The sequence below is a fragment of the Seonamhaeicola sp. ABD4_175 genome, from assembly GCF_056160885.1.
In genome coordinates this window covers 346028-576713 of the sequence record NZ_JBSWYC010000003.1, presented here as the reverse complement: position 1 = coordinate 576713, position 230686 = coordinate 346028, and the positions used below count along the sequence as shown (strand labels likewise).

The 230686-nt window shown below is 32.1% G+C and carries 186 protein-coding genes and 2 other RNA genes (2 of these 188 cut by a window edge); 65 read left to right on the top strand and 123 right to left on the bottom strand.

The window, feature by feature from the left end:
* From leuC to leuB, 4 genes are all read left to right on the top strand, one after another.
* Positions 1-618: the 3' end of a 3-isopropylmalate dehydratase large subunit gene (leuC, locus tag ACXAG4_RS12260; protein ID WP_475296368.1), read on the top strand. It extends 786 nt beyond the left edge of the window; the window shows 618 of its 1404 coding nt (coding positions 787-1404); its start codon lies off the left edge, out of view; it ends in the stop codon at positions 616-618.
* A 96-nt stretch (positions 619-714) separates the two neighbouring features.
* Positions 715-1314 (top strand): 3-isopropylmalate dehydratase small subunit, encoded by a 600-nt coding sequence (gene leuD / locus ACXAG4_RS12255; protein ID WP_475296367.1) that lies wholly within the window; start codon positions 715-717, stop codon positions 1312-1314.
* 104 nt (positions 1315-1418) lie between these two features.
* Entirely contained in the window at positions 1419-2942 is a 1524-nt protein-coding gene (locus ACXAG4_RS12250; protein ID WP_475296366.1) for an alpha-isopropylmalate synthase regulatory domain-containing protein, read from the top strand.
* 23 nt (positions 2943-2965) lie between these two features.
* Positions 2966-4021, top strand: a complete 1056-nt coding sequence (gene leuB, locus ACXAG4_RS12245; protein ID WP_475296365.1) for a 3-isopropylmalate dehydrogenase — start codon at positions 2966-2968, stop codon at positions 4019-4021.
* 103 nt (positions 4022-4124) lie between these two features.
* Here leuB and ACXAG4_RS12240 read toward each other — a convergent pair whose 3' ends face one another.
* From ACXAG4_RS12240 to ACXAG4_RS12170, 15 genes are all read right to left on the bottom strand, one after another.
* On the bottom strand, positions 4125-4874 hold the full coding sequence (locus ACXAG4_RS12240) for a hypothetical protein (protein ID WP_475296364.1): 750 nt from the start codon (positions 4872-4874) through the stop codon (positions 4125-4127).
* Between the two features lie 71 nt (positions 4875-4945).
* Positions 4946-6190, bottom strand: coding sequence for a mechanosensitive ion channel family protein (locus tag ACXAG4_RS12235; protein WP_475296363.1), 1245 nt, complete (start codon positions 6188-6190; stop codon positions 4946-4948).
* Positions 6191-6193: 3 nt separating this feature from the next.
* Positions 6194-6484, bottom strand: a complete 291-nt coding sequence (locus ACXAG4_RS12230; protein ID WP_475296362.1) for a DUF3817 domain-containing protein — start codon at positions 6482-6484, stop codon at positions 6194-6196.
* 52 nt (positions 6485-6536) lie between these two features.
* Positions 6537-7235: a YqaA family protein gene (locus tag ACXAG4_RS12225; RefSeq protein ID WP_475296361.1), complete on the bottom strand. Its 699-nt coding sequence runs from the start codon at positions 7233-7235 to the stop codon at positions 6537-6539.
* Between the two features lie 26 nt (positions 7236-7261).
* The gene (locus tag ACXAG4_RS12220) at positions 7262-8086 is read right to left on the bottom strand and encodes a hypothetical protein (protein WP_475296360.1); all 825 of its coding nucleotides are present in this window, start codon (positions 8084-8086) and stop codon (positions 7262-7264) included.
* Positions 8086-8643: a hypothetical protein gene (locus tag ACXAG4_RS12215; protein ID WP_475296359.1), complete on the bottom strand. Its 558-nt coding sequence runs from the start codon at positions 8641-8643 to the stop codon at positions 8086-8088. Before ACXAG4_RS12215 ends, ACXAG4_RS12220 begins: the two co-directional genes overlap by 1 nt.
* Positions 8633-9757: a glycosyltransferase family 4 protein gene (locus ACXAG4_RS12210; RefSeq protein WP_475296358.1), complete on the bottom strand. Its 1125-nt coding sequence runs from the start codon at positions 9755-9757 to the stop codon at positions 8633-8635. The genes ACXAG4_RS12215 and ACXAG4_RS12210 overlap by 11 nt, the downstream gene beginning before the upstream one ends.
* 10 nt (positions 9758-9767) lie before the next feature.
* Positions 9768-10190, bottom strand: a complete 423-nt coding sequence (locus ACXAG4_RS12205; protein ID WP_475296357.1) for a hypothetical protein — start codon at positions 10188-10190, stop codon at positions 9768-9770.
* A 9-nt stretch (positions 10191-10199) separates the two neighbouring features.
* The gene (locus ACXAG4_RS12200; RefSeq protein ID WP_475296356.1) at positions 10200-10982 is read right to left on the bottom strand and encodes a hypothetical protein; all 783 of its coding nucleotides are present in this window, start codon (positions 10980-10982) and stop codon (positions 10200-10202) included.
* A 97-nt stretch (positions 10983-11079) separates the two neighbouring features.
* On the bottom strand, positions 11080-12252 hold the full coding sequence (locus ACXAG4_RS12195) for a glycosyltransferase family 4 protein (protein ID WP_475296355.1): 1173 nt from the start codon (positions 12250-12252) through the stop codon (positions 11080-11082).
* 730 nt (positions 12253-12982) lie between these two features.
* Entirely contained in the window at positions 12983-14320 is a 1338-nt protein-coding gene (locus tag ACXAG4_RS12190; protein WP_475296354.1) for a DNA cytosine methyltransferase, read from the bottom strand.
* The gene (locus ACXAG4_RS12185; RefSeq protein ID WP_475296353.1) at positions 14317-15123 is read right to left on the bottom strand and encodes a hypothetical protein; all 807 of its coding nucleotides are present in this window, start codon (positions 15121-15123) and stop codon (positions 14317-14319) included. The genes ACXAG4_RS12190 and ACXAG4_RS12185 overlap by 4 nt, the downstream gene beginning before the upstream one ends.
* Positions 15123-16316 (bottom strand): hypothetical protein, encoded by a 1194-nt coding sequence (locus ACXAG4_RS12180; RefSeq protein ID WP_475296352.1) that lies wholly within the window; start codon positions 16314-16316, stop codon positions 15123-15125. Before ACXAG4_RS12180 ends, ACXAG4_RS12185 begins: the two co-directional genes overlap by 1 nt.
* Positions 16317-16377: 61 nt before the next feature.
* The gene (locus tag ACXAG4_RS12175; RefSeq protein ID WP_475296351.1) at positions 16378-17094 is read right to left on the bottom strand and encodes an HNH endonuclease; all 717 of its coding nucleotides are present in this window, start codon (positions 17092-17094) and stop codon (positions 16378-16380) included.
* A 336-nt stretch (positions 17095-17430) separates the two neighbouring features.
* Complete coding sequence (locus ACXAG4_RS12170) at positions 17431-18432, bottom strand: metal-dependent hydrolase (protein ID WP_475296350.1); 1002 nt, start codon at positions 18430-18432, stop codon at positions 17431-17433.
* Between the two features lie 205 nt (positions 18433-18637).
* On the opposite strand from ACXAG4_RS12170, the gene ACXAG4_RS12165 reads away from it, so the two are divergent.
* The 6 genes from ACXAG4_RS12165 to ACXAG4_RS12140 all read left to right on the top strand — a co-directional run bounded on the left by ACXAG4_RS12165 (position 18638) and on the right by ACXAG4_RS12140 (position 27030).
* Positions 18638-21775, top strand: a complete 3138-nt coding sequence (locus ACXAG4_RS12165) for a WD40/YVTN/BNR-like repeat-containing protein (RefSeq protein ID WP_475296349.1) — start codon at positions 18638-18640, stop codon at positions 21773-21775.
* Positions 21776-21943: 168 nt separating this feature from the next.
* Entirely contained in the window at positions 21944-22657 is a 714-nt protein-coding gene (locus tag ACXAG4_RS12160; protein WP_475296348.1) for a hypothetical protein, read from the top strand.
* Positions 22658-23636: 979 nt separating this feature from the next.
* Positions 23637-24536, top strand: a complete 900-nt coding sequence (locus ACXAG4_RS12155) for an EamA family transporter (protein WP_475296347.1) — start codon at positions 23637-23639, stop codon at positions 24534-24536.
* 96 nt (positions 24537-24632) lie between these two features.
* A complete protein-coding gene (locus ACXAG4_RS12150; RefSeq protein ID WP_475296346.1) occupies positions 24633-25211 on the top strand; it encodes a TetR/AcrR family transcriptional regulator in 579 nt (192 codons plus the stop codon).
* 9 nt (positions 25212-25220) lie between these two features.
* Entirely contained in the window at positions 25221-25853 is a 633-nt protein-coding gene (locus tag ACXAG4_RS12145) for a nitroreductase family protein (protein ID WP_474539507.1), read from the top strand.
* 19 nt (positions 25854-25872) lie between these two features.
* Positions 25873-27030: an iron-containing alcohol dehydrogenase gene (locus ACXAG4_RS12140; RefSeq protein WP_475296345.1), complete on the top strand. Its 1158-nt coding sequence runs from the start codon at positions 25873-25875 to the stop codon at positions 27028-27030.
* A gap of 69 nt (positions 27031-27099) precedes the next feature.
* Here ACXAG4_RS12140 and ACXAG4_RS12135 read toward each other — a convergent pair whose 3' ends face one another.
* The 16 genes from ACXAG4_RS12135 to nfsB all read right to left on the bottom strand — a co-directional run bounded on the left by ACXAG4_RS12135 (position 27100) and on the right by nfsB (position 43368).
* Positions 27100-27291 (bottom strand): hypothetical protein, encoded by a 192-nt coding sequence (locus tag ACXAG4_RS12135; protein ID WP_475296344.1) that lies wholly within the window; start codon positions 27289-27291, stop codon positions 27100-27102.
* 79 nt (positions 27292-27370) lie between these two features.
* On the bottom strand, positions 27371-27736 hold the full coding sequence (locus ACXAG4_RS12130; RefSeq protein WP_475296343.1) for a hypothetical protein: 366 nt from the start codon (positions 27734-27736) through the stop codon (positions 27371-27373).
* Positions 27737-27747: 11 nt separating this feature from the next.
* Complete coding sequence (locus ACXAG4_RS12125) at positions 27748-28629, bottom strand: nuclear transport factor 2 family protein (RefSeq protein WP_475296342.1); 882 nt, start codon at positions 28627-28629, stop codon at positions 27748-27750.
* 99 nt (positions 28630-28728) lie between these two features.
* Positions 28729-29613, bottom strand: coding sequence for a helix-turn-helix domain-containing protein (locus tag ACXAG4_RS12120; RefSeq protein WP_475296341.1), 885 nt, complete (start codon positions 29611-29613; stop codon positions 28729-28731).
* 12 nt (positions 29614-29625) lie between these two features.
* Positions 29626-31521, bottom strand: coding sequence for a monovalent cation:proton antiporter-2 (CPA2) family protein (locus ACXAG4_RS12115; RefSeq protein WP_475296340.1), 1896 nt, complete (start codon positions 31519-31521; stop codon positions 29626-29628).
* A gap of 3 nt (positions 31522-31524) precedes the next feature.
* Positions 31525-32118 (bottom strand): NAD(P)H-dependent oxidoreductase, encoded by a 594-nt coding sequence (locus ACXAG4_RS12110; RefSeq protein WP_475296339.1) that lies wholly within the window; start codon positions 32116-32118, stop codon positions 31525-31527.
* An 85-nt stretch (positions 32119-32203) separates the two neighbouring features.
* On the bottom strand, positions 32204-33571 hold the full coding sequence (locus tag ACXAG4_RS12105) for an NAD-dependent succinate-semialdehyde dehydrogenase (RefSeq protein ID WP_475296338.1): 1368 nt from the start codon (positions 33569-33571) through the stop codon (positions 32204-32206).
* Positions 33572-33574: 3 nt separating this feature from the next.
* A complete protein-coding gene (locus ACXAG4_RS12100) occupies positions 33575-35233 on the bottom strand; it encodes an acetolactate synthase large subunit (RefSeq protein ID WP_475296337.1) in 1659 nt (552 codons plus the stop codon).
* Between the two features lie 82 nt (positions 35234-35315).
* Complete coding sequence (locus ACXAG4_RS12095) at positions 35316-36116, bottom strand: SDR family NAD(P)-dependent oxidoreductase (protein WP_475296336.1); 801 nt, start codon at positions 36114-36116, stop codon at positions 35316-35318.
* Between the two features lie 126 nt (positions 36117-36242).
* The gene (locus ACXAG4_RS12090; protein WP_475296335.1) at positions 36243-37205 is read right to left on the bottom strand and encodes a 2OG-Fe(II) oxygenase; all 963 of its coding nucleotides are present in this window, start codon (positions 37203-37205) and stop codon (positions 36243-36245) included.
* 115 nt (positions 37206-37320) lie between these two features.
* A complete protein-coding gene (locus ACXAG4_RS12085) occupies positions 37321-38178 on the bottom strand; it encodes a helix-turn-helix domain-containing protein (protein ID WP_475296334.1) in 858 nt (285 codons plus the stop codon).
* 104 nt (positions 38179-38282) lie between these two features.
* Positions 38283-39389, bottom strand: a complete 1107-nt coding sequence (locus tag ACXAG4_RS12080) for an L-dopachrome tautomerase-related protein (protein WP_475296333.1) — start codon at positions 39387-39389, stop codon at positions 38283-38285.
* Between the two features lie 22 nt (positions 39390-39411).
* Positions 39412-41175, bottom strand: a complete 1764-nt coding sequence (locus ACXAG4_RS12075) for a sulfatase family protein (RefSeq protein ID WP_475296332.1) — start codon at positions 41173-41175, stop codon at positions 39412-39414.
* Positions 41176-41180: 5 nt separating this feature from the next.
* On the bottom strand, positions 41181-42014 hold the full coding sequence (locus tag ACXAG4_RS12070; protein ID WP_475296331.1) for a DUF4437 domain-containing protein: 834 nt from the start codon (positions 42012-42014) through the stop codon (positions 41181-41183).
* Between the two features lie 49 nt (positions 42015-42063).
* The gene (locus tag ACXAG4_RS12065) at positions 42064-42543 is read right to left on the bottom strand and encodes a cupin domain-containing protein (RefSeq protein ID WP_475296330.1); all 480 of its coding nucleotides are present in this window, start codon (positions 42541-42543) and stop codon (positions 42064-42066) included.
* Positions 42544-42708: 165 nt separating this feature from the next.
* Complete coding sequence (gene nfsB, locus ACXAG4_RS12060; RefSeq protein ID WP_475296329.1) at positions 42709-43368, bottom strand: oxygen-insensitive NAD(P)H nitroreductase; 660 nt, start codon at positions 43366-43368, stop codon at positions 42709-42711.
* A gap of 295 nt (positions 43369-43663) precedes the next feature.
* On the opposite strand from nfsB, the gene ACXAG4_RS12055 reads away from it, so the two are divergent.
* Entirely contained in the window at positions 43664-44551 is an 888-nt protein-coding gene (locus tag ACXAG4_RS12055) for an AraC family transcriptional regulator (protein ID WP_475296328.1), read from the top strand.
* Between the two features lie 44 nt (positions 44552-44595).
* Here ACXAG4_RS12055 and ACXAG4_RS12050 read toward each other — a convergent pair whose 3' ends face one another.
* Positions 44596-45732 (bottom strand): endonuclease/exonuclease/phosphatase family protein, encoded by a 1137-nt coding sequence (locus ACXAG4_RS12050; protein WP_475296327.1) that lies wholly within the window; start codon positions 45730-45732, stop codon positions 44596-44598.
* 154 nt (positions 45733-45886) lie between these two features.
* The gene (locus ACXAG4_RS12045) at positions 45887-46495 is read right to left on the bottom strand and encodes a hypothetical protein (protein ID WP_475296326.1); all 609 of its coding nucleotides are present in this window, start codon (positions 46493-46495) and stop codon (positions 45887-45889) included.
* Between the two features lie 243 nt (positions 46496-46738).
* Between ACXAG4_RS12045 and ACXAG4_RS12040 the strand changes: the two genes are divergently transcribed.
* The gene (locus ACXAG4_RS12040; RefSeq protein ID WP_475296325.1) at positions 46739-47275 is read left to right on the top strand and encodes a 5' nucleotidase, NT5C type; all 537 of its coding nucleotides are present in this window, start codon (positions 46739-46741) and stop codon (positions 47273-47275) included.
* Here the strand turns inward: ACXAG4_RS12040 and ACXAG4_RS12035 are convergent.
* From ACXAG4_RS12035 to ACXAG4_RS12025, 3 genes are read right to left on the bottom strand one after another with little or no spacing between them, the layout of a single operon-like run.
* Complete coding sequence (locus ACXAG4_RS12035; protein WP_475296324.1) at positions 47272-48327, bottom strand: glycosyltransferase family 9 protein; 1056 nt, start codon at positions 48325-48327, stop codon at positions 47272-47274. The genes ACXAG4_RS12040 and ACXAG4_RS12035 overlap by 4 nt on opposite strands.
* Positions 48328-48334: 7 nt before the next feature.
* Positions 48335-49177: a DMT family transporter gene (locus tag ACXAG4_RS12030; RefSeq protein ID WP_475296323.1), complete on the bottom strand. Its 843-nt coding sequence runs from the start codon at positions 49175-49177 to the stop codon at positions 48335-48337.
* A 30-nt stretch (positions 49178-49207) separates the two neighbouring features.
* Positions 49208-50761 (bottom strand): DEAD/DEAH box helicase, encoded by a 1554-nt coding sequence (locus tag ACXAG4_RS12025; RefSeq protein ID WP_475296322.1) that lies wholly within the window; start codon positions 50759-50761, stop codon positions 49208-49210.
* A 123-nt stretch (positions 50762-50884) separates the two neighbouring features.
* Between ACXAG4_RS12025 and mgrA the strand changes: the two genes are divergently transcribed.
* Positions 50885-51901 (top strand): L-glyceraldehyde 3-phosphate reductase, encoded by a 1017-nt coding sequence (mgrA, locus tag ACXAG4_RS12020; protein ID WP_475296321.1) that lies wholly within the window; start codon positions 50885-50887, stop codon positions 51899-51901.
* A 4-nt stretch (positions 51902-51905) separates the two neighbouring features.
* On the opposite strand, the gene ACXAG4_RS12015 is transcribed toward mgrA, so the two are convergent.
* From ACXAG4_RS12015 to ACXAG4_RS12005, 3 genes are all read right to left on the bottom strand, one after another.
* Positions 51906-52592 carry a hypothetical protein gene (locus tag ACXAG4_RS12015; RefSeq protein ID WP_475296320.1) on the bottom strand — a complete coding sequence of 229 codons (687 nt, stop codon included), beginning with the start codon at positions 52590-52592 and terminating at the stop codon, positions 51906-51908.
* A 79-nt stretch (positions 52593-52671) separates the two neighbouring features.
* Complete coding sequence (locus ACXAG4_RS12010) at positions 52672-53553, bottom strand: sterol desaturase family protein (RefSeq protein WP_475296319.1); 882 nt, start codon at positions 53551-53553, stop codon at positions 52672-52674.
* 1 nt (position 53554) lies between these two features.
* On the bottom strand, positions 53555-55555 hold the full coding sequence (locus ACXAG4_RS12005) for an alpha-ketoacid dehydrogenase subunit alpha/beta (protein WP_475296318.1): 2001 nt from the start codon (positions 55553-55555) through the stop codon (positions 53555-53557).
* Between the two features lie 130 nt (positions 55556-55685).
* Here ACXAG4_RS12005 and ACXAG4_RS12000 point away from each other — a divergent pair, with 130 nt between their 5' ends.
* From ACXAG4_RS12000 to ACXAG4_RS11975, 6 genes are all read left to right on the top strand, one after another.
* On the top strand, positions 55686-56636 hold the full coding sequence (locus ACXAG4_RS12000; protein ID WP_475296317.1) for an isopenicillin N synthase family dioxygenase: 951 nt from the start codon (positions 55686-55688) through the stop codon (positions 56634-56636).
* A gap of 27 nt (positions 56637-56663) precedes the next feature.
* Positions 56664-56996, top strand: a complete 333-nt coding sequence (locus tag ACXAG4_RS11995; protein ID WP_475296316.1) for a translation initiation factor — start codon at positions 56664-56666, stop codon at positions 56994-56996.
* 9 nt (positions 56997-57005) lie between these two features.
* Positions 57006-57875, top strand: coding sequence for a nucleoside phosphorylase (locus ACXAG4_RS11990; RefSeq protein ID WP_475296315.1), 870 nt, complete (start codon positions 57006-57008; stop codon positions 57873-57875).
* Positions 57876-57878: 3 nt separating this feature from the next.
* Positions 57879-58733: a substrate-binding domain-containing protein gene (locus tag ACXAG4_RS11985; protein ID WP_475296314.1), complete on the top strand. Its 855-nt coding sequence runs from the start codon at positions 57879-57881 to the stop codon at positions 58731-58733.
* Between the two features lie 81 nt (positions 58734-58814).
* Entirely contained in the window at positions 58815-59864 is a 1050-nt protein-coding gene (locus ACXAG4_RS11980) for a TlpA family protein disulfide reductase (RefSeq protein ID WP_475296313.1), read from the top strand.
* A 165-nt stretch (positions 59865-60029) separates the two neighbouring features.
* Complete coding sequence (locus ACXAG4_RS11975; RefSeq protein WP_475296312.1) at positions 60030-60593, top strand: SPOR domain-containing protein; 564 nt, start codon at positions 60030-60032, stop codon at positions 60591-60593.
* Positions 60594-60643: 50 nt separating this feature from the next.
* Here ACXAG4_RS11975 and ACXAG4_RS11970 read toward each other — a convergent pair whose 3' ends face one another.
* Positions 60644-62206: an NAD(P)H-hydrate dehydratase gene (locus ACXAG4_RS11970; RefSeq protein ID WP_475296311.1), complete on the bottom strand. Its 1563-nt coding sequence runs from the start codon at positions 62204-62206 to the stop codon at positions 60644-60646.
* A gap of 345 nt (positions 62207-62551) precedes the next feature.
* On the opposite strand from ACXAG4_RS11970, the gene thrA reads away from it, so the two are divergent.
* From thrA to thrC, 3 genes are all read left to right on the top strand, one after another.
* On the top strand, positions 62552-64996 hold the full coding sequence (thrA, locus tag ACXAG4_RS11965) for a bifunctional aspartate kinase/homoserine dehydrogenase I (RefSeq protein WP_475296310.1): 2445 nt from the start codon (positions 62552-62554) through the stop codon (positions 64994-64996).
* Between the two features lie 72 nt (positions 64997-65068).
* Positions 65069-65992, top strand: coding sequence for a homoserine kinase (locus tag ACXAG4_RS11960; RefSeq protein WP_475296442.1), 924 nt, complete (start codon positions 65069-65071; stop codon positions 65990-65992).
* Between the two features lie 7 nt (positions 65993-65999).
* A complete protein-coding gene (thrC, locus tag ACXAG4_RS11955) occupies positions 66000-67295 on the top strand; it encodes a threonine synthase (RefSeq protein ID WP_475296309.1) in 1296 nt (431 codons plus the stop codon).
* On the opposite strand, the gene ACXAG4_RS11950 is transcribed toward thrC, so the two are convergent.
* A complete protein-coding gene (locus ACXAG4_RS11950; protein ID WP_475296308.1) occupies positions 67292-67942 on the bottom strand; it encodes an SDR family oxidoreductase in 651 nt (216 codons plus the stop codon). The genes thrC and ACXAG4_RS11950 overlap by 4 nt on opposite strands.
* A gap of 219 nt (positions 67943-68161) precedes the next feature.
* On the opposite strand from ACXAG4_RS11950, the gene gcvT reads away from it, so the two are divergent.
* The 6 genes from gcvT to ACXAG4_RS11920 all read left to right on the top strand — a co-directional run bounded on the left by gcvT (position 68162) and on the right by ACXAG4_RS11920 (position 75034).
* Positions 68162-69244 carry a glycine cleavage system aminomethyltransferase GcvT gene (gene gcvT / locus ACXAG4_RS11945; protein WP_475296307.1) on the top strand — a complete coding sequence of 361 codons (1083 nt, stop codon included), beginning with the start codon at positions 68162-68164 and terminating at the stop codon, positions 69242-69244.
* Positions 69245-69264: 20 nt separating this feature from the next.
* A complete protein-coding gene (locus tag ACXAG4_RS11940; RefSeq protein ID WP_475296306.1) occupies positions 69265-70089 on the top strand; it encodes a sugar nucleotide-binding protein in 825 nt (274 codons plus the stop codon).
* 58 nt (positions 70090-70147) lie between these two features.
* Positions 70148-70441, top strand: coding sequence for a 4a-hydroxytetrahydrobiopterin dehydratase (locus tag ACXAG4_RS11935; RefSeq protein WP_147132780.1), 294 nt, complete (start codon positions 70148-70150; stop codon positions 70439-70441).
* A gap of 115 nt (positions 70442-70556) precedes the next feature.
* On the top strand, positions 70557-71300 hold the full coding sequence (locus ACXAG4_RS11930; protein ID WP_475296305.1) for a YebC/PmpR family DNA-binding transcriptional regulator: 744 nt from the start codon (positions 70557-70559) through the stop codon (positions 71298-71300).
* A gap of 21 nt (positions 71301-71321) precedes the next feature.
* The gene (locus ACXAG4_RS11925; RefSeq protein WP_475296304.1) at positions 71322-72317 is read left to right on the top strand and encodes a Gfo/Idh/MocA family protein; all 996 of its coding nucleotides are present in this window, start codon (positions 71322-71324) and stop codon (positions 72315-72317) included.
* A gap of 86 nt (positions 72318-72403) precedes the next feature.
* Entirely contained in the window at positions 72404-75034 is a 2631-nt protein-coding gene (locus tag ACXAG4_RS11920; protein ID WP_475296303.1) for a zinc-dependent metalloprotease, read from the top strand.
* A gap of 374 nt (positions 75035-75408) precedes the next feature.
* Here ACXAG4_RS11920 and ACXAG4_RS11915 read toward each other — a convergent pair whose 3' ends face one another.
* From ACXAG4_RS11915 to ACXAG4_RS11885, 7 genes are read right to left on the bottom strand one after another with little or no spacing between them, the layout of a single operon-like run.
* Positions 75409-75765, bottom strand: a complete 357-nt coding sequence (locus ACXAG4_RS11915) for a 1-acyl-sn-glycerol-3-phosphate acyltransferase (RefSeq protein WP_475296302.1) — start codon at positions 75763-75765, stop codon at positions 75409-75411.
* 1 nt (position 75766) lies between these two features.
* Positions 75767-76849 (bottom strand): iron-containing alcohol dehydrogenase family protein, encoded by a 1083-nt coding sequence (locus tag ACXAG4_RS11910; protein ID WP_475296301.1) that lies wholly within the window; start codon positions 76847-76849, stop codon positions 75767-75769.
* A gap of 48 nt (positions 76850-76897) precedes the next feature.
* Positions 76898-77515, bottom strand: coding sequence for a CatA-like O-acetyltransferase (locus ACXAG4_RS11905; RefSeq protein WP_475296300.1), 618 nt, complete (start codon positions 77513-77515; stop codon positions 76898-76900).
* A complete protein-coding gene (locus tag ACXAG4_RS11900; RefSeq protein ID WP_475296299.1) occupies positions 77515-78216 on the bottom strand; it encodes an HAD family hydrolase in 702 nt (233 codons plus the stop codon). Before ACXAG4_RS11900 ends, ACXAG4_RS11905 begins: the two co-directional genes overlap by 1 nt.
* A 9-nt stretch (positions 78217-78225) precedes the next feature.
* Positions 78226-78954, bottom strand: coding sequence for a 3-deoxy-manno-octulosonate cytidylyltransferase (gene kdsB, locus ACXAG4_RS11895; protein WP_475296298.1), 729 nt, complete (start codon positions 78952-78954; stop codon positions 78226-78228).
* A 38-nt stretch (positions 78955-78992) separates the two neighbouring features.
* Positions 78993-79568, bottom strand: coding sequence for a DUF4126 domain-containing protein (locus ACXAG4_RS11890; protein ID WP_475296297.1), 576 nt, complete (start codon positions 79566-79568; stop codon positions 78993-78995).
* Positions 79569-79573: 5 nt separating this feature from the next.
* Positions 79574-80995: an ATP-dependent DNA helicase gene (locus tag ACXAG4_RS11885; protein WP_475296296.1), complete on the bottom strand. Its 1422-nt coding sequence runs from the start codon at positions 80993-80995 to the stop codon at positions 79574-79576.
* A 126-nt stretch (positions 80996-81121) separates the two neighbouring features.
* Between ACXAG4_RS11885 and ACXAG4_RS11880 the strand changes: the two genes are divergently transcribed.
* The 3 genes from ACXAG4_RS11880 to rsmD are packed head-to-tail and all read left to right on the top strand — an operon-like array spanning position 81122 to position 83215.
* Positions 81122-81859: a hypothetical protein gene (locus ACXAG4_RS11880; protein WP_475296295.1), complete on the top strand. Its 738-nt coding sequence runs from the start codon at positions 81122-81124 to the stop codon at positions 81857-81859.
* Complete coding sequence (locus ACXAG4_RS11875) at positions 81843-82667, top strand: DUF3822 family protein (protein ID WP_475296294.1); 825 nt, start codon at positions 81843-81845, stop codon at positions 82665-82667. The genes ACXAG4_RS11880 and ACXAG4_RS11875 overlap by 17 nt, the downstream gene beginning before the upstream one ends.
* Entirely contained in the window at positions 82667-83215 is a 549-nt protein-coding gene (rsmD, locus tag ACXAG4_RS11870; protein ID WP_475296293.1) for a 16S rRNA (guanine(966)-N(2))-methyltransferase RsmD, read from the top strand. Before ACXAG4_RS11875 ends, rsmD begins: the two co-directional genes overlap by 1 nt.
* A gap of 33 nt (positions 83216-83248) precedes the next feature.
* Here the strand turns inward: rsmD and rnpB are convergent.
* Positions 83249-83599: RNase P RNA component class A (rnpB, locus tag ACXAG4_RS11865), an RNA gene on the bottom strand.
* A gap of 102 nt (positions 83600-83701) precedes the next feature.
* Here rnpB and dnaX point away from each other — a divergent pair.
* The 3 genes from dnaX to ACXAG4_RS11850 are packed head-to-tail and all read left to right on the top strand — an operon-like array spanning position 83702 to position 86565.
* Positions 83702-85420, top strand: coding sequence for a DNA polymerase III subunit gamma/tau (dnaX, locus tag ACXAG4_RS11860; RefSeq protein ID WP_475296292.1), 1719 nt, complete (start codon positions 83702-83704; stop codon positions 85418-85420).
* Positions 85413-85997 carry a hypothetical protein gene (locus tag ACXAG4_RS11855; protein WP_475296291.1) on the top strand — a complete coding sequence of 195 codons (585 nt, stop codon included), beginning with the start codon at positions 85413-85415 and terminating at the stop codon, positions 85995-85997. Before dnaX ends, ACXAG4_RS11855 begins: the two co-directional genes overlap by 8 nt.
* A complete protein-coding gene (locus ACXAG4_RS11850) occupies positions 85984-86565 on the top strand; it encodes a MiaE family protein (RefSeq protein ID WP_475296290.1) in 582 nt (193 codons plus the stop codon). Before ACXAG4_RS11855 ends, ACXAG4_RS11850 begins: the two co-directional genes overlap by 14 nt.
* On the opposite strand, the gene ACXAG4_RS11845 is transcribed toward ACXAG4_RS11850, so the two are convergent.
* The 10 genes from ACXAG4_RS11845 to ACXAG4_RS11800 all read right to left on the bottom strand — a co-directional run bounded on the left by ACXAG4_RS11845 (position 86562) and on the right by ACXAG4_RS11800 (position 111367).
* Positions 86562-87152 (bottom strand): porin family protein, encoded by a 591-nt coding sequence (locus ACXAG4_RS11845; protein ID WP_475296289.1) that lies wholly within the window; start codon positions 87150-87152, stop codon positions 86562-86564. The genes ACXAG4_RS11850 and ACXAG4_RS11845 overlap by 4 nt on opposite strands.
* 95 nt (positions 87153-87247) lie before the next feature.
* Positions 87248-88153: a Ppx/GppA phosphatase family protein gene (locus tag ACXAG4_RS11840; protein ID WP_475296288.1), complete on the bottom strand. Its 906-nt coding sequence runs from the start codon at positions 88151-88153 to the stop codon at positions 87248-87250.
* Position 88154: 1 nt separating this feature from the next.
* The gene (ppk1, locus tag ACXAG4_RS11835) at positions 88155-90221 is read right to left on the bottom strand and encodes a polyphosphate kinase 1 (protein ID WP_475296287.1); all 2067 of its coding nucleotides are present in this window, start codon (positions 90219-90221) and stop codon (positions 88155-88157) included.
* Positions 90222-90425: 204 nt separating this feature from the next.
* Entirely contained in the window at positions 90426-91403 is a 978-nt protein-coding gene (locus ACXAG4_RS11830) for a PorP/SprF family type IX secretion system membrane protein (RefSeq protein ID WP_475296286.1), read from the bottom strand.
* A gap of 17 nt (positions 91404-91420) precedes the next feature.
* Positions 91421-104536 (bottom strand): T9SS type B sorting domain-containing protein, encoded by a 13116-nt coding sequence (locus ACXAG4_RS11825; RefSeq protein WP_475296285.1) that lies wholly within the window; start codon positions 104534-104536, stop codon positions 91421-91423.
* A 285-nt stretch (positions 104537-104821) separates the two neighbouring features.
* A complete protein-coding gene (locus ACXAG4_RS11820) occupies positions 104822-107254 on the bottom strand; it encodes a PorP/SprF family type IX secretion system membrane protein (RefSeq protein ID WP_475296284.1) in 2433 nt (810 codons plus the stop codon).
* Between the two features lies 1 nt (position 107255).
* The gene (locus tag ACXAG4_RS11815) at positions 107256-108686 is read right to left on the bottom strand and encodes a T9SS type B sorting domain-containing protein (RefSeq protein ID WP_475296283.1); all 1431 of its coding nucleotides are present in this window, start codon (positions 108684-108686) and stop codon (positions 107256-107258) included.
* Between the two features lie 63 nt (positions 108687-108749).
* Positions 108750-110066 carry a hypothetical protein gene (locus tag ACXAG4_RS11810; protein WP_475296282.1) on the bottom strand — a complete coding sequence of 439 codons (1317 nt, stop codon included), beginning with the start codon at positions 110064-110066 and terminating at the stop codon, positions 108750-108752.
* 232 nt (positions 110067-110298) lie between these two features.
* Positions 110299-110742: a hypothetical protein gene (locus ACXAG4_RS11805; RefSeq protein WP_475296281.1), complete on the bottom strand. Its 444-nt coding sequence runs from the start codon at positions 110740-110742 to the stop codon at positions 110299-110301.
* 136 nt (positions 110743-110878) lie between these two features.
* Entirely contained in the window at positions 110879-111367 is a 489-nt protein-coding gene (locus ACXAG4_RS11800) for a SixA phosphatase family protein (RefSeq protein ID WP_475296280.1), read from the bottom strand.
* 477 nt (positions 111368-111844) lie between these two features.
* Between ACXAG4_RS11800 and ACXAG4_RS11795 the strand changes: the two genes are divergently transcribed.
* From ACXAG4_RS11795 to ACXAG4_RS11775, 5 genes are all read left to right on the top strand, one after another.
* Complete coding sequence (locus ACXAG4_RS11795; protein ID WP_475296279.1) at positions 111845-112396, top strand: hypothetical protein; 552 nt, start codon at positions 111845-111847, stop codon at positions 112394-112396.
* A 40-nt stretch (positions 112397-112436) separates the two neighbouring features.
* Entirely contained in the window at positions 112437-119429 is a 6993-nt protein-coding gene (locus ACXAG4_RS11790) for an HYR-like domain-containing protein (protein WP_475296278.1), read from the top strand.
* A gap of 14 nt (positions 119430-119443) precedes the next feature.
* A complete protein-coding gene (locus tag ACXAG4_RS11785) occupies positions 119444-120373 on the top strand; it encodes a PorP/SprF family type IX secretion system membrane protein (protein ID WP_475296277.1) in 930 nt (309 codons plus the stop codon).
* A 12-nt stretch (positions 120374-120385) separates the two neighbouring features.
* Positions 120386-122302, top strand: coding sequence for an OmpA family protein (locus tag ACXAG4_RS11780; RefSeq protein WP_475296276.1), 1917 nt, complete (start codon positions 120386-120388; stop codon positions 122300-122302).
* 68 nt (positions 122303-122370) lie between these two features.
* Positions 122371-124290 carry an OmpA family protein gene (locus ACXAG4_RS11775; protein ID WP_475296275.1) on the top strand — a complete coding sequence of 640 codons (1920 nt, stop codon included), beginning with the start codon at positions 122371-122373 and terminating at the stop codon, positions 124288-124290.
* Between the two features lie 273 nt (positions 124291-124563).
* Here ACXAG4_RS11775 and ACXAG4_RS11770 read toward each other — a convergent pair whose 3' ends face one another.
* Positions 124564-125058: a CAP domain-containing protein gene (locus ACXAG4_RS11770; RefSeq protein ID WP_475296274.1), complete on the bottom strand. Its 495-nt coding sequence runs from the start codon at positions 125056-125058 to the stop codon at positions 124564-124566.
* A gap of 165 nt (positions 125059-125223) precedes the next feature.
* On the bottom strand, positions 125224-125871 hold the full coding sequence (gene pdxH / locus ACXAG4_RS11765; protein ID WP_475296273.1) for a pyridoxamine 5'-phosphate oxidase: 648 nt from the start codon (positions 125869-125871) through the stop codon (positions 125224-125226).
* A gap of 148 nt (positions 125872-126019) precedes the next feature.
* Here pdxH and ACXAG4_RS11760 point away from each other — a divergent pair, with 148 nt between their 5' ends.
* Positions 126020-126445 (top strand): hypothetical protein, encoded by a 426-nt coding sequence (locus tag ACXAG4_RS11760; protein WP_475296272.1) that lies wholly within the window; start codon positions 126020-126022, stop codon positions 126443-126445.
* Here the strand turns inward: ACXAG4_RS11760 and ACXAG4_RS11755 are convergent.
* From ACXAG4_RS11755 to rpsA, 5 genes are all read right to left on the bottom strand, one after another.
* On the bottom strand, positions 126435-127340 hold the full coding sequence (locus tag ACXAG4_RS11755; protein WP_475296271.1) for a ribonuclease Z: 906 nt from the start codon (positions 127338-127340) through the stop codon (positions 126435-126437). The genes ACXAG4_RS11760 and ACXAG4_RS11755 overlap by 11 nt on opposite strands.
* 4 nt (positions 127341-127344) lie before the next feature.
* Positions 127345-127677, bottom strand: a complete 333-nt coding sequence (locus ACXAG4_RS11750) for a ribonuclease Z (protein WP_475296270.1) — start codon at positions 127675-127677, stop codon at positions 127345-127347.
* 2 nt (positions 127678-127679) lie between these two features.
* Positions 127680-128609 (bottom strand): aspartate carbamoyltransferase catalytic subunit, encoded by a 930-nt coding sequence (locus ACXAG4_RS11745; protein WP_475296269.1) that lies wholly within the window; start codon positions 128607-128609, stop codon positions 127680-127682.
* A gap of 63 nt (positions 128610-128672) precedes the next feature.
* Positions 128673-129212, bottom strand: coding sequence for a bifunctional pyr operon transcriptional regulator/uracil phosphoribosyltransferase PyrR (gene pyrR / locus ACXAG4_RS11740; RefSeq protein WP_475296268.1), 540 nt, complete (start codon positions 129210-129212; stop codon positions 128673-128675).
* Between the two features lie 188 nt (positions 129213-129400).
* Positions 129401-131236, bottom strand: coding sequence for a 30S ribosomal protein S1 (rpsA, locus tag ACXAG4_RS11735; RefSeq protein ID WP_475296267.1), 1836 nt, complete (start codon positions 131234-131236; stop codon positions 129401-129403).
* Between the two features lie 328 nt (positions 131237-131564).
* Between rpsA and ACXAG4_RS11730 the strand changes: the two genes are divergently transcribed.
* The 3 genes from ACXAG4_RS11730 (at position 131565) to ACXAG4_RS11720 (ending at position 134403) form a co-directional block, all read left to right on the top strand.
* Positions 131565-131945 (top strand): LysM peptidoglycan-binding domain-containing protein, encoded by a 381-nt coding sequence (locus ACXAG4_RS11730; RefSeq protein WP_475296266.1) that lies wholly within the window; start codon positions 131565-131567, stop codon positions 131943-131945.
* Between the two features lie 141 nt (positions 131946-132086).
* A complete protein-coding gene (locus ACXAG4_RS11725; protein ID WP_475296265.1) occupies positions 132087-133238 on the top strand; it encodes a carboxypeptidase-like regulatory domain-containing protein in 1152 nt (383 codons plus the stop codon).
* Between the two features lie 7 nt (positions 133239-133245).
* Positions 133246-134403, top strand: coding sequence for a carboxypeptidase-like regulatory domain-containing protein (locus ACXAG4_RS11720; protein WP_475296264.1), 1158 nt, complete (start codon positions 133246-133248; stop codon positions 134401-134403).
* Between the two features lie 70 nt (positions 134404-134473).
* Here ACXAG4_RS11720 and cmk read toward each other — a convergent pair whose 3' ends face one another.
* From cmk to ACXAG4_RS11700, 4 genes are all read right to left on the bottom strand, one after another.
* Positions 134474-135169 (bottom strand): (d)CMP kinase, encoded by a 696-nt coding sequence (gene cmk, locus ACXAG4_RS11715; RefSeq protein ID WP_475296263.1) that lies wholly within the window; start codon positions 135167-135169, stop codon positions 134474-134476.
* Positions 135170-135240: 71 nt separating this feature from the next.
* Entirely contained in the window at positions 135241-136260 is a 1020-nt protein-coding gene (porQ, locus tag ACXAG4_RS11710; RefSeq protein WP_475296262.1) for a type IX secretion system protein PorQ, read from the bottom strand.
* Positions 136261-136384: 124 nt separating this feature from the next.
* Positions 136385-138835, bottom strand: coding sequence for an endopeptidase La (lon, locus tag ACXAG4_RS11705; protein ID WP_475296261.1), 2451 nt, complete (start codon positions 138833-138835; stop codon positions 136385-136387).
* 174 nt (positions 138836-139009) lie between these two features.
* Positions 139010-139657, bottom strand: a complete 648-nt coding sequence (locus ACXAG4_RS11700; RefSeq protein WP_475296260.1) for a rhomboid family intramembrane serine protease — start codon at positions 139655-139657, stop codon at positions 139010-139012.
* A gap of 91 nt (positions 139658-139748) precedes the next feature.
* Between ACXAG4_RS11700 and ACXAG4_RS11695 the strand changes: the two genes are divergently transcribed.
* On the top strand, positions 139749-140630 hold the full coding sequence (locus ACXAG4_RS11695) for a lysophospholipid acyltransferase family protein (RefSeq protein ID WP_475296259.1): 882 nt from the start codon (positions 139749-139751) through the stop codon (positions 140628-140630).
* A 3-nt stretch (positions 140631-140633) separates the two neighbouring features.
* On the opposite strand, the gene ACXAG4_RS11690 is transcribed toward ACXAG4_RS11695, so the two are convergent.
* Both ACXAG4_RS11690 and glmM read right to left on the bottom strand, forming a co-directional pair.
* A complete protein-coding gene (locus tag ACXAG4_RS11690; RefSeq protein WP_475296258.1) occupies positions 140634-142163 on the bottom strand; it encodes a sulfatase family protein in 1530 nt (509 codons plus the stop codon).
* A gap of 102 nt (positions 142164-142265) precedes the next feature.
* Positions 142266-143654 (bottom strand): phosphoglucosamine mutase, encoded by a 1389-nt coding sequence (glmM, locus tag ACXAG4_RS11685; RefSeq protein WP_475296257.1) that lies wholly within the window; start codon positions 143652-143654, stop codon positions 142266-142268.
* A gap of 131 nt (positions 143655-143785) precedes the next feature.
* On the opposite strand from glmM, the gene ACXAG4_RS11680 reads away from it, so the two are divergent.
* Both ACXAG4_RS11680 and ACXAG4_RS11675 read left to right on the top strand, forming a co-directional pair.
* Positions 143786-144394 (top strand): acyl carrier protein phosphodiesterase, encoded by a 609-nt coding sequence (locus ACXAG4_RS11680; RefSeq protein WP_475296256.1) that lies wholly within the window; start codon positions 143786-143788, stop codon positions 144392-144394.
* Between the two features lie 105 nt (positions 144395-144499).
* On the top strand, positions 144500-145216 hold the full coding sequence (locus tag ACXAG4_RS11675; RefSeq protein WP_475296255.1) for a hypothetical protein: 717 nt from the start codon (positions 144500-144502) through the stop codon (positions 145214-145216).
* A gap of 2 nt (positions 145217-145218) precedes the next feature.
* Here ACXAG4_RS11675 and ACXAG4_RS11670 read toward each other — a convergent pair whose 3' ends face one another.
* Positions 145219-145743, bottom strand: a complete 525-nt coding sequence (locus ACXAG4_RS11670; protein ID WP_475296254.1) for a hypothetical protein — start codon at positions 145741-145743, stop codon at positions 145219-145221.
* A 380-nt stretch (positions 145744-146123) separates the two neighbouring features.
* Between ACXAG4_RS11670 and ACXAG4_RS11665 the strand changes: the two genes are divergently transcribed.
* The 8 genes from ACXAG4_RS11665 to ACXAG4_RS11630 all read left to right on the top strand — a co-directional run bounded on the left by ACXAG4_RS11665 (position 146124) and on the right by ACXAG4_RS11630 (position 159377).
* A complete protein-coding gene (locus tag ACXAG4_RS11665) occupies positions 146124-146489 on the top strand; it encodes a hypothetical protein (protein ID WP_475296253.1) in 366 nt (121 codons plus the stop codon).
* A gap of 143 nt (positions 146490-146632) precedes the next feature.
* Positions 146633-149464, top strand: a complete 2832-nt coding sequence (uvrA, locus tag ACXAG4_RS11660) for an excinuclease ABC subunit UvrA (RefSeq protein WP_475296252.1) — start codon at positions 146633-146635, stop codon at positions 149462-149464.
* A gap of 92 nt (positions 149465-149556) precedes the next feature.
* Positions 149557-150246, top strand: a complete 690-nt coding sequence (locus tag ACXAG4_RS11655) for an LOG family protein (RefSeq protein ID WP_475296251.1) — start codon at positions 149557-149559, stop codon at positions 150244-150246.
* Positions 150247-150369: 123 nt separating this feature from the next.
* Positions 150370-153204 carry a gluzincin family metallopeptidase gene (locus tag ACXAG4_RS11650; protein WP_475296250.1) on the top strand — a complete coding sequence of 945 codons (2835 nt, stop codon included), beginning with the start codon at positions 150370-150372 and terminating at the stop codon, positions 153202-153204.
* Between the two features lie 167 nt (positions 153205-153371).
* On the top strand, positions 153372-155780 hold the full coding sequence (locus ACXAG4_RS11645; RefSeq protein WP_475296249.1) for an alpha-ketoacid dehydrogenase subunit alpha/beta: 2409 nt from the start codon (positions 153372-153374) through the stop codon (positions 155778-155780).
* A 135-nt stretch (positions 155781-155915) separates the two neighbouring features.
* Positions 155916-156743 (top strand): acetolactate decarboxylase, encoded by an 828-nt coding sequence (locus ACXAG4_RS11640; protein ID WP_475296248.1) that lies wholly within the window; start codon positions 155916-155918, stop codon positions 156741-156743.
* 4 nt (positions 156744-156747) lie between these two features.
* The gene (locus ACXAG4_RS11635) at positions 156748-158898 is read left to right on the top strand and encodes a hypothetical protein (RefSeq protein ID WP_475296247.1); all 2151 of its coding nucleotides are present in this window, start codon (positions 156748-156750) and stop codon (positions 158896-158898) included.
* Positions 158899-158900: 2 nt separating this feature from the next.
* On the top strand, positions 158901-159377 hold the full coding sequence (locus tag ACXAG4_RS11630) for a hypothetical protein (protein WP_475296246.1): 477 nt from the start codon (positions 158901-158903) through the stop codon (positions 159375-159377).
* Between the two features lie 7 nt (positions 159378-159384).
* Here ACXAG4_RS11630 and ACXAG4_RS11625 read toward each other — a convergent pair whose 3' ends face one another.
* Entirely contained in the window at positions 159385-161040 is a 1656-nt protein-coding gene (locus tag ACXAG4_RS11625; protein WP_475296245.1) for an energy transducer TonB, read from the bottom strand.
* A gap of 208 nt (positions 161041-161248) precedes the next feature.
* Here ACXAG4_RS11625 and pheT point away from each other — a divergent pair, with 208 nt between their 5' ends.
* From pheT to ACXAG4_RS11610, 3 genes are all read left to right on the top strand, one after another.
* Entirely contained in the window at positions 161249-163675 is a 2427-nt protein-coding gene (gene pheT / locus ACXAG4_RS11620) for a phenylalanine--tRNA ligase subunit beta (RefSeq protein WP_475296244.1), read from the top strand.
* Positions 163676-163681: 6 nt separating this feature from the next.
* Complete coding sequence (locus ACXAG4_RS11615) at positions 163682-164545, top strand: phosphatase PAP2 family protein (RefSeq protein WP_475296243.1); 864 nt, start codon at positions 163682-163684, stop codon at positions 164543-164545.
* A 68-nt stretch (positions 164546-164613) separates the two neighbouring features.
* Positions 164614-164850: a putative signal transducing protein gene (locus tag ACXAG4_RS11610; RefSeq protein ID WP_475296242.1), complete on the top strand. Its 237-nt coding sequence runs from the start codon at positions 164614-164616 to the stop codon at positions 164848-164850.
* A gap of 79 nt (positions 164851-164929) precedes the next feature.
* On the opposite strand, the gene ACXAG4_RS11605 is transcribed toward ACXAG4_RS11610, so the two are convergent.
* The gene (locus ACXAG4_RS11605) at positions 164930-166555 is read right to left on the bottom strand and encodes an ABC-F family ATP-binding cassette domain-containing protein (RefSeq protein WP_475296241.1); all 1626 of its coding nucleotides are present in this window, start codon (positions 166553-166555) and stop codon (positions 164930-164932) included.
* A gap of 184 nt (positions 166556-166739) precedes the next feature.
* Between ACXAG4_RS11605 and ACXAG4_RS11600 the strand changes: the two genes are divergently transcribed.
* The gene (locus ACXAG4_RS11600) at positions 166740-168164 is read left to right on the top strand and encodes a TlpA family protein disulfide reductase (RefSeq protein ID WP_475296240.1); all 1425 of its coding nucleotides are present in this window, start codon (positions 166740-166742) and stop codon (positions 168162-168164) included.
* A gap of 2 nt (positions 168165-168166) precedes the next feature.
* Here the strand turns inward: ACXAG4_RS11600 and ACXAG4_RS11595 are convergent, their stop codons facing one another.
* Both ACXAG4_RS11595 and ffs read right to left on the bottom strand, forming a co-directional pair.
* Positions 168167-168970 (bottom strand): SDR family oxidoreductase, encoded by an 804-nt coding sequence (locus ACXAG4_RS11595; RefSeq protein ID WP_475296239.1) that lies wholly within the window; start codon positions 168968-168970, stop codon positions 168167-168169.
* A 79-nt stretch (positions 168971-169049) separates the two neighbouring features.
* An RNA gene (ffs, locus tag ACXAG4_RS11590) (signal recognition particle sRNA small type) lies at positions 169050-169148 on the bottom strand.
* An 88-nt stretch (positions 169149-169236) separates the two neighbouring features.
* Between ffs and ACXAG4_RS11585 the strand changes: the two genes are divergently transcribed.
* Positions 169237-170268, top strand: coding sequence for a glutaminyl-peptide cyclotransferase (locus ACXAG4_RS11585; protein ID WP_475296238.1), 1032 nt, complete (start codon positions 169237-169239; stop codon positions 170266-170268).
* Between the two features lie 15 nt (positions 170269-170283).
* Here the strand turns inward: ACXAG4_RS11585 and ACXAG4_RS11580 are convergent, their stop codons facing one another.
* The 4 genes from ACXAG4_RS11580 to ACXAG4_RS11565 all read right to left on the bottom strand — a co-directional run bounded on the left by ACXAG4_RS11580 (position 170284) and on the right by ACXAG4_RS11565 (position 177286).
* A complete protein-coding gene (locus ACXAG4_RS11580) occupies positions 170284-171810 on the bottom strand; it encodes an aminotransferase class V-fold PLP-dependent enzyme (RefSeq protein ID WP_475296237.1) in 1527 nt (508 codons plus the stop codon).
* Between the two features lie 84 nt (positions 171811-171894).
* Complete coding sequence (locus ACXAG4_RS11575) at positions 171895-173880, bottom strand: protein-disulfide reductase DsbD family protein (RefSeq protein WP_475296236.1); 1986 nt, start codon at positions 173878-173880, stop codon at positions 171895-171897.
* A 19-nt stretch (positions 173881-173899) separates the two neighbouring features.
* Positions 173900-174346 (bottom strand): protein-disulfide reductase DsbD domain-containing protein, encoded by a 447-nt coding sequence (locus ACXAG4_RS11570; protein WP_475296235.1) that lies wholly within the window; start codon positions 174344-174346, stop codon positions 173900-173902.
* A gap of 138 nt (positions 174347-174484) precedes the next feature.
* Positions 174485-177286 carry a M16 family metallopeptidase gene (locus ACXAG4_RS11565; protein WP_475296234.1) on the bottom strand — a complete coding sequence of 934 codons (2802 nt, stop codon included), beginning with the start codon at positions 177284-177286 and terminating at the stop codon, positions 174485-174487.
* Between the two features lie 175 nt (positions 177287-177461).
* Between ACXAG4_RS11565 and ACXAG4_RS11560 the strand changes: the two genes are divergently transcribed.
* Positions 177462-179732 carry a TonB-dependent receptor gene (locus ACXAG4_RS11560; RefSeq protein WP_475296233.1) on the top strand — a complete coding sequence of 757 codons (2271 nt, stop codon included), beginning with the start codon at positions 177462-177464 and terminating at the stop codon, positions 179730-179732.
* Positions 179733-179899: 167 nt separating this feature from the next.
* Here the strand turns inward: ACXAG4_RS11560 and ACXAG4_RS11555 are convergent, their stop codons facing one another.
* From ACXAG4_RS11555 to ACXAG4_RS11530, 6 genes are read right to left on the bottom strand one after another with little or no spacing between them, the layout of a single operon-like run.
* The gene (locus ACXAG4_RS11555) at positions 179900-182755 is read right to left on the bottom strand and encodes a DUF5060 domain-containing protein (protein ID WP_475296232.1); all 2856 of its coding nucleotides are present in this window, start codon (positions 182753-182755) and stop codon (positions 179900-179902) included.
* Positions 182756-182802: 47 nt separating this feature from the next.
* The gene (locus ACXAG4_RS11550) at positions 182803-183828 is read right to left on the bottom strand and encodes a Gfo/Idh/MocA family protein (RefSeq protein WP_475296231.1); all 1026 of its coding nucleotides are present in this window, start codon (positions 183826-183828) and stop codon (positions 182803-182805) included.
* Complete coding sequence (locus ACXAG4_RS11545) at positions 183818-185083, bottom strand: MFS transporter (protein ID WP_475296230.1); 1266 nt, start codon at positions 185081-185083, stop codon at positions 183818-183820. The genes ACXAG4_RS11550 and ACXAG4_RS11545 overlap by 11 nt, the downstream gene beginning before the upstream one ends.
* 3 nt (positions 185084-185086) lie before the next feature.
* Positions 185087-186493 (bottom strand): four-carbon acid sugar kinase family protein, encoded by a 1407-nt coding sequence (locus tag ACXAG4_RS11540; RefSeq protein ID WP_475296229.1) that lies wholly within the window; start codon positions 186491-186493, stop codon positions 185087-185089.
* Positions 186494-187126 carry a cyclase family protein gene (locus ACXAG4_RS11535; protein ID WP_475296228.1) on the bottom strand — a complete coding sequence of 211 codons (633 nt, stop codon included), beginning with the start codon at positions 187124-187126 and terminating at the stop codon, positions 186494-186496. It lies immediately after the preceding gene.
* A gap of 6 nt (positions 187127-187132) precedes the next feature.
* A complete protein-coding gene (locus ACXAG4_RS11530) occupies positions 187133-188182 on the bottom strand; it encodes a tartrate dehydrogenase (protein WP_475296227.1) in 1050 nt (349 codons plus the stop codon).
* Between the two features lie 187 nt (positions 188183-188369).
* On the opposite strand from ACXAG4_RS11530, the gene ACXAG4_RS11525 reads away from it, so the two are divergent.
* Both ACXAG4_RS11525 and ACXAG4_RS11520 read left to right on the top strand, forming a co-directional pair.
* Positions 188370-189395, top strand: coding sequence for a LacI family DNA-binding transcriptional regulator (locus ACXAG4_RS11525; RefSeq protein ID WP_475296226.1), 1026 nt, complete (start codon positions 188370-188372; stop codon positions 189393-189395).
* Between the two features lie 85 nt (positions 189396-189480).
* Positions 189481-191847: a glycoside hydrolase family 3 N-terminal domain-containing protein gene (locus ACXAG4_RS11520; protein WP_475296225.1), complete on the top strand. Its 2367-nt coding sequence runs from the start codon at positions 189481-189483 to the stop codon at positions 191845-191847.
* 98 nt (positions 191848-191945) lie between these two features.
* Here ACXAG4_RS11520 and ACXAG4_RS11515 read toward each other — a convergent pair whose 3' ends face one another.
* From ACXAG4_RS11515 to ACXAG4_RS11485, 7 genes are all read right to left on the bottom strand, one after another.
* Positions 191946-193070 (bottom strand): serine hydrolase domain-containing protein, encoded by a 1125-nt coding sequence (locus ACXAG4_RS11515; RefSeq protein ID WP_475296224.1) that lies wholly within the window; start codon positions 193068-193070, stop codon positions 191946-191948.
* A 36-nt stretch (positions 193071-193106) separates the two neighbouring features.
* Positions 193107-193751 carry a hypothetical protein gene (locus tag ACXAG4_RS11510; RefSeq protein WP_475296223.1) on the bottom strand — a complete coding sequence of 215 codons (645 nt, stop codon included), beginning with the start codon at positions 193749-193751 and terminating at the stop codon, positions 193107-193109.
* 202 nt (positions 193752-193953) lie between these two features.
* Positions 193954-194571, bottom strand: coding sequence for a CatB-related O-acetyltransferase (locus tag ACXAG4_RS11505; RefSeq protein ID WP_475296222.1), 618 nt, complete (start codon positions 194569-194571; stop codon positions 193954-193956).
* Positions 194568-195434: an SDR family oxidoreductase gene (locus ACXAG4_RS11500; RefSeq protein WP_475296221.1), complete on the bottom strand. Its 867-nt coding sequence runs from the start codon at positions 195432-195434 to the stop codon at positions 194568-194570. The genes ACXAG4_RS11505 and ACXAG4_RS11500 overlap by 4 nt, the downstream gene beginning before the upstream one ends.
* A gap of 9 nt (positions 195435-195443) precedes the next feature.
* Positions 195444-196526: a serine hydrolase domain-containing protein gene (locus ACXAG4_RS11495; RefSeq protein ID WP_475296220.1), complete on the bottom strand. Its 1083-nt coding sequence runs from the start codon at positions 196524-196526 to the stop codon at positions 195444-195446.
* A 101-nt stretch (positions 196527-196627) separates the two neighbouring features.
* Complete coding sequence (locus tag ACXAG4_RS11490) at positions 196628-197149, bottom strand: helix-turn-helix domain-containing protein (RefSeq protein ID WP_475296219.1); 522 nt, start codon at positions 197147-197149, stop codon at positions 196628-196630.
* Between the two features lie 17 nt (positions 197150-197166).
* A complete protein-coding gene (locus tag ACXAG4_RS11485; RefSeq protein ID WP_475296218.1) occupies positions 197167-198369 on the bottom strand; it encodes a hypothetical protein in 1203 nt (400 codons plus the stop codon).
* A 185-nt stretch (positions 198370-198554) separates the two neighbouring features.
* On the opposite strand from ACXAG4_RS11485, the gene ACXAG4_RS11480 reads away from it, so the two are divergent.
* On the top strand, positions 198555-199187 hold the full coding sequence (locus ACXAG4_RS11480; protein ID WP_475296217.1) for a transglutaminase-like domain-containing protein: 633 nt from the start codon (positions 198555-198557) through the stop codon (positions 199185-199187).
* 192 nt (positions 199188-199379) lie between these two features.
* Here ACXAG4_RS11480 and ACXAG4_RS11475 read toward each other — a convergent pair whose 3' ends face one another.
* The 29 genes from ACXAG4_RS11475 to mnmE form a co-directional block, all read right to left on the bottom strand.
* Positions 199380-200021 carry a DUF6266 family protein gene (locus ACXAG4_RS11475; protein WP_054851354.1) on the bottom strand — a complete coding sequence of 214 codons (642 nt, stop codon included), beginning with the start codon at positions 200019-200021 and terminating at the stop codon, positions 199380-199382.
* Between the two features lie 125 nt (positions 200022-200146).
* On the bottom strand, positions 200147-200689 hold the full coding sequence (locus ACXAG4_RS11470) for a DUF6943 family protein (RefSeq protein WP_462859441.1): 543 nt from the start codon (positions 200687-200689) through the stop codon (positions 200147-200149).
* Between the two features lie 132 nt (positions 200690-200821).
* On the bottom strand, positions 200822-201118 hold the full coding sequence (locus tag ACXAG4_RS11465; protein ID WP_111126185.1) for a helix-turn-helix domain-containing protein: 297 nt from the start codon (positions 201116-201118) through the stop codon (positions 200822-200824).
* A gap of 840 nt (positions 201119-201958) precedes the next feature.
* Positions 201959-202453 (bottom strand): heavy-metal-associated domain-containing protein, encoded by a 495-nt coding sequence (locus ACXAG4_RS11460; RefSeq protein WP_051881039.1) that lies wholly within the window; start codon positions 202451-202453, stop codon positions 201959-201961.
* Between the two features lie 32 nt (positions 202454-202485).
* Positions 202486-204258: an efflux RND transporter periplasmic adaptor subunit gene (locus ACXAG4_RS11455; RefSeq protein ID WP_475296216.1), complete on the bottom strand. Its 1773-nt coding sequence runs from the start codon at positions 204256-204258 to the stop codon at positions 202486-202488.
* Entirely contained in the window at positions 204248-204739 is a 492-nt protein-coding gene (locus ACXAG4_RS11450; protein WP_238673321.1) for a DUF305 domain-containing protein, read from the bottom strand. Before ACXAG4_RS11450 ends, ACXAG4_RS11455 begins: the two co-directional genes overlap by 11 nt.
* Before the next feature lie 26 nt (positions 204740-204765).
* Positions 204766-205497 carry a heavy-metal-associated domain-containing protein gene (locus ACXAG4_RS11445; RefSeq protein ID WP_279301686.1) on the bottom strand — a complete coding sequence of 244 codons (732 nt, stop codon included), beginning with the start codon at positions 205495-205497 and terminating at the stop codon, positions 204766-204768.
* Between the two features lie 3 nt (positions 205498-205500).
* Positions 205501-206736: a TolC family protein gene (locus tag ACXAG4_RS11440; protein ID WP_475296215.1), complete on the bottom strand. Its 1236-nt coding sequence runs from the start codon at positions 206734-206736 to the stop codon at positions 205501-205503.
* Positions 206736-210440, bottom strand: a complete 3705-nt coding sequence (locus tag ACXAG4_RS11435; RefSeq protein ID WP_475296214.1) for an efflux RND transporter permease subunit — start codon at positions 210438-210440, stop codon at positions 206736-206738. The genes ACXAG4_RS11440 and ACXAG4_RS11435 overlap by 1 nt, the downstream gene beginning before the upstream one ends.
* A gap of 109 nt (positions 210441-210549) precedes the next feature.
* Positions 210550-210963 (bottom strand): HYC_CC_PP family protein, encoded by a 414-nt coding sequence (locus ACXAG4_RS11430; RefSeq protein ID WP_464838145.1) that lies wholly within the window; start codon positions 210961-210963, stop codon positions 210550-210552.
* Positions 210964-211034: 71 nt separating this feature from the next.
* Complete coding sequence (locus ACXAG4_RS11425; RefSeq protein ID WP_464838144.1) at positions 211035-212987, bottom strand: heavy metal translocating P-type ATPase; 1953 nt, start codon at positions 212985-212987, stop codon at positions 211035-211037.
* A gap of 10 nt (positions 212988-212997) precedes the next feature.
* Positions 212998-213204: a GDCCVxC domain-containing (seleno)protein gene (locus tag ACXAG4_RS11420; protein WP_120201171.1), complete on the bottom strand. Its 207-nt coding sequence runs from the start codon at positions 213202-213204 to the stop codon at positions 212998-213000.
* A 5-nt stretch (positions 213205-213209) separates the two neighbouring features.
* On the bottom strand, positions 213210-213797 hold the full coding sequence (gene merTP / locus ACXAG4_RS11415; protein WP_133355506.1) for a mercuric transport protein MerTP: 588 nt from the start codon (positions 213795-213797) through the stop codon (positions 213210-213212).
* A complete protein-coding gene (locus ACXAG4_RS11410) occupies positions 213794-214156 on the bottom strand; it encodes a DUF3703 domain-containing protein (RefSeq protein ID WP_475296213.1) in 363 nt (120 codons plus the stop codon). The genes merTP and ACXAG4_RS11410 overlap by 4 nt, the downstream gene beginning before the upstream one ends.
* A 56-nt stretch (positions 214157-214212) precedes the next feature.
* Positions 214213-214626, bottom strand: coding sequence for a Fur family transcriptional regulator (locus tag ACXAG4_RS11405; protein WP_475296212.1), 414 nt, complete (start codon positions 214624-214626; stop codon positions 214213-214215).
* Positions 214627-214628: 2 nt separating this feature from the next.
* Complete coding sequence (locus ACXAG4_RS11400; protein WP_475296211.1) at positions 214629-216815, bottom strand: TonB-dependent receptor; 2187 nt, start codon at positions 216813-216815, stop codon at positions 214629-214631.
* A gap of 49 nt (positions 216816-216864) precedes the next feature.
* Complete coding sequence (locus ACXAG4_RS11395; RefSeq protein ID WP_475296210.1) at positions 216865-217182, bottom strand: DUF6660 family protein; 318 nt, start codon at positions 217180-217182, stop codon at positions 216865-216867.
* 71 nt (positions 217183-217253) lie between these two features.
* The gene (locus ACXAG4_RS11390) at positions 217254-218357 is read right to left on the bottom strand and encodes a DUF4238 domain-containing protein (protein WP_475296209.1); all 1104 of its coding nucleotides are present in this window, start codon (positions 218355-218357) and stop codon (positions 217254-217256) included.
* Between the two features lie 3 nt (positions 218358-218360).
* Entirely contained in the window at positions 218361-218999 is a 639-nt protein-coding gene (locus ACXAG4_RS11385; RefSeq protein ID WP_475296208.1) for a hypothetical protein, read from the bottom strand.
* Between the two features lie 105 nt (positions 219000-219104).
* Positions 219105-221219, bottom strand: coding sequence for a Piwi domain-containing protein (locus ACXAG4_RS11380; RefSeq protein ID WP_475296207.1), 2115 nt, complete (start codon positions 221217-221219; stop codon positions 219105-219107).
* A 6-nt stretch (positions 221220-221225) separates the two neighbouring features.
* Positions 221226-221519, bottom strand: a complete 294-nt coding sequence (locus ACXAG4_RS11375) for a helix-turn-helix domain-containing protein (RefSeq protein ID WP_027879787.1) — start codon at positions 221517-221519, stop codon at positions 221226-221228.
* A 155-nt stretch (positions 221520-221674) separates the two neighbouring features.
* Entirely contained in the window at positions 221675-223426 is a 1752-nt protein-coding gene (locus tag ACXAG4_RS11370; RefSeq protein WP_475296206.1) for a DUF3987 domain-containing protein, read from the bottom strand.
* Positions 223423-224331 (bottom strand): BT4734/BF3469 family protein, encoded by a 909-nt coding sequence (locus ACXAG4_RS11365; RefSeq protein WP_027879785.1) that lies wholly within the window; start codon positions 224329-224331, stop codon positions 223423-223425. Before ACXAG4_RS11365 ends, ACXAG4_RS11370 begins: the two co-directional genes overlap by 4 nt.
* Complete coding sequence (locus ACXAG4_RS11360; protein ID WP_246109046.1) at positions 224318-224545, bottom strand: helix-turn-helix domain-containing protein; 228 nt, start codon at positions 224543-224545, stop codon at positions 224318-224320. The genes ACXAG4_RS11365 and ACXAG4_RS11360 overlap by 14 nt, the downstream gene beginning before the upstream one ends.
* 65 nt (positions 224546-224610) lie before the next feature.
* Positions 224611-224913, bottom strand: a complete 303-nt coding sequence (locus ACXAG4_RS11355) for a helix-turn-helix domain-containing protein (protein ID WP_027879783.1) — start codon at positions 224911-224913, stop codon at positions 224611-224613.
* A 156-nt stretch (positions 224914-225069) separates the two neighbouring features.
* Complete coding sequence (locus tag ACXAG4_RS11350) at positions 225070-226017, bottom strand: DUF6617 family protein (protein WP_105473072.1); 948 nt, start codon at positions 226015-226017, stop codon at positions 225070-225072.
* A complete protein-coding gene (locus ACXAG4_RS11345; protein WP_105473073.1) occupies positions 226017-227111 on the bottom strand; it encodes a site-specific integrase in 1095 nt (364 codons plus the stop codon). The genes ACXAG4_RS11350 and ACXAG4_RS11345 overlap by 1 nt, the downstream gene beginning before the upstream one ends.
* A 7-nt stretch (positions 227112-227118) precedes the next feature.
* Entirely contained in the window at positions 227119-227571 is a 453-nt protein-coding gene (locus tag ACXAG4_RS11340; protein WP_255449828.1) for a helix-turn-helix domain-containing protein, read from the bottom strand.
* Positions 227572-227701: 130 nt separating this feature from the next.
* A complete protein-coding gene (gene mnmE, locus ACXAG4_RS11335) occupies positions 227702-229126 on the bottom strand; it encodes a tRNA uridine-5-carboxymethylaminomethyl(34) synthesis GTPase MnmE (RefSeq protein WP_475296205.1) in 1425 nt (474 codons plus the stop codon).
* Positions 229127-229247: 121 nt separating this feature from the next.
* On the opposite strand from mnmE, the gene ACXAG4_RS11330 reads away from it, so the two are divergent.
* The gene (locus ACXAG4_RS11330) at positions 229248-230420 is read left to right on the top strand and encodes an HYR domain-containing protein (RefSeq protein WP_475296204.1); all 1173 of its coding nucleotides are present in this window, start codon (positions 229248-229250) and stop codon (positions 230418-230420) included.
* Positions 230421-230478: 58 nt separating this feature from the next.
* Positions 230479-230686: the beginning of a hypothetical protein gene (locus ACXAG4_RS11325; RefSeq protein WP_475296203.1), read on the top strand. It continues 215 nt past the right edge of the window; 208 of the gene's 423 nt are visible here — the first part of the coding sequence; its start codon is at positions 230479-230481; its stop codon lies beyond the right edge, outside the window.

The following is a 230686-nucleotide window of genomic DNA, read 5'->3' as shown; positions in this document are numbered from 1 at the left end:
CAAACACTTTACACCGAAGATGGTGCAGCGTTTGATGCCGAATTTAATTATGACGCAGCCGATATTGAACCAATGATTACTTACGGAACAAATCCAGGTATGGGTATTGGTGTTACAAAATCAATTCCTAATGCTAATGAAGTTGAAGGTGGTGAAGCTACCTATAAAAAATCATTAGGTTACATGAAGTTTAACGAAGGTGACAATATGATTGGCAAACCTGTTGACTATGTGTTTCTTGGTTCATGTACAAACGGACGTATTGAAGATTTTAGAGCCTTTTGTTCTATAATTGAAGGACGCCAAAAAGCTGAGAATATAACTGCTTGGTTAGTGCCAGGATCTCACAAAGTAGTAGACCAAATAAAAGAAGAAGGTTTAGATAAAATTTTAGAAGCTGCAGGATTTGTATTAAGAGAACCAGGTTGTTCGGCATGTTTAGCAATGAACGATGATAAAGTTCCTGCTGGTAAATTAGCAGTATCTACTTCTAATAGAAATTTTGAAGGACGCCAAGGACCGGGTTCAAGAACCTTATTAGCATCTCCATTAGTAGCAGCAGCAACAGCTGTTGAAGGTGTAGTTACAGATCCAAGAACAATATTAGAAACAGCTTAAATAGCTAATAGCTTTTGGCTATTGGCCATCAGCAAATAAAATATAAATTATAAGTTTGCCAATAGCATATAGCTAAAGGCCAAAAGAAAATAAAACATGGCTTACGATAAATTTGAAGTATTAACAAGTACAGCATATCCATTACCAATAGAAAATGTAGATACAGACCAAATTATACCTGCGCGTTTTTTAAAAGCAACAGAGCGTAAAGGGTTTGGTGATAACTTTTTTAGAGATTGGAGATATGATTCTGAAGGAAATCCTATTACAGATTTCCCTTTAAATGATGCAAAATACGCTGGTTCTAAAATATTAGTTGGCGGTAAAAATTTTGGTTCAGGGTCTTCAAGAGAGCACGCAGCATGGTCTGTGTATGATTTTGGCTTACGTTGCGTAATTTCATCGTTTTTTGCAGATATTTTTAGAAATAACTGTTTAAATATTGGCGTTTTGCCAGTACAAGTATCTGCTGAATTTGCTCAAAAATTATTTGATGCAATTGAAGCAAACCCAAAAGCTGAAATTAAAGTAGATTTACCAAACCAAACTGTAACGTTGGTAGCAACAGGTGAATCTGAATCTTTTGATATTAACGGTTACAAAAAAGGCAACATGCTTAATGGTTTTGATGATATTGATTATCTTCAAAATATGAAGGAAGAAATTGCTGCTTTTGGAGAAACTAGACCGTTTTAAATAAACCTTTTTAATTTTTGTCATTCAACATCAAAATAAATCATCTTTTTAAAATTTGATAAACTTTTTATGCTGAATGACATTTAATTTTTCTACAAAACATTATGCACAATAAGCATATAGAAATAATGGACACGACATTGCGTGATGGTGAACAAACCTCAAGCGTGTCGTTTTCTGCTTCCGAAAAATTAACCATTGCAAAACTATTACTAGAAGAACTTAAAGTAAATAGAATAGAAGTAGCATCGGCCCGAGTATCTGAAGGCGAATTTCAAGCCGTAAAAGTTATAACAAATTGGGCAAGAGAACATGGTTATTTAAATGCTGTTGAAGTTTTAGCGTTTGTAGATAATGGTGTTTCTATTGATTGGATAGTTAAAGCAGGAGCAAGAGTTCAAAACCTGTTAACTAAAGGTTCACTCAATCATTTAACTCATCAACTTAAAAAAACACCAAATCAGCATTTTAAAGAAATTGAAAACGTAATAAACAATGCTTCAGAACAAGGTGTTGCAACCAACATTTATTTAGAAGATTGGAGTAATGGCATGCGTAATTCTAAAGACTATGTTTTTCAGTTTTTAGAGTTTTTAACCGCACAAAATGTTAAGCGTATAATGCTACCTGATACTTTAGGCGTATTAACTCCTAAAGAATCCTTTGATTTTATTGCCGAAATTAAAACCAAATTCCCTCATTTACATTTTGATTTTCACCCGCATAATGATTATGATTTGGGTGTTTCAAATGCTATGGAGGCTTTAAAGGCCGGTGCCGATGGTTTGCATTTAACCGTTAATGGTATGGGAGAGCGTGCGGGTAACGCACCCATGGCAAGTACCGTTGCTGTAATAAATGATTTTATGCCAGAAATTAACATAGATGTTAATGAAAAAGTACTTTACACTGTTAGCAAATTAGTTGAGAATTTTTCTGGCGTTATGATACCAGCAAACAAACCTGTAATTGGTGCTAATGTGTTTACGCAAACCGCTGGTATTCATGCAGATGGAGATAATAAAAACAATCTTTATTTTAGTGAATTATCGCCAGAACGCTTTGGTAGAACACGCCAATATGCACTTGGTAAAGCTTCTGGTAAAGCTAATATTCAAAAGAATTTACAAGAATTAGGACTTCAGTTAAATGATGATGAAATAAAAAAAGTAACACAACGAATTATTGAATTAGGAGATAAAAAACAAGTTGTTACTAAAGAAGATTTACCATACATTATTTCTGATGTTTTAGATAGTGGTTCTTATGAAGAGAAAGTGAAAATTGAATCGTACGTGTTAACACATTCAAAAGGCTTAAAACCTTCAACAACAGTAGCTATTTCTATTGAAAGTGAAAAATTTGAAGAAAATGCACAAGGTGACGGACAATTTGATGCTTTTATGAATGCCATTAAAAAAATATTCAAAAAGAAAAACATCACTTTGCCACAATTAACAGATTATGCAGTGAGAATTCCTCCTGGAAGTAAATCTGATGCGCTTTGTGAAACCATTATAACTTGGAAAAACCAAAATAAAGAGTTTAAAACACGTGGCTTAGATTCAGATCAAACGGTTTCAGCTATCAAAGCCACAGAAAAAATGCTCAATATTATAAATAATTAAGATAAAACTATAAAAATAAACACATGAAATTAAACATAGCACTTTTAGCAGGTGATGGTATTGGACCAGAAGTTATAGACCAAGCCGTAAAAGTAAGTGATGCTGTAGCAGCTAAATTTGGACATGATATTACTTGGAAACCAGCGTTAACAGGTGCCGCAGCTATTGATGCCGTTGGTGAGCCTTACCCAGATGAAACCCATGAAATTTGTAAATCTTCTGATGCTGTTTTGTTTGGTGCTATTGGAGACCCAAAGTATGATAATGATCCTTCTGCACCGGTACGCCCAGAGCAAGGGTTGTTAAAAATGCGTAAAGCCTTGGGTTTATTTGCTAATGTGCGCCCAACATTTGTGTTTCCTTCGTTATTAGATAAATCACCATTAAAAAAAGAACGTATTGAAGGTACTGATTTAGTGTTTTTACGCGAGTTAACTGGTGGTATTTATTTTGGTGAAAAGGGTAGAAGAGATGATAGAAATACAGCCTATGATAATTGTGTTTATACAAAAGATGAAGTAACGCGTTTAGCACGAAAAGGTTTTGAATTGGCTATGACGCGCTCTAAACGTTTATGCTGTGTAGATAAAGCAAATGTACTTGAAACATCTCGTTTATGGCGTGAAACTGTTCAAGGTTTAGAAGCTGAATACCCTGAGGTTACTGTATCTTATGAGTTTGTTGATGCTGTAGCAATGCGTTTGGTACAATGGCCATCAGATTATGATGTGTTAATTACTGAAAACTTATTTGGTGATATTTTAACTGATGAAGCCTCTGTAATTTCAGGATCAATGGGTTTAATGCCTTCTGCGTCTTTAGGTTCTAATATTGGTTTATTTGAACCAATTCACGGATCTTACCCGCAAGCTGCTGGGAAAAATATTGCAAACCCAATGGCAACCGTTTTATCAGCTGCTATGATGTTTGAAAATTTTGGTTTAGTTGAAGAAGGAAAAACTATTAGAGATGCTGTAAATAAAGCGTTAAATGAAGGTGTTGTAACTGAAGATTTATCAGATGGTGCAAAAGCTTACGGAACTAAAGAAGTAGGCGATTGGTTGGCCGCAAACATATAAATAACAACTAAATAGACAACTAACTAACACTTGAAAAGACCTGTCAAATTTTTTATATTGATGGGTCTTTTTTTTATGCGTTAAAACAAGATGCGTTTTTCTTTTATTTAACGCGGTATGCTTTTATTAAGTCGTTTATTTTAATGTCTAAATTAGATTTAACATCTCTGTAACGAGCAACGTTTATAGGGTAGTTTTTTAAAAAATCTGGATATACCATATAAATATCTTCAGTATTTATATTTTGAATTAAATCAAAAACGTTTGCAAAAAGAAAATCGTTTGTGGTTAAATTCTCTTTTTTAGCTGTAGCTTCGGGTATTAAATCTCCTTGTATATAACCTTTTACACTTTTAGCAACATAATAGCTGCCTAAATGTTTAAAGTTTCCTAAAACAATGGTTTCAGGTTTAAATAAATTTCGTCTTAACTTATATTTATTTCCTTTAGTAGTTACAACTTTACTTGGTACACGTTCATATTTTCGTGTGGTTCTTAAAATACGATGTGAAGTAGCTAACCTTTTACTAACATCATCAATATTAATTATTTTATTTATTTGTGATTTAGTTTTACCAGCCTTTACAAGTTTTGATATTTTTGAACTGTCATTTTGAGCTTTTTTATAATAGGCCAATGCTTTTTTATAATATGCTGTTAAGCGTTTTGTGGCAGGAATTGTTGTAATGGTTGAAGCGCCTTTTTCGTTAAGTATTTCATATACATAAGGAGAACTGCCTTCTTTTTCAACCATTAAAGCATTAAAATCTTTGTGAAAAACAAAATCTACATTTTGAGCTTCACAATAAAAAAAGCTTAATAATAGAATGGGGATAAAACTTAAAAACTTCATATTTTATTAAAAATAAGTAGGTAAATTAAACAAAAATAATTAAAAATTTTCAAACATACAGATTAACAACTTTATTTTGAGAAGGTTGAACTACTGGGTAATTCAAAAATTTCTAATTCAAAAAATGGAATAGCAGCAATGACGTGGTCAAAAATATCAGCTAAAATATACTCATAATTAACCCATCGTTTATCACTGCTAAACGCATAAATTTCAATAGGTAAACCTTGAGATGTTGGCTGTAGCTGGCGCACCATTACCGTCATATCTTTATTTATAGCTGAATGTTGTTCAATATATGTTTGAACATATTTTCTAAAAACACCAATGTTGGTTAAATTTCTGCCGTTTATGGCTAATGTTTTGTTGGCCTTATGCTGCTCGTTATGTTTATTAATGTCTTTTTGTCTTGTATTTAAATAGCTTTCTAGTAATTGGATGCTTTTAAGTTTTTCAACAGTTTCAGGGGTTAAAAACTTAATGCTATCTGTTTTTATGTTTATGGAACGTTTTATGCGTCTGCCTTCAGAACTTGTCATTCCGCGCCAGTTTTTAAACGATTCAGAAATAAGAGCGTACGTAGGAATGGTGGTTATTGTTTTATCGAAATTTTGAACTTTTACGGTAGCTAGAGTGATTTCGGTTACATCGCCATCGGCTCCAAATTTTTCAAAAGTTACCCAATCTCCAATTCTAACCATGTCATTTATAGATACTTGTATGCTTGCAACAAATCCTAAAATGGTATCTTTAAAAACTAAAATTATAACTGCTGAAATAGCGCCAAGACCGGTTAAAAACTTTAAAAATGGAATGCCCGTAATAATGGCAATGGCAGACATAATACCGCCTAACCAAGCAAAAATCATAAAAACTTGTATGTAGCTTGCAATGGGTTTATCTTTTAAACTAGGTAAGGTTTTTAAAAAATCTTTTGCGGTGTGGAGTAAGCTTCTAACAATCCATAATGTTAAAACAATAGCAAAAACTTGTACGCCCTTTTCAACATAAATTTCAAACGTTTCAAAATGAAAAAATACTACGGGTATAAATTCTAATGCTAGTAAAAGCGGAATGATGTGTGCTATATTTCTAGGCACTTTGTTTTCAACAAGCAAATCATCAAAATTAGATTTAGATGCTTGAGCAAAACGCATAAACATTTGCAGTAAAATTTTTCTAATTATAAAATCTACTACAAAAACAACTATTACAGCTACTACCAAAAGTGCTAGCATGTTTAAATACTTTGCTGTAGCAACCTGCACACCTTGTTCAATTAGGTAATTATAAAGTAATAGTTTTATGTTATTCATGGTTTAATTAGGGCTTTTTAATAATTTTCTTTCAACATAAAACGTGCCAAACGGAATTATTGAAGCTATTAACACCGTAATAAATTGTTTGTTATTCCATTTAAAATCTGGTTTTATTATGAAAGCTAAAACAACATAAAGCATAAATAAAATACCGTGGGGCATGCCTAATAGTTTTACATATTGCGGATCTCCAGAAAGGTATTTAATTGGCGTTGCAATAAACAGAAGTAGCAGATATGATACACCTTCTAAAAAGGCAACTAGCCTAAATATATTAAGTAGTGAAAACATGTTTTATTTTTTTACAAAAATAAGGTTTAAAGTTGTAAATAAGTACTAAATACTAAACAACATTAAAAATTATAAGACCATAAATAGCAAAGCGTAACAAGCGTAATGACCCATAAATTACTACGTTTTTAAACGGAAAATTAATGATGCCTGCAGCCATACATGAAATTGAAAAGGGTAGTGGTAGTAAAGCGCCAACAACTATTAAAAAACCGCCCCATTTTTTGGAGTTTTTTAGCTGTTTTTCCATTTTGTTTTGCAAGTAGTTGTGCACTCTGGGGATTTTAGTTATAAAATCTCCAATATAATATGATACTAAACCGCCAGCATATGATAATAATGCTAAAATACTTAAATATAACCACGGGTTATGTAATTTACCAGACCATGCAATAAATATTTCTGGAGGTACTAAGCCTAGTAGGGTTTCAGAAACAAAGAAAAATAATAAAACGCCATAAACAGGCAGTATTTGCGTTAGTTTTACAAGAGCTTCATTAATATTAAAAAAGTGATTTACCACGTAAATTACTGCAACGGCAATAATAATATAAGGCAAGGCTTTTAAAACACTTTTACCAACAAAGTTATAAAAGCCTGTATAGCTGTAGTATTGGTGCAGTAAATGCAAACGCGATTTACGTTCTGTTTTAGACTTTTCTTTAGGTTTCATGGTATTGTACACTAATTTAAGGCCTGCAAATTTAGTTTCTTTTTTTTTGTTGCTAAAGAAATATATTACGTTTATCAAATTTTTAACACAAAAAGCCTTGAAGTCTATGTGTTTATTGAGGTTTTTCTAAAGTGCTGATCGTCATAAAGTTTTTCAAAAGGAATAATAATATGTTTGTTTTTGTAGGGTTTTAGTTGATGTGCTGCATTGAAACCGCAACCCGTATAAATCTTTAAGGCGTGCTTAAAATATAAGTTTACAGGATATATATTATTGTATATTTTAAATTTAGGGTGTTTATACTTTAAATTAACTTGAGTAAAAACAGCAACAATAACATTTTTCTGTAAACACTCATTTTTTACAACTAAATCACAAAGTTTAAGCACATCATTTTTACCGCCAGAATGTACTATCATTATATAAGGTGAAGCTGAAAATGCTATGTTTTTTTGAGGAACAGACCCATTTATACTTAATGTTTCTGTGCTTTTTGAATGTTTTAAAATCCAGTTATAATGATTGGTGTATAGTTTTTCTAAAAGTAGTGTTTTGCTAAAGATAATTTGGTTTTGTGGTTGAATGCTTTTTAAATAAAAAGACCATTTTAAAACTCTAGAAATATAAATATAGTTTATGTTAGGGTATTTTTTGTAAATAGTAATTAGCTCGCCTTTTAATCCAAAAGGAAACGCATCAACATAAAATGAGGTTATTTTATGCTGTTTAATGCAGGTTGTTATAGTTTCTGCCCAACTTAGAGCATCATCTTGCCATGATAAACCAATAAAAGTGTAATTAAAATACTTTGTAAAAGTTAAAGGCGCTATAATTATTACATTGTTTTGAGGAATTTTAAGTTGTTTAACTAAAGTGTCTATTCTAGTTAAATGCCCTAAACCGCCACCTTGGGCATAAAACACATGCATTAATAGCCTTTTAGAATTAATTCTTTTATAATTATTTCTTTTTGGTTATTTGGAATACTTGGTATTTTAGAAATTAAAAGACTTGCAGAATAGTTTTGATTAAAAAACTCTGGAGATGCATTTTCAACAGAAACTATTTGTTCATTTTTATCTAAATTATACGAAGTTCTGGCAAGTGTAACATCGTTTTTTACCAATTTTGCTTTTTTAGTATCAGTGAATTTTATTTCAAACGGATTTAAATTTTCTTCATTATCACTTATTTTTATTTTGTTTTCGTACAGTTTAATTTTCCAAAGTAAATCAGAATTAGCTGTTCTTAATTTAAAACCATCAGATTTGTATTTAATTTCAAAAACTACATTGCCGCTAGTGTTGTAGTATTTTTTCTTATCTGCCTTAGTCATTTTAGACGTGTATGTTTCCGAAGCACTATTTATGGATGTTTTCGATGTTTCAGAACTTGCATTTGTTGTATTTGTATTTTGCTTACAAGCGGTAATTAGAATAATAAAAAAAATGCTTACTAATAATTGATTTGTTTTTTTAACTTTCATAAGAATGGATGTTTTCTATAATTTTTAAATAGTTTGATATTTCTGTTTCAGGTGTGTAATTTGTATTTATTTCATGATGTAAAACACTCGTTTTTTGTTGAACAACATCAATAGTGGTTGAGTGAAATGTATTTAAAGTGTTTATTAATGATTCTTCTTTTAACGAATTGAAAATAAAAGAATTGCTGTTATTTAAAACATCTGGAATTCCGCCAGCGTTTGAAGCTATTATTGGCACTTTTAAAACTGCAGCTTCAAAAATTACGTTGGGCATACCGTCATAAATTGAAGGAATAGCAACGGCATTGCAAAGTAAATAATTTGCTATCAAATCTGTTTTAGATTCGGGCTTCGCAATTGAAAAAGGAATATTTAATTTATTTAAAAGCCCTGTAATGTGTGGCTCAACTTCGCCAACAAAATGTAAATGTACACGTTTGTAAAGTGCGGATTTTTTTAAACCACTAATAAAAAAATCGATACCTTTTTTCTGTTTTAAATACCCTATAAAACCTATAATGGTTGCATGCTTGGAGCTATTAATTTTTTCATGGAGTGTTTTAGCTAAATCTAAATCAGATTTTAATGTTTTCCAATGGTTGGTATCTATGGCATTTGGCGTAAAAAATACGTTATTATTGAGTTTAAGAGCCTTAATACGGTTTACCTTTTCTTTTGATACGCAAGCAATAGCAGTTGCGTTTTCAATAGCAAACAATACATCTTGTTTTTTTTGTGAAAAAATAGCGGTGTCAAAATCATTGCCTCTAAAACAAATAAGCAATGGTTGTTTTAACCATTTAGCAATTAAGGGCAAGCCTTTTAAACATAAATGACTGCCGTAGGCCACTAAAGCACTACTTTTTGAAATTTGAGTGTTAATATTTAAATAAGTCCATAACGTGTTTAAAGTATGTGCGCTGTCTTCAAAAACAGGGATAGCGGTGTAATTACCGTTTACTTGCGCTACGGTTTCAAAAGCTTTTAGTTTATTTGTGAAGTGATAAATGTTTACTGTATGGTGTTTTCTTAAATTATCAATAATTCTGTCACAGCTTCTAGCCATACCGCCTTTATTTGGCGGGTAATTTTCTGTAAACCAGCTTATAACCATGCGTTATTTATTAACTGTAAAAAAACGTATCATCGGCACTAAGCATGCCTCCAATGTTATTATTTTCATCATCATTATGTAAACTCTGCATTTCGCCATCGGTCCATTCAGCTTGTGCGCCACCGCCACCAAAACTTCCTCCACCAAACCCGTTTTCAAAGCCTTCAGGATTTTGGGATTCAGAATTTGTATTACTAAATGTAGTAGGAGTGTGGTTGGTTGAAATAAACACATCATCATGCCTTTTTGTGGTATTTACAATTTCAGCAGTGTATAAATAATTTTCCCAATAACAGTCTTCACAATATATTTTGGTATTAGTTTTAAACGCATGCACACTACAAACTTTTTTCTGGCAGTTGTTACATGTTTCTTCAGCAGTATTGTTACAATTTAAATTTAAAAACACACCAGATTTTTGTTCGCAATTCATAGTAAAGTGTTATTTAAGTTGTAGTTGTTGGATCATTACTTTATTGTTGGTTAAATAGGTTAACATTTCTGTTACGGCCGATTTAGAATGCTTTAACTGAGGCCTAAGTATAGAAGAAATAGTACTTGGTTTGCTTTTGTACTTAAGCTTAACAAAATGAGCATTATTTATAGTAGTTACAGCAATATGATACTTGTTGTTAGATAATTTAATTGCTTCATGTGCATTTATTATATCATAATTTGCTGGATTAAGTTTTAAGGTTAGCGCATAGAAAAATTTATGTTTGTGCTTATATTTTGTTTTTATTTTACCGCTAGAGCGCCTTTTTGTAGTTTTTACCTTTACAGAAATTTGATTTAAAGAAGTAGTACAAACAGTGCCATCTTTCATGGTAAATTGAGCATAGTATCTTTCTAATTTATAAGGTTTATAGCTTGTGCCTCTTCGTTTTTCAAGTCCAATTTTAGTAGGGGCTAGTAAATTATTTTCGTGTTCAATAGGGCTGTAGTCAATTCTTAAATTAATTAGGTTTTTATGCACATCTCCCTTAATAGCAATTATAAATTTTGCCAAATCTTGAAAAGCATCAACAGGTACAAATTCGTATTTCTTGTAGTTATTTAAAATAAGAAATAAAAATATGTAATAAAAAGGACAAAAAAATAAAATAGGAAATATGTCTTCTCCATCAGCACCATTCAAAAACATTATTACTATAATTACAACAGGTATAAAAAATAATAATTGTTTAGGATTAAACTTAAAGGAAGATTTAGAACGCTTTAGCACATTTTTTTTTAAAAATATCATCCAATATTCTATAGGCCGTTTAGCTTTAAACTTTTTAGTTTTGCCAATACGTTGCAGGTCCTGTTTCAGAGCATTTTCAAACATATTCTAATTCAGATTTATAGAGGTTTATCATTTTAGATTCTTGGTATTTCCAAAGATAATTTTTTTCAATATGTTTTTTTCCGTTTTCGCCAATACGTTTTAAAATTTCAGGGTTTTCAAGTAATTCTTTAATTTTTCTACCTAAAATTTGTGGTCGGTCTGGTGGTACTAAAATCCCTGTTTTATTGGCTGTAATTATTTCATTAACCACAGGAATATGGCTAGCAATAACCGGTGTACCATACGCTAAAGACTCTATGATTTTTAACGGATTACAGCCTTGTATGATGTTTCTATTACAAGCAGTAAGCGGCGCTACTGTTAAAATAGCATTTTTTATTACGGAAGCTAAACTAGACTTATCTAGTTCAAATAACCACGTGATTTTATGGTTTACACCAATAGTAATAGCTAATTCTTTATAAATTAACGTTCTTTTTTCTGGTACAGATGCACAAATTACCAATTGTATATGTGTGTTTTCTAACTCTTTTAACGCCTTTAAAAGCGTTTTTATACCTTGCCATTTTTGTAAAGCTCCAAAATATAAAATGTAGGAGTGAGGCTTAATATTAATTTTACTATTTGATTTATAGATGGTTACACCGTTGGGGATTACAGTTATTTTATTATCGTTAGTATTTGAAAACTGCATTACAAATTGCTTTGTAATTTTTGAAGGTGTTATTAAAACCGATGCGTTTTCTATACAATACAGTTCAATGTTTTTAATTTTTTGCAATACCGATGTACTAATGTTAGGGTATCTGTTTGGTAATTCAATATGATTAAAAGCGTTAACTTCAAATACTGTTTTTACATTTTTTGATGATTTTAGAGCAGGTAAGCCGCCCCAAATATCACGAAAATGAATAAGTTTAATATTTTTACAAATATCTGATGCTAAAATGTTTGAAACAGCTGCTTGAAACTTAGTTGTACGTTCTAAAAAATTATAAATTTTTTCTTTCCAACGGTATACATAAAGTTTTCGGTTTTCGTCATATTGAAAAGTTGGCATAGTATCATTACCTAAACAAATTAACAAACCACAACTAAATGTTTCTTCTAAAGCGTTTAAACAGTGATTTATATGAGTTGCAGCACCTTTTTTTGAAGGAAATACATCAAAAGCTATATATACAAACTGAGGTTTTTGTTTCATAAAATACTTTATAAATATATTTCTTTTTATTGAAATAGTAGTACAGGAGAAATATTCTATTTTACATAATATAAATTATAATACAAATGTATAGTAATTTCTGTATAGCCGTTTTTTAGGCTATTTACACATAATTGTAGATATAGTGCCTTTAGGTCTATATCGTCAACAATTATGTTAAAAGAAATGTATCTATAATTAGCTGTTATGTAAAATAGCCGCTACCAAACGCTCGATTGTTTAATAAAATCAAATTGCTCTAGCAATTTATTTTAAACACAATTCCCAACCGCATGCCAACGCCAAATAAAAGCTTCACTTTTTGCACTGTTTTAAAATTCGCGTATTTGATAAAATGTACGTCAAAAAAAAATTTATGAGATTCTCGTCAAGTTGCCACAAGAGTATAAAATTTCTCTACAAGCAAATTTCTATACACTTGTTTTATGTAGAACTTCAATTAGAGTTTTCTTTTTGTGCGTTATCTTTTGCCTTGATGCAAAAGAAACAAAAAATCAAGGCTGCATATAATTTTGGAAACAATTAACGGCTCGCTCCACTATATTTTAAGAAACATTGGAACTTTTAAGACTATGTAGAAATATTATGTAAAATAGAAATATTTAAAAAACTGGATTGCTAAATCCCTAAAATATTTTCATTACACTCGCCTATTGTTTTTAACCAAAATTCTATGAGGCCGAATTTTAAATTGAGATTATAAACATAATCACATAGCAATTCTTTGTTCATTGTTAAAATTCAAAGGAATTTCAATATTGTCTTCTTCAATGATTAAATTTGAAGCAATTTGTTCCACTATGTGAGCATTAACAGCATTTCCAAGAGCTCCAAAACAGCTGCCTAAATTTTCTGGTAATTTAATTCCATTTAAAGATTGTATTCTTGCTCCTTCATTTGGTGTAATATATCTATTTTCCCATCCAATAATTGGTATTTGAGTGCTAACTGTAACTAATGAAGGAAAATAATCAGGTTTTTTAACTCTAACTCCTGAACCTCTAAATTGAATTATATATTTAGTTAAATCTCTTTCTCCTCCTTGTACGTTCCATTCAAATTTTTGCCAACTTGAAACGCCTAAATCTCTTATTTTTTTTACTACAGGCTCTAACTCTACTTTATATTTTTCATAAAAAGCCCTATTACTTCTAATATAATGCTTTTTCCAACTAGGAAACGGAATAGGCTTTCCAGTTTGTTTATGCAATTGATTTTTCTTTACATAATTAGGTAAATTATTGAATTTTTCTTCTCTAGTCATTCCTTTAAGTGGTATGCCAAATTTACCTTTGCATTTTCCTAAAGCATGAGAAGAAGTTCTATAAGGTATTTCATCTTCAAAAGGATAAGTTGCTCCAAATTCCATACTCCAAATAGGAAAGCTAGGTAAATTGTCCTCTAAAGGAATTTTATCGATAAATTCTTGCCATAGTTTAATAACTGAAATCTTTTCATCTTCAAGTTTTGTTGCATCAGTTGGATTTACATCCAAAAAATTCATTATAGAATCAGTTGATTTAGATGATTCTGGCCAATTAAAATGTTGAATGCTATTTTTAGCTCCAATTATAAACAATCTTTCTCTGTGCTGTGGAATACCAAAATTATGAGGAGATAAAATTTTCTTATCAATTTTGTACTCAAGCTGGTTTTCAAGTTTATCCTTTATGTAATTCCAAGTATTAAAATTATCATGACTTTCTAAGTTCCTTACGTTTTCTAGAATGAAGAACTCTGGTTCATGGAAATCAAGAATTTCAACTATCTTATCAAATAGAGTTCCATTTTTTTCGTCGTCAAGACCTTTTTGGTCACCAGCTTTAGAAAAAGGCTGACAAGGAAATCCTGCGCATAGAACATCGAATTGAGGAATTTCACTTATTTGCACTTTTGTAATATCTCTATTTACTTGAATATTAAAATTCTTTTCATATAGTAGAGCTAAATTTTCTTTTTTCTCACTTGCAAAAACACATTCATGTCCTAGATTTTCAAGAGCTACATGAAATCCACCTAATCCTGCAAATAAATCTATGAATCTCATATTCCTTGAGTAATTTTTAAGTTACACCAATCCCCTACTTCTTTTCGTAAAACAGGACTAACCTCTTTTTCGTATAAAAAATTATAAATTCTTAATCTGTCAAAAAGCATTCCGAAACTTGAAGTTCTTTTATTCCATACCTTTTGTTGTACAAATTCTACTGTAGAAATGGATTGTATTATATTCTCAGGAAACCATATTATATAATTAGTCCAATTATTCATATTTATTGGCTTTTTATTTGCCCAATGTTTTCCGGCAGCACATTGTTGTAAAACATATAAATTGGAACCTCTATTATCCTCAAAAGATTTATACCCCAAAACATCAACACCATCATCCTTATAGGATGAATCTGCTCGCATATTTCTAGTTTCATAACATAATTTTTCTATTTCATCAAGATTGTCATTAAATCCTTTGCCTGCTGGGAAACCAAAAGTAAATACATCTCCATTAAGAAAATTTTTAAGAGCTTCAGCAGAAATTTTCTCAAATAAACCTGTTCCTCCAGAATTGTCATTTGCTCCATTAAATGAGTAATATAGACATAAAAAATATTCGGGTATTTCCTTCCAAGAATAATTGGGACTTATTTTATTTTTTTGAACTGTATATATCGGTTTTTTATATAATAAAGTCCTCCATTCTAAAGTACTTAACCAACTATCAATTGTCTGTTCATCTACTCCATCTACTAAAGAACTTATTTGTGATTTACTTAAAGGCTTATTGTTTTTTAATAAATTTAACTCTAGCCATTCAATCTCTTTACCAAGTTTAAAACCAATAAATTCTGACATTATAATAAATTACTTTTTAAGGCTTCAATCAATTCTTCTAATTCAGCAACTTGTTTTAATAGTTCGTCATCATTTTTATATTTATAAGCAAATTTCAATGAAGTTTGAACAGCTCTGCTTGCACTTGTTAGCTTTTTTGATAAATATTCTCTTTCTCCTCCTGTCCTTTCATAAGCTCCATCTAAATCTTTATATTTAAGTAAGTATTCAACAGCTTCAGGTTCTTTTACAACATGGCTTAATGTATTTGTTATCTTTCTTGAGTCAGTTAAAACAGGCTGTTCATTAGTTTCTTTGTTTCCATAAATCCATGTTAATAAATTTTTAAATTCATCTAACTTATTTGAATCTACTAATTCGTTTTCAAGATTTACTTTTGCATATGATTCAACTCCAATATAGTCTCTGATAGATGAAGAATTGTAAGCTACTGTCAATAATGAAAACTTATCAATAATTGGTCTTACATCAAAGTTTTCTAAGTTATTTCTTGCTTCTGTGAATAATTTATATGTTATATATTGCTTTCTAAGTTTATCTGATCTATCACCAACAACTTTTTGAACTTGTTTAATAGAGTCAGCAATGGATAAACCTTTATCGAGTTCTTGGTCTATAACACTAGCAGTATATGCTGCTTGGGCAAAAGCTTCCCATTTCAATAAACCTGCAATATGTCTTACTCCAAGATATGATGAAACATCTTCTCGTTTTTCGTAAATAATGCATGGAATATTTGATATATCAAATATTTTTTCATCATCATCTGTTTTTGGGTAAAACTTATCAATACCTAATTTTTTTCTTAGACTTAAATCAGTTATTAATTTTATTGCTGAAGTTCTTCTATTTCCTTCAACAACAGTAAAACTGATTTTATCTTTATCAATTAAGGTTTTTAATGCATTAGCTAAATCATCAGGATTATCATATGACGCAAAAGAAAAGTCAGGAGGTATTATATTTGGAACTACAATAATTGGTTCTTCATCAAAATAACCGTTTTCAACTAAAGACATTGCTATTGTTTCAGTATCAAAATTTTCATAAAGAACTGAAATTAAGTCAAATTGAGATGATTCATCAGGATTTTCCAAATACGGAACTAAACGTGGGTTTTTTTTATCAACCTCAATTAAATCAATTTTAATATCTAACTGTGGTCTCCTATTTCCTTTACCTGCAAAAGTCATTTAATCGTTTTTATTTTAAACAAATATAAAGATATTATCTAATTTTTAGTTTAAACCCAAATCATATCATTTTTTTTATTTCTTCTAATAAATATGCAGGTTTTCTTTTGCGCAACATTGCATGGCAATTTGGACAAACAGGAATTAAATCTGTAATTGGATTTAACTCATATTCAGTTCCGATTGAAGAAATATCAATAATGTGATGCACATGAATAAATCCCTTTCCTATTTCACCATATTTTTTTTCAAAATCAAATTCACATATTTGACATTTATATCCATAATATTCAATACATTTAATTCGAGCAGCAGTATTTCTTTCATAAACATTTACAAATACCTTTTTAGATTTACCCTCTATAAATTTTTCAGTTTCATCTATTTCATCAGGGAATATAATTTGAGATGGTACATTTAATTTTTCTAAATATTTGTTATATATTTTGCGTCTTTTTAAAACTCTTGTATTAGAAATATTTTCATAATAATCTAAATGAGAAGAAAGGGAAATTAAAGCATTTTGAAGTCCATTTTGCCCATGGTTTTCATAAATTTTATTTAAGTAATATTCTGTACCAAAAACATTTGAATTTCTTGTCATAAGTTTTCCTGTCATCATACATTGATAATTATAAACATAATCTGATGCAGAATTTCTGTTCATTCCAAAATCTACCAATTCGTCTAAGCCTGCTTTCTGAGTAATTTTATTTTCGTAAATGCTTTTTGCAATTTCAAAGGATTTAATAATTTGTTCTTCAGTGATTTTAGACATATTAACTTCTTTTTTTAAATATAATAAATATTACCATTCCACACACATTACACTACTCTCCTACTGTCGCTGCGTGTAAAGAGTGTTTATTCACAAGGTTTATATTTTTTTTAGAGGAGTTCATGCATCTCGTACCTCGATGTCATTAACATCGTAAAGAAAGTTTTGGAGTAAATTTTTTTTAAAGAAAATGTAGAAAGGACTATCGCTTTTATCCAAAGTTCAAGTAACATAACGCAGAACATTATAGTCCAAATAATACATTTGTAATATATGTTGAAATATCGCTTTTCGTTTTATTTTGAATGATTGCAGTATGTTCTCTAAAAAGACATTCTAATTTCCTTTAATCCGGTTCCATAAAAAATTCATCAAAAATTTAGCATCACGACCAGTTTTTGTAACTTCAGTAGCTTCTATTTGCCCATTATTTTTTTCTAAAGCATAAGAAAATGTAAAAAACGAAGTGTCATCTTTTTTGGGGATTAATCCAAAACGCAAATCATTAAAGTACCACACGCCTTCTTTTTGTTCAATGATATACCAATCTTCAGAAATATTTATAAGTCGTTGAACATCAGGGTGTTTTGTTAAAAAAAATGAAGTTTCACGGTTTTTAGGGTATTTGGTGAATTTTAAGGGTTTTGTATCAAAAAATGAGTAATCTGTAATGAGGTAATCATCTTTGGTATCAATATTCGCATTCCATAAAATAGTATTTAATGGCGCCGGACGTGTACTTATAGCTGTATATTCAATGTCTTGATCTTGTAATGCTTGCTCAATTTTTTGGTGTGCTGCAAACTTTAAAACAAGTGTTACCAATAAATAACTTGTTGAAAATAATAAACCAAAATTATTAAATCGCCTTCTTAGTTTTGAATTGCGTTTGCAAAACATTATAACAATACAACAAAATAGAAACGGTAATGTGTACAAAGGGTCTATTACAAAAATAGCGTTAAAGGCAAGTTTTAAGTTAAAAGGCCAAAAAAGTTGAGTGCCCCAGGTTGTAAAAGCATCTAACATGGGGTGTGTTACTAAACACCAAAAAAACAATTTTGCCCATGGTTGCCAACCAAGATTTTGTTTTTTTTCAAATTTATTAACTAGCACCCCCAATAAAGGTGCCATAAACAAGCAAAACACTATTGAATGGCTAAAACCACGATGCAGTTCTATGGCAGTTATAGTATCTGTAAAGTTGCCAAGTAACACATCAAGATCTGGTATTGTACCAGCAATAGCCCCATATAGCAATGCTTTATTGCCTATTTTTTTTCCTAAAATGGCTTCACCTACTGCGGCGCCCAATACTATTTGTGTTAGTGAATCCAATACTTTATGTAATAACTAATTGTATACGCAAAAATAACTATTATTAAAAGTTACTATAACTTTTTAAATAATAAAAATATGATGTTAAATTTAGATTTTTCGTAAAAATTCATAAGGGTTTTTATCAAATTAAACAGATAATTATTATGTTATTTTATTCAAAATAAATCATGTAATTTAGTGGAAAACAAACCATCCTTTTTTTATGAAATTCAAAATAACTTTTACATTATTATTAGTACCAGTGTTATTAATTGCTCAAGACGCGAATACGTATTTTTCTTCTATGAAATACAGAAATATTGGTCCGTTTAGAGGTGGACGTTCTGTGAGTGCCACTGGTGTTGTAAATAACCCACTCACCTATTATATGGGAACCACAGGAGGTGGCCTTTGGAAAACTGAAGATGCTGGTGCGCATTGGAATAATATTAGTGATGGCTTTTTTAAAACAGGTTCTGTAGGTGCTGTAGCTGCTTCAGAAAGTAACCCCAATATTATTTATGTTGGCATGGGTGAACACGCTATACGAGGTGTAATGACCTCTTACGGTGATGGTGTTTACAAATCTACCGATGCCGGAAAAACATGGAAACACATTGGTTTAACTAAAACCGAACAAATTTCTAGAATTGTTATTCATCCGACAAATCCAGATATTGTTTACGTAGCTGCCCAAGGAAAATACAGTGCCCCAACCCAAGAACGTGGCGTTTATAAATCTGTTGATGGTGGTAAAACTTGGAAAAAAACTTTGTTTGTTAATGATTTTTCTGGTGCTTCAGAATTATCAATAGATATGAACAATCCGCAAGTACTTTATGCGGCTTTATGGCATCATCAAAGAACACCTTGGAAAATGATTAGCGGTGGCCAAGGTAGTGGTTTATATAAATCTACCGATGCTGGTGAAACATGGACAAAATTAGAAAATGGTTTACCAAAAGCTTTAGGTAAATTGGCTATAACGGTTTCCCGTAGCAATAGCAATAAAGTGTATGCGCTTATTGAAAGTGATTCTGAAACCAATAAAAGTGGTTTATATGTATCAAACAACGCAGGGAAATCTTGGAAACAAGTAAGTGGTGATAACAGATTAACACAACGTGCTTGGTATTATATTGAGGTTTTTGTTGATCCTAAAGATGATGAAACTGTTTATGTATTGAGTGCACCAGCACTACGCTCTAAAGATGGTGGGAAATCTTGGGAAAGAATTACCGGAACTCATGGCGATTTTCATGATTTATGGATTAACCCAAACGACTCAAAAAATATGGTAATTGCCAATGATGGTGGCGCAGCAATTTCCTTTAATTTTGCAAAAAGTTGGTCTTCACAAGATATTATGCCTACCGCACAATTTTATCGTATTAATGTTGATAATGATTTTCCTTATAATATTTACGCGGGCCAGCAAGACAATACTTCGGTAAAAATTGCTAGTATGAATATAACAGGTAGCAGCATTACAGAACGTAACTGGACACCGGCTGCTGGTGGTGAAAGTGCATTTTTAGCCTTCAACAAAGATAATCCAACCGTTACTGTTGGCGGAAGCTACTTAGGTACTATAGAGGCTTTAAATATGAAAACTAAAGTAAGCACCAAAATTATGGCTGCGCCTATTCAATATCTTGGAAAAGCCGCCAGAGACATGAAATATCTTTTTAATTGGAATGCGCCTATTATTTGGTCTCAACATGAGCCAAACACTATTTTTCATGCAGCACAATTGGTTTTAAAATCTACTGATATGGGAAAAACCTGGACACATTTCTCTCCAGATTTAACTAGAAATATTGATGAAAAGCAAGGTAAAGGCGGTGGCCCATATACTAATGAAGCTGTTGGTGCCGAAAATTATGGTACTATTAGTTATTTAATAGAATCGCCTCATGAAAAAGGTGTATTTTACTCTGGTAGTGATGATGGTTTGGTGCACATTACCAAAGATAATGGTAAAACCTGGCAGAATATTACACCTAAAAAATTAGGAGAAACACTTATTAATGCTATTGAAGTATCGCCACACAATCCGGCAGTGGTTTATATAGCTACTACCAAATATAAATTAGGCAACTACACGCCTGCCCTTTTTAAAAGTAATGATTATGGGAAAACATGGAAAGCTATTAATAACGGCATTCCACAAGGTGCTCACACCAGAGTAATTAGAGAAGATAAAGCTAAAAAAGGACTATTATACGCAGGTACAGAATTGGGTATTTATATATCTTTTGATGATGGAAATACATGGGAATCTTTTCAAAGAAACTTGCCACAAACACCCATTTTAGATATAATGGTTCACCAAAATGATTTAATTGTAGCAACCTCAGGAAGATCATTCTGGATATTAGATAATTTGTCATTATTATCTCAATACGAAGCCAAAACCCAAGGCGTAAAATTATATGAACCAGAGCCTATTTACTATGGTAATTGGGGAAGCAGAATGAACGGAAATGTTGATAAATTTAATGGTATGCAATACTTTGTTGGTGTTAATCCAACTAACGGTATTGAGCTGTATTATGAGCTTCCAAAGGTAGAAAAATCAAAGCCTGTTACGTTAAAAATAACAGATAGTAACGGTAAACTTATTAATACATATACTTCTGTAAAAGATTCTACCTACGTGCCACATAACGGTGGTGGCGCACCAAGAGCTCCTATGCTGTCTAAAAAAGAAGGTTTAAACCGTTTTGTGTGGAATATGCAACATAAAATTGTGCCCGGTATACCAAAGGTTTATATTGAAGCTAGTTTTAATGGTCACAAAGTTATACCAGGTGAATATACAATTACATTAAGTTATGATGGAAAAACGTATACTACAAAAGCAGTAATTAAAGAAAATCCAGACTACAATATCACAAAAGACGAATACATGGCTTATGATACAATTATGAGCGAATTTGAAGCCAATGTTACCGAAATGCATAACAAGGTTAACCTATTAAACTCAGTAGCTAAAGATATAAGTAAGGCATTAATTAGGTTAAAAAAGAAGCATAAAGACTCTGATGTTATTAAAACAGGTGATAGTATTTTGAAAGCCATAAAAATCTGGGATGAAAAAATGGTACAACGAAAATCTCAAGCGTATGATGACGTTGAAAACTTTGAAAATAAATTTACAGCAGATTATCTGTTTTTAATGAATCAAACTAACAGCAGCTTACCAAAAATAACCCAAGCATCAGTACTTAGGAAACAAGAATTAGATAAACAATGGAAAACTTTAAAACAAACAGCAGATAATTTAATTAACACTAAAATACCCGATTTTAATACAATGTTGTGGAAAGAAGGTATTGGTGCTATTAATTTAAAATAACTACTTTTTTAAGGTATGATGCATTTAATCTATAAAAAAGATGAAAATGCTCTTTAAAATAATTATTTCATCATTTAATTACAAACTCAATGAAAATTAATAACTAAATTTGATAGTCTATCAATATCTTATTAAAATTAAATACACTAAAGTAAACTGTAATGTTGAATGAATGATGTTGCCAAAATAACTTTTTTTGATGTTTTGTTTTTTGTTTTAGCTGCAGTATCGGTCATTATGAGTGCTTTTTTACAAAAGCAACAGTTGTACATTATTGTACCGGCAGCTGTTTTGGCATTAATAATTACATACATACACAAAACCAAAAAAAAAGCCAATTTACTATTTGTATCAGCATTAATTGCGGTTTTAGTTTCTAATTTTTTTTCACTTTATAATTTTGATAGGTTTTACCTATGGATAACTAATTTAACAACATTACATTTGGTGTTATTTTCAGTAGTTTTAAAAAAATATTTAAAAAAAGGCACGTTAAAGTCATTTTTAAAAAGCCATGTAATAATTAGTTTTGGTTTAATACTCTATATTATTTACACTGTTTTAAGTTTTATGGTTGAACAAATCTCAGATAATGAATTATTCTTCTCTTTAATATGCGCTATTAGTATAGTGGTTTTTATGTTTACAGTATCGGTTATTTATATAAACGATGTTTATGAAAACTGTTTAAATGTTTTAACCGCAGGTATTTTGTTATTTTTTCAAATGGGACTAAGTACTATAAATGAGTATTTGTATTTTAATAAGTTTTTTACTGTTTTAATAATGATTACACATTTTGTAGCAATTTATTTTTTAATGAAGTTTATTGTAGAAACTAAGGTGAGCAGTGTTAAAAACACTGAAGAAAGATTTGTTTAAAATTAACAGCTTACCTTCTTTAAATTTGTATTCATCTATACATACAAGAATATTTAACTAATAACAACTGTTTAAATTGAATTTGGCTAATATATTTGTAAAACCAAATCGATTAAAACAAACTTAACCTACTTTTTTAAAAAAAGTGAATAACATTTAATGTTTGTTTTTAATAAAAATATAAATCCTAATAATGGCTTAAAAAAGACTTTAACAATTAGCTTTTATGTTCTTCTTTTAATAGGAAGTGTAATAGCCTTCTTTTTTGAGAGGCGTTGTCAAATTTATATCGTGCCTTTATTAGGGTTTAATTTGTTATTAATTTACGTTACCCAAAAAAAGCAAAAACTTAACCTATTTTTTATAATAGCTTTATGTATTGTTTTTGCAACAGATATTATTTCTTTGTTGGCTTTTTCAAAATTTCAGCATGTTGTGGCGCTTCTAACATCAACATATTTAATTGGGTTTATTTTGGTAATTAAAAATTATTTAACCCATAGTAAATTGAGTAATTTCTTAAAAGCTCATGTTTTAATAAGTGTTTTATTTATTGGTTATGTTTTGTACATGATTTTAAGTTATTTAATGAGTTTTATAGTTGGAAATAAAATTATTATTACATTTTTATGTGCCTTTTTACTGGTTGTTTATTTAACAGCAATTGCAGTTATTTATTTAAGTAATGTTTATAAAAATGGTCCTATAATATTAATTTCAGGTATTTTACTTTTTTTTCAAATAACGCTTAGTACAATAAACCAATATTTATATTCTCATAAGTTTTTTTCGGTTTTAATTTTACTAACACATTTCACGGCACTTTTCTTTTTAACAAAATTTATTGTTGAAACAAGTCCAATTAAAACAAAAAGAAATTAGTGTTATATTGCTTCAAATAATTTTATTTTTTTGTTTAAATAAAATTAATACAAACTCCTATTTTAAACCTTAAGAACAAACTATATTTGCGCCCATTATGTGGATGTATTTAGGTTTATTAGCTGCATTGTTTTTAGGTTTACATAACTTATGCAAAAAACATGCAGTACAAGGTAATGAGGCATTTCCGGTGTTGTTGGGTACCGTAACTAGTGGTTTTATTTTTATAGCTTTTTTTTATGTGTTATCTGTTTTTTATCCGGAATATGCGCAAAGTAAAGGCTATAATTTTCAAGTTATATCATGGCAACAACATGGTTTTATAATCATAAAATCGGCTATAATGGCAGCATCATGGTTATTAGCGTATCAAGCATTAAAACATTTGCCAATAACTATAGTAACACCTATTCGTTCTGCAGGTCCATTTTTCACCTTTATTGGCGCCATAGTTATTTACAGAGAAAGTCCTAATTTTTATCAATGGATAGGTTTTTTTCTCATTATTTTTTCGGTAATATTATATTCAAAAATAGGAAAAAAGGAAGGCATCATTTTTAAACGAAATAAATGGATATTTGCCATTATTGGCGCAACGTTTTTAGGTGCTAGTAGCGGATTATATGATAAATTTTTAATTCAAAATTTAAGCTTAAATCCGCAAACATTACAATTTTGGTTCTGCCTCTACACTATTCTAATTTTACTAATTATTTTAAGTATAACTTGGTTTCCTTTTACAGAAAAACGTAAAGCATTCAAATTCAGATGGTCTATAATTGCAGTTGGCATTTTATTGCAAGCAGCTGACTATTTTTACTTTAAGGCTTTACAAGATCCAGATGCTTTAATCATGCTACTTTCAGCTATTAAACGTAGTCAAATTATCATAGCCGTTGTGGTTGGTGGCTTCATTTTTAAAGAGCAAAATAAACGCAAAAAACTGGTACCTTTAGCAGGTATTATGGCAGGCGTATTTCTTATCCTCTACAGTTAAAATTTTGTTATAATTAGCGTATTTACATTAAACCTTTGTTAAAAAAATGAATGTTCATTCACTTTTTTATACCTTTGCTTTGTAGAATTTAAAGTAATGGCAAAACTTCAAAAAAGCATAGATAAACGTAACGCTTTAGTTAAGGCAACTATTGATTTGGTAAATAACAACGGTTTCCACGCTACACCTATGAGTAAAATTGCTAAAATGGCTAACGTATCGCCAGCAACTATCTATTTGTATTTTGAAAACAAGCAAGATTTAGTGAATCAAACTTACATAGATGTAAAAACTGAATTTACACGTTTTGCTTTTGAAAATTATGATGCCAACGCACCTGTAAAAGAAGCGTTTCATTACATCTGGAATCGAATTGCAGATTTTAAACTAAAACAATGCGAACACGCTTTGTTTTTAGCACAATGCGATAACACACCAATGATTGATGAAGCTAGCAGACAAGAAGGCATTAAACATTTACAACCGTTACTAGATTTATGGGCAAAAGGTAAAGCTGAAGGTATTATTAAGCCATATTCAGACTATATTTTATATGCCTACGCTATAAACCCGCTAGCGTTTTTAATGTTAGCTCAAAAACGTGGCGCAATTACTTTAGATGATACACTAATTAAAAATGCTTTTGAAGCAGCTTGGAACAGTATAAAAAAATAAAAACAACCTATGGAATTATTAGATAAATTAAATTGGAGATATGCCGCTAAGGCTATGAACGGTAAAGCCGTACCAGAAGAAAAAGTAGAACGTATTTTAGAAGCTGCACGATTAGCACCTACGTCTAGTGGTTTACAACCTTTTGAAATTTTTGTGGTAAAAAACCAAGACATCAAAGAACAAATTAAACCAATAGCATGGAACCAAAGGGTTATTACAGAGTGCTCTCACCTACTCGTTTTTGCTGCTTGGGACACTTACACTGCAGATCGTATTAATTATATGTTCGATTTAACCAACGATATTCGTGGTTTTAAAAACGAAGGTTGGGAAAATTACCGACAAATGTTACTTAACGCGTACCCGCAAAAAGACGAAGAAGAAAACTTTAATCACGCGGCAAAACAAGCCTACATTGCATTTTCTCAAGCAATCGCAGCTGCTGCTTTTGAAGGTGTAGATGCAACACCAATTGAAGGTTTTGATCCTGAAGCTGTAGATAAAATTTTAGGCTTACGCGAAAAAGGCTTACGTAGTGCAGTATTGTTACCACTTGGTTATAGAGAAGAAGAAAATGATTGGTTGGTAAATCTTGTAAAGGTTAGAAAACCTATGGAAGATTTAGTAACCGTAATTGACTAATTAAAAAAAGAGAAAGAAAATGAACAATTTTGAATTTAAAAATCCTACCAAAATTATTTTTGGAAAGGATTCAATAGAAAAACTAAAAAATCAAATACCACAAGATGCCAAAGTATTAATGCTTTATGGTGGTGGTAGTATTAAAAAAAATGGTATTTATGATAAAGTAAAAACCGCTTTAGCTAACGTAGACGTTACCGAGTTTGGAGGTATTCCTGCAAATCCAGAATATGATATTTTAATGAACGCTTTAAAAGTCATAAAAGAAGAAAACATTACCTATTTATTAGCAGTTGGTGGCGGTTCTGTAATTGACGGAACAAAATTTTTATCGGCTGCTGCAGTTTACGACGGTGATACACCTTGGGATATTCTAATAAACAAAGTGCGTACTGAAAAAGGAATGCCATTTGGTACCGTATTAACCTTACCTGCTACAGGATCTGAAATGAATTCTGGCGCAGTTATTACTAGAGAAGAAACTAAAGAGAAATTAGCTATGGGCGGACCAGGTTTATTTCCGCAGTTTTCAATATTAGATCCTTCGGTAATTACCTCTATTCCACAACGTCAATTAGCAAACGGTTTAGCCGATGCGTTTACGCACGTTTTAGAGCAGTATATGACCTATCCAGTTGGCGCATTATTACAAGATAGATTTGCCGAAAGTATTATTCAAACCTTAATAGAAGTTGCACCAAAAGTATTAGAAGACCCTGCAAATTATGAAGCAGCATCTAACTTTATGTGGAGCTGTACTATGGCTTTAAACGGACTTATACAACAAGGAGTTCCTGGTGACTGGGCCATCCATATGATGGGACACGAATTAACCGCTTTATTTGGAATAGATCATGCCAGAACATTAGCAGTAATTGCACCAAGCCATTACAAGTATAATTTTGAAGCTAAAAAAGAAAAATTAGCGCAATACGCAGAACGTGTTTGGAATGTAACCGAAGGTAGTATTGACGATAAAGCCTACGCTGCAATCGAGAAAACCGAAGCGTTTTACCGCAAGTTAGGTATTGACACTAAATTGTCTGATTACACAGATAAGTTTGAAGGTACTGCCGAAGAAGTAGAAAAACGTTTTGAAGATCGTGGCTGGAAATTGGGCGAAAAACAAGAATTATTACCTAACGATGCAAAAAAAATAGTAACAATGGCGTATTAAATAGTATAGTTTTAATATAATAAGCCTAAAAAAAACAGGACTTTATTTTACATAAAGTCCTGTTTTTATTTATGATTTCAAAGTTTTCAATTCCTTCTCTAAAGTTTCTGCTTTGGCTTTAAACTTTTCCATAGCTTTCTTCATCTGTCCTATTTTCTTAAAAGCTTCTTCATTTTGCACTGCTGTAAAAGTTTCTACACCTTCTTTTTCTTTATATTTGGCTTTTGCGCCACAGGTTGGGCACGTTCTTACATCTGACATATATTCTTGTTTTTAAAATTATAAAAATGAAAAGACTATCAATTTTGATAGTCTTTTCTACTATTAATTAATACCATTTTTATTTAACGATATATCGTTTCATTGTCATGGTTTTTCCGTCAATCATATTGGCATATGTTGCAACAGATGTGTCTTTCATAAATTTTTGCATAGAATTTTCTGCATCTGTCATTGTCTTCCATTTAGCTACTACTAATACTTCATTGGTATCGTCATCAAAAGCACTTTCTCTACTAATATAACCAGGTTGTTTACTGGTATAATTAGTATCTACCTTGGCATCTTCAATCCAAAACTCATCAGCATTTACTGTTGATTTCATTTTGAAAGTGGTTATTTCTATCACATAAGTGTCCATGTTTTTTTCTTTTTTATTAAAGCTTAAAGCTGTTAAACTTAAAAATATAATTATTGCGTATTTCATTGTTGGTTTTATTAAAAGTTAAATTTTCCGTTTGTGTTTTTTCTATCTGTTTCTGGTAAAATAGTTTCCATAACATCCCAGTGTTCTGCAATTTTACCGTCTTCTACTCTAAATAAATCATAATATGACGTTGGCTTGCCTGCAAAACGACCTTCGCTAATGGTTAATACAAAATTACCTTGACCTAATACTTTATGAACGGAATCAAATTCCATATGAATACCTTGTTTTGCCATAGCTTCTAACGCTTCCCCTAAACCCGATAATCCATTGGCAATATTTGGGTTGTGTTGTATGTAATTATCGCCATTAAAGTAACTTTGTAGTTTATCCATTTTCCCATTCACTAAAACGTCGTTTACAAAGTTTGATACTAATGTTTTGTTAGCTTTGGTTTTATCTAAATCGGTAATAGTTGTTGTACCATCTATTTGAGAGTGACCACTTGGGTTTTTAGGTTGTTTTTCAATTAAATTATCCCAATGTTCTACAATTAATCCATTTTCGAATCTAAATACATCAAAACCTATTTTTGGTCCAAAAAAATCATATTCTGTTTGTGTAAATACATAATCACCATCTTCAAAAGCTCTTATAGTATTTACTTTAAACCCGCCTTCAGGTGCGTTTTGCAATATTGCTCCAAATCCTGCTAAACCATCGGCTACAGTTAAGTTATGCTGAATGTATTTTTCTGGATTAATGTAGCTTGCTGGTGTTTTATCTCCAGTTTCTATACTTTTTAAAAGAGCTACCACTTTATCTTTGTTTGTTGTTTTAACTTGGGTTTCCATAGCGTTTTTTTCTTCTTTTTGTGTGTTTTTGTTTTGTTTTTCAGATTTGCATGATGCTATAACTAATACTAGCGATAATGCTGTTACTAAATGTTTCATTTTGGTTTGTGTTTTAATTACACAGCAAAATTATTATGAAACTTAACTTGTATTAAGATAGATTTCAGAAGAAAAATGGTAAATATCGAACCTAAGTATTTACAGATATTCTTTTTTGAAGTTATTTGGGGTTAATCCTGTATGTTTTTTAAAGTATTTTACAAAATTTGTAGACTCTTCAAACCCTAAATTATAAGCTAATTCGGTACTCTTAATTTCTGAATTTATAAGTAAACGTTTAGCTTCTAATACCAAAAACTGATCAATAAACTGTTTTGCTGTAACATCAACAGTAGATTTACAAATAGCATTAAGGTGTTTATAGGTAATGTTTAGTTTTTCGGCATAAAAATCAGCATTTCTACTTAATTTATAATGCTTTTCTAATAGTGATTTGAATTGTAAAAACGTTTGAAGCTTTTCAGATTGTTTAAGATGAAATGTTTGATATTGCTTTAAGCGTTCTAATTTTGAAAAAATGATTGAATGTAAGGCTTTGTAGGTGTTTTCTTGATTGTAGTCGTCTTTTGAATTGCTGTATTCTTCATAAAATAAATTGAAATAATTCAAAACATTAGAATTATTTGGTACTTGAATTATAGGCGAGAATAAATGTGCATTAAACAACCTTATGATTTCATTTTTAGGCAATACATTTATTTGATTTTGAAGGTATGCTGTCGTAAATAATAAAATATACCCTTTTAAATTTTTGGTAAATTTGAAGGCATTTATTTGTCCTTTTGAAATATGAATAATAGTATTTTTTTTCACAGGATGCCATATAAAATCTACTAGTTGTTGGCTTTCGCCTTCGGTATAGTACACAATCATATTAAAAGCGACTTGATGCGCTTTTTCTGGGTGATGGTCTTTCACCAAATCTTTACGAGTGGCTAAACTTTCAATGGTAAGAATTTCTATACCAGAATTGTTTGGCTTTTTGGCATTAAACTCAATATTTGGAATGTCTTTTTGTGCCACTTCTGCCCTATTTTAACTTATGGTTTCATTAGATTTTTCTAATTGCTTTCTAATATGCTCACTATCCCAATGATTATCATAGGCTACAATACCTCTTTTAAAATCATCTTCAAGTAGTTTTTCCTGTTGTTGAAGTTCTTTTCGGGCGTTAAATATATAATCGTCATCACGTTTTGGCGAGGTAGCTAAACGACGTAAACTGGCTTCATCATATTTAATAAAATTTTGAACTTGGCGGTTTAAAGTATATTTTCTAAAACCTAATTTATTAAGGGCATCACTGGCTAACGCTAACGAGGTGTCTAAGGTTTCGCGGTAAATATTAGTTACATCAAGGTTTAGTAACTCGTAAGCATCGTAACGGTTTTTTGTGCGAACTAACATTTCAACATGCGGATATTTTTCTTTTACAATTTTACTAATGGCTTTAGCTACAGAAACTTTATTGGTGGCGCAAATGAGTAATTTAGCTTCGGCAATTCCTGCAGATTCTAACAAATCTTCGCGTGTGGCATCGCCGTAATACACTTCAAATCCCATCTTACGTAAAAAATCTACTCGGTTAGAATCGAAATCTAAAATGGTGGCTTCTACACCGTGTGAACGCAAAAATCGGCCAACCGTACTACCAAAATGCCCAAAACCAACTAAGATTACTTTTTGTGATTTAGCAATATGATCCATTGGGCGTTTTATAGATTCTTTTGTGCCAATTTTTGGAAGAATAAAACGCTCGTTTACCACTGCCAAAATAGGTGTTAACGACATGGAAACGGCGGTAACTACCAACATCATATCCATTTGTGCTTGTTCTAAAATTTTAAGCTGAAAGGCGAATGAGAGTAATACAAAAGCAAACTCACCAACCTGCGCCAAACTGAAAGTTAACAACACATTCTGATCGAGTTTTAATTTGAAGATGCGACCTGTAATAAATAATACCACCGCTTTTATAGCAATAATAGCTATTAAAATACCACCAATGGTTAACGGACTATTCGCAATCACCACAAAATTAATAGAGGCACCAACCGCCATAAAAAAGAGACCGAGTAGAAGGTTTTTAAACGGTTCTAGCGTGCTTTCTAATTCATGTTTAAATTCACTAGTAGATAAAACAACACCGCCTAAAAAGGCACCTAACGCTGGACTTAAACCAACAAATTCCATTAAGTATGAAATTCCGAAAACGATTAAAAATGCAGCCGCAATCAACAATTCTCTCACGCCTGTTTTTGCTACTTTACGCAACATGGGCACCACTACAAAACGACCTGCTATAACAATTAAAACTACCGATAATATAATGGCTAAAGTTTGTAACCCAATTGGTAAGCTTTCAATTAAAGTCTCTGTAGCATGTGCATTTGTAGTTGTTGTTTCTTCAGATGAATTACTAAATAAAGGCAAGATACCAATCATAAATATCACAATAATATCTTGAAATAATAATATTGAAAATGAACTTGAACCAAAGGTGGTGTTCATCAACCCTTTTTCCTTTATGGTTTGTAACGCAATGGCGGTTGATGAGAGCGCCACAGCCATACCGATGGCCAATGAAACCTGCCATTCATAACCTAAAAAAGCAAATAACACATAGGTTAACCCCATGGTTAGTGCCACTTGTATACCACCCATTCCGAGAATGGACTTTCGCATGTTCCAGAAGTTTTTGGGTTCAATTTCTAATCCTATTAAAAACAGCATTACTACAACGCCAAATTCGGCAAAGTGTAAAATATCTTCACCTTCTTCACCAATAAAACCTAATACATACGGGCCAATAAGCACTCCTGCCAATAAATACCCAATGACTGAACTTAATCCTAATCGTTTAGCTATTGATACACAAATAATGGCACCAGCAAGAAAAACAATTGCTTCAAATAATAAACTTCCAGACATATTTTAAGCGGTTAAAATTTCTAAATCGTTCAAGAAAAAGCAATTTGATAATTGGGTTGCTTTAAAATCACCTTGCAACAAATCAATTAGCTGTTCGTATTGGTTTGCGTAATCCAATAAATCATCATCGGATAAATGGTGCGTTCCCATAACCGCAAAAGGTGGTAAATAGCTCATACCACATAATTTTGCAGTTTGTTCAAAAGGTCTTAAAAATTCATTGATAGTGTATGTATTATACCCTGCTGTACAATACACCTCGCGAGATCCGCCAGTAGTTATTACGTTAAAAACGGTTTTATTGTGCAATACTTTTCCTTGTGGTCCGTATGCCCAATTAAACTCTAAAACTAAATCTTTCCATTGCTTTAAAATAGCTGGACTACTATACCAATACAATGGATGATGCCAAATTACAATATCGTGCTGAAGCAACAACTCTTGTTCGTGTTGCACATTAATATGAAAGTTAGGATAATGCTCATACAAATCGTGAAATGTTACATGAGCTTTATCCTTTAATCGCTCAATAAGCGTTGCATTAACTCTAGATTTTTCAAATTTAGGATGTGCAAAAAGAATGAGAACTTTTTTCATTGGCTGAAATTGGTTGATGTTAAGAGATTACAAGCTTGTAATAGCCTATGTTAAAGTTAGTAATAATTTAACTTTTAATAGCACTTTAATCTACCCAAACAGATTTTGTATTTGTAAATTCTTTGATACCATAGCCTGCTAACTCTCTACCGTAACCACTGTTTTTAACACCGCCAAATGGTAATCTTGGATCTGAAACCACTAATTTATTTACAAAGCTACTACCGGCTTCAAGCTGTGATGCTATGTTTTCACCGCGTGCTTTGTTACTTGTAATAACACCAGACCCCAAACCAAATTGCGAGTTGTTTGCAAGTTCTATAGCTTCAGCTTCATCTTTGGCTTTAATAACTGAAGCAACAGGACCAAAGAGCTCATTATCAAAACCTTCCATTCCTGGTTTTAAATCGGCTAAAATTGTAGCTGGATAAAAAGCACCATCTGTTTCTGGTATAGTTCCACCTAAAATTAATTTTCCACCTTGCTCAATGGTTTTGTTTACCTGTTCATGTAACTCGTCTCTTAAATCTACTCGTGCCATAGGGCCAAAATAGGTATCTTCATCTAATGGATTTCCCATTTTAGCAGCGGCCATTTTAGTTTTGTAGCGCTCTAAAAATTCGTCATAAATGCTTTCTAAAACAACAAAACGTTTGGCAGCAATACATGTTTGTCCGTTGTTTTGTAACCTACCAAATGTAGCTAAATCTGTGGCTTTATCTAAATCGGCATCTTCTAAAATAATATACGCATCACTGCCGCCAAGTTCCATAACTGTTTTTTTAAGATTTTGGCCAGCGATAGAAGCTACCGATCTTCCGGCAGGATCACTACCCGTTAATGTGACAGCGGCAACAGCTTGGTTTTCAATAACATTTTTAACTAATTTAGAACTTATATTTAGGTTTGTAAATGTATATTCTGGAAAACCTGCTTGTTTAAAAGCATCTTCTAAAGCAAAAGCACAACCTTGTACGTTTGATGCGTGTTTAAGTACCCCAATATTACCCGCCATTAATGCAGGTGCTGCAAACCTTATAACCTGATAAAACGGAAAATTCCAGGGCATAACTGCTAAAACAACGCCTATTGGTTGAAATGCTACATAGCTTTTACTTGCTTCGGTTTTAACGGTTTCATTAGCTAGTAAATCACTCGTATTATCGGCATAATAATTACAAATCCAGATACATTTTTCTATTTCTTTTCTAGACTGCCCAATTGTTTTTCCCATTTCGGAAGTAGCCAATTGTGCGTAGTGTTCTTTGTTGGTTTCTAAAACATTGGCCAATTTGCGCATGTATGTTGCACGTTCATCAAAGGAAAGTGTTTTCCAAGTTTTAAAGGTTTTATGTGCTTTTGAAATTTTATCATTTAATTCATCTTCATCTATACGTTTGTAGGTTGCTATTTCTTTTCCGTTTGAAGGATTTATACTTATTGCGTTTGCCATTTTTTATTTTTTTAAATTTTGTGAATATTCTTTTATGCGTACATTTAGAATTTCATGATTTAGTGAATAATCTACAGGTAAATCTATGATATGTACACCTTTTGAATTTAAAGAGGTTTCTAGAATGTTTTGAAAGTTTTCTACAGATGAAGCCCTATAGCCCTTGGCACCGAAACTTTCAGCATATTTAATGAAATCGGGGTTTTTGTAATCTAAACCATAATCGCCAAAACCATTGTTTTCTTGTTTCCATTTAATCATTCCGTAGGCGTTGTCATTCAAAATAATAACAACCAAATCTAAATTTAATCGTACTGCAGTTTCAAGTTCTTGAGAATTCATCATAAAACCGCCATCGCCATTTACCGAAATTACTTTTTTATTAGGGTTTAATTCTTTGGCCATAATAGCAGAAGCTAAACCAGCGCCCATGGTTGCCAAAGCATTATCTAAAATTAAACTGTTTTGTTGGTATGCCGGGTAATTACGTGCAAACCAAATTTTATAAATACCGTTATCTAAGGTTACAATGCCATTTTCGGGTAAAGTATTTCTAATAATATTTACCAAACGCTGTGGTAAAACAGGAAATCTATTGTCTTCTTTGTATTTTGATAAGTGTTTGTTTACATTTTGTTTTACTTTTAAAAAGAAATCAATATCCCAGCTTTTTGCAAATACTTTTAAAGCCTTTGTTAATTGTGTAACACTGTTAGCAATGTCTCCAATAACATTGAGATGCGGGAAGTAAACTTCATCAATTTCGGCAGGGAAAAAGTTAAGGTGAATGACCTTTCGGGTATCTTCAGTATGCATAAAAAACGGTGGTTTTTCAATGGTATCATGCCCTACATTTATTATAACATCGGCATTACTGATGGCTTCATGAAGGAAATCTGACTCTGACAAGGCAGCAGTACCCAAATACATGGGATGTCTTTCATCTATAATTCCTTTGCCCATTTGGGTATTAAAAAATGGAATACCCAATACATCAACAAATTTGGTGAGTGCTTCACTAGCTCTTTTGCGGTTAGCACCAGCACCTATAAGCAACAAAGGCTTTTTTGCTGCCTTTATCATGGTAGCTGCTTTTGTTATCGTTTCGGTATCTACGTGTGGTATTCTGTAATCTACAACTTCAAAAATATTAGCATCTTCAACCTGTTCTTCGGCAATATCTTCGGGTAATTCAATATGTACAGCTCCGGGTCTTTCTTCTTGAGCTAACCTAAAAGCCTCTCGCGTTATTGACGGAATATGAGCACCATGTGTAACTTGTTTAGTAAATTTTGTGAGTGGTTGCATCATTTCAACCACATCAATTATTTGAAATTTACCTTGTTTACTTTTTTTAATAGGCTTTTGCCCCGTAATCATTACCAAAGGCATAGCGCCCAATTGCGCATAAGCGGCCGGTGTTACTAAATTAGTAGCGCCCGGACCTAAAGTAGCTAAACAAACACCTGGTTTGCCTGTTAATCTGCCATAAGTTGCGGCCATAAAACCGGCACCTTGTTCATGGCGTGTTAGCACCAATTTTATTTTTTTTGATTTTCGTAGAGATTCTAAGAAATCTAAATTCTCTTCACCGGGTAAACCAAAGATGTATTCTACGCCTTCGTTTTCTAGTGCTTTAATAAATAAATCTGATGCTTTCATGTAGTAATTTTTCTTTTTTTATTTTTTAAACTAGTGCTGTAATAAATCTAAAAATAAAGCTTTAATGCCCTAATTTAAAGCATTAAACATTTGTTAAAACACCTGTTGTATTAGTTAAAAGATTATTAATTTTATCTGTATCATAAGCATCAGGATGCGCATTGTTGTAACCACCTCTGTCATTATCATAATAAGCACCTGTTTTATTAGCATGAATACTATCCATAGCTAAAGAGTATAAAATATCAACACCTTTCTCCGCAGGCGACCAATGCTGTCCATAAGCCTCTTTTGCCATTTTGGTATTTAATAACGATCCTGGATTTACAGCAATAGTCGTAACATTGGGATGTTGTTTTGCAAAATTGAACGACCACATGGTTAAAGCCAATTTACTTTGCGCGTAACTTTCGCTTGAATTAACGGTAGCATCACCAGTTAACACCCCTTTTTGCACTGTAGATTGTGCTGCTGAACTTAAATTAACAATTCTAGGTTCTGAAGCTTTTTCTAAAACCGAAATAATGTTTTCTGTTAAAACGTAAGGTGCTAAATAATTTACAGCCATTCTAATATCTAAACCATCTTTTGTTTTATTGGATGCTGTTTTAAAAATACCTGCGTTATTTATGAGAATGTCTAAACTTGAAACTTCATTTTTAATTTGTTCAACCATTTGTTTTACAGCATTCAAATCGGAAAAATCGGCTACAAATCCTTTGATGTTTTGGTTTTTTGAAGCTTCTTTTAGTTCATTAATTACTGCTTTTAATTTGTCTTCACTTCTACCGTGAAGATATATTTGGTGTCCTTCTTTGGCTAGTTTTAAGGCTGTAAGTTTCCCAATGCCGTCTGTACTTCCTGTTATTAATATGGTTTTCATTTTTTATGTTTTTTTAAAAAACTTCAATTCAAGAGAAGTTCTCGATACTATTTTTCTTCAGAATGTCTTCTGAAGAATAATCACTCGAACTGACGTTTCTAATTCATTTGTAAAATATTCTAATTTTTAAAATGGAGCAATCATATCTTTTGGTCCATCTGGTAAACTCCAACGTTGGCGAGCAGTAACACTTTCTAATGCCACATCTTTAATTGAGTTGCCACTGATATTTCCGTAACTACTGGTGCTTCCTCTAGGAATTTGCATATTGACACCATACAACCAAACTACTAAATTACTACGTTGCCCACTTTCTATTGGATGTGTGGCGTGTGGTACATTACCTCTATGAATGATGGCTTTACCTGGTTGAAACTTGGTTTGTACGGTTTTACCAGAAGCTTTATCATAGAAATCTACTATAGAACCTGTAAACTCTTCATTAGGTAAATTGGTATTGATATTTAAAGTTGCTGACGAAGCATCGGTATGCGCGTGTAAATCTTTGTCTTTATCTGGATTGTACTGTATTGAAAACCCGAAAGTCTGATTATCGTATCCGTAAGTTCCTAATAAAAGTCGAGAAATGGGGCGCATATAACGGTCCATAATTGCGTTATAAAACGCTTGAAAACTTGGTGTTGCCAAATGCCCTTCAGAACGTGGGTCTAACATCATTCCGTAGCGGTTTAATTGAATACCGTAAGGTGCACGTTTTGGAATTCCGGAATTAACCACATCTTCTAAATACGTTCTAAAATCGGCTAAACGTTCTAAATCGAAAAACTGTGTTTCGTACACACCAGGAATAATTTCTTCCCATAAATCGGCAACAGCAGCTTCTTTTTCTGGATTTTCCCAAGCATCGTTAATGGCTTTACGTAATTTAGGATCAAGTAAAGATTCATCTGGCAATAATAAATTGTCTTTATTTTCTTGCTCCCATTCCGCCCAAGCAGCTTCTAATAATTCACGGTTATCGTTCCAAAATTTAGAAACCGATGGATCGCGTCTTAATGATAATTCTCTTGATGGCACTTCTAAAGCAAGTGCTTGTTGTAATGCATTGGTATATTCTATTGTTTTCATAATAAATTTTTTATTGTTTGTTATTTACACTACAAAGGTATTCCAGACATGAAGCTATTTTTTGGTAGAAAACAATGTGGTATTGGTAAAAAATAAGGTTTCTTGTAAAAAACTATTATAAACTAGCTTTATAGGCACTTAAACTCATGCCTTTATAGGTTTTAAAGGTTTTATTTAAATGACTAGAATCGGTAAAACCAAGTTCTAATGCAATTTCAGAGTCTTGTGCATCGGTGTATTTTAATCGTGTTTCTACCAACTTTAATTTGTAGTTGATAATGTACTTTTTAAGAGAAACATCGGTATGTTTTTTAAAATATTCACTAATGTAATTATCTGCCATATGAAATTCATTGGCTAAACTTTTAGTAGTTAATAATTCCGAATTATAAATGTTAGAATGAATATAGTTAATGATTTGCTGAATTTTTGAAGACTTTATTGCTTTGACTTCAGAAGCGTTTACATACTGAATATTACGAGCTATTAAATGAAGAATTACAGACAATGAATTTTGAATAATGAAAATATCGTGAGTTTGGGTATTTAAATATTCCGTAGCTACCATATTGACTAACGACACTAAATGCGACCTGTCTGAAGTTGTTTCAAACTGCATTTCGCGTAGTTGATGGCTTTCGCTATTTAAAATTTCTTCAATTTTACGAAACCAATCGTTTACGGGTAATTCTTGGTTTTTCGCATTGGTGTTTCTAAAAAAACTCTTCAAAAATTTAATAGCAATACTACTTGTTGCAGTTTCGGCCTCAACAATATAAATATCATCAGGAATGAATACAAAAACACTATTTGATGTATAGTTAACCGTTTTTCCGTTTATTTTAATGAGTCCACTACCCGTTTCAAAATATAAAATTTCAAAAAAACGGATGTTTGTATATTCACAAAACGAAAAAAATGTTTGGTCTTTGTACTGTTGTATAACAATATTTTCTAAAATCGTTCTTGCCATAATTATAATTAATTAAACCTTTTAAAAAATGAAAAAGCCACACAGAATGTGTTTTACATTTGGTGGCTTTTTCTGCTATTAATCAATCAAACTAAACTTAAAATCTATCTGTAAGGGACACCATTTACAATAGGTTTAAACCTAAAAATATAAAACGGTGTAGATGATTTATCCTTTCCATTGTTAAAAACAGCGCCATTATTAACCTGTGCTGCAGAAACGTACATATAACCATCGACGTGATTGTAACTTACACCATCTGGCCAAACCATATTTTTATGTTTTGCAATGGTTTTTACACTTTTATCTTTTGCAGAAACCACTGCGACACTTTGCGTCTCAAGAGCTGTTAGGTAAATATTTCCATCCATATCAATACTCATTCCGCCATTGTTAGGTTTTTCAGAATAGGTTTCAATTTTAGTATCTAAATCTTCATCTGTAAAAGCTTCATTTACTAAATCTAAAGTTTTAATTCTGTAGATTTTTGTTCCGTTTAATGGTCCGTAATAGATGTATTCAAAATCTTTATCTGCTGTAATTCCGTCGTTACCAACCAACAAATCATTTCCGTTTACTGCCAAATGTTTACCATTAATAACTGTTGGTGTATTTTCTGGTTTTGTGGTTCGTGTACCTTCCAAAATGCGACGTGTTTTTCCTGTTTTCATATTTACGATGATGAAAGCCGCTTTACTTCCGTCACCACCATTACCAATACCTTCATCTGCAATTATGAAATAACCGTGTTTGGTATCTACGACCATATCGTTGGGCTGTGCAATCTTTGGAACAGACGATTTTGGCAAGTAATAAATACGCTCTAAACTATTGGTTTTTGTATTCCAACCCACAATTTTAGGTGTTACGTTATTACGTTGTGCCATATCTATCATCCAGATAATGCCATTTTCGTCATTACGGATTCCTAAAACGTTACTTAAATAGTTGTCGTCGGTATCACGAGGTGTATTCCACGCTTTATTTGGAAACGGTTTGCTTTCTTTGGTTTTTGCATCCATTATCATCACCCGATTTTCTGGTGTAAAAAAGGGATGATGACTATAAACCAAATCGCCATTATTGGTAAATGTAATGTTACCAACTGCCTGATTTGTTGTTGCAAATACTTCTGCTTCTGTTAGTGAATTTTGTGCACTTAATGTCATAACCGAAATTGCTAAAGCAAATATTAATATGGAATGTTTCATAGCTATTTTACAATTATACTTTTTAATGCGAATTCTCTCTTTCAGAATTTTTCACCAACTGTTTTAATACGTCATAATCACTCGGAACTGGAATTACACCGTTTTCAGTTTGATACACTTCGTAAGCCTTCTTTAATTCTTCTGCAACTTCTGGCATTTCAGAAATTAGATTATGCATTTCTGATGGGTCTTTGATAATGTTATAAAGTTCCCATTCACCAAAACCTTTAGTTTTAGGGTTGTACACTAGTTTGTAATCGCCTTTAAAAACCGCTCTACTACCTGCCAATTCAGAACCTATGGTTTCCTCTGCGCTGTGAACTTTATTAGATTCAGTGGTTAAAGATGCCCACATACTTTTTCCTGTAATTGGAAAAACTTCTTTGTTTTTATAGGTGCTTCCTGTGTCTTCTAATCCTGCAACTTCTAACATTGTAGGTACTACATCCTTAATAAATGCAAATTCTTGAGTAATCTTTCCGGCTTTAATTTTCTTTGGATACCACGCTATAAAAGGCACTCTGACACCACCTTCAGTAGAAAACATCTTGTAATAACTATTTGGCGTGTTAGATGCTGAAGCCCAATTTGGACCATAATCTGAAAAGGAACCTTTTAACCCTACTTGCGAATAATCACCTTTATAATCTTCCATAGAAGAATAAGTGTAATTGTCTTTGTACCAATCTTTAAATGCCGGATTTTTTGGTAACTGATTTGGGTCTGCACCATTATCTGAAAGAAAAATAATCACTGTATTTTCATACTCACCAATGTCTTTAAGATGATTGATGATACGACCAATATTATAGTCCATATTATCTGCCATACCTGCGTAGGCTTGCATTCTTCTGGCATTGAACTTTTGTTCTTCTTCTGATAAGTTTTCCCAATCGGACAATTTCCAAGCAGGAACTGTTGTTGCTGCATTTTCAAAATTAAGGGTAACTTCTGGTGAAACTATTCCTAATTCTTTTTGTTTCTGTAACCTGTTAAGGCGTAGTTCTTTCCAACCCTTATCATAAACACCATTGTATTTGTCTATAAATTCTTTTGGCGCCTGATGCGGATAATGAACCGCTTGATACGCTACATAACCAAAAAATGGTTTGTTGTCTTCTTTACTAGAATCGATGTAGCTTATCATTTTATCAGTGTAGTAATTTGAAGAAAAATAGTTTTCTGTTGGCAAACTAATTTGTTTATCATCTTCAAAATAATGCACCGCTTTGTTTAAAGGCATATACGGTTGCTCAACCCAATTATCTGCACCACTTTCCATAAGTGCAAAAGACTTTTCGAAACCTCTGGCATAAGGAATTTTGGTTTCGGTTTTTCCCAAATGCCATTTACCAACCATATAAGTATGGTAACCACCATCTTTTAATCGAGTGGCTACAGATACAACGTCATCATTTAAAAAACCTTCGTAGCCTGGTTGCCCAAATTGGTTATCGGCTTGTATTTCTACCAAATTACCAATACCTGCTCTATGATTATCGACACCAGTCATCAGCATAGACCTAGATGGCGAACAAGCTGCACTTACGTGAAAATTGGTAAACTGCGTGCCTTCTTCTGCCAATTTGTTAATATTGGGGGTGTTGATTTCGCTACCGTAAACACCAATATCGCCATATCCCATATCATCTGCCAATATTAGAAGAATATTTGGTTTCTTTTGTTCATCTTTTGACTCGCTATTTTTGGCTGTTTTATCCGCTTTTGAATTACATCCAAAAAGTAATGCAAGGCATACAGTAGATACTATTTTTAACGCTTTCATAGCTGCTATTTAATTTTATAATCGCCATTAGAGCGAATGTAAATTACCGTTTCAACATCTGTACTTAAACGTGGTGAAGCTTTTTCTTCTGCACCGAAATAAGAACCGGCTTCCAACACATTTTTAGCATCCTTTTTAGAAAATTGATGCGTTACTTTACCAGAAATAACCACAGCTCTAAAATTTGGACTTAAATTTTTAATACTTCCTTTAAAACCAGCTGGTAATTTTATTAATGATGCGCGTAGTTGATTTTTATCGTGACTTCCCCATAAAAAAGCAGTTTCTACATTACTTTTTTCTGAAACCCATTCAATATCATTGGCGTTTAACCAAACTAAATTGGTTTTATCTACGTTTACTGGTTTTTCGCCATTATCAAACGCTTCAGATGTTGGTTTTACCAAATATGGTCCTTCTTGAATATCTAAAAACGCCATATTATCTTCGGCATCAGCAGCTGTAATATGTGCTTCTCCTGCTGGTTGCTGCCAATACGAACCGGCTGGTAACCATTGTTTTTCGGCATTTTCATCATCATTATGCAATAAACCTTTAATTACGATACCACGATAGGTGATGTTGTGAATATGTGGTGGTGATGAAAATCCTTTTTTAAATTTTACTAAAAAACCAGCGGGTTCATTTTTTGTACGGTCGCCCCAAAGTTTTCCTGCAGCAGGACTTTTATCGCCGCGTAATGGATTTAACCATCCCCATTCTACGTTGTCTGCCGTTACGACTTCGTTTTTAGATTTTCTAGCATCTGTTGTTGGTGTTTGGGCAAAAGCCGTAACACTTAATAACAGCATTAGTAATCGTGTTGTGATTGATTTCATAGTTTTTGTTTTATTGATTAAAAACGAAAATATTTCGTTTTAAAAATTATTATTCTTCTTTTGTTTTCTTAAGATATGCAGGTAATTCTTTGCTTAGCCAATCTTGACGAACAGGCACATGCACATCTAAATCTACGGTTTCTTCTAACGCCCAAAATTCGTGCGGTACATTTTCTGGAAATACAATAACTTCTCCTGCGCCTACTTCTACAAAGGTTTCTTTGCCATCAATTATAGTCTTGATTTTTACCTTACCAGACATAATATATGTTATCTGTTCATTTGGGTGTTGGTGCCAAGGAATATGCGCGCCTTTTTCAAGATTAAAAATGGTCATTTGTCCTTTTTCACCGTGGAACCACTTGCGTTTTATGCCTTTACCAATAGTTTCTGATTCCATTTCATCAAAATTGAAATGTTGCACTTTTGATGTGGCTACAGAATCTATGGTTGTTACTTGTGCGCTTGCTTCAACTCCTATAAAACAAATAAAAAGCAATACTATTGAAACTATTATTTTATTCTTCATTCTTCTGAAATTAACTGACTTATTGAGTCCAAAATCCTTCTAAAACTATTTTACTTTTTTACTACTGAAATATCAAGTTGAACATCTTTTAGTGATTTTTTAATACCCATTAGTAAAAACTAATTGTACTTTACAACTAACATCTAGCTTAAACGTTTTTAGAAATTATATTTCTGTAAAAATTTCACTTTCTGGCAATCTAGATTTTGGTGTTTTATCTGTTGAATTAAAGTCAGATTCTGCTCTGTAACCTATAGAAACGGCTACTAAAGCTGTGTAACCTTTTTCTCTTAAACCGAATTCTTCATCTAAAGCTTTTACATCAATTCCTTCCATAGGTGTCGCATCAATACCTAAACTCGCAACGCCTAACAAGAAGCTTCCTATGTTAAGATATACCTGTTTTTCCATCCAATGATTTAAATCTTTTAAATCGTATTTATGAATATCTGCAAATGTTTTAACAGCACCTATAAATCCGTTTTTTATGTCTTCATTTGGGAATCGTCCATTTTTATCATCTACATCTGCAATGTGTTTATAATAATCTTCATTAGCATCGGTTTTTGCACAAAAAAGCACCACTGCAGAAGCATTAGTTACTTTAGGTTCGTTAAAATGGAAAAAACCTTGCGTTCCTTTTGCTATACGTGCTTTACCTTCTTCAGTTTCAGCAATAATAAAATGCCAAGGTTGTAAGTTAACACTAGAAGCACTCATTCTTAAAAGGCTTTTTACTTGATCCATATCTTCTTTAGATATTTTTTTGGTTGGATCAAATTCTTTAGTTGTGTATCTCCAGTTTAATGTTTCTTTTAAATTCATTTGTATATGTTTTTATAAGTTGATTTAATTTTAACACAAAGTTATGTAGGGTATAAAGCTATTTAATGGTACAAAAAAAGGTGATGTTAGTACAAAAAGAGGTTTTGCTCTTAAACTTTTCTTAAAGCCCTGTGTTTTTAGGCTTTCTTTAACAGTTTAGTGCGTGTTTTAATTGATAGGTGAGCATTAATTTTTCGATATTTAGTGGTATAAATGTATAAATAAAGGTTAAAATTAACACCACACCCCTATTTTTGGTTAATTTTGCGCGTAAACCAAACATAAATCTCTAATTATGCAAGTAATAGAAGCTTATAAACCTTTTGAAATACAAGAAATTGAATTACCTGATTGGAAACAACGCCCTGTAAAGAATAATTTTTTTGAATTAGTTTTAATAAAGGAAGGCGAAGGTTCACAATGTATTAATTATAACCATTATAAATACAAAAAAGGCAGTATTTTTTTATTACCACCTTTAAAATGCCATTCTTTTACTATTGAAAAACCAACTAAGTTTGTGTTTTTAAAATTTACAGATTCATTTTTTAGAAGCGCTAAAAGCATAAGTATTGATAGAAATGAATGGTTTAAAGAAGCAGCTTACATTTTATCTAACTACAACCAATTACCAGGTGATATTATAAAAGAAACCGCAGACAGAGATTTTCTTGAAAGCTTAATAAATATTATTTTACAAGAATCTAAAAGTAGTAATGCTAATGCCATTAGTTTGGTTACAAGCTTAATGACCAGCGTTTTAGAAATTTTAATTAGAAATATTAAAAAAGCTAATTATTTTGAATTGCCTAAAGATAAAAGTGATGATAAAATAACTAAAATGCTAACCTATATAAATGAAAATATTGATAAAACTGAATTACTTAAAGTTGATAATTTAGCCAATGTATTTAATATGTCTGCCACTTACGTTAGCGAATATTTTAAAAAACAAGCTAAAATGTCCTTACGTGAGTACATTATAAAAGCAAAACTAAAATTAGTTGAAATTAGATTGTTAAATTCTGATTTCACACTAACTCAAATTGCAGACGATTTAGGATTTACTGATGTTAGTCACCTTTCTAAAACCTTTAAGCGTTACGCAGGTACTTCTATTAAAGAATTTAAAAACAAAGGTGAATATATGTTGCTAAAACGTGGGGCTTGTGATGTTGCCTAAAGCGTTTAATTTTTAATGTTTTACAAATACCTATTTAAAAAAGCTTAAAACTTATGAAGCTTGCTGGCCAAAAAACTGGGGCTACTATCTACTTCAATTTCTAACCAAACAGGTAAATGGTCGCTTATTTGGTTGCGTTTCCAATACGAATTGAAATAGCTTTTAAAAGCTGAATTTGATGTTAATGTTGAAGGATTACCCTTATGCGCTAGCATTAAGCTGTGATATTTTTCAATTTCAGCATCAGTGTTTTTATACACATAATCAAAAAGATTGAATACGCCTCCTCTTTCATTGCCATTAGCATCTGTACCAATTTTAAAATACTTATGAACGTTTAAAAATATCCTATCGTAAATTTGATTTAAACTGGTGTTTGTAAATTTTCCTTTTAAACCATCGCTTTCAAAAAAGCCTTTAGATGTAAATAAATCTACAATATCATCATCTTCTTCATATAAATTAGTATCACCTAAAATAATAAGATTTTGATTTTCGTACGAAGTACTCTTTTGTTTACCTTCAAGTAAATTCAGTAATAATTTAACTTCTTCTTTGCGTAAATTTTTATTAGTGTCACCATCGCCTGGGTGTAAATGTACACTAACTACAGAAAATTTTCGCCAACCACTTTCAAAACCAGTAAAAGTTGGTGTTCGTTTTAATTGCTTAATTATGGGGTCGTTATTTGCTATTTCTGGCGGAATAACCAACTCACCAGCCAAACCAGAGTGTGTAACGCGCCTAGAATCATAAATAAAACCAAAACGTTCATCGTTACCAGAATCACCTTCGGTTACATCGCTTAAAGTATATTTCCAATGGCTTCCAAGTATTTGCAACAACTTATTAAACTGTGTAATGTTACTATTAATTTCTTGTATGCCAACAATATCAAAAGCGCTAATTATTTCGGCTATATAATAAAGCGATTCTGAGGTTCTGTTTAGCAGTTTTCCGAAATTTTTAATATTCCAAGAAGCTAAAAGCAAGTTTTTATCAACTGTTTTATTAGGAATTTTTTGTTGAAGCCCATTTTTTAATTCTAAAATATTGCTGATAGTTCGTTGTTTATCAACATCAGTCATTTCTCTAGCAAAATTATTACTAGCATCTAGCATTATTAATGAATACCTGTCTGTTGTGAGCTCACTATCGGGTCTTAAATCGTTATACCACATAATATTATTTATTTTATAAGACTAGGCTAACAATTTTGTTTAAGGAGATGTTTAAAAGTACACATTTTACAAATACTATAAGTTAAATGTATATTAACAAAAAAAGCAACCAAGTGACTAACTTGATTGCTTTAATTTTATGTTGTATATTTCTTTAGTAAGAATCTATTTCTCTACCTAAAATAATATCTCTTTTAGCTACCCACAACCCTTCTTTTAAATCTAATTTTAAAATTCTTTGCGGATCTGTTTCTTTAACTTCTTTTCTGCATTTTTCTGTTAATAATGGGTCGTCATCAAACAAAAAAGTTTCAATTTTATATTCAGGTTTATTAGGTTCTTTTACAATTGGATAAATTTGTTTGGGCTCTTTGCTATGAAAATAACTACCAGGTACAAATGTGTAAAGTGTGTATTTGCCATCTTCATCAGTTCTTACCCAACCTCTGTGGTGCACATAGCGTTTTTTATTGTGGCGTTTTAATTCAAAATTACCATCTTCATCGGTTTGATGCACAAACAACACTATATTTTTAGCGGGTGTAACACCATCGGCTTCATAAATAGTTCCTGTTATTTTTAACTTATTTTTTTTCGAATTGAAATCTGGAATAGTATCAGTATTGTTCAAGTTTTTTTCAGAAAAATCATAAACAGGACTGCGCTTTTTATAATTTTCAGGTGCATCACTTAAAACAGTATTATTTTCTTGTGCTAATACTGAAGCACTCATTATTACCATACCAATAGTAATAATGCTCATGAGGGAAGCATAATTTTTCATAGGGTTAGGGTTAATTAATTTAGTTTGAAATTATATTTTTTAAACTGTTCAGCAATAAAAAATATATCAATGAATACATTAACTCGATAAATTGATTTCTTTTGCAAAAAACACCGATTAAACACCTATACCAAAACAACTTACAGTTACATTAACTTTATTTAACAATTTGCTGTTTTTTGTATTTTGAAAATTGCCGAACTTAGTTGAAAAATTAAGTTTATGACAATATTTGTAGATATGGATGATGTGCTAGCCGACACGTTTGGTAAACACATTGCATGGTATAACAGAGAGTTTAATGCCAATTTAAAAAGAGAAGATATAATTAGTGGCGAAGTTTACCAAAATGTACCAGAACAGCACCAAAAAAGTGTATTACAACATGCCTTTACTCCTGGCTTTTTTTATGAATTAGAACCTTTGCCTAATAGTATTGAAGTTATGGAAGCACTTTACAATAAACACGAAGTTTATATAGCCACAGCAGCTACGCAGTTTCCTACTTCATTAAAAGAAAAAAGTGATTGGTTGGCTAAATACATGCCGTTTATTACCTGGGAACATCAAATTATGTGTGGCCATAAATTTATTTTAAATGGCGATTTATTAATTGATGATAGAGTATATAATTTAGAAAATTTTGAAGGTGACACACTTTTATTTTCTAATCCGCATAATATAAAAGACACAGGTTACAAACGTGTAACAAATTGGGAAGAAATAGGTAATTTACTTTTAAAACCAGCAATAATTTAAACAGTTTTCACAACATTTTTAATACTAATAATCCAATCATTTATATTGGTATTTTTATTAGTGTTTATAGCAAAACTACCGTTACCATATGGCGCGTAAATAGCAGCGTTGGTTGTTTTAAAAAAACCAACTGTTGGTGTTAATGATGCGCTAGCTAAATGCATAACACCATTATCTGCAGCTATAAAAGCAGTGGTGTTATATAAAACACCAGCCATTTCTCTAATATCTTTACTGTAAAAATGAGGCGCTTCAAAATTAATTTTTGAAATATTTTCAACGGGTAACATTTCAATAATATTATGCTTTGGAAATTCTTTCAAAAGGCGCTTGTAAAGTGTGTTCCACCAAATTTCATCATAACATTTATTACCTGTTGCGTTTGTATAAATACAAATAGCTGGCTTGTTGTTTTTTGTAATACTATTTAAAATTGTTTTACCTTGTTTAATTTCAGAATTGGTTAGTTTAATGTTTAAAACAGGAACATCACTTTGGTTTGTTGGTAAACCTAATACCTGCAAATACAGTCTTAAATTGTAAATAGGATATTTTGAAAGGTGCTCATAATCATCAAAATTATTAATTATTTGCGCATCAACATCGCCAAATAATTTAAAGGTAGACCTCGCAAATTTGGTTGATAATTTGCCCGAAGATGAGTTTTTGTCCACATTAATTACTAAATCGTATTTTGTTTTTTTCAACTTCAACCAAGTAAAACCATATTTTAATAATTGGTTAAATGGTTTACGTGGTAATTCTATTATGGTATTTATCTGTTTGTAATTTTTATATATAACATGTGCTACACTTCCTTTTACAAATAAATCTATTTTGCTGTGAGGAAACGTGTTATTAAGCTCTTGAATTAAAGGTGTTAAGAGTAGTTGATTACCTAGTTTATGATTAGGACGACTAACCAATATTTTTTTTATTTGAGAAGCGTTTTTTAATTGTGTATTTGGTGTGGTGTATGATTTGCCAACGTTTTTTGTTAAACGCCCCATTACCTTAAATCTTAAGCTATTAATGGCTTTTTTAATATTCATAAAGTTGCTATTTCTTTTCTTTAAACCTTGCGTTTAAAACTAAACCAATAATAATTAAAGCAATACCTAATAAACTCCAAAATGTATATACTTCAGAAAATATAAATACACCAAACAATAAGGTGAAAACAGTTTCAATATACTTTAAAGGAGCTATTTGACTTGCCGATGCTACTTTATAGAATGCTTTAGTCATAAAAACTTGTCCAAAATACCCAAAAACACCTAAAGCTAAAAGTAATAACCATTCTATGCCTTTTGGAGTAATCCAGTTATTAATTGATAATAAACCACCAACAAATAATGAAATTAGCATAAAATAATTTACCACCACAACAGGGTGTTCTGTATTACCAATTTTACTCAACACAATGTAAACCAATCCGCTAAAAATAGCCGATAAAAAAATGAGCACAAGCCCATAAGTGCTTACTTGAGTATCAAACCCTTTTAAAATAACAACGCCCACAAAAGCTATTATAAAACAAAGCCATTGCAAAGGTTTTACGGTTTCTTTTAAAAAGAAAATTGAAAAAACTGCGGCAAAAATAGGTGCCATATAGCGTAGTGAAACTGCTGTACCAATGGGCAAATATTTAGTAGACATAAAAAAGAATGTCATTGATGTTAAACCAACAATACCACGCAGTATTAAAAGCTTTTTGTTATTACCAAAAATGGGAATGTTGTTTTTTAAAAGAATGGAAAACGTAAATATTAATGTACCAAAAGACCTAAAAAATACAATTTGATAAGCGCTAAATTGCACTAAATGCTTTACAATGCTATTCATACACGCAAATGAAAGTGTACTAATAAGCATAAACTTTAAAGCTTGTTTATAATCCAAATAAAACTATTTAAAGGGTGTGTTTATCTTTTAATCTTCAGGAGGATAACCGTGTACGGTTTCAAAAACTTCATCAAAATTAGTTCTAATGTATGAGTTTAGTTTTTTGCGGTACTCACCTTTTAACCATTCAACAAAATTAAATGTACTTTTACTAATACATTTTGTGTAACGGCCAATTCTAAAATCAATGTCATCACCTAATTTTCTTGCTAGTGTAAGCGCATCATAAACATCTTCGCTATTTTCAACACAAATTTTAGCGTGTTGAGCAATAGAACGTTCTAACACAACTTTTGATGATTCGCCAGCTCTAATAGACTCTACATATGTTTTTTGAATATCAAAATACACCTCGTCTGAATTACCAAATTCTTCTCTTAAAGCATCGGGCATTTCATACCTAAAGTTACTTTCTAACTCTTCATCACTTAATAAAGCATCTAAATAATAGTTAGGAGACCTAAAAATACGTTGCCAATCTAAATTATCGCCCCAAGGCCCAAACCTATGAAAGTTGTTACCCAAGTCTATAACCGCAAATGTTTTTTTATTGTCTAAAACCCTTGACCCTCTACCAATCATTTGATAGTAAAGTGTTAAAGATTTTGTAGCTCTGTTTAAAATAATACTTTCAACGGTAGGTTCATCAAAACCAGTGGTTAAAATACTTACCGAGGTTAAAATGGCATCGGGTGTTTTACTAAACCATTTTAATATTTGTGCACGTTCTTTTTTAGAGTGTGTATTATCTAGGTGTGCTATTGGGTAACCTGCTCTTCTAAAGGTATCATACACGTGTAATGATGTATTAATACCGTTGTTAAAAATTAAGGTTTTTTTGCCTTTAGAACGTTCTTCATAAGCTCTTAATAATTTTGAGAGCATATTATCATCTGTATATAAATCTTCAGAAGATTTTACGGTATAATCACCATTTGCTCCTACCACTAATGATGTTAAACCAACATTGTAGCTAAACATTTCGGCTCTTGCCAAAAAGCCATTACTTATTAAAGATTCTATACTTTCACCAACAATTAACTCATCATAATTATCAGTCATTGGCAGCTCAATGCTTGAACTTAAAGGTGTTGCAGTTACACCTAAAATAAAACTTTGACTAAAAAATTTAAATAGTTTTGTAAATGAATTGTAGTGAGCCTCATCAATAATTACTAAGCCAATATCAGAAATATCTAACTTATCATCATTTAACCTATTATTTAAGGTTTCAACCATGGCTACAAAGCAAGAATAGTCTGCTTGATCACTTAAATCTGCTTTACTATCTACTACTTTATTATGAACTCCAAATTCTGTTAAAACTCTTGATGTTTGCTTGCATAACTCAATTCTATGAGTCATTACTAAAACTTTTTTCTTGTGAGTTTTTAAGTATTGTCTAACAATTTCAGAGAAAATAACGGTTTTACCTCCACCTGTTGGTAATTGATATAGCAAATGATAATCAGAAGGAGATTCATCAAAACTTTTAAAAATTTTATCAATTGCGCCTTTTTGGTAACTGTATAAATCTTTACCGGTTTTTCTTTCTTCTAATTCTGTTTGTGATACTGCCATGTAATATTTTTTACAAATGCAAAAATAACATCTTTATGCAGTTTTGAAAGTATGTTTAACGTAAAATATTGAATAAAACTTAATCTTATTCATATTTTTGTTACATACATTAAAACAAAAAACATGCAAATAAACGATAAATCTGGTGTTAAAGCTTACAGCGCTAATGAACAACGCTATGATTCAATGACATACAAACGCACCGGAAAAAGTGGTGTGCTTTTACCTGCTATTTCCATTGGGTTATGGCATAATTTTGGTTTTATTGATAACATTCAAAACGGAAGAGATATTTTACGTTGTGCTTTTGATGCTGGCATCACTCATTTTGATTTAGCTAATAATTACGGCCCGCCTTATGGTTCTGCCGAAGAGAATTTTGGCACTATATTTAAGCAAGATTTTAAACAATACAGAGATGAACTTTTTATTGCTACCAAAGCCGGTTATGATATGTGGCCAGGGCCATACGGTAATTTAGGCTCTAGAAAATATTTAATAGCAAGTTTAGACCAAAGTTTGAAACGTATGGGGTTAGATTATGTTGATATTTTTTACCATCATAGACCAGACCCAGATACGCCTTTGAAAGAAACCATGGGTGCTTTGGCAGATATTGTGCGCCAAGGAAAAGCCTTGTATGTAGGTATCTCTAACTATGAACCTGAAGAAACTCAAAAAGCAGCAACCATATTAAAACAATTGAATGTGCCTTTTATTTTGCATCAAGCACGTTATTCTATGTTTGATAGATGGGTAGAAAATGGTCTGTTAGATACTTTAGAAGATAATGGTGTTGGTTGTATTGCATTTTCTCCTTTGGCTCAAGGCATGCTTACAGATAAATACCTAAACGGAATACCCGAAGGTTCTAGAGCTGCAAAAAGTTTAAGTTATTTAAATACTGAAACTGTTGAAAGTAATATTAAAAAAGTAAAAGCTTTAAATAAAATAGCTGAACAACGCGGACAAAAATTATCACAAATGGCTATTGCTTGGATTTTGAGAAAACCACAAGTAGCCTCGGTTTTAATTGGTGCAAGTTCTGCAAATCAGTTAAAAGAAAATTTAAAAGCTTTAGATAATTTACAGTTTTCTGAAGAAGAATTACAAAGTATTGAAAGAATAGTTGGTGTTTAACCAGCTATTCTTTTATAATATTTACGGTGCCTTTTACATTTATTGAAAGCGCCCACAAATCTGATGCTATAACTTTGTTGTTTTCATCAACAACTCTAAAATGTGCGGTATTTGGTAATGCATAGCCTTCATCTAAAGCTAAAAACTCAATGGTGTTTACACCTGGCTTTAGTTCAATTTTAAAACCACTAAAAGTATTTGATAAACCTGCTCTGTAAACCATAATTTCACCATTTACGGTAACACGCACTAAATCACCATCTTCTAAACCATAATCTCTGTACATAACTCTAACCACTTTTGATGTTGTCCTGTGATCTCCAAAAAACACATCAACCTTGCTCCCTTTAGTACCTAAACCTTCTTGTTGTTTTATGGTATTTTCGTGTTTTTTAATGCGGTCTGTATACAATTCACCAGGGTCGCCAAAATCTTCACTAAACATAGATAATTCTTTTTTTGGCATTTTTAAATTTTGAACTTGTTTAGGGGCAGATAATCCTGTGAATGGGTTAGATTTATTATCTATTTTTTTTGAAGGTGTTAAAGGAGACGCATCTAAGGAGTCTTTTTTAGTTTCAACAGCGGGTATTGCAAATGATTTTTTCTTAGAATCAATTTGAGCTTGCATTGATACAGAAAAAAACAAAAGCACAATAAATAAATAATAGAAATGTTGTGTTTTAATCATGTAATACTGTGTTACTTTTTCAAATATATTTTTTATTCTTAACAATTAAAATACATTTTTACTTCTTTTAACACAAAAACTATTCCTTTTTTTCATTTTTAAAGCCATAAACTAGCTGTTTAAAGAAGTTTTTAGGCATTTTACTGTCACCACTGTAGCCCAAAGTAATTTTGCCACTAGTTTCAGGTATGTAATTGGTATTAAAAATATAATCCCAAATACTTAGGCTAATACCGTAATTCACACCGTGTTTATGCGTTTTTGGTAACGTATAAGCATGGTGATATAAGTGCATTACAGGGTTATTGAAAATATATTTTAGTGGCCCGTATGATAATTTTATGTTGGCATGGTTTAAATGCCCAATGGTTATTGCTATAAAATGCACAATAAAAGCTTGCTCGGGCTCAAAACCACCTATAAGCATAACAGCTAATAGTTTTAACGGTTTGTATAATATGTTTTCCATCCAATGATAGCGTAAATGTGCTGCAAAACCCATTTGTTTTACTGAATGGTGTACTTTATGAAATTGCCATAAAAACTCAAATCTATGTAGCATAATATGGGTAAACCACTGTACAAAATCTAATAGCACGAAAAACACAATCAACTCTAACCATGCGGGTAAATACGATAAATTTATTAGCTGAAACGATGTTACTGTTAAACCAAAGTTGCCAAAAATCAATTCTAAAACATTATAAAAACCGCTAATAATTATTGTGAAAATGAAAAAGTTAAAAAACATGTAGAAAGCATCTAACCAAAAATCTTTTCTGAAAATAGATTGTTCTTTACGCCAAGGAAATACAATTTCTAAAAACCAAACAATCAAAGAAATGACCACTAAACCCCAAAAGTAATTTTGTTGTATTGGTACGTTAAAAGTTATTGAATGCCAAGTCCATGTAACAGAATTAACAAAAGCGTTGTAAAAAGCTTCTAAATAAGTGTTCATACTAATAATTAATAAGTGTTTTTAAAGCCATTTCAAATCGGTTTTTGGGTAAATAGCCTTCTTCTAAGGTTTTAGCAAACGGAATTGGTGTATCAATACTAGCAACACGTTGTATGGGCGCATCTAAATATTCAAAACAATTTTCTGTTATCAATGCTGAAATATCACTAGCAATGCCACCAAAAAGCGAATCTTCTTGAAATATAATAGCACGACCTGTTTTTTTTACCGAATTAAAAATAGTTTCAGTATCTAGTGGTTGAAGTGTACGTAAATCAATTACATCGGCTGATATGTCTGGATTTTTATTAAGAGTGTTTAATGCCCAATGAACCGCTGCGCCATACGTTATAATAGTAACTTGTGTGCCTAGTTTTATTACCGAAGCTTTGCCAAACGGAATGGTGTAATAATTAGTTGGCACGGGTTGCCGTATGCTTCTATAAAGGGCTTTGTGCTCAAAAAACAATACCGGATTAGGGTCATTTATAGCAGAGTTTAATAAGCCTTTGGCGTCTTGCGGAAATGCAGGATATACCACTTTTAAACCAGGTGTTTTTGTAAACCATGCTTCATTGGTTTGCGAATGAAAAGGGCCGGCACCAACATCTGCACCACATGGCATTCTTAAAACCACATGAGCGTGTTGTTGCCAACGGTAGTATGATTTTGCTAAATAATTTACCACAGGATTAAAACCTGAACTAACAAAATCTGCAAACTGAAGTTCTACAACTGCTTTCATACCTGCAATTGATAAACCCATGGCGGTTTCAATAATTGCAGATTCGCAAATGGGTGTATTACGAACACGCTCTTTACCAAAAAGCTCAACAAAACCTTCGGTTACCTTAAAAACACCACCATATTCAGCAATGTCTTGTCCTAAAATAACTAAATCTTCATGTTGTTCCATACTTTGTTTTAGCCCATCAGAAATGGCATCAACAAACCTTAACTCATTTGTGTTCTCTTTTTGTTTAATATATTGAAAATCAAAATTTTTAAAAACATCATTTAACTCTATACTTTCACAAAAATCAATGTCATTTTCAGTAAAAGCAATGGCTAAATTATCTTTTATTTCAGCATCTATTTCTGCTTTAATTTTAACTTCAAAATCATCACTTATAATATTTTTACTTTTTAAATATTGCTCATAATTTTTTAATGGATCTCTTTTTTTCCAAGTCTTTAAAAGAGGTTCCGGAACGTATTTAATACCGCTGGTCTCTTCGTGTCCACGCATTCTAAAAGTTTTAAATTCTACTAAAACAGGTCGCACATTTTTGCGCATACTTTTGGCTATTTTTTTAATTTTGGTGTAAACGTCAATAATATTATTGCCGTCAATTATATGCGATTCCATACCGTAGCCTAAACCTCTATCTGCTAAATTTTCACAATTATATTGCTCTTTTGTAGGAGTTGAAAGTCCGTAACCATTATTCTCAATACAAAATAATACGGGTAATTGCCAAACGGAAGCCACATTTAGCGCTTCATGAAAATCACCCTCACTAGTGCCACCTTCTCCTGTAAAAACAGCAGTTACAGTGTTTTTATTTTTTAATTTACTGGCTAATGCAATGCCATCGGCTACACCTAATTGTGGGCCCAAATGCGATATCATACCAATAATTTTATATGCTTGTGTGCCAAAGTGAAACGATCTGTCTCTACCTTTAGTAAAACCCGAAGCTTTACCAAACCACTGTGCAAACAATCTGTTTAATGGTATGTTTCTACTAGTAAAAACTCCCAGATTACGGTGCATTGGTAAAATATATTCATTCTTTTTTAATGCTAATGTAACACCTACGGCAATTGCTTCTTGCCCAATACCCGAAAACCATTTGCTTATTTTTCCTTGCCTAAGTAATAAAAGCATACGCTCTTCAATCATGCGAGATTTTAGCATGTTTACGTATAAGCTTATTAACTTTTTGGTTTTTAAATTGTTTTTATAAACTAAGGTTTTATTAGCAAAACTAGCGCTCATAATTTGGGATATTACATATCAAATATACCATAAAAAGCAAGCTTAATCCACAAATTTAAGTTAAATTAAACAGACTCTAAACTTGTAATGTTTTTGTACATTTGTAACATTCACAATTAAAAAAAATAACATGAATAGTATACCAAGTGTTAATTTAGAAGATTTTATTTCTAACAATCCTGAAAAAAAACAAAGCTTTGTAAATGCCATAGGAAAGGCTTATGAAGATATAGGTTTTGTGGCCTTGAAAGGGCATTTTTTAGATGACGCATTGGTTGAAAGGTTATATACTGAAGTAAAGAATTTTTTTGAATTACCCTTAGAAACTAAGCAGAAATACGAAATTCCAGGTATTGGCGGACAAAGAGGCTATGTATCATTTGGAAAAGAAAGTGCAAAAGGTAAAAAAGAAGGCGATTTAAAAGAGTTTTGGCATTTTGGACAGTATGTTGATGATAATGACGCTTTAAAAGCCGAATACCCAGAAAATGTTAGTGTTGAAGAATTACCAGAATTTAACAAAGTTGGTAAAGAAACCTACCAAATGCTTGAAAAAACAGCAAAATATGTACTTAGGGCTTTAGCACTTCATTTAGGTTTAGAAGAAACATATTTTGATAATTACATACACAACGGAAACTCTATTTTAAGGCCTATTCATTACCCGCCAATAACTGCAGAACCTAAAGAAGCTGTTAGAGCTGCTGCACATGGCGATATTAATTTAATAACCCTTTTAATGGGTGCGCAAGGTAAAGGTTTACAAGTGCAAAATCATAAAGGCGAATGGATTGATGCTATTGCTCAACCTGATGAATTAATGATTAATGTTGGAGACATGCTATCAAGGCACACAAATAATAAATTAAAATCTACAATTCATAGAGTGGTTAATCCGCCAAAAGAGCTTTGGGGAACTTCGCGTTATTCAATTCCATTTTTTATGCATCCAATTAGTGATATGAAATTAGATGTTTTAGAGCAATGCATTGATGAAAATAACCCAAAACAGTTTGATAATATTACTGCTGGCGAATTTTTAACCGAACGTTTAATTGAATTGGGCCTAATTAAAAAATAGCCGTTTGCTTATTTATTTAAACTTAATATGGATTTACAAGATCAATTAAAAAACCTGTTTCCAGACCACGTATCGGAAGAATCAATTAATGAAACTTCCAATGAAAATGATAATCTTTGGATGCAAGATGACCCTATAATTTGCAAATACGAAAAACGTAAAGGCAAGCCTATAACAATTTTAGAAGGTTACACAGGCGCCACCGAAGATTTTAAAATACTAGCAAAAGACATAAAAAAAACGCTAAGTGTTGGTGGTAGTTTTAAAGATGATAAAATTATAATACAAGGTGATTACAGAGATAAAATAATGACTATTTTAAAAGATAAAGGGTTTAAAGTAAAACGCGTTGGCGGTTAATACAATATTATGGCAATAAAAGAATCTGAACTAATTTTAAATCCAGATGGTAGTGTTTATCATTTAAATTTAAAACCTGAAAACATTGCAGACACTATTATTTTTGTTGGTGACCAAAATAGAGTTGAAAAAGTAACAAAACATTTTGATACTGTAGATTTTGAAACTCAAAAAAGAGAGTTTAAAACACAAACAGGCACCTACAAAGGCAAGCGAATATCGGTTATTTCAACCGGTATTGGGCCTGACAATATTGATATTGTTTTAAATGAATTAGATGCTCTTGTAAACATAAATTTAGATACTAGGCAACCTAACAAAACACTTAAAAGTCTTGATATTATTAGAATTGGCACATCAGGTTCTCTGCAAAAAGATATTCCTGTTGATGCTTTTGTTTTAAGTGAATACGCTCTAGATTTAAACGGTATGCTCCATAGTTATCAAATAGAAAATATTAGCCATCCAGATATTGAAAATGCTTTTGTAAACCAAACTAATTGGAGTGCTAACAAAGCGCGCCCAATTGTTATAAAAAACAGTGAAACGCTTCAAAATAAAATAAAAAGCAACCAAACGTTTCTAGGCGTTACGGCCACGGCTGGCGGTTTTTATGCACCACAGGGTCGCGTACTAAGGTTACCTTTGCAAGATGAACTTCTTAATAAAAAAATTGATAGTTTTAATTTTAACGGATTGCGTGTTACCAATTTAGAAATGGAAACATCGGCCATTTACGGCCTTAGTAAACTTTTAGGGCATAATGCTGTTTCTATGAACGCTATTATAGCAAACAGAGCAACAGGTAATTTTAGTCAAAACCCATACAAAACCGTTGAGAATTTAATAACATACACCCTTAATAAAATTGCAGAATAATTAATGAAACAAGTAAACATTGGTGGTGTACCAGAGCATTTTAATTTAGCTTGGTACTTAACGCTAAAAGATGGTGAGTATAAAAATGAAGGTATTAATTTACGCTGGCACGACTATTATGGTGGTACAGGCGCCATGTGTAAAGCTTTAAGAAATAAAGATATTGATATAGCTGTTATTTTAACCGAAGGCATTATAAAAGATATCATTGCCGGAAATCCAAGCAAAATTGTGCAAACCTTTGTACAAACACCTTTAATTTGGGGTATTCACGTAGCAGAAAAATCAAAATATAAAACTGTAAATGATTTAAAAGGAACAAAAGCTGCAATTAGCAGATATGGTTCTGGGTCACATTTAATGGCTTACATAAATGCCGAAAATAACCAATGGAATTTAGAAAATGATTTAAATTTTGAAGTTATAAAAAACCTTAACGGTGCTGTTGAAGGTTTAACCAATGGTGATGCCGATTATTTTCTTTGGGAAAAATTTACAACTAAGCCTTTGGTAGATGACGGTACTTTTAGAAGTGTTGGCAACTGCCCTTCTCCGTGGCCTTGTTTTGTTATTGCTGTTAGAGAAGATTTTATTGAAAATAATGAAGCTGAACTCAAAACAATTCTAGATATCATTAATAACACCACAGCCGATTTTAAAGACATACCAAGTATTGATAAAACCATAGCGAACCGCTATGAACAAAAACTAGAAGATGTACAAGAATGGCTCACTTTAACAGAGTGGTCTCAAGAGGTTATTGATAAAAACACCATTGAAAACGTACAAAACAAACTGCTAAAACTAAACATAATACCCAATAAAGTAGACTACAACACATTAATTCATAAAATATAAAAAACAACTGTTAATTAAATTGAAAAATTTATAGCAGACATAACTAATTGTGTATTTTTGAATTGAAAATTTATATAAATAATGAAGAAAATTTTATTAATTACTTTAGTTGGTTTTGCATTTGCTTGCAAACAAGAACCTAAAGATTACGCAACACTTTCGGGTAAAATAACTAATAAAAATAGTGACTCACTATTAATTAGATCTAGAAATTTCACTAAAACCATACAGGTTAATGACGATGGAACTTTTAAAGATACTCTTAAAGTAGAAGCTGGTGTTTTCAACTTATTTGATGGAAAAGAATCTACCTATTTATTTTTAAAAAATGGTGTAGATATCAAAATGACTTTAAATACAGATGAATTTGATGAAAGTATAAGTTATACAGGTGAAGGTGCAGAAACTAGTACCTATTTAGCAAAAAAAGCATTATTGCAAGAAACCGCTTTAACTGCAGATTTGTTAGATTTAGAAGAAGATGCTTTTAAAAATAAAGTATCTGAAGTGCAAAAGCAATTCACTGAATTATTAGAAAATTCAAAAGGTTTAGATTCAACCATTCAAGCCAATGAAGCTACTAATTTAAGTAAAATGGAAGAGGGTTTACTTACGGCTTACAAGCAACAAAAAGCCATGGCAAGCCAATATGATGATTTAATTGGAAAACCATCACCTAGTTTTTCTAACTATGAAAACGCTAAAGGCGGCACTACATCTTTAAGTGATTTAAAAGGAAAATACTTATACATTGATGTTTGGGCAACTTGGTGCGGACCATGCAAAAGAGAAATTCCGTTTTTAAAGGAAGTTGAAGCAAAATATCACGATAAAAATATTGAGTTTGTAAGCATTTCTGTTGATGAAGGTCGTGGCTATAAAGGCGATACGCCCGAAGCTCGTTTAGCAGCAGCTAAAGAAGGTTGGAAAAAAATGATTGCCGATAAAAACATGGGTGGCATACAGTTATTAGCAGATAATGCTTGGAAATCAGAATTTGTACAAGGCTATAAAATTATGGGTATTCCTAGATTCATTATTATTGATCCAGAAGGAAATGTTGTTAATGCAGATGCACCAAGACCTTCAAGCCCAAAACTTATAGAACTATTTAATAGTTTAAGTATTTAAAAATTTCAATATAAAATAAAGTAAAGCCTCATTTTTTGAGGCTTTTTTTTATACCAAAACTTATTTGAAAAAAAATATTAAAACTTTATATTTGTTTTAAGCAGAACTTTCCCCTAGCAAGTTTTCTTTTAAGAATTTATTAATGCAAAAAACACTTTATAAAAGATGCCTTTTATTGAAGAAACCAACTTAGTTAACTTACATAAATTAATTGAAAAAGGAGAAAAAGATTTAGATCTTGCTTCACAAGAAATAAAAACAAAAACAAGTAAGTTACAAAACGCTTATTTTTTTAATAAAATGCTAATAATACTTGCTTGTATTCTGTTTTTTGGCCTTGTCTACGCGCTTTACTATTTCTATACTTTTAATAATGAAAACCAAATTGTAAACCATGAAATAGTAATAAAAAAACAACCTGAATTGCTTAATACAGCATTAAACACTAACACATATCAAGGTTTAATATACAGCGTACAAATAGGTGCTTTTGAAAAGTTTAATATAAAAACAATAGAAGAACATCAAGCTGGCGTTATAACCAAAAGCAAGGTTAATAATAATTACAAATATGCTGTTGGTAATTTTAGAAACTATAATGAAGCTTTATCTTTAAAAAAAGACTTAATAACTCTTGGTTTTAAGGATGCGTTTATTGTAGCTACTAAAAATGGTGAAAAATTACTTGTTAAAGATGCCTTGTTAATAAGTAATGAAACTATACACTAGTTTTTTGTATTGTTTAGTTTAAACAAAACCAGTGTATAGCTAAATTTAGTTTACTGTTGTGCTGCTGCTTCATCGCCTTCTTTAGGCGCTTGTTCTTGTTCTGGCTGTTTAAATAAATCAATAAAGGCTTCGCCTAAATAATCTATTATGTGGCTTGCTATTAAACTTTGATAACCATAATCGTTAACAGCAATATCTCCAGATTTTCCGTGTAAATAAACACCAAAAATACATGCAGCCAACGGGTTGTAACCTTGTGAAATTAAACCAGTAATAATTCCCATTAAAACATCACCCGTTCCTGCGGTGGCTAACCCCGGATTTCCTGTAGTGTTTACATAAAGTTTATCGCCAGCAACAGTAATGGTATTGGCGCCTTTCACAACAATAATAATTCTGTATTTTTTTGATAAAGCTTTGGTTTTTTTCAGTTTATCAAAATCGTCTTCCCATTTACCAACAAGACGCTCTAATTCTTTTGGGTGCGGGGTTAAAACAGTGTTTTCGGATAGTAATTTTAGTAAATCTTTGTTTTTTGCTAATATATTTATGCCATCGGCATCAATAACTAAAGGTGCTTTGTTTTCTTTTAAAAATTTTTCAAAAGCTGTTACTGTTTTGGTGTTTGTGCCTAAACCAATACCCAAGCCAACAACCGTTGGTTCAACATCAAACGCAATGTTAGTTATGTGAGTTTCACTATCATCTGTAAACACCATGGCTTCAGGAAATGAAGCTTGTAACACATTATAGCCACATTTAGGCACAAATGCAGAAACTAAGCCAGCACCTGCAGATAAACACGCTTTACTGGCCAAAGTAACAGCGCCAATTTTTCCATAGCTTCCGCCAATTATTAAACTATGGCCAAAATTGCCTTTATGCGAAAATTTATCACGCGGAACGTACATTGGCAAAACTTCATATTTACCAATTAATTCTACTTCGGTGTTAGTAGTTTGCACAAATTCGGCATCTAAACCAATATCTAAAACTTCCCACTGTACTGTGTACTTAGCGGTTTCAGGTAAAAAGAACACTAGTTTTGGGGTTGCAAAACTTAAGGTATAACCAGCATGTACAACATCATTTTCATTTTCGGGAACTTTATCTGTATGTAATCCTGAAGGAATATCAACCGATAATGTAAAAGCTTTTGTATTTCTAAAATGAACAAATAAGGCTTTAACCCAATCTACAACAGGTCTGTTAAGTCCAATACCAAAAACAGCATCAACAATAATATCATCAGGGTGAATTTCAGGAAAATCTTCTTCACACTTTAATAAAGTGGGCCAATTTTTAGTTACATTTTTTATTCTATCATAATTTATTAAAAAATCTTTTGAACGTTTATCACTGTAGTTTACAACATAGGCGTGCACATTGTAGCCATGTGTAATTAAATGCCTTGCTAATACCAAACCATCGCCACCATTATTTCCAATACCACAAAATACGTACACGGGTACTTGAGCACCTTGCATGCGCATGTGCATCCAGTTAAAAATTTGGGTGGCCGCACGTTCCATTAAATCGGTTGATGTAATATTTTGTCTTACGGCTGTAAGTTTATCTCCTTCGTAAATTTGTTCTTTAGAGAATATTTTCATTAATGTAATGTTTATTGAATTTCTAATTCTTTTGTAATAACGTTGAATTTCTTAAAATAAAAAGTGTTATGCTTAAGAATACTACAAAAAAAATGTTTTAGTTTTTTAATTTGGTTAAATGTAATACTTTTGGGTAATATTATAATAGCTTATAATGATTCATTTGAACCAAAATACGATGTTTACACGTTCTTTTTCTACTAAAAGAATCATTTCTATTATTGGTACAACTACAAACACAACTACCCTTTGGGGTTGTTAATTATATATACTTCGGGCTATCGTGTGATTTTTTCAACAAATCACGTTTCAATAAAATATTTACATAATCAATTTCATTAAAAAATGAAGGTTTTAAAATTTGGAGGAACATCTGTAGGTTCTTCAAAAAACATAAATAACGTAATAAACATTTTAGAAAACACCTCAAAAAACAGCAACGTAGCATGTGTTGTGTCTGCTGTTGGAGGCATTACCGATAAATTGTTATTAGCAGGTAAAAAAGCACAAAATAAAGAAGCAGACTTCGCCAATGTTTTTAATATTATAAAGCAAACGCATATTACCATTGTAAAGGAGTTAATACCAGAAAATAACCAAACGGTTATAGCTTATGTTGAAGAAAAACTTGAGGCATTAAAAAATTTATTAGATGGTATTTTTTTAATAAACGAGTTATCACCAAAAACATCAGATAAACTTGTGAGCTTTGGTGAGCTTTTATCGTCTTTCATTATTGCTGAAACCATGAAAAGTAGAGGGATATCTGCTGAAAGAAAAAATTCTCAAGAGCTTGTAATTACTAATGCTAACTTTACAAAAGCCGAAGTTAATTACAAAATTACCAATGAAAACATTCAAAATTACTTTAAATCGGCCTCACAAACAATTACCATTTTACCTGGTTTTGTTTCAAAATCTTTAAATGGAGAACAAACAACTTTAGGTCGTGGCGGATCAGATTTTACAGCAGCAATTATTGCAGCAGCTTTAAAAGTTGAGCAATTAGAAATTTGGACAGATGTTAGCGGTATGTTTACCACCAACCCAAAAATGGTAAAACAAGCCTACCCTATTAGCGAAATATCATACCAAGAAGCCATGGAATTATCGCATTTTGGCGCTAAGGTTTTATACCCGCCAACGGTACAACCTGTTTTAAATTTAGAAATTCCTATTCATATAAAAAACACTTTAGAGCCCGAAGCTGTTGGTACAATAATATCAAATAAAGCTACAAATGGCGCTAACCCTGTAAAAGGAATAAGCAACATTGGTAACATTGCTTTATTAACATTAGAAGGTAGCGGAATGGTTGGTTTTCCTGGATTTTCTAAGCGTTTATTTGAAACACTTTCTCAAGAAAAAATTAATATTATTTTAATTACCCAAGCATCATCTGAACATTCTATTTGCTTAGGTATTGAAGCTAAAGATGCTGTGTTAGCAAAAGAAGCTATTGATGCTACTTTTGAAAACGAAATTGCACTTAATAAAATAGAACCTATTATTGTTGAAGAACATTTGTCTATTGTTGCTTTAGTGGGCGATAATATGAAAAACCACCAAGGTATTAGTGGTAAAATGTTTAGCGCTCTTGGTAAAAACAACATTAATATTCGTGCCATTGCTCAAGGTGCTTCAGAAAAAAACATATCTGTTGTCATTGCCGAAAGTGATGTAAAAAAGGCATTAAACGTACTACACGAACAGTTTTTTGAAAGTAAAACAAAGCAACTTAATGTATTTATTACTGGTGTTGGTAATGTTGGTGAACGTTTAGTTGAACAAATAAAACAACAACGTAAATATTTAAAAGAAAATTTAAAAATAAACCTACGTGTTGCCGGACTTTCAAACTCAAGAAAAATGGTTTTTAATGAAAGTGGTTTAGATTTAAAAGACTGGAAAGACCAACTAAATAACGGAGAAAAAGCAACATTACAAGGCTTTTTGGAAAAAACAAAATTGCTTAATTTACGTAATAGTATTTTTGTTGATGTTACTGCCAACAAAAATGTTGCTAACCTTTACGCACATTATTTGCGTGAAAGTATTGCTGTTGTAGCATGTAATAAAATTGCCTGCTCTAGTGCGTTTTCAAACTACAAAGAGTTAAAACGTTTATCATTAAAATATAACGCGCCCTTTTTGTTTGAAACCAACGTAGGTGCAGGTTTACCTGTTATTGATACGCTTAATAACTTAGTAGCTTCGGGTGATAAAGTTAAATCTATTCAAGCCGTTTTAAGCGGAAGTTTAAACTTTGTTTTTAACAATTTTAATGATACCACTAAATTTTATGATGTTGTAAAACAAGCAGCAGCCGAAGGTTACACTGAGCCAGACCCAAGAATAGACTTAAGTGGTGTAGATGTGGCTAGAAAAATTTTAATTTTAGCCAGAGAAAGCGGTGTTGAAATGAATTTAGAAGATATTGAAAACACATCATTCCTTTCTCAAGCAGGATTAAAAAGTGACACGGTTGATGATTTTTATGAAACTCTTATAGCAGATGAAGCGCATTACCAGGCCTTATTTGCTTCTGCAAAAGCTAACAGTTGCCAACTAAAATATGTAGCAAAGTTTGATAACGGTAAAGCAAGCGTGAGTTTACAAGAAATTCCTGTTGGTCACCCGTTTTATAATTTAGAAGGTAGTGACAATATAGTAATGTTTTATACTGAACGTTACCCAAAACAACCTATGATTATTAAAGGCGCTGGTGCTGGTGCCGATGTTACAGCATCAGGCTTGTTTGCAGATATTATTAGACTAGCAAACAATTAAAAAATTATGGAATTACACAAAGAAAGTGATATTTCATGCTCTAGTGCCGCAGAAAATTATTTAATTGAAAACATGAACGAAATAAAAATTTTTTCACCTGCTACAGTAGCAAATGTTGCTTGTGGATTTGACGTTTTAGGCTTTTGTTTAGATACTGTTGGTGATACCATGGTTATTCGTAAGGTTGAAACTAAAGGTATTAAAATAACAAATATTGAAGGTTTCAATTTGCCTTATGAAGCCGAACAAAACGTAGCTGGTGTTTCAGCACTAGCCATGTACGAAGCTCTAGATATAGATTTTGGTTTTGAAATTGAAATTTATAAAAACATAAAACCTGGCAGCGGTATTGGTAGTAGCGCAGCCAGTGCTGTGGGTAGTGTTTTTGGTATGAACGAGCTTTTAAACCGTCCGTTTAACAAAACACAACTCACAGAATTTGCCATGAAAGGCGAAGCTTTAGCAAGTAAATGTGAACATGCAGATAACCTTGCTCCTGCTATGTTTGGTGGTTTTACTTTAGTAAAAGGCATCAAGCCTTTGCAAATTTTGGAAATTCCGAGTCCAGATAATTTGTTTGCAACTATTATTCATCCACAAATAGAAATAAAAACATCAGACTCAAGAGCTGTATTACCAAATGAAGTTTCGCTAAATGATGCTATAACACAATGGTCTAATGTGGGTAGTTTAATTCATGCCTTACATACAAGTGATTATAATTTGATTAAAGATTCTCTTCACGATGTTATTATAGAACCGCACAGAAGCAAACTAATTCCGCATTATCAAGAGGTTAAAAACAGCATGCTAAATGCCGGAGCATTGGGCGCTTGTATTTCGGGTTCCGGACCATCTATTTTTTCGCTTTGCAAAGGCGAGGAAACTGCAAAAAAAGTAGCAGAAGCTATTAAAAACGTATACAACTCTACTGGAATTGATTTTGATATTCACATATCTAAAATTAATACAAAAGGGATAAAAATATTGAATTAAACAAACCATGAATTATTATTCTCTTAATAAACAAGCACCAAACACAACCTTTGAAAACGCAGTTGTTAAAGGCTTAGCATCAGATAAAGGTTTATATTTTCCTGAAAGCATAACGCCATTATCAGACGATTTTTTTAAAAATTTAGACAAATTATCAAATGCAGAAATAGCTTTTGAAACTATTAAACAATTCGTATCACCAGAAATTCCAGAAGACGTTTTGAAAACTATTGTTGAAGAAACCTTGTCTTTTGATTTCCCTGTAGTAAGATTAAATGATAGCATTTCAACATTAGAATTGTTTCATGGTCCAACCATGGCATTTAAAGATGTTGGCGCACGTTTTATGGCGCGTTGTTTAGGTTATTTTAATAAAAACAATAATAATGAAGTAACTGTTTTAGTAGCAACATCTGGTGATACTGGAGGTGCTGTTGCAAATGGTTTTTTAGGAGTTAAGGGTGTAAATGTAGTCATACTTTATCCTAGCGGAAAAGTGAGTGATATTCAAGAAAAGCAATTAACTACACTTGGACAAAACATAAAAGCTTTAGAAGTTAATGGCACTTTTGATGATTGTCAAGCCATGGTTAAAACAGCTTTTTTAGATGAAGATTTAACTAATAAAATGCAGCTAACATCTGCAAACTCTATTAATGTAGCACGTTGGTTACCACAACTTTTCTACTTTATGTTTGCATACAAACAATTGTACAAAACGCATAACGATATTGTATTTTCTGTACCAAGTGGTAATTTTGGTAATATTTGTGCAGGTATGATGGCGCAACAACTAGGGTTGCCAATTAAACACTTTATAGCATCAAACAATGCTAATAACGTTGTAACACGTTATTTAGAATCTGCATTGTATGAGCCTAAACCATCTATTCAAACAATAAGCAATGCTATGGATGTTGGTGCGCCAAGTAACTTTATTAGAATACAAGAAATATATAAAAACAAGTTTGAAACATTAAAAGAAAACCTATCTTCATATTGGTTTACAGATGAAACAACTAAAGAAGCTATGTTAGAAATGTATACTCAGTATAATTATGTTGCAGATCCGCATGGTGCTGTTGGGTATTTAGGTTGTAAAAAACATTTAGAAACTAACCCAAATGCACATTGTGTATTTTTAGAAACAGCACACCCAACTAAGTTTTTAGATGTAGTTGAAGACGTTGTAAAAGAAAAACAACCTTTACCAGAACAAATTCAGGCTGTAATGGGTAAAACAAAAGTAGTCACCAAAATTGGCAGCTACAATGATTTAAAATTGTATTTACTTAACCGTTAATATACAACCGTTGAAAATTTATCTAAGGCTTCACCTATTAAGATGTGGCCTTTTATTATTTCAAAAGTTGCTTTATTTGCTGTGTCATCATTAAGCACTTTAACTAAAGTTTGTGCCACATCTGCTCTACTAATTTCACCATGCTCATTTAGTGTTTCTTCTAACTTAATTTTATGTTCAGCTGCATTATTTGTTAATGTTCCGGGGCGCACAATACTATAATTTAATCCGCTACTTTTTAAATATTCATCGGCATTATGTTTTGCTTTTAAATAGTCTTGTAATTTATTAGCTTCTTCGGGTTTATCAGCACCCATAGAGCTTAACATAACAAACTTTTTAATATTATTTGCTTTTGATGCATCAATTAATCGTTTTGCACCATCTTGGTCTACAGCAAATACATTTTTACCGCCAGAACCAGCAGCAAATAACACTTTATCTATGCTTGTTTCACTGTTAAATACATGATTTAAGTCTTCTTCTAAATCGCCTAAAACAGTTTTTATATTTTCATTTTCAAATTGCGTTTTTTGCTCTTCTTTTCTAACCATAGCAATAGGCTTAAAGTATTGCGATGCGTTTAATAAATTTACTATTTGTTTTCCTGTGGTGCCATTTGCACCGGCTACTAATATATTTTCCATATATACAGTATAACTTCAAACATATTAATTTCCAACAATTTAACGCTAATTAACCTGAGTTTAACAAGTATTAACAACTACAAATCACTAACAATTTAAAACAGAAACACTTGCATTACCTTATGGAATTCATATAAAGTTAATGTTAAGCATAGGTTTATAAAACCGAACAATTTTCGATACATTTGCCAAAATTTAATCTAAATAGTTGTTGAAATTATGAAAAATACCGCCTTAACATCAACTCATGAAGCTTTAGGTGCTAAAATGGTGCCTTTTGCTGGTTTTAATATGCCTGTACAATACGAAGGTGTAAATGCTGAACATGAAACCGTTAGAAATGCTGTGGGTGTTTTTGATGTTAGCCACATGGGCGAATTTTTAATTGAAGGAGAAACAGCTTTAGATTTAATACAAAAAGTAACAAGTAATGATGCCTCAAAACTAACAATAGGTAAAGCACAATACAGTTGTTTACCTAATGAAACTGGCGGTATTGTAGATGATTTAATTGTTTATAAAGTTAAAGAAAACACGTATTTATTGGTTGTTAATGCCAGTAATATTGAAAAAGATTGGAACTGGATTTCTAGTAAAAATGATGTTGGTGCAACCATGCGAAATTTAAGTGATGACTATTCTTTACTAGCCATTCAAGGCCCTAAAGCCGTTGAAGCTATGCAAAGTTTAAGTAGTCATGACTTATCGGCCATTAACTTTTACAACTTTATTGTAGGAGATTTTGCTGGTATTGATCATGTTATTATTTCGGCAACTGGCTATACAGGTAGTGGCGGATTTGAAATTTACTGTAAAAACTCTGAAGTAAAACAAATTTGGGACAAAGTATTTGAAGCCGGAGTAGATTTTGGCATAAAACCTATTGGTTTAGCTGCTAGAGATACTTTGCGCTTAGAAATGGGATATTGTTTATATGGTAATGATATTGATGATACCACATCGCCTATTGAAGCTGGCTTAAGTTGGATTACAAAATTCACTAAAAACTTTACTAATTCTGAAGCTTTAAAAGCCGAAAAAGAACGTGGTGCAAATCGTAAACTAGTAGCTTTTAAGTTAGATGAACGTGGTATTCCGCGCCAAGGATATGACATTGTAGATGGCAACGGCAATATTATAGGCAACGTAACATCGGGCACCATGTCTCCTAGCCTAGGTATTGGTATTGGTTTAGGCTATGTGCCTAAAGTTTTTGCAGCGGTAGATAGTAAAATTAACATTCAAATTAGAAAAAAAGCCATTCCTGCAACTGTAGTTAAATTACCTTTTTATAAGGGATAAATTGTTGTTGCTCATTAAAAATGAAAGATGAAAAACATAGCATATTAATACTTGGCGCTAGTGGTTTTATAGGCAATGCCATTTATAAAGAACTATGCTCTTATTTTAAAACTTTTGGCACTTATTGTACACCAAATACTCAATTAGAAAAAAATCGTCACTTTTTTCATTATAATTTTGAAGAAGATGATTTATATGAAATTCTGGAAATTGTAAAACCAACAATAATTATTTCGGCACTACGAGGCGATTTCTCCAAACAAGTACTACTTCATTTACATCTTTCTGAATACATAAGAGCCCATAAAATAAAAATAATATACCTATCATCAGCAAACGTTTTTGACGCTTATAGTAAATACCCAAGTTACGAAGATGAAAAAACGCTTAGCAATAGTATTTATGGGCATTTCAAAATAAAAATAGAAAATAATTTATTGCGTTTGCCCAAAAAACAAGTAGCTGTTTTAAGGCTGCCAATGGTTTTTGGTGCTAAATCTCCTAGAGTGCTTGAAATACTCAAAAACATCAATGAAAATGAACCCGTTGAAGTGTTTCCAAATTTAATTATGAATGTTACAAATATTGATAAATTATCACAACAAATACACTACATAATAAACCGAAACAAATATGGCGTTTTTCATTTAGGTAGTAATGATTTGGTACATCATGACGACTTTATTAATGAAATGATTCAAATTATAACACCAAAAAAAGCGCTTATAAAAAGAGTTTTTACAACAAATGATGAGCGTTATTTAGCAGTTTTACCAAAAACCAATAAGCTACCAAAACATTTACAAATTTATAGTACAAATGTTTTAGAAGATTTAAAAAAATAATTGATTTAAACAGCAATAATCAGTATTTTTAATCTGTTAATCAAAAAACACAAATAAAATGAGTAAACTATCGGCACAAGACATTGAAACAAAACTTTTACGTTTCCCAGATTGGGAATATTTTGATGATGCTATTCATGCTGAATTTGAATTTGATAATTTTAGAGACTGCTTTAGCGCCATGAGCCGTATAGCCTTTGAATGCGAAGCACTTAACCATCACCCAAACTGGAGCAACGTTTATAATGTATTAACAATATCACTTTCAACACACGATGCTAATGGCGTAACCGATAAAGATTTTAAACTTGCCGAGGCCATTGAAGCCATTGTAGAACCGGTTGATGAATAAATTTCACATCACAGAGTACAAAAACTACTAAAAATGCAATAATTTTTTAAATTTGCGCAACGCTTTAAAAACAACAACATTAAAGCGCAAAATAACTTTTAACTTAAATAGTATTATGGGAAGAGCTTTTGAATTTAGAAAAGCAAGAAAAATGAAACGTTGGTCTGCCATGAGTAAAGCCTTTACACGTATTGGTAAAGATATTGTTATGGCTGTAAAAGAAGGTGGCCCAGACCCAGACAGTAATTCCCGTTTACGCGCTGTTATACAGAATGCAAAGTCTGTTAACATGCCAAAAGATAATATTGAACGCGCTATAAAACGTGCAAGCGATAAAAGCCAAGGCGATTATAAAGAAGTACTTTTTGAAGGTTACGCGCAACACGGCATTGCTATTTTAGTTGAAACAGCAACCGATAATAATACAAGAACTGTAGCCAACGTACGTAGCTATTTTAATAAATGCGACGGAAGTTTAGGCACTTCAGGATCTGTTGTTTTCATGTTCGATCATACCTGCAATTTTAAAGTAAAAGGTGAAAATTTAGATTTAGAAGAATTAGAATTAGAATTGATTGATTTTGGTGTTGAAGAAATTTTTGAAGATACTGATGAAGATGCCGATGGAAACGAAATAACCAGTATTATGATTTATGCACCTTTTGAAAGTTTTGGTAAAATACAAGCGTATTTAGAAGAAAATAATATTGAAATTCTATCTTCTGGTTTTGAGCGTATTCCGCAGGTAACAAAAAAATTAAACGAAGAACAAGTTGCCGATGTTGAAAAACTTTTAGAAAAACTTGAAGAAGATGATGATGTACAAAACGTATATCATACCATGGAAGAATCTGCTTAATAATACTTCAATTTTTAAATTATGGAAACCGCAACACAACCCAACAAAACTATTAAATGGGGTATTATTGGTTGCGGTAATGTAACCGAAATAAAAAGCGGTCCTCCCTATAAATTAACTGATGGTTTTGATTTAGTTGCTGTAATGCGTCGTAATGAAGCTAAAGTAAAAGATTATGCACTGCGCCATCAGGTAAAAAAATATTACACGAATGCAGATGCTTTAATTAATGATACCGAAGTTGATGCTGTTTACATAGCTACACCACCCGATACACATAAGTTTTACGCTCTTAAAGTTGCTAATGCGGGTAAAATTTGTTGTGTTGAAAAACCAATGACACCATCTTACCAAGATAGCTTAGAAATTTATAACACATTTAAAGACAAAAATATTCCTTTATTTGTGGCATATTACAGGCGTTCTTTGCCTCGTTTTAAACAAATTAAAACATGGATTGATGCCGGTGAAATTGGTATTGTAAGGCACATAAATTGGCAACAATGCAAACCTGCAAGTGCACTTGATTTATCTGGTGAATATAATTGGCGCACCGATGCTAACATTGCTCCTGGCGGTTATTTTGACGATTTAGCTAGTCATGGCTTAGATTTATTTTCGCAACTTTTAGGTAACATTGTTAACGCTACAGGTTTTGCTACTAATCAACAAAATTTATACAGCGCAAAAGATGCCGTTACCGCAAGTTGGTTGCATGCTAATGGTGCTACAGGTTGTGCTTCATGGAACTTTGCTGCAAGTTTACATTTAGATACTGTTACTATTTATGGTAGTAAAGGCACTATTAATTTTGCAGTTTTTCATGAAAAGCCATTGGTTTTAACAACAGCCTCTAAAACCACAGCAATTGAAATAGAAAACCCTAAACACATACAGCAATTTCATATTGAAGGTATGCGCAATCAATTACTTTACAACAATTACAAGCATCCTTCAACAGGAAAAACAGCTTTACACACTAATTGGGTTATGGATAAAATATTAGGAAAACTCTAGTTTACAGCTTTCAAAACATTTCAATTTAACATTTTATTGTAACAATTTTGTTATTGTTTGGTTAAATTTGGTATCATTTTTAAAAAATGACATCATTTATACTTAATAATCAATTTCAATACATGAAAATCAAACTACAAAAACCAATTAAAATGCTATTGGCTGCTTTTGTTTTGGTAGCATTTTTGTCGCCCTTAAATATTTCGGCACAAAAGAAGAAAAAGAAAAAAAATCAGGCTAAAACTGAAGCTCCAAAACCAAAAGCTCCAAAAAAGAAACAAATTGCAGACTTTGTTAAGCGAAGCAAAAAAATGGAAGGTTTATTTACCATTTATCAAGATACAGTAAATGGAGCTTTACAAATGTTAATTTCTGAAGAGCAATTAGGTAAAGAGTTTATCTATTTTAGCCAAATAGCCGATGGTGTAATGGATGCTGGTAGAATTAATAGAGGTTCTTACAGAGGTTCAAAAGTATTTAAAATTAATAAGTATTTTGATAAAATTGAATTTGTTTATCAAAACACTTCGTTTTATTTTGATCCAACAAACCCTATCTCAAAATCTGAATCTGCCAATATAAGTGAAGGCATAATGGCAAGCTTAAAAATAGAAGCACATGATGAAAAGAAAGGCTTATACTTAATTAAAGCTAACGACTTATTTTTAAAAGAAACATTTGCAACAGTAAAACCTGCATCTAGACCAGGCACATCTCCTCTAGCCTTTAAACTTGGTAATTTAGATAAAAACAAAACTAAAGTAAATGCTATTAAAAACTACCCAGAAAATACTAATTTAAAAATTGAATATGTTTACTCTAACCCCTATGCATTAAACAGAGGTTCGGGTGCGGTTTCTGATGGTAGAAACGTAAGCATTAAAGTATTTCACAGTTTAATTGCAATGCCTGATAATGACTACCAACCTAGATTTGACGACCCAAGAGTTGGGTATTTCACCACGCAAGTTGACGACCAAACTACTACAAAAACTATTGCATATAGAGATTTAGTACACAGATGGAATTTAGTAAAAAAAGATCCTAATGCCGCAATTTCTGAGCCTGTTAAACCAATTGTTTGGTGGATGGAAAACTCAACACCTCATGAGTGGAGAGCAACTATTAAAGAAGCTGTTTTACAATGGAATAAAGCGTTTGAAAAAGCTGGTTTTAAAAACGCCATGGTTGTTAAACAACAGCCAGATGATGCAGATTGGGATGCTGGTGATATTAGGTATAATGTGTTGAGATGGACTTCATCTCCGCAACCTCCTTTTGGTGGTTACGGACCAAGTTTTGTTAACCCTAGAACAGGTGAAATTTTAGGAGCAGATATTATGCTAGAATATGTACATTTTACAAACCGTGTGTTTTATGACAAGGTTTACGAATTAGCTAGTGAAAATAAAGCCTTTGAAAACAACTCGCATGATGAACATAATCATAATTACTGTTCGTTTGGTGATGCCATGCATGAAGACATCATGTTTGCAAATGCTGTTGCTAGTGCTACGGGCGCATCAGATTTAGAAATGGAGCGTATAAAAAAAGAGTCTATGATGGCTTTAATTATGCATGAAATTGGGCATACTCTTGGGCTAAACCATAACATGAAAGCGAGTCAATTATTTTCTCCGGAACAATTGGCAACACCTGATTTTATTGAAGGTAAATGCTTAACAGCATCTGTAATGGATTATGCCACACTTAATATTACCAAAGACAGAAGCAAACAAGGGCAATATGATGACGTAGCTGTTGGTCCGTATGACGTTTGGGCTATTCAGTTTGGTTATACACCTTTTAAAAATGAGGCTGAAAAAAATCTATTATTGAACAGATCTACTGAACCAGAATTAATTTTTGGCAATGATGCTGATGATATGCGCGCTCCAGGTAAAGCCATTGACCCAAGAGTGAATACCAACGATCAATCTAGTGATGCTATACAGTATGCTATTGATAGAATAGAACTTTCTGATAATTTACTTCAAACAGCTAAAGAAAAATTTGTGAAAGATGGACAATCATACGAAGAATTAAGACGTGTTTATGGCTTATTAAGCGGACAAAGAAGTGGCGCTGCTAATATAATTTCTCGTTACATAGGCGGTGTGTATGTTGATAGGGCTATGGCAGGACAACAAGGCGCAACACAACCTTATACACCAGTTAGTTTAGCAGATCAAAAACGAGCAATGACCGCCTTAAAAAAATATGTTTTTGCGCCAAATGCTTTTAATACACCCAATGATTTATTCAACTATTTAGCTAAACAACGTCGTGGTTTTGATTTTATGAGTGGACCTGAAGACCCTAAAATTCATAGTCAAGTTTTAAGTTATCAAAAAAATGTGTTAAATCATATACTACACCCTAACACCTTACAACGTATAACAGATTCTGAACTTTATGGAAACCAGTATAGTTTATCTACTTTCATGACAGATTTAAATGATGCAATTTTTAAAGCAGATATTTATGGTAATGTAAATTCGTTTAGACAAAATTTACAAATTGAATATACTAATAGATTAATAAATATGTTAACAGGTAAACAATCTAGTAAGTTTACAAATACATCAAAATCTATGGCTTTATATAATTTGAAACGTGTAAGAGCTATGGCTAATACAAGTGGCAATACGGCATCTAGAGCTCATAAACAACATTTAAGAACCTTAATAGATAATGCTTTAAAAGAAATAAAGTAATACCTAAAAATGTTGACTATTAAAAAAAAGCTATTTCGTTTTAGAAATAGCTTTTTTGTTTTTTTACAGTGTATTAGTTTATGTTTCTTTTTAGGGACTAATTGTTTACTTTATGTTTCATTAACTAAGTACAACAAATAATAATCAAAATGTATGCCATAATTTATTAATTACCTGATATTTAAGAATATTCGGGTATCTTACCTTCAACATTTTTAAAAAAGTTTCGCATAAATTTAAAATCGTCTTCCTTATTTTTTGTTGGATAGAAAGGTTCAGAAATTTTATTTTGTTTGTTTTTAAAATCAAACGTAATCATTATAATGGGCACATGGGCTTCTTTAGCTATATAATAAAAACCAGTACGCCAATGGTTAACCTTTTTTCTGGTACCTTCGGGCGGCCATGGTTATTCTAAATTCATTATGCTTTTTAAAAATATTGGCAATGGCTAATACTTTATTTTCATTTGAAAACCTATTTACAGGTGTACCACCTAAAGCTCTAAAAAACCATCCGTAAGGAAATTTAAACAATGCTTTTTTTGCAATATAATTTGTTTTAACGTTAATTACAGAACGTAAAAGCACACCAATATAAAAATCGTGCCAACTAGTATGAGGTGCTGCTATTATTACAGCTTTTTTTATGGTGTTTTTGGAAAGCGTAACATTGCCTACAACTTTCCAGCGTAGTATTTTAAAGTAAATAAATTTTGATAGCCAGCGCATGTTACATTTTTTGGTAAAGCGCTTTTAACTTTTTGCGGGTAATTATTTTTTGCCAATTTTTACCTAAAGCATTTTCCCAAAGTGGTTTTAAATCTAATGAAATATCAATCATAGTATCAAAATCTGCATCAGATAAATTTGCACAAATACCTTGTGGTAATGTTATGTTGTGCAGAGCTTTCATTTCTTTAAAAAGTTTTACGCCTTCAGGATAAAATTCTTCTAAATGATCAAAAACAATACAGTTGCCAATACCATGTTTTGTTCCTAAAAGATAAGATAAGCCATAACTCATAGCATGCGCTACGCCAACTTGAGAATATGCGATACTCATACCACCATGCCATGAAGCCATCATAAGCTTTTCGTCGGCTTCAACTTGCGATAAATTATTATTTAAAAACACCTCTTTACAAAGTGAAAGTGCAATATCTCCATAACTTTGGCTAAAGGCGTTTAAATAAGTGCCGTTTAACGATTCTATACAGTGAATATAGCAATCCATACCTGTGTAAAACCATTGGTTTTTGTCTACGCCCTGTAATAATTCAGAATCTAAAACAACTTGGTCAAAAGGTGTGAAATCTGAATTTATTCCTAATTTTTTTTCTGGTCCTGTTAAAACGGTTGTTCTTGAAACTTCGGCACCTGTACCCGAAATTGTTGGAATACCAACGTGGTAAATGGCTGGGTTTTTAACCAAATCCCAACCTTGGTAATCTTTAGCTTCGCCTTCATTTGTAAGCATAATAGACACCGCTTTAGCTAAATCTAGTAGCGTACCACCACCAATACCTATAATGCCCGAAGGTCTTTCTTTTGTAGTTAAAATGATATCTTTAACAATGTTATCAACCTGCTCTGTTTTTGGTTCTTCTTTAGCTGAAACATATATTATTTTGTCATTATATGATAACGGTATTCTTGAAGTTAATTTACCATCTGTTTTAAAAACAGCATCTACTAAAAATATAAATGGAGCATTTATACTTAAGCGTTTGGGGTCTAATATTTCGCTTAATTGGTTGAAACTACCTCTGCCAAAAACAACTCTTGGCACCATTGGAAAGTTTTTATAACTCATTTACTCTAATTTCTTTTTCGAAATGTAAAAATAATACTATTTCTACGTTTATTGGTTTAAATTTTGTTGAAATTTCTCAGAAAAAAGCCCAACATGATAACCATCTACCAATGCATGATTTACATTTATAGATATATTCATGGTTAATTCTGATTGATTTTTAATTGCCTTACTAAATGATAATTTTGGAACAGACTCTAAAACACCCGAAACTGGCTCTTTATGACCCGAATAATACACCCAAGGTAATGCAGAGCAATGAATACAGTCTAAAGTATTTTTTGGAGGATACAAATCATTTGAATTTTCTATGCGTTGTTTTTCGCTTTCAATATTTTTTATGAAAGTTTGTAAGTCTGCATCAAAATCTATAAATGAAAATCCGTATGTATTATCACTACGCATTAAAGTAGCCGATGCATTTATAACATCATACTGTACCACATTGTTATTTTCTATTCTGTATTTTAAATTATCAACGGCATTAATAGCTTTCATACAATCATGTAAATATTTTGCAAAAAAACTAATGTTATTGTCTTTTGAAAACTGATATGCTTTGGTAACGTTAAACGGTATGGTTAATGCAAAATACGGATCTTTTAAACCACAAAAATGGTTGTAATGCGCTTTTCTGTTCCAGTTTTCAATATCTATAATTTTCACTAATCTAGTAAGTTTAAAAGTTCTTTTAGTGAACTTATTGTTTTGTATTCTTTTCCGTTGGTTTCGTTTTCGGTTACAAGTTCATGCGCCCAAGTTATATGAAATGGCACATGAATAGCATGCGCTTTTAGATTTACTAACGGAAGCACATCAGATTTTAAAGAATTTCCAATCATTAGAAACTGCTCTGGCTTTATATCTAAATGATTTAAAAGTTTGCTGTAATTAGCTTCTTTTTTATCACTTAAAACTTCAATATGATGAAAATACGATGTTAAACCAGATTTTTCAAGCTTGCGCTCTTGGTCTAGCAAATCGCCTTTAGTAGCTAAAATTAGTTTGTATTTTTTTGATAGTGTTTTTAAAACTTGCTCTACCCCATCAAGTAATTCAACGGGTTTATTGAGCATGGTTTTACCTATATTTAAAACCTGCTCCAGCTTTTTGTTTGAAATATTATAATTTGAAAGTTCTAGAGCAGCTTGCACCATTGATAGTGTAAAAGCCTTAACTCCATAACCGTAAAGCTCTAAATTAGCCATTTCCATTTTAAAAAGTTCTTGGTCTAATTTGTTAGGTGTTTCGTATTCAGACAATAATTTACAAAATGCCTCTTCGGCTTCTCTAAAATAGGTTTCGTTAACCCAAAGTGTATCATCTGCATCAAAACCAATAACTTTTATGTTTTTGTATTCACTCATATTTACTAACTATTTCCAAGCTTTTTTAGCCCGTTCTAAATCTTCAGGTGTATCAATTTCTATGCCTTGTACGTTTGTTTCAACCATTTTTATGCGCTTTCCGTATTCTAAATACCTAAGTTGCTCTAGTTTTTCTGAAGCTTCTAAAGTTAGCATTGGTAAGTTATAAAAATCTATAAGCGCCTGTTTTCTAAAAGCATAAACACCTTTGTGTTTGTAATATTTAACATTAACAGTTGTGTCTCTTGGATACGGAATTGGGCTTCTAGAAAAATATAATGCAAAGTTGAAAGTATCAATAATTACCTTTACCGTGTTAGGGTTATTTATTTCGTCTTCATCAGTAATATGTACCATTAACGAAGCCAAATCAACCGTTTTATCATTGTCATTTTTAAAAATTTGAATGAGTTTTGATAGTGATTCTTTATCTGTAAAAGGTTCATCACCTTGAACATTTATAACAACATCTACATCCATATTTTCAACTGCTTCAGCAATTCTATCACTGCCTGATTGATGTTCTTTTTTACTCATTATGGCCTTTCCGCCATTATTTACAATTTCATTATAAATAATATCACTATCTGTAACCACAAACACATCATCAAATAAATTTGTTGCAACTGTGGCTTGGTAAGTTCGTAATATTACAGGTTTACCATTAAGGTCTTGCATTAGTTTTGCAGGAAACCTTGTTGCGCTGTAACGCGCCGGAATCATTGAAATTATCTTCATAAATTAATTAATCAATTCGTCTTCAAAAATACTCTTTTTTATGGAGCAGTATGCTTGGTTTTCTTTAACTTTTTATACAATTTGAAAAAAATATAACAAATAAAAACCGTAAAAATAACTGCAACAATAGGCATAAATATGGATAAAACAGACATAATTAATGAGGTACCTGTTTCTAAACTAGAAACTAATGGATTTGCTACACCAGCAGTAGTGGCTGTTGATGCTAAACGTGTTGTACCAGAAGCTCCAGAAATTGCTGCAGCAGTACCACCACCAGCAATTATAGCTAAAGACCACGTAATTACAGGGTCTAGATTAGCTACTGTTGAAAGCATTACCACGGTACCTGCAACACCTGCTAATGGCACCGCAATACTATCTAACAAATTATCAATATATGGAATAAAATATGCTGTAATTTCGGCAATTGTTGCCACACCTAAGGTTACTAAAGCCGTTGTACTGCCAACCCATTGCCATGATTCATTGAGTTGCCAAACATCAAAATAAGCAGCAAGACTTAATGCAAATAATGGTAAAAAAACTCTAAAACCAACCGATGCTGAAAGTCCAATACCTAAACAAATACTAATTAATGTTTCTGAATTCATATGCGTTATTCTTCAAAAAAATCATCTTTAAAACCAATAAGATACAATTTTTCTTTGGCTCTGGTTACAGCGGTATACAACCAACGTAAATAATCTTTATTTATTCCATCTGGTAAATATGGTTGCTCAACAAACACGGTATTCCATTGTCCACCTTGAGATTTATGGCAGGTAATAGCATATGAAAACTTAACCTGTAGCGCATTAAAATGTTTATTGGCTTTTATTTTTAAAAACTTTTTATAATTACTTTCGTTTTCATAGTCTTTAGCTACTTCTTGGTACAATCTGTTTGAATCGTTATAAGATAGTGAAGGCGTTTCGGCAGTAATAGTATCTAATAGTAACATGGTTTCAATGGGTTGCATTTTGGGGTAATCTACCATGCGAATTTTAACCGATGCAAATTTAAAACCGTAAAGTTCTTCAATTCTAAAAATTTCAAGCACTTCAATAATATCACCATTGGCAATAAAACCTGCTTCAGAGTTTGGTTTTACCCAAAAGTAATTGTTTTTAACAACCATAAGATAATCTCCTGAAGAAAGTTCGTATTCATTAAATAGAATACGACTGCGTATTTGCTGGTTATATAAGTTGGCTCGTTTATTACTGCGTACAATAATAGCTGTTTCTTCATTACCTAAATTGCTGTAAGATTCGTTTATGGCGTCCATAATTTCATAGCCATCAACAAGCCTTACAATATCTTTAAAGCCGTTTAAATCAAACTTAAAATAGTCATACACTTCATTAGCAAGAGCTTCTCTTAAAATTGTGGCATTAGATAATATTCCGGAGTCATATTCTTGCCTTACAACTTCATCAAGTTCCATTACACTAACTTCTTTGTTGTAATTTAAGCTAATAGTATCTTCGTTTAAAGCAGGACTTAAATCTAATTTTACTGGTGGTAATTGTGCTGTATCACCAATTAGAAGTAATTTACATTGGTGACCAGAATATACATATTGCATTAAATCATCAAGTAATGAGCCATTTTCAAATAATTTTGAATCGCCAGGTGTATCTGGTATCATTGAGGCTTCATCTACAATAAAAATAGTGTTTTTATGTTTGTTTGGCTGTAATACAAATTTAACGCCACCACCCTTTTCTTTTCGAGGGAAATATATTTTCTTATGAATGGTAAATGCCTCTTTTTTAGAATAATTTGCTATAACTTTTGCTGCTCTTCCTGTAGGTGCCATTAAAATTGCGCTCTTTTTTGCCTTCCAAAGGTTAGAAACTATAGCACCAACAATAGTTGTTTTACCTGTACCCGCATAGCCTTTTAAAACATACAGACTGTTAGGCGTTTTACTAAAAATAAAATTTGAAAGTTGCTGTAATACAACATCTTGCTTTAGCGTTGGCTGAAAAGGAAAATGTTGTTTTATAAGCGAATAAAATTCTGAAGACGTCATGAATTAATTACCAAGAAAAAAATTATTCAAATATAGAAATGATTTTTTTGTTTGTAGGTTTTAACGAATAAAAAAAAATTGTAGATTTGCGAAAGACCTTTGATAACTTAATAATTAAAAATAACAATGCTAAAATTTATTCTTATTGCAGTTGGTGTTATACTTCTAACCATAGTATTAGTAAAATTAATAGACAAATTTGTACCAACAAAAGCTAAACCTTTTTTAACCATCATCCTTTGGGTATTAATAGGATTTTTGGGCTACCAAACTTACATGTCTATATACGAGCCAATTCAATTTAATAAAACAAAGCAAAAACGTTACGCTAAAGTAATTAAAAGCTTAATTGATATTAGAGACTCACAATTAGCACACAAAACAGTTACCGGAAAATTCTCAAAAGATTTTGATGGTTTAGTTAAGTTTTTAGATACTGCTAAATTTACAATTACACAACGAAGAGATTCTAGTGTTTTAGATGTTGAACAAACAAAACGTTACGGTGTTGATATGTTTAAAGACATTGTAATTATTGATACCTTAGGATATGCATCTGTTAAAGATTCATTATTCAAAAATTCTGACAGATACAAATCAATGATGAATGTACCTGTTGGAGAACCTGGAGCTAAATTTAAAATGGATGCAGGTTTTATTGAGCAAAACAATTTAAACATTCCTGTTTTTGAAGCTTCAGTTAAAAAAGACGTTATTTTATTTGACCAAAACAAAGACCTTTTAGTGCAAGAAAACCAAGTAATATCAGTTGATGGTGTTAATGGTAACGCTCTAAAAGTAGGTTCTATGGAAGAAGTTAAAACTATAGGAAACTGGCCTAAAACTTATGGCTCTAACGAGTAATACAGTACATAAACTAACTAACAAGAAACTGTCCATTCAAATTAGTTTGAATGGACTTTCTTTTTGTGTTTTAAATCAAGACACAAACACTATTACTGCATTAAAAAAAATAGACTTTAGTAAAAAACTAAACCCTATTAAACTTTTAGAGCAGGTAGAAACGCTTTTTAAAACAGAAAAAAGCTTGCAAGAAGATACTTTTAATAATGTAACGGTAATTCACGAAAACGAGCTATCCACTCTCGTACCAAAACATGTTTTTAATGAAGATGCTTTGGCTGATTATTTAAAGTTTAACGCTAAAATATTACAAACAGATTTTATTTCTTTTGATGAAATAAATAACACTGAAGCAATAAGCGTTTATGTACCCTACGTTAACATAAACAATTATATTTATGACAAATTTGGCGCATTTACATTTAAACATATCTCAACAGTACTAATTGAAAATATATTAGAAACGGAAAAAGACAATAAAGAACCCAAAGTTTATGTTAATGTAAACACAAATAATTTTGAACTTGTAATTGTAAATAATAACAAACTTGTTTTTTATAACACTTTTGAATACATTACAAAACAAGATTTTATTTACTATATATTGTTTACTGCAGAACAATTAGAATTAAATCCAGAGGTTTTTAATTTAGTATTTGTTGGTGATATAGATGATGCCGATGAGTTTTACAAAATAACATACAAATACGTAAGAAATGTTTCTTTTGGCAATAGCATTGCTAATTATAATTTCACCGAAAAACCAAAACATAAACATTCATTTTTCACTTTAATTAAGAGTTTTTAATGCGAATAATATCAGGTACATACAAACGACGAAAAATAGTAGCTCCCAAAAATTTACCGGTGCGCCCAACTACAGATATGGCCAAAGAATCACTATTCAACATTTTAAACAATTTATACTATTTTGATGACATAAATGTGCTAGATTTATTTGCGGGCACAGGCAACATAAGTTATGAATTTGCATCTCGTGGCACTGAAAATATTACAAGCGTAGACCAAAATTACAACTGTATAAAGTTTATAAATGAAACGGCTACAGCTTTTGAAATGCCTATTGAAACTATAAAAAGTGATGTGTTTAAATTTTTAGAAAATAACACCTTAAAATATGATGTTATTTTTGCAGACCCGCCTTATGATTTTTCTACGGAGCTTTTTGAAACCATTCCGCAGTTAGTTTTTCAAAATAATGTATTAGAAGAAGGTGGTGTTTTAATAGTAGAACACTCAAAACACACTAACTTATCTGAATTAAAACACTTCAGTTACTCCAAAAGTTATGGTGGTAACGTATTTAGTTTTTTTGAAATTATAGAAAATAAATAAAAGCAAAACCCTTCAATACGAAGGGTTTGTTTATTTTAAAGTAAACCTATAAGCCGAATTCTGTATGCTTAAAATTGAGAATGAAACCATTCACAATAAAAAACACCCTTATCATTTATCTTAATGTACTGTTGCCAGTACACTTTAGCTGCCTACCCTCCAACATTGGGCGTGCAACCCTTAAACGTTGGTATACATGGCATTGCACCATATAGAGTTTACCTGATTTCACTACAGCATTACCTGTACATACTTTCTGTTGCACTTTTCCTAGCTTTACAACTGGTGGCCATTAACCACTATATTGCACTACGGTGTTCGGACTTTCCTCTCTTTTACGCTGAAACAAGTTCAACGTTAAAAAGCGATAAGGCGGTCTACTTTGCCGCAAAAGTAAACAAATTGTTAATAACTCCTTTTAAAAATCACCTTCAAACTTTATAATTAATAACTGAATTTTTAAATTTGTTATTCTAATAATTTTTAATGGAACATTTTGTAGTATCAGCCAGAAAATACAGACCCCAAACGTTTAAAGACGTTGTTGGGCAAAAGGCTATTACAAATACATTATTAAATGCCATAAACAACAACCATTTAGCCCAAGCGCTTCTTTTTACAGGGCCGCGTGGTGTTGGTAAAACTACTTGCGCACGTATTTTAGCCAAAATGATTAATAGTGATGGTGTTGATACAGATGAAGATTTCGCATTTAATATTTTTGAATTAGATGCCGCATCAAACAACTCTGTTGATGATATTAGAAATTTAACCGATCAGGTTAGAATTCCGCCACAAGTTGGTAAATACAAGGTGTATATTATTGATGAGGTTCATATGCTCTCACAGGCTGCTTTTAATGCGTTTTTAAAAACTTTAGAAGAACCACCTAAACACTGTATTTTTATTTTAGCAACTACTGAAAAACATAAAATAATACCCACTATTTTATCGCGTTGTCAAATATTTGACTTTAAACGCATAACAGTAACCGATGCAAAAGAATATTTAAAATATATTGCTGAAGAACAAGGCATTACTGCCGAAGATGATGCATTGCACATTATAGCGCAAAAGGCTGATGGCGCTATGCGCGATGCGCTTTCAATTTTTGATCGTGTGGTAAGTTTCTCTGGAAAAAACCTTACCAGACAAGCCGTAACCGAAAATTTAAATGTTTTAGATTACGAAACGTATTTTGAAAGCACCAATCTTATTTTAGATAATAAAATACCAGAGCTTTTACTACAATTCAATGAAACACTGTCTAAAGGTTTTGATGGACACCATTACATTGCAGGTTTAGCTTCTCATTTTAGAGATTTATTGGTTAGTAAAACCGAAAATACCATAGCTTTACTTGAAGTTGGAGAACAAACCAAACAAAAGTATTTACAACAATCTAGAAAAGCCAATAGGGAGTTTTTAATTCAAGGTATTCATTTGGCTAATGAATGCGACCTCAAGTATAAAACCAGTAAAAATCAGCGATTGCTGGTTGAACTTTGCCTTATGCAACTTGCCTCTATCACTTTTGATGGAGAAAAAAAAAATAGCAAACATTACATAATTCCGGCAGCTTACTTTAAAAGTAAAGGTATTAAACCTGTAAAAGTTTCTGTGCCAGAAAAGAAACCTAAGGCAACACCAGAAACTGAATCTGAAAAAACAGATTTAAAAGCCAACAAAACAGGTAATGATTTTAAAAAAACGCAACCTCAAAAAATTGTTTTAAAACAATCTAATAAGCGAACTTCTGGTCTATCTTTAAGTAGTTTAAAAGCGAAAAAAGAGCACCAAATTAAGCAAATGAATGTTGTTGTTGATGAAGAAAATTTACCAAAAGAACCATTTACAGAAGAAGCCTTTCTTAAAGTATGGCACACATATATTGAAAAACTTTTAGAGCAAGGAAAACGTAATTTGGCATCAATTCTTTCCATTGATACGCCTAGAGTTAAAGGAACAACCGCGTATTTAGAATATCCAAATGCAACAAATAAAGTTGAAATTGAGCGTAATCAATACGATTTATTAGCATTTATTAGGCAATCTTTAAAAAATTTTGATATTGAATTATCTATTTCTGTTAATGAAATTAAAGAAAAACAATATGCTTATACAACGCTAGAAAAGTTTGAAAAATTAAAAGAAAAAAACCCTAATATTGAGTTACTAAGAAAAACTTTTAATCTAGATGTTTAAAAAAATTATAAACATAACATTGCTCTTATTTTTAGGAGTTTTTATAATGCTATCAAGTTGTGATGGCCGAAAGCATAAAACCGATTTATTGAAAGATGCTATTACAGATTTCAATAAAACTTCTAAACCTATTGAAATTGAAAGTTTTGCACCAAAACACTATAATGAGGTTGTGCAAGATTCCATTTTAAGCAATGGCTATAACGTTAGTATAAAAACTTATACCAACATGGAAAAAGCGATAACTGAAGTTGTTAAAAATAATTCGGTTATTAATACAGCGCATTTTAGATGTATAGAATCTGATGTTCTGGTAACAAAAAACAACGCCATTATCTTCAATAAAAAAATTGATACAGATTTTATTGTCAATAACCTTCCAAATCTAATTAATGGAAGTCAATTTGTAGGTAATACCATAACTATAAACCAAGAAGCAACTTTAAAATTTAATAAACTTGTGTTAACGGCTTCATTATACAAACCAAAAAGTACAGATTGTATATCATTTGATATTATAATTGATGAAAATGGCCATTTTACAACAGAAAATTTAAATACCTATGCTAGGACTTAAGTTACCAACAGACCCAAGATGGGTAAATATTGTTGAAAAAAATATTGAAGAAATACTTACAGACCATGCCTTTTGCGAACAAAAAGCAACCAGTACTGCTATTTCATTAATTGTTAGTTTTCCTGAATATACTGAACTTGTTCAAGAAATGGTTGCTTTGGTTAAAGAAGAAATTAGCCATTTTAAAATGGTACATGATAAAATTTTAGAACGTGGCTGGACTTTAGGTAGAGACCGAAAAGATGAATACGTAATTCAATTAATGAAATTTTTTCCAAAAGGAGGAAGCCGTACAACACAACTAGTGCACAGGTTGCTTTATGCTGCTTTAATTGAAGCTAGAAGTTGTGAACGTTTCAGGTTATTATCTGAAGAATTAAAAGACCAAGAATTAGCTACTTTTTATAGAAATTTAATGGTAAGTGAAGCAAACCATTACACCATGTTTTTAGGCTTTGCCAGAAAATATGGTGATAAAAAAGAAGTTGACACCAAATGGCAACAACTTTTAGAGTTTGAAGCAAAAATTATGTCTGATTTAGGAAAAAACGAAACCGTACACGGCTAAAACTTATAACCTACACCTATTTGAATGTTAGTGTTTTTAGCTGATAACCCTGTGGCATCTTCAAAAACATTTCTAATACCGTAAGTGTATCTTACATCAGCAAATAATGCATAGTTGATTTTATATTCTACAGCACCAACAGCAGAGTATGCAAAGTTGTTTACACCATCATCTTCTTTATGTACTTTTAAACCCACTTGCGGACCCGCACCAATATGAAACTTTTCGCTTAACCTTACTTTTAAAAGTATTGGCGCTTGTATATAATCTAAATGAATTTTTTCATCATTAGCACCCTCTGCAGAAAATTGTAACTCAGGTGCTAAAGCAATGCTTTTTGAAAAACCTATTTGAGCAAAAAAACCAAAATAAACACTATTGCGGTGTTTGTTAATCATTGGTGGTGTATCTTCAAAATCTAAATTTGAAATGTTATATCCACCTCTAATACCGTATTTAGCGCCTTTATAAACGTAATTATCTTGTTTTTTTGCAGCAACTACTTTTGTTGTGTCTTGTGTTTTTTCTTGAGAATAACCATATACTGAAAAAACAAGAAGTAAGGTAAAAAGTACTGTTTTTTTCATAAGTAATAAATTTGGGCTTGTAGTTGTAATTATATTAATACGAATATATGCTATAATATTAAAAAGCAATATTTTACAGGCTAAAGTGCATAATTTTACTGTGTATTACTTGAAACGGTATCATAGTATATGCTTTTTATAATACCATCAGCTAATCCTATTTTTGGTACATAAATATGTTTAGATTTACTCCATTTCATGGCAGATAAATAAATTTTCATTGCTGGAATAATAACATCGGCTCTGTCTTGGTTAAGTTCAAGCTCTGTAATACGTTCTTCATAGGTATAGCTTTGTAGTAACTTATAATAATTAGTTAAATAAAAGTACGTTAAAGGCTTTCCTATTGCTTTACCTGATACTTTAAATATTTTATTAATATTACCACCAGAACCTAAAACATACACTTTATCATAACCGGCTGTATGTTTGCCAATCCATTTTTCAAGTTTTTCCCAAGCATTATTTTTCACCATGTCATTTAAAATACGTACTGTACCTATTTTAAATGATTTTGAGGCTTTTTTTTCGCCATTACAAATAACACTAAACTCTGTACTTCCACCACCAACATCAACGTATAAATAAGTTTTATTGGGGTCTATAAATTTATTTAAATCTGTTGCTGCGATAATTTCAGCTTCAACTTCACCGTTAATTAAATCTATATTAATGCCTGCATTCTTTTTTATGAGTTCTACAACGGCTTTTCCGTTTTTAGATTCTCTCATGGCCGATGTTGCGCAGGCTTTGTATTTTTCAACCTTATGAGATTTCATAAGCAATTTAAAAGCTAACATGGTATCAACCATGCGCTCTTTATTTTCATCGGAAATTTTTTTGTTTATAAACACATCGGCACCCAAGCGTATTGGCACCCTTACCAATGAGTTTTTTTTAAACTTAACTGGTTTGCCGGTTTCTTCTATTATGTTTGAAATTAGTAGTCTTACAGCGTTAGAACCTATATCTATGGCTGCATATTTTTTAATTGTAAGCATATTAGTTTTTAAGCTTCTCTAAATAATAATCGTAAATTGCTATTTGTGAGCGTACTTCTGGATTATCATTTTTTCTGTATTCATTTTCATTAGGCGTATTAATTAATCTAGCCTTTACATTATCACTCCAGCAAATATTAAAGGTATCAATAATTTCTTGTTTAGTATCTTCATCATAAACAGGACAACTTACCTCTACTCTATTCACAATATTTCTTGTCATCCAATCTGCTGAAGATATGTAAACTTTAGTATCTTCTTCTTTACCAAAAATATAAACTCTTGGGTGTTCTAAAAATTTATCAACTACACTAATTACGTTAATATTTTCACTCATACCCGCAACGCCAGGTATTAAACAACAAATACCACGCACAATCATATCAATTTTAACGCCATGGTTACTGGCTTCATATAATTTATCTACCATTTCATAGCTTGATACGCTATTCATTTTTAACCTAATGTAACCACCTTTACCATTTTTACTTTTTTCAATTTCTTTATCAATTAATTTAAAAATGCTTTTTTGTGTGTAATGTGGTGATACCAATAAATGCTTATATGAGAATATTTTATAGTTAGCATCAAAGAAATTAAATATTTTATTCACATCTTTTAATATGCCTTGGTTGGCAGTAAATAATGTGTAATCTGTGTAGATTTTTGCTGTAGATTCATTAAAGTTTCCTGTACTAATAAATCCGTAACGTTTTATTTTTTTGCCTTCTTCACGCTCAATAACACACATTTTACTGTGTACTTTTAAACCAGGCACTCCAAAAATTAAATTTACGCCTTCGCGTTTCATTTGTTCGGCGTATTTAATATTGGCTTTTTCATCAAAACGAGCTCTTAGCTCAATGGAAACCGTAACCGTTTTGCCATTAATGGCAGCATTAATTAAGGCACTTGCAACGTGCGATATTTGTGCTAACCTGTAAATGGTAATTTTTATAGTTTTTACTTTAGGATCTAAAGAGGCTTCTCGTAAAAACTTAATAATATATGAAAACGTTTGGTATGGTGCGTGTTGTAAATAATCTTTTTTAGCAATAGCCTCAAAAATGCTACTGCTTTCTAAACTTAAACCTTTTATGGGCAAAGCTTCAATTTTATCATATAACAAATCGGTTCTTCCTAAACTAGGAAATCCCATGTAGTCTCTTTTATTATGATAACGGCCTCCTGGAATAATACTATCTGTATTTTCAATATTCATTTTTTCCATAAGGTAGTGCAACGTGTCATCATCAATAGTTTTATCAAAAACAAAACGCACAGGATCACCAATTTCGCGGTGTTTAACGCTATCTGATATTTTTTCAATAAAACTCTTACTTAAATCACTATCAAAATCAAGCTCAGCATCGCGTGTAATTTTAATCATGTGAGCCGATATGGTTTTGTAATCAAAAATGCTAAAAATATCACTTAAGCAATACCTTAACAAATCATCATACATTATAATATAACTATGCCCATTTTGATTTGGTAACTCAATAAAACGCTTAACAGATTTTGGTATTTCAATAAGTGCAAACTGCTTAGTATCATCATTCATTTCCATTTTAACAGCTAAATAAGCAGCACTGTCTTTTAAATTTGGTATTTGAACCAAATCATTTAAAATAATGGTAACTAAAGCAGAACTTACATTTTGGTAGTAATATTTTTTAATATATTCATGTTGCTGGCTATCAACTTGCGTTTCATCAATAACATAAATATTTTCTTCTTTTAATTTGGCATCAATATCATTTAAAACCTTTATACTTTCTGCTTGTTGTTTAATTACAATTTGGGTTATAATTTCAAGCAATTCTTTGGCTTTAATACCACCAAGTTGGTTTTTACCATCTTTACCAACCTCAACAATACGCTTAACGGTAGCATAACGTACTTTAAAAAATTCATCTAAATTATTAGAAAAAATACCTAAAAACCTTAAACGTTCAATAAGAGGTACACGCTCATCTGAAGCTTCTTGAAGTACTCTTGCATTAAATTGCAACCAACTTATCTCACGGTTTATATATAAGTTATTTTCGGTTTCGGTAGCTATCATATTTTTGCAGAATTATATATTTAAGGATGTAACAGCAAACAAATATATTCTATTTAACTATAAAAAATAAAGACTCTAGCTTTAAATTTCCTTTAAATATACTACAAAAATTTTGGCGTTCCACCACCTATGGTGCTGGCGGGCTATACGCTGCAAGTCCTCGCTACCGCTGTGGGCTTTCCGCTGCTATCCCTAACGCGCTTACTAGTGGTGTACAGGGTCTTGCGTACAAGGGCAATTGCTTATACCCTGTAAAAAGTCTATACCAATTGTAACAACGTGTGTTCCAGAATTATAAGCCGATAAATCATTAGTAGTAACCTGGTAAGCATAACCAAAGTAAAACATAGATTTTTTAAACCCAACCATTGGACCCACATTTAGTGGCTTAAAAAACTGATCGTTTAAAAAACGGTAACTAATACCACCCCAAATATAATCTTCTTTACGGTTATATTTTCTAACTTTAAAATTCACATCGGTAGCCGAACGTTTATCACTTGTAAACATTTGATAGAAAATAGAAGGCTCAAACTCTAAACCACTCTTTTTTGGCCCAGGAATGGTGTAACCCGCATATATTTGATAATTTAAAAGTAAGTTAGGCTCAAAAACTCTTTCAGATTCTTCAAGTTTTTTCTCTAAAATATTATTCACATTTAAACTTACAAACATGCCTTTATGCCTAAATAATGCTCCAACGTCAAAGTTATGGTTGGTTGTTCTTCTATCATCAGTAACAAAAGGGTCTATTGTTGGGTTTTCATAACTTGTATTAAAGTTGTTAATATCAATTCTAAAATTATTAATGTTATATGAAATACCTAAAGACAAGTACATTTTTGCATAATAATCTAGTACTAAATGGTGAGCAAACGAAAATTTAGCACCAGTTTGTATAGTGTTACCATTTCTATCGTTATACAAAGATAAACCAACACCAGACCTATCGGCTATTCTAACATCTCCATAAAACGATTGGTTGTCTGGGGCATTTTTAATACCAACCCATTGTGTTAAACCATTAGCTCTAAGCTTTACATTATCACCAATACCGGCATAGGTTGGCGAAACCACAAAGTTGTTATCTGCCAAATATTGGGTAAATACTGGTAAATTAAGCTCCTGCGCATAAGTAAACGTTACTAGTAAAAAGCACAGATATGTAAATAATTTTTGCATGTTTTTTGTTTTTAAAACTATCTATATAATGTAAAGTTGCCTACAAAAGTTCTATCGTCTCTAGGATCATTTAGCTTAACTAAGTACCAATAATCTCCTGTTGGTAATTCTTTACCATTGTAAGTACCATCCCATGTGTCATCTACATTTAAAGTAGCTATTTTACGTCCGTATCTATCAAAAATATCAAAGGTTAAGTTTTTGTATTGTGTAACACAACCAGGACCCCAACCACCATTTGCTGGCACAAAGTAGTTTGGTACACAAATATCAATGTATTCAAAATACCTAGTAGCTGTTGCAACACACCCGTTACTATCTGTAACAGTTACAGTGTATTCTCCAGATTCATAAATTACAAATGAGCCTGTGTTTTGAAAAGGTTCATAATCTACCTCATTTACACGTCTAACAGCGTATTCATAGTTTCCAGCACCACCACTTGCTTGGGCAATGATTTCGTTAATTTCACCATCAGATAAAGCTATTTCTAAAGGATCATAGTCATTAACATCAAAGAAAACAAGTTGCTCACAACCGTTTGAATGCCTAACAGTAATAGATTGATTTGTTCCTGGAGCAACATCAACAAATACGTTATTAGTTTGGAAGTTTACACCGTCAAGTGAGTAATCAACCTCATTAGCATCAACACTTTCATCAATTGTTATGGTTACAGTATTGCTTGTAGCATCAGCAATATCAGTACAATATGCAACAGTTGCTTCAGGATTTAATGCTACAGATTCTGGGAACGCTATATTCCATTCAGATTGGCAGCCTTCGGCATCAGTAATGTAAACTATATGGTCTCCGCCTTCTAAATTTGTAAAATCAAATCGTGTTTGTGTTGCGCTTCCTGTGGTATATGTTCCGTTAATATCATCTAAAGCTACACTATACGGCAAGGTACCACCAGAAATGTCTATACTAAACTCACCATCCATATCGCCTTCACAAACCTCAGGAGATAAAGAGTTTGGTACTATTGAAATTAAAACTGGAGCAGGCTCATTAATTACATAATCAAATAACACGAAACAACCTAATTCATCTTGTACAATTGCTTGGTAATTTCCTGGGGCTAAGTTTTCAAAAATTGGCTCATCAAAAAATTGATTCAATTGTGGTGAAATAGCATATTTAATAATACCTGTACCACCCGTTGCAATAATTTCTAAAATACCATTGTTTTCACCATTACAGGTTACATCTGTAACATCAAAACTAACTTCTAAAGGTAAACTTGGTTCAGTAATACTAACAGTTGCAGAAGTGTATAAACAATCGCCACTATCAACATGTACTTGGTAATCTCCCACACCTAAGTTGGTAAATACTCCTGGGCTATCTTGAGTTGCTGGTATAGCGTTACCCATAGTATCTTGTAACGTGTAAACGTAATTACCTAAACCACCTTCGGCTACCGCCACAATTACACCCGTTGTGTCACCTGCACAATTAATGGTTGCGTTAGTATCATCTACCGCTAGTGTTAAAGGAGGTAACGGATCAATAGTTATTTGGTTTGAAACTGATGAAATACATCCATTAGCATCTCTTACATAATACATGTAATCACCAGGCGTTACCGCAAAAGTTACTGAGCTTGTAAACGTACCTATTACAGTTGCAAAGGTTTCTGTATCACTATACTCATAAGAACCGGTTCCTCCGTTTGCACTTAATGTTAAAGTAGCATTGGTTGTACATGTTTGCGAGGTAGCTTTTACTAAACTAGTTTCAATTACTGGTGGTTGTGCTATAACAACATCTGTTGTTGTGAACGTACAGTTATAACCATCAGTTATTGTTACATTATACGTACCAGCTGCTAAATTTGTGAATACTGGCGATGATTGCGGACCAGAATTACTTGCTGTTGGCGCTATAGTATTTAATGTATATGAATAGTTTGCTCCTTGCCCACCAGTTACACCACTTACTGTAATTGTTGAATTATCATCACCAAAACACGCTAATGGTGATGGTGTTGCTGTAATAGTACCATTTATTGGAGTTGGAGGATTTAAAGTTATATTGAATGAAGCGATACACCCACCGGCATCACGAACATTAACAGTATAAGCCCCAGCTGAAAGCCCTGTAAAAGTTGGGTTTGATGAATATGCAACTGTAGCAGTTCCTGTTAATTCGTATTCATAACTTCCCCAGCCTCCACTAGCTACTGCTGTAATGGCACCTTTATCATTATCACATGTTACATTAGCATCTTCTGAAGCTACTAATGTTAGTGTACTTGCAGGGGAGTTTATTGTAAACACATTAGTTGTTGTACTACAAAATGGGCTATCTGTTTCTGTTACTTCTACATAATAATTACCACCAGCTAGTCCTGTTACAGAAAGTGGATTTGTTGATGTATTTGCAGGAGTTGCTGCAATTACAGATACATCATTGCTATCAAAAACTTCATACGTGTAGTTCCCCGTGTAATTAGTAACATTTAATTCAAAAGTACCATTAACATCACCAAAACAAGTAACAGATGCTGTTGCTGTTGCAGTAGCTTCAATAGTATTGTAAGGTGCAACTGTATAAGCTGCTGTTGTTATTGTACAACTAGTAGTTAAATCACGTACTTCAAAATAGTAGTCTCCTGGAGCTGAAATACTAAATGTATTTGATGCTTGAGGTGTTCCGCTTGGTAACATAACATACTCAAAACTACCAGAGCCACCAGTAACATTAATTGTTACACTTCCTGTATTATTACAGTCTATTGGGGTTGCTTCAGTAACTGTAGCCGCTGTTAAAGTTGGTAACGGGTTTATAGTTACTGTATTTGTAGCAATACAATTATTAGTATCTCTAACATATACATCTATATTTTGGACACTTCCGGTATCAATAATATCAAATGTATTTGATGTGAAATAGTTTGAACCATCAATACTATACATGTATGGTGCAGTACCTCCTGTTTCTGTAATTGTTAATGTAGACGTATTTACAACATTTGAAGCTGTACAACTATAATCTGTTGCAGTACCTGATGCTGTTAATATAGCGGGTTCATTTATAATTACATTTGCTGTAGCAACACAGTTTCTTCCTGATGTGACCTGTACCGTATAAGTATCTGCTGGTAAACCTGTAAATACATTTGAACTTTGAGGCGCTACTGTAATTGGCGCTGTAATTTCATATGAATATGTTGGATTATCATTTGTAGCATCTAAATTTACTGTAATTGTACCATCACTTCCTGAAGCACAAGACACATCAGTAGCTGTTGTTGTAAACGTTACTGGTGTAGCAGCTTCTAATTCTACATTTACATTTGTGGTACATGATGTAACAAGATCGGTAATTGTAACGGTATATGTTCCTGATGGTACACCAGAAAATACATTACCTGTTAAAGTAATACCTGTACTCGGGCTTATACTGTATGAGTATGTACCAGATCCACCTGCACCTGTAACTGTTATTTCGCCATCATTATTGCTACATGATGGTAATGCTGTAACTGTTGGTGTTATATTTAAACCATTGTAAATTTCAATAGTTGTTGGCATGTCAATTGAACAACCATTTCCGTCTCGTACTGTTACAGTGTAAGTACCTGCAGTATTCACAGAGAATGTTGGACTAGTTTGATATGACAATCCGCCATCAATGCTATATTCAAAAGGAGCAATTCCCGTAGGACTTGTAACCGTATACGAGTAAGGACCAGATGGATCACATTGATTTGAAGCAAATGTTGGCACTGTTACCGATGGTAACGGATCTGTAGCAACAACTACATCTATCATGAACATACAATTATTAGCATCTAAAACATATACATCCCAATCTGTATTTGTTGTTGGATCTAATACTCTAGAATCACTCGATGTATAATCGGTAGCTATTGGCGCAACACCGTCTTGAACAAATGCATAAGTATATGGTGCTGTGCCTCCTGTAGCTTCAACAGCAACTTGGGCATCAATATTACAATTTGCATTAATGTTTGAAGTTTCAGTAAGGTTTAACACTGTAGGTTCTGTAACTACAACATTGGTTGTTGCAGTACAATCAGTAACCTCATCTGTAACAACAATGGTATACGTGTTAGCAACTAAACCTGTTAAAGGAATTGTTGTGCCAGAAACACCCGTTACTGCTGTACCTCCGTTAATTGTGTAGCTGTAAGTACCTGAAAAACCTGAAACTGTAAATGTAACAGATCCGTCATTTCCACTATTACAACTAACATTAGTATCTAAATTTCCTATTACAGCTATATTTTCAACTGGATTAACAGTAAACGACTCATCATAATAACAGCCATTAGCATCAGTAACTCTAAATACATAAACGTCAGGTGCTAATCCCGTGAATACACCAGATGATGCACCGGTAGTGTTAGATGTTGCACTAGCAGGAGAAATAATTTCAAAACTTAGTGGCGCTACACCATTAGTAGCTGTTACTGTTACATCACTTGTTGTAGCAGAACATGTTATAGGCGTTGACGAGAATGATAAATCTGTTGGCGGATCTAAAGCCGGTACAGTTTCTGTAGCCGCAACACTTAAACAACCATTAGCATCTCTAACTACAACAGATACTAAACCAGCTGTATTTGTTGTGAATGTGTTGGTTGATGTAAATGTACCACCATTAAAACTATACATGTACGGTGGTGTACCATTATTACCTGTGGCAGTTAAAACAGCTGCTTGTGTTGTATTTGACGTACCACAAGTTAAGCCTTGTGTTAGCGTTAAACTTGCTGTAACTGTTGATGGTTCTATTAAATCTACAGCAATAACGTTAGATGTACAACTTTTACTATCTCTTACTATTACGTTGTATGTATTGCCAGCAACATTTAAGCCAGAAAATGTATTTGATGTTTGATAAGTACCACCATTATCAATACTATATTCATAAGGACCAACACCACCGGAAGCCGTAACTGTTATACTACCATCACTTCCGCCATTACAACTTACATCAATATGTGTTTCTGAAGCTGTTGGATTAGTTATTGCATCAACAGTTATTATATTTGATAAAGCGGTACAACCTTGGCTATCTGTAACTCTAAATTGATATGTTCCTGCAGCCACAGCTGTATAAGGCGAACCTCCAATAGCTACAAATCCACCACCATTGTAATCTACTTCAAAAGTAGTATAAGTTCCTGTACCATCAGATGGTGTAAGCGTAATGGTTGCGTCTGGTGTTGTAGTACAATCTAATTCTTTTGTTAATTCTGCTAATAATTGAAGTTGTGGTTCAACTACTAAATTTTGTGTTGCAGTACAACCATTAGCATCTTGTATTGTGAATGTATAAGTACCTGGCGTTGTAATACTAAAGGTTGGACTATTTTGAAAAGCACCACCCATACTGTATGAAGCTGGCCCTACCGATACTGTACCTGAAAGCGTTATACTTAACGGAGAACCTGTAAAACATTGTTGAGGAATAGGGTCTAATGTTGGATCAGCATCTCTAATAACTGTTTCTGTATCAAACTGTATACAACCGTAAGCATCTCTAACATAAAGATCGTAAGTTCCTGCTGCTAAATTAAATGAATTTGTACCTACCCAAGTAGTTGGTATACCGCTACCTGTAGCTACTGCTTGATATTCATATGGTCCTGTACCGTGTTGCGCTGTAACACTAATAACTCCTAATTCATTACAATTTTCATTTCTAGTAGCATTGGCAGTTACAGCTAATAAAATAGCTGACTCTGTAATTTGGAAGTTAGTTGTAACCACGCTACAACCAGCGTTTTCTGCTGTACCAGTTTCAGTAATAACTACAATATAATCACCAAAAGGTAATGGCCCTAAATTACTTACTGTTAATGTACCATTTGAAGGAACAAGACCTGTACCTGTTACACCTGTAGTGGCTAAAGAAAGTGTTTCATAAATTTCATAGCTAACTGGCGTATCAGTACCATAAATACTATTTATTTCAAAACTGACGTTACCATCTGCACTACCTGTACAAGTAACGTTATTTGATGCAACTGCGCTTGTTGTTAATGTTGAATTAGTTGGTACCGGAATAGTTGATTGTTCAAAATAATAACATTTTGTATCATCATCATAAACTATAAATGTATATGAGGCACCAGGAATTAAATTTGTAAATGTAGTTGATGCAGGTGATCCTGTTCCTAATTGCCAAGTAGCAGAACCTCCAACAATACCATCCCAAGTCATTCCAGGCCCTGTGTAAATTGCAAAATAGAATGGCCCTGTACCTGTTACCGTTGTTGCTGTTCCTATTCCAACAGTAGCTTCACCACCCGTTGAGCAATCTGCTGGCGGAGAGGTTACAGTAATATCTAAATCATCTGGCGGAGATGCAACTAATATGTTTTGTACAATAGCTGTACACCCATTAGCATCAGTAATTATTATTTCATATATACCAAAATCTACTACTTCAAAAACTGAAGTTGTTCCAGTTTGGTTTGTTCTTTCAACATCATAACCGTTAACACCTGTTACGTGATAGCTATAATTAGGTGTGCCACCTGTAACAGAATTAATTACAATTTCTCCTAATGATACACCTCCTGCACCACAAGTAATAGGAGTTACTGTATGTGAAACTGATATTGGATTAGGCTCACTAATTGTTATTGTATCTGTATCTGTACATCCGTTGCCATCAGTTAATGTAATTGTATATGTACCCGCAGGTAGACCACTGGTTTGTGTACCGTAATTAGTACCTGTAGTATCATTATTCACGTTAATTGTAAATGGTGGTATACCTTGTGTGTTATCATAAACAACATCTATAGATGCTGTCGATTCACCACTACATAATACATCGGCTATTTGAGTAACGTTTGTTATACTTGGATTTACAGGAGCACCAACTGTTACACTGTTTGTTGTTATTTGACATGAATTTGAATCTGTAATTCTAAATTGATAGTTACCGGCAGTTGTTGTTGTGTAAGTAAAAGATGCGCCTGCTGGTGCTGGAATTACGGGATTGTAAGTTGTACCACCATCGGTTGATACTTCATAGTTAGTGTAAGTACCCGTACCTCCTGAGATAGTTACATCTATTGTAGCATCAACAGGAACAGAACAGGTTAAATCTTTTGTTAATAATGCACTGGCTAATAAATTTGGCTCAACTACTAATGTTTGAGTAGCAGTACATCCATTTCCGTCTCTAATACTAAATGTATAGGTTCCTGCACTTATTATTGTAAAAGTTGGGCTTGCTTGATAACCGCTTCCCATACTGTATTCTGCTGTACCAACAAATACGGTGCCTGATAGAGTTACATTAAAACTACTTCCATCATAACATTGTTGTGGTATTGGATCTAAAGTTGGCGGATTATCATTAATTATTGTTACAGACTGCATCAATTCACAGTCGTTTATATCTCTTACATAAACATCCCAAACTAAATCGGTGGCTGAATTAGTATCAACAGTAATTACATTACTTGATGTATAGGCGCCCGCTGAAGGTGCTGATGCACCAGATACTACAGCTGCATATCTGTAATTTGGAGTTCCTCCTGTTGCTGTAACAGTAATTTGAGATTGATCATTTGTACAAAATACATTAGTAGCTGTTGCTGTAAATGATAAAGTTGATGTTGGCTCACTAACGGTTATTGTTGCTGTAGCTGTACAATCTGTAGTTTCATCAGTTACATCAATAGTGTATGTGCCTGCAGTTAAACCTGTTAAAGGTATTGTTGTAGCAGTTTGACCTGTTATGGGTGTTCCACTATTAATTGTGTAACTATATGTACTAGAAAAATCGGAAACAGTAAATGTTAATGCACCGTCATTTCCACCATTACAGCTTACATCACTATCTAAAACACCAATTACACCAATATTTACTACCGGATTTATAATTAATGATTCTTCAAAATAACAACCACTAGCATCTGTTACTCTAAACACGTAGGTGTCTGGAGCTAAGCCAGTAAAACTACCTGTAGTATTTGATGTTGCTGCAGCTGTAGGCGCTATTATTTCATAAGTTAAAGTTCCTAAACCTCCTGTTGCTACTGCAGTAACATTACTAGTTGTTGCAGAACAGGTAACAGCGCTTGCAGTTAATGTTAATGCTGTTGGAGGATCTAAAGGTGATAAAGTAACCGAATCTGTAAAGGTACATCCTTGAGCATCTCTAACTGTATAGTTAATAGTTTGAGTGCTTCCATTATCGTTTACAGTATATGTGTTGTTTGAATTAAAACCTGAACCATTAAAACTGTACTGATAAGGTGCTGTTCCCGTAGTTGGAACACTTACCGTAATTGTAGCTGATTGTGGTGCGTTTGAAGTATTACAACTAAATGATGTAGCACTAGCTGTTGTTGTTAATGCTGAAGGAGCTGTTAATGTTACAGAACCTGTGCCAATACATTGGTTAGCATCTCTAACTTCATACGTATATGTACCTGCTAATAAATTATCATATAATGATGTTGATGAAAAACTACTGCCATCAAAACTATATTCATAAGGACCAACACCTCCTGATGCAATAATTTGAACCGATCCATTAGCATCTCCACTACAAGTAGGATTCACAATAGTTTCAGTTGCTGTTGGATTACTTATAGCGTTAACAGTAACTGTAGAAGTGGCTTCACAACCAAAATTATCTGTAATTCTAAATTCATAAGTACCAGCTGCTGTTGCTGTATACGGTGAAGGTGTTCCTGTAATAGCTGTAAAACCACCACCATTATAATTAACTTCATATGTAAATGGTGCAGTTCCGCCTATTGGAGCTAAAGAAATTGATGCATCAGGTGTTGTAGAACAATCTAAACCTTTAATTAAATTTGCATTTAAAGCCAATTCATCAGCTATTACCTGTGTTGGTAATGCAAACACACAACCAAAAGCATCTCTTACTACAATATTATAGCTTCCAGGAGCTAAATTATTAAACGTATTATTAGTCGTATAAGGTCCGCTATTAACACTGTATTCGTATGGTGGGTTTCCACTTGAAGCATTAACCACAATAGTTGCGCTATTACTAGCGTCATAACAGTAATCTGAACTCGTATCAATAGTAGCAGTTGGACCTATTGGAGCGTTTAGATTAAACGTATCTGTAATTGTACAGTTGTTAGCATCGGTAACACTAACGGTGTAAGTACCTGTTAGTGTTAAATTAGCAAATGTATTGTTATTTTGTGGGCCAACTACAGTGCTGTTTGGTTGCTCTAATTGATACGAATAATTACCCCAACCACCAGTTGCTGTTATAGTTACACTACCACCAGACACACAGGTAAGCGGATCTGTACTTAAAGACATTGACAATGCAGCACTTGGTCCATTGATTGTAACGGTATCTGAAGCTGTACAATTTGTTACAGTATCAGTAATTTCAACAGTGTAATTACCCGCTGTTAATCCTGTTAAATTTATTGGAGAAGTTCCTGCTACGGCAGTTCCTCCGTTAACTGTATATGTAAATGATGTAGTATTTGAAACTGTAAACTGCGCTTCACCATCTGCTGCGCCAAAACAACTAATATTTTCAATAACCTGACCCACAACTGATAACTGAGGTAACGGATCTATAATATATGTTTCAGAATACTCACAGTTATTAGCATCTCTAACTTGAAAAGTATACGAACCTGGAGCTAGACCTGAGAATGAATTCCCAGATTGATATGCTGTAGCTGCACTTGCTGGTGATGTAATTTGGTATTCTAAAGCAGGCGTTCCTCCTGTGGCTGTTAAAGTTACTGTACTTGTATTTGCAGGACAACTTAATGCTGTATGACTAAAGTCTAAATCTGTTGGAGGATCTAAAGGATCTATATTAACTGGTGATGTAACAAAAGTACAATTGTTGGCGTCTCTAATTGTTACTGTATAGCTACCGTTAGTTAATCCATTAAAAGTATTGCCTGTTTGGTATACTACACCATTTAAACTATACATATATGGTGCTGTACCACCTGCTACACCAGAAACTGTTATAACACCATCTGTAGTACAAGTATAATTAGTTGTTAGTGTTGCTATGCCATCTATAGCGTTTACAGCATTTATTGTAGCGTTTTGTGATATGGTTTCACAAACATCATTTCCAAAAGTGTATTCAACCATTACATCATAAGAACCTGCGGCTAAACCTGAAAATGTTGGTGAATTTTGATACGTTGAACCATTATCAATACTATAACGTAATGTGTTTCCATTGGCATTAGTTACATTTATATTTATGCTTCCGCCATTTACATCTTCAGCACATAAAATATCAGATGTATTTATAGTAAATTCAGGAGGCGATATTGCATCAATATCAATAGAAACTTCAGCGGTACAATTGTTAGAATCTACAACTGTAATATTAAATGTTCCAGCCGTATCAACATCAATTGTTGGTACTGTTTGAAAATCTGTAGTACTATTTATAAAGTAGAAATAAGGTGCTGTTCCTCCGTTTGGATATATTGTTATTTCGCCATTGGTACATGTTAATGGTTGTGTTATTGCTGCCGTTGCTGTTAATAATGGAGGCTGAATAATTTCAATATCTTCAGTGTGTGTACAACCATCTTCGGTAGAAACATTTACAGTGTAAGTACCAGGATTTAAATTACTAAATGTGTAATTATTTTCAGTTATTGGGCCAACACTATTAACTAAAGTTGCACCTTGGTATATAGAAAAGAAATATTGTGGTCTAGCATCGTTTGCTGCTAATACTACATTTCCTAAATCATCATGACATAGTGGCTGTGTAACTGTTGTTGACACTGAAAAATTTCGTTCTCTTACTTGAACATCAGGTACTTCAAAAATACATGGATTTGGCGAAACACCTGCTTGCCTAATGTATACTGTATAAATACCTGCTGTATTTACGCTTAATGTATTACTTGATTGATAGTTAACATTATCAATACTAAACTCATAACCACTTGGTATACCGCCAACAACAATTTCACCTGGCGTATTACAAATAATATCTCTTGAGTTCACTGTTGGTTCTAGTATATTTTCATAGGCATTGAAATAATATTGATTAAAACAACCACCTGTATAATTTAATGTTAATCTATATTGACCTACGGTATCTACTGCGTAATCTGGCCCTGTAGCTACTTGTATCCAAGAGCAAGCAGCATCTTCATTGGCACAGTTTTGATTTATTACTGCAGAACAGCTTGATTCATCTAAGCGTTCCCAAATCATAGATGAGGTATCTGTAATACCTGTTTCAATATCTCTAAAATCATTTGCACCACATAAAAAGAAGTTTGGTAGTTCTTTACCATCATTTGGGCATGTAACAACTTGGTCTGCAAACGGTATTACAGGATTTGGCACACCTGCTCCGTAAGTTATAACGTCAAAAATTTGATCAATAGATTGACATGGTGCTACAGCTTCATTATATACATAATACGTACCAACATCTGTTACTGTAATTGATTGACTTCTACCTATAACAGGCGTTCCTGATGGACTTGTAGACCATGTGTAATTATCATAACCATCACCTGCTGTTAAAACAACATTATCACCACATAAAATAACTTCTTCTCTAAACTCACAATTTAAATCGCCTAAAAAAGTAGTTGCTCCAGGGGTTAATAAACAACCCGTATTAGAATTAATACTTGGGTCATCAGAAATTGTAAAATTAGGGTTTAATGTCCCAGCGTACGTTGCGTAAGCCTGATTATTAACTACATTTGAACACGCATCATTTAAAAGACTACAATTTGAAACTACACTTACTCTAAATCTAATTTCTGAAACAGGATCAAATTCTTCAACAACATAATCTTCTACCTGAAAAATTATTTCTCTAGTTACAGGATCATAACTTTGAACTGATACACCTGGTGGTAATGAAACAATATCTGATGGATAGTCAAACACAATATTTACAGGTAAAACATCTCTAATAGTTAAATTTGTAGCATTATCATTTCCTGTATTTTGAAATCCAATTACGTAGTTAAGTTCATCACCTAAGTTTACAACCTGCCCACCAATGTTATTTCCAGAATCATCTTCAACAATTTTAGTTAAAACAATATTGGGTTCAATAATATCTACTGCTAAAGCGAAGAAATACGGAAAATAAGTATCACCTGATGTTTCTAACCTAACAGTTGCCGAAGTAGCACCATTGGCTATTACAGAGTTACTAGGGTTAGGCACAGCCATTATACCTGTATCAAAACCTAAGGTATTTGTACTATTAGGCACCCTGTTATTTACAGGAGTAGCACTAAGTTGTGTAACTGAACTATTAAAAAAGTTATTAGCTCCTCTATCTACTGTTGATAATGTAGAGCCATTAAGTCTTAATCTATCACCTCTAATTGGTTTATCACCCTCTAAAGTTGCAAAGGCAAAATTTGCGCGTACAGGTGTTGGCGCAGGAACAGTTCTAAAACCAGAAACAGGAATATCTAAAGTTGGGTTTCCTCCTGCTACACTTATGGCGCTAAACCCATCAAAACTTGTAATGGATTTTCCTGTAAGCGTTGGATCTTCATAAACTATAAATAAAGACCATCCAGCAGAATGCCCTGTGTTATTTCCAAAATTACGTGTTCTTCCTTGTGCAGAAGAAACATTAGCAACTGTGTACGTACCTAAATTGGTTCCTAAACTTGTAACTAAATTAGTAACATCTGCATAACATGCGTAAGGATAACTATCACCTCCATCAACTGATGATGTACCGGCATTATAAACTACAGTACCCGTAATATCTTGATAATTTCCCGTAGGACCTTTTAATCTTACTTGATTTATAGGTGCACTACCTCTATTTACTGCACCCCAATATAAACCTGCATGAATAATATTATAACAAGCTGCATTATCAATCACGAGGTCTGCGCTTGAAGAACTGAATGTTGATGGGTCTCCATCAATATCAATATAACGCATGTTAACGTTATGATTGTATGTAGAATTGTTATTAAACGCATTATTATCTGGCCCTAAAATATTGTTACCAATTAAAACAATATCGCCTTTTAAATCTTGGTTAAATCTTGGAGTAAATGGCTGGTAATTTTGTGCAAATATTTTTGCAGAAAACAGCATAAGAATTACAAAGATGCCAATACTTTTTACATAAGTAGTTTTTTTCATGGGCTGGCGTTTTAATCCACTTTAAGGGGCGTTAAAATGAAAATGTCTATTTTTTATTAAAATCTAAACATGATTAACTGTAAGATTATTCTATAAAAAAATTACAATTAAGGTGTTATTGTTGTCTTTTATCGATGTAAATATCGTTAAAATTTCTTAAGAATAAAACATAAAAGCGTATTTTTTTGCATTTCATCGAAATTTTAACACCTTTAAACCTGTTTTCTTAACATGTAAAACAGAAAAGCACTACAAGAAAGTAGTGCTTTAAATTATGTTTTTTTATTAGTTTTCAATTTTAACTATAGACCTATTAGCATCATAAGGTTCTTTAGACTCGTTTTGAAGTGTATATTGAGCCTGCTCTATTGAATCAAACCTATCATAATAAATGAAATATTTATTAGTATTTACATCAAAGAAGAAGTTAATATCTTTTTGACCAGCTGCAACAGCTTTTCTTAAAAACTCATCGCGTTTTTCTTCACTACTGTGTACCGCTAAAACCATATAATATCCAGATTCTGCATACGGCACATTTTTAACAATTTGAATATTGTTATTTGCTTTTTCACCGAAGTCAAAATCTGAAACCGTTATAGGTTCGATTGATGGATTTGTGAATTTTTTAATATTAGAAAGTGCATTACTATCTTTTACAAATCTATCTTTTTGATTATCATAAACGGCGCGTTTTATTCTGCGTCTACGTTCAACATCGGTAGCTAGTTTAATATCTTTTAATGTAGTTTCTAAATTTGCTTTTGCATTTATTGTTTTTAATTGCTCTGCTTTCAATTGCTCTATAGCTTTTAAATACGCAGCATTTAAAGGATCATTATCATCTTTTACTTTACGTTTTCTGCTAATGTAAACAGCTTCTAATTCTTCAATTTTAAAGCGTTGCTCTTCAATAATTTGGTCTAACTCATCTTTAATAGATTCAATTTCAGCATTTTCAGCAGCTATACTTTTAAAAGGTCTTGGCGCAACAACAATACCACGTTCACTTAAGTCATTTTCTTTTTTAAGTGCATTTAAATCTTCTTGTTTAACAGCAACCTTTTCTGTTAATTTATCAATTAAAGCACCTTGAGATTGTGCAGCATTATCTGAAACAGTATTTAATTTTTCAATTTCAGCAACGGTTTCTGCATCTAAATTACTTAAATCTTCGGTTTTTTCTTGCTCTGCTTTTAATCTTGCTTCTTCTTCAGCTTTCTGTTTATCTTGTTCTGCCTTTAATCTGGCTGCTTCCTCTGCTTTAGCTTTTTCCGCTTCTAAGGCTTCCAAACGTGCAGCTTCCTCTTGTGCTTTAGCCTCTGCCTCTTGTTGTTTGCGTAATGCTTCTGCTTTAGCTTCCTCTTCAGCTTTTTGTTTTTCTTGTTCTGCCTTTAATCTGGCCGCTTCTTCTGCTTTAGCTTTTTCCGCTTCTAAGGCTTCTAAACGTGCAGCTTCCTCTTGTGCTTTAGCCTCTGCCTCTTGTTGTTTGCGTAATGTTTCTGCTCTAGCTTCCTCTTCAGCTTTCTGTTTTTCTTGTTCTGCCTTTAATCTAGCTGCTACCTCTGCTTTAGCTTTTTCAGCTTCTAAGGCTTCTAATCGTGCAGCTTCTTCTTGTGCTTTAGCTTCTGCCTCTTCATTATTTGTGTTTTCGGCAACGTCTTTTGCTTCATTATTTTTTATGGTAGTACTTGGCTTATTTTCCTTTTTCTTTTTGGAAGGTTTACGTTTTGCTACCGTTTGTTTTTTTCGTTTTGGTGCTAATAGTGCAGATTCTTCATCATCACCACTGTAAACGTATCTGTTATTATTTTTAAATCTGTATGCTACTGAAAATTCATGTGATGTACCAAATTCAGATAAATCGCCAATAGATTTTTCAAAATTATATTCTAAAGCAATTTGTTCGGTAATATTTACCCCCAAACCTGCTGAGGCGCCATACAAAGTATTATATCCAACTTGAGCCCAAATACCTTTAGGAACAGTTAACATGGCCAACCCTGAAATTACAGTTTCTTCTTTTTTGAATTCTGATGTTATTAATGTAGAAAACTTACTTTCGTCAAAAAAGCCACGTGTATCCATATAACCAGTGTACATTACGTGTGCTTGCAGACTTTGTTGCGGATTGTCTTCAATTATTTTAGATGAATTTAAATTGTATGATACTAAATTATTTATAGATAACCCGAAGTCAAAAAACTCTGTACCATAATTTATACCCGGATTTATAGTTAATAATAAATTGTTTGGAATATTATTTAAAACCGGTTCTGGTGTGTTTGTTACAACTTTACCTTCATTAATACCACTTTGGTAAGCACCAATGTTTAAACCAAACGTTAAATTGTTATCTCTATTTATGGCCGCATTGTATGCAAAGTTTAAAATTCCGCCAAAAACAGTTTGCACACCATAATCTTGCTGAAATAACCCAATACTTGCACCTATATTTTCTTTTATTCTGCCTGAGAAACTAAATAAATATGCTTGCGGCGGATTCTCAAATTGTATCCACTGCCTTTTGTTACTAAAACTAATGTATTTATTTTGTTCACGAACAAAGCTAAATGTTGGGTTTACAACATATCTATTAAATTTTAGTGAGTTTCTAACAGGTAAATCTAACGCTACAACACCATTTTCAGTTTCTTGAGCATGGATTAATTGCACGAAGCATAAAAACAAAAATATATATTGAAACGTTTTTAACATATTACTTTACTACTGTTATAGAGCCTTTGTAGGTTTGGTTATTAGATGTGGTAATTATATAGTAGTAAACAGGATTTACATCTTTATACTCTAAATTTTCTGGCCAGTTATTTTGATATTGATTGGTTGATAATTCTATTTTTCCTTGCGAATTAAAAATGGTTATTTGTGTATTTGTACCTATAATAAATTCTTTTGGAATTATCCATGTATCATTAATATCATCGCCATTAGGACTTATTAAATTGGGGATATTGGCTACATCAGGAAATTGTTCGGTAATTTCAAACGTATAGGCTTTAGTAGATTCACAACCCACATTTTGCGTAATAGTTGCTGTGTAATTTCCAGATGTTGTAATATCTAAAGAACTATTTGATTCACCGTTAATTAAAACATCATCTCTATACCATTGAAAAACAGGATTAGTTGCAGATGTTGTTAATGTAACTGTAAATGTTTCATTTTCTTCTAACTCATAAGTACCTTCAAAATCTATGCTACTTGTAAAGCCACTATTCTCTAAATCTATTGAATCTGTTGCAGAACACTCTCCTAAACTTACAATAACTGAAAATACACCCGCTTCGTTGGTTTCTAATGTTTGATTGGTTGCTCCAGTAATTTCAACACCGTCTTTAAACCATTGGTATGAATTACCATTAATAGTTGACAATACTGTTGGCCCATTTTGATGACAATATGGATTGCCTAACGATGATTCAATAGAAATATCTATTTCATCTGCATCAACTTCGCTTACCGTTACTCTGTTTGAAAACGAGTTTGAAGTACATGTACCATAATCTGTCTCAACAAAATACGTACCTTCTTCAAAAACCTCTAAACTATTACCAGATGCCACAAAAACAGATGTTGTTTCTGTAATTTCTTTATACCAATTATATGTTAATGATGGATATTGAAGCGGAGAATCATTCATGTCACTCCCAGGATTATCAATAGTTAATAAATAGCTTTCGCCGCTACAAAAAATAGCATCTTCAACTAAATTATTTATTGTGAAAGGAGAATCTTGAATTTTATAATAAGCCGCAAAAGCATTTGAAGGCGAACTAGTTGCAGCAGGCGATGTACTTTTTATTCTTACTTTAAAAGCCTCACCTCTAGTTGTTTCAGGAATTGCAAATGTTAATGTTGCTGGAGAACTTGTTACACTACCCGGTGATGATGTGTAAATTGGGGTTGCATCTGTAAAATCTCCTGTTTCATCAGATAACTCTACAATAAAACTATTTGATGCTGTTAATGCTATTTCTGGTGAAAATGAAAATGTAACTTTGTAACTATTAAATGATTCACTAGCACAAGCTTGTGTAAAACCTAAGTTAGGCTTACCAATAACAAGTTGTGCGTTTACCGTAAAAGCAGTAAATAAATAGCAAATTACTATAGCATAAATATGTTTCATTAGACACTGTGTTTTTAGTTTTAAGAGAGAAATTATTGCCTAAATGATTTAAAGGAAAAATTACTAATCGTTTATATCATCAATGTTTGTTGCTATAATTTTATTAATTCTCAATCTGTAATCTGGCCTTCTTTCATTTTGTATATCTATAAACGTTTCAACATTTGAACTTTTAGAATACACATTAAAAAAAGCAGCGTTACCGTACCAATTTTCTAAATCGTCATTATTAGTATTATTTTCTTCAAAAATATTACCATTACAGTTATTAAAATACATGTTAGAAAATTGTATTTGCTCTAAACTTGCTTGACCAATTACAATATCATCATCTAAAATAACAGCAGGATTAAAACCTGAAATTACAGTTGTTTTCATGTCTAGAGACGCATCTTTACCTATAAAAACAGCTTCATTTACTAAACCTTTGCTAATATCGTCTTTTAATGTTTCACTATCATTAAGTAAAGTTAAATTTGTAGCAACTAATGATGTGCCTTTTTTTGAGAAATCTACTTCTTCTTTTTTATCATATGAAAGTACCTTTAAACAACGAGACCCTTCACTACTAGATATATATGGTGAACGAATAGCTAAGGAATTATTCAATTTGCATTGCGCACCGTAATTAAGTTTAAAATCTGTACTACTTGTTTTGTATGAAATAGCTTTGTTTATATTAACCTCACCACCCCATATTTCAAAAGCATCACCAGCACAGTAACTTACCATTACATTGTTTATTGCTGTTTCATTACCAACACCTGCTAATAATAGGCCATTTAGGTATCCTGCGCCTCTTATGCGTTTTCCTGCATATTCAATTCTAACATACTTTAATGTTCCTGAACTACTACAATTATCATCTCCTCCAAAGTTTACATGCGCATAATTTGCAGGATTTAGATTATAATATAAGTTTGCAACTGAACCATTGCCAAATTTATTAGAAGGTGCATTACCTAATAAAACAAGGCCACCCCAATCTCCTGGGTATTTCATACTTCTGTTAGATGAAAAAACAATAGGATCTGTTTCTGTGCCTTCAGCCATAATTTTAGCGCCTTTAGAAATTGTTAAAGAAGCTTTTGATGTATAATCTGCTAAAATTACAGTTCCGGGTTCAATTGTAAGTGTGGCATTATTGGTTACAAATACACTACCAACAAGCAAATATGTATCGCGCTTGTTAAGCTTAGTGTCTTCAGTAATGTTTCCAGTAATAATTTGAGTAGGCTCTCGGTAGGTAAGTTGACTTGGTTTAAACTCTGTCCAGTTTTCTAACCAATTGTTTTTACCAACAATTCCTTTTTCTTGTTGTGCTAAACCTGTTGTAGCTACAAGAAAAAATAGGTAGGTTACTAATTTAAATATTTTCATAATCAAGCATTTAGGTTGTTAGTAGAAATGGGGTTTCTAATAAACAAGTCAAATATAGAATAAAATCCACGAAATACCAAATAAATCGATAAAATGCTGTTGTTTGTTAAAATTTTATGTATTTCATCGATGTTTTATAGGAAAAATCTATCTAACTAAGACTTTAATGTAAACTGTAACAAAAAAGCAACCAATTTAGGCTGCTTTATAATTTATAACTTCATGTTTCTAACTAATGAAATTCGCTATATTCATGTAGTGATTTGAGTGTGTCTTCAAAAAATAATATTGCAGAAACTAAATTATTTGTATCAGAATATGGGAGAATTGTTTTTTGAAATTCTCTATTACTCTCTAAAAACTCATCAGTTGCTTCAAATTTGGTTTCAAGAACTTTTTTATTGTCATTATTTTCAGGTATACCCAAAGTTGAGAGCGTTACACCAGGTTTAGTTGCAAAAGCTATGTAAGGCATAAGTTGCACTAAACTTTCTATTCTTTCAATGTAAAGTACCAATAACTCACCTTTAGCTTTTCGGTCTAACTCTTCTTTACTATGGTATTTTTTAATAGCAACTTGATCACTAATGATACTTTTAGATTTGCCTTTTTGAGCAAAACTAACGGTAGTTACAAAGAATAAACCAAAACCAAGTAGGATTAATTTTGTTTTCATTTATATTAAGATTTGTGGTTCTGGCGGTAAATTTATACATTTTATCGTAAAAAACAATCATTTAATCGGTTTTTTTACAAAATAAACCTGTTTTATTTATTTTTCTTACAAATATTATAGTATAAAGGTATGTGTTTTAATCTTTTAAATGTTTTGGAAAAATAGTTTTAACCGTTTCTCCATTTTTAATTGAGTTCCAATCATTATCATTAAATGTTATTACAACTACACCACTTGTTGGTACATTATCTATATATGTACTACCATATAAATTAACAAAAGCGGTTATAGCATGGTTATGTCCAAACACTAAAAGATTATCAACGCTATTGTTTATACCTTTAATAACGTTTGTTAAATCTGTACCTGAAAAATCATATAATTTATTGAGATATTGAATATTTGAGGCATCTATTTTTAAATGTTTTAAAAATATTTTAGACGTTTCTTTTGTTCTAGTGGCATCGCTGCTTAATATTTTATCAAATTTAAAATTTTCATGTTTTAAGGTATTAGATACAAGTTTGGCATCATTTACACCTCTTTTTTTTAATGGTCTTTCGTGATCTGTTACATCAAATTCCCAAGAAGACTTAGCGTGCCTAACTAAAATAAGTGTTTTCATTATGTCGATTAAATACTTTTTAAATCGACAAAAAGTTATTTTTATCGATTAAAATCAATTATTATACTTTGTAAATCTAATATAATGTACAATATTTACCCATTATTAAAGCTTAATAATTTAAATTTTTATTAATTATTAACTGTAACCGTTAAAAAAACATTAAAACCCGATTAAAAGTACATATGCTGCGCTTAAACGAATTTATAAGTGATTTAGCACAAATTTTTGAATCCTTTGCAATTGCTTGTTTTTTTTGTGGAACCTATTTAATTAAAGAATTATGACCCCAAATCTGATTTCACATATAAATAAGGTATTGTTTAACGGTACTACTCCCTCATTGTTTTTCCCCTCAAAAACTTTATTACTGTTTAATTTAATGAAATATATTAGATTGAAATAGTGTGACTATTTTTTAGCCTTATTAAACTAAATGAAATATTATTAAGAAAAAAAACACAACATAAGCGAATCATGAAACACACAAGCAATATAGCATTTAATGTTATTTTTATGTGTATTATAACTTTAAGTTTAAATGCACAAATTAATAATTTTGATTCAGCCAATACCTTTGAATTAGAAATTGTTAGTTACAGTGATCAACCAGATTTTAGTTTAGAACACTTTCACATACTTTCTTTAAAAAACACTAGCAACAAACAAACTAGTTATAGTTTAAAGAGTGATGTAACTAATTACAAAGAAGCTTATGAAAACGTGGTTGAAAACCAACACGGAAAAAAAGATGCTACTACCTTTGGTAAAACTACTAAAATAAATACTAAACAAATAGCCAATAGCATTGAGGTTTCTTTTGTAGATGGTACAAAAACTAAAAATTTAAATACTATTACACTAAACCCAAGCGAAGAACTAAAGTTTTATGTTAAAATGAAACGCATAAATAATACTGAAGTAGGTGAAACTAAATTTTTCAAAATTTCAGCTCAGAGTTCAGATTTAATTTCAAAATCTGTAATAATTAAAAATGTAATTGCTAACCAAAACAGCTTAGGCAATTAAACTTTAAAGTTTAATAAAACAAACTATCAACTTAAGGCTTATGAAAATCTCTACACCTTTTATTAATTGTAAAAAACTTTTACCGCTAGTTGTATTTTTACTATGCGCCTTTGCTAACGCACAATTACAAACACCTTTTACTCCGCGTTTTAATGAGCCTGTAAATGGTGATTTTACAATTATTGCAAACAATACAATTTCTACAACAGCCACTGGTGATTACAATGGAACAGCCGATAACAATAGCCTTTCCAACCTTGTTTATGTAGATATAGATTCAGATCCAACTACATTCAATTCTAGTAGCGCAGACTTTTTAAACCCTGCACCAGGGGCAAGCTGTTTAACACTTAAAAAAGTACTTTTATATTGGGCAGCTTCAGATCAAGAACCAACTCCTGGAGGAGATAATCAACCTAATTGGAATTTTAATGATGTTAAGTTAATGCTTCCTTCTCAAGCAGCGTATACAACATACACAGCCGATGAAGTAATTTACAGAGGTAGAGATACACATTTTAGTTATGATCCATATATATGTGTTAAGGATATTACTACTGATGTTGCCACATTAACAAACCCATTTGGTACTTATCAAATAGCTAACGTTGAAGGTAAAATAGGGTCGTTAAACGATCATCAAAACGGGTTAGCTACAGGTGTTTCAGGTGGTTGGCAAATAGTTTTTGTTTATGAATCGCCAACACTTCCTGCTAAAAATGTAACTATTTTTGATGGTTACGCTCATGTTTTAAACCAAAATGGCGCTAAAGATTATGATATTAACTTTAGTGGGTTTCAAACAATTCCAACGGGTGATGTTAATGCAAATATACTTATAGGTGCCTTAGAAGGCGATAGAGGTATTGGTGGTGATAGATTACAAATACAAAACACATCAAACGTATTTGTTGATTTATCTACAGCTCCTTTATTCCCTATAAGATCACCGTTAAATTTCTTTAATAGTAGAATTACTATTGATAATAACAATTTTACTGATAGAAGACCTGCTAGTGAAAATACGTTAGGTTTTGATGCTGCTGTTTTTGAATTATCAAACCCTGGGAATTCTATAATTGGTAATAATCAAACTTCAGCTACGGTTAGACTAACATCTACCCAAGAAGCTTATGGTTTATATTTACTAGGTTTATCTGTTGATGTTTGGGCTCCTAACTTAAGCCCAATTGAACTTGTTTTAGATGCGCCTACTACAACATCAAACCCAGGCGACACTCTAGGTGTTAGTTTTGCTATTGAAAATACTGGTAACGATGATGCTTTAGGTTTAGAAGTGTCTACAACATTACCTCCTCAAGTTTCTTTAGTAGAACCTATTTCACCAGCCTTACCATCTGGAGTTACTTATAATTATAATGCAACTACAAGATTATTAGAGTTTGTTATAGATGATAGTGTTGTTGAAGCTGGTGATGATGAATTAGTTGTAAATTTTGATATTCAAATTAATAATGAATGTTATTTCTTAGAAGATGATTGTGATCTTGATTTCGATTTACAGTTAGAGGCTAATTACACAGGAGATCAAAACCCAGCGCCTCAAACAACCAATAGTTCTGCAACTTTAGACGAATGTGGTGTTGGAAATAAAGACCCTTTAACAATTACTATTAACCAGCCTATAATTTCATGGCAAACATTACCAAATGCTTTAAATAGAACTGTTGAATGTGGTAATACAACAGATTTAAATGATGCTCAAAGCTTAGCGCCGGTGGCCGATAAATGTAATTTAACTCCTGTTAAAACATCAGGTAGTTTTGTTGCTGATGCTAATTGTGCTAATGCTGGAACTTATACCAATACCTGGACATTTACTGATGCTTGTGGTGTAACAATTTCTGATTTTACTCAAGTAATCACAGTTACTGATACAACAGCTCCTACAGGAACTGCACCAACAGTAAATACTAACGTAAACGCTTGTTATGCTGATGCGCAATCTACTTATAGTTTTGATGCTAACACAGTAGCCACCAATTATTCTGATAACTGCGGAAGTGTTACGGTTAACCTTACCAATACTGAATTAACTGGAGATAATTGTAGTTGGTCTTTAACCTACACTTACAACGTAGTTGATGATTGTGGTAATACCTTAACAGGTGAAACAATTACACATTCTGGTAGTGATCAAACTGCTCCTACAGGAACTGCACCAACAGGAAATACAAATGTAAACGCTTGTTATGCTGATGCGCAATCTACTTATAGTTTTGATGCTAACACAGTAGCTTCTAGTTATTCTGATAACTGCGGAAGTGTTACTATAAACCTTACCAATACTGAATTAACTGGAGATAATTGTAGTTGGTCTTTAACCTATACATACAACGTAGTTGATGATTGTGGTAACACCTTAACTGGCGAAACAATTACACATTCTGGTAGTGATCAAACAGCTCCTACAGGAACTGCACCAACAGGAAATACCAATGCCAATGCATGTTATGCTGATGCGCAATCTACTTATAGTTTTGATGCTAACACAGTAGCTTCTAGTTATTCTGATAACTGCGGAAGTGTTTCGGTAAACCTTACCAATACTGAATTAACTGGAGATAATTGTAGTTGGTCTTTAACCTACACTTACAACGTAATTGATGATTGTGGTAATACTATAAATGGCGAAACTATTACACATTCTGGTAGTGATCAAACAGCTCCAGTAATAGACAATACAAACACTCAAAATATAGAAATTGAATGTGGTGTTGGTGATACTACCACTACCCTACAAGATTGGTTAAATAACAACGCTGGTGCCACAGCTACTGATAATTGTGGTAACGTTACGTGGTCTAACAACTACGGTGCTGATGATTCTGTTCAATGCGATAACGGTGCTGTTACAGTTACATTTACGGCTACCGATGAATGCGGACTTACAGCGTCAACAACCGCTACATACTTAATTAAAGATACTGAAGCGCCTACGCTTACAATTCCTAGTAACACCACTGCTGAATGTGATGACGATTTAACTCCTGCTACTCAAGGTAACGCTACTGCTACTGATGATTGTTCTGCTGTTAATATTACTTTTACCGATGTTACTACACCGGGTACTTGTGCTAACAGTTATGTTATTACAAGAACTTGGACGGCTACCGATGCTTGTAACAACACCACTAGCCTTGATCAAATTATTACAGTACAAGATACTACAGCTCCTGTAATTACTTTACCAAGTAATACAACTGTTGAGTGTAGTGATGATTTATCAACCACAGCTTTAGGATCTGCTACTGCTACTGATAATTGTTCTGCGGAAGCTAATATTACTATTACATTTTCTGATGTAACAACTCCGGGTACTTGTGCTAATAGCTATGTTATTACAAGAACTTGGACAGCTACCGATGAATGTAATAATGCATCTAGTTTAGATCAAATTATTACTGTTGAAGATAATACAGCACCTATAATTACCTTACCTGCCAATGTAACTGCTGAATGTAGTGATGATTTATCAACCACTGCTTTAGGTACTGCTACCGCTAATGATAATTGTTCTGCTGAAGCTAATATAACTATCTCATCTTCTGATGTAACAACACCTGGTGCTTGTCCGGGAACTTATGTAATTACTAGAACTTGGACGGCTACAGACGAATGTAACAACACCGTTAGTCAAGATCAAACTATTACTGTTCAAGATACCACAGCTCCAGTAATAGACAACACAAACACTCAAAATATAGAAATTGAATGTGGTGTTGGTGATACTACCACTACTCTACAAGATTGGTTAGATAACAACGCTGGCGCCACTGCTACTGATAATTGTGGTAACGTTACCTGGTCTAACAACTACGGCGCTGATGATTCTGTGCAATGTGATAACGGTGCTGTTACGGTTACTTTTACCGCTACTGATGAGTGCGGACTTACTGCTACAACAACTGCTACATACTTAATTAAAGATACTGAAGCGCCTACGCTTACAATTCCTAGTAACACCACTGCTGAATGTGATGACGATTTAACTCCTGCTACTCAAGGTAACGCTACTGCTACTGATGATTGTTCTGCTGTTAATATCACTTTCACCGATGTTACTACACCGGGTACTTGTGCTAACAGTTATGTTATTACAAGAACTTGGACGGCTACCGATGCTTGTAACAACACCACTAGCCTTGATCAAATTATTACAGTACAAGATACTACAGCTCCTGTAATTACTTTACCAAGTAATACAACTGTTGAGTGTAGTGATGATTTATCAACCACAGCTTTAGGATCTGCTACTGCCACTGATAATTGTTCTGCGGAAGCTAATATTACTATTACATTTTCTGATGTAACAACTCCGGGTACTTGTGCTAATAGCTATGTTATTACAAGAACTTGGACAGCTACAGATGAATGTAATAACGCCTCTAGTTTAGATCAAATTATTACTGTTGAAGATAATACAGCACCTATAATTACCTTACCTGCCAATGTAACTGCTGAATGTAGTGATGATTTATCAACCACTGCTTTAGGTACTGCTACCGCTAATGATAATTGTTCTGCTGAAGCTAATATAACTATCTCATCTTCTGATGTAACAACACCTGGTGCTTGTCCGGGAACTTATGTAATTACTAGAACTTGGACGGCTACAGACGAATGTAACAACACCGTTAGTCAAGATCAAACTATTACTGTTCAAGACACCACTGCTCCAGTAATAGATAACACAAACACTCAAAATATAGAAATTGAATGTGGTGTTGGTGATACTACCACTACCCTACAAGATTGGTTAGATAACAACGCTGGCGCCACTGCTACTGATAATTGTGGTAACGTTACGTGGTCTAACAACTACGGTGCTGATGATTCTGTGCAATGTGATAACGGTGCTGTTACAGTTACCTTTACAGCTACCGATGAGTGCGGACTTACTGCTACAACAACTGCTACATACTTAATTAAAGATACTGAAGCGCCAATTGTTGAAACAACTGTTGGTGATTTAGACAGAACAGTTGAATGTTCTGATGCGAGCGCTTTAACTGCTGCACTTTCTTTAGTTCCTGAAGCTACAGATGATTGTAGTGCTACTGTTTTAAATTTAGTAAGTGATGTGGTTAATCAAGATTCTAATTGCCCTAATGGTTATGTTCAAATTAGAACTTGGAACTTCACTGATTCTTGTGGAAATACTAGTGAAAGTTTTACACAAACAATAACAGTTGTTGACTTTACAGCGCCTGAATTAATTTTGCCTCCTAATGTTTCAGCTGAATGTAGTGACGATTTATCACCAGCTTCATACGGAACAGCTACAGCAACAGATAATTGTGATGATAATCCTTCTGTAACATTTACAGATGTTATTACTGAGGGTGATTGCGAAGGTACATATACAATTACTAGAACTTGGTCTACTACTGATGCTTGTGGAAATACTTTTGCTGCAGATCAAATTATAACCGTTTCTGATACAACTGCTCCAGAATTTGATCAGTCTGAATTACCAGAAAACATAACTGTAGAATGTAATGCTATACCAGAAGCTGTTACATTAACTGCAACCGATAATTGTGGAGATGCTACTGTAACTTTTGAAGAAAATATTACTAATGGTGATTGTCCTTCAAACTACACAATAACCAGAACATATACCGCTACAGATGATTGCGGAATTACAAAAACTCATGTACAAACCATAACAGTTCAAGATACCACTGCTCCAACATTTGTTGAAACCTTACCTGCAGCTAATGTAGTTGTAGAATGTAACAATATTCCTGAAGCAGAAACACTTACTGCTACAGATAGTTGTGGTAGTGCTACTGTAACTGTTGAAGATGTTAGAACTGATGGCGATTGTGCTTCCAATTACACATTAGCAAGAACTTGGACGGCAACTGACGCATGTGGTTTAACAACTACACACACACAAATAATTACTGTTCAAGATACAACTGCGCCAACATTTACTTCAGATTTGCCTACCAACATTACAGTGGAATGTGATGCAATTCCTGATGCAGAAACACTTACTGCAACTGATAATTGTGGTGATGCAACAGTAACACATGCAGATGCTATTACAAATGGCAACTGCCCTAACAATTATATTATTGCACGTACTTGGACGGCTACTGATGAGTGTGGTTTAACAGCAACACACACGCAATTAATTACTGTTCAAGACACAAAAGCACCGTTACCAACCACGACATTTGAGGAAACTTTAGAAGTTAGCTGTACTGATATTCCTGAAATTCCTGAATTAGAATTTGAAGATAATTGTTCATCAAAATCTAGCATTATTGTAGTTTTCAATGAAACTAGTACTTATGAAGAAGGTGTTTTTGAAGACTACCAAATAGTGAGAACTTGGACTGTTAGAGATGAGTGCAACAATGAAGCTGTTTACACCCAAACTTTAAATGTAATTTTAGATGAAGTTATTTTAGATATTGTTGCTCCAGATTGGTGTTTTGAAGAAGGCATTATTGATATGAATTCATTATTACCTGGTGATATTAACACAAATGGTACTTGGGAAATGATTGAAGGTGATACAAATGCTACATTAACTCAAAATATTTTTGATCCTTCTACTTTAGAATTAAGTCTAGAATTTTTACCAGATAGCGGTGGTATAAACTACCTATTTAGGTATACCACAACACATGATGGCTGTATTAATATTACAGAAATAACCATGAATGTACACGCAGATTGTGTGGTATTACCTTGTGGAGAAAAAGACGTTGAAATTTCAACAGCTCTTACACCTAATGGTGATGCCTATAATGAAACATTTGAAATTGCAGGTATTGATTTATGCGGATTTACCTATCAAGTTCAAATTTATAACAGATGGGGTGCCTTAGTTTTTGAATCTGACGATTACCAAAATGATTGGGATGGCTCTAGCTCAAAATCTGCTGTTGGTGCAGCTGGTAAAGTACCTAACGGAACATATTATTACATCATAAAAATTAAAGACAGTGGTTTACCTCCATTTACAGGACCTCTTTATATTGGAACCAAATAAAACCTTAACCTATTATGACACGTATTAAATATTTAATAATAACATTAGTATTGTTTGGTAGTACATCAGGGTTTGCGCAACAATTACCGCAATTTACTCAGTACATGTACAATACTATATCTATAAACCCTGCATACGCAGGAAGTAGAGAAGCTTTAAGCATTGTAGGTTTACACCGTAGCCAATGGGTTGGTTTTAAAGGTGGCCCAATTACACAAACACTTTCTGTTCATACACCTTTACGTAATGATAGAATTGGTTTAGGTTTATCGTTTATTGAAGATGATTTAGGTCCGCAAAATTTTAGCTATTTATATGGCGATTTTTCGTATGCAATTCCTACAGGTTATAAAGGTAAACTAGCCTTTGGTTTAAAAGCTGGTTTTACACAATTTAGCTTTGATACCGATTTTAGATTAGACCCAGATAACCAAAACGACCCATTAATTTATGGTACTGAAGATAGATGGACACCAAACCTTGGTGCAGGTATTTATTGGAGTACAGATAGAATTTACGCTGGTTTATCGGCTCCAAGAATTCTTAATAACGATTTTAGCAACAAAAATGATGATTTTGAAGCTTTAGAGCGTATAAGTTATTATTTCACGCTTGGTGGTGTTATAGATTTAAGTAACAGCATAAAATTTAAGCCCGCAGGTTTAGTAAAAGCTACAAACGGTGCGCCTTTATCTTTTGATTTAACTGCAAACTTTCTTTTTAACGAAAAATTATGGTTAGGTGGTTCTTACAGAATTAATGAGCAAACTGCTGCTATTGGTGGTATTGCAGATTTTCAAATTTCAAGACAATTACGTGTTGGATATGCTTATGAAAAACCCATTTCAGACATAGCAGATTACACTTCGGGAACACATGAAATTCTATTAATTTATGAATTCAAATTCTTAAGTTCTAAACTAAAATCACCACGTTATTTCTAATTAAGGCATTTTATGAAATTAAAACATTACATATTAGTTTGTATAACGCTAACGCTTAGTCTATCTGCATTTGCACAACAAGGCAAGCAAAAAAGAGCCGATACACTTTTTAATAAGTTTTCATTTGTAAAAGCTGCTAAAGTTTACAGAGAACTTATTCAAAAAAATTATAATAAAGATTATGCAACAAGACGTTTAGCCGATTGCTATACGTATTTAAGAGACCCAAAAAATGCTGCCAGATACTATAAAAGCGTTGTAAAGCAAGAAAATGTTCCGGTAGAATATTACTATAGTTACGCCCAAGCATTACGTGGTATAAAAAAGTACAAAGAATCTAATATTTGGCTTAAACGTTATAAAGATTCTGGTGGTGTTGTAAACGCTAACGATTTTTCAAAAGACATCAATTTTATTTCAAGTGTTTTTGGTGCTAAAAAACAATATTTTTTAGACAGAGTTAGATTTAATTCTAAATACAGTGATTTTGGCGCTTTTGAACATAATGGTAAAGTTTACTTTGCCTCATCTAGAGATGAAGGTGTTTCTATAAAGCGTGTATATGGATGGAATGAGCAGCCTTTTCTTGATGTGTACGTAACTGATGTTAAATCTAGAAGAAACGTAGATCATTCAGGAAAACTTAAAGGTGATGTTAATTCTATTTTCCATGATGGCCCAGTTACTATCACAAAAAATGGTAAACACATGTATTTCTCAAGTAATAATTTTCAAAATGATATTGAGAAAAAAGATAGTAAAGGTATGACTAATATGAAAATATACCGTGCAACATACCGCGATAGTACATGGACAGATATTGAAGATCTTTCAATAAATAGTGATGATTTCTCTACACAACATGCCGCATTAAATAAAGACGATTCTAAACTATATTTTGCATCCGATAGACCTGGAGGCTTCGGCGGATCTGATATTTACGTGGTTGATATAAAACCTGATGGTTCTTTAGGTGAACCCCAAAATTTAGGTAGTGTTATAAATACTGAAAGTGCTGAAGGTTTTCCGTTTATAAATAAAGAAGATGTATTATTCTTCTCCTCCGATGGGCATACAGGACTTGGTTTACTTGATATTTTTGCAACTATTAAAGGTGAAAATGATGATTTTGTTGATGTAGTAAATCTAGGTATTCCTATAAACTCTAATAAGGATGATTTTTCATTTACAATGAACCCAAACGGCATTACAGGATATTTTGCTTCAAATAGAAAAGGCGGTCGCGGTAGTGATGATATTTATGCCTATCATAGAGAGCCAACCTTGCATGTTGAAGGTGTTGTAAATGATGCTATTAATATGAACCCCATTGTAGGTGCAAAAATTACTTTATTTGATGATAAAGGCAATGAAATAGCCTATATGGAAACCGATGAAAATGGCTTTTATCAAATTAATATTGATAGAAATCAAGATTATAAAATAGTTGCCAGTCAAGATAAATATATTGATGATTATAGAAACTTTACATCAAAAAATATTCAAACAGAACTTGTTACCATTGATGCTAACATGCTGTTAAATCCGGTACAAGACGTTATTAAACTAGCCGAATTAAATACCATTTATTTTGATTTTAACAAACATAACATAAGAGAAGACGCTGCATTAGAGCTAGATAAAATTGTAAACCTCATGCAAAATGATTATCCTGAAATGGTAATTAGAATTGAATCACACACAGATTCTAGAGGATCTTTAACTTACAATGATAAATTATCTATTGATAGAGCAAACTCAACATATGAATACCTAATTTCAAAAGGTATACATCCTGATAGAATTACTGCTCACGAAGGTTTTGGTGAACGTAGATTAACCAACGGATGTGAAGATGGTGAAAATTGTGAAGAAGAAGATCATCAATTAAACCGTAGAACACAATTTATTGTTGTAAAAATGGAATAAACAAAAAGCTAGTACTTGTATTCATTTACTATCTTACTAGTAGTTTTTTAATTTAAATTACCGCCCCTATGAAATTAAAAACATACATATTAAATGCTTTTGCTATACTAATTAGCATAAGTGCTTTTTCACAATATGGTGCGCAAAAAAAGGCAGACAAACTATTTAATACCTTTTCTTTTGCCAATGCAACAAAGGTATACCACAATCTTATTGATAAAAATTTCAATACAGAATATGCTATTAGGCAACTAGCCGATAGTTATGCTTACATGCGTAATGCAGATAGTGCTGTTGTCTATTACGAAAAAGTTTTACAGCAAAATAACGCTCCTAAAGAGTATTTATACAAATATGCACAAGCATTACGTGCAGTTGGTAAGTACAATGAATCTAGAACATATTTACAAAAATTTAAGCAAGCTGGTGGCGTAATGAACTCTCGCTTACTAAATAATGATGGTACTTTCTTAAACAATATATTTGATGCTAAGCAGCAATACTTTTTAAAAGATGTAAAATTTAACTCTAAATACAGTGATTTTGGAGCGTATAAACACAATGGTACAATATATTTTACATCATCAAGAACAGAAGGCGCCTCAACAAAACATGTTTACGGTTGGGATAACCAGCCTTTTTTAGATATATACACTACAAATAATATAACTGACAGTATTGTAAACAATAAATCTAGGCTAAAAGGGAAAGTAAATTCGGTGTATCATGATGGCCCTGTTACTATTACTAAAGATGGTAAAACCATGTATTTTTCTAGAACATCTTTCAGAAAAAATAAATTAGATAAAGACTCTAAAGGCACAAGTAATTTAAAAATATATAAAGCGACGCTTGTTAATGACACATGGACCAACATTGAAGAATTAAGCTTTAATAATAATGCCTACTCTAATGCACACCCCGCTTTAAACCACGATGAAACAAAACTGTATTTTGCTTCAGATATGCCAGGAGGTAACGGTGGATCAGATATTTATTATGTAGAAATACTTAATGATGGTAATTACGGCAAACCTGTTAATGTTGGAAACACTATTAACACCTATAAAAATGAACGTTTCCCGTTTATTAACACTGAAGGTACTTTATTTTTTGCTTCCGATGGTCACCCAGGATTAGGCATGTTAGATATTTTTGCTGCTGTAAAAAACAGTAATAATAATTTTAATATTGTTAATTTAGGAGTGCCAGTAAATTCTAGTAAAGACGATTTCTCTTTTTTTCTGGATGATGATGGATTAACTGGATTTTTCGCTTCAAACAGACATGGCGGTGTTGGTAGTGATGATATTTATGCTTTTGATAGAATACCACAATTAACACTAGAAGGTAGTATTACCAATGCTTCAACTAATGCCCCAATAGAAAATGCCAAAGTTATTCTTAAAGATTTAAATGGTACTAAAATTGCAGAACTAACCACTGATGAAAATGGTAATTATGAAATAAATTTAGAAAGAGACACTGACTATATTGTTGAAGTTTTAAAAGAAAACTTTATTGACAAATCAATAAAAGTCTCTACAAAAAACATAGAAAAAAGTACAACTAAAATAACTAACAACGTTTCTTTACAACCCAAAGCAGTTGAAGAAGCGCCTAGTTTAGATAATTTAAGTACTATTTATTTTGATTTTGATACGTCTAACATTAGAAAAGATAGTGGTGAAGCATTAGATAAAATAGCTGAGATATTACTAGTTAAATACCCAAATATAGAAATTAGTATTGCATCGCATACAGATTCTAGAGGCCCTAGTAATTACAATAAAATGTTATCTCAAAAAAGAGCTAATGCTACGTTTAAATACTTAATTAATAAAGGTGTTCCTGAAAGTAGAATTAAAGGCTACACAGGTTATGGCGAAGAACAATTAGTAAATAATTGTAACAATAATACTAAATGTACTGAAGCTGAACATCAACAAAATAGACGTACGCAGTTTACTATTATTACATCAAACTAAAACCAATTAGAAATTCTATATATTTCTCACTAAAAGCCTTTGTAAATTAATACAAAGGCTTTTTATTATTCTTTTAATCATCATAAATAAAACAATAAATCCTCCCTTTAAAGAGAGGATTTATATACCTAAAGCTAAATTTAATAACCTGTAGTTATTAATATAACACTTAAAATGAATAAAACGTAACGTATAGCGTGCCTATTTGCCATACGCTTATTTAAACATAAAAGGTTATGGGTTTACGTAACCATTATAGGGTATAATGCAACGTTATTTTTTAATGAAGATGTTGGTGAAATACCAACGCCCTTTGTCGTTTTGTTCAGCTGAAATATCACAATTTGTAAAATCGCCTTCAATTGTTGCTCTATGGCCTTCACTTTTTAACCAAGCTTTAACAACAGTTTCGGCAGAACTATAGCCATAAGCTACATTTTCGGAAACAGATTTTGCGCCAGCATTAGATTTTAAATAATCGCTTCTAGTAAAAAAATTATGATGAGACACATCGCCTGTGTCAAGCATATAATCTGTGTGTGTAAAAGCAACAGATTTAATAATTTGTAAATCTTGTAAAGGATTTAAGCCTATAGATAACCGGTGATTGTTAATGTGTTCTAAAACTTCAATTTCTATAGTTTTAGTTTGTGGGGTTACGGTACTTAATTCTAACAATTCAACTTTATCGTCAATACTGTCTGTGGCGCAAGAAACGCACAATACAGCAAACAATGCCAATGTTGGCAGTTTAGCTAATAACTTCATAAGTAGGTAAATTTAGATTTGGTATTATAAATTTAAGGTTAACCTACTTATAAAGTGTTAATGAAATGTTAAAATCTATTAAAAGCATGTTTTTAATCGCAAATACATGCATTTAATCGATTAAAAATAGTCTAAAATGTTAAAAAAAAGCTTTTAAACGATATTTTAAGGAGATAATCGATTTATAAGCCAGTTATAATCTTCCTGTAATTGATATCGTATTCTGTCATGCAATCTGTTTGGTCTACCTTGCCAAAATTCAATTTCAACAGGTTTAACTATATAACCACCCCAATGTGCTGGTCTTTGTATTTCTTTACCTTTGTAGGTTTTTTCTAAGTTTATAAGTTTGTTTTCAATATAACTCCTGCTTTCTATAACTTCACTTTGGTTTGAAACTAATGCCCCTAATTGGCTGCCTCTTGGTCTAGACTCAAAATAACCATCACTTAGGTTTTCGGCAATTTTACTGGCTTTTCCTTTAATTATAACTTGTCTTTCGGCTTTATGCCAAAAAAAAGATAAACATACATTTGGATTTTTTTCAATGGCTTTGCCCTTTTCACTTAAATAATTGGTATAAAAAATAAAGCCTTCAAAAGTATATTTTTTTAGTAGTACTACCCTACTTTTTGGAAAACCATCTAAACCAATTGTTGAAATTGTCATGGCATTATTTTCATCTTCTGTAAAAAAGGCATCAACTTCAAAAAACCATTTTTGAAATAATTCCATTGGGTTTTCTGGAGCGTCGGCTAAAAGTAAAGCTCCTTTTTCATAAGATTTTCTGTAATTACTTAAATCGTTTTCCATAAATTAAATTAACACAAACTTTACTTTTTATTATAATTAATATTAATGTAAAATATTGTATATTAGTGTATAGGATTATTTTTTGAAGCCATTATTGCTATAAACCTCTTCTCAAATTTTAAAAATACTCAAATTAATTGTTTGTATTATGCGCTTCGAAACTACTAATTATTTTAAAAACAACAACAGCTATAAACATGTTTTATCTTTTGGTACATTTTACCTTTGTGAAAATTTTTATGTAGCCGAAATTAATGAAGGTGTACATATTGATTATAGTTTGTTAAAAGCGTTAATGGAAGATTTGGTTAGTTTTTATGGTGAACATTCAAAAATAGGTTTTATTGCTAACAGAATTAACTCATACTCTACTAACCCGCAATGTTTTAATAAAATTGATGCTGAATATAATTTTGTTACCGCTAGTGCTTTTGTTTTATACAGTGATTTGGCTTTTGGTAATGCTTCTATTGAAAAAATGATTACAAATAAAAGTATTAAACGTTGCGAAAGTTTAAATGAAGCTATTGAATGGATTTCAAATTTAAAAGAACTTGTGGTGCTTAAAAGTTGAAAACTTTACCATCTTGAGCCAACACAACATTATTAAAAACTTGTTCTGCCTCTAATTTAAAGTCGTTTATATCTTTATATCGTGTTGAATAATGCCCTAAAATTAACGTATTGGTATTTGCTTTTTTAGCAATGGTTGCCGCTTCTTTAGCTGTTGAATGTTTGGTGCGCTCTGTTAAATGTGCTTGTGTTTCTAAAAAAGTAGATTCGTGATACAGCACATCTACATTTTGTATTATAGGTACAATATCTTCTTTGTACATAGTATCACTACAAAAGGCATAACTTTTAGGTTTTTTGGCAGGTTTGGTTACCGTTTCATTTTTAATAGTATCACCGTTTTCATTAACTATATCAAAACCTTGTTTTAGTTTGCGGTAGTATGCAACATTAATATTAGCATCTGTTGCAGCGTTAATATCTAACTTTCTGTCGCCTTCTTTTTCTTTGAATAAAAAACCGTTTGTATATATTCTATGATTTAAAGGAATGGTATGAACTTCAACTTTATCATCTTCAAAAATACATTGCGAATTGGTTTCTGTAAGTTCATGAAAAATGAGCTTATAATTGGTCCAAGAATCTGCCAACTTCATTTGCAAGGTAATTATTTCTTTAATGCCTTTAGGGCCATAAATATGCAAATCTGCTTCTCTACCTAACAACCTAAACGTTGAAATTACGCCAACTAAACCAAAAAAATGATCGCCGTGTAAATGCGATATAAATATGTGTTTTATGCGGCTAAACTTTATTTTATGTTTTCTAAGTTGTACTTGTGTACCTTCACCACAATCAATTAAAAACATATTTCCGCGCATCTCTAAAACTTGAGAGGTAGGATTGGTTAAAATTCTTGGTGTGGCACTGTAACAGCCTAAAATAGTTAATTTCATAAGGTTAAAAGCCTAAATCGCGTTCCATTTCTTCCATTTCAATAATATCATAAGCCTCTTGTAATGTTGGCACTACAACAATTTCATCTGGAACTTCATCAAAATTTACTTTATTAGTAACTATTATAAACGAATGTTTGGCAGCTCTGTGCGTGTTTGATAATTGTAAAAACTCAATAAGTTCTTCTAGCTTTATGGGCTTTAACGTTGTTAAATTAATAATTACGTTATTATTTTTAAACTTTGGGTATAACGCCTGAATTTTTTTAACCAACTCAATAACGGTAGCTTTTTCTTGTGTTATTATGGTTGTATTTTCTTTTTGATCAAAAATCATAGCTATTGTTTTATTTTTGAGGCTAACAAATAGATTACGGCCATTCTTATGGCTACGCCGTTTTCAACTTGATTTAAAATGATGGATTGATTAGAATCTGCCACATCACTAGTAATTTCAACACCTCTATTAATTGGTCCTGGGTGCATTATTGTAATTTCTTTATCTAAAGAATCTAAAAAGGCTTTGTTTACACCAAATTGTTGTGTGTATTCTCTGGTTGAAGGGAAATAACTAATATCCATGCGTTCATTTTGCACTCGCAACATATTGGCTACATCACACCAATTTAACGCTTTACGCAGGTTTGTTTCTACTTTTACACCTAATTCACTAATATATTTAGGCAATAGTGTTTTTGGGCCACAAACCATAACTTGGGCACCTTGTAATTGTAAAGCAAATATATTTGAAAGCGCCACTCTACTGTGTAAAATATCGCCCACAATAACCACTTTTTTACCAGCTACATCGCCTAATTTTTCTCTTATAGAATACGAATCTAACAAGGCTTGTGTTGGGTGTTCATGTGCGCCATCACCTGCATTTACAATGCTTGCTTTTACGTGTTTAGATAAAAATATACCTGCTCCCGGATTGGGGTGACGCATAACAACCATATCAACTTTCATTGATAAAATATTGTTTACTGTATCTATAAGTGTTTCTCCTTTTTTTACTGAAGATTGCCCTGATGAAAAGTTTATAACATCGGCAGATAAGCGTTTTTCGGCTAATTCAAACGATAATTTTGTTCTGGTTGAATTTTCAAAAAACAAGTTTGCAATGGTAATATCTCTAAGCGAAGGTACTTTTTTTATAGGCCTATTAATTACTTCTTTAAAATGATCTGCCGTTTCAAAAATTAGCTCAATATCTTTTGGGTTAAGATATTTTATTCCTAATAAGTGGTTTACACTTAATTCGCTCATTTTATTTACTTAAATTTTAATGTTTTTAATTTAAAATGCTTCACAATAAAAACCAAAAACGTATTATTTTTCAATTAAATACACGGCATCTTCTGCTTCGTTTTCTTGCCAATGTACTATTACTTTTTCATTATTAATGGCATCAACTTGCCTGCCTCTGTAGTTAGGTTGTATTGGTAAATGCCTACTAAAACGCCTGTCAATTAAGGTTAGCAGCTCAATTTCGTTTGGTCTGCCAAATGATTGTATAGCTGTTAAAGCGGCTCTTATGCTTCGGCCTGTATACAAAACATCATCAATGAACACAATATTTTTATTTTCAACAAGAAAATCTACTTGAGTTGTGTTTGCTTTTAGCGGTTTGTCTCCTCTTCTAAAATCATCTCTATAAAATGTAATATCTAATTGGCCTTGTTTTACGTTTTTTACGTTGTATTGATCTTTAAGTATTTTAGAAATTCTGTTTGCCAAATAAACGCCTCTTGGTTGTAAACCAATTAAAACGGTGTTTGAAAAATCGTTATGTTTTTCAATAAGTTGACAAGCCAATCGGTGAAGAATGATGTTTACTTCTTTTGTGTTTAGTAAAACTTTTTGACTCATATACTAATCCAAACGGTTTGGAGAACAAATGTAGTGTAAAATTTTAGAAGTTGAAATTTTAGAAGTTGAAAGATTATATTGTTTAAGAAACTATATGTTTTAAATAGAAAAAGCCTTCAATTTCTTGAAGGCTTTTTAAAATTTATAAATGAATTTCTGTTTTTACAGAAATGAAAAACATTATTTAATTATGCTTTTCCGTCCATTTTATCTTTAAGAGCTTGTAAAGCATCATTAGCATCACCTAAAGTTGGTTTAGCTTCAGCAGCAGCTGCGGCAGCTTTTTTAGCGGCAGCTTTTACATTTTTAGCTTCTTCTTCTCTAAATATTGCTGTATGCGATGCTACAACACGTTTAAATTCTTTGTTGAATTCAATAATTTTGAAATCTGCAGTTTCACCTTTAGATAATTTGCTTCCGTCTTCTTTTTCTAAATGTCTAGAAGGTACAAATGCTACTATATCTTCGTTAAACTTAACTGTTGCTCCTTTGTCTACTAATTCTTCAATTGCACCAGAGTGTGTTGTATCTAAAGCAAATTCAGTTTCGTATTTATCCCAAGGGTTTACAGTTGTTTGTTTGTGACCTAAAGATAATTTACGTCCTTCAACATCTAATTCTAAAACAACAACATCTAACTTATCTCCTACAGCACAGAATTCACTTGGGTGTTTAATTTTCTTAGTCCAAGATAAATCTGAGATATAAATTAACCCGTCAATACCTTCTTCTAATTCAACAAATACACCAAAGTTAGTAAAGTTACGTACAATACCTGTGTGTTTAGAGCCTAATGGGTATTTAGTAGTAATATCTGTCCATGGGTCTGGAGTTAATTGCTTAATACCTAAAGACATTTTACGCTCTTCTCTATCTAGAGTTAAGATAACTGCTTCAACTTCATCTCCTACAGAAACGAAATCTTGTGCAGAGCGTAAGTGTGTAGACCAAGACATTTCAGATACGTGAATTAAACCTTCAACACCATCAGCAACTTCAATAAATGCACCGTAATCTGCAATTACAACTACTTTACCTTTTACTTTATCACCTACTTTAACCTCTTCAGCTAATGCTTCCCAAGGGTGTTTGCTTAATTGTTTTAATCCTAATTGAATTCTAGATTTATCTTCATCAAAATCAAGAATTACAACATTTAATTTTTGATCTAACTCAACAATTTCGTTAGGGTGGTTAATTCTAGACCATGATAAGTCTGTAATATGAATTAAACCATCTACACCACCAAGATCAATAAATACACCGTAAGACGTTATGTTTTTAACAACACCTTCTAGTACTTGACCTTTTTCTAACTGACCAATAATTTCTTTCTTTTGTTCTTCAATATCAGCTTCAATAAGTGCTTTATGAGAAACAACAACGTTTTTAAACTCGTGGTTGATTTTTACAACCTTGAATTCCATAGTTTTATTTACATACTGGTCGTAATCTCTAATTGGTTTTACGTCAATTTGAGATCCTGGTAAGAATGCTTCAATGCCAAAAACATCTACAATCATACCACCTTTAGTTCTGCATTTTACAAAACCGTTAACAATTTCACCAGTGTCATGCGCTGCGTTTACGCGGTCCCATGCTTTAATTACTCTTGCTTTTCTGTGAGATAATACTAATTGTCCTGTAGCATCTTCACGTACATCAATTAATACTTCTACTTTATCACCAACTGCTAAGTTAGGGTTGTAGCGAAACTCGTTTAATGAAATTACACCTTCAGATTTTGCGTTGATATCAATAATTGCATCTCTATCAGAAATGTGTACTACTGTACCTTCAACAACTTCATCATTTAAAGTGTCTACAAAGTTTTCGGCTACTAATTTTTCAAATTCTTCAAGTTGTTTACCGTCAACTTCATCAATACCTTCTTGGTAATTGTGCCAGTTAAACTCTTTTAAAAATTTTTCAGGATTAGCTTGTGCTTCAGATACTACTGGAGCTTCTTTTACAGTTGAAGTTTCTTGAGTTTCAACTTCAGGATTTTTTGCTTCTTCAGCCATTTAATAAGTAAACAATGGTTTTATTTATTATTATTGTAAATAAATACACATTGTAATTTGTATTCTGTATGCTTGAAAAGAATTAAGCAAATAACACACAGAAGTGTTAATTTTACTAGTGTTTCAGCCCTTTTATCTTTTCACAATTCGCTAAAAGGAGTGCAAAAATAACTATTTTTAACCTAATTACCTAAAAATGAACTCATAATATTTTGTGACTTAATACAAAATAATGTGTCTTATTTAATAGAAACATAAATTTAAAATTGGTTTATACCTAATAAATTTAATTATATTTAACCTTAACATTAATACAAATTTTTTAAACATGGCAGTAAAAGCAAAATACCAAGACGTTTTAGATTTAGGAGAAACTTTAAACATTCAAAACGGAGATGTACAAATTGAAGGTGATGTTCTTAAAGTTTTTGGAACAGCAAACACCCAATACGAAAAAAACTTAATTTGGGATAAAATTAAAGAAATTGGAGGTGAAAATCCAACAGATATCATGGCCGATATTAAAGTGGCTGATGAAACTGTGTACCACAGACATATAGTAAAAAGTGGCGAAACTTTAGGTAAAATTGCTAAGCATTACTACAAAGATGCCATGAAATACAAAGAAATTTTTGAAGCAAACACAAACATTTTAAAAAACCCAGATGTAATTCACCCAGACCAAGAGTTGGTTATACCAAACCTATAATAAAAGTATATTTATTGTAGATACAAAAACATAAATTTTATATAAATGCGTGCTTTAAAAATGTTTTTTTTTGAAGTACGCATTTTTTTTTCTCAAAACTTTTCTTTTACTTGAACATAAAACCACTAAAACTAATTACTTATGATGAGAAAAATTGCGTATTTATTTTTAATGCTACCCTTTATACTATTTGCACAACAAAAAACAGAAATTAAAGGTATTATTATAGATGAATTTAATGAACCTGTACCTTTTGTTGCTATTGGTATAGTTGAAAAATACATTGGAACAGCAAGTACTGAAGATGGCGAGTTTTCGTTTTTTATAACTCAAAATGAGTTTCAAGATTCCTTATCCATTTCAAGTTTAGGATACGACCCTTTTAAGATTAAAGTGGCAGATTTCTTAAAATTAGAAAAAAAAGAAATAATTTTAAAAGAAACCGTTACTGAATTAAACGAAGTTACATTACTAATTCCTAGTAATTATGTAATTAATGCTTTAAAAAAGCTAAAAGAAAATACAATAAGCAAAACACATCAATTGGAATTTTTGTTTAGAACTGCAGTTACTGAAGGTGATAAAGCTAAACTTTTAGTTGAAAACTATATAAAAGTTAAAGATAGAGGTCCTGCTTTTTATTTTGGAGAAGTTCAAGTGGCTGAAAGTAGAAAATCTGCCGATTATCGTATATGGAAACCTAAGCATAATTGGCATCAAATTAATGTTGTAGCGCATATTAATCCTATAAGACCAAATGATTCTGGACATGCTAGAAACATTAAAAAGTTTATTTGGAAGAAAATTGGGGATTCATCATATGAAGGTGAAGATGTTGTAATTCTTGAAGGTCAAAACCCAAAGAAAAAATGGGAAAAAATTAAACTATTTATAGGTGTAGACACCTTTAAAATTTATAGGATAGAGAGAGGTAATACTTTATTTATTTACAAAAATTATAAAAACGGAAAACTAGTTTTAAGTTATTATAAACATGATTGGCACTTATCTAAAGACCGTATACCTAAAGAGTATTGGAACACGCCTGTAATAAACTCACATTTTAAAGGTGAAGCATTCTTGTATAATGTTGTTACAGATAAAAAGAATATTAAAGTTGTTCCTTACGGAATAAACGTAGATGCTCACTTAATTGATTTACCTTACAATGCCAATTTCTGGAAAAATTTAAGCTTACCACCAGACACTAAATTTTACAAAAGCATAAGAGAAGGTTTAGAGGCTGCCTACGGTGTTCCGTTAGAAAAACAATACGAATTAATTAATAATTAAAAATTATATGAAAAAAATATTTTACACACTAACCTTGTTTTTAATAGGTTTTATAAATATACAAGCACAACAAAAAACAGAAATAAAAGGTACTATTTTAGATGAATTTAATGAACCGGTTCCCTTTGTTGCTGTTGGTATTGTTGAAAAATACATTGGTACAGCAAGTACCGAAGATGGTGAGTTTGCTTTTTCTATAACACAAAATGAACTTAAAGACACCATATCTGTATCTAGTTTAGGTTATAACCCTTATAAAATAGTTGTTGAAGATTTTTTAAAGCTTGAAAAAAAAGAAATTATTTTAGTTGAAACTATTACAGAACTTGATGCAGTTACACTATTAGCACCAAAAGATTACGCACTAAATGCTATTAAATCTTTAAAAGACAACACAATTAGTAAGCCACATTTATTAGAGATTTTATATAGAGCTTCTTCAACTGAAGAAAATAAAGCCAAATTTTTTGTTGAAAATTATATAAAAATTAGAGATAGAGGTCCTGCATATTACATGGGTCAAGTTGAGATAGCAGAAGCAAGAAAATCTGCCGATTATAGATACTGGAAGAGAAAACAATGGAGACACCCCATACAAGGTATGTTTGAGCTTAACCCATTTAGGCCTATGGCTTCTCAACATGCCAGAAATTTAAAAAAGTTTTCTTGGAAAAAAATTGGAGATTCTTCTTATGATGGTGAAGATGTTGTAATACTGCAAGGGCAAAGTAATGTTTACGATTGGGAAAGAATAAAATTATACATTGGTGTAAACAATAGTAACGTTTATAGAATAGAACGAGGAAACTCACTTTATATATATAAAAAACATACTAATGGAAAAATGGTATTAAGCTATTACAGAAATTCATGGAAATTTCCAAAAGATAAAATTCCTAAAGAATTACTGGGTACACCAGCAGAAACTTTACAATATAAATCTGAAGCTTTTGTACTAAACGTTGAAACAGATAAAAAGAAAATACGAGTAATTCCTTATGGCGTAGAAAAAGATGTTAATGATTTAGATGTAAAATACAACCCTGAATTTTGGAACAATTTAGTTATGCCTCCAGACACCAAATTTTATAAACAAATTAAAACCGAATTAGAAGGTTTATTTGGTGTGCCTTTAGAAACACAATATAAATTAGTAAATAAGTAATAACGTAAAAAAGGCGAAGATTAAAAACTTCGCCTTTTTTATTTCTTATTATTAAAGTTATTATATAAAATCACTCCGTATCTTCTAAAGTCATTTTAACTAACATCAAAATTTTTTCAAACTGTTCTTTAAGTGATAAATTAGAGTTATCAATTTCAATAGCATCATCTGCTATTATTAATGGTGAGTCTTTTCTTGTAGAATCTAAATAATCACGTTCTTGCACATTTTTAAGTACGTTTTCATACGTTATATCATCACCTCTATCTGTAAGTTCTTTGTAACGCCTTTGCGCTCTAGTTTCGGCAGATGCTGTCATAAATAACTTTAATTCAGCATTAGGAAACACTACGGTACCAATATCGCGTCCATCCATAACAACACCTTTATCTTTGCCTAATTGTTGCTGAATTGTTACTAATTTTTGTCTGACTTCAGATACTGCAGCCACTTTACTAACAAAACTTGAAACTTCAAGAGTTCTTATCTTTTTTTCAACATTAATTCCGTTTAAATAAACTTCAGCAAAACCTAAATCTTCATTATAAGTAAAGCTAATATTTACTTTATCTAATTGATAAATTAATGCTTCAACATTAAAATCATCTTTTAAAATTAGCCCTTCTTGCATTGCATAAAGCGTAACAGCTCTATACATGGCTCCAGAATCTACATAAATATACCCTAAATGATTTGCTATTTGTTTAGCTACCGTACTTTTTCCGGTTGATGAAAACCCATCAATTGCAATGGTTATTTTGTTCATTTTTTAGATTTGAAATGCAAAAATACTTCAATTTTATAAAAATAAATAACCAAAGTACTTAACTGAGTTTATTAATTTAAATCTATTTGTAAGCCAAAGAAATTTGAATTGGCTGCACTTGTGTATTTAGCGTGTGTATAACTAAAACGCATTTTATTCATTTTTATAGAAATACCAGCAGATAAACCTGAAAAATTACGCTGATCTACAATACGCAACTCTTCACCTCTTCTAAAATTATAGCCTAATCTAATATTGAATCCGCCTTCAGGAAATAATTCGGCTCCTAAAATAGTATGCCTTATAACCTGACCTAGAAATCCCACTTTTTCATTAGATTGGTTACCGTTTAAATCGCTTGTAGATCTTGCCGGATTTGATGCTGCAATGGGCCATTGCTGCAAATTTTCTAAAGTTACATGCCAACGAATTGGCACATTTTCTAAACGTTGTGATAAGCCTAAGCTTACTTCAAAAGGTAATGTTTCTTGCAAGCCAGCATATGTTGTAATTTGTGTGCCAAGGTTTCTAATTACTAAAGCGGCATTAAAATCTAAATACTCATTTATATAAATTAAACCAACATCAACGGCTGCACCAAATGATGTGTATTGTTCTAATTTTGAACTTATCAATTTCAAATTACCGCCTAAATAAAAATCTGAATATCCAATTTGGCGAGCATAACCAAATGACAAAGCGGCTTCGCCCCCTGAAAAAGTTCCTGTGGCATTTCCTTGTTCGTCATACCCATCAAAAGAGCCATAATTTATATATGTTACACCTGCGTGAAATGTTTGTGTTCTTCTATCTAAAGTGTAAGCATATGCAGCAGTACCATAACTTATGCCGCCTAAATAACTGGTGTAATTTACGGCCAATTGGTTATCCATTTCAACATTAATTGTTGCTGGGTTAAATAAGGCTTGTGTTACATCATAATCTACATTAGTTAGTACTTTTCCGCCTAAAGCAGCTTGTCTTGGAGAAGCTATTAAATTTAGAAATTGATACGTGTGTTCGCCTCCAATTTGTGCAAAAATTAAAGAGCAAAAACACAAACAATTAAACGTGATTATTTTTCTAAACATATATTTACCGTACAAATAACGTAAATCTATCTTAAAAACGATACTATGTTTTTTTTATTTTATAAAAAAATGTCATTATAAACAATAGGTTTAAAATGACATTTTTAATTTTAAATATTACTTACTAAAGTTTTTTAGCATTTTTTACTTTTTGGTTTGTGAGTGCTATTTTAATAACATCACTCATGTCTTGCACGTAGTGGAATGTTAAACCTTTTAAATATTCAGGTTTTATTTCTTCAATATCACGTTTATTATCTTCGCAAAGTAAAATTTCTTTTATTCTTGCGCGTTTTGCTGCTAAAATTTTCTCTTTTATACCGCCTACTGGCAGTACTTTACCACGTAAAGTAATTTCGCCTGTCATGGCTATACTCTTTTTTACTTTACGTTGTGTAAATAATGAAATTAATGATGTTAACATGGTTACACCCGCACTTGGCCCATCTTTAGGTGTAGCACCTTCAGGCACATGAATATGCACGTTATACTTATCAAAAACTTCAGGGTTTATACCAAATTCATCAGCATGAGATTTTATATATTCCATGGCAATGGTAGCCGATTCTTTCATGACTTTACCAAGGTTACCGGTAATTGTTAAAGCACCTTTTCCTTTAGATAAAATAGATTCAATAAACAAAATATCACCACCAACACGTGTCCATGCCAACCCAGTTACAACACCAGCAACATTATTATTTTCGTATTTATCACGCTCTAATTTTGGGCTTCCAAGTACATCAATAACATCGTCATTTGTTACTTTTATATTATAATCTTCTTCCATAGCTATATTTTTTGCTGCAAAACGCACCATTTTAGCTATTTGTTTATCTAAACCACGTACACCCGATTCTCTGGTATAACCTTCAACAATTTTTTCTAGTTGTGGTTTTCCTATTTTAAGATTATCGGTATTTAAACCGTGTTCTTTTAATTGCTTTGGAAGTAAATGACGTTTACCTATTTCTACTTTTTCTTCAATAGTATAACCTGTTACATTGATAATTTCCATACGGTCTAACAACGCAGGTTGAATGGTTGCTAAACTGTTTGATGTAGCAATGAACATGACTTTTGAGAGGTCATAGCCCATTTCTAAAAAGTTGTCATAAAACTCACTATTTTGTTCAGGGTCTAAAACTTCAAGCATTGCTGAAGAAGGATCTCCTTGATGCGAGTTTGATAATTTATCAATTTCATCTAAAACAAACACAGGGTTTGATGTGCCTGCCTTTTTTAAACTTTGAATAATACGCCCTGGCATAGCGCCTATGTAGGTTTTTCTGTGACCTCTAATTTCAGCTTCATCACGTAAACCACCTAAAGAAATTCTAACATATTCGCGCCCTAACGCTTCGGCTATAGATTTTCCTAAAGATGTTTTACCAACTCCTGGAGGACCATAAAGACATAGGATTGGCGATTTCATATCATTTCTTAACTTCAAAACCGCTAAGTATTCAATAATGCGTTTTTTCACATCATCTAAACCGTAATGGTCTCTGTCTAATATCTTTTTAGCGCGTTTTAAATCGAATTTATCTTTGCTGAATTCATTCCAAGGTAAATCTAAAAACAGCTCTAAGTAATTACGTTGAATTGAATATTCGGCCACTTGCGGGTTCATGCGCTGTAGTTTGGCTATTTCTTTTTCAAAATGCTTAGCTACTTTGTCATCCCAATGTTTTTCTTGGGCTTTGGCTTTCATGTCTTCAATCTCTTCGTCATGACTTACACCGCCCAATTCTTCTTGAATAGTTTTAATTTGTTGGTGTAAAAAATACTCGCGCTGTTGCTGGCTCATATCCATCTGCACCTTAGACTGAATATCGTTTTTAAGCTCAAGTCTTTGGAATTCTACATTCATATGTTTTAATGTAGCCAAAGCACGTTGTTTTAAATCGTTTATTTCTAAAAGTGATTGTTTTTCAGTAACCGATAAATTCATGTTTGAAGACACAAAATTTACCAAAAACGAATTGCTTTCAATATTTTTTATAGCGAAAGAAGCCTCACTTGGAATGTTAGGGCTTTCTTTAATGATTTCTAAAGCTAAATCTTTGATAGATTCTATAATGGCTGTAAACTCTTCATTGTTTACCGCAGGTTTTGCCTCTGGTAAGTCTCTAATAGTGGCATTCATGTAAGGTTCTTCAGTAAGCACTTCGGCTACTTTAAAACGTTTTTTACCTTGAATAATAACAGTTACATTGCCATCGGGCATTTTTAAAACACGTAAAATACGCGCTACAGTACCTGTTTCATGAATATCTTTTGATGAAGGGTTTTCAACAGATTCGTCTTTTTGGGCCACAACACCAATAACTTTGCTGCCTTTGTTGGCATCGTTTATAAGTTTTATTGATTTGTCTCTGCCAGCAGTTATAGGTATTACTACACCAGGAAACAATACGGTATTTCTTAAAGATAAAATAGGAAGTGTTTCTGGCAACGCTTCATTATTTATGGCCTCTTCATCTTCTGGTGTCATTAGTGGAATTAACTCTGAATTTTCATCGAATTCCTGAAATGACAAACTGTCTAGTGTTATAAAATTAGATTTTTTCATATATATTTTCAAGTCAATATGTCATAATTAAACACATTAACTTCATTTTTTTAATTAGCAAAAACTATTAATTATTTAAATATCAATTACTTAACAAAACACTTATTGATATTACACAGTTATAAGGTCAATACTTATGCCATTCATTATAACTAGATATAAAACTTTGAAGTATTAAAGCTTACCTGCACGTTTTAAAACAAATAATAATACAATTGGTACAGCCAGTAATATTACCATGAGTAAATTGCGCTCAAACAACCACGATGCCATAAATAACGTGAGTATATAACCACCAATGGCTCCGCCAAAATGCGCATCATGCCCAATGTTTCCCAAACGTGTTTTCATACCATAAATTGAGTATAATAAATAGCCTATACCAAAAACATATGCCGGAATTGGTATGGGAATAAAAAACATATGCAAACTCATTTCGGGTCTTAATAAAATAGCTGCGTATAAAACACCTGTTACTGCACCACTAGCACCCACAGCGCTATAATGGTATTCGTTTTTATGAAAATAAAGTGATAGTAAATTCCCTAAAATTAAACTGCCTAAATACACTAAAATAAAACCACCATTACCCAAAAAATCTATAACAATGTTTGCAAAGAAAAACAGCGTAATCATGTTAAAAAGTAAATGTTGCATATCTACATGCAAAAAACCAGAACTAAACATGCGTATTTGCTCACCACGCTGTATACCGCCAACATGAAATTTATACTTATCAAAAAAACCATAATCATTAAAACCTTTTAATGATACCACTACATTGGCTGCAATAATTACAATTGTTATTATATCTAAATTCATAATGTGATAACGTTTAAAATGAAAATACTTTATTTTTATTTTGTAAAAACAAAAACACGTACTTTTGCGGCTACAAATGTAAAATTAATTCATGCAATTTATAATTTATATTATTGTTTATCCGCTATTATGGTTTATTTCTAAGTTGCCTTTTAAATTACTTTATTTAATTTCAGACGGTATTTATATTATACTCTATCGTATTTTTGGCTACAGAACAAAGGTTGTTACAAATAATTTAAAACTTGCTTTCCCTGAAAAATCAGAAAAAGAAATAGCTACAATTAGAAAAAAATTCTATCATCATTTATGTGATATGATGGTAGAGGCTATAAAATCTATAAGTATTTCTGAAGCTGAGATGCAAAAACGCTATGTTTTTACCAATTTAGATATAATTCATCAACTTGAAAAACAGAATAAAAGTATTGTTTTATTAATGGGACATTATGCTAGTTGGGAATGGATTTTTATTTTGCAAACACATGTTAAGCACAAAGGTTACGCCGTTTATAAAGCTTTAAGTAATAAATATTTTGATAAACTGATAAAGCGCATTAGAGCAAAATATAATAGCCACTTAATTACTACTAAAAAAACATTTACAACACTTATTGAGGCTAAAAAAAATAATGAATTAACGCTTAATGGTTTTGTTTTTGACCAATCTCCATTGTTACGTAAAGCCCTACATTGGAAAGAATTTATGGGTATTAGAGTTCCTGTACATGTGGGTGCCGAAATACTAGCAAAAAAACTAGATATGGCTACTGTGTTTTTAAAGGTGAAAAAGATAAAAAGAGGATATTATGAAGCTACTTTTTCAACAATTACAAACAACCCAAAAGACCTTAAAAATTATGAAATTACAGACATTGCTTTAGAACGTGTTGAAGAACAACTTCATGAAGCTCCTGAATACTATTTATGGACACATAGAAGATGGAAACACCGTGGCAAAGAACCTAAATAATAATTATTTAGGTGTTGTATCTACAAAATCTGGATTCATTAAAACACGTCCTTCTTCTTTAGCTTTCATATACACTGCTTTTGATGGTCTTGGACGTATTCTATATTTTGTAGGATAGCCTGTTTCTCTTACAAAATCATCAGGTGTTCTTTGAGTTGGTAAAAAATCTTTTGTGGTTTCACGCATGGTTTTTAGTTTCATGCGCATATCATTTAAAATAAAATCATAATCTTTATTTTGGGCTAAATTATTTAGCTCATAAGGGTCTTTTTCTACATCATAAAGTTCTTCCTCTGGTCTTGGTATTTTAAAGCAATGCATTTGCGCATCAGTTAAAGTACCTTTATCACGTTCTTCTTTCATACTTTTCCATGTTAAATCTCTAATAATATCAGCAGAAGGTGTGTTTGGTAAATCTGGATAATAGTTTTTAATGTACTTGTATTTTTTGTTTCTAACAGCACGTGTATAATCTTCAAAATCATGAAAATGATCTTCAGCATACACATAATCTCTAATCTTTTTAGTAGTATCTTTTAATGTTGGCAATAAGTTAACACCTTCAAATTCTGGCAGTGGGTTTATTCCTGCCATCATTAAAAATGTTGGTGCAATATCAACCGAACTAACCAAATTAGTGTTTACGGTGCCCGGTTTTATATTTGCTGGCCATTTAATTATCCATGGTGTTTTAATACCACCGTCATACAAGGTGGTTTTATCTCTAGGAAAAGCTCTTCCGTTGTCTGAAATAAATAATACAACCGTATTTTCAGCAACGCCTTGGGCTTCAAGTTCTGCCATTACTTTTCCAATATAATCATCCATTCTAGCAATTTCATCATAATATAAAGCGAAATCTTTTTTTGATGCTTCAGTTTCTGGCATGTAAGGTGGGATTACGGCGTCATCAGGACTGTATGGATTGTCGCTAATACCTTCGTAAAACGGACGATGTGCATCAAAAGAAGCTAGCCACGTAAAAAATGGTTTGTCTTTTGGTCTTTCTTTTAAAAGTTTAATCCATTCATCGCAACCGCTACCATCACCTTTTAATCGTCTGTCTAATCCAATTGGAGCATCAATCCACTGCATTTCTAAAAGTGTATCAAAATCATCTCTCACAGGATCACCCATGTGATATTTACCAGCTAAACCTGTCCAATATCCTGCGTCTTTTAAAGCCTGCACAAAGGTGTTTTTGTTTTCTGGCAGAGGCCATGATAATTGTTCGGCATCAGTATTGTGCGGGTATAACCCTGAAACAATACTTGTTCTACTTGGGCTGCATGAACTTGTTGTTAAAAAAGCTTCTGTAAAAAGCATGCCCTCATTAGCCATTTTATTTAAATGTGGTGTTTTTACATTGGGGTGGCCGTAAGGTTGTGTATCATCCCAACTAACATCATCTGCAATTATTAAAACTATGTTTGGTTTTTCAATTTTTTGTGATGTATTTTTTTTTGAATTACACGATGTGAAAACAATTGTAAAACAAGTTATAATGTAAAATAAGTAGTTTTTAAAAATCATAGTAATATTGATGGTTTAGGTAAATTTAAACATAAAAAAAGGCCGTTTTTACAAACGACCAATATTTACATAATTTCGATATTATTTTACTAATACAACATTTTAAATACCTGCTATTTCACTAAGTTCAGTAATAAATTTATTGGCCAAAGCATCGGCTTCATCTTGAGATTTTGCTTCGGTATAAATTCTAATAATAGGCTCTGTATTACTTTTACGTAAATGCACCCAATTTTCAGGGAAATCTATTTTTACACCATCAATGGTTGTTAGTTGTTCATTTTTATATCTGTTTTCTATGGTTTTTAATACAGCATCAACATCTAATTCTGGTGTTAATTGAATTTTCTTTTTACTCATAAAATAGCTAGGATACGTGTTTCTTAACTCACTAACCGTCATTTTCTTTTCGGCTAATAAACTTAAAAATAACGCTACACCAACCAACGCATCGCGCCCGTAATGTGATGATGGGTAAATGATACCACCGTTACCTTCGCCACCAATAACTACTTTATTCTTTTTCATTAGTTTTACAACGTTCACTTCGCCTACTGCACTTGCTTCATAGGTGCCTCCGTGTTTTTCGGTTACATCGCGTAAAGCTCTCGTTGAGCTCATGTTGCTTACTGTGTTTCCTGGTGTTTTACTCAAAACATAATCTGCACAAGCTACTAAAGTGTATTCTTCGCCAAACATATTTCCGTTTTCATCCATAAAGGCTAATCTATCAACATCAGGATCTACCACTATACCAAAATCGGCATTATGTTTTTTTACAGCCTCAGATAAATCGGTTAAATGTTCTTTTAAAGGTTCAGGGTTGTGTGGAAAATGCCCGTTTGGTTCGCAATATAGTTTAATAACTTCAACACCTAATCGTTCTAATAATAAAGGTATTGCAATACCTCCGGTTGAGTTTACACCATCAACAACAACTGTAAAATTAGCTTCTTCAATAGGTTTTACGGTTACTAAAGGTAAATCTAACACCTCAATAATGTGTAAATCTACATAGGCATCGTTTTTAGTTATTTTTCCTAAGCTATCTACATCAGCAAAATTAATGGTGTTACTTTCGGCTAACTCAAGTATTTTAGCGCCTTCATCAGCATCTAAAAATTCACCTTTTTCATTTAATAACTTAAGTGCATTCCATTGTTTTGGGTTGTGGCTTGCTGTAAGTATTATACCGCCATCGGCATGTTCCATTGGTACAGCAACTTCAACTGTTGGTGTGGTAGACAAACCTAAATTAACCACATTAATACCTTGGCCTATTAATGTGTTCATTACTAAATTCTGTATCATTTTACCAGAAATTCTTGCGTCTCTACCAACCACAACTGTGTAGTTGTCTTTTTTTCTGTTTTGTTTTACCCAAGCACCGTAAGCTGCTGCAAATTTAACAGCGTCAATTGGGGTTAAATTTTCACCTATTGCTCCGCCTATAGTGCCTCTAATTCCTGATATTGATTTTATTAATGTCATAATTATTAGTAGTTTTTGCAAACGTACATAATTTTTTTAGCTTGTATTTTAATTAAACTTAAAAAAATAAGAACATGATATTTACAGAACATTACATAATTAGTTTGTGTAATTATTTGTAAGTTTAAAGAATGAATTATTTAGCCCACATCTACCTATCTGGCAACAACAATCTTGTACAAATTGGCAATTTTATGGCCGATAGTATTAAAGGAAAAAAATACACTACATACCCAACACCCATACAAATTGGTATTTTACTGCACAGACAAATTGATTTTTTTACTGATACGCACCAAACTGTAAAAACCAGCAAAAAAAAACTTCAAAAAAAATATGGTTTATATTCTGGTATTATTGTAGATATACTTTATGATCATTTTTTAGCAAAAAACTGGAGTAACTATTCAAACACACCTCTTGAAATTTATACAGCCAATTTTTACAATAATTTGAATGAACATTATGAGTTACTTCCCACTCGAATAAAAAATATGATGCCTTATTTAACAACAGATAATTGGTTGTTAAGCTATGCTACCACCAATGGCATTGCTAAGGTTTTAAATGGCATGAATAAAAGAACTAAAAACAGGGCAAAAATGAACGAAGCTATTGTTGAACTAAATATGTTTTACAATGAATTTGAAGTTGAATTCACGTCTTTTTTTAAAGAGCTAATTATTTTTTCAGAAGAGAAACTTGAAGAAATATCAATACAATTTCAAGCTGCAAAATAGCTTTTTAGCACCTTTATTTTATCCGTTTATCTTTTTTCTTTTTTAAAATGAAATGTATTTAATAAATTAGTTTTAAAGAAAAATCACTTAACTCCCTATTCTACAGTGAAATTAAAGAAATTATTTAAAATCATTATTGGTGTCATTATATTTTTTACACTGCCAAGTTTACTTCTTTTTGGCTTTTTATACTTTAAGTATAATGAAGATTTACCACAAGGAACAACAGGTGTTGAAGCTGATGCCCTAGCCCATAAAATGCTTAAAGCTTTAAATTTTGAAGCTTATAAAAATACCGCTAATTTTGAATGGACTTTTAAACAAAGACACCATTACAAATGGAATAAAACAACTAATGAATGTGCTGTATTGTGGCAAGAATACAAAGTTGTTTTAAATTTAAATAATCCTAAAAAACATACAGCTTACGTACATAGTTTTAAAGTTGATGGCGATTTAGCCAACGATCTTATTGAAAAAGCAGTTAAATACTACAATAACGATTCTTTTTGGGTTTTTGCGCCATACAAAGTTTTTGATGAAGGTGTACAACGCAAACTTGTAACATTACCTAATAATAAAAAAGGTTTGTTAGTTACTTACACAACAGGCGGCAGCACACCAGGTGATTCTTACCTATGGATACTTGATACAAATTACAAACCCAAAGCCTTTAAAATGTGGACTTCCATTTTACCCATTGATGGCTTAGAAGCTTCATGGGCAGATTGGACTACCACACAAAGTGGCGCACAAGTGCCCACGTTTCATAAATTATTATTTTTAGGTATTGAAATTACCGATATTGAAGGTGTAAAGTAAAATTACTTACTTTTTTGGCCAACAAACTTATGGCTATCAGATTTAAAAAGCACATTAAAACTGGTTAAACTACCGTAAATTCTTGTAATATATTGTTGTAAATCTATTTTTTGTTGCGCATCTAAATCGCTGGCATTAACACGTTGTTCCATAACTCGCAATCTATCTCTTACCATTGTTATTTTATGAAAAAACTTATCAATAGGTAATTCATACGGTTTTAAATTTTCATCTGCTGGTTGTAAAATTAGTGTACCTCCTTTGTATTTATCGGCAATGGTTACAACTTCTGTAGCATCACTCCATTTTTTTAAAATATTTACCAAACTTGTTTCAACATCTAAAAAACTAACTGTATCAACATCATCATGCGCAGCTTCTATAACTTCAAAATCACTATTTAAATCAATAGTTTCTAATCCGTTTTCAATAAATGTTACCCAATAATGTTGAGATGTTACATTGGTTATAACACCTTTTCCGTATTCGTTATGGTTAATTCTAGAGCCTATTCCTAATAATTTCATTTGTCTTGTTTTTAGTTGTTATTATAATTTCAAAAATAAAATAACCTTTTTTATATCAAAATAGTTACTTGCTTAAATTTGGCTATTCTGTTTTCTTAATAAAACGTTAAAATTTTAAAAATAACATTAAAATAACAACCCCTTAATTTATACGGTATTCGCGCTTTTATTTAAGTAAAAAAGAATAAGAACATTCACAAAAAACACCTTAATAAACAAGTGAACATATAAAAATAAAAACACACCCTATAAAACTAAGGGGTTTGCTTAAAAACTATTGAAAAAAGGTAAAAGTTAAAGATTTCAAAAGCTATTTTTTATATGATTTTCATCAGTTATTTTCACGTTAAAGATCAGTATTAACTATAAAAATTAACATCATGAAAAAATTAAGTTTTGCCTTATTATTTGTTTTTGGAATTTCATTTGCAAACAACACAAACCCTAACGCATTATCCCAAAATGAACCAAAGGTTGGTGATGTTTTAGTTGTAAATGCTACCTCAAATACAAAGTACAATCATGTTTATTTTCCTAAATTAAATTTCATTGTGAAAAAAGGAAATTTAGCAACTTACAAACCAGTACACGGTGCCGAAGTAGTTGTTAAAGATGTGGAAAATAAAAACGGAAACACCTACGTAATTTTAGAGAAAAAAGATAATAGCAAATTCTTTGGCTATGTTAAACAAATTAAAGCAAACTATAACTACTCTTTAAACTCTGGAGAGCTAACAAAAATGTAATAGTTTTAAAATATTTTTTTTGACTAACTCACAAAAAGCTGCATTTTATGCGGCTTTTTTATTTAACAATTTTTAATATTTAACATAAACTGCAAGCTATAATTTTAAGAACGAATGTTGTAAATTAGCGCTTTTGCAAATTTATGAGTGAGTTTACAGATTTTATTGAAGTTAAAGGTGCTAGAGCCCACAACCTTAAAAATATTGATGTTGCAATACCAAGAGAAAAACTTGTAGTTATTACGGGGTTGTCTGGTAGTGGAAAATCGTCTTTAGCATTTGATACTATTTATGCCGAAGGACAACGCCGTTATATTGAAACTTTTTCGGCTTATGCACGCCAGTTTTTAGGTGGTTTAGAAAGACCCGATGTTGATAAAATTGACGGCCTCTCACCCGTTATTGCTATTGAGCAAAAAACAACTAGCAAATCACCACGTTCAACCGTTGGCACAATTACTGAAATTTATGATTTTATGCGCCTGCTTTTTGCACGTGCTAGTGATGCTTACAGCTACAATTCTGGCGAAAAAATGGTAAGCTACAGTGATGAGCAAATAAAAGAACTTATAAAAAAAGATTTTGAAGGTAAGCGCATAAACATTTTAGCGCCTGTAATTCGTTCTAGAAAAGGGCATTATCGTGAGCTTTTTGAGCAAATAGCAAAACAAGGCTTTGTTAAAGTTAGAACCGATGGTGAAATTAAAGACATCACCAAAGGTATGAAGCTAGACCGCTACAAAACACATGACATTGAAATAGTTATTGATAGATTGGTTGTAAATAATACCGCTGATAATGATAAACGCCTTACCGAAACCATAAATACAGCCATGTATCATGGCGAAGATGTGCTTATGGTTATTGATCAAGACACTCAAAAGGCACGCTATTTTAGCAGAAATTTAATGTGCCCAAGTTCAGGCATTTCATATCCAAACCCAGAACCCAATAATTTTTCGTTTAACTCACCAAAAGGTGCTTGCCCAAATTGTAATGGCATTGGCGAACTTTACAAAGTAAACCCAAGTAAAATAGTACCAGATGATTCACTTTCAATAAAAAACGGTGCTTTAGCGCCCCATGGCCCTGAGAAAAAAAGTTGGATTTTTAAACAGTTTGAAACCATTGCGCAACGCTTTGATTTTAAATTAACCGATGCTTACAAAGACATTCCTGAAGAAGCAAAACAAATGATTCTTTTTGGTGGAAACGAAAAGTTTACCATTGAAAGTAAAACATTAGGCGTAACTAGAAATTACAATATAGATTTTGAAGGTGTTGCCAATTTTATTGAAAACCAATACAAAACTGCCGAGTCTACATCATTAAAACGATGGGCAAAAGAATATATGGACAAAATTAAATGTCCGGAATGTGAAGGCTCCAGATTAAAAAAAGAATCACTTTACTTCAAAATAAACAATAAAAATATTGCTGAACTTGCCAATACTGATATTGTGGAGCTTGCAAATTGGTTTAATAATATAGATAAGCATCTTTCTAAAAAACAACTTAAAATAGCTGAGGAAATTCTAAAAGAAATAAAATCTAGACTCCAATTTTTACTAGATGTTGGCTTAGATTATTTATCATTAAACCGAAGCTCTAAAACCTTATCGGGTGGCGAAGCACAACGCATACGTTTGGCAACACAAATTGGTTCTCAACTAGTTGGTGTGCTTTATATTTTAGATGAACCTAGCATTGGTTTACATCAACGCGATAACGAAAAACTTATAAATTCACTCGTTTCCTTAAGAGATATTGGTAACTCTGTTATTGTTGTTGAGCATGATAAAGACATGATTGAACGTGCCGATTATGTAATAGATATTGGCCCAAAAGCGGGTAAATTTGGTGGCGAAATTATAAGCAAAGGCAATGTAAAAGAACTTAAAACACACAACACACTAACGGCACATTATTTAAATGGCACAAAAGAAATTGAAGTTCCAAAAAAACGAAGAAAAGGTAATGGTAATTTTTTAGAGCTTAAAGGTTGTACGGGTAATAACTTAAAAAACGTATCGGTAAAATTTCCTTTAGGAAAAATGATTGGTGTTACGGGTGTTTCGGGTAGTGGTAAATCTACATTAATTAATGAAACGCTCTACCCTATTTTAAATGCACATTATTTTAATGGTGTTAAAAAACCAATGCCGTACAAAAGCATTAAAGGCTTAGAGCATATTGATAAAGTTATAGATATTAACCAATCGCCCATTGGCCGTACACCACGAAGTAATCCTGCCACTTACACTGGTACATTTAGTGAAATTAGAAGCCTGTTTGCAAAAACACCCGAAGCCATGATACGTGGTTACAAACCCGGGCGTTTTAGTTTTAATGTTAAAGGTGGCCGTTGTGAAACTTGCCAAGGCGGTGGTTTACGTGTTATTGAAATGAATTTTTTACCCGATGTTTATGTTGAATGTGAAACTTGCCAAGGTAAACGTTTTAATAGAGAAACACTTGAAATTAGATACAAAGGAAAATCTATAAGTGATGTTTTAGAAATGACTATTAATGAAGCGGTTGATTTTTTTGAGCACATTCCAAAAATTTTCAAAAAATTAAAAACTATAAAAGATGTTGGTTTGGGCTATATAACACTTGGCCAACAAAGTACTACGCTATCTGGTGGCGAAGCACAGCGTATAAAATTAGCCACAGAACTTAGTAAACGAGATACCGGAAACACATTTTATATTTTAGATGAACCTACAACTGGGCTCCATTTTGAAGATATTAGAGTACTTATGCAAGTTTTAAACAAATTGGCAGACAAAGGTAATACCGTTTTAATTATTGAACACAATTTAGATGTTATTAAAACCGTTGACCATATTATTGATATTGGTTATGAAGGTGGTAAAGGCGGCGGACAACTAGTTGTTGAAGGCACACCCGAAGAAGTAGCAAAACATAAAAAAAGTTATACTGCCAAATTTCTTAAAAAAGAATTAAATTAGTCTGTTATACTTTCAAAATAAAACTATGTATTTTGCAGGTGTTAATTCTAAAATAAAAACACCTAACAATTAAATAAAATATTAAAAATTATATGAGAAAAGAACTGCACCACAAAGGTTGGAACGAAATTAAAACAAACGATTCTTGGGCAATTTTTAAAATAATGGGAGAATTTGTTAATGGTTTTGAAAAAATGAGTAAAATAGGACCTTGTGTGTCTATTTTTGGCTCTGCAAGAACAAAACCAGACCACAAATATTACAAACTTACCGTTGATGTTGCCGAAAAAATTGTACAATCTGGCTATGGTGTTATTACTGGTGGTGGCCCAGGTATTATGGAAGCTGGTAACAAAGGTGCACACCTTGGTGGCGGTACATCGGTTGGGTTAAATATTGAATTACCTTTTGAGCAACACGATAACCCGTACATAGACCACGATAAAAATTTAGATTTTGATTATTTCTTTGTGCGCAAAGTTATGTTTGTTAAATACTCACAAGGGTTTGTAGTTATGCCTGGTGGCTTTGGTACACTTGATGAACTTTTTGAAGCCATTACACTTATTCAAACACATAAAATTGGAAAGTTTCCAATAATTTTAGTGGGTACAGATTTTTGGGAAGGCTTGCTAGACTGGGTTAAAAAAACACTTTTAGATACGTTTAATAATATTAGCCCAGGCGATTTAGACTTAATTCATCTTGTTGATACTGCTGAAGAAGTCACCGACATTCTAGACAATTTCTACAAACAATCGCAGCTTAGTCCTAATTTTTAATAAAACCTTAAAACTACAAGCTTAATAATGCTTACGTAAAGTACTATTAATCTTGTAGTTTACTTATTTTGCTATATTGCAACCCCTTAAATGTACTTTTTAAACCTTTAATGTTTGCTAAATTTGAAGTTTCACTTTAATTATTTATTCTTAATATCACTTATATTTTCATTACACAGTTTTAGTCAAGATAGTATTGACTTAAAAGCTAGTTTTGATGTTGATAATAGAGAAATAAAAATTTCACAAAGCATAACTTATTTAAACACTTCAAAAGACACATTAAAAACGGTATATTTAAACAATTGGGCCAATAGTTACGCCACAAAAAAAACACCTTTAGCTAAGCGTATTGCAGATGAATATATTAACGATTTTCATCTAGCAAAAAGTACAGATAGAGGTTATAGTGTTGTAACATCAATAACCCAAAACAATAACGATATAACCTATTGCGAACTTGAAAAACATCCTGATGTTATTAAAGTAGATTTGCAAAATCCGCTTTTACCAAACACATCTTATAATATAGATTTAAATTATATTGTTAGAATTCCAGATGCTAAATTCACAAAATACGGTATTACAAATACTGGCGATGTAAACTTGCGTTATTGGTACATTACACCAGCTATTTATAACGGCGAGTGGCAATATTACAGTAATAAAAATTTAGATGATTTGTATGTGCCTACAGCCAATATTTCAATGGAAATTGAATATCCAAAAGGCTATTATATTACTTCAGAATTAAACGTAGATAATCTCACGCAAAATACTAAAAATCAATTAATTAATTTTTCAGGAAAAAACAGGGTTAACTCTAAACTTTTTCTAACAAAAAGCAAAGTTTTCAATACCATTCAAAATGAAAGCATTTCATTAGTTTCTAGTATTAATGATGAAAATTTAGAGGTTGTTGATAAGGTTTTAATAACAGAAAAAATATTACGTTTTATTGAAAATAATTTAGGTAAATATCCGCATAAAAAATTATTACTCACACATGTAGATTATGATAAAAACCCTATTTATGGTTTAAATTTTTTGCCTAAATTTTTAAAACCATACCCTAAAAGCTTTCAATATGAATTAAAGCTTTTAAAAATTTCACTACTAAACTATTTAGAAAATACGCTTTTAATTAACCCTAGAAAAGACCATTGGTTAATTGATGGAATTATGGTGTATTACTTAATGAAATATGTTGATGAACAATACCCTGATATGAAATTTTTAGGATCTTTTGCTAATATTTGGGGTGTTAGGTCTTTTCATGCAGCAGACATGAGTTACAACGATAAATACAATCTTGTTTTTATGTTTATGGCCAGAACAAACCGAGACCAAAAACTAACCATGGCCAAAGATTCATTATTAAAATTTAACACCAATATTGCTAATAAATATAAAGCAGGAATTGGTTTAAAATATTTAGATGATTTTGTAAATAGTAATGTTGTTGAAAATAGTTTATCTGAATTTGTAAAAACAAACAAACTACAACAAACAAACACACGTGCGTTTCAAAAGCTTATAAAATCTAAAACATCAAAAAATGTCGATTGGTTTTTTTCAGATTACATAAACACACGCAAAAAAATTGATTTCAAAATAAAAAAGATTTCAAAAACTAAAGATTCTGTAACTATTACCATTAAAAATAAACGTAATAATAGTATGCCAGTATCTTTATATACGTTAAAAGATGATAGTATTGTTTCAAAAACCTGGGTTCAAAATATAAACCTAAACAAAACACTAACTATACCGCGTAATGATGCTAATAAACTGGTTTTAAATTACAATGAGGTAATACCAGAAATTAATATAAGAGACAACTGGAAATCACTTAAAGGCTTCTTTTTCAATAACAAACCATTACAATTTAGACTTTTTAAAGACATTGAAGATCCACACTATAATCAAGTGTTTTTTATGCCTGTGGTAGAGTTTAATAATATATATGACGGGTTAACACTTGGGGTTAAAGCTTACAATAAAACCGTATTAAAAAAGCTTTTTAACTATAAGTTTGAACCACGTTACGCTTTAAAATCTAAAACCATAACGGGTTCTGCTTCAATTTTTAATGTTCATTATTTAGAAAACACCAATTTATACGCTATAAATTACGGTATTAATGGAGGTTATGCATCTTACGCTGAAGATTTATTTGTTAGAAGAATTACACCATCGTTATCATTTTCCTTTAGAGATGATAGTGATTTCAGATCAAACAAACGGGCTTCTTTAACATTTAGATATATTGATATTCATAGAGATAGAGATGCTAATAACGCACTAACATCTGATGAGCCAAACTACAGTATTTTTAACGCCCGATACGTTAATTCAAACGATAATTTAATAAATTTCAATAAATGGTACGCCGATTTTCAAATAGGTAAAAAGTTTAGCAAAGTAGCTTTTAATTATGAATATAGAAAGCTTTTTGAAAGCAACAGGCAGTTAAACGTTAGGTTTTTTGGAGGTATGTTTTTGCAGAATAACAATAATCCAGCTTCAAACTACTTTAGTTTTGCTTTAGATAGGCCAACCGATTATTTGTTTGATTATAACTACTTAGGACGATCTGAAGGTACCGGAATTTTTAGTCAGCAATACATCACTGCCGAAGGTGGTTTTAAATCTAAACTAGAAATACCTTATGCCAACCAATGGATATCAACCATGAATGTAAGTACAACACTTTGGAAATACATTTTAGCTTACGGTGATATTGGTTTTGTGAAAAACAAACACAAGTCTGAGCATTTTATGTATGATTCTGGTATAAGACTCAATTTGGTAACCGATTATTTTGAAATATATTTCCCCGTGTATTCTAATTTAGGCTGGGAAATTGGGCAACCTAATTACGACCAAAAAATACGCTTTAAATTCACTGTAGACCCACAGGTACTTCTTGGACTGTTTAGAAGACGTTGGTTTTAATTATTTTGAAGTATTTTCATTAAAACATAATTTTAAGTGAATAATTTTAATTTTAAACACTTTAAAATGAATATTTTTTAATAATAAGCAGCAACTTAGCATTTCAAAATATTGCTAAAAAGACAAATTTTTACTACTTTTGCAAAAGCACTAAAGCGTTCTTAATTATGCAAAGTATTCCTGATTTAAAAAACATTTCATTTGAAGATTTCAAAACCGAAGTTATAAATGATTATAAAGTTGCTGTTAGAAGTAGAGAATGTAGCTTATTAGGAAGACGCGAAGTTCTAACAGGTAAAGCAAAATTTGGGATTTTTGGTGACGGTAAAGAAGTACCACAACTTGCCATGGCTAAAGCTTTTAAAAAAGGCGATTGGAGATCTGGGTACTACAGAGACCAAACCTTTATGATGGCTATTGGAGAACTTACTCCTGAACAGTTTTTTGCAGGCCTATACGCTAACACAAATATTGAGTTAGAACCCATGTCTGCTGGTCGTCAAATGGGTGGCCATTTTGTAACCCACAGTTTAGATAAAAATGGTAACTGGAAAGACCTTACAAAACAGTACAATTCTAGTGCCGATATTTCACCAACAGCAGGCCAAATGCCCCGTTTGTTGGGTTTAGCACAGGCCTCTAAAATATTCAGACATGTAGATGGTATTAAAACGTCAAATTTTTCAGTAAACGGTAATGAGGTAGCCTGGGGAACCATTGGTAATGCCAGTACTAGTGAAGGTTTATTTTTTGAAACCATAAATGCCGCAGGTGTTTTGCAAGTTCCAATGGTTGTAAGTGTGTGGGATGATGAATATGGTATTTCAGTACACGCTAAACATCAAACCACTAAAGAAAATATTTCTGAAATACTTAAAGGTTTCCAACGTGATTCAGATAATAAAGGTTTCGAAATATTACGCGTTAAAGGCTGGGATTACGCAAACCTTATTGAAACATACCAAGAAGCAAGTGCCATTGCAAGAGAAGAACATGTACCTATTTTAATTCACGTACAAGAACTTACACAACCTCAAGGGCATTCTACATCAGGTTCTCATGAACGTTATAAAAGTCCTGAACGTTTAGAATGGGAAAGGCAGCATGATTGTAACCTAAAAATGCGTAATTGGATGATTGAAAGTGGTATTGCCACAAATGAAGAATTAACCGATATTGATAGAGTGATAAAAAGAGAAGTTCGTGAAGCAAAAAAGAATGCTTGGAACACTTTTTTAAAACCAATAGTAAAAGAAAAAACAGAGCTTATTGCTATTTTAACACAATTGGCAGCAAAATCGGCCAACGGTGTTTTTATTAATAAACTTAAAGATGGTTTGGTAACAATAGATGAGCCTGCAAGAAAAGACATATTATCTGTTGCTAGAAAAGCGCTCAGATATACTATTACAGATACATCTGCTGAAAAACAAAAGCTAAGCAACTGGATAGATACTATTATAAACCAAACGCAACCGTTATTCAGTTCGCATTTATACTCTGAAACGGCTCATGCTAACACAAAAATATCAGAAGTTAAACCAACTTATAATGATAATGCACCACTAGTTGATGGTAGAATTATTATTAGAGATAATTTTGATGCCATATTTACCAACTACCCAGAAGCCTTAGTTTTTGGTGAAGATACTGGTAATATTGGTGATGTAAACCAAGGTTTAGAAGGTTTACAAGCAAAATTTGGAGCGCTTAGAATTGCAGACACAGGAATTAGGGAAGCTACCATTATTGGGCAAGGTATTGGCATGTCTTTACGCGGTTTACGCCCAATAGCCGAAATTCAGTATTTAGACTATATTTTATACGCCATTCAAACCATTAGTGATGATTTGGCCACAACGCATTACCGCACAAAAGGCAAACAAAAATCGCCATTAATTATTAGAACCAGAGGTCATCGTTTAGAAGGTATTTGGCACTCAGGCTCTCAAATGGGTGGCATATTGCATTTAGCTCGCGGTGTTAATGTTTTAGTGCCAAGAAACATGACTAAAGCCGCAGGATTTTACAACACACTGTTGCAAGGTGATGACCCTGCCATTGTTGTAGAATGCCTAAACGGTTACAGGTTAAAAGAAAAAATGCCAAGTAATTTAGGTAGTTTAAAAACACCTATTGGCGTTGTTGAAACCGTAAAAGAAGGTACAGATATTACTTTAGTTTCATACGGCTCTACCCTACGTTTAGTTGAACAAACAGCCAAAGATTTACTTACTGTTGGCATTAACGCTGAAGTAATTGATGTTCAGTCTCTTTTACCCTTTGATATTAATCATGATATTGTAAAAAGTATTGAAAAAACAAACCGTGTTATGATTATTGATGAAGATGTTCCTGGTGGTGCATCGGCATATATTTTAGATGAAATTTTAAATAAGCAAAAAGCTTTTCAGTATTTAGATAGTGAACCAAAAACACTAACAGCTAAGACTCATAGACCTGCTTATGGTAATGATGGTGATTATTTCTCAAAACCATCAGCCGAAGATATTTTTGAAGCTATTTATGATGTTATGCATGAAGTAAGCCCTTCAAATTATCCAAAATTGCGATAAAACTCAATAATATATTACCAAGAGCCTTTCATTTAGAGAGGCTTTTTTTTGTATAAAACACAAACAATAAAAGCTTATATGTTTATGCTAAAAAATAATTAAATTCGTAAATCTTACTAAACAAACACTATTAACATGAAATCAACCTTAAAACTTACGCTATTAGTAGTTCTTATCATTCTTTATAATTGTAATGAAAAAACAAAACAAAAAATCAACAAAACTATTGAAAACAAAGAACTTAATCCTGAACCACAAAGTTCGAATACGAATGAAGACACTTTTTATCAGTACTCTATTTGGTTTGCTTTTGTAAATAAAGTTTTTGATGGTCATTTAACAGTAAAGGAGTTAAAACAACACGGAAATGTAGGTTTAGGTTCCTTTGATTTTTTAGATGGAGAGCTAGTAATGTTAGACGGTGTTGCTTACCGCATTAGAGAAAATGGTGAAATTAGTATTGGAGAAGATAATGACCAAATAGTATACGCTGATGCTGCATTTTTTAAAAAAGAAGCAAGTTTTAATATTGAAGAATCAATAAAGTTCACTGAATTAGCAAGTAAATTAGACGTAAAAAAGAAATCTCCACACTACTTTTATATTTATAAAATACATGGCAATTTTAAAAGAATAAAACTTGGAGGAGTACCAAAAGTAAAAAAGCCATTTAAAGATGGTTTAGATGTATTAATACCAAACAGACCGGTATTTGAAACTGAAAATATTTCTGGCACATTAGTAGGTTTTTATTGTCCTGAATATATTGGACATATTAATGCTAAAGGACATCATTTTCATTTTATTAGTGATGATAAAAAATGGGGAGGTCATGTAATGGAATTTGAATCTACTGGTATATTAGAAGTTGCCTACGACACCAAAACAAAATATGCATTTGATTTACCTTTAAGTGAAGAGTTTGAAAATGTAAACCTTAGCAAAGAATTTCAATACAATTAAAATTATGTGTAAAAAAATCTTTTTTATACTAACGCTAATTGTTAGTGCTATGGTATTTAGTTGTTCAAATGCAACACCAATTAAATCTCCTCTTGTAAACTTTGCTAAAGAACATATTTTAAAATCTACAAAAGAAAATAACATAAATAATATTAATGTTTCTTGGGTAATTGATAGTACAAATTTAAAAACACAATCATATAAAATAACAGTAACCGATAACAATGTAAATATATCTGGAGGTGATTACCATGGTTTAATGTATGGGGGGTTAGAAGTAGCTGAGCAATTGTCATTAAATGGTAAAGTTGTAAATACTACGCATGAGCCATATATTTTAAAGCGTGGTTTAAAAATGAATATTCCATTAGATGCTAGAACACCAAGTTATGATGATTCTGGTGATTCAGCTATTAAAAATGTACAAACTGTTTGGGATTGGGGTTTTTGGAAAAACTACTTAGACCAAATGGCTATTAATAGGTATAATGTTTTATCTTTTTGGAATCCGCACCCATTCCCATCAATGATAAAACTTGAAAATTACCCTGATATCGCCTTAAATGATGTTTACACTACTAATTATAAACCAAATGGTTTAGAAAATGAAATGGGAGATCCTGGTTTAGTAGCATCGGTAGTATTTGATAACCTTAAATTAGTAAAAAAACTATCTATTGATGATAAAATTGCCTTTTGGAAAAAAGTGATGCAATACGCTAATAACAGAGGTATTGATATTTATTGGGTTAACTGGAATATATGCCCCAATAGTGTGGCTACACCTGTAAAGCCAATGTACAAAACCTACAGAATAAACATGACTGATGAAACACCAGGAAAACATGGCATAACTCACCAAATTGATAACCCAATAACTATAGCCTACCACAGAGCCGCTATAAAAGAGTTTTTAAAAACATACCCACTTGTAAAAGGAATTGGTATAACATCAGGTGAACATATGCCATTAAAATGGGAAGGTTCAAATAGAGAAGAATGGGTATGGAATACCTATGGCAAAGGTATAATAGATTATAAAAAAGAAAACCCAAACAGATCAATAGATTTAATTCACAGGGTTTGGCACTCTGATATGGATCAAATAATAAAATACTGGGGAAAATATCCAGACAACTTTGATGTAAGTTTTAAATATGCAAAAGCTCGATTATACTCCTCACCAAAAATTAATTTTTATGATGAGCATATTAAAGCCATGAAAAACTATAACTTAAAATCATGGTGGAACCTTAGAAATGATGACATTTTTGTATACAGGTGGGCTAACACAAAATATGTAAGAGAGTTTATAAAAAACCTACCTAAAAATAGCACTAAAGGCTATTATATGGGATCCGATGGATATGTTTGGGCTAAAGAATTTATAAGTAAAATTCCTGAATTATCGGGTGAATATGAATTTAATAAACATAAATTTAGGTTTATGCTTTGGGGACGTTTAGGGTACAACAATAATTTATCAGAAACTGTTATTTTTAAAACTTTTAAAGAATATTACAAGTCTAATAATCCTAAGCTACTATACCACACGTGGCAAACCGTTTCAGAAATAATACCTCAAGTAAACAGATTTCATTGGCGTAATTGGGATGCAGATTGGTCTGTTGAATCATCTAGGGCAAGAGAAAAGCTTGGTGGCTTTAGAGATGTTTTTGATTTTGTAAACAATCCCACAATGCCTAATGAAAAACTAATAAATTGTACTGAATACGTTAAAAACACATTAGCAGAAAATACTATAAAAGAAATAACACCTGTGGTGGTTTCTAAAAACTTAAAATCATGGAGTTTAGAATCTCTTACTAATATTAATAACATTAATTTACAAAGCGCTTCAATACAAACAAAAGCTTTAATTTCAGACATTAAAGCTATGGCTAATTTAGGTTTATATTATGCCTTTAAAATTGATGCAGCAACTAATCTTGCTTTTTATGAACAAACCAAGCAAAAAAAATTTAAAGCTGATGCTATAAAAAACATGGAAAAAGGGCTATTAGCCGTTACAGAATATGCAACTATTTCAAATAAAAACTACAAAACTCAAATGTTAGCGCGCCCTGGTGCTTTAAATTGGAATGATTTAGTTGACGAAGTTAAAAATGAATTACAGTTATTAAAAAATATTTAATATTGAAAGCCGTATCTATTAGAGAAATAAAAAAAGAACTTAGTACACTATCACACATAGAAATTCAAGAACTTTGTTTAAGGCTTTCAAGATTTAAAAAAGAAAACAAAGAATTACTCACGTATTTACTTTTTGAAGCTAATAATGAAGCTGCTTATATTGATAGTGTTAAAAACTATATTGATACAGAATTTGATACTATAAATACTGATAGTTTATATTACATTAAAAAAAGCGTAAGAAAAATTCTTCGTAACATAAAAAAATACATTAGGTATTCTAAAAAGAAAGAAACCGAAGTTGAACTACTACTCTACTTTTGTGAGAAACTTAAAAAAGTTAAGCCTAGTATTAATAAAAGTGTGCAGCTTCAAAATATGTATAATAGACAACTGCTTTTAGCTAAAAAGCAAATAAATACATTACATGAAGATTTACAATATGATTTTAATGTAATAATAGAAACTTTAAACGCATAGTAAAATTCTAGTCATTATCTAAATTATTAAACCCAATTGGTAATCCGTACACAGTTTTTACTGCTTTACCTGCATGATTTCCAGGTTGCATTTTTGGTAACAATTTAATGATGCGTTCAGCTTCGTTGTTAAGTATTTCATGCGCTCCTCTAGTTCTAACATTGCTTACAAAGCCTTTATTATCTATATCAAACATAATTAAAACACGCCCTTCAATTTTATTTTTTATAGCTTCTTCTGGGTATTTAAAATTACTTGAAATATGTTGACTAATTTTATTTTTAAAACAGGCTTTACTTTGATTGTTTCTTTCGCAACCTGGTAATATTGGTGCTATTTCAATGAGTTCAAAAGGAATGGCAACATTTTGAGTTCTAGCAGCTTCTTTTTCGGCTAATTCTTTTTCTATAGCTGCTTTTTTGGCATCGGCAATTAATACAATTGGTTCATTATCATTTGAAAAACTATTCAAAAAACTTCCATTAGCATACCAATCAACTAAACTTGTATTACTACTATTAAAGGTTTTAACATAGCCATCACAATCTTTAAATAACATATTAGTTAAATTAATGTTTTTTAAGTTTGAAACTTCTGTATTAATTTTTTCATCAAATATAATTGCAGGTTTAAAACCTTTAATTAAACCACTGCTTAAAGCTAGTTTAGTATGCTCACCAATGTAAACAGCTTCTTTAATTAAACCAGATTTAATGTCAGATTTTATATTATCACTATTATTTATGAGTTTTAAATTTTCAGCTAATACTTTAGTACCTTCTTTTGAAAAATCTATGTCTTCTCGTTTATTGTAAGATTTAACACTTATACACCTAGAACCCGTACTACTTGAAGCATAAGGATATCTAAGAGCAATAGCATTATTAATTTTTGAAAAAGTTCCAGTATTAAAACTAAAATCGTTGGCAGTAGCTTTATATGAAACAACATTTTTTAAGTTTACTTCACCTCCTAAAATTTTAAAAGAATCTCCAGCTGAGTAACTAACCATAACATTTTTTATGGTAGTTTGGTTACCAACACCTGCTAATAATAAACCGCTTAAACCGCCTGCACTACTGTATGATTTTTTACCGGCATACTCAATTCTTACATAGTTTAAAATTCCAGAACTATTAATTGTATTGCCTCCTCCGTAATTAACATAGCTATAAAATTTAGGCTCTAAATTTTTATAAAAAGGCATCATTGTGCCTATGCCAAAAGTATTTAATTTACCATCGCCTAATAAAATAATACCACCCCAATCTCCACCTCGTTTTACACTTTTATTAGATGTAAATATTATTGGGTCTGTTTCTAAACCATTAGCAATTATTTTGGCGCCTTTAGTAATTGTTAAAGTGGCTTTAGTTTTATAGTCACCTAAAATTACTGTTCCTGGTTCAATAGTTAAAGTTACACCGGGTTTAACAAATACATTGCCTACTAATAAATAAGTTTCTCGTTTGTATAACTTGGTATCTTCAGTTATTTCTCCACTAATAATTTGTGAAGCTTCATTATAACTTTTATTTGTTGGATTAAAATCTGTCCAAATTTCTAACCATTTATTTTCTTTAACTATAGCCGCTTCATTTTGAGAAAAACTGCTAATAATTGAAAAAAACAACATCAAAATTATTAAATAAAAATTTTTCATATTAAAAAAATGTTAATAATAGCTATTTCAAACATATAATTAATATAGTTTAAATGCAAATTTAACAGATAAAAAACAGAAAACATGTTCTTTTTCTTTCATTTTATACGTATTGAAGCATAATCAAAATGAATACAAATAGATGTACTTTTTTTGACTGCTTGTTTCAATAGTTTTATATTTGCCCTCTTAACTATATGTACACTTTATGAAGATTTCATACAATTGGCTAAAGCAGTTTATTAAAATAGATTGGACACCTGAAAAAACAGGTGAATTACTTACAGATTTAGGACTTGAGGTTGAAGGCATTGAAACATACCAATCCGTTAAAGGCGGTTTACAAGGTGTAGTTGTTGGTGAAGTTTTAACATGTGAAAAACATCCTAATGCCGATAAATTAAAAGTTACCACAGTAAACATTGGTAACAATGAACCTGTACAAATTGTATGTGGTGCACCAAATGTTGCTACTGGCCAAAAAGTGCCTGTTGCTACTATAGGTACAACACTATATACGCCTGAAGGTGAAAGCTGGACCATTAAAAAAGGTAAAATTAGAGGCGAAGAAAGCTTTGGAATGATTTGTGCTGAAGACGAACTTGGTTTAGGAAAATCTCATGACGGTATCATGGTTTTAAATGAAAACTTAACCGTTGGAACTCCATGTGCCGAAATTTTTAATATTGAAAATGACGCTGTTTTTGAAATTGGCCTGACACCAAACAGAGCCGACGCCATGAGCCATTTTGGTGTAGCACGAGATTTAAAAGCAGGCCTACAACAAAAAGATATAAAACAAGAACTCATAACACCATCTGTAAGCGCATTTCATGTTGACAATAGAACATTAAAAATTGATGTAGATGTTATTAACAAAGATCTTGCTCCAAGATACTGCGGTGTTACATTAACAGGTGCAAAAGTAAAAGAATCGCCGGCATGGTTACAAAACAGGTTAAAAGCTATTGGTTTGGCACCAATAAACAATATTGTTGATGCTACTAATTATGTTTTACATGAATTAGGGCAACCACTTCATGCCTTTGATGCTGTTAAAATTGCGGGCAGTAAAATTGAAGTAAAAACTTTAGAAAAAGGTACAAAATTTACAACCTTAGACGGTGTTGAGAGAGAATTACACGAAGATGATTTAATGATTTGTGATGCCGAAAAACCAATGTGTATTGCGGGTGTTTTTGGAGGCGAATACTCTGGTGTTTCAGAAAGTACAACAAGTATATTTTTAGAAAGTGCCTATTTTAATCCCGTTTCAATAAGAAAAACAGCTAAACGTCATGCTTTAAACACTGATGCTTCTTTTAGGTTTGAGCGTGGAATAGACCCTAATATTACTAAATACGCTTTAAAAAGAGCGGCACTTTTAATTCAAGAATTAGCAGGTGGTGAAATTACCAGTGATATTACAGATTTCTATCCTAATAAAATTGAAGATTTTCAAGTACGATTAGCCTTTGATAATGCTAAAAAATTAATAGGAGAAGAAATTCCTAAAGAAACCATTAAAAGTATTTTAACATCCTTAGAAATTAAAGTAAATAATGTAACCGAAGCTGGTTTAGGTCTTACCGTTCCTGCGTACAGAAATGATGTACAGCGTGAAGCTGATGTTATTGAAGAAATTTTACGTGTTTACGGCTACAACAATATAAAAACTACTAAAAAGTTAAATGCCTCTATTTCAAGCACATCAAAATTTGATGACTATAAAATTCAAAACATTGTTGGTAATCAACTGGTAGCACAAGGGTTTTATGAAATAATGGCAAACTCTTTAACAACTTCAAAATACATTACATTAACAGAACAGTTAAAAGAAGAACATAATATTTCAATATTAAACCATTTAAGTACAGATTTGGGTGTAATGCGCCAAAGTTTATTGTTTTCTGGTTTAGAGGCTGTTGCATACAACATAAATAGAAAACAAGATAGTTTAAAACTTTTTGAATTTGGTAAAACATATCATCAATTCAATGATACTAGAGAAGAATTTAAACATCTATCTGTTTTTGTAACTGGTAACCGCTCACAAGAACGCTGGACTAATACTGTACAAAAAAGTGATTTCTTTTTCTTAAAAGGTACCATTACTAGTATTTTAAATAGATTAGGATTATCAAGATATAAAGTATCACCTGTTAAAAACGATATTTTTAGTGAAGGTATTAGCTTATCATTAGGCAAAAATAAATTAGTTGATTTTGGATTGGTTAACAAAAAAATACTAAAGCACTTTGGTATTTCACAAAACGTATTATTTGCAGATTTTAGTTGGGATACTGTTTTAAACATGGCAAAACATAACAATATTAAGTTTAAAGATATTCCTAAATATCCTGCTGTTAGAAGAGATTTTGCACTATTGTTAGATGATACTGTAACGTTTGAAGAAATAGATAGAATAGCATCACAAACCGAGAAACAATTACTTAAAGATGTTGATTTGTTTGATGTATACCAAGGTAAAAATCTTCCTGAAGGCAAAAAAAGTTATGCTGTTAGTTTTACACTTCAAGATGAAAACAAAACACTTACAGACAAACAAATTGATAAAATAATGAACAAATTGCAAACTAATTTTGAAAAACAATTGGGTGCAGAGTTAAGGTAGATAGTTATGCAATTAAAATACTTTTATTTGTTGCTTTTATGTGTTTTACTTTTCAAAACAAGTATAGCACAAAACAACAGTTTACTTTATAAAATAGAGCAAGATACATCATCCACTTGGACGCTTTTTAAATATGACGTAAATACCACTTGGCATGGTGTTAAATACTCTTTAACTAAACCACTTTCATGGAAAGAAAAAGACTTTTTAAAATTTGGTGGCTTAGTAGCGGGTACAGCAGCTCTATCTTTTACTGATAGAAGTGTTGAAACCTTTATGGGGCATCAACGGGAAGGTTACCCAAAGCTTTTAAGAGATATTGGATGGTATTTTGGGAGTCCGCAAAACTATTTCATGGCCAATGCAGGTTTGTATGGTTTTGGTTTATTTACTAAAAATGCCAAAATTAGGCGTACAAGTGTATTAATTATAACATCATCTGTAACTACAGGTTTAATACAAACCATAGCCAAAAATGGTTTTGGTAGAGCTAGACCAGGTACTGGTTTGGGGCCTTATTTTTTCAAACCTTTTTCAAAAGAAGCTGGCCATCATTCTTTTCCTTCTGGCCATACGGTTCTATCTATAACTATGGCGCATGCAATTGCTAAACAATTTAAAAGCCCTTGGACAAAAGCTGGTATTTATAGCGTTGGTGCCATTGCTCCTGTGTCTAGATTAATAGACGGTGCCCATTGGCTAACAGACATTGCTTTTGGTGCTGCTGTTAGTATTATTGTGGTTGATGGTGTTGATAAATTTTTGTTTAAAAATGAAGCTCATAACATTACAAAATCTTTAAAACCTAAAACAGTTTCTTGGAATTTATCTTTTGGCGCTAATAAAATAGGTATTGTTGGTGTTTTTTAGTATGATGCTTTATTATGCTTTCTGCTGAAAATTTTGTATCTTCAAAAGAACATTTAAATTTGAATAACATGATAGATTCAAAATATATTAAAGTTTTCACCGGAGATTTTATAACCGTACAACGTATGGTAAATGAACTTGAAACTGTTAATATTAAAGCAGTGGTTAAAGATGAGGCAGAGTCTGCGCGGTTAGCAGGTTTTGGTCCAGCTATACAAGACTTACAAGAAATTTATGTTCATAATGATGAAGTTGATAAAGCTGTTACAATAATTGAAACTATAAACGCTCAGTTTAAGGTTTAATACTAAAAGTAAAAACATAAAAAAACATCCGTTAAAAAATTATTAACGGGTGTTTTTATTTTAAATAACGTATAGTAAACTAAGCAGTTACTGTATACATTTTTTCTCTTAATTCTTTCACTTTTGGGTTTTGCATGTACTCATCAAACGTCGTGTAACGGTCTATTACACCATTTGGAGTTAACTCCACTACTCTGTTGGCTACAGTTTGCGCAAACTCATGGTCATGGGTTGTAAATAAAATTGTGCCTTTAAAGTTTTTTAAAGAGTTGTTAAATGCAGTGATACTTTCAAGATCTAAGTGGTTTGTTGGTTCATCTAACATTAAAACATTTGCCCTTTGTAACATCATTCTACTTAACATGCAACGTACTTTTTCTCCACCAGAAAGTACATTACTTTTCTTCAAAGCCTCTTCACCACTAAAAATCATTTTTCCTAAAAAGCCTCTAATATTTACTTCTTCACGTTCTTCTTCTGTTTTTGCCCACTGGCGTAACCAATCAACTAAAGTTAAATCGTTTTTAAAAAACTCACTATTGTCTAATGGTAAGTATGATTGTGTTGTAGTAATACCCCAAGCAAATGTGCCGGCATCGGCTTTTTCTTTATCGTTTAAAATTTGATAAAAAGCAGTAGTTGCTCTAGAATCTCTAGAAAAAACAACAACTTTATCGCCTTTTGTAAGGTTTAAGTCTATATTTTTAAATAGTAATTCGCCATCAATTGAAGCTGTTAATCCTTCAACGTTTAAAATTTGATCACCTGCTTCACGCTCACGTTCAAAAATAATGGCAGGATAACGGCGAGATGATGGCCTAATATCTTCAATATTTAGTTTATCAATCATCTTTTTTCTACTAGTGGCTTGCTTACTTTTAGCAACGTTAGCTGAAAAACGACGGATAAATTCTTCTAACTCTTTCTTTTTCTCTTCGGCTTTTTTGTTTTGTTGTGCTCTTTGGCGTGCTGCTAACTGCGATGACTCGTACCAAAATGTGTAGTTACCAGAAAAATGATTTATTTTCCCAAAATCAATATCTGAAATATGGGTGCAAACTGCATCTAAAAAGTGACGGTCATGTGATACTACAATTACACAGTTATCATAATTTGCTAAAAAGTTTTCTAACCAAGAAATGGTTTCATAATCAAGGTCGTTAGTAGGCTCATCCATAATAAGCACATCCGGATTTCCAAAAAGAGCTTGCGCCAATAACACGCGTACTTTTTGTTTACCATCTAAATCACTCATTAATGTATAATGAAAATCTTCCTTTATACCTAGGTTAGATAACATGGCTGCGGCATCACTATCGGCATTCCAACCATTCATTTCTTCAAATTGCACTTGAAGCTCGCCAATTCTATCGGCATTCTCGTCAGAATAATCAGCATACAACGCATCAATTTCAGTTTTAATTTTAAATAAAGGTTTATTTCCCATTAAAACCGTTTCTAAAACCGTATGCTCATCATATAAATTATGGTTTTGTTCTAATACAGACATGCGTTTACCAGATTCTAACGATACGTGTCCGGAGGTTGCTTCCATTTTTCCAGAAATAATCTTTAAAAAAGTAGATTTTCCTGCGCCATTGGCTCCAATTATACCATAACAATTACCCTGTGTAAAAGTGGTATTTACTTCATCAAACAAAATACGTTTTCCAAATTGAACCGAAAGATTTGATACTGATAACATATGCTTACTTTAAATTTTTGCAAAAGTAGAAAAATGAATTGGTAAGCCGAAACTTATAACTGCTATTTTTAACCACTAAATATTCTGTTTTACCTAAAAAATCAACATTTAACAACGCATTAACAACACTTGTTAATATGTTAAAGTATTTTTGTTTACAATTTACTGTTAACAGGGGGATTTTATGAAATTTTACTTATGCACAATACTTGGTTTGTTGGTGTTTTTTGGCTGCAACAATAACAGCGAAAAAATCAAGGAAAACTATGCCTATTTTGGTGGTGAAGTTATAAACCCAAACGCCCGTTTTGTTACAATTACAGATAGTGAACACCATACGGATACTATAAAATTAGACGGCAGAAACCGCTTTATTTTTAAAATAGAAAACTTAAAAAAAGGCGTTTACACCTTTAAGCATGGTGGCGAATATCAAACAATTTTGTTAGAGCCCGAAGATAGTATTTTAGTTAGACTAAACACCCTAGAATTTGACGAATCACTTGTGTTTACAGGCAATGGTGCTAAAAAAAATAATTATTTTATTAATGAGTTTTTAGATAATGAATATATTGAAAAACAAATTTTAAGGTTATGCCAATTACCTCCAAAAGCGTTTGAAAAAAGTTTAGATTCTATTAGAAATGCAAAATTAAAGAAACTAGAACCTTACACTAAAAAATGTAGCGCATCAAAACTATTTAAAAAAATAGCAAAGGCTAACATAGATTTCCAGTACTATTCAAGTAAAGAGGCTTACCCGTTTATGCATTATGGGCAAGATAAAGGTGCTTTTTTAAAATCACTTCCAAAAGATTTTTATGCTTTTAGAAAAGACATAAATTATAATGATACATTTTTTGAAAGTTACCATAATTACCTTAGGTTTTTAAAACACAACATTAATACCTTAACTTTAGAAAAATACACAAGCTACCCTGATTACAAGTCGTTCAAATGGAATGTTTTACGTTTCAATTTAGATAGGCTTGATTTAGTTGATAGTTTAGTTACCAACCCCAAAATAAAAAATGAATTACTCTATAATTTTACAATGAAGTTTATTTCATTTAATAATAACGCTAATAAAACAGATAGCCTTGTTAACTCATTTTTAGAAAAAACTACTGATGAAAAAGCTAAAACTGCAATTATAAATTATACCAAATCTTTAAAAAATCTAGAAATTGGCTCTAATTTACCTGCTATTGAAGTTTTAGATTTTAATAACAATGAATACAATATTAGTAACCTTGTAAACAATACGCCAACGGTAGTAAGTTTTTGGTCTCACATGTATTATAACCATTTTAAAAAGAGTTATGCTAAAATTAAAGAACTAAAGGTAAAATACCCTGAAGTGAATTTTATTTACATAAATATTGACGAAATGGATGTAGAAAAACCTAAACAAACTTTTAAAACATCTAGGTTTAATTATAAAAATCAATATGTGTTTAAAAACCCTGAAGCCAGTAAAAAAACACTAGCCATTTACCCAATGACTAAAACCATTATAGTAAATAAAAACCAAAAGGTTGTAAGTGCTAGCGCTAATATTTTCTCTATTAATTTTGAAGAACAACTTTTAGGCGTAATTAACCAATAAACCTAAAGTTTGTAGTGATTCATTAATAACTTTTCATAAACCAAATCTGGTAAAATACGTTTTAATACTATTGAAAATTTTTGCATAAACGCCCCCACTTTGTAGTGTACTTTAGGGTTTTTAGTATTTATTATTTTATAAACTGCTTCAGCCATTTGGTTAGGATCACTACCAGCATCAACATGAGTATTCATTAAATCTAAAGTGTTACCGTAAGGCTTTTTGTAAGGCGAATTATTTAACAAAGGCGCATGATATCTTCCTGCCGCTATATTGGTTGCAAAATCACCAGGTGCAACGTTTGTCATTTTTATATTGAAGTCTTTAAGCTCCATTCTAAAAGCTTCTGTAATTAATTCTAAAGCACCTTTACTGGCGCTGTAAATGCCTCTGTAAGGCAATCCCATATAACCAGCAATAGATGTTATATTTATAATTAAACCACTTTGTTGTGTGCGCATTTGCGGTAAAACGGCTTTTATTACATTTATTGGTCCAAAAAAATTAGTATCAAAATTATTTTTAATTTCTGCCTCAGGTGTTTCTTCAATAGGTCCGGTAATACCTGCACCTGCATTATTAATTAAAACATCTAACTTACCTTCTTTTTTAATTACTGTATTTACTGATGTTTTAATAGATGCAACATCTTTAACATCTAAAGCTAAAATTGGAAATTTACTGTTGGCGTATTTTTCCGGATTTCTACTAGTACCGTAAACAATGTAGCCTTTTTCATTTAAAAATTCACCAATAGATTTTCCTATTCCTGAAGAACCTCCAGTTATTAAAACAACTTTAGACATATTTAAAGATTTTTTTGAAAACAAAGCGCCAAATTACAATATAGATTACCGAAAAGAAAATTTAATTTTAGCGCATAAAAAAAGGCAAGCTACCTACATCACACCGCTACAACCGTATACCTTTGCTGCGTTCCCGCCCTGGAGGATTCTACAGGAGCTGGTTGTGTAGGACTTGCCGGCTGCAAAGATACAATCTTTTAAAAATATAACAATGATTTTTTAAACTGATTTTAAATAAATATCTTGCCTAAAAATAATATAAAATTATGCGTTCACTCAAATATCTATCAATCATATTCTTAGCAGTAATTTTTGCTTCATGCGGTTCTAATTCTGGTAAGCAAAAAATAAATTTTTTAATTAAAACAAATGCTAATAAAGGCAATATTAGTAATAATGAAACCTTAAAAGTATCATTAATAAACAAAAAAAATGCAACTATAGATTCTGTTGTGTACAAACTAAATAATAAACTAATCACTGAAAACACACCCTTAAACAATTTTAAACTTGGTAAACAAACCATTGAAGCTACCATTTATTTTGAAGGCGATAGGCAAACAGCTACAACTCCAATTACAATTTTAAACAGTGAAGCGCCTAAAATTTTTAAATATAATATTGTGAATGAATATCCGCATGATATCACATCATACACACAAGGTTTAGAGTTTTTTAATGGTATTTTGTATGAAAGTACAGGGCAATACAAAGAATCTAAATTACGAACTGTAAACTATAAAACAGGAGACGTTTTAAAAAATATAGATTTAGCCGATCAATATTTTGGTGAAGGTTTAACCGTATTAAATAACAAAGTGTATCAATTAACCTGGAAAGCAGGTACTGGTTTTGTTTATAATGCTGAAACTTTAGAAAAAACGGGAAGTTTTAAATATGGAAATAGTAAAGAAGGTTGGGGGTTATGCAACCACGATAATGTTATTTACAAAAGTGACGGTACTGAAAAAATTTGGACTTTAAATCCTGAAACGCTAGTTGAAGAAGACTTTATACAAGTGTTTACCAACAAAGGAAAAATTGTTGAAATTAATGAAATGGAATGGATAGATGGAAAAATATTTGCCAACCGTTACCAAAAGGATGGCGTTGCCATAATTAACCCTAAAAATGGTGGTGTTATAGGTGTAATAGATTTTTCGCCATTAAAAAAACGTGTTACGCAACATGAAAAATTAGATGTTTTAAACGGTATTGCTTACAACCCACAAACCAAAACTATTTTTGTAACCGGAAAACGCTGGGACAAGTTGTTTGAAATTGAAATTGTTGAATAAAAAAAATGGTTTAGCCTACAAGCTAAACCATTTTTTTGTTATTTCCTTTTCTGTGTTAATGTTTGATTTGTGAATATATTCATTTTTTAAGGCGTTATATTCATAATCTTTACCCCAAGTTTCATAATTTTTAGCTACTTGTTTAATAGCATCACAAATAAATTCAATATCAGTATTAGTCATTGTAGGGTGAATAGACATACGAATCCAACCTGGACGTTCAATTAAACAACCGTCTAATATCTTTTTTTCAATAGCTTTTGATGTATTTTGGTCTACATTAAGTAAATAATGGCCATATGTACCTGCGCAAGAGCAGCCGCCTCTAGTTTGTACACCAAACCTATCATTTAAAAGTTTTACAATTAAGTTATAATGAACATTCTCTATATAAAATGAAAACACTCCTAACCTATCTGTGTGATTTGGTGCTAAAATTTTAAGATTTTTTATCTTATTTAACCTATCAAAAACAATGGTGTTTAATTCATGTTCTCGTTTTAAAATATTAGCAACACCCATTTTTTCTTTCAGCTTAATAGAAAGGGCTATTTTGATGGCTTGTAAAAACCCTGGAGTTCCGCCATCTTCTCGTGTTTCAATATCATCAATATAATCATGATCACCCCACGGATTTGTATACGAAACTGTACCACCACCAGGATTATCGGGTACTAAATTTTTATATAATTTTTTATTAAAAATTAAAACTCCTGATGATCCTGGGCCACCTAAAAACTTGTGAGGAGAAAATGTAATAGCATCTAAATACGCTTCATCATCTTCAGGATGCATATTTATGTTAACATAGGGTGCAGAACATGCAAAATCTACAAAGCACAAACCATTATTTTGATGCATTATTTTGGCTACTTCATGGTAATTTGTTCTAATGCCAGTTACGTTTGAACATCCCGTAATAGCAGCTATTTTAATAGGACAATTTTGATATTTTTCTATGAGTTTTAAAAGCTCATTTGTACACGGCAAACCATGAGCGTTTGATGGTATTACCTCTACCCTAGCAATGGTTTCTAACCACGATGTTTGGTTAGAATGATGTTCCATATGCGATACAAAAATTATAGGGCGTTTTTCTTCAGGAACTTTGGTATGATCTTTTAAATTCTCATTAAGTTTTATACCTAAAATTCTCTGAAACTTGTTAATGGCACCCGTCATTCCTGTTCCAACGGTTATTAAAACATCATTAGCCGATGCATTTACATGATTTTTAATAATGCTTCTGGCATCATGATAGGCATGCGTCATAGCAGAACCAGTTATAGAGGTTTCAGTGTGTGTATTGGCAACAAAAGGGCCAATATCATTTAATATTTTTGTTTCAATAGGTTCGTATAGTCTTCCGCTAGCAGTCCAATCGGCATAAATAATTTTTTTTCTTCCGTAAGGCGATTCAAAATATTCATCATTACCCACTACACGATCTCTAAACGGTTTAAAATATGTTTCAAGATTTGAAACAGCAGTGTTAGGTTTAGATTTAAAAACCTTATTCATTCCTTTTATTATAGCATTCATATGCATTAATTTTTTAAAAAACCACCCTGGAAAAACAACATAACCAAGGCAGTTTTTTCACTAAAACAAAAACCTAGTTTTTTATTATTTCTTAAACTTTTTTACACCGTCTTTCAGCCAATTGAAGTAATCATCTACATTAGGTGTATAGGCTACTGGCGCATTTAAGTTAGCTTCATTATGATCTATTAAAACATACAACGGTTGCGCGTTAGATTTGTATCTCATTATTTGTAATTCTGCCCATTTATCACCTATTTTTTTAAAGGGTTTTCCTGGGTATAGATATTCTGAAATACCTTGTTCACTTTCTGTTGGTGCTCGTTTTTCATCAACATATAAAGAAATCATTACATAGTCGTTTTTTATTACGTCAAGTACTTTAGGATCAGACCAAACGTATTCTTCCATTTTACGACAATTAACACAAGACCATCCAGTAAAATCTATAATAGCAGGTTTTCCAACTTTTTTCGCGTAAGCTAATCCTTTATCGTAATCATGAAACATTACTATGTCATGTACGCCATAATGCGCATCTTCGGGTAAAGCTTCATGGGCTACAGAACCACCAGACCCTAGTTTTGTATAACCAACACCGTAAGGTGATTCACTATAATTTAATGGCGGAGGAAAACCACTAATTAATTTTAATGGTGCACCCCATAATCCTGGTATTAAGTATACTGTAAATGCTAAAACTATTAAGCCTAGACCTAAACGCCCCACAGAAATGTGTGTTAATGGCGAATCATGTGGTAACTGAATTTTACCAAATAAATACATGGCTAAGGCGCCAAAAACAGCTATCCAGATGGCTATAAAAATTTCGCGCTCAAAAATGTGTAATTGTAATACTAAATCGGCTGTTGATAAAAACTTAAATGCTAAGGCCAATTCTAAAAATCCTAAAACCACTTTTACGGTATTTAACCAACCGCCAGATTTTGGTAATGAGTTCATCCAACCTGGAAATGCTGCAAATAAAGCAAATGGTAATGCTATTGCTAGTGAAAAACCTAACATACCTATTACGGGTCCTACTTTATCGCCACCAGAAGCCGCTTCAACTAAAATAGTACCAACAATAGGCCCAGTACATGAAAATGATACTATTGCTAAAGCCAATGCCATAAAAAATATGCCTACTAAACCACTACGGTTAGATTGTGCATCAACTTTATTGGCCCATGATTGCGGTAATGTAATTTCAAAAGCACCTAAAAATGATAGCGCAAATACTATTAAAATTAAGAAGAAAATTAAATTAAACCAAACGTTAGAAGCTAAAGCATTCATAGCTGCAGGCCCAAAAATAGCAGATACTGCAACACCCAATAATACATAGATTACCACAATGCAAACACCGTAAAATATAGCGTTTCTAATACCTTTTGCTTTATTATCAGATTGTTTTGTAAAGAAGCTTACTGTTAAGGGTATCATTGGAAATACACAAGGTGTTAACAATGCTGCAAACCCAGATAAAAAGGCTAAAAAGAATAAGGTTATTAAACCTCTTTTTGATGTTTCAGCCCCATCATTTAAAGTTGAATTTACGGCATCATTAGAGTTATTTGATGATGTATCTACGGTTTGTACTACTGCCTCAGAAGTTTTAGTATTATTTAAATTAAACGTTAACTCTACTTCTTTTGGTGGTAAACAACGTGTATCATCGCACACCATAAATTCTACAAAACCATTAACAGTGTTTGTATTGTTTTTAACTTCTATGTTTTGTTCAAAAATGGCATTATCTTCAAAAAAAGTAATAACCATATCAAAAACAGGGTCGTTAATTGTATGTCCTTTTTCTTCAGTAGTATTACCAACTAAGGTGATGGCACCGTTATTATCATCAAAAATAAAACTAGTGGCTATTGGTCCTCCCTCAGGAACATTTTGCGAATATAAATGCCAACCAGCATCAATACTAGCATTAGCCACTAATTTGTATTGGGTTTCTGAAATTTTTTCAACAGAAGTTGTCCATTTTACAGGATCTAATATTTGTGCATTACTATACGTTACAATTAATAACGTTAGTAGGAATAAAAACTTTTTCATTAGGTTAGTTTAGCGAAAGTTATTGTAATTTAAAAACTAATTCTTTATCGGTTGGAGGTAAACAACGGCTGTCATCGCACACCATAAATGTTACTGTTGCGGTTATAGGAAAGGCATCTGAACTTTTTAGTTTTATACGTTGTTCAAAAACTGTTTCTATTTCAAAATATTTAATTTTCATATTAAAAATAGGATCATCAACAACATGTACGTCGCCTTCATTAGTATTTCCTTTTTTAAGGTAAGCCCCATTACTGTTGTAAGTAAAACTAGTAGCAATTGGACCACCTTCTGGTACTGTTTGTGAGTATAAGTGCCAACCTTTTTCAATAACTGCTTTACTTATTAATTTGTATTCAGTGCCTGAAACTTTCTCTACAGATGTACTCCATTTTACAGGTTCTAAAATTTGAGAATAGGCGCTAGTAGTTAAAACTAGTAATGCAATTGCTATTAATTTTTTCATGTTTTTGTGTGTTTAATTTTTATTAATAATAAGGGTTATTTTTAACAAATAACCCTTATTGGGCATCTTTATTAATTTTGGTGGTTGACTAACTCAAAATCAAAAAAACAACTAAAATAAACGTTAAAAAAGATGCTTTTAGTTTTTAGCTAATGGTTTTACAACAATTTCAAACGATTGCCCGTTTGTTTGCAATTTTTTAGCTAAGTTTTGTATGTCTTTTTTATTAATATTATTAATTACTTTTTCAAAATTATTTGGGTTTTCCATATTATAACCATCTCTATAAAAAGTGGTTAAAAGTGTCATATCATACCCGTTGTTACTTTTTGATTGTTCTCTAGATTTTTTATAACTAGTTAAAGTTTTATCTAAATCTTCCTGTTTAATTTCACCCTTAGCTATTTTAGAAATTTCAGCATGTACAATGCCAACTAATTTTTCAGCTAAAGCTGGGTTACAATCAAACTTTATAGTTACATATGATAATACTTTAGGTTCTTTTACTAAAAAAGCGCCTGCTCTTGGGCTGTAAACGCCACCCTCTTCTTCTCTAAGCGTTTCTACTAACCTTAATTGTAAAATATCACCTAACGCTTTTGTTACAAATTGATTTTTTACTGTATAATCTGTTTCAATTTTTAAAGCAATATTTACGTTTGTTTTAGGATCTTCCATTGCTAAAGTAACATCTTCATCAACCTTATTACTTTTCCATTTTGGTACTACATCTTTAAATTGCTCTTTATTTGAAGTAACAGGAATACTTGCAATATATTTGGTTAAAAGAGGCTCTAAATTTTCAGCTTTTACATCGCCAACAATAAAAAATTCAAAATCTGCTGCATTAGCAAACCTATTTAAGTACACTTCTTTTATTTTTTCAAATGATACATCATTTACAAAATCTTGATTAAACACACGTTTTCTTGGGTTATTATTACCGTATAATGTGGTTGTAATTTTGTCTTTTATTTGCTCATTTATATCTTTACTTCTTCTAATAACATAATTATCAATACCGCTTTGTAAAACTTTGAAAGCTTGCTCATCAAAACGTGGTTTCACAAAATACAAATGTGCAAGTTGCAACATAGTTTCAACATCTTTTGTTGTTGAAGTACCGGTTAAAGACTCTGTGGTTTCACCTAAGCTTGGTGACATTGATGCCGTTTTTCCTGCTAAAATTTTTGGTAATTCAGTGGCTGAAAAATCACCTAAACCAGACATTTGAATTAAGTTCCCTAACAATTCTGCCGATGGTAAATTAGCATCACTAATTAGAGATTTACCACCGTGGCTAATAGCTTCAAAAGCTACCGTGTTTTTTTGTTTATCTGCAAATTTGTAGTGCACTTTAATACCGTTGCTTAATGTATAAGTTGTAGCTGCTAGCTCTTTACTAACATTTTTATTAGCTATTTTACCTGTAGCAATATTTAGGCCAGAAATTAAAGTTTTGCCTTCAAAAGCTTCGGTGTATGCTTTTAAACTAGTATCATTTTCAACTTCATTAATAACAGCTAAAGCACGTTCTTGGGTTAAGTTTTCTTTCCCTTCTACGCCTGTAACGTTTAAAAACCTGTTATGCTTTGTATATAGTTTTTTTATTGTATTGTGAAGTGTTTGTGGCGTTAAACTTGCAAATAATGTTTTAGCAATGTTATATTCTTTCTCAATATCTGTAATGGTTTTGTTATCTAAATAATCAGCTTTAATAACATTAATTAGGGCTCCATGACTTTTATCGTCTTTTTTAGCTATTTCAGTTTCATAATAGTTTGAAAACTCTTTGATGGTACGCGCTATTTCTGATGGTGAAAAACCAAATTTAACGGCTCTAACAACCTCTGTTAACACTGCTTTAAAAGCAGCTTCTTGTTGCCCGGGTTTTGGTACAACAGTAATAGAAAATGCGTTGTTAGCCCTTGCTAAAGATTGGTAACCAATTCTAGCTCCTAAAAAACTAGCGTTAGGCTTTTGAGATTCATCTGATATTCTTGATGATAACATTGTGGTTACCATTGATTGTAGTAAAGATTCTTGTAAATCTGATACAGTTTGGTTTTCTAATGATTTTTTATGACGAATACCAAAATCTATTCTAGCTGTAGATATTTCTTTATCCATACCCAAACTATAAAGCATTTCTTGGTTTTCGGGTACTTCAACAATAAAGCGTTCTCTTGGATTTTTTACAGCTGGTATTTTTGAAAACAATGCTTTTATTTTAGATTCAATAACATCAACATCAATATCACCAACTACGGCAATAGCTTGTAAATCTGTTCTGTACCAATCATGATAAAAATCTCTAAGCGCTTTGTATTCAAAATTTTCAACAATACTCATTAAACCAATTGGCAATCTTTTTGCGTATTTAGAATTGTTAAAGGTTACAGGCAATGAGGTTTGAAACAAACGCATTTGTCCGTTTTGGCGTGATCTCCATTCTTCTTTAATCACACCTCTTTCAGCATCAATTTCTTCATCAGTTAATAATAAATAGTTACACCAATCATGCAATACTAGCAAACCTTTATCTATTAATTCTGGGTTTGTGGGTACATTATCAATGTTATAAACCGTTTCATCAAAACTAGTGTAGGCGTTAATATCTCTACCAAAAACTAATCCTTTTTCTTGAAACGTATTTAAAATACCTTTTCCTTCAAAATTTTCAGTGCCATTAAAAGCCATATGTTCTAAAAAGTGTGCTAACCCTTGTTGGTCATCATTTTCTAAAACAGAACCTACATTTTGTATTATGTAGTAGCTTGCTGCATCTTTTACAACATCTGTACTTTTAATGTAATAAGTTAAACCGTTAGGTAAAACACCTTTTTTTATAGTTTCATCAACCGGAAGTGCGTTATTTAAGTCTTGCCCAAATGTTAACAAGCCTACAAATAGATATAATAATGTTGAAAATTTTTTCATGTAATTATAGATAATTTTATGTGTTTTTAAGTTAGACGCTGCATTTCTTATTTTCCCTTATTAAAAAAATGTTAAAATTTTAAACTAATTGTAAAATTATAGAATTTAAGGCCTGTTTTTTAATTAATTTGTTAGCTAAATTAATAATCAGTTAATTATTTTTCAATCAATTATAATGCATACAAATAAACTAATAAAGCATGTTGTTTTTTTATGTCTGTTTTGTTGTGTTTCAATACCAACATTAAGTCAAAATAAAACCATAGATATTACAGGAAAAGTTCTAGAATATAGTAGCAAACAACCTGTAGCCTATGCATCGGTTTTAATTGTAGATGCTCAAACAAAAAAGAACATTAGCGGCACTACTTCTGGTGAAGATGGCACCTTTAATTTATCTACTAATATTTCAAAATTTAATATTGAAATTAGCTTTATTGGTTACAAAACTAAAGTAATTAATGAGTATATTATAAAAAATAACAGTATAAATCTTGGTACTATATTTTTAACTGAAGATTTAGCGCAATTAAGTGAAGTGGTTGTAGAAGCTGAAGTTTCAAAAACACAATTTAAGCTAGATAAACGTATTTTTAATATTGGTAAAGATTTAAGTAGCACAGGCGCAAGTGCTCTTGAAATTTTAAACAATGTACCGTCTGTAAACGTAAATATTGAAGGCGCCATTAGCCTTAGAGGTAGTCAAGGTGTGCAAATACTAATTAACGGTAAACCATCGGTCATTGCTAGTGATGGTGGTAATGCCTTAGGAACAATTACTGCCGATATGATTGAGCGTATTGAAGTTATTACAAACCCTTCAGCTAAATACGACGCCGAAGGAACTGCCGGTATAATTAACATTGTATTAAAAAAAGATGAACGTAAAGGCTTAAATGGTTCTGCCAGTTTAAATTTAGGCACACCAACAAATCATAGCTTTGGCTTAAGTTTAAACAGGCGTACCGAAAAGTTTAACTTATTTAGCCAATTTGGTGTTGGTTACCGTAAATTACCAAATGACAGATTAAGCATTAACAAAGATTTGGTTAATAACACCACCCTAAATTCTAACGGCACCGAATACCGAAATGAAAAGTTTTATAACATTATTTTAGGTACAGATTATCATATAAACGATAATAATATTTTAACGTTATCTGGTAGTTATGCTTATGAAGTAGAAGATCAGCCCTCAACAACAAACTTTAGTTTTACAGATGAAACTAATACAGCAAATACGTCTCTTTGGAAACGCACCGAAGAAACAGATGCCACAAACCCTAAATACCAATATGAACTTCAATACAAAAAAGATTTTGATGACCACGAAGACCACATGCTTTTATTTAGTGCTTTAGGCCGCTTTTTTGGTAAAGAACAGTCTTCAAATTTTGAAGATGTTACTATTGCTGGAGATAATCGTGATAACTTACAAAAAACCAGAACAGATTTTGATGAAGCAAATTACACCTTTAAGTTAGATTACACCAAACCTTTTAATGACAAATTTACCATTGAAACTGGTGCACAATATGTATTAAATAATGTTAGTAACGATTATGAAGTTCAAAACTTTGAAAATGGTAGTTATGTTACCGATGCTAACCAAACTAATATTTTTGATTTTAACCAAAACGTTTTAGGTATTTACGGAACTGCTGCTTACGAAGCCGAAAAATGGGGCGTTAAAGTTGGTTTACGCCTTGAAAATACCGATTTAGAAACTTTACTTAAAAATACCAACGAACAAAACAAACAAAACTATTCTAACGTATTTCCTAGCATACATGCATCATATAAAATAACTGGTAATTACTCACTACAAATTGGGTATTCCAGACGCGTTTATAGGCCTAGGTTATGGGACTTAAATCCGTTTTTCAACATAAGAAACAATTTTAATATTAGAACCGGAAATCCAGATTTACAACCTGAATTTACAGATTCTTATGAACTTACAAATATTTATAACCTAGGGAAAGCCTCTATAAATTTTGGCATATATTATCGTTACACCACCAATGCCATTGAGCGTAGTGTTTCAACTTTTACAAACAATGTAAACACATTTAAACCTTTAAACTTAGGCACAACAAACGCTGTTGGTGTTGAGTTTAACGGCAAATACCCAATAACCAATTGGTTAATTTTTAATGGTGATATTAATTATAATGCTTTTAAGCTTAATGGAAATTTAAATAGCACATCAATTGATTTTGATGCAGACCAATGGACAGGTAAACTTACCAGTAAATTAAAACTACCCGCTGATATAGATTTTGAAATTACAGGAAACTACAGATCTGAAACCGAAACGGTACAGGGTAATGAAGCCAACGTTATTTTTGCCGATTTAGGTTTACGCAAAAAAGTAATTAAAGGTAAAGGTGTTATTAACCTAAGTGTAAGAGATGTTTTTGCTTCTAGAATTGAAAAAAGCTAAACCATTCAACCCGATTTTTATTTATACAATGAAAACCAACGCGGACGCTTTATTACAATTGGCATAAGTTATGGTTTTGGTAAAGGTGAAGCTATGGAGTATTCAGGAAAAAGGCGCTAAATTAAAAATTAACTTAACGCCTTTAATTTAACTACTAAAACTTCTTTTTATTCTGGTATATAGCTTTTATCCATAACTAACATCCATTTATCAAGCTCAAAACCATCTTCACGCATTGAAAATGAAATAATGTATTCATCGGCTTTATCAAATGTTAAAGTTATAGTTTGCTTGTATCCGCAATGGTTTTCTGGCACACGTTGAGCCGATGACCATGTCCAATTATGTTTTCCTTGGCATAATTGAATGCGTTGACCGCTTTCTGGCCATTCACCATTAACACCAACATGCAAACCATTATCTTCTGGCCCCGTTGAAAACGCCCTAACCCATACATAATAAGTACCTGGTGTATTAATTTTTACTTTATAAGACACAACACCACCCGTACCTGGTATAGGAAAAAAGTTTTCACCTACAATCAATTTATCTTTATGAGTTACTCTTGTATCTGGCATAGCCTCAATATACGCTTTACCACTTGCAGTTTTAGCATGATTACCATGCCTTGTTGTAAATGGAAACTCGCCTTCATAAGCATTAATGTAAAATTTTCTTGGGCTACCGTTATTTGTGTTATGGTGAAAAGCTTCTCCTTCAACTTCTAAAACACCATTTTTTTCTTCAAAAGGAGTAACAGATTTTAATGTTTCTTTTAACGTGAAGTTTTTAGGAGTTAACTCTAAAGATCTCCAACGTCCTCTTGCCCAAGCTGTTTCATCACCTTCAGGTATTCTGCCATTTGTAAGAGCTTTAGAGCCTATTGTTATAGTATCTCCTTCTTTTAAATGCAGTGTTCCTATTGCTAAACGGGTGTTTTTAAAAGATTCTGGCGCTTGCGGGTTTTTAACCTTTTTTAAACCATTGTTATTTATTCTAATTTCATAAGTAGATTCACCATCATTTTCAGCAACTGTGTTTAAAATACCCGTGTAGAAACCAGTAGCTCCTTTAAACACTGTAAAAGCTTTGGCTTGCTTGTCTCTTTGGTCTTTTTTTCCTGCATTTATAGCAAAAGTACCGCGTTTTTCTTCTTTGTAGTAAGTGGCTTCAGAAGTTTCATCTATTATGAAATCTTGAATAGCATTTAACACCACTGTATTTTTAGTGCTAGCCGTATTTTTTTTCTTAGATGTATTTTGAATTAAAGCAACCCAATCGCCAGTTTTTGACGGCGGTAAACCTATTGAAACATTTTCTCCAGATCTTACAGTTTTTATAGTTCCCGTCTGAAGATTACCACCCGTTTTAGCATTGTACCATTTAACGGAATATTTAGCTTTATTACCAGCTAAATGCAATTTAGTTTCTTCAACTGTTGGAAGATACACCGCGTAAACATCACCTGTTTTTGCAAACACATAGTCATGTGTGTTTGCTGTTAAATCATCTGCAGACACCATTTGCTCAAAAGGCAAATAGGTATTAAAAAAATCTAAAGCATGTTTAGTTTGCTCCCAAACATTGTTTCTAGAGCGCCAATCTTCGCAAGTTAAATCGTGGTGCGCAAATTTATACCCAAAATACCACTCTACACCGGCGCCACCTGCCATTAAATTGCCCCATAAAACTTCAGCTCTAATATCATCATGATCCGGATCATCAGCATCAGGTTTTGCTCCTGTGTGTGCTGGCCCAATTTCATCTTGACAAACCACCCATTGCCTGTTATAATTAGCAGATTCATTAATCCAATTAACTGTAATATCATGCACATCATGCGGATGATGTGTTTGCATTGAAGGGCCATCTAAATATTCATACCCTAAAAGTGGGGTTAAAAATAAATTTTGAGCATTGGTATTGGCATGCGTATGTAAAACCACAAAATTATGGTAAGGATCATGTGTTTTAATATACTTAGCCATTTCTTTTCTATCTTTATCGGTTTGTCCTTTAGGTGTCCAAACCAACGGCCCGTTTTCTTCTCCTAAATTCCAAGTAACTGCTAAATGATGTGCAAAACGTGCAATTAACTCGCGGTAATATAATTTACGCATGGTTTTAGTTTCACCTAAATCTAGCAACAACTCGTTTTCAGTCTCTTGGGTAACAATATGAAGCATTAAACCTAAATTATCCATATGATCAAAAACAATTTCCCATTGGTCTAGTTTACTACAATCAAAACGAAAACGCTCATGCTCATTAGTCCAAGGCCAAACATCTTTACCATCACCTTGAATATTCATAGTTAAAAAGTATACAGAATTCATACCTTTAGATGCTAAATAATTTAAAGCGCCTATAATGTTTTTGCCTTTTCCGTTTTGCCATGTAGGGTCACCTTGTTTAAAATCTTTGGCATGCGCTTCGTATTTATGTGAAGCTGGTGTTTGGTCAAATTCATAATACCCTAAAAAACTTTCAGGACTATCTGCGCCTCCTTTTAAAAATGCTTCATTTGTATCAGCATACTTTAAATATCTATCTCCGGTGTATTTTAATCTTCCTTTGGTTCTAAAATTGTTTCCTGTTTTATCTGCTTCAGCAATTGTAAAACTACCTTTAGTACCATTAAAACTTACAGGTTTACCTGCATAAAAATCATCACTTACGGCTATGTTTTCACCTTTTCTAAATGATACTTCATACGCCCACTCGCCTACTTCATCTGGCATAAACCTAACTTGCCAAACCTTTCCATATTTTGCGCTTGTTTCGGCAGCATTACCATCGGCAGCAAAAAAACCTGGAATAACCATTGTTTTTTTCTTGTGTTTAAAAATTACATTTAGTCTGTAATTTAAAAACGGATTTTCTTCTTCACTTTCACTTAATTCATCGCCTTCAAAACTTAAAGTTATTTTATGCCATTTTTTTAAAGGCCCATCTATTTTTTGCGCTTTTACGTTTAATATTGTGAAAAGCATTATTGCTAATAAAACGGATATTTTTTGCATGTGTTATAGTAATTTAATACGTAAATAGTTTGTTTTTTGATTATGATTTACAAGGTTACAGGTGCATTAATTTCGGCCGATTTGTAAACGGCTTCTTGCACTTGCAATGTTTTTAAATAGTTGCTTCCGCTGGTTTCAAAAGGTTCACCACTGCATAATTTATCAATAAAATCTTGTTGAAAAATAAAACAGCAGTCTCCTGCAAAACCTACATCATTGTGTGTGTATTCATGTTCTTGTTCAGACTCACCTAATTTTTGAATGGTTATTTTCCCATCAGAATACAAGCGGATTGAGCCTTTAGAGCCATCAATTAAATACTCTCCAAAGGTGTATCTAGATTTTTTAAAGTTATTTTCATTGTAGCGGTTAGCATCCCAAATGGCATGTGCATTGTTTTCAAAATTTAACACCACTAACCCAGAATCTTCACCTTTTATAACTGGGTTTAAGCGTTTTAAAATGGCGTAAGCACTGGTTACTTCACCTGCGTGGTAACGAAACGTATCAATAAAATGTACGCCCGTTTCATAAATAAGTAGTTTTTTATAATCTCTAAAATAGGGTTGTCTGGCCAAATAAGCATTGTCTCCCCAACCATCGCCCATACGCGACCTGAAATTTAGACTAAAAACATTACCAATACCATCATTATTAATAATTTTTTTTATTTCTCTGTGCCAAGGTTGAAATCTGAAATTTTCGTGCACTACAAAACGTACATCTTTTTTAGAAACATAGTCTACTATTTTTTTAGACTCTTCAAACGTTGGTGCTAATGGTTTTTGGCAGATAATATGCACACCGTTATCTGCAGCAAATTTGCACATTTCAAAATGTGTTTCTGGTGGTGTTATGATATCTACAAAATCTGGTTTTTCAGTAAGAATCATTTCCTTATAATCGGTGTAATGTTTTTTTACACCGTAAGGTTCCATAATGCTTTTGGCACGCTCTAAATTAGAATTACAAAGGGCTGTAATCTCAACATCAGGAATACGTGTCCATGCTTCATATTGAAATTTACTAAAATACCCTGCGCCAATGGCAACACCTTTTAATTTATTCTGCATTATTTAATTTTTTATTCGGATTCATAAAAGACCAACAAAAAATGGCTACAATACCTAAAACGGCCGCTACGTAAAAAAATGGTTCGTTAGATCCTGTCCATTCCTGTAAATACGGAAATGCTAACGCGGTTGTAAACGCCCCTAAATTACCGGCCATATTCATCATACCAGATACTTTTCCTGAGTTTTCTTCACCAATATCCATACAAAATGACCATGACGGACTTAACGTCATATCTGCACCAAAAATAGCTACAGATAAACATAATACTGCACCTAAAGCGGTATTCATGTAAAGACTAGACAAAATACCAATAACCACTAAAACAAAACCAATGGTTGCGGGTAATTGCCTTGAACGTTTCCAATGTCCTTTTCTATAAATACTATCAACCATAAAACCAGAAGTCCAATTTCCAAAAGCTCCTGCCAATAATGGTAACATGGCATAAAAACCAGTGGCTACCAAGCTTAATTCATATTTATCTTTAATGTACGGAAACAACCATGTTAACATGAAGAAAAATATAAAATTACTACCTATATATTGGACCATTGCTAGAATTACATTTTTTGAGGTAAGTACCGTTTTTAATGGTAAGTTACCACCTTTTTTTTCAACCTCATGCTGCCTGTTTTTAATGATGTATTCTTTTTCTTCATTAGATAATCCTTTGTGTTCTTCAGGTTTGTTTCTAAAGAAAATTACAAACCAAACTGCAAAAACAAGCCCAACAGCACCAAAAAAATAAAATATGCTACGCCAACCCCAAGCATCAATTAAATACGCTACTAAAGGCAATGCAAAAGCAGCTCCTAATCTGGAACCTGAAAAATTTATACCTTGAAAAACACCTCGCTCTTTAGTGGGCACCCAAGAAAAGGCTGCTCTTGATATGTTTGGAAATGCACCAGCTTCACCAGCACCAAAAATAAATCTGAAGAAAAGCATGGAAACATAATTCCAGGCAGCACCTGTTAATGCTGTGAAAATTGACCATAACACCATAATGCTAGTCATTACTTTTCTAACACCATATTTATCGCCCATGGTACCTCCAGGTACTTGAAATAATGCATAGCCCAAAGCAAAAGCACTAAGTACCCAACCCATTTGTATATCGGTTAAGTTTAAATCTGAACTAATGGCGTCTTTTGCTGAAGAAATACACACCCTATCTATATACAAAAGAAGGGTAATTAAAAAAGAACCAGCAAAAAACCAATATCTTTTTTTTGGTATGGGTTTACTCATTATTTAGTTTAATTTAGTTATTACGTCTTTTAAAGTTTGTATGGTACCAACGTTACCTGGAAAAACAACGTAAGGTAAGTTGGGGAATTTAGTTTGGTTGTTCATTTGCCAAACAGGAATACCTGCTTGAATTTGCCCAATTACTTTTGAGCGTTTCATTTTTAAGCCTTTTGTGGCCAAATCATGTGATGTAATACCGCCTTTGGCTATTAAATATTTGGGTTGGGTGGTTAATCCTTCAACTATTTTTACCAATGCATTTGAAATTGCTGCCGCAATATTTATTGTTGCTGTTTCACTGTTTCCTGTTACTAATTTTCTACTTGTAAAAACAATACAATTTTTTCCAGATTTTAAAACGCCATCCAATTTATTTACAAACAGTTGTAGATATGTTTTATAATTTTCACTTAAAACCTGTTCTACATCAACTTCAAAGGTGGTGGTTGCATCAAAAAGTTGTAATGCTTCTTTGAGTTGATCTGATGATTTTTTTACATAAGAACCTACAACGGTTAATCCGCCAACATTTATTTTTGAGGTGGTTAATAAATCTTCAGCAGATAATAAGTTTTGAGGTGTTTGTCCGATATACGACGGTACAAATGAACTTGATGTTCTGTAAATTATTTGCTTTCCGTTTTCTTGAGCTATAAGTAATGCGTTTGATACTTTATCTAAATCATGATAATTAACACTATTAAAAATGCAATAGCAGTTTTTAGGCAAACTTAAAATAGCTGCTGCTAATTCTTTAGTGTTTTTAATTCTAATATCTTCTAAAGAAAAAGAAATTACGCTAGACGCTTTAATACGTCCTTCAGATTTTTCTTCTATATATTCTTTAAGATTTGCTTTTGAATATTTAAACGAATGATCTTGTGCAAATGGTGTGTTATTAACAGGTGTTAAAACATCATTATCTAAAATATAATGTGTATCATTAACCGTTACACGATTACCTTCAAACATAACAGGTAAAAACACTGTAATGGCATCTTGTAATTTTAAATGTGATTTTAAAGTTGAAGGTTCCAACGGGAAATGGCCACGTAATGTAGAATCACTTCTACTAATAATTGTGAATTCACGTTTTGTAATTTCAGAAGCTTTTAAGATGTTTTGAGCAATTTCAGTATACACCCTTTTAGTTTCTTTAGCTGATAAACTTCTAGAATTAGTTAATACAAAAAACACAGGTGTGCCTTTTGTGAATTCTTCAATAAAAACCGTTTCGTTCCAAGTGGTTAGCAACGGAATGTTGTAAACGGTTTGGTTACCCGTTGGATCATCATCAATTACAATACAAGCCTTATTTAGTTTGTTGAATAGTTGTTGGTTTAAGCTTCTGTAATTGGTGGTTTCAGGCTTTGGTAATGTAGCTAATATGTTAGTAAAAGAAATGTTCATTTAATATTTTTCAATAGCTATAACTCTTGCGGGTGCACCATCGCCTCCTTCAATTTTAAGTGGTAAAGCAATAAGCTCTACGCAGTTGGTTGTTAATTGGTTAAGATTGGTTAAGCCTTCAACAATTACAACACTTTGTAATAATATTTTATGAATTTTTGTTACTTCATCAATGTTATTTACATCGGCAACAGATGGCGGTTCAACACCAAGTATTTTAACTTTATTATCCACACACCAATGCGCTAAATTTTCACTAATTCGTGGTAATTCATCACGGTATTTAGGTGTGTTTACAAATTGAGACCATCCTGTTTTAAAAACTAAGCTATCTCCTTTTTCAAAAGCTTTGAGTATGTTTTCAGGAATATGAAATACTTCAATTACACCTTTTGCACCTACATGTGCTACATCAATTACCCATGCTTTCCCAACAAAGTTTTTTACTGGTATTGCATCAATTGTTTGCTCACTTACATTAAAATGAACGGGCGCATCCATGTGTGTACCACAATGCGAATAAAATGTAAGCGTGCTTGCATTCCAGCCATCATTTTTAACAGTTTTAGCAGTTTGTTTTGAAAAACCACTAAAACTGTTGGAGTATGTTAATGTAAGATCTACAATATTCATGGATGATTATAAATTTTTAATAACAGCATCGGCCACATCAGAAGTACTAGCATTTCCTCCTAAATCTACCGTTAAAACGCCAGAAGATGTTGTTTTATCAATAGCTTCCATAATACTATTGGCAGCTTCGGTTTCGCCTAAATGATTTAACATTATTGCGGCAGACCAAATTTGACCGTAAGGGTTTGCAATATTTTTACCAGCAATATCTGGTGCAGAACCATGAATAGGCTCAAACATTGATGGAAATTCTTTTTCCGGATTAATATTTCCACTACCACCTAAACCAAGGCTTCCCATTACAGCACCACCTAAATCACTTAAAATATCACCAAATAAATTGGTTGTTAAAACCACGTCAAAAATTTCTGGTTTTAAAACAAACATAGCCGTAGAGTTATCAATATACATTTGTTCGTGCTCTACATCTGGGTATTGCTGTGCTACTTCTTTAATAACTCTATCCCAATAACTTAAACTATTAATTAAAGTGTTAGATTTTGTAATATGGGTTACTTTATTACGTCTTGTACGTGCTAATTTAAATGCGTAATGCGCAACACGTTCAATGCCTTTTCTTGTAAATACACTGGTATCTGTACCCATACCGTTGGCTTCATCTGGTAAATATTGTCCGCCCATTTGCACAAATTCACCTTCTGTATTTTCTCTAACAATAACAAAGTCTATATGCTTGTCGGTTCTTAATGGGCGCTGCACACCAGGATACGTTCTAACTGGCCTGTAATTAACATATTGATTGAAACCTGTACGTACTTTAAATGTATAATCTTTAGCAGGTAAAGTGTCGTCAACTTCGGGTAAACCAACTGAGCCAAAATATACGGCATCAAAAGCTTTAAGAGTTTCTAAACCGTTTGCTGGCATAAACTCGTTATTTTTTAAGTAATAACCAGCGCCCCAATCAAACGTTTCAGTATTAATTGAAAAACCATGTTTTTTTGCTACGGCGTTTATAACGCGTAATCCTTCAGGCACAATTTCTTTACCTATACCATCACCTGGAACAACCGCTATTTTGTAATTTTTACTCATTTAATTTTAATTTTTCTTTTGCGCAAATTATTGCGCTAAGTTAGTTGTTTTATCTAATTTGTTTTCAAAAATAGAAAAAAAACATAATAAAACATGATAAAAACACATTTTTTACTAAAAAATATGCGCAAATTATTGCATAAATAAATTTTAGTTTTAATTTTGAAAACTATTTAAATTCAATATTTTGAAAAAGAAAGCTACATTACAAGACATTGCAAAGGCCTTAAGCATATCTACTTCTACAGCATCTAGGGCGTTACAAAACAACCCTAGAATAAGTGATAGTATGCGTAAAAAAGTATTAGAAGTAGCTAATGAACTAAATTATTTTGAAACTAAGTTTCCTGAAACTATTATTCCTAGAAAATTAAATGCTATTGGTGTTATTGTGCCTAAAATAAGTTATCATTTATATGCTATGGCCATTAGCGGAATTGAAAAAGTTGCCGAAGAAAACGGTATGCACCTCATTATTTGTCAGTCTAACGAATCTTTTGAACGTGAAAAAAGTTTAACTGAAGAACTTATAGAAATTGGTGTTTCTGGTTTGATAATTTCTTTAGCCAGTGAAACAAAACAATTTGAGCACTTTTTAGAGTTGAAAAAGAAACAAATTCCACTTGTTTTTTTTAACAGACAATGTGATGAAGTTGACACCCATAAAGTTGTAATAGATAATTTTAAAGCAGCATATGATGCTACAGAACACCTAACATCAATTGGCTGTAAAAATATAGCTTTTATTGGTGGTCCGCCAATTTTACAAATTAGTAACATGAGGCAATTAGGCTATGAACAAGCTTTAAAAGACGCTAATATTATTAAAAACAACAAACTTATTGAGTATTGTAATTTTACTAAAGAAAGTAACTTAAGTGCTGCCAGAAAATTATTGTACGCTCCTACGCCGCCCGATGGCATTATTGCTTTTAGTGACCAAGTAGCTATTTCTGCAATGCTTGCAGCCAAAGAACGCGGATTAAATATTCCTGAAGATTTGGCTATTATTGGTTTTAACAATGAACCTGTGAACGAACTTTTAGAGCCTTCATTAACAAGTATAGATCAACCTGCTTACCAAATGGGCTTTGAAGCTGCTCAACTAATATTTAATAACATAAAAAATAAAGCAGATACCACTTACACGCAACGCATTTTAAAATCTGAATTAGTTATTAGAAACTCAACCAACAGAAATAAGCGTAAATAACTGTTTGATTCTTTAAAAAAAACATTTGTTGTAACCTTAGCGTTTTAGCATGCCTAATTTTGTACTTATAACACAAAAAAATACCATGCATAAATTTCTTCTTATTACAGCCATAATGTTATTAGGGGCTTGCTCCTCTAAAGGGAAAAAAGACCCATTGGCTGATATTGATATTTCTAAAATACAAATTGAAGCTAAAGTTGATTCATTAATAAAAAGTATGCCTTTAGAAGAAAAAATATCACAACTTCAAGGTATTTGGATGAAAGATTTAATGGATGGCACAAAATTATCTTTAGATTCTTGCCGAAAAAAAATTCCGCATGGTATTGGCTATTTAGCACAATTTTCGGGTAATTTAAAAACAGATCCAACAGAATTAAAAATTGCAATTGCAGATCTTCAAGATTATTTAATTAATGAAACTAAAAGTAAGATTCCTGCTATTTTTTCAGAAGAAGCCATTAGCGGGTTTTCTACTAAAGGTGCTACAACTTTGCCTCAACAAATTGGCATGGGCTGTTCTTGGAATCCTGATTTAATTGAACGTAATAGTAATAACACATCAAAATTAATGCGCAGCGTTGGGGCTACACATGTGCTGTCTCCTATGCTAGATATATGTAGAAATTCACATTGGGGAAGAATTGAAGAAAGTTTTGGTGAAGAGCCTTATTTAACTGCTAGCATGGGTTTAGCTTTTGTGAAAGGAATGCAAACTGATGATTTAACCAAGGGCGTTGCTACTACAATTAAGCATTTTGCTGGTTACGGATATAAAGGTGATTTTGATGAGAAAAACTTTTACGAAGAAACACTTTTACCACATGAAGTTGCCATAAAATTAGGTAATGCGCAAAATGCCATGGCTGGTTATCACCAAATAAAAAATATTCCTTGTTCTGCAAACCCTGAATTACTCACCACTATTTTAAGAGAAGAATTAGGTTTTAACGGCGTTGTTGTATCAGATTTTTGGTCTGTAAAACAAGTGTTTTCAAGATACAAACATGCTAAAACAGAAGCTGAAGCTGGTGTTTTAAGTTTGAAAGCTGGTTTGGATGTTGAACTGCCATTTGGCATGAGTTTTCCTTATTTAAAAAATGAAATTAATAAAGGTTCTATCTCTGTAAGCGTTATAGATAAAGCTTTAAAGCGCGTGTTAATATCAAAAGGAAATCTTGGTTTATTAGACTATAAACGACCAGAAATAAAACCTGTAGATTTAGATCCACCTACTAACCGAACTTTAGCTTACAATGCCGCATGCGAAGCCATAGTATTACTAAAAAACAATGGTATTTTACCACTTTCAAAAAACACAAAAAAAATAGCTGTTGTTGGCCCTAATGCCAATGCTGTTCAGTCTTTATTAGGTGACTACACACACCAATCTTTATCCACCTTTTTTAGATCGGAGCCTGTAGACCCAAATAGCCCTAAACTTGTTACTTTACTTGAAGGATTACAAAATACACTAGGTAATAACACCGAAATTAATTTTGAAAGAGGTTGTGATTGGACTAAAATTAACAACAAACAACCCAATGAAAAAATTGGTGATGAGCGCATTAAAAAGTTTGCATATATAGGTGTTAAAGATTTTCCTGAACCAAATACAAAACGTGCTTTAAAAATAGCTAAAGAAAGCGATGTAATTATTGCCGCTATGGGAGAACACCTCTATTTAGTTGGCGAAGGTAGAGACAGAAAAGACATTCATTTACCTGGAGAGCAAGCGGCTTTTGTTAAACAATTACAAGCTACTGGCAAACCTGTGGTTTTGGTTATTTTTGGAGGCAGACCACAAATTATAACAGAGTTAGCTCCAAAATGCGCTGCCATTATACAAGCGTGGTTTCCAGGTGAAGAAGGTGGCAACACATTATCAGATATTATTACAGGAAAGGTAAATCCGTCAGCAAAATTAACAGTTACGTACCCTAAACACAATGGGCAAGCACCTATTGTTTACAGTAAAGGTTATGATGAAAATGATATGCCCATGTACCCTTTTGGCTACGGATTAAGTTATTCGTCATTTATTTATAATAATTTAAATGCACCTGCTACGGTTTCAATAAACGATGAAACCATTCCACTAATATTCACAATAACAAATAACAGTAAATTTGATGGGGCAGAAATTGCACAATTATATGTAACACCACCAAAAGAAAATACACATTTAGAGCCTATTGAATTAAAAGGTTTTGCTAAAGTGTATTTAGAAAAAGGCGCCACAAAAACTATTAAAATTCTAGTTTCACCTCAACAATTGGCTTATTATAACAACAAAAAATGGATTATTAATCCTGGAGTATATCAATTTAAAATTGGAGCTTCTTCTTTAGATATTAAATTATCTAAAAACATTAACATTGAAGGCAAACAAGTGGTTTTAAAAACACGTGATGTTTTCTTTTCAAAAAATAAGATAACACCAAACTAACAATTATTTTCTAACTCTTAATACATATAAAACATCAATAGTTTTCGAAGATGTAATAATTTTTGAGTAACGTATTTTTAAATTATTAAGATTTTTTATTAATTCTTTTTAATTAGATTGATTACATTATTTACCAAAATCATAGCACTTTTTGAAGCTTCTAATTGATTAAAAGTCCCCGAAATATAAGTATCTAATTGCGGACAATACCATAAAAACGACGCTGTAGATCCAGAATGACCAATAAGCTGCAAGTCAGATTCTGTGTTAGTTAATTCATCAATAGACACTTGTCTTATCCCAAAACCGTATTCCATTCCTTTTGTTTCAGTTACCCAATTTTGCATGGCTAAACGTGTTTCTTTCTTTACAATTTTATCGGTATTAAAGGCTTTTAAAAATGCTATTAAATCGTGAGTGGTTGAGACTAAACCGCCTCCGCCCCAATCGGCACTTAAGCTTTTAAGAGACGATAATTCATATTGACTCGCATAAAACTTAACGATTGGAAGTTTGTTTTTTATAGAAGACGATTTTAAGTTAACATATGAACTATGTTTGTTTAAAGGTTGAAAAATATGTTGCTTAAAAAACTCATCTAACGATAAACCACTTACATTTTCAATTATCAAAGCTAAAAGCACATATTCAGTATCTGTGTAATGATAACCTTTACTAGGAACAAAATGAGGTGTCATTTTTTCTTTAGAAAATTGTATCAGTTCTCCAGTAGACCACAATTTATTGGGTTTCATTAATAGTTGATTGATGATATTCGGACTTCCGTCATTTGTTTCATCGGTGAAATAATCAGGTAAACCAGAGGTATGTTGTAATAGATTTGCTATGGTTAATTCTTCAGAATAGTTTTTACCTCCTAAAACATGAAGATTAGTAATCAATGAATCTGGTAAATATCCAGCAATCTTATCTTCAAAATTTAATTTATTCTGATCCTTTAAAATACCAATTGCTGTTGCGGTAAACATCTTGGTAATGCTAGCTGTATAAAATGGATGATTTATTGAAATAGAATCTTCTTTACTTTCAGCTAACTGAATATCGACACCACGAGATTCAGAATACACGTGTAGTATTCCACTTTTAATATTTTCCTTTTCTAATTCGGTTTTAAAGCATTGTTTAATTATAGATTCTGTTGTTTTCTGAGCAATAGCTGATAATCCAACTAAAAATATTAAACCTAGAAATAGATATTTCATAATGTTAGTTTTAGAAATTTAAGATAGTTTTAGAAATTAAATTTTTATACCAATATAAAGATTAGGTTCAAATAGAAAATAAGAATCCCATTTATTGTCGAGTTGCTTAAATGATTCTGGCGTATTAGTGTCAAAATGCCAAACATTACAATGAAATTGTGGTTCTACAAAAAACTGTTTCTTTTTACCAAAAGCAAAGTGATAACCAATATGATAGGAATTGTAGAGCTTAAATCCGTTAACTATTTTCTTGTCATTAAGATCTAAATAGGTTTTGTATAATGGCAACACTTCAACCGAAGCAAATAACCCTTTCCAAAGCATACGTTGATAAGAGATACCAATACCTGTTTCGCGTAAATAACCAGGATAAAATTCGGTTTCAGAATCTATTTTGTCTGTAAGTCCATTCCACCATTGAATTCCCATAGGTTGAAATAAGCGCCAAGTGGCGAATTTTACACCTACAATATTTTTAGCATCAAGCTCACGTTTAACGTGTAATTCAATGTGTTGTGTGTTGGTTCTTTCGCCACCTTTTCCAATATTTCCTAAAATAATTGCCGGAAAACTAACTCTGTATTTTAAATCTGTGTCATGGTTTTTTCCTTGTTTTGAAATCTGTTGAGCATAACTGTGAATTGTGAATAGTGTTAAGCAAATAATTATTAATTTTTTCATTGTGATTGATATTTAAATTGTTCGTTTTTTGATTGATTATTTGATGTGACAAAGATGAGACAGAAGTGAATGTTAATCGTCCTGAATTATGATTTCAAACCTTTTTGAAATTCAGTACTTATTATTCAATTTAAAGTATTTTGAATAAAAAAAGGCTTAACACAATTAGTGCTAAACCTTTAATTAATTTTTAAAGTTTATTTTAAAACAACGTTTCAGGATGCAACGTGAGTTTATCTATATGTTTAGTGATTTTTTCAATCTCCCAATCCCACCATTTAAGTTCCAATAATTTAGAAATGATATCGTCAGAAAAACGCTTTTTAATTAATTTTGCGGGATTGCCACCAGCAATAGTGTAAGGAGCAACATCTTTCGTTACTACTGCTTTTGTGGCTATAATAGCGCCATCACCAATGGCTACACCAGGCATAATGGTAGCATCGTGACCAATCCACACATCATTACCAATTATAGTATTCCCTTTGGTTGGATAGCTTTTGCCATCCATTGCATGTTGCCATGCACCACCAAAAATGGCAAAAGGGTAAGCAGATGTGGCTTCGGTTAAATGATTACCACCATTCATAATAAAAGTTGCGCCAGAAGCAATCATGCAAAACTTACCAATGATGAGTTTATCACCTATAAAATCAAAATGATATTTGACGCTTTTTTCAAAGTTAGAAACATCTTCAAAATCGTCGTAATAGGTGTAGTCACCAACTTCAATATTAGGATTGTTAATGTAGTTTTTCAAAAAACATAACTTATCATAATTAGCTAACGGAAAAACGGTATTTGGATCTGGTATGTTCATATCTCTAGTGTATTAGCTTCTTCTCTAAAATAGTCTTTTAAATGGTGTTTACCATAGGTTGGTGCGATATTATCGTCTGCCATTAAAGTTAGGAAAAACTCAATTGGTCCATAGGTTTTAACGCTGGTAAATGTTCTTAACGTCCAAATAGTGAATCGCCTTAAACAATCTGGTAAATGTGTAATTTTAATTGGCTTGTTTAATGATGATAATGCTAGTTTACTAATATCATTAAGGCTCAAAACATCAGGACCGCCTATGGTTATTGTTTTGTTGTAATCGCTCAAATTCTCAATAATTGCATTAGCTAAATCTTCACCATGAATTGGATTAAATTTTTGATTTCCAGATCCAAATAAATATACACGACCTGATTTTGCCATTTGCAAAAAGTCTTTCATATCTGAGAAAAAACCGTTAGGTCTAACAATGGTATAATTTAATCCTGATGCTTTTAAAGCATCAACAAACGTTTCTTTTGCTTCAAAAATTTTCAAATGTCGATGTTTATCACCATTAATAGCAGAAACGTAAACAAAGTGATTTACACCAGACTTTTTAGCTTCTTCAAGTACATTCATATTTGCTTGATAATCGACATCCATATACGTTAAACCATCCTTTTGCCTAGTAATGCCAACGGTTGAAATAACCGTATCTATCCCTTTACAAATGTCTCTTAAGGTTTCGGGTTTGGTAACTTCGGCTTGCTTAATTTCCAGATAGTTTTCATTAGGATTATCTATCTGATTTGGCTTACGGACAATAGCAACCACCTGGTTTTGTTTTTCTATTAAAACCTTTAATAAATGCCTACCGAGATAACCAGTAGCACCTGCCAATAAAATGTTGGTATGTTGCATGGTTGTATTTTATTGGTTAAACTCGTTTGTTAATAGTTGTTCAATAATGGTATTACGTTGTGTGCCAGTATCATCTTGCTTATTGCTTAATAGCACAATTGTAGCATCGTATTCTGGTATAAAGCCTATCATAGTCCAATACCCATCTATATCTCCTCCATGCCAATAAAGTGTAGTGTTGCCTTCTTGTGTTGTAAACCAACCTAAACCAAAATCTACATAACCACTTGGCACATCTTGAGCAAATATGTCTTCTTTTTCGGCAGCTGTAAACCAGTTTGTTTTTACAGCATTTGTCCAAGTTTCCATGTCTTTTGGTGTGCTACTAAAATCACCAGCACCAAACGCTAAATTCATCGGGTAAACACTGTTTGCATTACCATTGTTGTAGCCTTCGGCATGTGTATTTTGGTCAATGATATCTGTACCTCTGTATGTGTTTGTCATTTGCAAAGGATTAAAAATATTCTGCTGAATGTACTCGTGGTAAGACATATTTGTAAGTTCTTCAACCAACAACGCCGCGATAAGGTAGTTAGAATTACTGTATTGTTTCCCTGCACCAGGTGTAAAGTTGAGTCCGTTTTCTGTAATTAGTTCCATAATAACTTCATAGATGTCTTCTTCATCTAGAATTTCACCTTGTGCTGCAGCGTCTTCAACGACAAATTGATAATCTGGAATACCTGATTGGTGCGATAACAGTTGTGCAATACTAATTTGATTTCCGTTTGGAAACTCAGGATCAAATTCGTTTAACGTTTGGTTGTAATTAGAAATATAACCATCGCGTTTTAGCTGAATAATTGCAGCTGCAGTTAAGGTTTTAGATACCGAACCAATGCGGTAAGCTAATTCGTAATCTTGAGGAAGTGCTGTGTTTTTATTAGCTAAACCAAAACCTTGTCGGACTAAATCGCTTCCATTTTTTGTGATAATGGCATAACCTTGAAAGTTGATATCGGTTAATAAATTTTCAGCGGTTGTGTAATTAATGGAAGCTGTGTTGTTGTCATCATCTGTAGAACATGATGTAAAAAGCATTACAATAGCTATTATAAATGCGACTAATAATTTGTGTAAAATTTTCATAACTGTTCGTTTTTAATTGATTGTTTGATACTGCAAAATTGAAGTATAAACAGTTATGAGTCGTGCTAAATTATAATCTGAAACGAACTGATTATAATTTACTACAAATTCTGCTTCATCCAAACTCTAGGTGTAATGCCTTCAGCTTTTTTGAAGTATGTATTAAATACGCTTTTTGAATTAAAACCACTATCAAAAGCCAACCCAAGAATAGTAAGATGAGAATTTTTAGGATCTAAGGCTATAGTTTTGAAATGATTAAGACGAAAGTAGTTTATAAAATCATTAAAATTCTTATTGAATTCAGTATTAAGTAACCAAGACAATTTATTAGGATGTAAATCAATACTTTCACCTAGTTCTTTTAATGAAAGATTTGGGTTTAAAAATGGTTTATTGTTTTTTATAAAATTCTCTAAAATCAACTTATATTCCTTAATCTCAGAATCATTAAAAGGTTTTGAAATTTCTCTTTCAATTTTATTTATAACTTCTTTGTGTTCTGAGAAAGATTCTGAAGAAATAATTTGTTTTGTTATTGATTGGAAGCGCTTGTTTTCTCTCAAAGAATCTAAAAAAGGATCTAATTGAAAGTTAACTAATTGACCTACTTTTAATTTCATTTTATCTTCAAAAACATCTAGTGCTTTTTCTGATTACCATAATGTATCAGTAAATAAAAATGCCAAGGATATATATTTTTAAAACTTTCATCTATATCAATAGTAGCAATGTTAATAGGTCTTTTTATTTGCTTTTTATTAATCAAACTAAATAACGCTTTGCAAATTTCAGGATTATTTAGTTGTGGCATTACAGCTATAAAATTTTCAAATTTTGAAACGTCGTTTAAAAATATATAACATGCTAATTTAGTTTCAATTGCTAAACTAAAATTTGGATCTATTCTTAAACATTCATTTAAATGTAAAATAGATTCGTTATACATTTTTTTTAGAAAATAAATATTTCCTTTAGTAAAATGATGATTAGGTGATAATGGACTAATTTCTATAGCCTTATTAATATTTAGCAAGGCTTTTTCTAACTGATTAGTAGCCATATATATTTCGGCAATACCCTCATAAGCTATAGCATAGTTTGGGTTTTTATGTAATGTTTCTTTTAATAAATTTATGCCATTAGTGTAATTCCATTGGTTCCAAAAACTTAATGAGGATTGTGAAAAATATGCTAAATAAGATGATGAATTAATTTTTAAGCCTTTATTTAAATAATTTTTAGCTAATCTTTCTCCTTCTGTTTTATCTATAAATCCCCAACTAGATAAAATACCATAGGATCTACTTAATGCAAAGTAAGCATCATAAAAATTTGTATCAACTGCTATACTTTTTTTATAATAATCTATTGCTTTAAGATAATCTTCTAAAACCCAATTAAGTTGATAAGCTCTACCTTTTAAATATAATTTATAAGCATAAATATTTTTAGTTCCAATTATAGAGATATGATTATGTATATGTAAGTGTCCAAAGTTTTCCCTAATCTGTTCTGCTATAATTAAACTTATTTCATCTTGAAGTTCAAAAATATGGTCTAATTTTCTATCAAAATTTTGTGACCAAATTTGAAATCCATCATTTGTTCGTATTAACTGGGTATTAATGCGGATTCTATCTTTAAATATTCTAATACTACCTTCTAAGATGGTTGCTACACTTAATTGACTACCAATATGTCTAACATCAATGCTTTTGTTTTTAAAAGCAAAAGAAGAAGTCCTAGCAATTACTTTTAGACCTTTAATTTTGGTTAAAGCATTAATAATTTCTTCTGTAATTCCGTCACAAAAGTAATCGTTATCAATATCATTACTCATATTGACAAAAGGTAGAACAGCTATGGATTTTTTGTTTATCTGCACTAAATTTGAAAAGTTATTTAATAATAAAAATATGAATTAATTTATAACAAATACAAAAGGAAATGATATTGTAGAAAACTTGAAATGTACTTTACAATAATATAATGTAATGTTTTACGTAAAATTTGTAATTTTAATTTATGATTTACACAGCAAACACGTACTATTTTGATTATGAAAACCCTGTTATAAAAAATATAACAAAAGAGTTTGAGCATTTACATTCTAAACAAAAAATTATTGAGCGTTTATATATAAAAATACGTGACAATTGGCGTTATACACCTTTTAATATTGGCTTAACTAAAACACATTTTAAAGCTAGTAATATTGCCAAAAAAAATCATGGACATTGTATTGATAAGGCTATTTTATATATTGCTTGTTTACGCTCATTTAATATTCCTGCCCGCCTACATTTAGCTAAAGTATCAAACCACATAGCTACTGAACGTTTAGAAAAAATAATTGGTACTAATGAATTAGCACCACATGGGTTAGTTGATGTTTTTTACAACGAAAAATGGGTAAAATGTTCACCAGCATTCAATATAGAGCTTTGTAAAATTTACAATGTTGATGTTTTAGATTTTGATGGTACTCATGATGCCGTTTTACAAGAATATAATAAAGATGACCATAAATTCATGACATATTTAGAAGATTACGGCCATTTTGAAGATGTCCCTTTCATTTTTATCAAAGAAACATTTCAAAAAAATTACCCAGAATTATATGAGCAATTTAAAGATAAAAATGAAATGTTACTTTAAGACAATACTACTTCCCGATACAATATTTAACTATCCTTATGTCTATTGACGTTAAGGCATTTGGGCAACAAATAGGGTGCAAAAAATACATAAAAAGAATAAATAAAGAGTAAACATCAATAAATTGAGCTACTAATATAGCACAAAAAAAACCGCTCGATTAGAGCGGTTTCCAAATAAAAACACCAAGCATTAATTAGCTGTACCAGAGCCTAAATAAATACTGTTTGATACTTGACTACCATCAGCAGTAATAAACGCCATAAATAACTCTACCGTATCTCCTGCATAAGTTGTTGGGATTGAAACAATTTGAGAACCTACTGTTCTGTCTGCTCCATCAAGTAAAGAAATAGATTCCTTTTTTGAGGGATTGTAAACCAACAACATCGCTTTATCAGTTGCATTTGCGTTACCTTCGGCAGAGTTATCATCCCACCCAAAAGTTACTTCTCCAGCAGTTGCTAAATCAGTCGTCGGGTTTAACGCACCAGATAAACCTCCGCGACTTACTAAAGCGTTTGGATAGTCAACAACAAAGTTAGGTTCTGTACCTGTAATCGCATTATTCAACACATACGACATTGCAGCATTAAATTCTGTTTTCTTAACTGCTAATCCTTTATACCCTAACTTAATAAAAGGCTTTACAGCCTGTAAAAATTCTAAAGTGGCAGTAAACTTTGTTCTTTGGTTTACTTGACCAACAGTTCTTGGATTGGCTACACTTGAGGGTTTAATTCTAATGTAATCAATTCCTTTCCAGCTTCCACCGATAACGTTTCCAACCTTACCTGAAAGCCCTCCTAAAATACCTTGGGAAATTTTACCCATAACATAAATAATTTAAATGAAACTTATTTTTCTTCGGACTTGGTACGGACTTAACACGAAGTTGTACCTTCCGACTGAATATATGGCAAGTTTTATGCTATTCGTTAGATATGGATTTTGTTGCTTTAGATTGCTTCTTTTTGCATTTTAGAAAATAAACTTTGAATGTATGACACTTTCAAATCTGCCATTTTTGAAATGACTTTTTGAAGTTCGTCTTCTTTTTTACTAATCGCTGACACTATATTAATATGCTTTTGCAATTGAAATTCGTTATTTATTAATGATATAAAACTATTTTTTAGAGTATTTCTGCAATCATCTCTTGAAATAAATGGAATAACACTTCCTTTTAAATAGTAAGCATAAAACCCGCCTATTTGCAACATCATAGATAAGTTAAAAAGTGTGTGTTTTACCTCTTCTGTTGTAGTAGTGACAACGAAACAGTTAGCACAGGATTTTAAGAGTGGTTTTCCGCTGTTTAGCCCTTTGTTTAGTATAAAAAAATGAGGGTTTGAGTAAGCTTTTCCGACTTGGTGTGTTTTTAGTTCAAAAGTTGACATAGCTATCCAATTTAAAATTGCTTCGCTACGCTTCGCGCCATTATTTTTTTTTGAAAAGAAAAAAGATAGCCATAGTTGTTGTGGCGTGGGTAAGGCTGTCAAGGTTTTTGGATAAAAGTTTTTTTATTGAATGACTAAATCAAAAAAAAAGGTATTGAAAAAAGTTTTATTCAAAACCCGTAGGGCTTGACCTTTATAGCCTTGCGCGTTGGCTGTGGTAGCCACATATATTTGCTACCTTTTTTTATTTATTGACTGTTCTTCTAAAACATCTAAAATATCTTGTTTTTTATATAAGATTCTGTTGCCCATACGAATTGGATTTAAAATACCGTGTTTATTCCAAGAATGTATTGTTACCAAACTGATTCTTAAATATTCGGCTACTTCTTGTCTTGTTAGTAATTCATCATTTTTTGATTTTGATAGTTCTTTAAGGTAATCTTCAATTTTAAACAATAATTTATCTGCTACCTTATCCGCTAATTCATCAACTGTGACTTCTGTAATTTGGATTGTTTTTGTAATCATATTGAAATGTATTTAATTTATTGAACAACACTTTTTGGGGCATAAACTCTTAAAAAAATAGGTTACATCCAATTTGAGCGTGGGGTGAAGCGTTTGTATGGGTAGCGTTTTAAATATTTGTTTGATAAAACAGCATTTAAACAAGCTACTTATACAGGACTTTTAGGCAATAGCTTTTTGTTTTTTTGAGGCACGAGAAAAAGCAATATGCTATGGGGTATTACTACACTTTATAAACCTATTTTTTTATAACCGCTGACTTGGGTGGTGGGGAAAAGTGGACTTTTATATTTGTTAACGAAATGAAACAAACAAAGACTTGAGGTAAGGAATACTTGGACTTAACGATGGTTTTGTGCAGCTTGAATGAGGTAACGAATATTATTATCAATTAACGGAAACCTTAAAATGTTCAAATGTTTAATGTTAGTTCAAAATGTGGTTTAATGTACGGAAGTGCGCGTTGGAATAGCGGATATTTTACATAATACCAGTTATAGCTACAAAATGCATTAATACTGCGATAGCAAACCTTTGAAAAGTGCCGTTTGCTACTATAACTTGTATTATGTAACATAGCTTGGGTGAGTTTAGGGTTTTATGATAAAATAATAACAGAATAGCTTTTTGCAGTTTGGTTTGATTTTATGAAAACCAAAGCTGTAATATGCTATTACCTTAAAGACAAAAAAACGCTAAACTTGTTAGGTGAGCGGAACAACACAAAAGACAGAGGATTTTGAACTTTCGTCAGGCTCAAGACAAGGCAAGCGAAAAAACTGGGTTTTGGGTTGTGGGGAATAAAAAAGAGCCTTCCGAAAAAGACTCTTTCATTATTGCTTAATGGTCGTGATTTGAATGGTCATCACTTTCTTCTTCACCAGATTGATTCATCATCATTTCGTGGTCGTATTTACAACAACCTGGTAAACCATCATATGCTTCTTCATCACCTGCTACTTTTTCGGTATCATATCCTGAAGCTGCGATTGCTTTATGGATTGCCATTGCATCGGTTTTTGTATCATCAAAAGACACATCAATCTTCTTTTTATCGACATCCCAATTAGCACTTGCAACACCTTCAACACCGTTAGCTGCTTTTTCGATAGTGTTTTTACACATTCCGCAATTTCCTCTTACACCAAAAGACAGGTCTGTCATTGCCATATCTTTTGACATTTCAGTAGTTGTGGTTTCTGTTTCTTTTTTGGTTTCGTTTTTACAACTTGTTAAACCTAATGCTGCTATTACAGCTACACTTAAAATTACTTTTTTACTCACGTCGATTACATTTTTGTTTTTGTGTTCGTGATTTTTCTTTGAAAAATTCATTGTTTAAAATTTAATTGTTATTACTTGATTTATTATTCTATTACTTGTTTTACTTCACCACAGGTTAGCATTGCTTCGCCAAAGTATGGATTGATTACTTTTTCTTCTTTGCTTAACCAATAAGTACCATTATTGTTATCTGCCATAGGGCAAAATTCTACATATACCTTTTCTTTTACACCAAATATTTGAACCGCTTTAATTAAATGTGAAGACAAGTGTTTAAAGTGATTTCTTTGGGTTTTAATGTCTTGTGAACCGGCTATTGAAGTTGTAGAAGATTTTATCTCATCTATTAATGACATCCAATGATTGTGTGCTTCATCTTTAAGCAATTTCATATCTATCTTACCCAAATTTGATAGTAAAGTAGTTGCATTTTTTGAACTACCTTTTGAGTCTTCTTTTACTAAAGCATCTTTTAAATTGATGTAATCATAGTATACCTCTTTTAATTGCTCTTGAAATTTCCCTGACACTTTTAAGCGTTCATTCATATAAGTATGGTCGCTTTCATTTTTTAAATTATTATCCATACCTAAATGACCTTCGTGACCTGTCATTGTTTTACCACCTTGCTTATTCATCATTGATTTTTTGCCTTGTAGTTGTGCAGCAGCATCTACAGTAAATGTTCCGTTAGTTACGATTTCATTTCCAACAAATAATCCTTCTAAAACTTCATATTCATTACCAATTTGATTCCCTAAAACAACTTCACGCATTTCAAAAACGGTTTGGTCTGGATTGGTTTTTAAATAGACAACAGAACGTTCACCTGTCCAAAGTACAGCAGATGCTGGGATTGTTAATACCTCATCATTACTTCTTGAAACTCGTTCAATATTGGCGGTTACAAACATTCCTGGTTTAAATACATCGTTTTTATTATTAAGCACCACACGTAAGGTTACTGTTCTTGTTTTGGTATTTAATATTGGTTCAATGAAATCGACTTTCCCTTTAAATTCCTTATTAGCATAAGCGTTTGTAGTCACTAAAACTTCTTGTCCCTTTTTAAATAAATCGATTTGATTTTCATATACATCAAAGTTTGCCCAAACCGTATTGAGATTTGCAATTTTAAGCAATGGTTGACCTTGTTTGATGTAGTCGCCTTGTTCTACTAATTTTTCGGTAACTGTACCTGAAACGGTTGCATAAACTGGAAAGTTTTCTTTTATTTTTTGAGTTTCTTCAATCTGATTGATTTGATGTTCAGATAGCTTCCATAACTTCAATTTATTACGAACCGCTTTGTACAATGCAGGTTGTGATTCCTTTAAAGACGATGCTGTAATTAACTCTTGTTGTGCTGCATACAATTCTGGCGAATAAATGGTTGCTAGTAATTGACCTTTACGGACTTCTTCTCCTGTAAAACTGATATTCAAACGTTCTATTCTACCCGAAAAATAACTGACTTGTACTGCATTAGCTTCTTCATTTTCAGCAATTTTACCAGATAATTTAAGGGTGTTGCCATCAACATTTCCTTTGCCTACAACAGTTGTTTGAATATTGGCTAAAGCCATCGCATTTTCGGTTAATTTGAATTGGTCTGCTAACAGGCCATCACTTCCACTTTCGGCAGGAATTAAATCCATTCCACAAATAGGACAATCACCTGGTTCTGGTTGCATAATTTGTGGATGCATTGAACAGGTCCACATTTGATTGGTTTCTGAAACTTCATTGTGATTATGTTCTGTCTCCTCGTTTGATGAACTACCAAAAAGTAACCAACCCAAAAGCAAACCTACTGCGAGTAATCCTATGTATATGACCGTTTTATTATTTTTCATTCTGTAAACGATTTATCATTACTTTCATTTCTTCTATCTCCTTCTTCTGTGCTTTAATAATATCCTCTGCCAACTTCTTGACTTCTGGGTCTTTTATGTCTGCTCTTTCACTTGTTAATATTGCTATGGAATGATGTGGTATCATAGCTTTCATCCATAGAACATCTCCAACAGTTGATTTTTGGTCACGTACTAATCCTAAAGCAATTGCAAATAGTGCAATACTACCTATGACTATACCCATATTTTTCTTTTTATTCTTGTACATATTTTTCATAAAAAAGAACATAATCAAAGCCATTGTGGCAATACCCAAACAAACCATATAAAAACGTGTGAGACTAAACCATACGTGGTCAAATTCATAGGTGTTTAAATACATTGTGATATACATTGCTATGAATGATGAGCCTAACATTAAAAAAAACTTCGTGTAATTACTCATTCCATTTTCGTTGTTTTTGTGTTCTTGCGTGTTCATATTTTTAAAATTTTAGTGGTTATTATTTAATTTATTAGCATTAATACTGCCATTACAATCATAATGGCATTCTCAATAAAAGTGGCTTCTGTCATAGGAAGTTTCAGAGCTGTACCTAAACAAGCACATCTAATCGATTTTTTATCCAATAATGTTTTAGTAACTCCAACAGTTGTAATACCTAAAACAACAAGTGTTATTATTAAAGCAATTTCTACTTTAAAGCGCATTAAAAACATTAATCCTAAAGCTGTTTCGATAAAAGGATATACCCAACCATAAGCAGGGACTCGTTTTGCTAATGGGTCGTACATTTTAAATGATTCTGGAAAGCCTTTTAAATCTAACATTTTGAAAAAGCTAAACACGATGTAGAATAAGCCCATAAAATCGAGCATAAAAGCACTCCAACTCCAATCTTTATAATGCAATAATACACTTGCGGTTGCTATATAAAAGATGATTAGTAGTAAGGGCTTTAATTGCTGTAGTTTGCTTTTTTCTTCTTCCATTGGCATTGCCGACATACTTGAAGAAGCAAACACATTCTTTTCTTTCTTTTCAGATAGTGTATATTTTTCAGATAACGCTTTTTTCAGTGTTTCTGTAGCAACGTGGCTACTCATTGTAACTTCAGCTTCTCCTTTTTCGAGATTAACTTCAACATTAGTAACATTGTCAATGCTTTCTAAACTTTTTTCTACAGAAGCTTTGCAACTGCCACAGGTCATTCCTGTTATTTTATATGTATGTGTCATTTTTTATTGAATTAGATAATTAATAATAGTACTCTGTAAATAATAACCCTTAACCGATTCTATTTGATTGATTTGAAACTTTAATTGTAATTCCTGAATATCCAAAACATCATTAAAATCAATCGTGCCAGTTTCATAGCTTTTGATAAGAATTTGTTCTGCATCTTTAGCTTGTTTCAGGTTCTTTATTGCTGTTTTATGACTTATTCTTGCTGAAATTCGGTCGTTTATAGCTTTATCTAACACGGTTTTTAAACTGTTTAAACGCTCTTGTTTTTGATAATTAATTTCTTGCTGTTCCAATTCGTTTTGTTTGGAAATAGACTTGTATTTCTTATTGAAAATTGGGATTGATACCGATACCATAGGCATTACAATATCTTTACCGTTATCCGAGAAATTCATATCTGGCCTTTCGGAAACATTGATATAATCTAACCCAAAACCAATCATTGGACTGCTTTCTTTTTGATTCAATAATTCTGATTGCTCTATGGATTGATAGAGTTTATCAAATTTTAGTAATTCAGGATGTAATACTAATTTTTCAAAAGTAATATCAAAGTCTTCAGAAGGTATCATTAAACTATCTACCACATTCACGGTAACATCATTACCTCTATTCAATAGATTATTGAAGTTAGTTTGTTCTGCTAAAAATTGTTGTTGCAACACATCTTTGAGTTGTTGCATTTCGTTTTGACGCATTTGTAAACGCAATACATCAACCGCTGATGCTTTACCAACCTCAACAGAAGTCAAAGCCATTGTTTCATAAGTTTCTAACAGATTGATATTCTCTGTTAATACCTTTTGTTTTGCTTTATTAGCATATAGTCTATAATAAGATTGTGAAACTGAAGACATTAGTTTTCGCTTCGCAATTACAATATCTTCATATTTAGCATTCGCTAACGAACTCACATAATTTTCTCTTGACGTAATTGTACCAAACCACGGTAACATTTGTTTAGCCGATACTTTAAAGCGTTGTGCTCCTGTTCGTGTTTCTGGTTCACTTACAAAATAACCAACTCCAAATTCGGTATTAGGAATAGTATTAACCTCATTTACTTTTTCTGAAACCCTTTTGTATTGCAATTCAAATTTTTGAATTTCAGGATTGTTATCTAATGCTTCATTAATGAGCACATCTAATTGTTGCGCATTTCCTTTGAGAACAAAGATTAAAAAACAAAGAAAAATGACTGACTTTATGTGTGATTTTATATGTTTCATTATACTGTTCTTTTAAGTTTAACTTCTGATTTCCAACTATATAAAACAGGGACTACAAATAGTGTTATTAAAGCGATTAACATTCCACCAAAACTTGGTATTGCCATAGGTATCATAATATCACTACCTCTTCCTGTAGATGTTAATACTGGTAATAATGCCAATATGGTAGTAGCAGTTGTCATTAAACAAGGTCTAATACGTTTTTCTCCTGCTTCTACTACTGATGCTCTGATTTCTTTTTTATTTTCTGGTGTATTTCTATCAAATGTTTGTGTTAAATAAGTTGCCATTACAACTCCATCATCGGTTGCGATACCAAATAGTGCAATAAACCCAACCCAAACCGCTACACTTAAATTAATGGGGTGCATTTGAAATAAATCGCGCAGATTTTCACCAAAGACATTGAAGTTTAAGAACCAATCTTGACCATAGAGCCATATCATTACAAAACCACCAGCAAAAGCAACTGCAATACCTGTGAATACCATTAGTGATGTCCCTACTGAACGAAATTGGAAATACAGAATTAAGAAAATGATTGCCAACGCTAAAGGCACAACAACCGACAAGGTTTTTTCTGCTCTTAATTGGTTTTCATACGTTCCCGTAAATTGGTAGTTGATACCTTTTGGGACTACCAATTCGCCACTATCTATCTTTTCTTGAATTAAGGTTTGTGCATTTTCTACCACATTGACTTCTGCAAAACCATCCATTTTATCAAATAACACATAGCCAACTAAAAAAGTGTCTTCACTTTTAATTACTTGTGGACCTTGTTCATATTTTATAGTCGCTAATTCACTTAAAGGAATAGGGCTTCCTTTTTCAACAGGCACATAGATTTGTTTTAAATCGGTTGGATTTGCTCTTAATTCTCTTGGGTAACGAACTCTAACACCATAACGCTCACGACCTTCTACTGTCTGTGTTAATACCATACCACCAACAGCCACTTTCAAAACATTTTGAACTTCCTCAATGGTTACGCCATAACGAGCAATTTTCTCTCTATCAATATCAATTAACAAATAGGGTTTACCTACAATACGGTCTGCAAAAACAGCTTCATCTTTTACACCTTCAGCTTGTTTTAAAATATCTTCTAATCGCATTCCAAACGCTTCAATCTGCTTTAAATCTTGCCCTTTTATTTTAATACCCATTGGTGCTCGCATTCCTGTTTGCAACATTACCAATCGGGTTTCAATAGGTTGTAGCTTTGGTGCAGACGTTACGCCTGGTAATTTGGTCACTTTTACAATTTCGTTCCAAATATCATCTGGTGATTGTATTTCAGGTCTCCAATTTCGATAGAACTCTCCATTATTGTCTGGAATGAGTTGAGACCTTTCGACTGTGCTCAAGGTGACATTTTCTGTATTATTTGGATTTGCGATAAATCGACCATCTTTTAATTCAAACAAGCCATCATTATTCACTTTGTAGCGTTGACGTTCTCGGTTTTCATTCAGCATATATTCTGACTTATACTGAATAACATTTTCATACATTGATAGTGGTGCTGGGTCTAATGCAGATTCTGTACGACCTGCTTTTCCAACTACAGTTTCGATTTCAGGAATACTGGCAACTGCCATATCTAACTGCTGTAAAACACGCTTATTTTCTTCTACACCAGAATGTGGCATAGAAGTAGGCATCAATAAAAAAGAACCTTCATTTAACGATGGCATAAATTCTTTGCCTGTGTTTTTCATAATGAAAAAACCAGCAATGACAATTGCAGTTGGAATTGAAAGAAATAGTAATTTATTATCTAAACACCATCTTAAAATTCGAGTATAATACCTGATAAACAATGAGAAAACACCCAATAAGCCAAAGCAAATGACACTCACAAAAATGAGGTTCCAGAAGATACTTTTATCAACTCCTAAAGGTCTCCAATATTCCGCTAACAGAAATACTATTGCTGTTGCACATATTATGATATTAATTAAGTTGGATTGTTTTTCGGTTATTTTGTTTTGAGTACTTAACAATGCTGTAATACCAAAAGCTATCAAAATCAATCCTAACCAATACCCATAGACTATGGCTACGATTCCCAATGCTATTAAAACGCCATTTAAAACATATTTAAAAGTGTTTTTAATGGATTTCTTTCGGAATAAGAATGCAGCAAAAGGCGGAATTAAAAATAACGCTACAATAATGGATGCTGTTAATGCAAAAGTCTTTGTAAAGGCTAATGGTCTGAATAGTTTTCCTTCTGCTCCAATCATTGTAAATACAGGAATGAAACTAATAATGGTGGTCATTACTGCGGTTACGATTGCACCAGACACTTCAGCTGTTGCATTGTAAACTACCGTGTTAATGGATTGTGTACCATCATCTTCATCTAAATGCCGAATTATATTTTCTGATAATATAACACCAACATCGACCATTGTACCAATAGCAATAGCAATACCTGACAAGGCGACTATATTGGCATCGACACCAAATAGCTTCATCGCTATAAATACCATTAATACTGCTACTGGTAATAGTCCAGAAATTAGTACTGAAGCTCGAAGATTAAACACCATAATAATAATGACAAGAATGGTAATTAAGATTTCTAAAGTCAATGCTTCATTTAGAGTCCCTAAAGTTTCTTGTATCAGTTCTGTTCTGTCATAAAATGGGACTATTGTTACTTGGGAAGTTCTACCATCCGCCAATACTTTTGAAGGTAATCCTGCACTTAATTCATTAATCTTCTCTTTCACATTATTGATGACTTCCATTGGGTTAGCACCATAACGAGCCACAACTACAGCACCAACAACTTCAGCACCTTCCTTATCTAATAATCCACGTCTTGTTGCAGGACCTAATGAAACTTTACCTATATCCTTTATTCTAATTGAAGTATAATCTTCTGAAGTGACTACTGCATTTTCAATGTCTGAAATGGATTTAACATAACCCAAACCACGAACTAAATATTCTGCTTGATTAATTTCCAAAGTCTGTGCGCCAATATCCTTATTACTTTCTTTTACAGCTTTAACAATATGATGTAACCCAATGTTATATTGACGCATTAGTTCTGGGTTTACATCCACTTGGTACTCTTGAACATAACCACCAATTGATGCAACTTCAGAAACACCGCTTGCAGAGGACAAGGCATATTTAACATAGTAATCTTGAATACTACGTAATTCGTGTAAATCCCAACCACCTGTTACATTACCGTTCTCATCACGACCTTCAAGTGTGTACCAAAATATTTGTCCTAATCCTGTGGCATCTGGACCTAACGCTGGATTAACACCTTCAGGCAATAAACCACTTGGTAATGAATTGAGTTTTTCGAGAATACGACTTCTACTCCAGTAAAACTCTATGTCTTCTTCAAAAATGATATAGATACTTGAAAAGCCAAACATAGACGAGCTGCGTATGGTTTTTACTCCAGGAATACCCAACAATGATGTGGTTAATGGATAAGTAATTTGATCTTCAATATCTTGTGGTGAACGACCGTCCCATTTCGTAAATACAATTTGTTGGTTTTCACCTATATCTGGAATTGCATCTACAGCTACAGGATTACTTGGTAAAAAACCTGTATCCCAATTAAATGGTGCATTAACAGTTCCCCATCCTACGAAAAGGACGAGTAGCAGAACTGCTACGAGTTTGTTTTCTATTAAAAATTTGATGCTTTTATTGAGCATTGGCTTTGATTATTAAACAGTTAGACATTGGCGTTAAGAAAACACCGAATACAGCAAATTATCCTTACGACATTGCAGTCATAGGATAAAAGAGTCTATTGTTTAAAAATCAAATTAAATAAGTCTCGTCAATCTTGTAGAGTTGCCTTATGACGAGTGGTGGTTTGTATTCTTCGTAGGTAGATACATTACTGTCTAAACCTTCAAAAAGGTTAATGTAAGTATAAACAAATGAAGCGATGAATACTTGTTGCTCAAACGTGATTTTGTCAACTTGCAATTGTAATTCGTCTTGACCTTCAATTGCTAATTGTTTATCATCACAACAATTTTTCTTGGTAATAGAACATTCTTCGGTTGAAGGCTTTTCCATTTCCATACCGCAACCTTTGGCTTTATGAAAAAGAGCAGTTTCTACCAAAGTATCTCCACAATAATGCATATTCACAGTAAATGACATTGTAGAGAATAACACTACAAAAGTCATTGCTAAAGACATTATTTTATGGAAAATCTGCTTCATATTGATTGCAAAGTTACGAAATTTTAACAACTATTGATTTTGTTTAACAGAAGTTTAATTGATTAATCTGCTTAATCCCATTTCATTTTCTGCAATCGAACTGCATTTAAAATTGCTAATAATGCTACTCCTACATCTGCAAAAACAGCTTCCCACATTGTGGCTAAACCACCTGCTCCTAATATCAAGACAATAACTTTAACTCCAAACGCTAAAATGATATTTTGCCAAACAATTTTTCTTGTAGAACGACTTATTTTAATGGCTCTAACTACTTTTGAAGGCTGGTCGGTTTGAATGATAACGTCTGCTGTTTCGATAGCTACATCACTACCTAAACCACCCATTGCAATACCAACGTTACTTGCTGCTAAAACAGGTGCATCGTTAATACCATCACCTATAAAGGCTATTTTGTTTTCAGGATTTTTCTTTAAAATTTCAACTTCGTTTAATTTATCTTCTGGAAGTAAACCACCTTTAGCATTTTCGATATTCAACTCTTTAGCGACTTGTTGCGTGATGGAATCTTTATCACCGGAAAGCATCATAATATTTTTAATGCCTACTTTGTGTAATGCTGTAATAGTTTCTTTTGCATCTTCCTTTAATTCATCTGCTATGACTACATAACCTGCAAATTGATTATCGATTGCAACTAATACTATCGATTCTACAATAGATTCCGTTTCAGATGGAACATTTATATTATTCGCAGTCATTAAGGCTTTATTTCCTACTAAAACTGTTTTACCATTAACAACGCCTTTTAAACCTTTACCTGCAATTTCAGAAACGTCTTGTGCTTCAAAATCTTCTCCTTCAGCTTTGTACTCTAAAATGGCTTTAGCAATTGGATGCGTGGATTGTTCTTCCAACGCCATTAAGTATTGCATAAATTCGGTTTCATTCCAACCAATTGCTTTTACTTCTTTGATTTTAAAAACACCTTTGGTAACGGTTCCTGTTTTGTCCATTACCAAAGTATTTATTTTGGTCATAGCATCTAAAAATGAAGCACCTTTAAATAATATTCCATTTTTTGAAGCTGCTCCCAATCCACCGAAATATCCTAATGGAATTGAAATCACTAAGGCACAAGGACAAGATATTACCAAGAAAATTAATGCTCTGTATAACCAATCTCTAAACACATAATCATCTACAAAAAAGTAAGGTATAAAAGTAACACCAATAGCTAAAAACACAACAATTGGTGTGTAGATACGAGCAAACTGTCTAATAAATAGTTCTGTTTTAGACTTACGAGCTGTAGCATTTTGAACCAAATCTAATATTCTCGCAATAGAACTGTCTTCAAACTTATTAGTTACCTCAACTTCAATAACGCTTTCTAAATTGATACTACCTGCGTAAACCTTTGCTTCTTTCTGAATGGAATCTGGTTTGCTCTCGCCTGTTAACGCTGCGGTGTTTAGAGATGCTTTTTCGGATAATAAAATCCCATCTAACGGTATTTTCTCACCTACTCGAATTTGTATTTTTTCACCAATATTTACAGCTTCTGGCGACACACTAACATAATCACCATCACGAAATACATTGGCTTCTTTTGGTCGAACATCTAATAAGGCTTTAATATTTCCTTTTGCTCTATTAACTGCTGCGTTTTGAAATAATTCTCCTACTGCATAAAATAGCATTACTGCCACACCTTCAGGATATTCACCAATGATAAACGCACCAATGGTGGCAATAGACATTAAAAAGAACTCGGTAAAAACATCGCCTTTTATAAGACTTTTCCAACCTTCTTTAATTACAGGAAATCCAACTGGAATATATGCTAAAGTGTACCAAACTACTCGAATCCATCCTTGAAATTGAGGAATCGCATCAAAATAATCTACAGCGATACCTACCATTAACATAACAAAACTTATGATAGCAGGAATGTATGTTTTGAATGCACTTCCATTACCGTGATTATGACCATCATCGTGAGAATGTTGTGCTTCTGAATTTGGTTTTAAATCTTTTAAATTGATTTTCTTTTTTTTCATCAAGTTAGTTTTAACAACAACTTTTGTTTTGTTGAATTGGTGGACAAGGAACTGTACCATAAGAACAATACACACAACAATCTCCTTTGTTTGGTTTTAAAACTGTTTTACATTTCTCACATTCATAAAAGAATTGACAGGCATTTGTTGGCATATCTTCTTCCTTTTTATGACCACAGGTTGGGCAAGTGATTTCAGATTTTAATATAGTTTGCATCAATTTTAATTTTTATCAGTTACTTTATAACCTGTAGAATTAATTGCTTTCTCAATTTCTAATTCATTAGTTTTAGTTTGGTCATACTCAATGATTGCGTTACCATTCTTGTATGATGTTTTTGAGTTCACAATTCCGTTAAGTTTATTTACTTCGTGGTTTACGTGAGCTTCACAACTGGGACAAGTCATTCCACTTATTTTATACTCTGTTGTTTTGATATTTGATTTATCAACGACAACAATTTGTTTCTCTGAATTTGGATAAAACATACTTGAGTAGTATGGAAATGCCAACATCACTATTGCGAATACTGTTACAACTCCTAAAAAGGTTTTTGACTGAATAAATTTTGGTTTTTTATCCGTTTCACATTCACAGTCGATTTCTTTTTCTGGTTTTAATTTTTGATACCAAGCAAAGAGAAGAACTAATATAGTTAGCCCTATTAAGTAAGGTCTAAATGGTTCTATCCAAGAAAAAGTTGAAGCTACACCACTTGTTCCTGCAATTAATGCCAAAACTGGTGTGATGCAACACAATGAAGCTGTGATTGCTGTTAGGATACTTGTAACCGCTAATTTATTTTTCATTCTATATCTAATACTTTTTCAATGTCATTTGGAATAGGCATACGTTTTAATGGTGGTACGTTTGCGCCACCTGTATTACCAAGAGGAACGTGATTTATAAATGATTTCCAACCACCAACAAGCAATCTAATAATTTGACCGAATACTTCTTTAGTATCTTTTTGTCTAAATCCAAACTTTAGCATTAGCCAATGTGAATAGGTATGTTCTATAGGATAAGACTGTCCTATTATATGACTGCGTTCTAAATGAAACCAAGCATTACCAAACCGCTTATTTTCTAAACAGAAACTGTATTGTTTTAATTCTTCGTTATAAGCCTGTTTAAGATGTTTAGGCATTTTAGTATTAAACTTCATATCCACTAATTTTGGATAAAAGTAATTTAATAGTAAGTGCAATGGAAGTGCATTTGTTATCCACTACACTTATCACATATACCTTTTACAACCAAGTTTACATTTTCCGAAACAAAGCCATCAGGCACTTTAATTTGGGGTATTTTATGGTCTGTTAAGCAAATGGTTTCATTGCAATTGTTACAATGGAAGTGTAAGTGCAAATCCGTTTTTATATCACAACTACAACCTGGTTCACATAATGCGTATTTGATAATTCCTGTGCCATCATCAATTTGGTGTACAATATCCTTTTCTTCAAAAGTTTTAATAGTTCTGTATAAGGTAGTTCTATCTGCTTTTTCAAAAGCATTTTCAATGTCACTTAATGTTACCGCTATCTCTTTTTCTGCAAGAAACTTATAAATTAACATACGCATTGCTGTAACACGAATATTTTTTGACTCTAATACTTGTTCTATTGTTTCCATATTTAATCGTGGTCTTCGTTTCCAAATGGTTTAATAATAAGACCTACACTAAATATAAAACCATCTGTAGGTGCATAAATCTCTGGAAAAACAGGATTGTCGTGTGGCGGTAAAACTAAAGGTGAAAACCTGCTTTGTCTTCTATCTGTAAAATTCTCAAAATTCACAAATACACTTCCTAATTTAAAATTACGCATCACCAATAAACCCATAGTTACAAAGTCTGTAGTTTCTGTACCATTGGATAAGAATTGTTTTCCTGTATAAAAGGTTTCATAACCAATACGCCATTTTTCAGATTCGTACATTAAAACACTACCTGCGTTATGCTTTGCTGTTAATGGCTTTTGTGGATTACCAGGTAAATAATTTAGTTTGGTATCAATAAGTGCATAGTTTAAAAACCATCTAAAGTCTTTGTATGTAAATTTTATATTGGTTTCTGCTCCTTTACTAAAGATTTCATCTGGTGCATTTTCAAACTGAAATAATCCGTTATCTGTTGAATTTAAAAGCAATCCATCATTAATAGCGGTAACATAGAATAATTGATTTATCGAAAAACCAATCTCATCAGATAGACGAGTTTGATAATTCAAATCAAAATTAACACCATAAGAACGTTCTGCATCTACTGTAGATTTATCTATTGCAAGCACATTTTCAAAGTTAATATACTCTGCTTCTTCTGTAAAAATATCAGGAATCTTATACCCTAAACCTCCACCAATTCTACTTGAAAATCCACTATTGTTTTTATAAAGTAATGAAATTCTTGGAAGTGGAAAGAAACCGAAATCCGTATTATAATCTGCTCTTAATCCAGTTTCCAATATCCAATTATCTGATATGTCAAAGATATTATTTGCAAATGCACCAAAGGTTACATCTTTTTGGTCTCGCTGTAATGGTACGTTATCATTTTCATCAAAATTTGAGGTATATAGATTAGCTCCAACTATCCAATCCGTATTTTCTGATGCTGTATTATAAGATATTTCAGTAAACGTATTTGTTTGTTTGCCATCAAAATTGAAATCCGGAACAGTTAAGTTCCTATCGAAAAAAGAGACACTATTTTTAAACTCTAATGAACTAACGGAATCTAATTGTGTTTGATATACAAATTGACTGCTTAATCGTTTTGAGTTGTTTTCTTCTGTATATTGATGAATACCATCCGCACCACTTTCAATTTTGGTAATATCTCCACCAATTCTATCATCATACGTTCCGTTTAACCCAAACCAGAGCATTGTTTTATCTGATGGATAATAAAACAGTTTAGGATTAAAAGAAATTGATGTTGTTTTTGGTAGGTTGCTAAAGCCATCATCTTCTGGGTCGTATGCTTTTTGATAATGACCAGAACCATAAAGTGATACACCGAATTTTTCATTTCTTTTACTATAAAATACATTGGCAGTACTTCCTAATGCTTGTGTTTGTGTAAGCATTATATCTAAAGCAGGTTCAAAGTCTGGTGTTTTAGATACCATATTTACCAATCCTGCAATAGCACCACCACCATAAAGGGTTGATGAACTTCCTTTTATAATTTCAAATTGTTGTAAGTCTAAAGGTGGTATTTGTAGAATACTTAATCCACTTGAGAAACCACCATATAATGGAAACCCATCTCTTAAAAGTTGTGTGTATCTACCATCTAATCCTTGAATACGAATGTTGGTGCTCCCACTACTTAATGATGTTTGTTGCATTTGTATTCCTGTACTTTCACGAAGCACCATAGAAATATTAGTAGGGTTCATTATTGCTTTTTCTCCTAATTCCTCTGCACCGATAAACTCGATACGTGTTGGTATTTTTCGTACTGTTCTTGTGCTTCTTGTAGATTGCAATACTACAGCATCTAATTGATTGCCACCCTCTTTTAGTTTAAACACTAATTCTGTATTACTTGGAATTTGAATTGTTGTCTCAAATGTTTCAAAACCTAAAAAGGAAATTATTATTTGATGCTGACCGTCTGGTATTTCTGTAAATTCTGCAATACCATCAAAATTGGTGACTGCTCCTTTTTCTAATGCTTCAAAGTAAACAGTAGCGCCCATTAAAGGTTCGTTATCTGCCTCTGTTATGACTTTAATTTGTATGTCTGATGTTTGTGCCTTTAACGATAGGCAAAGTATTAATATGAACTTTAGGCTCAATAGGTATTTATTCATTGAATTATAATTGTAATTAACTAAATAATTGATTTAAAATCGAAACGTTTTAGCTTATTACTTGTGGCGGTTGCCAAATATTGGAAAGGAAGTTAAACCTATAAATAGGTTGATATGTAGAAATTAACTCCGATGAGATTTCAATATTGAGTTTTAAATCAAATGTCTTGATTGGTTCATAAGTAATTGCCATACCACAACAATTACAAATACAAGTTACAGGACAAGAATCGTCACTATCTTCTTGGTGGTTGTGATTAACACTTATCTCGTCTTGGTGTTGGTCTTCTTTATTTTGACCATCAGAACAAGGCTTTGCTGAAAGCAATAGTATGATTAAGGATAATATGATTGTTATAAATTTCACAATTACAAAGATAAAAATTTAATGATGCAATAGTTGTGCAAAAGATTTATGAAATTCTATTATTAACCAAATCACCATTTACCCATTTTAGAAAGTACTTTTTTATACTTCAGCATTTGAATATCATCCTTACAATAAGGATGCTCTAACAGCTCTTTAAGTTTACCAATAAATTCCTTTGAGACAAATCCTTTTTTCTTTAAAATTTCAAACAAAATAAGTGCTTGTTCTGCTCTATATTTAGCTTTTTTGAGAAATTCCTCACCATTTTCTGGTTTTTCATAATGATTTTGAATATCGAAATGTTTATCAATATCGCCTTTATAACCAATTAATAGTTTTTCTGCATTCTGTTGGGTTACTCCATTTGTAGTGAATACATAGTCTCTATCTTGTGTAAGTCGATTAATTCTTGTTTGGCCATCTGCATAGTCATTGGGATGAATTTCTAAATAATGTGAGCGGTCTAATGGTAAAGTTATTACTGCTCTTGGGTCATATAACCCTTGAAAACGATTTGTTTCAAAATGCCTGATGGATACAGGATTATCGCAAGTTATGAGAGGTGCATTCGCATCATTAATTTTAATAACATTAATAGTACAGTCATATTTATATTTTACAAAATTTCCCCATTGTTCTAAATGGTTTACTAAAAAAACCGTTCTTGAACGTTCGTTATGTTCTTTTTTTACAGCTTCAATATCATCAATGTGAAACTTTATTTTTTCGCCATATAAGTTCATTTTTATCATTCCTTCTTCATCTGCTGTATGAGTTGCTCTATCAAAAATTTGATTATTCATACTCCGTTGAAGATTTAGAATTCTTGGTGTTCTAAAATATAGTGAGAGACAAACATAGAGTATCTGTATTTTTTGTTCTTGGGTTACCGTTAAAACTTTTTCATCAATAAGCAGGGAATAGACCTTTTGAAATTCACTATCTACATTTTCAGCGTAATGTTTTTCTAAAGCATATTTAACCTCATCTGATTCTGCCGGTATTGTATAAATGTTCTTCTCAAAACAAATATCTTTTGTACTTATTTGTTCAAATAATATATCATCATCTAACTTGTAAACATCAACAAAATAATTTCTTTTTCTACCTTCAATTCCAAAGTTCTTTAAATATGAACGTGGGATATAATGTTGTTTTATTGGGTTTGACATACTCTACTTTACTTCGTTTAAAGGCATTTCTTTACTTCCTATTTTATCTAATAAACTTTCGATGTTGTTTATTATTTCTTTAAAAAACTGTGGATTATCAAATATTATTTCAAATCTATTTTTTGAAGACACATATTCCTTTAGCGTAAACCGACCTTTGCTAAAACTCTTAATTTTATTGAACTTTTTATCGCTATTATTGACAGAATCGTTGTTTTTAATTATACCCTTGTGATGCACAACTAAATTACGTACTTGTCTAAAATTATCAATAAAACTCCATTCAGGATTGAGGATAGAAAAATCTACTTTAGCAGACTGCTTTAAAAACTTTTTTACTTTATCAATATCATTATTACCCTTTAAATCATCTACTCTATAATCTGTTTGTTTATAGGATGCGAACCTATCACAGCCACGTTTTAAAACATCTTCAAAAAAAGAATACAGCTGTATGACTTGAGCGTTTCTGTAATTTTTGATGTAAACATCATTAAACATAAACACATTGTCAATAAAGGAATCTTGTATGTGGTCTAAATATTCTTCTGAATATTCTGATTTATCTATCTCTTTGGAACTTTGAAAATTATCATATTCAACCTCAATATTTTTTAATTCCCTTTCGAAATGAGTTTCCATATGATTCATATAATCTTCAATTAAATGAAACTCAAAATGGATAAAACCAAATCCCATTATAGATGCAAGTGTTTCTTTTCTTCTTAATCTTGACATATCATTATTTTATAAAAACCATAAGGCATCTTTAGCATCGTCTGGAACACCATTATTAAATCGTGGTGCTATTTGTGCTACCATTTCTGGGTATTTTATGGTAATAGGTACATTTTGTTGTCTAAGTGATTTCCAATACAATCTGCTAAATTGATATACCTGTGTTAATAACTCTAAAACCACGTCTGCATCTTCAAAAGCATCTTCATCTGGACTGCTTACCTTAATTTTTATTGGAAACGGATAACCATCTGTATCTGCATATCGCTGTGAATTAGGATAACGTGCATTATTAAACAGTAGGAATTGATTTTCGCTAATACGTATGTATGTGCCACTTACAGGCATTAACTTTTTACCCCAATTGAGGTCGTAAGCAATAATATCTTCTGCTTCTGTTTTATTGATATTTAAAATGTAAAGAGGAATTTTCAACCCTAATGTATGCATCCCTCTAATAATTGGTTTTAGTTCCTCGTAACTCATTTCCTTATAAAAGTGAATCACTACTTTATCTGCTTCTGCAACCGATGTAAAATCTCTTATGGCTTTACATATACTACCTGCTAATAGGTCTGTTTCGCTTTGGTCGAAATATTCGAACTTTCTAAACAAGCCATTGTTTTGAAAACTAAAGGCACTTGCTATATACCGTCTGTTTTCGCCTTGATTGGTAAAAGCACCAACACCTATTACTAACTCTTTTTTGTCAGTTACTGCGAGCTTCCAAGGTGCACCACCTAATTTGGCGTGAATTGCCAATGCCATATTCTGTAATGAGAATTGGAAGTTATATTGGTTCTCGATATTGACTACCATTTTCTCATAATCTACAACCTGTGTAACAATACCTTCGTTTAAAAAGAGTTCTTTGATTTGGATATAGATGTCTCGGTCTTCGGGATTTGATGTGAACTTATCGAAAGGACTTAAATAGAACGCTGCATAACGTACATTATCGTGGTCAAACGAAAGGTTTTCTAACTGCTCTGTTATATCTGGTATTGGGTTGTTTTCGTTGGTAAACTCTATAAAATGTTCTTTAGACGTTGAAGCCTTAATATTTACATAAGCCTCAATCCCTTTAAAATATTTTTTTTGAGAGGTAACACCAAATTTAAGGTTGTTATAAAAGGTCTTAATAGCTTCTTTATGTGACGTATGGTACACAAAGAAAAACTTAATGTTTTGGTTGTTTGGTCTTTTATAGGGATTAAGATTATTCATTGCCAATTTAGGCACTAAATGGGTTTTCTTGTTACCGTATTGGTCTTTACCAAATTCTAATAATCCTACTTGTGGGTCAATGTGATTGATACGATTGAGAGGCACATCAATAAAAGCATCAGTCTTAAAAGGAAATATGGTTTTAAAATCTTCTGTAAACAGATAATTGGTAGCGAAATTATTAATAAGTGCTACATACTTTTGGTATTTGTTGGCTGGTCTTACAGGTTCCTCAATAGGTATGTTTAATGCTCGTGCTAATGGCAAATTAAAAATAGGGAATGCTTGGTCAAACTGAATAGCATTGTGAAATTCTTGTTTTTCCTCTGTATCGAGGTCCATTTGGTAATTAAACGTTTTTTGACCGTATACACAACGTTTTATTAGCTCTGAATCCTCTATATCCTTAACCGAAGTTGTAAGGACTTTTGATGTGCCATCGTATGAAACAATTAACTCTGGTAGGTCTGTGAGTTTTGCAAACTGTATTTTAAATGAAAATTTATAGTAGAGGTTATAGTCTGCTGTATTTCCTTTTTTGGAAGGCATCCACACTTGTACATCACCAACGAAGTTTTTTACTACTATATAATAGTCTTTAGATTTAAAATAGCTTCTTAATTGGTGTTTAAGGTATTGCTTATATATTCTTAATTCTCTACCATCTACTAAATTTAGCTTAATGCTTGGTGCATCTGGTATTTCTGTTGTAAATGTTGTAAATATTTGGTCTATGTTAGATAAGTCTGCATCTGGAAACACCTCTTTAATCTGCCTTGAAAATTTAGAATTATGGATGGGATGACTGCCTTCAATTTCTTCTAAAGTTAAATAAATGGTAGGCGCACTATCAGGCCATTTAAAGTTGAGTATGTTCGTTTTGAGGTGTTCTTGCATAGACTATTATTTTTTTGTCAATCTATTTAAATTTTCTTCCGCTATTTTGAGGATTTCCGTATGTTCCTTTTCATTTTTGAGCATTAGTACAATTTGTTCGGACATCCATAGCTTAATTAATTCATTTTCGTCTTCTTTTAATGTTTTGGCAAAAGCAACTACTTGTTCGCGTCTTGCCATCCGATTTCCTCTTTCTATTTTGCTTAAATAGGCAACGTCCATATTTAGGTTTGCAGCCATTTCCCTTAATAGCAAATTGCGTTTTTCACGCAATGAGCGTATGTATTCCCCAAATTCCATAATAGAATTATTTAGACTTGTCAATATTTGTCTAATTTAAGTAAAGGAAAATAAAAGAAAAGAAAAAGATATAAACAGTTATTAACAGGGGATGAGGATATTAAGGATTTGAGGAAGTTAGTTTAATCATATCCTTAAATCCTCAAAATCCTTAACTATGTCTTTGCAGGATTTGAATAGTTGTTGTGCGCTTCTCTGTGTATTAAACCTGCATCAACAAATTTGGTAATATAACCTTCTGCTGTTTTATGTGGGATGCTCTGTTTTGTGGCTAAATCTAAATACTCTTGTCTGGTAAATTGCTTTGGCAAACTTTCTAAAAAGCGTTCCTTTCTATTTAATCGTTTTGTTGCTTTTTGCTCAATAGGTAAGTCGTTAAAAACTTTACTACTGTGTTTTACTAAAATTGAAATTATGGTTAGTGCGTTTTTAAAATCTATATCCTCACATTCTTTAGTTGCGTTTACATCACCATCTTCCATAATGCGAAATGCTGTGAATAGCATCATTATCCTAAACGCAATTAAGCCTAAACGCCTTATCGTTGCGATGTACTCTTCGGGTTGTAGGTTGATGTATTTGGTCTGTAAAGATTCAAAAAACGTATTGAATTGCTGTTGTTGGGTTGTGGTTAACCGTATTTCAATCTCTGGATTGTTTTTCAGGGTTTTATACAGTCCTAAAAACTCACTACCCAATTGGTTGTAGTAATCGTCTAAACCTACTTTATTGCTATTTTGAAACACGTTTTTCCAAGTTGGTTTAATATTCATATAGTAAAACATAAAGCGACTGAACAAGCCATTTTCTGCATTAGGTATTAAGGTTGCCACTTGTTTTGGTGTCCCTGATAATACTGTTGATAAACACGGTTTCTCAATATCTACATATTCTCTATCGGTTCTACGATAATAACTTATGGTTTCGTGATGAAAGGCTTTACGAAATCCATCGGAATAATTACCATAATCGCTTTTAAAGGCTTGTGCTAATGTATCTCCTTCGGTTTCAAAAATTAATCCTCTACCATCATTATCAGAAATTAATTGATATACGCCTGTTACACTATTGTTAGCAGGAATAAACAGCATTCGTTCTGGTGGTTTACTCGGTTTTTCCAAGTTTTCATCTTTGCCTTTGTTCATATTGTAAGTAGCAGTTTCTGCTTGAAATTGCTGTTTTAATACTTTGGCTTGTTCCCGTTTTAACTTGTGAACAGGTTCTACCAAATTTTTAATTTGGTTAAGTCTTCCTTTACCTGCAGATGCAGGTGCTGTAACAAATAGATATAAATTACAAAACACTTTACGTTGGTCATAGATTCCGAAGAGTTTAGGAAAGCAGGCACTAAAAGCCGTTAAAGCTCCTAACAACAAAATGTCCTTTTCCTCTTGACTGCTCGCTGGATTTACAACTTGTTGTAAAAACTGCGGTAAGGTATTAAATACCTCATCCGGTATTGTTGGCATTGCTTGGTTGGGTGTATCAACAATAGTTGCAACGTTTGTTGCAACTTCGTTGTTGTACTGTTGTTTGGTCGGTTTGATACCTGATTGATGTGCGTTATGGTAAAAGGTAGCAATAGTAATTCCGTGTCCTTTTGCATTTAGGCATTTGTTGAATTGTGCGTCACATTCTTTGGTATCGTAACCTGCATAATTTTTACTTATACGGTGAAAATAATCCCTTCCTATTTCTCCATATTCTTCTGCTAAAGCAAAGCCTAAATCTCTCCAAGTTGCATAACTTCCTGTTATGTCTGTGCTTGATTGCTCGATTGCTGAAATGTAGGATTCAATATCGTTATCAGCAACAGCAACAACATTGGTTGTTGCTGTGTTGCTTTTTGGTTTTGTTGGCTCTTTAGGAACTTCTAACCAATCTTTTGGGTTAAATATTTTAGTCATAATGCTTGATGTCTTTTATGTAGAAAGGCTGTTGGGTCGTATGGTAAAAAACACGCTCTGGAAACGTCTTTACCTGACTGGTCAACCTCAATGTTATAATTGTGTTTAATGTAATTTGCAACTGCTGTGAAATACTCTGAATGTGATACTTCTGAAATATCTATTCTAATAATCCATTTTAAACCATCACCAGATGGTGATATGAATAGCATTTCGGTTTCAAAATATTCATCATTTAAGAGCTGTGTTCTTAACTCTTGTAGATTCTCTAAATGGTCAAAATCAATGGTTAATAAATTAGAATGCTTTAGCAAATTTTTATCGCCTCGTTTTTCAAATATTCCTGAAAGTGTTACGTAATCAAAGCGATTTGCTTTGAATTTACGTGCTTCTTTTACATTGGTAATTGCTCTTAATTCTTCAGTAATCCTTTTGTATTTATCACTTGTGATTAATGCAAATATTTGATGCAGTCGCAATGTTTCCGCAGGAAATACATTACGAACAGGTGCTTTGAAAAAGCTACAGTAAGCATACCAGGTATCGTCTGGTTCGTTTAACCATTCTAACTCGTCATTTTCTTTGATTTCTAAATTCAGATGTACTGCTTCATTTATTTTCTGCAATAAATCAGCTTCATCAATAGTTTTAAAATGATATTTGGCAAATTCAAATACATCACCGTTAAAGGTTTTTAGTTCGGTATCTCTATGGGTTGCAATCACTCCATCAATATGAATCCGTAAAGTTTCTTTTCCACCATTAAATGGGTTACGAGTTATCCCGCAGTCCCTTCCTTTTACGGAAAGGACTGTTGTATCAGGATAATACTGTCTTAACACATAGGCATAAATCTTTAAGCCATAATGTGTTTTGTCTAAAATTGCTTCTCTACTTATTTCCATCTTGCTTGAAATTATGGTTGTAGTAGTTATCTTGAAGCAATTGCTCTATGTCAGCAACTCTATAGTAAAATTTACCTTTTACTTTGCTGTAAGGCAAAGTGCCATTGGTTCTTAAAGTTTGCAACGTACGCTTACTAATATGTAAAGTCTGCAATACATCTTGATTGTCTATCCACGTATCCTTTAATACTTCTGCTCTCGATTGTCGCAACAATTCGATACGTGCTTTTAAGTCCTTAACATCTTGCGAGAGCGTTAAGAGTAAATCGATTATTTCTGTCATAACTTCACCGCTCCTTTCTTAATTAGGTAATCGGCAGCTTGCTGTTCGATTTCATCTCTTGAGTCCATACGGTTACGTAGTAACCAATGGTCTAACTCTTCTCGTTGGAAATAAATCTTTTTACCATTCGGTTTATAATGTGGAATGGTTCCCGTACTTGTAAGTTTATACAAGTGCGATTGGGATAATTCTAAATACTTGCAAGTTTCATTAAAGTTTAATACTTGCTTTTGCATTGTTTGTTGCTCTAACAAGAGTTTTTCAATGCGGTCTAACTTTTCGATGATATTTGTGTCCATCGTTTATTTTGTTTTAAATAAATGAGGACATCTGGCCAAATGTCATTCTTGGTTTTCAAGAACAGGACAAAGGTTCAAAATTGGCTTCTCGATTTTAGTAAGAGTGTAAAACAAGGGTAAGACAACAGTAAGGTTTCTTACTATTCTTACTGTTTTTTATTGCAGTTGTTGGATAATTTTATCTATTTCTTCCTTTTCTTTTGGGTTATGAACTTTGTTTTTGTGAAGATTATTAGCCTTTAATAGCGTACCTGTTTTGGTAACAAATTTTCCAGAACGTTCTATTGCCGTAGGATTGAAATAAATAAAAAATGGTTTAAGTTTTGTTACAAGGTAACTAAACTGTGTCGTCTCGCATTGAAGATAAATTTGCGATTCTGTATTTGTGAAATCTTTTGCTAATAAGAGTTCGTGCAACTGTTCTACAGTTGTACGGTTATCTAACAAATCTATTTTTAGATTTACCAGTTTGAGCACAGTTAGCAAAGTTGAAGTGTCATTACTTTTATATCCGAAAGAAGTCTTTGGTTTTGCTTTCGTTTTTGATGTTTTTTTGGTAGCAACTTTTTTAGTGGTGCTCTTTTCTATCACATTAACATCAAAAGTTTCATCATTAAAGTATTTTTCTGCAATTTCTGAAATAGAAAATGTTGTGTTTTCTGAAAACTGACCGTATTGCTCTTGTAGTTCAGCATACAATCTTATAGCAGACACTTTTAAGTAGTTTATGATATAATTATCATCATTATTTAAATCTGCTGTTATTCCTCTCTTATTGATATAAGTTGCAATGTCATTTAAGTACTTATCAAATTTATTAAGTAGAATAGTATAGCTATATTTATTTTCCGGTGTAGTTGCATTTACGGGAAATTCTTTTGAAAATGATGCTACTGTATTTTCTGTTTCAATAAAGATTAGCTTTTGGTAGTATTCTTTTTTCGCATTTAAAGGCTTTTTAAAGTTTACTTTAAAAACTGCATTATTGGCTTTTGGATTCAATTTAAAATCAGACAGTAGGTATTTAAAATCCTTTTTTTGTCTATTATCTCTATGTAAGCCATTGGTTATAGAAACCAAACTTGAAAATACACTTCCTTTCATTATAAATCCAGTTGAATACGGTTAGCAGCTTCTTTCTTTTTATCGTCAATTACTTTAGCATATATCTGTGTAGTGCGTAATTCTTTATGACCTAATAATTTTGATACTGTATATATGTCTGTACCCAATGTTAATTGTAAGGTAGCGTAGGTATGGCGCGCGCAATGGAAGGTTATATTTTTAGTAATACCTGCTTTCATCATCCATTGTTGTAGCTTTAAGTTAGACCAGGCACTATAATGTAAGCCATCAAACACTTTATCATCTGGATTACCTTTTTCTCCTAATAGATTTCTTGCTTGGTCTGATATTGGTAAGGTTTCTACACCTTTAGTTTTCTTTTGTCTAAATCGGATATAATATCCCATTTCTTTAGAGTGCTGGATTTCTGACCATATTAGTTTTTCAATATCTGACCAACGTAATCCGGTTAAAGCTGAAAAAATAAAAGCATTTTTTAAAATAGGTAGTTCACATTCTGTATTAACTGCCTTTTGTAATTCATCAAGCGTTAAAAATTCTCGTTGAGGTTCGCCTTGTTTAAAGTATTCAACACCATTTGCAGGATTTACTTTTAATATACCATCCTTTACAGCCTGTTTTAATGCTGCTGAAAATTTCCCGAAATATGAATATTTTGAATTTTGAGACAATTGCTTACCTGCTCTACCTATTGCATCTTTATCTAAATACTCTTTGAAACGCTCAACAAATGATTTGTCTATATCTTGAAAACTAACATCAGTTGGACAAAACTTTTTTAAATGTTTTAGCATACTATTCCAATTCCCATAATTGCCAGAGCTTGTATTTTTCTTTTCTGCTAAAGCTGTGATGTAAGTAATAAAACTGCCTTTTAGCTTTTCAATATCTTGAAAGCCATAAATACCGTTTTGAATTTCAATCTGTCGTTGTGCACAAATAGTTTCTGCAAGTTGCTTCGTTTTCCTGTTTACCTCTCTTTCCGTTTTGGTTTTAGGATTTGGTGTAAGGTATAAGCGTAAGTATTCGGTTTTACGTTTACCTTTATGATAGTAATCTAAATACAGGCTTATTTTGTCGTTTTTCTTGCGTTGTCTTAATGTTACTTTCATAATGGAATTAATTAAAGAGGTTTTCTATTTGCCATCTGGCCACAATACGCTTTCTACCAAAAGGAACTGCTTTTAAACGTCCTTGTTGAATCATTCTTTGAATGGTCCATCTACTCACACCAATAAGTTGTGAGGCTTCTGTAACGCTTAAAAAATCCTTGTTATTTACAGCATTAGGATTGTGAACTTCAACAACTTGTTTTTGCTGTTGCATATCTTCAGTAAGAGTAGCTTGGATTTTTTCTTTACGCTTACGTGCCTTATATGCTCTTTTTGCACAAGTATCGCCACAGTATTTAGTAACTGTTGTACGTGCTGTGAAGGCATTACCGCAATGCTTACAAGTTTTAGGAATGAATAAATTACTGCTCATAAATGGTGCTTTATGTAGCGTAATGGTGCAACGTGGTGCGTTATGGTGCATCATTTCGCCTTTATTTTCGCCAACAGATTTGGGCAACAAATCCGTATTTAAGGCAACAGATATACAACAAATTTAATCAAAAAAGAGCAATAAAGCAACAAATAAAAGAAGATAAAAACCTATAAAAACAACAATAACAAGTGATTAACAAATAAAAGAAAGTAAGTTACTTCCCAATACAGAAATTAGAAAAAATATTACCAAGTAAATCATCATTAGATATTTCTCCCGTAATCTCACCAAAATAATATAAAGCCTGACGAATATCTATTGCCAACAAATCGCCTGATAAGCCAGTTTCAAGCCCATAATTTACCTTTTGTACTTCTTCTAAAGCCTTTAGTAAAGAATCATAATGTCTTGTATTTGTTACAATAGTATCGTTATTTTTTAAAGCGCCTGTATTTACAAAACTTAAAAGTGTATTTTTTAGTTGCTCTACACCGTCATTTGTTTTAGCCGATAACATTTGAGCTTGAGATTTAGCTCCTGTTTTGGATATATTTGTAAGTGCTTTATTTAATTCTGAAAATTGTACTTCAGAAATTTTGTCAGATTTATTTGCAATAATTAATAACGGTTTTTGCGGATACTTGTTTTTAATTTTTTCAATTTCAACTTTCAGTAGTTTTGATTTTTCGGTGTCATTTACAAACACATCAGCTTCAAAAAGATAAATAACTACCTGTGCTTGTTCTATTTTTTCAAAGGTTTTTTTAATTCCAATGCTTTCAACTACATCTTTGGTATCTCTTATACCTGCTGTATCTATAAACCTAAACCCTATGCCGCCAATAGAAATTTCATCTTCAATAGTATCGCGTGTAGTACCCGCAATGTCACTTACTATAGCACGTTCTTCATTTAAAAGTGCATTTAATAATGTAGATTTACCAACATTGGGCTCTCCTACAATAGCTACTGGAATACCATTTTTAATAACATTACCCACAGCAAAAGAATCTATTAAACGTTTTAAAACCGTTAAAATTCTAGCTGTTAAATCTTTAAACTGGGTTCTATCGGCAAATTCTACATCTTCTTCTGCAAAATCTAATTCTAATTCAATTAAACTAGCAAAATTTAATAACTCTTCGCGTAATTTGGCTATTTCACTAGAAAAACCCCCACGCATTTGTTGCATAGCAATTTGGTGCGATGCCTCATTGTCACTAGCAATTAAATCGGCTACGGCTTCGGCTTGACTTAAATCTAATTTCCCATTTAAAAAAGCACGCAATGTAAATTCGCCCGCAGTGGCCATTCGGCACCCGTTTCTTAAAAATAATTGTATTATTTCTTGTTGAATATAATTAGATCCATGACAAGATATTTCCACTACATTTTCTCCTGTATAAGAATTTGGGTTTTTAAAAACAGATACCAAAACTTCATCTAAAGTTCTATTATCATCAATTATATGTCCCAAATGTATAGTGTGCGTTGGCTGTTTTGCTAATTGCTTGCCAGAAACAGATTTAAATTGTTTTTCGGCAATAGTAATAGCGTCATTTCCAGAAAGTCTTATAACTGCAATGGCACCTGCTCCTGAAGGTGTTGCCAAAGCTACAATAGTATCATTATTAATCATGCTGCAAAAATATAATATTATTTAGTGCTTTGGCTCATTTGTTTTATTCATATAACCATTTGAAGCATTAAAAAATTATAATAAAGTTAAAATTTGTGATACTAAACTAAACAATTGCACAATGATTAAACAAAAACTGATATTTATAGGCTGTTTAACTGCTGGCTTAATAATTACAAATTGTAGTAGCGGTAATGATGATAACAACACACCAACAGCCGATACTATTAATCCAACAATTAACTGCCTTGAAACTATAAATATTTCTGTTGATAATTTTACTACTGAAACCGCTGTAACATACACAACACCTGTTGGTACAGATGATAATGATGGTGCTATAACAACACAAATTAGCGGTATTGCATCGGGTGAATTATTTCCAATAGGAACTACCACCAATACTTTTGAAGTTAAAGATGCTGCTGGAAACACCAGTACATGTAGTTTTGATGTTGTTGTTTCTCAAAATGCACCCTCTGAAAATATGCCGTTTTTTGTTGAAACCAATTATACACCCAACGGGAAAAAATGGGTTAAGGTTGATGCTATGTCTGATGAGTTTAACACTGTAAGTTTAGATGAAACTAAATGGAAAAATACAGACCCAAACCAATGGATTGGAAGACCACCAGGTCTTTTTAAGCAGAATACAGTTTCTCTTGAAGATGGGTATCTTAAATTAATTGCCAACATACTACCCCAACCTGAAACTGTAAACGGAAACGAATTTACCCATGCTGGCTCTTACATAACTTCATTAACATCAATTGGACCAGGACATTATTTTGAATGCCGTATGAAAGCTAGTAAAACATTTATGTCTTCAACTTTTTGGTTAATAAACAAACGAAATGAAGGAAGTGGTTGCAATAGGCGTGTTACTGAATTTGATATACAAGAATGTGTTGGAGAAATAACAACCAATGCTGCTTGGGCTCAAAGCTTTGATAACAGTATGCACTCTAACACGCATAGTAGAAATGCAGACTGTACTGAAACACCTACAGGTTCAAACGGAAACTCTGAAGATACTTCATCAAAAGTGTATGATGAATTTCATGTATATGCTGGTTGGTGGAAAAGCCCAACTGAAGTAGAACTATTTTTAGATGGTGTTAAAGTTGGTACTGTTACACCGCCTTCAAACTTTGATTTACCCATGTATATGAAAATGGTTGTTGAAACTTATGATTGGAATCCTGTGCCAAATGGTGGCGGAATGAATGGCACAAAAGAAGAAAGAACAACCTCATACGACTGGGTAAGAACATGGAAATTAGAAGATAACTAATTTATTGTTTTAATACATTAAAATAGAGTATATTTGCGCCCCATTTTACAAAAACACCATGCAAGTACAATCATCATTATTAAAAAATGAATGTATAAAAGAAGAAATTATACCTATAGGTAAATTATATTTTTTTGATATATTTTTAATAGCAGAATTTAAGGAAGGGGTTGTTGTTAACTTTGAAAATTTTAAAGAAGCAACGCTACTTATAAAAGAATTTTACGGTAATAAGCCTTTTGGTTTTATTGGTAATAGAGTAAACT

What these genes read in the sequence shown, in the direction of transcription:
- leuD (WP_475296367.1), top strand. Translation starts at nt 715, where the DNA reads ATGGCTTACGATAAATTTGAAGTATTAACAAGTACAGCATATCCATTA.
- ACXAG4_RS12250 (WP_475296366.1), top strand. Translation starts at nt 1,419, where the DNA reads ATGCACAATAAGCATATAGAAATAATGGACACGACATTGCGTGATGGT.
- leuB (WP_475296365.1), top strand. Translation starts at nt 2,966, where the DNA reads ATGAAATTAAACATAGCACTTTTAGCAGGTGATGGTATTGGACCAGAA.
- ACXAG4_RS12240 (WP_475296364.1), bottom strand. Translation starts at nt 4,874, where the DNA reads ATGAAGTTTTTAAGTTTTATCCCCATTCTATTATTAAGCTTTTTTTAT.
- ACXAG4_RS12235 (WP_475296363.1), bottom strand. Translation starts at nt 6,190, where the DNA reads ATGAATAACATAAAACTATTACTTTATAATTACCTAATTGAACAAGGT.
- ACXAG4_RS12230 (WP_475296362.1), bottom strand. Translation starts at nt 6,484, where the DNA reads ATGTTTTCACTACTTAATATATTTAGGCTAGTTGCCTTTTTAGAAGGT.
- ACXAG4_RS12220 (WP_475296360.1), bottom strand. Translation starts at nt 8,086, where the DNA reads ATGCATGTGTTTTATGCCCAAGGTGGCGGTTTAGGGCATTTAACTAGA.
- ACXAG4_RS12215 (WP_475296359.1), bottom strand. Translation starts at nt 8,643, where the DNA reads ATGAAAGTTAAAAAAACAAATCAATTATTAGTAAGCATTTTTTTTATT.
- ACXAG4_RS12210 (WP_475296358.1), bottom strand. Translation starts at nt 9,757, where the DNA reads ATGGTTATAAGCTGGTTTACAGAAAATTACCCGCCAAATAAAGGCGGT.
- ACXAG4_RS12205 (WP_475296357.1), bottom strand. Translation starts at nt 10,190, where the DNA reads ATGAATTGCGAACAAAAATCTGGTGTGTTTTTAAATTTAAATTGTAAC.
- ACXAG4_RS12195 (WP_475296355.1), bottom strand. Translation starts at nt 12,252, where the DNA reads ATGAAACAAAAACCTCAGTTTGTATATATAGCTTTTGATGTATTTCCT.
- ACXAG4_RS12190 (WP_475296354.1), bottom strand. Translation starts at nt 14,320, where the DNA reads ATGAGATTCATAGATTTATTTGCAGGATTAGGTGGATTTCATGTAGCT.
- ACXAG4_RS12185 (WP_475296353.1), bottom strand. Translation starts at nt 15,123, where the DNA reads ATGTCAGAATTTATTGGTTTTAAACTTGGTAAAGAGATTGAATGGCTA.
- ACXAG4_RS12180 (WP_475296352.1), bottom strand. Translation starts at nt 16,316, where the DNA reads ATGACTTTTGCAGGTAAAGGAAATAGGAGACCACAGTTAGATATTAAA.
- ACXAG4_RS12175 (WP_475296351.1), bottom strand. Translation starts at nt 17,094, where the DNA reads ATGTCTAAAATCACTGAAGAACAAATTATTAAATCCTTTGAAATTGCA.
- ACXAG4_RS12165 (WP_475296349.1), top strand. Translation starts at nt 18,638, where the DNA reads ATGAAATTCAAAATAACTTTTACATTATTATTAGTACCAGTGTTATTA.
- ACXAG4_RS12160 (WP_475296348.1), top strand. Translation starts at nt 21,944, where the DNA reads ATGAATGATGTTGCCAAAATAACTTTTTTTGATGTTTTGTTTTTTGTT.
- ACXAG4_RS12155 (WP_475296347.1), top strand. Translation starts at nt 23,637, where the DNA reads ATGTGGATGTATTTAGGTTTATTAGCTGCATTGTTTTTAGGTTTACAT.
- ACXAG4_RS12150 (WP_475296346.1), top strand. Translation starts at nt 24,633, where the DNA reads ATGGCAAAACTTCAAAAAAGCATAGATAAACGTAACGCTTTAGTTAAG.
- ACXAG4_RS12145 (WP_474539507.1), top strand. Translation starts at nt 25,221, where the DNA reads ATGGAATTATTAGATAAATTAAATTGGAGATATGCCGCTAAGGCTATG.
- ACXAG4_RS12140 (WP_475296345.1), top strand. Translation starts at nt 25,873, where the DNA reads ATGAACAATTTTGAATTTAAAAATCCTACCAAAATTATTTTTGGAAAG.
- ACXAG4_RS12135 (WP_475296344.1), bottom strand. Translation starts at nt 27,291, where the DNA reads ATGTCAGATGTAAGAACGTGCCCAACCTGTGGCGCAAAAGCCAAATAT.
- ACXAG4_RS12130 (WP_475296343.1), bottom strand. Translation starts at nt 27,736, where the DNA reads ATGAAATACGCAATAATTATATTTTTAAGTTTAACAGCTTTAAGCTTT.
- ACXAG4_RS12125 (WP_475296342.1), bottom strand. Translation starts at nt 28,629, where the DNA reads ATGAAACATTTAGTAACAGCATTATCGCTAGTATTAGTTATAGCATCA.
- ACXAG4_RS12115 (WP_475296340.1), bottom strand. Translation starts at nt 31,521, where the DNA reads ATGTCTGGAAGTTTATTATTTGAAGCAATTGTTTTTCTTGCTGGTGCC.
- ACXAG4_RS12110 (WP_475296339.1), bottom strand. Translation starts at nt 32,118, where the DNA reads ATGAAAAAAGTTCTCATTCTTTTTGCACATCCTAAATTTGAAAAATCT.
- ACXAG4_RS12105 (WP_475296338.1), bottom strand. Translation starts at nt 33,571, where the DNA reads ATGGCAAACGCAATAAGTATAAATCCTTCAAACGGAAAAGAAATAGCA.
- ACXAG4_RS12100 (WP_475296337.1), bottom strand. Translation starts at nt 35,233, where the DNA reads ATGAAAGCATCAGATTTATTTATTAAAGCACTAGAAAACGAAGGCGTA.
- ACXAG4_RS12095 (WP_475296336.1), bottom strand. Translation starts at nt 36,116, where the DNA reads ATGAAAACCATATTAATAACAGGAAGTACAGACGGCATTGGGAAACTT.
- ACXAG4_RS12090 (WP_475296335.1), bottom strand. Translation starts at nt 37,205, where the DNA reads ATGAAAACAATAGAATATACCAATGCATTACAACAAGCACTTGCTTTA.
- ACXAG4_RS12085 (WP_475296334.1), bottom strand. Translation starts at nt 38,178, where the DNA reads ATGGCAAGAACGATTTTAGAAAATATTGTTATACAACAGTACAAAGAC.
- ACXAG4_RS12080 (WP_475296333.1), bottom strand. Translation starts at nt 39,389, where the DNA reads ATGAAACATTCCATATTAATATTTGCTTTAGCAATTTCGGTTATGACA.
- ACXAG4_RS12075 (WP_475296332.1), bottom strand. Translation starts at nt 41,175, where the DNA reads ATGAAAGCGTTAAAAATAGTATCTACTGTATGCCTTGCATTACTTTTT.
- ACXAG4_RS12070 (WP_475296331.1), bottom strand. Translation starts at nt 42,014, where the DNA reads ATGAAATCAATCACAACACGATTACTAATGCTGTTATTAAGTGTTACG.
- ACXAG4_RS12065 (WP_475296330.1), bottom strand. Translation starts at nt 42,543, where the DNA reads ATGAAGAATAAAATAATAGTTTCAATAGTATTGCTTTTTATTTGTTTT.
- nfsB (WP_475296329.1), bottom strand. Translation starts at nt 43,368, where the DNA reads ATGAATTTAAAAGAAACATTAAACTGGAGATACACAACTAAAGAATTT.
- ACXAG4_RS12055 (WP_475296328.1), top strand. Translation starts at nt 43,664, where the DNA reads ATGCAAGTAATAGAAGCTTATAAACCTTTTGAAATACAAGAAATTGAA.
- ACXAG4_RS12050 (WP_475296327.1), bottom strand. Translation starts at nt 45,732, where the DNA reads ATGTGGTATAACGATTTAAGACCCGATAGTGAGCTCACAACAGACAGG.
- ACXAG4_RS12045 (WP_475296326.1), bottom strand. Translation starts at nt 46,495, where the DNA reads ATGAGCATTATTACTATTGGTATGGTAATAATGAGTGCTTCAGTATTA.
- ACXAG4_RS12040 (WP_475296325.1), top strand. Translation starts at nt 46,739, where the DNA reads ATGACAATATTTGTAGATATGGATGATGTGCTAGCCGACACGTTTGGT.
- ACXAG4_RS12035 (WP_475296324.1), bottom strand. Translation starts at nt 48,327, where the DNA reads ATGAATATTAAAAAAGCCATTAATAGCTTAAGATTTAAGGTAATGGGG.
- ACXAG4_RS12025 (WP_475296322.1), bottom strand. Translation starts at nt 50,761, where the DNA reads ATGGCAGTATCACAAACAGAATTAGAAGAAAGAAAAACCGGTAAAGAT.
- mgrA (WP_475296321.1), top strand. Translation starts at nt 50,885, where the DNA reads ATGCAAATAAACGATAAATCTGGTGTTAAAGCTTACAGCGCTAATGAA.
- ACXAG4_RS12015 (WP_475296320.1), bottom strand. Translation starts at nt 52,592, where the DNA reads ATGATTAAAACACAACATTTCTATTATTTATTTATTGTGCTTTTGTTT.
- ACXAG4_RS12010 (WP_475296319.1), bottom strand. Translation starts at nt 53,553, where the DNA reads ATGAACACTTATTTAGAAGCTTTTTACAACGCTTTTGTTAATTCTGTT.
- ACXAG4_RS12005 (WP_475296318.1), bottom strand. Translation starts at nt 55,555, where the DNA reads ATGAGCGCTAGTTTTGCTAATAAAACCTTAGTTTATAAAAACAATTTA.
- ACXAG4_RS12000 (WP_475296317.1), top strand. Translation starts at nt 55,686, where the DNA reads ATGAATAGTATACCAAGTGTTAATTTAGAAGATTTTATTTCTAACAAT.
- ACXAG4_RS11995 (WP_475296316.1), top strand. Translation starts at nt 56,664, where the DNA reads ATGGATTTACAAGATCAATTAAAAAACCTGTTTCCAGACCACGTATCG.
- ACXAG4_RS11990 (WP_475296315.1), top strand. Translation starts at nt 57,006, where the DNA reads ATGGCAATAAAAGAATCTGAACTAATTTTAAATCCAGATGGTAGTGTT.
- ACXAG4_RS11985 (WP_475296314.1), top strand. Translation starts at nt 57,879, where the DNA reads ATGAAACAAGTAAACATTGGTGGTGTACCAGAGCATTTTAATTTAGCT.
- ACXAG4_RS11980 (WP_475296313.1), top strand. Translation starts at nt 58,815, where the DNA reads ATGAAGAAAATTTTATTAATTACTTTAGTTGGTTTTGCATTTGCTTGC.
- ACXAG4_RS11975 (WP_475296312.1), top strand. Translation starts at nt 60,030, where the DNA reads ATGCCTTTTATTGAAGAAACCAACTTAGTTAACTTACATAAATTAATT.
- ACXAG4_RS11970 (WP_475296311.1), bottom strand. Translation starts at nt 62,206, where the DNA reads ATGAAAATATTCTCTAAAGAACAAATTTACGAAGGAGATAAACTTACA.
- thrA (WP_475296310.1), top strand. Translation starts at nt 62,552, where the DNA reads ATGAAGGTTTTAAAATTTGGAGGAACATCTGTAGGTTCTTCAAAAAAC.
- ACXAG4_RS11960 (WP_475296442.1), top strand. Translation starts at nt 65,069, where the DNA reads ATGAACGAAATAAAAATTTTTTCACCTGCTACAGTAGCAAATGTTGCT.
- thrC (WP_475296309.1), top strand. Translation starts at nt 66,000, where the DNA reads ATGAATTATTATTCTCTTAATAAACAAGCACCAAACACAACCTTTGAA.
- ACXAG4_RS11950 (WP_475296308.1), bottom strand. Translation starts at nt 67,942, where the DNA reads ATGGAAAATATATTAGTAGCCGGTGCAAATGGCACCACAGGAAAACAA.
- gcvT (WP_475296307.1), top strand. Translation starts at nt 68,162, where the DNA reads ATGAAAAATACCGCCTTAACATCAACTCATGAAGCTTTAGGTGCTAAA.
- ACXAG4_RS11940 (WP_475296306.1), top strand. Translation starts at nt 69,265, where the DNA reads ATGAAAGATGAAAAACATAGCATATTAATACTTGGCGCTAGTGGTTTT.
- ACXAG4_RS11935 (WP_147132780.1), top strand. Translation starts at nt 70,148, where the DNA reads ATGAGTAAACTATCGGCACAAGACATTGAAACAAAACTTTTACGTTTC.
- ACXAG4_RS11930 (WP_475296305.1), top strand. Translation starts at nt 70,557, where the DNA reads ATGGGAAGAGCTTTTGAATTTAGAAAAGCAAGAAAAATGAAACGTTGG.
- ACXAG4_RS11925 (WP_475296304.1), top strand. Translation starts at nt 71,322, where the DNA reads ATGGAAACCGCAACACAACCCAACAAAACTATTAAATGGGGTATTATT.
- ACXAG4_RS11920 (WP_475296303.1), top strand. Translation starts at nt 72,404, where the DNA reads ATGACATCATTTATACTTAATAATCAATTTCAATACATGAAAATCAAA.
- ACXAG4_RS11915 (WP_475296302.1), bottom strand. Translation starts at nt 75,765, where the DNA reads ATGCGCTGGCTATCAAAATTTATTTACTTTAAAATACTACGCTGGAAA.
- ACXAG4_RS11910 (WP_475296301.1), bottom strand. Translation starts at nt 76,849, where the DNA reads ATGAGTTATAAAAACTTTCCAATGGTGCCAAGAGTTGTTTTTGGCAGA.
- ACXAG4_RS11900 (WP_475296299.1), bottom strand. Translation starts at nt 78,216, where the DNA reads ATGAGTGAATACAAAAACATAAAAGTTATTGGTTTTGATGCAGATGAT.
- kdsB (WP_475296298.1), bottom strand. Translation starts at nt 78,954, where the DNA reads ATGAAGATAATTTCAATGATTCCGGCGCGTTACAGCGCAACAAGGTTT.
- ACXAG4_RS11890 (WP_475296297.1), bottom strand. Translation starts at nt 79,568, where the DNA reads ATGAATTCAGAAACATTAATTAGTATTTGTTTAGGTATTGGACTTTCA.
- ACXAG4_RS11885 (WP_475296296.1), bottom strand. Translation starts at nt 80,995, where the DNA reads ATGACGTCTTCAGAATTTTATTCGCTTATAAAACAACATTTTCCTTTT.
- ACXAG4_RS11880 (WP_475296295.1), top strand. Translation starts at nt 81,122, where the DNA reads ATGCTAAAATTTATTCTTATTGCAGTTGGTGTTATACTTCTAACCATA.
- ACXAG4_RS11875 (WP_475296294.1), top strand. Translation starts at nt 81,843, where the DNA reads ATGGCTCTAACGAGTAATACAGTACATAAACTAACTAACAAGAAACTG.
- rsmD (WP_475296293.1), top strand. Translation starts at nt 82,667, where the DNA reads ATGCGAATAATATCAGGTACATACAAACGACGAAAAATAGTAGCTCCC.
- dnaX (WP_475296292.1), top strand. Translation starts at nt 83,702, where the DNA reads ATGGAACATTTTGTAGTATCAGCCAGAAAATACAGACCCCAAACGTTT.
- ACXAG4_RS11855 (WP_475296291.1), top strand. Translation starts at nt 85,413, where the DNA reads ATGTTTAAAAAAATTATAAACATAACATTGCTCTTATTTTTAGGAGTT.
- ACXAG4_RS11850 (WP_475296290.1), top strand. Translation starts at nt 85,984, where the DNA reads ATGCTAGGACTTAAGTTACCAACAGACCCAAGATGGGTAAATATTGTT.
- ACXAG4_RS11845 (WP_475296289.1), bottom strand. Translation starts at nt 87,152, where the DNA reads ATGAAAAAAACAGTACTTTTTACCTTACTTCTTGTTTTTTCAGTATAT.
- ACXAG4_RS11840 (WP_475296288.1), bottom strand. Translation starts at nt 88,153, where the DNA reads ATGCTTACAATTAAAAAATATGCAGCCATAGATATAGGTTCTAACGCT.
- ppk1 (WP_475296287.1), bottom strand. Translation starts at nt 90,221, where the DNA reads ATGATAGCTACCGAAACCGAAAATAACTTATATATAAACCGTGAGATA.
- ACXAG4_RS11830 (WP_475296286.1), bottom strand. Translation starts at nt 91,403, where the DNA reads ATGCAAAAATTATTTACATATCTGTGCTTTTTACTAGTAACGTTTACT.
- ACXAG4_RS11825 (WP_475296285.1), bottom strand. Translation starts at nt 104,536, where the DNA reads ATGAAAAAAACTACTTATGTAAAAAGTATTGGCATCTTTGTAATTCTT.
- ACXAG4_RS11820 (WP_475296284.1), bottom strand. Translation starts at nt 107,254, where the DNA reads ATGTTAAAAACGTTTCAATATATATTTTTGTTTTTATGCTTCGTGCAA.
- ACXAG4_RS11815 (WP_475296283.1), bottom strand. Translation starts at nt 108,686, where the DNA reads ATGAAACATATTTATGCTATAGTAATTTGCTATTTATTTACTGCTTTT.
- ACXAG4_RS11810 (WP_475296282.1), bottom strand. Translation starts at nt 110,066, where the DNA reads ATGAAAATATTTAAATTAGTAACCTACCTATTTTTTCTTGTAGCTACA.
- ACXAG4_RS11805 (WP_475296281.1), bottom strand. Translation starts at nt 110,742, where the DNA reads ATGAAAACAAAATTAATCCTACTTGGTTTTGGTTTATTCTTTGTAACT.
- ACXAG4_RS11800 (WP_475296280.1), bottom strand. Translation starts at nt 111,367, where the DNA reads ATGAAAACACTTATTTTAGTTAGGCACGCTAAGTCTTCTTGGGAATTT.
- ACXAG4_RS11795 (WP_475296279.1), top strand. Translation starts at nt 111,845, where the DNA reads ATGAAACACACAAGCAATATAGCATTTAATGTTATTTTTATGTGTATT.
- ACXAG4_RS11790 (WP_475296278.1), top strand. Translation starts at nt 112,437, where the DNA reads ATGAAAATCTCTACACCTTTTATTAATTGTAAAAAACTTTTACCGCTA.
- ACXAG4_RS11785 (WP_475296277.1), top strand. Translation starts at nt 119,444, where the DNA reads ATGACACGTATTAAATATTTAATAATAACATTAGTATTGTTTGGTAGT.
- ACXAG4_RS11780 (WP_475296276.1), top strand. Translation starts at nt 120,386, where the DNA reads ATGAAATTAAAACATTACATATTAGTTTGTATAACGCTAACGCTTAGT.
- ACXAG4_RS11775 (WP_475296275.1), top strand. Translation starts at nt 122,371, where the DNA reads ATGAAATTAAAAACATACATATTAAATGCTTTTGCTATACTAATTAGC.
- ACXAG4_RS11770 (WP_475296274.1), bottom strand. Translation starts at nt 125,058, where the DNA reads ATGAAGTTATTAGCTAAACTGCCAACATTGGCATTGTTTGCTGTATTG.
- pdxH (WP_475296273.1), bottom strand. Translation starts at nt 125,871, where the DNA reads ATGGAAAACGATTTAAGTAATTACAGAAAATCTTATGAAAAAGGAGCT.
- ACXAG4_RS11760 (WP_475296272.1), top strand. Translation starts at nt 126,020, where the DNA reads ATGCGCTTCGAAACTACTAATTATTTTAAAAACAACAACAGCTATAAA.
- ACXAG4_RS11755 (WP_475296271.1), bottom strand. Translation starts at nt 127,340, where the DNA reads ATGAAATTAACTATTTTAGGCTGTTACAGTGCCACACCAAGAATTTTA.
- ACXAG4_RS11750 (WP_475296270.1), bottom strand. Translation starts at nt 127,677, where the DNA reads ATGATTTTTGATCAAAAAGAAAATACAACCATAATAACACAAGAAAAA.
- ACXAG4_RS11745 (WP_475296269.1), bottom strand. Translation starts at nt 128,609, where the DNA reads ATGAGCGAATTAAGTGTAAACCACTTATTAGGAATAAAATATCTTAAC.
- pyrR (WP_475296268.1), bottom strand. Translation starts at nt 129,212, where the DNA reads ATGAGTCAAAAAGTTTTACTAAACACAAAAGAAGTAAACATCATTCTT.
- rpsA (WP_475296267.1), bottom strand. Translation starts at nt 131,236, where the DNA reads ATGGCTGAAGAAGCAAAAAATCCTGAAGTTGAAACTCAAGAAACTTCA.
- ACXAG4_RS11730 (WP_475296266.1), top strand. Translation starts at nt 131,565, where the DNA reads ATGGCAGTAAAAGCAAAATACCAAGACGTTTTAGATTTAGGAGAAACT.
- ACXAG4_RS11725 (WP_475296265.1), top strand. Translation starts at nt 132,087, where the DNA reads ATGATGAGAAAAATTGCGTATTTATTTTTAATGCTACCCTTTATACTA.
- ACXAG4_RS11720 (WP_475296264.1), top strand. Translation starts at nt 133,246, where the DNA reads ATGAAAAAAATATTTTACACACTAACCTTGTTTTTAATAGGTTTTATA.
- cmk (WP_475296263.1), bottom strand. Translation starts at nt 135,169, where the DNA reads ATGAACAAAATAACCATTGCAATTGATGGGTTTTCATCAACCGGAAAA.
- porQ (WP_475296262.1), bottom strand. Translation starts at nt 136,260, where the DNA reads ATGTTTAGAAAAATAATCACGTTTAATTGTTTGTGTTTTTGCTCTTTA.
- lon (WP_475296261.1), bottom strand. Translation starts at nt 138,835, where the DNA reads ATGAAAAAATCTAATTTTATAACACTAGACAGTTTGTCATTTCAGGAA.
- ACXAG4_RS11700 (WP_475296260.1), bottom strand. Translation starts at nt 139,657, where the DNA reads ATGAATTTAGATATAATAACAATTGTAATTATTGCAGCCAATGTAGTG.
- ACXAG4_RS11695 (WP_475296259.1), top strand. Translation starts at nt 139,749, where the DNA reads ATGCAATTTATAATTTATATTATTGTTTATCCGCTATTATGGTTTATT.
- ACXAG4_RS11690 (WP_475296258.1), bottom strand. Translation starts at nt 142,163, where the DNA reads ATGATTTTTAAAAACTACTTATTTTACATTATAACTTGTTTTACAATT.
- glmM (WP_475296257.1), bottom strand. Translation starts at nt 143,654, where the DNA reads ATGACATTAATAAAATCAATATCAGGAATTAGAGGCACTATAGGCGGA.
- ACXAG4_RS11680 (WP_475296256.1), top strand. Translation starts at nt 143,786, where the DNA reads ATGAATTATTTAGCCCACATCTACCTATCTGGCAACAACAATCTTGTA.
- ACXAG4_RS11670 (WP_475296254.1), bottom strand. Translation starts at nt 145,743, where the DNA reads ATGAAATTATTAGGAATAGGCTCTAGAATTAACCATAACGAATACGGA.
- ACXAG4_RS11665 (WP_475296253.1), top strand. Translation starts at nt 146,124, where the DNA reads ATGAAAAAATTAAGTTTTGCCTTATTATTTGTTTTTGGAATTTCATTT.
- uvrA (WP_475296252.1), top strand. Translation starts at nt 146,633, where the DNA reads ATGAGTGAGTTTACAGATTTTATTGAAGTTAAAGGTGCTAGAGCCCAC.
- ACXAG4_RS11655 (WP_475296251.1), top strand. Translation starts at nt 149,557, where the DNA reads ATGAGAAAAGAACTGCACCACAAAGGTTGGAACGAAATTAAAACAAAC.
- ACXAG4_RS11645 (WP_475296249.1), top strand. Translation starts at nt 153,372, where the DNA reads ATGCAAAGTATTCCTGATTTAAAAAACATTTCATTTGAAGATTTCAAA.
- ACXAG4_RS11640 (WP_475296248.1), top strand. Translation starts at nt 155,916, where the DNA reads ATGAAATCAACCTTAAAACTTACGCTATTAGTAGTTCTTATCATTCTT.
- ACXAG4_RS11635 (WP_475296247.1), top strand. Translation starts at nt 156,748, where the DNA reads ATGTGTAAAAAAATCTTTTTTATACTAACGCTAATTGTTAGTGCTATG.
- ACXAG4_RS11625 (WP_475296245.1), bottom strand. Translation starts at nt 161,040, where the DNA reads ATGAAAAATTTTTATTTAATAATTTTGATGTTGTTTTTTTCAATTATT.
- pheT (WP_475296244.1), top strand. Translation starts at nt 161,249, where the DNA reads ATGAAGATTTCATACAATTGGCTAAAGCAGTTTATTAAAATAGATTGG.
- ACXAG4_RS11615 (WP_475296243.1), top strand. Translation starts at nt 163,682, where the DNA reads ATGCAATTAAAATACTTTTATTTGTTGCTTTTATGTGTTTTACTTTTC.
- ACXAG4_RS11610 (WP_475296242.1), top strand. Translation starts at nt 164,614, where the DNA reads ATGATAGATTCAAAATATATTAAAGTTTTCACCGGAGATTTTATAACC.
- ACXAG4_RS11605 (WP_475296241.1), bottom strand. Translation starts at nt 166,555, where the DNA reads ATGTTATCAGTATCAAATCTTTCGGTTCAATTTGGAAAACGTATTTTG.
- ACXAG4_RS11600 (WP_475296240.1), top strand. Translation starts at nt 166,740, where the DNA reads ATGAAATTTTACTTATGCACAATACTTGGTTTGTTGGTGTTTTTTGGC.
- ACXAG4_RS11595 (WP_475296239.1), bottom strand. Translation starts at nt 168,970, where the DNA reads ATGTCTAAAGTTGTTTTAATAACTGGAGGTTCTTCAGGAATAGGAAAA.
- ACXAG4_RS11585 (WP_475296238.1), top strand. Translation starts at nt 169,237, where the DNA reads ATGCGTTCACTCAAATATCTATCAATCATATTCTTAGCAGTAATTTTT.
- ACXAG4_RS11580 (WP_475296237.1), bottom strand. Translation starts at nt 171,810, where the DNA reads ATGAATGCTATAATAAAAGGAATGAATAAGGTTTTTAAATCTAAACCT.
- ACXAG4_RS11575 (WP_475296236.1), bottom strand. Translation starts at nt 173,880, where the DNA reads ATGAAAAAGTTTTTATTCCTACTAACGTTATTAATTGTAACGTATAGT.
- ACXAG4_RS11570 (WP_475296235.1), bottom strand. Translation starts at nt 174,346, where the DNA reads ATGAAAAAATTAATAGCAATTGCATTACTAGTTTTAACTACTAGCGCC.
- ACXAG4_RS11565 (WP_475296234.1), bottom strand. Translation starts at nt 177,286, where the DNA reads ATGAAAAAATTTTCAACATTATTATATCTATTTGTAGGCTTGTTAACA.
- ACXAG4_RS11560 (WP_475296233.1), top strand. Translation starts at nt 177,462, where the DNA reads ATGCATACAAATAAACTAATAAAGCATGTTGTTTTTTTATGTCTGTTT.
- ACXAG4_RS11555 (WP_475296232.1), bottom strand. Translation starts at nt 182,755, where the DNA reads ATGCAAAAAATATCCGTTTTATTAGCAATAATGCTTTTCACAATATTA.
- ACXAG4_RS11550 (WP_475296231.1), bottom strand. Translation starts at nt 183,828, where the DNA reads ATGCAGAATAAATTAAAAGGTGTTGCCATTGGCGCAGGGTATTTTAGT.
- ACXAG4_RS11545 (WP_475296230.1), bottom strand. Translation starts at nt 185,083, where the DNA reads ATGAGTAAACCCATACCAAAAAAAAGATATTGGTTTTTTGCTGGTTCT.
- ACXAG4_RS11540 (WP_475296229.1), bottom strand. Translation starts at nt 186,493, where the DNA reads ATGAACATTTCTTTTACTAACATATTAGCTACATTACCAAAGCCTGAA.
- ACXAG4_RS11535 (WP_475296228.1), bottom strand. Translation starts at nt 187,126, where the DNA reads ATGAATATTGTAGATCTTACATTAACATACTCCAACAGTTTTAGTGGT.
- ACXAG4_RS11530 (WP_475296227.1), bottom strand. Translation starts at nt 188,182, where the DNA reads ATGAGTAAAAATTACAAAATAGCGGTTGTTCCAGGTGATGGTATAGGT.
- ACXAG4_RS11520 (WP_475296225.1), top strand. Translation starts at nt 189,481, where the DNA reads ATGCATAAATTTCTTCTTATTACAGCCATAATGTTATTAGGGGCTTGC.
- ACXAG4_RS11515 (WP_475296224.1), bottom strand. Translation starts at nt 193,070, where the DNA reads ATGAAATATCTATTTCTAGGTTTAATATTTTTAGTTGGATTATCAGCT.
- ACXAG4_RS11510 (WP_475296223.1), bottom strand. Translation starts at nt 193,751, where the DNA reads ATGAAAAAATTAATAATTATTTGCTTAACACTATTCACAATTCACAGT.
- ACXAG4_RS11505 (WP_475296222.1), bottom strand. Translation starts at nt 194,571, where the DNA reads ATGAACATACCAGATCCAAATACCGTTTTTCCGTTAGCTAATTATGAT.
- ACXAG4_RS11500 (WP_475296221.1), bottom strand. Translation starts at nt 195,434, where the DNA reads ATGCAACATACCAACATTTTATTGGCAGGTGCTACTGGTTATCTCGGT.
- ACXAG4_RS11495 (WP_475296220.1), bottom strand. Translation starts at nt 196,526, where the DNA reads ATGAAAATTTTACACAAATTATTAGTCGCATTTATAATAGCTATTGTA.
- ACXAG4_RS11490 (WP_475296219.1), bottom strand. Translation starts at nt 197,149, where the DNA reads ATGAAATTAAAAGTAGGTCAATTAGTTAACTTTCAATTAGATCCTTTT.
- ACXAG4_RS11485 (WP_475296218.1), bottom strand. Translation starts at nt 198,369, where the DNA reads ATGAGTAATGATATTGATAACGATTACTTTTGTGACGGAATTACAGAA.
- ACXAG4_RS11480 (WP_475296217.1), top strand. Translation starts at nt 198,555, where the DNA reads ATGATTTACACAGCAAACACGTACTATTTTGATTATGAAAACCCTGTT.
- ACXAG4_RS11475 (WP_054851354.1), bottom strand. Translation starts at nt 200,021, where the DNA reads ATGGGTAAAATTTCCCAAGGTATTTTAGGAGGGCTTTCAGGTAAGGTT.
- ACXAG4_RS11465 (WP_111126185.1), bottom strand. Translation starts at nt 201,118, where the DNA reads ATGATTACAAAAACAATCCAAATTACAGAAGTCACAGTTGATGAATTA.
- ACXAG4_RS11460 (WP_051881039.1), bottom strand. Translation starts at nt 202,453, where the DNA reads ATGAATTTTTCAAAGAAAAATCACGAACACAAAAACAAAAATGTAATC.
- ACXAG4_RS11455 (WP_475296216.1), bottom strand. Translation starts at nt 204,258, where the DNA reads ATGAAAAATAATAAAACGGTCATATACATAGGATTACTCGCAGTAGGT.
- ACXAG4_RS11450 (WP_238673321.1), bottom strand. Translation starts at nt 204,739, where the DNA reads ATGAACACGCAAGAACACAAAAACAACGAAAATGGAATGAGTAATTAC.
- ACXAG4_RS11445 (WP_279301686.1), bottom strand. Translation starts at nt 205,497, where the DNA reads ATGACACATACATATAAAATAACAGGAATGACCTGTGGCAGTTGCAAA.
- ACXAG4_RS11440 (WP_475296215.1), bottom strand. Translation starts at nt 206,736, where the DNA reads ATGAAACATATAAAATCACACATAAAGTCAGTCATTTTTCTTTGTTTT.
- ACXAG4_RS11435 (WP_475296214.1), bottom strand. Translation starts at nt 210,440, where the DNA reads ATGCTCAATAAAAGCATCAAATTTTTAATAGAAAACAAACTCGTAGCA.
- ACXAG4_RS11430 (WP_464838145.1), bottom strand. Translation starts at nt 210,963, where the DNA reads ATGAAGCAGATTTTCCATAAAATAATGTCTTTAGCAATGACTTTTGTA.
- ACXAG4_RS11425 (WP_464838144.1), bottom strand. Translation starts at nt 212,987, where the DNA reads ATGAAAAAAAAGAAAATCAATTTAAAAGATTTAAAACCAAATTCAGAA.
- ACXAG4_RS11420 (WP_120201171.1), bottom strand. Translation starts at nt 213,204, where the DNA reads ATGCAAACTATATTAAAATCTGAAATCACTTGCCCAACCTGTGGTCAT.
- merTP (WP_133355506.1), bottom strand. Translation starts at nt 213,797, where the DNA reads ATGAAAAATAAATTAGCGGTTACAAGTATCCTAACAGCAATCACAGCT.
- ACXAG4_RS11410 (WP_475296213.1), bottom strand. Translation starts at nt 214,156, where the DNA reads ATGAAGTTTAATACTAAAATGCCTAAACATCTTAAACAGGCTTATAAC.
- ACXAG4_RS11405 (WP_475296212.1), bottom strand. Translation starts at nt 214,626, where the DNA reads ATGGAAACAATAGAACAAGTATTAGAGTCAAAAAATATTCGTGTTACA.
- ACXAG4_RS11400 (WP_475296211.1), bottom strand. Translation starts at nt 216,815, where the DNA reads ATGAATAAATACCTATTGAGCCTAAAGTTCATATTAATACTTTGCCTA.
- ACXAG4_RS11390 (WP_475296209.1), bottom strand. Translation starts at nt 218,357, where the DNA reads ATGTCAAACCCAATAAAACAACATTATATCCCACGTTCATATTTAAAG.
- ACXAG4_RS11385 (WP_475296208.1), bottom strand. Translation starts at nt 218,999, where the DNA reads ATGGAAACTCATTTCGAAAGGGAATTAAAAAATATTGAGGTTGAATAT.
- ACXAG4_RS11380 (WP_475296207.1), bottom strand. Translation starts at nt 221,219, where the DNA reads ATGCAAGAACACCTCAAAACGAACATACTCAACTTTAAATGGCCTGAT.
- ACXAG4_RS11375 (WP_027879787.1), bottom strand. Translation starts at nt 221,519, where the DNA reads ATGGAATTTGGGGAATACATACGCTCATTGCGTGAAAAACGCAATTTG.
- ACXAG4_RS11370 (WP_475296206.1), bottom strand. Translation starts at nt 223,426, where the DNA reads ATGACTAAAATATTTAACCCAAAAGATTGGTTAGAAGTTCCTAAAGAG.
- ACXAG4_RS11365 (WP_027879785.1), bottom strand. Translation starts at nt 224,331, where the DNA reads ATGGAAATAAGTAGAGAAGCAATTTTAGACAAAACACATTATGGCTTA.
- ACXAG4_RS11355 (WP_027879783.1), bottom strand. Translation starts at nt 224,913, where the DNA reads ATGGACACAAATATCATCGAAAAGTTAGACCGCATTGAAAAACTCTTG.
- ACXAG4_RS11350 (WP_105473072.1), bottom strand. Translation starts at nt 226,017, where the DNA reads ATGAAAGGAAGTGTATTTTCAAGTTTGGTTTCTATAACCAATGGCTTA.
- ACXAG4_RS11345 (WP_105473073.1), bottom strand. Translation starts at nt 227,111, where the DNA reads ATGAAAGTAACATTAAGACAACGCAAGAAAAACGACAAAATAAGCCTG.
- mnmE (WP_475296205.1), bottom strand. Translation starts at nt 229,126, where the DNA reads ATGATTAATAATGATACTATTGTAGCTTTGGCAACACCTTCAGGAGCA.
- ACXAG4_RS11330 (WP_475296204.1), top strand. Translation starts at nt 229,248, where the DNA reads ATGATTAAACAAAAACTGATATTTATAGGCTGTTTAACTGCTGGCTTA.